The organism is Pollutimonas bauzanensis (assembly GCF_900129885.1).
In the GTDB taxonomy this organism is placed as follows: domain Bacteria; phylum Pseudomonadota; class Gammaproteobacteria; order Burkholderiales; family Burkholderiaceae_B; genus Pollutimonas; species Pollutimonas bauzanensis.
The window spans coordinates 1-230,686 of sequence record NZ_FQXE01000003.1 but is presented as its reverse complement, the minus strand read 5'-3'; the positions used below and the strand labels follow the sequence as shown (position 1 = coordinate 230,686).

General features: G+C 62.2%; 199 protein-coding genes and 4 pseudogenes (1 of these 203 cut by a window edge). 87 read left to right on the top strand and 116 right to left on the bottom strand.

Features of this window, described 5'->3' with window-relative positions; genetic code table 11:
* Window positions 1-137, bottom strand: partial view of a phosphoadenylyl-sulfate reductase gene (locus BUB23_RS06975; protein WP_143160906.1) — the 5' portion only. The gene continues 589 nt to the left of window position 1, outside the view; only the first 137 of its 726 coding nucleotides appear in the window; the start codon lies at window positions 135-137; the stop codon falls past the left edge of the window.
* A 273-nt stretch (window positions 138-410) separates the two neighbouring features.
* Between BUB23_RS06975 and BUB23_RS06970 the strand changes: the two genes are divergently transcribed.
* The gene (locus tag BUB23_RS06970; RefSeq protein WP_073102381.1) at window positions 411-1,700 is read left to right on the top strand and encodes a Glu/Leu/Phe/Val family dehydrogenase; all 1,290 of its coding nucleotides are present in this window, start codon (window positions 411-413) and stop codon (window positions 1,698-1,700) included.
* Here BUB23_RS06970 and treY read toward each other — a convergent pair.
* The 10 genes from treY to BUB23_RS06920 form a co-directional block, all read right to left on the bottom strand.
* On the bottom strand, window positions 1,697-4,372 hold the full coding sequence (gene treY, locus BUB23_RS06965) for a malto-oligosyltrehalose synthase (protein WP_073102380.1): 2,676 nt from the start codon (window positions 4,370-4,372) through the stop codon (window positions 1,697-1,699). The genes BUB23_RS06970 and treY overlap by 4 nt on opposite strands.
* Window positions 4,369-6,603: a 4-alpha-glucanotransferase gene (gene malQ, locus BUB23_RS06960; RefSeq protein WP_073102379.1), complete on the bottom strand. Its 2,235-nt coding sequence runs from the start codon at window positions 6,601-6,603 to the stop codon at window positions 4,369-4,371. Before malQ ends, treY begins: the two co-directional genes overlap by 4 nt.
* Entirely contained in the window at window positions 6,600-8,480 is a 1,881-nt protein-coding gene (gene treZ, locus BUB23_RS06955) for a malto-oligosyltrehalose trehalohydrolase (protein ID WP_073102378.1), read from the bottom strand. The genes malQ and treZ overlap by 4 nt, the downstream gene beginning before the upstream one ends.
* On the bottom strand, window positions 8,480-10,582 hold the full coding sequence (glgX, locus tag BUB23_RS06950; RefSeq protein ID WP_073102377.1) for a glycogen debranching protein GlgX: 2,103 nt from the start codon (window positions 10,580-10,582) through the stop codon (window positions 8,480-8,482). The genes treZ and glgX overlap by 1 nt, the downstream gene beginning before the upstream one ends.
* The gene (glgB, locus tag BUB23_RS06945) at window positions 10,579-12,603 is read right to left on the bottom strand and encodes a 1,4-alpha-glucan branching protein GlgB (RefSeq protein ID WP_084135848.1); all 2,025 of its coding nucleotides are present in this window, start codon (window positions 12,601-12,603) and stop codon (window positions 10,579-10,581) included. Before glgB ends, glgX begins: the two co-directional genes overlap by 4 nt.
* Window positions 12,522-15,950 carry a maltose alpha-D-glucosyltransferase gene (gene treS, locus BUB23_RS06940; protein ID WP_073102375.1) on the bottom strand — a complete coding sequence of 1,143 codons (3,429 nt, stop codon included), beginning with the start codon at window positions 15,948-15,950 and terminating at the stop codon, window positions 12,522-12,524. Before treS ends, glgB begins: the two co-directional genes overlap by 82 nt.
* Before the next feature lie 71 nt (window positions 15,951-16,021).
* Window positions 16,022-19,306 (bottom strand): alpha-1,4-glucan--maltose-1-phosphate maltosyltransferase, encoded by a 3,285-nt coding sequence (locus BUB23_RS06935; RefSeq protein WP_073102671.1) that lies wholly within the window; start codon window positions 19,304-19,306, stop codon window positions 16,022-16,024.
* 5 nt (window positions 19,307-19,311) lie between these two features.
* Window positions 19,312-20,964: a glycogen synthase GlgA gene (gene glgA / locus BUB23_RS06930; protein ID WP_084135846.1), complete on the bottom strand. Its 1,653-nt coding sequence runs from the start codon at window positions 20,962-20,964 to the stop codon at window positions 19,312-19,314.
* Between the two features lie 192 nt (window positions 20,965-21,156).
* Window positions 21,157-22,068, bottom strand: coding sequence for a glycosyltransferase family 2 protein (locus BUB23_RS06925; RefSeq protein WP_073102669.1), 912 nt, complete (start codon window positions 22,066-22,068; stop codon window positions 21,157-21,159).
* Between the two features lie 86 nt (window positions 22,069-22,154).
* Window positions 22,155-23,501: a sigma-54-dependent transcriptional regulator gene (locus tag BUB23_RS06920; protein ID WP_073102374.1), complete on the bottom strand. Its 1,347-nt coding sequence runs from the start codon at window positions 23,499-23,501 to the stop codon at window positions 22,155-22,157.
* Between the two features lie 219 nt (window positions 23,502-23,720).
* Between BUB23_RS06920 and BUB23_RS06915 the strand changes: the two genes are divergently transcribed.
* Complete coding sequence (locus BUB23_RS06915; RefSeq protein ID WP_073102373.1) at window positions 23,721-24,656, top strand: sigma-54 interaction domain-containing protein; 936 nt, start codon at window positions 23,721-23,723, stop codon at window positions 24,654-24,656.
* On the opposite strand, the gene BUB23_RS06910 is transcribed toward BUB23_RS06915, so the two are convergent.
* Genes BUB23_RS06910 through BUB23_RS06865 form a run of 10 tightly spaced genes read right to left on the bottom strand, consistent with a single transcriptional unit; the run spans window position 24,613 to window position 35,007 of the window.
* Window positions 24,613-25,638 (bottom strand): UDP-glucuronic acid decarboxylase family protein, encoded by a 1,026-nt coding sequence (locus tag BUB23_RS06910; protein WP_245801190.1) that lies wholly within the window; start codon window positions 25,636-25,638, stop codon window positions 24,613-24,615. The two genes, BUB23_RS06915 and BUB23_RS06910, sit on opposite strands and share 44 nt — an antisense overlap.
* Window positions 25,631-26,626, bottom strand: a complete 996-nt coding sequence (locus BUB23_RS06905; RefSeq protein WP_073102372.1) for a glycosyltransferase — start codon at window positions 26,624-26,626, stop codon at window positions 25,631-25,633. Before BUB23_RS06905 ends, BUB23_RS06910 begins: the two co-directional genes overlap by 8 nt.
* Window positions 26,623-27,690, bottom strand: coding sequence for a glycosyltransferase family 9 protein (locus BUB23_RS06900; protein ID WP_245801189.1), 1,068 nt, complete (start codon window positions 27,688-27,690; stop codon window positions 26,623-26,625). The genes BUB23_RS06905 and BUB23_RS06900 overlap by 4 nt, the downstream gene beginning before the upstream one ends.
* Entirely contained in the window at window positions 27,687-28,670 is a 984-nt protein-coding gene (locus tag BUB23_RS06895; RefSeq protein WP_073102371.1) for a glycosyltransferase family 2 protein, read from the bottom strand. Before BUB23_RS06895 ends, BUB23_RS06900 begins: the two co-directional genes overlap by 4 nt.
* Complete coding sequence (locus BUB23_RS06890; RefSeq protein WP_073102370.1) at window positions 28,667-30,406, bottom strand: carbamoyltransferase family protein; 1,740 nt, start codon at window positions 30,404-30,406, stop codon at window positions 28,667-28,669. The genes BUB23_RS06895 and BUB23_RS06890 overlap by 4 nt, the downstream gene beginning before the upstream one ends.
* Entirely contained in the window at window positions 30,394-31,530 is a 1,137-nt protein-coding gene (locus BUB23_RS06885; RefSeq protein WP_073102369.1) for a glycosyltransferase family 9 protein, read from the bottom strand. The genes BUB23_RS06890 and BUB23_RS06885 overlap by 13 nt, the downstream gene beginning before the upstream one ends.
* A complete protein-coding gene (locus BUB23_RS06880; protein WP_143160905.1) occupies window positions 31,517-32,134 on the bottom strand; it encodes a D-glycero-alpha-D-manno-heptose-1,7-bisphosphate 7-phosphatase in 618 nt (205 codons plus the stop codon). The genes BUB23_RS06885 and BUB23_RS06880 overlap by 14 nt, the downstream gene beginning before the upstream one ends.
* Window positions 32,131-32,871: an SDR family oxidoreductase gene (locus BUB23_RS06875; RefSeq protein ID WP_073102367.1), complete on the bottom strand. Its 741-nt coding sequence runs from the start codon at window positions 32,869-32,871 to the stop codon at window positions 32,131-32,133. The genes BUB23_RS06880 and BUB23_RS06875 overlap by 4 nt, the downstream gene beginning before the upstream one ends.
* A 44-nt stretch (window positions 32,872-32,915) precedes the next feature.
* A complete protein-coding gene (locus BUB23_RS06870; protein WP_073102366.1) occupies window positions 32,916-34,208 on the bottom strand; it encodes a glycosyltransferase in 1,293 nt (430 codons plus the stop codon).
* Between the two features lie 22 nt (window positions 34,209-34,230).
* Complete coding sequence (locus BUB23_RS06865) at window positions 34,231-35,007, bottom strand: BON domain-containing protein (RefSeq protein ID WP_073102365.1); 777 nt, start codon at window positions 35,005-35,007, stop codon at window positions 34,231-34,233.
* A gap of 401 nt (window positions 35,008-35,408) precedes the next feature.
* Between BUB23_RS06865 and BUB23_RS06860 the strand changes: the two genes are divergently transcribed.
* Entirely contained in the window at window positions 35,409-36,902 is a 1,494-nt protein-coding gene (locus BUB23_RS06860; RefSeq protein WP_483878473.1) for an RNA polymerase factor sigma-54, read from the top strand.
* A 418-nt stretch (window positions 36,903-37,320) separates the two neighbouring features.
* Window positions 37,321-38,316 (top strand): asparaginase, encoded by a 996-nt coding sequence (locus BUB23_RS06855; RefSeq protein ID WP_073102363.1) that lies wholly within the window; start codon window positions 37,321-37,323, stop codon window positions 38,314-38,316.
* Here BUB23_RS06855 and BUB23_RS06850 read toward each other — a convergent pair.
* Genes BUB23_RS06850 through BUB23_RS06840 form a run of 3 tightly spaced genes read right to left on the bottom strand, consistent with a single transcriptional unit; the run spans window position 38,313 to window position 41,585 of the window.
* Window positions 38,313-39,317, bottom strand: coding sequence for a pseudouridine synthase (locus BUB23_RS06850; protein WP_245801188.1), 1,005 nt, complete (start codon window positions 39,315-39,317; stop codon window positions 38,313-38,315). The two genes, BUB23_RS06855 and BUB23_RS06850, sit on opposite strands and share 4 nt — an antisense overlap.
* The gene (gene tdh / locus BUB23_RS06845; protein WP_073102362.1) at window positions 39,314-40,348 is read right to left on the bottom strand and encodes an L-threonine 3-dehydrogenase; all 1,035 of its coding nucleotides are present in this window, start codon (window positions 40,346-40,348) and stop codon (window positions 39,314-39,316) included. The genes BUB23_RS06850 and tdh overlap by 4 nt, the downstream gene beginning before the upstream one ends.
* Before the next feature lie 37 nt (window positions 40,349-40,385).
* Window positions 40,386-41,585: a glycine C-acetyltransferase gene (locus BUB23_RS06840; protein ID WP_073102361.1), complete on the bottom strand. Its 1,200-nt coding sequence runs from the start codon at window positions 41,583-41,585 to the stop codon at window positions 40,386-40,388.
* A gap of 224 nt (window positions 41,586-41,809) precedes the next feature.
* Between BUB23_RS06840 and BUB23_RS06835 the strand changes: the two genes are divergently transcribed.
* Window positions 41,810-44,299 (top strand): EAL domain-containing protein, encoded by a 2,490-nt coding sequence (locus BUB23_RS06835; protein ID WP_178372281.1) that lies wholly within the window; start codon window positions 41,810-41,812, stop codon window positions 44,297-44,299.
* Between the two features lies 1 nt (window position 44,300).
* Here the strand turns inward: BUB23_RS06835 and BUB23_RS06830 are convergent, their stop codons facing one another.
* The 3 genes from BUB23_RS06830 to BUB23_RS06820 all read right to left on the bottom strand — a co-directional run bounded on the left by BUB23_RS06830 (window position 44,301) and on the right by BUB23_RS06820 (window position 47,431).
* Entirely contained in the window at window positions 44,301-44,711 is a 411-nt protein-coding gene (locus tag BUB23_RS06830; protein WP_073102359.1) for a PaaI family thioesterase, read from the bottom strand.
* A gap of 118 nt (window positions 44,712-44,829) precedes the next feature.
* Window positions 44,830-45,609 (bottom strand): transporter substrate-binding domain-containing protein, encoded by a 780-nt coding sequence (locus tag BUB23_RS06825; RefSeq protein WP_073102358.1) that lies wholly within the window; start codon window positions 45,607-45,609, stop codon window positions 44,830-44,832.
* Between the two features lie 274 nt (window positions 45,610-45,883).
* On the bottom strand, window positions 45,884-47,431 hold the full coding sequence (locus BUB23_RS06820; RefSeq protein WP_245801187.1) for a DNA recombination protein RmuC: 1,548 nt from the start codon (window positions 47,429-47,431) through the stop codon (window positions 45,884-45,886).
* A 301-nt stretch (window positions 47,432-47,732) separates the two neighbouring features.
* On the opposite strand from BUB23_RS06820, the gene BUB23_RS06815 reads away from it, so the two are divergent.
* Both BUB23_RS06815 and BUB23_RS06810 read left to right on the top strand, forming a co-directional pair.
* A complete protein-coding gene (locus BUB23_RS06815) occupies window positions 47,733-48,713 on the top strand; it encodes a Bug family tripartite tricarboxylate transporter substrate binding protein (protein WP_073102357.1) in 981 nt (326 codons plus the stop codon).
* Window positions 48,714-48,903: 190 nt separating this feature from the next.
* Entirely contained in the window at window positions 48,904-49,758 is an 855-nt protein-coding gene (locus tag BUB23_RS06810; RefSeq protein WP_084135841.1) for an NAD(P)-dependent oxidoreductase, read from the top strand.
* 46 nt (window positions 49,759-49,804) lie between these two features.
* Here BUB23_RS06810 and BUB23_RS27675 read toward each other — a convergent pair whose 3' ends face one another.
* The 5 genes from BUB23_RS27675 to panB all read right to left on the bottom strand — a co-directional run bounded on the left by BUB23_RS27675 (window position 49,805) and on the right by panB (window position 54,328).
* Window positions 49,805-50,392 (bottom strand): peroxidase-related enzyme, encoded by a 588-nt coding sequence (locus BUB23_RS27675; RefSeq protein WP_073102355.1) that lies wholly within the window; start codon window positions 50,390-50,392, stop codon window positions 49,805-49,807.
* Window positions 50,389-50,913, bottom strand: a complete 525-nt coding sequence (locus tag BUB23_RS27670; protein WP_073102354.1) for a CMD domain protein — start codon at window positions 50,911-50,913, stop codon at window positions 50,389-50,391. The genes BUB23_RS27675 and BUB23_RS27670 overlap by 4 nt, the downstream gene beginning before the upstream one ends.
* A 40-nt stretch (window positions 50,914-50,953) precedes the next feature.
* Window positions 50,954-52,387, bottom strand: coding sequence for an NAD(P)-binding domain-containing protein (locus BUB23_RS06795; protein ID WP_084135892.1), 1,434 nt, complete (start codon window positions 52,385-52,387; stop codon window positions 50,954-50,956).
* A 9-nt stretch (window positions 52,388-52,396) separates the two neighbouring features.
* Complete coding sequence (locus tag BUB23_RS06790) at window positions 52,397-53,383, bottom strand: LysR family transcriptional regulator (protein ID WP_073102352.1); 987 nt, start codon at window positions 53,381-53,383, stop codon at window positions 52,397-52,399.
* A 114-nt stretch (window positions 53,384-53,497) separates the two neighbouring features.
* Window positions 53,498-54,328, bottom strand: a complete 831-nt coding sequence (gene panB, locus BUB23_RS06785; protein WP_073102351.1) for a 3-methyl-2-oxobutanoate hydroxymethyltransferase — start codon at window positions 54,326-54,328, stop codon at window positions 53,498-53,500.
* 262 nt (window positions 54,329-54,590) lie between these two features.
* On the opposite strand from panB, the gene BUB23_RS06780 reads away from it, so the two are divergent.
* Window positions 54,591-55,433: an aldo/keto reductase gene (locus BUB23_RS06780; RefSeq protein WP_073102350.1), complete on the top strand. Its 843-nt coding sequence runs from the start codon at window positions 54,591-54,593 to the stop codon at window positions 55,431-55,433.
* 12 nt (window positions 55,434-55,445) lie between these two features.
* Here the strand turns inward: BUB23_RS06780 and BUB23_RS06775 are convergent, their stop codons facing one another.
* Window positions 55,446-56,849 (bottom strand): MFS transporter, encoded by a 1,404-nt coding sequence (locus BUB23_RS06775; RefSeq protein ID WP_073102349.1) that lies wholly within the window; start codon window positions 56,847-56,849, stop codon window positions 55,446-55,448.
* 155 nt (window positions 56,850-57,004) lie between these two features.
* Entirely contained in the window at window positions 57,005-57,217 is a 213-nt protein-coding gene (locus BUB23_RS06770) for a SlyX family protein (protein ID WP_073102348.1), read from the bottom strand.
* A gap of 147 nt (window positions 57,218-57,364) precedes the next feature.
* Between BUB23_RS06770 and BUB23_RS06765 the strand changes: the two genes are divergently transcribed.
* Window positions 57,365-57,880, top strand: a complete 516-nt coding sequence (locus BUB23_RS06765; protein WP_073102347.1) for a DinB family protein — start codon at window positions 57,365-57,367, stop codon at window positions 57,878-57,880.
* A 99-nt stretch (window positions 57,881-57,979) separates the two neighbouring features.
* Here the strand turns inward: BUB23_RS06765 and acnA are convergent, their stop codons facing one another.
* On the bottom strand, window positions 57,980-60,799 hold the full coding sequence (acnA, locus tag BUB23_RS06760) for an aconitate hydratase (RefSeq protein ID WP_073102346.1): 2,820 nt from the start codon (window positions 60,797-60,799) through the stop codon (window positions 57,980-57,982).
* Window positions 60,800-61,044: 245 nt separating this feature from the next.
* Between acnA and BUB23_RS06755 the strand changes: the two genes are divergently transcribed.
* The 3 genes from BUB23_RS06755 to BUB23_RS06745 all read left to right on the top strand — a co-directional run bounded on the left by BUB23_RS06755 (window position 61,045) and on the right by BUB23_RS06745 (window position 62,715).
* Window positions 61,045-61,644 carry an FmdE family protein gene (locus BUB23_RS06755; protein ID WP_073102345.1) on the top strand — a complete coding sequence of 200 codons (600 nt, stop codon included), beginning with the start codon at window positions 61,045-61,047 and terminating at the stop codon, window positions 61,642-61,644.
* A gap of 142 nt (window positions 61,645-61,786) precedes the next feature.
* The gene (locus BUB23_RS06750) at window positions 61,787-62,377 is read left to right on the top strand and encodes a YceI family protein (RefSeq protein ID WP_073102344.1); all 591 of its coding nucleotides are present in this window, start codon (window positions 61,787-61,789) and stop codon (window positions 62,375-62,377) included.
* A gap of 110 nt (window positions 62,378-62,487) precedes the next feature.
* Window positions 62,488-62,715, top strand: coding sequence for a DUF2061 domain-containing protein (locus tag BUB23_RS06745; RefSeq protein ID WP_073102343.1), 228 nt, complete (start codon window positions 62,488-62,490; stop codon window positions 62,713-62,715).
* Here BUB23_RS06745 and BUB23_RS06740 read toward each other — a convergent pair.
* The 5 genes from BUB23_RS06740 to BUB23_RS06725 all read right to left on the bottom strand — a co-directional run bounded on the left by BUB23_RS06740 (window position 62,700) and on the right by BUB23_RS06725 (window position 69,455).
* The gene (locus BUB23_RS06740; RefSeq protein ID WP_073102342.1) at window positions 62,700-64,841 is read right to left on the bottom strand and encodes a TonB-dependent receptor family protein; all 2,142 of its coding nucleotides are present in this window, start codon (window positions 64,839-64,841) and stop codon (window positions 62,700-62,702) included. The genes BUB23_RS06745 and BUB23_RS06740 overlap by 16 nt on opposite strands.
* 5 nt (window positions 64,842-64,846) lie before the next feature.
* Window positions 64,847-67,060, bottom strand: coding sequence for a putative bifunctional diguanylate cyclase/phosphodiesterase (locus tag BUB23_RS06735; protein WP_084135839.1), 2,214 nt, complete (start codon window positions 67,058-67,060; stop codon window positions 64,847-64,849).
* Window positions 67,061-67,658: 598 nt separating this feature from the next.
* Entirely contained in the window at window positions 67,659-68,543 is an 885-nt protein-coding gene (locus BUB23_RS06730; RefSeq protein ID WP_073102341.1) for a hypothetical protein, read from the bottom strand.
* Window positions 68,544-68,683: 140 nt separating this feature from the next.
* On the bottom strand, window positions 68,684-68,812 hold the full coding sequence (locus BUB23_RS27560; protein WP_281255540.1) for a hypothetical protein: 129 nt from the start codon (window positions 68,810-68,812) through the stop codon (window positions 68,684-68,686).
* A gap of 79 nt (window positions 68,813-68,891) precedes the next feature.
* On the bottom strand, window positions 68,892-69,455 hold the full coding sequence (locus BUB23_RS06725) for a DUF4142 domain-containing protein (protein ID WP_073102340.1): 564 nt from the start codon (window positions 69,453-69,455) through the stop codon (window positions 68,892-68,894).
* A gap of 164 nt (window positions 69,456-69,619) precedes the next feature.
* On the opposite strand from BUB23_RS06725, the gene BUB23_RS06720 reads away from it, so the two are divergent.
* From BUB23_RS06720 to BUB23_RS06590, 27 genes are all read left to right on the top strand, one after another.
* Window positions 69,620-70,249, top strand: a complete 630-nt coding sequence (locus BUB23_RS06720) for a PepSY-associated TM helix domain-containing protein (RefSeq protein WP_073102339.1) — start codon at window positions 69,620-69,622, stop codon at window positions 70,247-70,249.
* Between the two features lie 15 nt (window positions 70,250-70,264).
* Window positions 70,265-70,780 carry a DUF2271 domain-containing protein gene (locus BUB23_RS06715; protein WP_218598910.1) on the top strand — a complete coding sequence of 172 codons (516 nt, stop codon included), beginning with the start codon at window positions 70,265-70,267 and terminating at the stop codon, window positions 70,778-70,780.
* Between the two features lie 8 nt (window positions 70,781-70,788).
* Window positions 70,789-71,589: a DUF4198 domain-containing protein gene (locus BUB23_RS06710; RefSeq protein ID WP_073102337.1), complete on the top strand. Its 801-nt coding sequence runs from the start codon at window positions 70,789-70,791 to the stop codon at window positions 71,587-71,589.
* 6 nt (window positions 71,590-71,595) lie between these two features.
* Complete coding sequence (locus BUB23_RS06705) at window positions 71,596-72,585, top strand: FAD:protein FMN transferase (protein ID WP_245801186.1); 990 nt, start codon at window positions 71,596-71,598, stop codon at window positions 72,583-72,585.
* Between the two features lie 35 nt (window positions 72,586-72,620).
* Entirely contained in the window at window positions 72,621-73,937 is a 1,317-nt protein-coding gene (locus BUB23_RS06700) for a sulfite reductase subunit alpha (RefSeq protein WP_073102336.1), read from the top strand.
* A gap of 130 nt (window positions 73,938-74,067) precedes the next feature.
* A complete protein-coding gene (locus BUB23_RS06695; protein WP_073102335.1) occupies window positions 74,068-74,736 on the top strand; it encodes a phosphoribosyltransferase in 669 nt (222 codons plus the stop codon).
* A gap of 265 nt (window positions 74,737-75,001) precedes the next feature.
* The gene (locus BUB23_RS06690; RefSeq protein ID WP_073102334.1) at window positions 75,002-75,211 is read left to right on the top strand and encodes a cold-shock protein; all 210 of its coding nucleotides are present in this window, start codon (window positions 75,002-75,004) and stop codon (window positions 75,209-75,211) included.
* Between the two features lie 229 nt (window positions 75,212-75,440).
* Window positions 75,441-75,653 carry an AbrB/MazE/SpoVT family DNA-binding domain-containing protein gene (locus BUB23_RS06685; RefSeq protein WP_073102333.1) on the top strand — a complete coding sequence of 71 codons (213 nt, stop codon included), beginning with the start codon at window positions 75,441-75,443 and terminating at the stop codon, window positions 75,651-75,653.
* Window positions 75,653-76,042 (top strand): type II toxin-antitoxin system VapC family toxin, encoded by a 390-nt coding sequence (locus BUB23_RS06680; RefSeq protein WP_073102332.1) that lies wholly within the window; start codon window positions 75,653-75,655, stop codon window positions 76,040-76,042. The genes BUB23_RS06685 and BUB23_RS06680 overlap by 1 nt, the downstream gene beginning before the upstream one ends.
* Window positions 76,043-76,126: 84 nt before the next feature.
* Window positions 76,127-77,170 carry a 23S rRNA (adenine(1618)-N(6))-methyltransferase RlmF gene (gene rlmF / locus BUB23_RS06675; RefSeq protein ID WP_073102331.1) on the top strand — a complete coding sequence of 348 codons (1,044 nt, stop codon included), beginning with the start codon at window positions 76,127-76,129 and terminating at the stop codon, window positions 77,168-77,170.
* A gap of 261 nt (window positions 77,171-77,431) precedes the next feature.
* On the top strand, window positions 77,432-77,845 hold the full coding sequence (gene panD / locus BUB23_RS06670) for an aspartate 1-decarboxylase (protein ID WP_073102663.1): 414 nt from the start codon (window positions 77,432-77,434) through the stop codon (window positions 77,843-77,845).
* 15 nt (window positions 77,846-77,860) lie between these two features.
* A complete protein-coding gene (locus BUB23_RS06665; RefSeq protein WP_073102330.1) occupies window positions 77,861-78,763 on the top strand; it encodes a LysR family transcriptional regulator in 903 nt (300 codons plus the stop codon).
* A gap of 96 nt (window positions 78,764-78,859) precedes the next feature.
* The gene (locus BUB23_RS06660) at window positions 78,860-79,669 is read left to right on the top strand and encodes a putative hydro-lyase (RefSeq protein ID WP_073102329.1); all 810 of its coding nucleotides are present in this window, start codon (window positions 78,860-78,862) and stop codon (window positions 79,667-79,669) included.
* Window positions 79,670-79,792: 123 nt separating this feature from the next.
* On the top strand, window positions 79,793-80,857 hold the full coding sequence (locus BUB23_RS06655) for a TRAP transporter substrate-binding protein (RefSeq protein ID WP_073102328.1): 1,065 nt from the start codon (window positions 79,793-79,795) through the stop codon (window positions 80,855-80,857).
* Window positions 80,858-80,917: 60 nt separating this feature from the next.
* Window positions 80,918-81,538: a TRAP transporter small permease subunit gene (locus BUB23_RS06650; protein WP_073102327.1), complete on the top strand. Its 621-nt coding sequence runs from the start codon at window positions 80,918-80,920 to the stop codon at window positions 81,536-81,538.
* On the top strand, window positions 81,535-82,818 hold the full coding sequence (locus BUB23_RS06645) for a TRAP transporter large permease (protein WP_073102326.1): 1,284 nt from the start codon (window positions 81,535-81,537) through the stop codon (window positions 82,816-82,818). The genes BUB23_RS06650 and BUB23_RS06645 overlap by 4 nt, the downstream gene beginning before the upstream one ends.
* 21 nt (window positions 82,819-82,839) lie before the next feature.
* Complete coding sequence (locus BUB23_RS06640) at window positions 82,840-83,523, top strand: DUF2848 domain-containing protein (RefSeq protein WP_073102325.1); 684 nt, start codon at window positions 82,840-82,842, stop codon at window positions 83,521-83,523.
* A 22-nt stretch (window positions 83,524-83,545) separates the two neighbouring features.
* Window positions 83,546-84,901, top strand: coding sequence for an amidase (locus tag BUB23_RS06635; protein ID WP_073102324.1), 1,356 nt, complete (start codon window positions 83,546-83,548; stop codon window positions 84,899-84,901).
* Between the two features lie 34 nt (window positions 84,902-84,935).
* Complete coding sequence (gene alkB / locus BUB23_RS06630) at window positions 84,936-85,583, top strand: DNA oxidative demethylase AlkB (RefSeq protein WP_073102323.1); 648 nt, start codon at window positions 84,936-84,938, stop codon at window positions 85,581-85,583.
* 134 nt (window positions 85,584-85,717) lie between these two features.
* Complete coding sequence (locus BUB23_RS06625) at window positions 85,718-86,533, top strand: MetQ/NlpA family ABC transporter substrate-binding protein (RefSeq protein ID WP_073102322.1); 816 nt, start codon at window positions 85,718-85,720, stop codon at window positions 86,531-86,533.
* Window positions 86,534-86,535: 2 nt separating this feature from the next.
* Window positions 86,536-87,630 (top strand): methionine ABC transporter ATP-binding protein, encoded by a 1,095-nt coding sequence (locus BUB23_RS06620; RefSeq protein WP_073102321.1) that lies wholly within the window; start codon window positions 86,536-86,538, stop codon window positions 87,628-87,630.
* Complete coding sequence (locus BUB23_RS06615) at window positions 87,608-88,264, top strand: methionine ABC transporter permease (protein ID WP_073102320.1); 657 nt, start codon at window positions 87,608-87,610, stop codon at window positions 88,262-88,264. The genes BUB23_RS06620 and BUB23_RS06615 overlap by 23 nt, the downstream gene beginning before the upstream one ends.
* Window positions 88,265-88,274: 10 nt before the next feature.
* Complete coding sequence (locus tag BUB23_RS06610) at window positions 88,275-89,468, top strand: trans-sulfuration enzyme family protein (protein WP_073102319.1); 1,194 nt, start codon at window positions 88,275-88,277, stop codon at window positions 89,466-89,468.
* An 18-nt stretch (window positions 89,469-89,486) separates the two neighbouring features.
* Window positions 89,487-90,665 (top strand): acyl-CoA dehydrogenase family protein, encoded by a 1,179-nt coding sequence (locus tag BUB23_RS06605; RefSeq protein WP_084135838.1) that lies wholly within the window; start codon window positions 89,487-89,489, stop codon window positions 90,663-90,665.
* A 267-nt stretch (window positions 90,666-90,932) separates the two neighbouring features.
* Complete coding sequence (locus BUB23_RS06600; protein ID WP_073102318.1) at window positions 90,933-91,943, top strand: ABC transporter substrate-binding protein; 1,011 nt, start codon at window positions 90,933-90,935, stop codon at window positions 91,941-91,943.
* 78 nt (window positions 91,944-92,021) lie between these two features.
* Window positions 92,022-92,813: an ABC transporter ATP-binding protein gene (locus BUB23_RS06595; protein WP_143160916.1), complete on the top strand. Its 792-nt coding sequence runs from the start codon at window positions 92,022-92,024 to the stop codon at window positions 92,811-92,813.
* A gap of 3 nt (window positions 92,814-92,816) precedes the next feature.
* The gene (locus tag BUB23_RS06590; protein WP_073102317.1) at window positions 92,817-93,692 is read left to right on the top strand and encodes an ABC transporter permease; all 876 of its coding nucleotides are present in this window, start codon (window positions 92,817-92,819) and stop codon (window positions 93,690-93,692) included.
* Between the two features lie 48 nt (window positions 93,693-93,740).
* Here BUB23_RS06590 and BUB23_RS06585 read toward each other — a convergent pair whose 3' ends face one another.
* The 11 genes from BUB23_RS06585 to BUB23_RS06535 all read right to left on the bottom strand — a co-directional run bounded on the left by BUB23_RS06585 (window position 93,741) and on the right by BUB23_RS06535 (window position 108,614).
* Entirely contained in the window at window positions 93,741-94,724 is a 984-nt protein-coding gene (locus BUB23_RS06585) for an ABC transporter ATP-binding protein (protein ID WP_073102316.1), read from the bottom strand.
* Window positions 94,721-95,749 carry an ABC transporter ATP-binding protein gene (locus tag BUB23_RS06580; RefSeq protein ID WP_073102315.1) on the bottom strand — a complete coding sequence of 343 codons (1,029 nt, stop codon included), beginning with the start codon at window positions 95,747-95,749 and terminating at the stop codon, window positions 94,721-94,723. The genes BUB23_RS06585 and BUB23_RS06580 overlap by 4 nt, the downstream gene beginning before the upstream one ends.
* Window positions 95,746-96,642: an ABC transporter permease gene (locus BUB23_RS06575; protein WP_073102314.1), complete on the bottom strand. Its 897-nt coding sequence runs from the start codon at window positions 96,640-96,642 to the stop codon at window positions 95,746-95,748. Before BUB23_RS06575 ends, BUB23_RS06580 begins: the two co-directional genes overlap by 4 nt.
* Entirely contained in the window at window positions 96,639-97,589 is a 951-nt protein-coding gene (locus BUB23_RS06570) for an ABC transporter permease (protein WP_073102313.1), read from the bottom strand. Before BUB23_RS06570 ends, BUB23_RS06575 begins: the two co-directional genes overlap by 4 nt.
* 74 nt (window positions 97,590-97,663) lie before the next feature.
* Window positions 97,664-99,241, bottom strand: a complete 1,578-nt coding sequence (locus BUB23_RS06565) for an ABC transporter substrate-binding protein (RefSeq protein WP_073102312.1) — start codon at window positions 99,239-99,241, stop codon at window positions 97,664-97,666.
* A 104-nt stretch (window positions 99,242-99,345) separates the two neighbouring features.
* Window positions 99,346-100,326: an ATP-grasp domain-containing protein gene (locus BUB23_RS06560; RefSeq protein ID WP_073102311.1), complete on the bottom strand. Its 981-nt coding sequence runs from the start codon at window positions 100,324-100,326 to the stop codon at window positions 99,346-99,348.
* A gap of 109 nt (window positions 100,327-100,435) precedes the next feature.
* Window positions 100,436-101,647 (bottom strand): M20 aminoacylase family protein, encoded by a 1,212-nt coding sequence (locus BUB23_RS06555; protein ID WP_073102310.1) that lies wholly within the window; start codon window positions 101,645-101,647, stop codon window positions 100,436-100,438.
* 59 nt (window positions 101,648-101,706) lie between these two features.
* Window positions 101,707-102,261, bottom strand: coding sequence for an acyloxyacyl hydrolase (locus BUB23_RS06550; RefSeq protein ID WP_073102309.1), 555 nt, complete (start codon window positions 102,259-102,261; stop codon window positions 101,707-101,709).
* Window positions 102,262-102,340: 79 nt separating this feature from the next.
* Window positions 102,341-103,459 (bottom strand): two-component system sensor histidine kinase NtrB, encoded by a 1,119-nt coding sequence (locus BUB23_RS06545; protein ID WP_073102308.1) that lies wholly within the window; start codon window positions 103,457-103,459, stop codon window positions 102,341-102,343.
* Window positions 103,456-107,604 carry a CheR family methyltransferase gene (locus BUB23_RS06540; protein ID WP_073102307.1) on the bottom strand — a complete coding sequence of 1,383 codons (4,149 nt, stop codon included), beginning with the start codon at window positions 107,602-107,604 and terminating at the stop codon, window positions 103,456-103,458. The genes BUB23_RS06545 and BUB23_RS06540 overlap by 4 nt, the downstream gene beginning before the upstream one ends.
* Window positions 107,605-107,618: 14 nt before the next feature.
* Window positions 107,619-108,614, bottom strand: coding sequence for an NADPH:quinone reductase (locus tag BUB23_RS06535; protein WP_073102306.1), 996 nt, complete (start codon window positions 108,612-108,614; stop codon window positions 107,619-107,621).
* Between the two features lie 370 nt (window positions 108,615-108,984).
* Here BUB23_RS06535 and BUB23_RS06530 point away from each other — a divergent pair, with 370 nt between their 5' ends.
* Together BUB23_RS06530 and ada are read left to right on the top strand one after the other, a co-directional pair.
* Complete coding sequence (locus BUB23_RS06530; RefSeq protein WP_073102660.1) at window positions 108,985-109,620, top strand: DNA-3-methyladenine glycosylase family protein; 636 nt, start codon at window positions 108,985-108,987, stop codon at window positions 109,618-109,620.
* A gap of 86 nt (window positions 109,621-109,706) precedes the next feature.
* On the top strand, window positions 109,707-110,789 hold the full coding sequence (ada, locus tag BUB23_RS06525; protein ID WP_073102659.1) for a bifunctional DNA-binding transcriptional regulator/O6-methylguanine-DNA methyltransferase Ada: 1,083 nt from the start codon (window positions 109,707-109,709) through the stop codon (window positions 110,787-110,789).
* A gap of 66 nt (window positions 110,790-110,855) precedes the next feature.
* Here the strand turns inward: ada and BUB23_RS06520 are convergent, their stop codons facing one another.
* Window positions 110,856-112,316: a sensor histidine kinase gene (locus tag BUB23_RS06520; protein ID WP_073102305.1), complete on the bottom strand. Its 1,461-nt coding sequence runs from the start codon at window positions 112,314-112,316 to the stop codon at window positions 110,856-110,858.
* Window positions 112,313-113,038: a response regulator transcription factor gene (locus BUB23_RS06515; RefSeq protein WP_143160903.1), complete on the bottom strand. Its 726-nt coding sequence runs from the start codon at window positions 113,036-113,038 to the stop codon at window positions 112,313-112,315. The genes BUB23_RS06520 and BUB23_RS06515 overlap by 4 nt, the downstream gene beginning before the upstream one ends.
* Window positions 113,039-113,186: 148 nt before the next feature.
* Between BUB23_RS06515 and msrB the strand changes: the two genes are divergently transcribed.
* From msrB to BUB23_RS06495, 4 genes are read left to right on the top strand one after another with little or no spacing between them, the layout of a single operon-like run.
* Window positions 113,187-113,693 carry a peptide-methionine (R)-S-oxide reductase MsrB gene (msrB, locus tag BUB23_RS06510; RefSeq protein ID WP_073102303.1) on the top strand — a complete coding sequence of 169 codons (507 nt, stop codon included), beginning with the start codon at window positions 113,187-113,189 and terminating at the stop codon, window positions 113,691-113,693.
* 60 nt (window positions 113,694-113,753) lie between these two features.
* Window positions 113,754-114,482 carry a peptide-methionine (S)-S-oxide reductase MsrA gene (gene msrA / locus BUB23_RS06505; protein WP_073102302.1) on the top strand — a complete coding sequence of 243 codons (729 nt, stop codon included), beginning with the start codon at window positions 113,754-113,756 and terminating at the stop codon, window positions 114,480-114,482.
* 42 nt (window positions 114,483-114,524) lie between these two features.
* Window positions 114,525-115,262, top strand: coding sequence for a DNA-3-methyladenine glycosylase family protein (locus BUB23_RS06500; RefSeq protein ID WP_245801185.1), 738 nt, complete (start codon window positions 114,525-114,527; stop codon window positions 115,260-115,262).
* Between the two features lie 39 nt (window positions 115,263-115,301).
* Window positions 115,302-116,132: an isocitrate lyase/PEP mutase family protein gene (locus BUB23_RS06495; RefSeq protein WP_073102301.1), complete on the top strand. Its 831-nt coding sequence runs from the start codon at window positions 115,302-115,304 to the stop codon at window positions 116,130-116,132.
* A gap of 13 nt (window positions 116,133-116,145) precedes the next feature.
* Here BUB23_RS06495 and BUB23_RS06490 read toward each other — a convergent pair.
* Window positions 116,146-116,625: pseudogene (locus BUB23_RS06490) on the bottom strand (methylated-DNA--[protein]-cysteine S-methyltransferase); the annotation flags it as partial.
* 204 nt (window positions 116,626-116,829) lie between these two features.
* On the opposite strand from BUB23_RS06490, the gene BUB23_RS06485 reads away from it, so the two are divergent.
* On the top strand, window positions 116,830-117,939 hold the full coding sequence (locus BUB23_RS06485; RefSeq protein ID WP_073102299.1) for a malate/lactate/ureidoglycolate dehydrogenase: 1,110 nt from the start codon (window positions 116,830-116,832) through the stop codon (window positions 117,937-117,939).
* Window positions 117,940-118,005: 66 nt separating this feature from the next.
* On the opposite strand, the gene BUB23_RS06480 is transcribed toward BUB23_RS06485, so the two are convergent.
* From BUB23_RS06480 to BUB23_RS06460, 5 genes are all read right to left on the bottom strand, one after another.
* On the bottom strand, window positions 118,006-119,253 hold the full coding sequence (locus BUB23_RS06480; RefSeq protein ID WP_245801204.1) for an MFS transporter: 1,248 nt from the start codon (window positions 119,251-119,253) through the stop codon (window positions 118,006-118,008).
* A 168-nt stretch (window positions 119,254-119,421) separates the two neighbouring features.
* Entirely contained in the window at window positions 119,422-120,429 is a 1,008-nt protein-coding gene (locus tag BUB23_RS06475) for a LacI family DNA-binding transcriptional regulator (RefSeq protein WP_073102297.1), read from the bottom strand.
* 2 nt (window positions 120,430-120,431) lie between these two features.
* Window positions 120,432-121,328, bottom strand: coding sequence for an L-threonate dehydrogenase (ltnD, locus tag BUB23_RS06470; RefSeq protein ID WP_073102296.1), 897 nt, complete (start codon window positions 121,326-121,328; stop codon window positions 120,432-120,434).
* An 86-nt stretch (window positions 121,329-121,414) separates the two neighbouring features.
* On the bottom strand, window positions 121,415-122,557 hold the full coding sequence (locus BUB23_RS06465; protein ID WP_073102295.1) for a mandelate racemase/muconate lactonizing enzyme family protein: 1,143 nt from the start codon (window positions 122,555-122,557) through the stop codon (window positions 121,415-121,417).
* An 11-nt stretch (window positions 122,558-122,568) separates the two neighbouring features.
* Entirely contained in the window at window positions 122,569-123,537 is a 969-nt protein-coding gene (locus tag BUB23_RS06460; protein WP_073102294.1) for a tripartite tricarboxylate transporter substrate binding protein, read from the bottom strand.
* Window positions 123,538-123,775: 238 nt separating this feature from the next.
* Between BUB23_RS06460 and BUB23_RS06455 the strand changes: the two genes are divergently transcribed.
* Entirely contained in the window at window positions 123,776-124,420 is a 645-nt protein-coding gene (locus BUB23_RS06455) for an HD domain-containing protein (protein ID WP_073102293.1), read from the top strand.
* 36 nt (window positions 124,421-124,456) lie between these two features.
* Here BUB23_RS06455 and BUB23_RS06450 read toward each other — a convergent pair whose 3' ends face one another.
* The 4 genes from BUB23_RS06450 to BUB23_RS06435 form a co-directional block, all read right to left on the bottom strand.
* On the bottom strand, window positions 124,457-124,801 hold the full coding sequence (locus tag BUB23_RS06450; RefSeq protein ID WP_084135836.1) for a putative quinol monooxygenase: 345 nt from the start codon (window positions 124,799-124,801) through the stop codon (window positions 124,457-124,459).
* Window positions 124,798-125,766 carry an NAD(P)-dependent oxidoreductase gene (locus BUB23_RS06445; protein WP_073102291.1) on the bottom strand — a complete coding sequence of 323 codons (969 nt, stop codon included), beginning with the start codon at window positions 125,764-125,766 and terminating at the stop codon, window positions 124,798-124,800. The genes BUB23_RS06450 and BUB23_RS06445 overlap by 4 nt, the downstream gene beginning before the upstream one ends.
* Entirely contained in the window at window positions 125,763-126,461 is a 699-nt protein-coding gene (locus BUB23_RS06440) for an RraA family protein (RefSeq protein ID WP_073102290.1), read from the bottom strand. The genes BUB23_RS06445 and BUB23_RS06440 overlap by 4 nt, the downstream gene beginning before the upstream one ends.
* Window positions 126,462-126,530: 69 nt before the next feature.
* Entirely contained in the window at window positions 126,531-127,511 is a 981-nt protein-coding gene (locus BUB23_RS06435) for a Bug family tripartite tricarboxylate transporter substrate binding protein (RefSeq protein WP_073102289.1), read from the bottom strand.
* 281 nt (window positions 127,512-127,792) lie between these two features.
* On the opposite strand from BUB23_RS06435, the gene BUB23_RS06430 reads away from it, so the two are divergent.
* On the top strand, window positions 127,793-128,542 hold the full coding sequence (locus tag BUB23_RS06430) for a GntR family transcriptional regulator (RefSeq protein WP_084135834.1): 750 nt from the start codon (window positions 127,793-127,795) through the stop codon (window positions 128,540-128,542).
* A gap of 11 nt (window positions 128,543-128,553) precedes the next feature.
* Here BUB23_RS06430 and BUB23_RS06425 read toward each other — a convergent pair whose 3' ends face one another.
* Genes BUB23_RS06425 through BUB23_RS06395 form a run of 7 tightly spaced genes read right to left on the bottom strand, consistent with a single transcriptional unit; the run spans window position 128,554 to window position 137,148 of the window.
* Window positions 128,554-129,564, bottom strand: a complete 1,011-nt coding sequence (locus BUB23_RS06425) for a Bug family tripartite tricarboxylate transporter substrate binding protein (protein WP_084135832.1) — start codon at window positions 129,562-129,564, stop codon at window positions 128,554-128,556.
* A 57-nt stretch (window positions 129,565-129,621) separates the two neighbouring features.
* Window positions 129,622-130,425: an N-acyl homoserine lactonase family protein gene (locus BUB23_RS06420; protein ID WP_073102288.1), complete on the bottom strand. Its 804-nt coding sequence runs from the start codon at window positions 130,423-130,425 to the stop codon at window positions 129,622-129,624.
* Entirely contained in the window at window positions 130,418-131,824 is a 1,407-nt protein-coding gene (locus BUB23_RS06415; RefSeq protein WP_073102287.1) for an MmgE/PrpD family protein, read from the bottom strand. Before BUB23_RS06415 ends, BUB23_RS06420 begins: the two co-directional genes overlap by 8 nt.
* 38 nt (window positions 131,825-131,862) lie before the next feature.
* Window positions 131,863-133,263 (bottom strand): MmgE/PrpD family protein, encoded by a 1,401-nt coding sequence (locus BUB23_RS06410; protein WP_073102286.1) that lies wholly within the window; start codon window positions 133,261-133,263, stop codon window positions 131,863-131,865.
* 20 nt (window positions 133,264-133,283) lie between these two features.
* Complete coding sequence (locus BUB23_RS06405) at window positions 133,284-134,252, bottom strand: Bug family tripartite tricarboxylate transporter substrate binding protein (protein ID WP_073102285.1); 969 nt, start codon at window positions 134,250-134,252, stop codon at window positions 133,284-133,286.
* 36 nt (window positions 134,253-134,288) lie between these two features.
* A complete protein-coding gene (locus BUB23_RS06400) occupies window positions 134,289-135,092 on the bottom strand; it encodes an N-acyl homoserine lactonase family protein (protein ID WP_073102284.1) in 804 nt (267 codons plus the stop codon).
* Between the two features lie 40 nt (window positions 135,093-135,132).
* Window positions 135,133-137,148 carry an oxidoreductase gene (locus BUB23_RS06395; protein WP_073102283.1) on the bottom strand — a complete coding sequence of 672 codons (2,016 nt, stop codon included), beginning with the start codon at window positions 137,146-137,148 and terminating at the stop codon, window positions 135,133-135,135.
* A 182-nt stretch (window positions 137,149-137,330) separates the two neighbouring features.
* Here BUB23_RS06395 and BUB23_RS06390 point away from each other — a divergent pair, with 182 nt between their 5' ends.
* Window positions 137,331-138,251, top strand: coding sequence for a LysR family transcriptional regulator (locus tag BUB23_RS06390; RefSeq protein WP_073102282.1), 921 nt, complete (start codon window positions 137,331-137,333; stop codon window positions 138,249-138,251).
* Between the two features lie 97 nt (window positions 138,252-138,348).
* On the opposite strand, the gene BUB23_RS27320 is transcribed toward BUB23_RS06390, so the two are convergent.
* The 6 genes from BUB23_RS27320 to BUB23_RS06360 all read right to left on the bottom strand — a co-directional run bounded on the left by BUB23_RS27320 (window position 138,349) and on the right by BUB23_RS06360 (window position 143,823).
* A complete protein-coding gene (locus tag BUB23_RS27320; protein WP_073102281.1) occupies window positions 138,349-138,591 on the bottom strand; it encodes a hypothetical protein in 243 nt (80 codons plus the stop codon).
* Window positions 138,592-138,606: 15 nt separating this feature from the next.
* Window positions 138,607-139,377 carry an SDR family NAD(P)-dependent oxidoreductase gene (locus BUB23_RS06380; RefSeq protein ID WP_073102280.1) on the bottom strand — a complete coding sequence of 257 codons (771 nt, stop codon included), beginning with the start codon at window positions 139,375-139,377 and terminating at the stop codon, window positions 138,607-138,609.
* Between the two features lie 15 nt (window positions 139,378-139,392).
* Window positions 139,393-140,316 carry an NAD(P)-dependent oxidoreductase gene (locus tag BUB23_RS06375; protein WP_073102279.1) on the bottom strand — a complete coding sequence of 308 codons (924 nt, stop codon included), beginning with the start codon at window positions 140,314-140,316 and terminating at the stop codon, window positions 139,393-139,395.
* Window positions 140,313-141,314, bottom strand: a complete 1,002-nt coding sequence (locus BUB23_RS06370; RefSeq protein WP_084135831.1) for an NAD-dependent epimerase/dehydratase family protein — start codon at window positions 141,312-141,314, stop codon at window positions 140,313-140,315. The genes BUB23_RS06375 and BUB23_RS06370 overlap by 4 nt, the downstream gene beginning before the upstream one ends.
* Before the next feature lie 74 nt (window positions 141,315-141,388).
* Complete coding sequence (locus BUB23_RS06365) at window positions 141,389-142,339, bottom strand: Bug family tripartite tricarboxylate transporter substrate binding protein (RefSeq protein WP_073102277.1); 951 nt, start codon at window positions 142,337-142,339, stop codon at window positions 141,389-141,391.
* Between the two features lie 41 nt (window positions 142,340-142,380).
* Window positions 142,381-143,823, bottom strand: coding sequence for an MmgE/PrpD family protein (locus BUB23_RS06360; RefSeq protein ID WP_073102276.1), 1,443 nt, complete (start codon window positions 143,821-143,823; stop codon window positions 142,381-142,383).
* Between the two features lie 257 nt (window positions 143,824-144,080).
* On the opposite strand from BUB23_RS06360, the gene BUB23_RS06355 reads away from it, so the two are divergent.
* The 3 genes from BUB23_RS06355 (at window position 144,081) to BUB23_RS06345 (ending at window position 147,251) form a co-directional block, all read left to right on the top strand.
* Window positions 144,081-145,049, top strand: coding sequence for a Bug family tripartite tricarboxylate transporter substrate binding protein (locus BUB23_RS06355; protein ID WP_245801184.1), 969 nt, complete (start codon window positions 144,081-144,083; stop codon window positions 145,047-145,049).
* 4 nt (window positions 145,050-145,053) lie between these two features.
* On the top strand, window positions 145,054-146,412 hold the full coding sequence (locus tag BUB23_RS06350) for an MmgE/PrpD family protein (RefSeq protein WP_073102274.1): 1,359 nt from the start codon (window positions 145,054-145,056) through the stop codon (window positions 146,410-146,412).
* A 146-nt stretch (window positions 146,413-146,558) separates the two neighbouring features.
* Window positions 146,559-147,251 carry an HAD family hydrolase gene (locus tag BUB23_RS06345; RefSeq protein ID WP_073102273.1) on the top strand — a complete coding sequence of 231 codons (693 nt, stop codon included), beginning with the start codon at window positions 146,559-146,561 and terminating at the stop codon, window positions 147,249-147,251.
* A gap of 36 nt (window positions 147,252-147,287) precedes the next feature.
* Here BUB23_RS06345 and BUB23_RS06340 read toward each other — a convergent pair whose 3' ends face one another.
* The 3 genes from BUB23_RS06340 to BUB23_RS06330 form a co-directional block, all read right to left on the bottom strand.
* Window positions 147,288-148,166, bottom strand: a complete 879-nt coding sequence (locus BUB23_RS06340; RefSeq protein WP_073102272.1) for an SDR family NAD(P)-dependent oxidoreductase — start codon at window positions 148,164-148,166, stop codon at window positions 147,288-147,290.
* A gap of 60 nt (window positions 148,167-148,226) precedes the next feature.
* The gene (locus BUB23_RS06335; RefSeq protein WP_073102271.1) at window positions 148,227-151,568 is read right to left on the bottom strand and encodes an acetate--CoA ligase family protein; all 3,342 of its coding nucleotides are present in this window, start codon (window positions 151,566-151,568) and stop codon (window positions 148,227-148,229) included.
* 132 nt (window positions 151,569-151,700) lie between these two features.
* Window positions 151,701-152,621, bottom strand: coding sequence for a LysR family transcriptional regulator (locus tag BUB23_RS06330; protein ID WP_073102655.1), 921 nt, complete (start codon window positions 152,619-152,621; stop codon window positions 151,701-151,703).
* Window positions 152,622-152,807: 186 nt separating this feature from the next.
* Here BUB23_RS06330 and BUB23_RS06325 point away from each other — a divergent pair, with 186 nt between their 5' ends.
* Complete coding sequence (locus tag BUB23_RS06325; protein ID WP_073102270.1) at window positions 152,808-153,791, top strand: Bug family tripartite tricarboxylate transporter substrate binding protein; 984 nt, start codon at window positions 152,808-152,810, stop codon at window positions 153,789-153,791.
* 16 nt (window positions 153,792-153,807) lie between these two features.
* Here the strand turns inward: BUB23_RS06325 and BUB23_RS06320 are convergent, their stop codons facing one another.
* Entirely contained in the window at window positions 153,808-154,836 is a 1,029-nt protein-coding gene (locus BUB23_RS06320) for an AraC family transcriptional regulator (RefSeq protein ID WP_073102269.1), read from the bottom strand.
* A gap of 156 nt (window positions 154,837-154,992) precedes the next feature.
* Here BUB23_RS06320 and fabG point away from each other — a divergent pair, with 156 nt between their 5' ends.
* A complete protein-coding gene (gene fabG / locus BUB23_RS06315) occupies window positions 154,993-155,733 on the top strand; it encodes a 3-oxoacyl-ACP reductase FabG (protein ID WP_073102268.1) in 741 nt (246 codons plus the stop codon).
* A 50-nt stretch (window positions 155,734-155,783) separates the two neighbouring features.
* Window positions 155,784-156,575 (top strand): SDR family oxidoreductase, encoded by a 792-nt coding sequence (locus BUB23_RS06310; protein WP_073102654.1) that lies wholly within the window; start codon window positions 155,784-155,786, stop codon window positions 156,573-156,575.
* A gap of 3 nt (window positions 156,576-156,578) precedes the next feature.
* Here the strand turns inward: BUB23_RS06310 and kce are convergent, their stop codons facing one another.
* From kce to BUB23_RS26425, 8 genes and pseudogenes are all read right to left on the bottom strand, one after another.
* Window positions 156,579-157,520 carry a 3,5-dioxohexanoate:acetyl-CoA acetone transferase gene (kce, locus tag BUB23_RS06305; protein WP_073102267.1) on the bottom strand — a complete coding sequence of 314 codons (942 nt, stop codon included), beginning with the start codon at window positions 157,518-157,520 and terminating at the stop codon, window positions 156,579-156,581.
* A 46-nt stretch (window positions 157,521-157,566) separates the two neighbouring features.
* A complete protein-coding gene (locus BUB23_RS06300) occupies window positions 157,567-158,286 on the bottom strand; it encodes an ABC transporter ATP-binding protein (protein ID WP_073102266.1) in 720 nt (239 codons plus the stop codon).
* On the bottom strand, window positions 158,283-159,038 hold the full coding sequence (locus BUB23_RS06295; protein ID WP_073102265.1) for an ABC transporter ATP-binding protein: 756 nt from the start codon (window positions 159,036-159,038) through the stop codon (window positions 158,283-158,285). The genes BUB23_RS06300 and BUB23_RS06295 overlap by 4 nt, the downstream gene beginning before the upstream one ends.
* A complete protein-coding gene (locus tag BUB23_RS06290) occupies window positions 159,035-160,318 on the bottom strand; it encodes a branched-chain amino acid ABC transporter permease (RefSeq protein ID WP_073102264.1) in 1,284 nt (427 codons plus the stop codon). Before BUB23_RS06290 ends, BUB23_RS06295 begins: the two co-directional genes overlap by 4 nt.
* A gap of 4 nt (window positions 160,319-160,322) precedes the next feature.
* Complete coding sequence (locus BUB23_RS06285) at window positions 160,323-161,264, bottom strand: branched-chain amino acid ABC transporter permease (RefSeq protein ID WP_073102263.1); 942 nt, start codon at window positions 161,262-161,264, stop codon at window positions 160,323-160,325.
* 22 nt (window positions 161,265-161,286) lie between these two features.
* The gene (locus tag BUB23_RS06280; RefSeq protein ID WP_073102262.1) at window positions 161,287-162,531 is read right to left on the bottom strand and encodes a branched-chain amino acid ABC transporter substrate-binding protein; all 1,245 of its coding nucleotides are present in this window, start codon (window positions 162,529-162,531) and stop codon (window positions 161,287-161,289) included.
* Window positions 162,532-162,817: 286 nt separating this feature from the next.
* Window positions 162,818-164,299 carry an aldehyde dehydrogenase gene (locus BUB23_RS06275; protein ID WP_073102261.1) on the bottom strand — a complete coding sequence of 494 codons (1,482 nt, stop codon included), beginning with the start codon at window positions 164,297-164,299 and terminating at the stop codon, window positions 162,818-162,820.
* Between the two features lie 106 nt (window positions 164,300-164,405).
* A pseudogene (locus BUB23_RS26425) lies at window positions 164,406-164,714 on the bottom strand (Bug family tripartite tricarboxylate transporter substrate binding protein); the annotation flags it as partial.
* Between the two features lie 68 nt (window positions 164,715-164,782).
* Here BUB23_RS26425 and BUB23_RS06265 point away from each other — a divergent pair.
* Entirely contained in the window at window positions 164,783-165,064 is a 282-nt protein-coding gene (locus BUB23_RS06265) for a peptidylprolyl isomerase (RefSeq protein WP_073102259.1), read from the top strand.
* Window positions 165,065-165,387: 323 nt separating this feature from the next.
* On the opposite strand, the gene BUB23_RS06260 is transcribed toward BUB23_RS06265, so the two are convergent.
* A complete protein-coding gene (locus BUB23_RS06260) occupies window positions 165,388-166,275 on the bottom strand; it encodes a LysR family transcriptional regulator (RefSeq protein ID WP_245801183.1) in 888 nt (295 codons plus the stop codon).
* 131 nt (window positions 166,276-166,406) lie between these two features.
* Here BUB23_RS06260 and BUB23_RS06255 point away from each other — a divergent pair, with 131 nt between their 5' ends.
* From BUB23_RS06255 to BUB23_RS06215, 9 genes are read left to right on the top strand one after another with little or no spacing between them, the layout of a single operon-like run.
* Window positions 166,407-167,381 carry a Bug family tripartite tricarboxylate transporter substrate binding protein gene (locus BUB23_RS06255; RefSeq protein WP_073102258.1) on the top strand — a complete coding sequence of 325 codons (975 nt, stop codon included), beginning with the start codon at window positions 166,407-166,409 and terminating at the stop codon, window positions 167,379-167,381.
* 14 nt (window positions 167,382-167,395) lie between these two features.
* Window positions 167,396-168,607, top strand: coding sequence for a CaiB/BaiF CoA transferase family protein (locus BUB23_RS06250; RefSeq protein ID WP_245801182.1), 1,212 nt, complete (start codon window positions 167,396-167,398; stop codon window positions 168,605-168,607).
* 2 nt (window positions 168,608-168,609) lie between these two features.
* Complete coding sequence (locus tag BUB23_RS06245; RefSeq protein WP_073102257.1) at window positions 168,610-169,368, top strand: enoyl-CoA hydratase/isomerase family protein; 759 nt, start codon at window positions 168,610-168,612, stop codon at window positions 169,366-169,368.
* Window positions 169,369-169,394: 26 nt separating this feature from the next.
* The gene (locus BUB23_RS06240) at window positions 169,395-170,195 is read left to right on the top strand and encodes a crotonase/enoyl-CoA hydratase family protein (protein ID WP_073102256.1); all 801 of its coding nucleotides are present in this window, start codon (window positions 169,395-169,397) and stop codon (window positions 170,193-170,195) included.
* Between the two features lie 39 nt (window positions 170,196-170,234).
* The gene (locus tag BUB23_RS06235) at window positions 170,235-171,209 is read left to right on the top strand and encodes a Bug family tripartite tricarboxylate transporter substrate binding protein (RefSeq protein ID WP_073102255.1); all 975 of its coding nucleotides are present in this window, start codon (window positions 170,235-170,237) and stop codon (window positions 171,207-171,209) included.
* Window positions 171,210-171,219: 10 nt separating this feature from the next.
* Window positions 171,220-173,301, top strand: coding sequence for a 3-hydroxyacyl-CoA dehydrogenase NAD-binding domain-containing protein (locus BUB23_RS06230; RefSeq protein WP_073102254.1), 2,082 nt, complete (start codon window positions 171,220-171,222; stop codon window positions 173,299-173,301).
* A complete protein-coding gene (locus tag BUB23_RS06225; RefSeq protein WP_073102253.1) occupies window positions 173,298-174,479 on the top strand; it encodes an acetyl-CoA C-acyltransferase in 1,182 nt (393 codons plus the stop codon). The genes BUB23_RS06230 and BUB23_RS06225 overlap by 4 nt, the downstream gene beginning before the upstream one ends.
* A 2-nt stretch (window positions 174,480-174,481) precedes the next feature.
* A complete protein-coding gene (locus tag BUB23_RS06220) occupies window positions 174,482-175,630 on the top strand; it encodes an iron-containing alcohol dehydrogenase (RefSeq protein ID WP_073102252.1) in 1,149 nt (382 codons plus the stop codon).
* Window positions 175,627-176,085 carry an acyl-CoA thioesterase gene (locus BUB23_RS06215; RefSeq protein ID WP_073102251.1) on the top strand — a complete coding sequence of 153 codons (459 nt, stop codon included), beginning with the start codon at window positions 175,627-175,629 and terminating at the stop codon, window positions 176,083-176,085. The genes BUB23_RS06220 and BUB23_RS06215 overlap by 4 nt, the downstream gene beginning before the upstream one ends.
* A 23-nt stretch (window positions 176,086-176,108) precedes the next feature.
* Here BUB23_RS06215 and BUB23_RS06210 read toward each other — a convergent pair whose 3' ends face one another.
* The 10 genes from BUB23_RS06210 to eno form a co-directional block, all read right to left on the bottom strand.
* Window positions 176,109-176,540 (bottom strand): acyl-CoA thioesterase, encoded by a 432-nt coding sequence (locus BUB23_RS06210; protein WP_073102250.1) that lies wholly within the window; start codon window positions 176,538-176,540, stop codon window positions 176,109-176,111.
* Between the two features lie 216 nt (window positions 176,541-176,756).
* The gene (locus tag BUB23_RS06205) at window positions 176,757-178,346 is read right to left on the bottom strand and encodes an acyl CoA:acetate/3-ketoacid CoA transferase (protein WP_073102249.1); all 1,590 of its coding nucleotides are present in this window, start codon (window positions 178,344-178,346) and stop codon (window positions 176,757-176,759) included.
* The gene (locus BUB23_RS06200) at window positions 178,343-179,086 is read right to left on the bottom strand and encodes an enoyl-CoA hydratase/isomerase family protein (protein WP_073102248.1); all 744 of its coding nucleotides are present in this window, start codon (window positions 179,084-179,086) and stop codon (window positions 178,343-178,345) included. The genes BUB23_RS06205 and BUB23_RS06200 overlap by 4 nt, the downstream gene beginning before the upstream one ends.
* Before the next feature lie 4 nt (window positions 179,087-179,090).
* Complete coding sequence (locus tag BUB23_RS06195; protein WP_073102247.1) at window positions 179,091-180,461, bottom strand: FAD-dependent oxidoreductase; 1,371 nt, start codon at window positions 180,459-180,461, stop codon at window positions 179,091-179,093.
* Between the two features lie 4 nt (window positions 180,462-180,465).
* Window positions 180,466-181,785, bottom strand: a complete 1,320-nt coding sequence (locus BUB23_RS06190; protein WP_073102246.1) for a TRAP transporter large permease — start codon at window positions 181,783-181,785, stop codon at window positions 180,466-180,468.
* A 38-nt stretch (window positions 181,786-181,823) separates the two neighbouring features.
* Window positions 181,824-182,309, bottom strand: a complete 486-nt coding sequence (locus BUB23_RS06185; RefSeq protein ID WP_073102245.1) for a TRAP transporter small permease subunit — start codon at window positions 182,307-182,309, stop codon at window positions 181,824-181,826.
* A 5-nt stretch (window positions 182,310-182,314) separates the two neighbouring features.
* Window positions 182,315-183,352 (bottom strand): TRAP transporter substrate-binding protein, encoded by a 1,038-nt coding sequence (locus BUB23_RS06180; protein WP_084135825.1) that lies wholly within the window; start codon window positions 183,350-183,352, stop codon window positions 182,315-182,317.
* A 131-nt stretch (window positions 183,353-183,483) separates the two neighbouring features.
* Window positions 183,484-184,518: a LacI family DNA-binding transcriptional regulator gene (locus tag BUB23_RS06175; protein ID WP_073102243.1), complete on the bottom strand. Its 1,035-nt coding sequence runs from the start codon at window positions 184,516-184,518 to the stop codon at window positions 183,484-183,486.
* Window positions 184,500-185,525, bottom strand: coding sequence for a phosphotransferase family protein (locus tag BUB23_RS06170; protein ID WP_073102242.1), 1,026 nt, complete (start codon window positions 185,523-185,525; stop codon window positions 184,500-184,502). The genes BUB23_RS06175 and BUB23_RS06170 overlap by 19 nt, the downstream gene beginning before the upstream one ends.
* Window positions 185,525-186,823 carry a phosphopyruvate hydratase gene (eno, locus tag BUB23_RS06165; RefSeq protein WP_073102241.1) on the bottom strand — a complete coding sequence of 433 codons (1,299 nt, stop codon included), beginning with the start codon at window positions 186,821-186,823 and terminating at the stop codon, window positions 185,525-185,527. The genes BUB23_RS06170 and eno overlap by 1 nt, the downstream gene beginning before the upstream one ends.
* A gap of 145 nt (window positions 186,824-186,968) precedes the next feature.
* Here eno and BUB23_RS06160 point away from each other — a divergent pair, with 145 nt between their 5' ends.
* Window positions 186,969-187,685, top strand: a complete 717-nt coding sequence (locus BUB23_RS06160) for an FCD domain-containing protein (RefSeq protein ID WP_084135823.1) — start codon at window positions 186,969-186,971, stop codon at window positions 187,683-187,685.
* A gap of 64 nt (window positions 187,686-187,749) precedes the next feature.
* Here the strand turns inward: BUB23_RS06160 and BUB23_RS06155 are convergent, their stop codons facing one another.
* Complete coding sequence (locus BUB23_RS06155; protein WP_073102239.1) at window positions 187,750-188,754, bottom strand: GlxA family transcriptional regulator; 1,005 nt, start codon at window positions 188,752-188,754, stop codon at window positions 187,750-187,752.
* A 123-nt stretch (window positions 188,755-188,877) separates the two neighbouring features.
* Here BUB23_RS06155 and BUB23_RS06150 point away from each other — a divergent pair, with 123 nt between their 5' ends.
* Window positions 188,878-189,540 carry a cysteine hydrolase family protein gene (locus BUB23_RS06150; RefSeq protein ID WP_073102238.1) on the top strand — a complete coding sequence of 221 codons (663 nt, stop codon included), beginning with the start codon at window positions 188,878-188,880 and terminating at the stop codon, window positions 189,538-189,540.
* A gap of 7 nt (window positions 189,541-189,547) precedes the next feature.
* Here BUB23_RS06150 and BUB23_RS06145 read toward each other — a convergent pair whose 3' ends face one another.
* The 4 genes from BUB23_RS06145 to BUB23_RS06130 are packed head-to-tail and all read right to left on the bottom strand — an operon-like array spanning window position 189,548 to window position 193,447.
* Entirely contained in the window at window positions 189,548-190,501 is a 954-nt protein-coding gene (locus BUB23_RS06145) for a Bug family tripartite tricarboxylate transporter substrate binding protein (RefSeq protein WP_178372278.1), read from the bottom strand.
* Window positions 190,502-190,559: 58 nt separating this feature from the next.
* Window positions 190,560-191,723 (bottom strand): CaiB/BaiF CoA transferase family protein, encoded by a 1,164-nt coding sequence (locus tag BUB23_RS06140; RefSeq protein WP_143160902.1) that lies wholly within the window; start codon window positions 191,721-191,723, stop codon window positions 190,560-190,562.
* Between the two features lie 54 nt (window positions 191,724-191,777).
* On the bottom strand, window positions 191,778-192,551 hold the full coding sequence (locus tag BUB23_RS06135) for an enoyl-CoA hydratase/isomerase family protein (protein WP_073102235.1): 774 nt from the start codon (window positions 192,549-192,551) through the stop codon (window positions 191,778-191,780).
* Window positions 192,548-193,447: an HpcH/HpaI aldolase/citrate lyase family protein gene (locus tag BUB23_RS06130; protein ID WP_073102234.1), complete on the bottom strand. Its 900-nt coding sequence runs from the start codon at window positions 193,445-193,447 to the stop codon at window positions 192,548-192,550. The genes BUB23_RS06135 and BUB23_RS06130 overlap by 4 nt, the downstream gene beginning before the upstream one ends.
* A 151-nt stretch (window positions 193,448-193,598) precedes the next feature.
* On the opposite strand from BUB23_RS06130, the gene BUB23_RS06125 reads away from it, so the two are divergent.
* Window positions 193,599-194,633, top strand: a complete 1,035-nt coding sequence (locus BUB23_RS06125; protein ID WP_073102233.1) for a LysR family transcriptional regulator — start codon at window positions 193,599-193,601, stop codon at window positions 194,631-194,633.
* Here BUB23_RS06125 and BUB23_RS06120 read toward each other — a convergent pair.
* The 7 genes from BUB23_RS06120 to BUB23_RS06090 all read right to left on the bottom strand — a co-directional run bounded on the left by BUB23_RS06120 (window position 194,625) and on the right by BUB23_RS06090 (window position 201,952).
* On the bottom strand, window positions 194,625-195,347 hold the full coding sequence (locus BUB23_RS06120; RefSeq protein WP_073102232.1) for a phosphatase PAP2 family protein: 723 nt from the start codon (window positions 195,345-195,347) through the stop codon (window positions 194,625-194,627). The genes BUB23_RS06125 and BUB23_RS06120 overlap by 9 nt on opposite strands.
* 82 nt (window positions 195,348-195,429) lie before the next feature.
* Window positions 195,430-196,815, bottom strand: a complete 1,386-nt coding sequence (locus BUB23_RS06115; RefSeq protein ID WP_073102231.1) for a sensor histidine kinase — start codon at window positions 196,813-196,815, stop codon at window positions 195,430-195,432.
* The gene (locus BUB23_RS06110) at window positions 196,812-197,507 is read right to left on the bottom strand and encodes a response regulator transcription factor (protein WP_073102651.1); all 696 of its coding nucleotides are present in this window, start codon (window positions 197,505-197,507) and stop codon (window positions 196,812-196,814) included. The genes BUB23_RS06115 and BUB23_RS06110 overlap by 4 nt, the downstream gene beginning before the upstream one ends.
* Window positions 197,508-197,652: 145 nt before the next feature.
* Window positions 197,653-199,248 (bottom strand): GMC family oxidoreductase, encoded by a 1,596-nt coding sequence (locus BUB23_RS06105; RefSeq protein WP_073102230.1) that lies wholly within the window; start codon window positions 199,246-199,248, stop codon window positions 197,653-197,655.
* 42 nt (window positions 199,249-199,290) lie between these two features.
* Window positions 199,291-200,091, bottom strand: a complete 801-nt coding sequence (locus tag BUB23_RS06100; RefSeq protein WP_073102229.1) for a shikimate dehydrogenase family protein — start codon at window positions 200,089-200,091, stop codon at window positions 199,291-199,293.
* A gap of 22 nt (window positions 200,092-200,113) precedes the next feature.
* On the bottom strand, window positions 200,114-201,091 hold the full coding sequence (locus BUB23_RS06095; RefSeq protein ID WP_073102228.1) for a transketolase family protein: 978 nt from the start codon (window positions 201,089-201,091) through the stop codon (window positions 200,114-200,116).
* A 3-nt stretch (window positions 201,092-201,094) separates the two neighbouring features.
* Window positions 201,095-201,952: a transketolase gene (locus tag BUB23_RS06090; RefSeq protein ID WP_073102227.1), complete on the bottom strand. Its 858-nt coding sequence runs from the start codon at window positions 201,950-201,952 to the stop codon at window positions 201,095-201,097.
* Between the two features lie 116 nt (window positions 201,953-202,068).
* Between BUB23_RS06090 and BUB23_RS06085 the strand changes: the two genes are divergently transcribed.
* The 9 genes from BUB23_RS06085 to BUB23_RS06045 all read left to right on the top strand — a co-directional run bounded on the left by BUB23_RS06085 (window position 202,069) and on the right by BUB23_RS06045 (window position 211,629).
* Window positions 202,069-202,770 (top strand): GntR family transcriptional regulator, encoded by a 702-nt coding sequence (locus tag BUB23_RS06085; RefSeq protein ID WP_073102226.1) that lies wholly within the window; start codon window positions 202,069-202,071, stop codon window positions 202,768-202,770.
* 9 nt (window positions 202,771-202,779) lie between these two features.
* Complete coding sequence (locus BUB23_RS06080; RefSeq protein WP_073102225.1) at window positions 202,780-203,850, top strand: glycerol dehydrogenase; 1,071 nt, start codon at window positions 202,780-202,782, stop codon at window positions 203,848-203,850.
* 245 nt (window positions 203,851-204,095) lie between these two features.
* Window positions 204,096-205,295: an ABC transporter substrate-binding protein gene (locus BUB23_RS06075; RefSeq protein ID WP_073102224.1), complete on the top strand. Its 1,200-nt coding sequence runs from the start codon at window positions 204,096-204,098 to the stop codon at window positions 205,293-205,295.
* A 73-nt stretch (window positions 205,296-205,368) separates the two neighbouring features.
* The gene (locus tag BUB23_RS06070; RefSeq protein WP_073102223.1) at window positions 205,369-206,235 is read left to right on the top strand and encodes a branched-chain amino acid ABC transporter permease; all 867 of its coding nucleotides are present in this window, start codon (window positions 205,369-205,371) and stop codon (window positions 206,233-206,235) included.
* A gap of 13 nt (window positions 206,236-206,248) precedes the next feature.
* Window positions 206,249-208,030, top strand: a complete 1,782-nt coding sequence (locus tag BUB23_RS06065) for a branched-chain amino acid ABC transporter ATP-binding protein/permease (protein WP_073102222.1) — start codon at window positions 206,249-206,251, stop codon at window positions 208,028-208,030.
* On the top strand, window positions 208,023-208,727 hold the full coding sequence (locus tag BUB23_RS06060; protein WP_073102221.1) for an ABC transporter ATP-binding protein: 705 nt from the start codon (window positions 208,023-208,025) through the stop codon (window positions 208,725-208,727). Before BUB23_RS06065 ends, BUB23_RS06060 begins: the two co-directional genes overlap by 8 nt.
* Window positions 208,728-208,747: 20 nt before the next feature.
* Window positions 208,748-209,746, top strand: a complete 999-nt coding sequence (locus BUB23_RS06055) for an NAD(P)H-quinone oxidoreductase (RefSeq protein WP_073102220.1) — start codon at window positions 208,748-208,750, stop codon at window positions 209,744-209,746.
* The gene (locus BUB23_RS06050; protein WP_073102219.1) at window positions 209,746-210,507 is read left to right on the top strand and encodes an SDR family oxidoreductase; all 762 of its coding nucleotides are present in this window, start codon (window positions 209,746-209,748) and stop codon (window positions 210,505-210,507) included. The genes BUB23_RS06055 and BUB23_RS06050 overlap by 1 nt, the downstream gene beginning before the upstream one ends.
* Window positions 210,508-210,813: 306 nt before the next feature.
* On the top strand, window positions 210,814-211,629 hold the full coding sequence (locus BUB23_RS06045; protein WP_218598900.1) for an ATP-binding cassette domain-containing protein: 816 nt from the start codon (window positions 210,814-210,816) through the stop codon (window positions 211,627-211,629).
* A gap of 25 nt (window positions 211,630-211,654) precedes the next feature.
* Here BUB23_RS06045 and fhuF read toward each other — a convergent pair whose 3' ends face one another.
* The 5 genes from fhuF to BUB23_RS06020 all read right to left on the bottom strand — a co-directional run bounded on the left by fhuF (window position 211,655) and on the right by BUB23_RS06020 (window position 219,409).
* Complete coding sequence (fhuF, locus tag BUB23_RS06040) at window positions 211,655-212,401, bottom strand: siderophore-iron reductase FhuF (protein ID WP_073102217.1); 747 nt, start codon at window positions 212,399-212,401, stop codon at window positions 211,655-211,657.
* Window positions 212,402-212,486: 85 nt separating this feature from the next.
* Window positions 212,487-213,425 carry an ABC transporter substrate-binding protein gene (locus BUB23_RS06035; RefSeq protein WP_218598897.1) on the bottom strand — a complete coding sequence of 313 codons (939 nt, stop codon included), beginning with the start codon at window positions 213,423-213,425 and terminating at the stop codon, window positions 212,487-212,489.
* Window positions 213,422-215,419, bottom strand: a complete 1,998-nt coding sequence (locus BUB23_RS06030) for an iron ABC transporter permease (RefSeq protein ID WP_073102216.1) — start codon at window positions 215,417-215,419, stop codon at window positions 213,422-213,424. Before BUB23_RS06030 ends, BUB23_RS06035 begins: the two co-directional genes overlap by 4 nt.
* Before the next feature lie 12 nt (window positions 215,420-215,431).
* On the bottom strand, window positions 215,432-217,111 hold the full coding sequence (locus BUB23_RS06025) for a multidrug ABC transporter permease/ATP-binding protein (RefSeq protein ID WP_073102215.1): 1,680 nt from the start codon (window positions 217,109-217,111) through the stop codon (window positions 215,432-215,434).
* A gap of 93 nt (window positions 217,112-217,204) precedes the next feature.
* Complete coding sequence (locus BUB23_RS06020) at window positions 217,205-219,409, bottom strand: TonB-dependent siderophore receptor (RefSeq protein ID WP_073102214.1); 2,205 nt, start codon at window positions 219,407-219,409, stop codon at window positions 217,205-217,207.
* 159 nt (window positions 219,410-219,568) lie between these two features.
* Here BUB23_RS06020 and BUB23_RS06015 point away from each other — a divergent pair, with 159 nt between their 5' ends.
* The 10 genes and pseudogenes from BUB23_RS06015 to BUB23_RS05980 all read left to right on the top strand — a co-directional run.
* On the top strand, window positions 219,569-220,567 hold the full coding sequence (locus BUB23_RS06015; RefSeq protein ID WP_073102649.1) for an AraC family transcriptional regulator: 999 nt from the start codon (window positions 219,569-219,571) through the stop codon (window positions 220,565-220,567).
* A gap of 111 nt (window positions 220,568-220,678) precedes the next feature.
* The gene (locus BUB23_RS27795) at window positions 220,679-221,485 is read left to right on the top strand and encodes a TnsA endonuclease N-terminal domain-containing protein (protein ID WP_073101673.1); all 807 of its coding nucleotides are present in this window, start codon (window positions 220,679-220,681) and stop codon (window positions 221,483-221,485) included.
* The gene (locus tag BUB23_RS06005; protein ID WP_178372258.1) at window positions 221,466-223,682 is read left to right on the top strand and encodes a DDE-type integrase/transposase/recombinase; all 2,217 of its coding nucleotides are present in this window, start codon (window positions 221,466-221,468) and stop codon (window positions 223,680-223,682) included. Before BUB23_RS27795 ends, BUB23_RS06005 begins: the two co-directional genes overlap by 20 nt.
* Window positions 223,679-225,106: an ATP-binding protein gene (locus tag BUB23_RS06000; protein WP_073101671.1), complete on the top strand. Its 1,428-nt coding sequence runs from the start codon at window positions 223,679-223,681 to the stop codon at window positions 225,104-225,106. The genes BUB23_RS06005 and BUB23_RS06000 overlap by 4 nt, the downstream gene beginning before the upstream one ends.
* Before the next feature lie 10 nt (window positions 225,107-225,116).
* Window positions 225,117-225,626: pseudogene (locus tag BUB23_RS27790) on the top strand (TniQ family protein); the annotation flags it as partial.
* A 138-nt stretch (window positions 225,627-225,764) separates the two neighbouring features.
* On the top strand, window positions 225,765-227,006 hold the full coding sequence (locus BUB23_RS05995; RefSeq protein WP_245801146.1) for a TnsD family Tn7-like transposition protein: 1,242 nt from the start codon (window positions 225,765-225,767) through the stop codon (window positions 227,004-227,006).
* Window positions 227,007-227,023: 17 nt separating this feature from the next.
* Window positions 227,024-227,521 (top strand): annotated as a pseudogene (locus BUB23_RS27785) (TniQ family protein); the annotation flags it as partial.
* A 144-nt stretch (window positions 227,522-227,665) separates the two neighbouring features.
* The gene (locus BUB23_RS27315; protein WP_245801145.1) at window positions 227,666-228,826 is read left to right on the top strand and encodes a hypothetical protein; all 1,161 of its coding nucleotides are present in this window, start codon (window positions 227,666-227,668) and stop codon (window positions 228,824-228,826) included.
* 146 nt (window positions 228,827-228,972) lie between these two features.
* Window positions 228,973-230,328 (top strand): hypothetical protein, encoded by a 1,356-nt coding sequence (locus BUB23_RS05985; protein WP_073101668.1) that lies wholly within the window; start codon window positions 228,973-228,975, stop codon window positions 230,326-230,328.
* A 73-nt stretch (window positions 230,329-230,401) separates the two neighbouring features.
* A partial coding sequence (locus tag BUB23_RS05980; protein ID WP_143160862.1) for a DNA adenine methylase occupies window positions 230,402-230,686 on the top strand: 285 nt, incomplete at its 3' end.

The following is a 230,686-nucleotide window of genomic DNA, read 5'->3' as shown; positions in this document are numbered from 1 at the left end:
AGCAGCATGTCTTCGGCGCCGAACGACGAGGCGAAGACGGCATCGGGATGCTGCGCGCCGATACGCGCCAGCGCTTGCCGCAGCGAGGCCCATAGCTGCTCGGTGGAGGAATCGAGGGAAGAAAGAATTGCGGTCACGAGGCGTTGGCGACAGAGGCTAAAGACGTAGTCTGACGGCGAAAGGGCGACGAGGGAACGAATAAATAGTAGAGTGTTTATGTTAATTAGCTATTTGCAAATCGTTCATGGCAAGGTAAAAGCGCACAGCGCATGCTCCATCGATACGTCCCCATTTAATTTTGTGGGATAACAATTGGGGACGTAGTAAGCTTGCCGCAGCAAAACATCCATCCCTGCCCGCGCCGCAGGCCCGCACATTGCTTCATTCAATTAACGCTTGAGGTCGTAATTATGTCCGAACACCCTACTCATCAACTCCCCTCGTACCTGAATTCGCATGAACTGGGACCGTGGGGCGTGTACCTGGAACAGGTCGAGCGCGTGACGCCCTACCTGGGCAAGCTGAGCAAATGGGTGGAAACCCTCAAGCGCCCGAAGCGGTCCCTGATCGTCGACGTGCCTATCGAGCTGGACAACGGCACTATCGCCCATTTCGAGGGCTACCGGGTGCAGCACAACACCACGCGCGGGCCGGGCAAGGGCGGCGTGCGCTTCCACCAGGACGTCACCCTGTCCGAAGTCATGGCGCTGGCCGCCTGGATGTCGGTCAAGACGGCCGCGGTCAACCTGCCCTTCGGCGGCGCCAAAGGCGGCATCAGAATCGATCCGCGCAACTACTCCAGGGGCGAACTGGAACGCATCACGCGCCGCTATACCAGCGAGATAGGGGTCATCATCGGGCCCAACAAAGACATTCCCGCGCCCGATGTCAACACCAACGCGCAAACCATGGCGTGGATGATGGACACCTATTCCATGAATGAAGGCGCCACCACCACCGGCGTGGTCACCGGCAAGCCGGTCTCGCTGGGCGGCAGCCTGGGCCGCGTCGAGGCCACCGGCCGGGGCGTATACGTGGTCGGCTGCGAGGCGGCCCGCGATAAAGGCATACCGATAGAAGGCGCCAGAGTGGTCATCCAGGGCTTCGGCAATGTGGGCGGCACGGCGGCGCGGCTGTTCTACGAAGCCGGCGCCAAAGTCATCGCCGTGCAGGACCACACCGGATGCGTGCACAATGCCAACGGCCTCGAAGTCCTGGCGCTGCTCAAGCATGTCGAAGAGCACGGCGGCGTGGCGGGCTGCCCTGACGCCGAAAGCCTCGGCGCCGCGGATTTCTGGGCGCTGGAAACCGAGCTGCTGATCCCGGCGGCCCTGGAAAGCCAGATCAATGAGGACAATGCCAACTCGGTGCGCGCCAGGATCGTCATCGAAGGCGCCAACGGGCCCACCACGCCCGAAGCGGACGATATCCTCACATCCAAGGGCACGCTCATCGTTCCCGACGTGCTGGCCAATGCCGGCGGGGTGACGGTCAGCTATTTCGAATGGGTGCAGGATTTCTCCAGCTTCTATTGGACCGAGCCCGAAATCAACCATCGCCTGGAAGCCATGATGCGCGCCGCCTACACATCGGTGGCGGCGGTGGCCGACAAACATCAGGTCACGCAGCGCACGGCGGCATTCATCACCGCGTGCACGCGCATACTCGAGTCGCGCGAAGTGCGCGGCCTCTACCCTTAATCCGCCAGCAGCAAGGCCAGCGGCAGGTCGGCGAACACGTCGGCCAGCCGCAAGACGCCGTCCGCTGCGCACTGGCGGCGGCTGCCTCCCAATACGTCGTACAGGCTCGCGCCGATATACCGGCGCGGCAGCACCACCCCCGTGTCGCCCCAGAATCCCGGATCTATCATGGGCAAGCCATTGCCATCGCCCACCGCTTTCGAACACAAGCGCGGCACCAGGACGAACACATGGCGGTCCTGCCAGGTGCGCAAGAATGCCAGGACATGGCCGCTATGCGCGCCCAGGACGGGCAGGCAGAAATAGTCCCCGAAAGCGAAGACATTCGGAAGATCGCGGCGCAGCGCCAGCGACCTGGCCAGCACCGCCTGCTTGAGGCGCCCGTCCTTCCAGCTGCCCACCAGGGCCGGCATGCCCGCCTGCGCATCCAGCGCATCCAGCGCGTCGAGCGCCGCCTGGCGCGTTGCGTAATCCACCGCGCGCCGATTGTCGGGATCGACCAGGCTGAAGTCCCAGAATTCGGTGCCCTGATACAGGTCCGGCACACCGGGGCTGCAGACCCGCAGCAGCGTCTGCGCCAGGCTGTTGACGGCGCCGGCCGGCGCTATCCCGCGCGCGAACTGCTCGATATCGCGCAGCAGGCCGTGGCCGCGTCCGCCCGGCATCAAGTCGTATACGAACTGCGCGCTGTCCTGCTCATATTCCAGATCCGGCTCGAACCAGCCGGAACTGATCTTGGCTTCGCGCAGCGCCTTCGTTTGCCACTGCACCACGCGTTCGGCATAGCGCTGCAAGCCCGCGCCGTCATCCACGGCCAGTTCGAGCGGCCACGCTCCCACCAGCGTCTGGAACAGCATATAGCGCTCGCCGGCCTGCGCGGCGCCGGCGGGCGGCGCGCCGCTGTCGGGCCACTGCAGCCAGCGCTGGCTGGCCTGCGCCCATGCCTGCGGCATTTCGCTCAGCACCGCCAGCCGCGCCCGCAGGTCTTCGCCGCGCTTGTGGTCATGGGTGGCGGTAGCCAGCAGGGAGCGGGGCGCGCAGGACGCGCGCCACAGATTGCGCTGGTGGAAGGCCTCGGACGAAATCGCCAGCACCGCCGGATCGGAGCCGACCTCGTTGCGTGAAAGCAGGCGTCCGTAGCGATAGAAAACCGTATCCTCCAGGGACTTGGCCGCCAGCGGCGGAGTCAGCTGCTGGAAGCGGCGTATCGCCTCGGCCTGCAAGCCAGGGACGACCGCGTCGCCGTCCTCCGCGGATGCCGCGGGGCCGCCGCCCAGCCAGAGATCCAGCAGGTCGAGCAGCGCCTGTTCGCGGCGGCTGTCGCGGCCCAGCCGACTGCGCACCTGGTCCATGACTTTGGCAAAACAGGCGGCGTCCACCTCATCGCGGCCGAACGGCTGCGCATAGCTCCGGTATACGGGAAACACGATCAGCAATTCGTCCAGCACCCGGGCGATCGCCTCCGGCGTCCAGTCGCGCGTATACGCGCTGGCCCTGGCCAGGCGCGACAAGGCGCGCAGCAAGCCTTTGCGCTCCGCGCCGAAATGGCGCCGCAGCATCAGGGCGCGGGCCTCATGCACCAGTTCCCGGACGGGGCGCGCATCCTGCGCCAGGGCCTCCCAATGGGCGCTCAGTGCAGCCTCCCCCGCCGGGTCGTGCAGCACCGCCGCCGCCTGGTCCATGAAATCGTAGCCGCTGGTGCCGTCTACTTCCCAGCGCTCGCCCAGCGTTTCGCCATTGGCCAGGATTTTCTCGACCACCAGCCAGGGCGCATCGCCGCTGAGCGCCCCCGGGCGCTGCGCAACGCGCTGCCTGAGTTCCCGGTACAACTGCCGGCAATAGGCGAGGGGCTCGGCCAGCCCATCCACATGATCGACGCGCAAGCCGTCCACCAGGCCTTCGGCGAACAGGCGCAGCGGCAGCTCATGCACCGCGTCGAATACCGCCTGCTGCTCTACCCTCACGCCGATCAGCTCGCTGACCTCGAAGAAGCGGCGCCAATTGATGGCGTCGGCGGCGCAGCGCCACCAGGCCAGGCGGTAGTGCTGGCGCTCCAGCAATTCATGCAGGCGCCGCCGCCCTTCGGACTGGCTGCTGTCGTACAGCGCCAGCACCTCGCGGGCCTCCCGGCCGTCCGCCGGCAGGGACCCCGGCGCCAAAGGATAGCGCGCGCCGCAGGCCTCGATCTGGAACGATCCGGCGGCATCGTCGAAGACCAGCTGGATGGCCCCGCCCGCCAAGGTCTGGCCATAGGGATCGGCCAGGAAGGGCGCCATCACCTTGCCCGCCAGGTCGGGGTCGGGCGGGCGCCAGTCGATATCCAGCCACGCCGCATAGGCGCTTGCCGCCCCATGCTGCAGCACATCCCACCACCAGGCGTTGCCGGCGTGGGTGGCCATATGATTGGGCACGATGTCCAGGACCAGCCCCATGCCGTGCGCCCGCAGGCGCTCGACCAGCGCCGTCAGGGCCGCCATTCCGCCGAGCTCCGGGCTCACCACGGAATGATCGATGACGTCGTAGCCATGCGTCGATCCCGGCCGGGCGCGCGAAATCGGCGAGGCGTAGAAATGGCTGACGCCCAGCCTGGCGTAGTACGGCACCTGCTCGCAGGCGTCCCGCAGGGTAAAGCCCGCGTGCAACTGCAGGCGGGCGGTCGCGCGCAGCATCATGCCCTTCTCCTGGCCTGCTTGATGGCGGCGATGCCGCGAACCACATCGGCGTCGGCGAAAATTTCGTCCACCGCCACAGGCAGGCGCTGGATCCAGTTGGGATGGGCCGGCTCGCCCTCGCCGCCGCTGCCGGGCAGATTGGGCTGTTCGGCAAGCCCGAGCAGGTCCTCCAGCGGGAAGACCGCCAGCGGGGACGGCGTCCTCGCCACGAAGGCCAGCACGGCGTCGCGCGGCGCGGCACAGGGCGGCTGCGCGCCCGGCCCGCCCGCGCAGCCCGCATCCAGCAATGCCCGCCACAGCGCGGTCTTGTCATGCTGCCGCGCATCGGCTTGCCGCGCGCGCTGCTCGCCGGGCCATTGCTCCAGCCGTCCGCGCCACTCCAGGTCGCGCCCCGCCCACCACCCGGTAATCGTGGGCAGGTCATGGGTGGTCGGCGTTGCCATGGCGTATGGCGACCAGCGCGATGGCGGCACGAAGGCCCCGGCCTCCACGGATTCAGCCTCCACGGATTCGGCCTCTTTCGGTTCCGGCTCGCGCGCGCGGCCGGATTCGCTGTCGGGTTCGCGTATGGTTTCAGGACTGCGTTCGAACCACAGCACACTGGTGCCCAATATGCCTTTGCGCCGCAGCGCCTCGTTGAAGCCGTCAGGCACCGTTCCCAGATTTTCCCCGACCACCACGGCCCTGTGGCGCCATGCTTCCAGGGCGAGCAGGCGCAGCATGTCATCCATGGGGTAGCGCAGGTAGACTCCATCGGCGGGACTGGCGGCTTGCGGAATCAGCCACATGCGCGCCAGGCCCAGGATATGATCGATACGCACGCCGCCCGCATGCGCCAGCGCCGCGCGCAAGGTTTCAATAAAAGCGGCATACGCGGTCTGGCGCAAGGCGCGCGGCGAAAATGCGGTAAGCCCCCAGCTTTGCCCGCGCGGCTGGAACAGGTCGGGCGGCGCGCCGACCGACACTCCCGCCAGCATCTCGCCCTGCTTGCTCCAGGCATGGCTGCCGCGCGGATCGGTGCCTATGGCCAGGTCGGCGATCAGCCCTATGGGCATGCCCGCGTCGCGCGCGTGCCGCTGCGCCAGCTGCATCCCGCTGTCGGCCAGCCATTGCAAAAAGACGTGAAAGCCGATTTCCGCCGCATGCGCCGCGGCGTAGGCCCCGACACTCGGGCCGCGCGGATCATGCAGTTCGGACGGCCAGTCCTGCCATCCGCTTGCCGGCCCCAAGGCCGCCAGGTGATGGGCGTGCAGGGCTTCATAGCAGGCATGGCTTTCCAGGGCCTCGCCGCCCCTCTGCCGGAACGCCGCGAATTTTTGCCTGAGGTCGGCTGGGCCGTGCTGGAGGAAATTGTCGAACAGCCGCCGCAGCAGCTTCAAGCGTCGCGGCAAAACATGGTGCCAGTCGACCCGCCCGGTATCCTGCGCCGCGGCGCAGGACCAGGCCGGGTCCATCTGGCCCACGGCCTGGCTCACCGCCTGCGCGCCCATGACGATGGACGGCTCGATATACGCCGCATTCAGGAACAGGCGGCTGGACGGCGCGTAAGGGCTGTAACGTTGCGGATCGGCGCTGAACATGGCATGCACGGGGCTGATCGCCAGCGCGCTGGCCCCGGATTGCCCGGCATGCCGGGCCAGGACCGCCAGGGCCGCAAAATCGCCGCCGCTCTCCCAGCCCGGCCAAACGGGCGCGGAAGAGCCCGTGCCGGCCGGCGCGCGGCGCAGGCTGTAGACCTGCGCGGCCACCCCCCAGGGGCGCACGGGACGGCGCCCGGTCAAGTCGCCCACGGAGGGGCAGCGCGCAGGCGCCACCGCGAGGGTGATCTGCAGCTCCCCTATGGCCAGGCTGTGGTATCCCGCCTGTCCGATGGCCGGAATGCTGACCCTGCCCGGCCCTGCGGGACTGGCCCTGCCTATATATTGTTTGCCGTCTTCCAGCGTCAAGGTATAAAGGGGCGAGCCCGCGTACCGGAAAGCCGGCGCCTCATTGACCGTGGCGATCAGCATGGCCCCCGCGCCGGCCTGCGCCTCGCTGCCAAGCTGGCCCATGCTTGCGGCAATCTGGCCCGGACTGGCGCAAGGCAGGCCCAGGGTGGCGAGCATGCTGCGCAATACCGGCTCTTTTACCTCGTGCCTCCGGCCGTACACATCCTGCCATAGCGGCGCCAGCCCCGCCGCCTCGGCCAGGCGCAGCAAGGCGGGATCGGCCTGGCCCGCGCCGCTGCTCACGCCTGTTCCTTTGTGTCCGCGGCGCCGGGCTGGCATGGCGCAAGCGTTGCGGACGCGCTGGCGGCAAGCACCCGGCCGGCGTCCAGGCCGCGGCCCGGGCGCGGCCTGCTCTCGAAGATAATGGCGGCCTGCATGGCCGAGGCGTCTTCAGGCAGTTCGACGTCCCGCGATGAAAAATTGCAGTAGAGGCTCAACAGGCGGCCATTGCCCAGGCGCCAGCGGGCCACCAGGCATAGCGGCGCCAGGATGCGCACCGAATCGCTGCGCGCTCCCTCCAGATGGGGGGCGATCAACTCGCGCCGCAGGGCCAGCAGGCGGCCGTAGAATTTGCGCCACAGCATGGCCCGCCGGTCTTGCGGGTCGCGGCGTATTTTGCAGCGCTCCCAGGTTCGCTCGTCATTCGGATCGGGAATGCGCTGCCGGGCCCGCGGGTCGGAAAATTCGCGAAAACCGGCGAACTCGCGGCGCCTGCCATCGCGCACGGCCTGCGCCAGCTGCGGGTCCGCGAAGCTGGTGAAATACTGAAAGGGCTCCCTGGCGCCATGCTCTTCGCCCATGAACAGCATGGGTATATGCGGCGCCAGCATCTGCACGGCGGCCGCGGCGCGCAGGGCGTCGGGGCGGCAAAGCGAAATCAGGCGCTCGCCCATGGCCCGATTGCCGGTTTGATCGTGATTCTGCAGGAAAAAGACAAAGGAGGAAGGCGCAAGGCCGGCGCTGGGCTCGCCGCGCGGCTGGCCATTGCGCCAGGGGCTGGGCTGGCCCTGGTAAACAAAGCCCTCGGCCAGGCAACGCGCCAGCTGGCCGGTGGGGTCGTCCCGATAAGCTATGTAATAGCCCTGGGTCTCGCCTGTCAGTATCCGGTGCAGCACATGATGAGCGTCGTCGTTCCATTGCGCATCGAAGCCCTGCGCCATCAGCCCGGCCAGGTTGTCGTCGTTTTCCAGCACCAGATGCACCTGCCTGCCGGGTTCCAGGCGCTGGCGTACAAAGCGCGCCATTTCGGGCAGCCAGTCCGGCCCTGAAATGGCGTGGACCGCATCCAGGCGCAGGCCGTCGAAACGATATTCGCGCAGCCAGTACAAGGCATTCTCGGCGAAAAAGGCCCGCACTTGCGGTTTCCTGAAATCGATCGCGGGCCCCCACGGGGTGCTGATATCGTCGCGGAAGAAATCGGGCGCGTAGGACGACAGATAATTCCCGTCGGGCCCGAAATGGTTATAGACCACATCCAGGAATACCATCATGCCCATGCCGTGGGCGGCGTCCACCAAGGCCCTGAGTTCATCCGGAGAGCCATAGGCGCAGTCCGGGGCGTAAGGCAGAACGCCATCGTAGCCCCAGTTGCGCGGCCCGGGAAAATCGGCGACGGGCATCAGTTCGATGGCCGTAATGCCGAGCGCGGCCAGGTCCGCCAGCATCGCCTGCACCCCGCGGAAGCCGCCGGCCAGGCCCGCATGCACTTCGTAGAGCACCGCATCGGTCCAGGGGCGGCCGCGCCAGTCCTCATTGAGCCAGCCATAGGCCTGCGTGTCGACCACTATGCTGGCGTCGTGGACATCGCCATCCTGCAGGCGCGAGGCCGGGTCGGGAACCGAAAGCCCGGGCCCGACCCGGTAGCGGTAGCGCGATCCCGGCGCGCAGGGCCGGCGCAGTTCGTGGAAGCCGTCGCCGACCGCCGCCATGGCCAGAGGCGGCCCGCCTTCCAGTTCCAGATGCACCTGCGCCGCCGCGGGCGCCCACAGGCGGAAATTGACCGAGCCATCGCCGCAGGGCGTGGCCCCGAACGTATAGCCCGGCCCGTCCTGCCGCGCAATGCCGGCGCCAGCGCCCGCAAGACTGCTCTGGTGGTTCTGCACCTCGCCTCCCTTTTCCATCACGCCGCCACGCTGCCCATCAGCAAGACCACGCCGTGAGCCGACACTTTTACGCTTGTATCCCGCAAGGGACTGGACACGACATGCAGGTCGGCCGAATCCAGCACTCTTGTCCACGGGCATGGCGACTCGGGTATCTGGAAGTGGACATCGTCCGGGCCGCCGTTGACCAGCAGGCAGGAAAGCTCGGTCGCGCCGTCCGGCAGGCGGCAGGCGCGCCTGAAGCCCAGGACCCGCCCTTCGGCAAAGTCCCAGGCCTGCTCGCTCATGAGCGCGCCATCCATGTCGTACCACGCCACCCGCGTGACTTGCGGCAATACCTGGTAATTGCCGTCCTCGAAGCGCGGCATGCGCAAGGAGGGATGCGCGCGCCGCAGCCGCGCCAGGCGCCCCACGAAGGCCGTGAGGTCGCGCCCCGCATGGCTGCCGGCCTGGGCCCAGTCCAGCCATGAGACATCATTGTCCTGGCAATAGGCATTATTGTTGCCCTGCTGGCTATTGCCGAATTCATCGCCCGCCAGCAGCATGGGCGTGCCGTCCGAAAGGAACACAGTGGCCAGCATGGAGCGCAGGACGCGTTCCCGCAATGCAATCACGGCGCGGTCGGTGGCCGGCCCTTCCACGCCCCAGTTGTTGCTGAAGTTCTCGCTGTGCCCGTCGGCATTGTCGTCGCCATTGGCTTCATTGTGCTTGTCGTTGTAGCTGACGACATCCTGCGCGGTGAAGCCATCGTGCGAAGCCAGGAAATTGACGGATGCCCACGGCCGCCGATGGCGCCTGTCGAAGATGGCGGGCGATCCCATCAGCCAGCCGGCCAGGTCGCCGCGCAAACCGGCCTCCCCGGCCCAGAAGCGCCGGATTCCGTCGCGGAATTTGTCGTTCCATTCGCCGAAGCTGGGCGGGTGGTTGCCCAGCTGATAGCCGTCGGGGCCGGTATCCCAGGGTTCCGAAATCAGCTTCAGGCGCGACAGCACCGGGTCCTGCAGGATCGCGTCGAAGAATCCCGAGCCTGGGTCGAAGCCCGTGCCCTCGCGGCCCAGCGTCACGCCCAGGTCGAAGCGGAAACCATCGATATGGTAGCTCTCGGCCCAATAGCGCAAGGAATCCATCACCATCTGCAATACGCGCGGGTGGGAAAGGTTGACTGTGTTCCCGCAGCCCGTGTCGTTGATGTAATAGCGTTCGTCGCCGGGAATCAGGCGATAGTAGCTGGCGTTGTCCAGCCCGCGCCACGACAGCGTGGGGCCCAGTTCATTGCCTTCGCCGGTGTGGTTGTAGACCACGTCCAGTATCACTTCTATGCCGGCGGCGTGCAGGCGCCGGATGGCCATGCGCAAATCGTCGGTCTTGCCGTTTGCCAGGTAGGAAGGTTCGGGCGCGAAGAACGCCAGCGTGTTGTAGCCCCAGTAATTGCGCAGGCCGCGCTCCACCAGGAAATGGTCCTGCAAAAAGGCATGCACCGGCAGCAGCTCTATGGCGGTGACGCCCAATTTATGCAAATGGTCGATGAAGCGCGGGCTGCCGAGCGCCTCGCTGGTGCCGCGCACCTCCGTGCGCAAGTCTTCCCTTTTCATGGAGACGCCGCGCAGGTGCGCCTCGTAGATCATGGTTTCGGCCCAGGGCGTGCAGGGCCGCTCTTTTGAGCCCCATTGGAAGCCGTCGCCGGTCACGATGCACTTGGACACCAGCGCGGCCGAATCGCGGCGGTCCAGGCTCAGATCGGCCTTGGGATGCTGCACGCGATAGCCAAACAAGGCATCCGACCAGCGCACCGGGCCGAACAATTTGCGGGCGTAGGGGTCTATGAGCAGCTTTTGCGGGTTGAAGCGGTGGCCGTTCCTGGGATCATAGGGTCCATAGGCGCGGTAGCCGTACAGCAGCCCGGGCCCGACATTGGGCAGGTAGCCATGCCAGACTTCGTCGGTGCATTCGGGCAAGGCGAAGCGCTTCAGTTCCCGGCGCCCGCCCTGGTCGAAAATACATAGCTCGATCTTGCTGGCATTGGCCGAGAACACCGCGAAGTTGACGCCCAGGCCGTCACTATGGGCCCCCAGCGGGTAAGGCAAACCGGCGTCCAGCCGGTCGGGCAGCGATAGACTCATGATGGATATCCTTCGGGAGCAAGTATCAGGGTAGACAATGGCGGCAGCATCAGCCTGAGCGATTGCTCCTGGCCGTGGGCGGCCTGGGCGGTGGTGGCCGCGCCTCCGCCATTGCCCATATTGGCGCCGCCATAGACCTGCGCATCGGTATTGAGCAGCTCCACCCAGCGGCCCGCGACGGGCACGCCTATGCGGTAATCGGCGCGCGGCACCGGCGTCATATTGCTGACCACCAGCGCGCACTGGCCGCCATGCCGGCGCAGGAAGGCGAATACGCTATTGTTCTGGTCGTCGCCTATGACCCACGAGAATCCTTGCGGATCGGCATCGCTGCCATGCAAGGCCGGCGTGGCCCGGTACACCGCATTCAGGTCGCGCAGCAGCTTTTGCACGCCGGCGTGGCGCGTGTCGCCCAGCGCCGGCCAGTCCAGCTGGGCATCGTGGTTCCATTCGCGCTCCTGCGCCAGTTCGCCGCCCATGAAAAGCAGCTTCTTGCCCGGATGCCCCCACATGAATCCGTAGTAGGCGCGCAGGTTCGCAAAGCGCTGCCAGCTATCGCCAGGCATCTTGCCCAGCAGGGAGTGCTTGCCGTGCACCACCTCGTCGTGCGAAAGAGGCAGGATGAAGCGTTCCGAGTAGGCGTACACCATGCCGAAGGTCATATCGTGATGATGGAAACGCCGATGCACCGGCTCGTACTCCATGTAGTGCAGCGTGTCGTGCATCCAGCCCATGTTCCATTTGTACTGGAAGCCCAGCCCGCCGGTCGCCTGCGGCGCGGTGACGCCGGGCCAGGCCGTGGATTCCTCGGCGATCATGATAGCCCCCGGACTATGCTGCGGCACCACTGAATTCAGCTGCTGCAGGAAATCGACCGCTTCCAGGTTCTCGCGGCCGCCGTGGCGATTGGGCGTCCATTGCCCCGCCTCGCGGCTGTAGTCCAGATACAGCATGGAAGCCACGGCGTCGACGCGCAAGCCGTCCACATGGTAGCGCTCGACCCACTCCAGCGCGCTGCACAGCAGGAAATTCCTTACCTCGTTGCGCCCCATGTTGTAGATCAGCGTATTCCAGTCCGGATGCAGGCCCTGCCTGGGATCGGCATGCTCGTAGAGCGATGTGCCGTCGAAATTCGCCAGCCCGTGCAGGTCCGAAGGAAAATGGGCGGGCACCCAATCCAGGATCAGGGCCAGGCCGGCCCGGTGGCACTCATCGACAAATTTCGCGAATTCGGCGGGAGACCCGTAACGGGCCGAAGGCGCGAACATGCCCAGCGGCTGATATCCCCATGAGCCGCCAAACGGATGCTCGGTAATGGGCAGCAGTTCCAGGTGGGTGAAACCCATGGCGACAACGTATTCAATCAGGCGCCGGCCGGCCGCGGCCCAGGTGCTGCCTTCGCCTTCGCTCTGGCCGGACATCCAGGACCCGAAGTGCGCCTCGTAGATGGAAATAGGCGCATCCGGCTGCTGGCGGCTGCCGCGCGTCGCCATCCACTCCGCGTCGGTCCATTCGAACCCGGCCGGTTCCGCCACGACCGACGCGGTGGCCGGCGGCATCTCGGTCTGCCGGGCCAGCGGGTCGGCCTTCAAGGGCAGCAGGCTGCCGTCGCGCGCGATCAGTTCGAATTTGTAGCGGGCCCCCGGCGCGACGCCCGGTATGAACAGCTCCCATACGCCGCATTCCCGCCTCAGGCGCATGGGGTCGCGCCGCCCATCCCATGAATTGAAGTCGCCCACTACCGCGACGCGGCGCGCATTGGGCGCCCAGACCGCGAAACGCGCGCCCGGCACGCCATCGACGGTCATCACATGCGCGCCCAGGCAATCGGCCAGGCGCCAATGCCGCCCCTCGGCGATCAAATGCAGGTCCAGTTCGCCCAGCAAGAGGCCGGATGCGGCCGCCTCGCCGGCCCGCGGATCGACGCCAGCTTTCTCAGTCATGTGGCACTCCCATCGTCGGCTGCGGCGAGCAGGCGCCGGGCGACACGAAGCAGGCCCGCCAGCGGAATGGGCAGCCATTCCGGACGATGCGCCGCTTCGTAGCAGATTTCATAGGCGGCTTTCTCGAACAAGGCCAGGTCGAGCAATTGATGCTGCCTTGCCTCGGCGCCGGCGGGCTCGGCCGCGGCCGCCGCCTCCTGACCGGCATCATCGGCCGCGGCCCTTGCGGCCTCGTCCAGAGCCGCGCGGTAGGCTTCCAGGAAGGCCGCGGTGGCCGTCACGCAAAATTGTTCCAGCAGCGCCTGCCTGTGCTGCTGCAAAGTGGCGGCGGCAGGTATGGCCAGCGCCTCGGGGTCCGCGGCGTCTTCGGGGGCTGGCGCGTCCGGGCGCGCCGGCGCGTCCGAGACCGTATGCTCGGCTGCCCGGAAAGCCGCCGTCGCATAGTCGAAAGAGCGCACCAAGCCGGCCACGTCGCGCCAGGGACTGGTCTTGGCGCGGCGCTCGTTCAGGGAACGCACCGGCTCGCCTTCGAAGTCGATCAGATACACATCACTCTGCGCGATGAGCACCTGGCCCAGGTGAAAATCGCCATGTATGCGGGTGCGCAAGGTCTTGACCGACAGCTGGGCGCGCCGGTCTATTTCAGCCAGCAAGGCATCGCGGCTGGCCTGCAGCTCTTCGAGATTGGCCCCGGCCTGCTCCGGCAGGGCGGCCTTGGCCGCCACGCTGGCTTTCAGGGCCTTGTCGAACATATTGCGCACATCCTTGGCCCATGCTTTGGCGTCGGCCGCGCCGGCGACTTCGGGCGCGAAGGCCGGATCGTCGCTGGGCCGCGCCAATACGCCGTGCAGCTGGGCCAGGCGGCGGCCTATGGCGGCGGCGACGGTGGCATAGCCGCGCAGTTCCTCCTCGTAATCGGCCTGGCTCTCGCCGGTCAGCGCGGCGTTTTCGAGCGTGCGCTTCAAATAGTCCTGCGTCCAGGCCCAGGCGTCGCCCTGGTTGGCGACGCGCGCATGCAGCAGGGCCAGGGTATGAGGCGTGCCGTCGGCATCCACGCGGACCAGCTCGCCCAATAGCGCGGCGGAATTGGCGTAGCCCGCCAGCGTAAGGTAGCGCGTCATTTCTGCTTCGGGATGCACGCCCGGCACCACATGCCGAACCAGTTTCAGGATGGCTTGTTCGCCCAGCGTCAGGGAACTGTTGGATTGCTCGCCATGAAACCACTCTATGCCCATGTCGGCGGGCCAGTCGATGTCCTTGAGGCCGGGCTCGCCCTGGAAATGCAGCATGAAGCGTCCCTTGGACGTTTCAAAGGGAATCTCGCGGTGGCCCTGCATGTTTTCCAGCAGCGCCAGCGCGAATCCCGCCACGGAAAAAGCATCGGTCACCAGGCCCAGCTCCGAGCCGCGGCGCACCCGCGCCAGCGCGTACTGCTGCGGCATGGTCGCGACAGGCTCGGTCCACAGCAAGGCCAGGGGCAGGAAATAATCGGCGGGCCCGGAGGCCAGCTCCACTTCGAATTCCGCCAGGAACAAGTCGGTCTGGCCCGGCAGCGGCAGGATATAGGCGATGCCGGTCGACTTGATGCGCTGGTCGCTGGCAAACCAGCGCTGCCTGGCGAGATACAGCGGCAGGACCTCATTGCACAGCACGCGGCGGGAACCTTCCATCAATTGATATCCGGCGCGCCGGCGCACCACCAGCGTGGCATATTCGGGCATTTGCTCGGGCATCGAGACATGCCAGGCCGGCGGCGCGGCGCTGGCGCTCAGCTCGAACCAGTAAAAGCCATAAGGAGGCAGCGTCAACAGATAAGGCAGCTCGCCTATGGTCGGAAATGGCGTGCCGCCGAGCAATTCGATAGGCACCCGCCCGGCCATGAAGGACAGGTCCAGTTCCACCGGCTGCGAAGCGTTGGACAGGTTGGCCACGCACAGCAGCACCACGCCCTCGTATTCGCGCAGGTAGGCCAGTATCTTGCGATTGCCAGGAAAGAGGAAGCGCAGGCTGCCGCGGCCGAAGGCGTGGGTTTGCTGGCGCTTGGCCAGCATGCGCCGGGTCCAGTTCAACAGGGAATGCGGGTCGCGCTGCTGCGCCTCGACATTGACCGCCTCGTAGCCGTACAGCGGCCCCATCAGCACAGGCAGCGTCAGGCGTTCCGGATCGGCGCGCGAAAAACCGCCATTGCGGTCGGGCGTCCACTGCATGGGGGTGCGCACCCCGTCGCGATCGCCCAGATGAATATTGTCGCCCATGCCCAGCTCATCGCCGTAATACAGCACGGGCGTGCCCGGCATAGACAGCAGCAGGCTGTTCATCAATTCGATGCGGCGCCGGTCCCGCTCCAGCAAAGGCGCGAGGCGCCGCCGTATGCCCAGGTTGATGCGGGCCAGGCGGTCGGCGGCATAGACTTCCCACAGGTAATCGCGCTCGCTGCTGGTCACCATTTCCAGCGTCAGCTCGTCGTGGTTGCGCAGGAAAATGGCCCATTGGCAGTTTTCCGGGATCTCCGGCGTCTGCTGCATGATGTCGGTGATGGGAAAGCGGTCGGCCCGCGCAATGGCCATATACATCCGCGGCATCAGCGGAAAATGGAAGGACATGTGGCATTCGTCGCCTTTTCCGAAATATTCCTGGGCGTCCTCGGGCCATTGATTGGCCTCGGCGAGCAGCAGGCGGTCCGGATAGTCGCTATCCATGACGGCGCGTATCTGGCGCAATACGGCATGGGTTTCCGGAAGGTTCTCGTTGTTGGTTCCTTCCCTTTCCACCAGGTAGGGCACGGCGTCCAGGCGCAGGCCGTCCACCCCCATGTCCAGCCAGAAGCGCATCACATTGATGACCTCCTTGAGCACCCGCGGGTTGTCGTAGTTCAGGTCGGGCTGGTGCGAGTAGAAGCGATGCCAGAAATAGGCCCCGGCCAGCGGGTCCCAGGTCCAGTTGGATTTTTCGGTATCGCAAAAGATGATGCGCGTGCCGGCATAGGCCTGGTCGTTGTCGGACCAGACATAGAAATCGCGGGCCGCCGAGCCGGGCCTGGCGCGGCGCGCCCGCTGGAACCAAGCATGCTGGTCCGAGGTATGGTTGACCACCAGTTCGGTGATGACGCGCAGACCGCGCGCATGCGCCGCCCGGATGAATTTCCTGACGTCGGCCAGCGTCCCGTAGTCGTCGTGGACGCCGCGGTATTCGGCGATATCGTAGCCGTCGTCCAGGCGCGGGGATGGGTAGAAAGGCAAGAGCCAAACCGTGTTGACGCCAAGCTCGGCAATGTAGTCCAGCTTGGAAATCAGGCCTGGAAAATCGCCCTTGCCATCATCGTTCGCATCAAAAAAAGACTTCACATGCAATTGATAGATGACCGCGTCTTTGTACCAGAGCGGTTCGTTTTGCTGCGCAGTCCGTGTTTTTCTTGGTTGGCCCATAAATTTCTCTTTCTGATCTGTCCATCGAATGCCTTCAGGCGCCAAAAAAAGCCCCCACGCTGCGCCTTTGGTCAAGCATGGCGGACCAGGCGCCACAATAGGAAAGGGCGTTCCTGCGTCAGTTCGACACGGTGATATTTCCCCTGCAGGTTGAAATGGCTGTCATCGAAAAGGTCCTGGATGGGCACGCTTGCCTGGTCGGGCAGGTCCCATTGCCACAGGGGCAGCTCCAGCGTGCCCGCCTGCCGGCCATGCGGATCCAGGCTTATGGCCACCAGCACCACGTTGTCGCGCTCGGGCGTCGTCTTGGAAAAGAACAGTATCTGGTCGTTGTCCACCCCATGGAAACGTATGCCCAGGTGCGATTGCAGCGCCGGGTTCATGCGCCGGATCTGGTTCAGGCGCCTTATCTCGGCCACGATATTGCCGGGACGGTCCCAGTCCCAGGAGCGGATCTCGTATTTCTCGGAATCCTGATATTCCTCTTTGCCTGGAATGGCCCTGGCCTCGCAGAGCTCGAAGCCGTTGTACATGCCCCATAAGCCGGAAGTCGTGGCGGCCAGCGCGGCGCGGATCAGGAAACCGGGCCGCCCGGAGCTTTGCAGGAAATATGGGTTGATGTCGGGCGTATTGACGAAAAAATGCGGGCGGAAAAAGTCCGCCACCGGCGCCGTATTCAGCTCCGTCAGGTAATCGATGAGTTCCTGCTTGCCATGGCGCCAGGTAAAGTAGGTGTACGACTGGGAAAAACCGACTTTGGCCAGGCGGTACATCATCTTGGGCCGGGTAAAGGCTTCCGACAGGAACAGGGTGTGCGGGTGCATGCCCTGCACCTCGGCGATCAGCCACTGCCAGAACGGCAAGGGTTTGGTGTGCGGATTGTCCACACGGAAGGTCTGCACGCCCTGGTCCACCCAGAACAACACCACGTCGCGCAAGGCCCGCCACAGCGCCGCCTGCTGCGGAGCGCTGGCCAGGGGGCTGTAGAAATCCGGGTTCACGATATCTTCGTAGCGCTTGGGCGGGTTTTCGGCATAGCGCAAAGAACCGTCCGCGCGCCAGTCGAACCACTCGGGGCGTTCGGCCAGCCAGGGGTGGTCCGGCGAGCATTGAATCGCGAAATCCAGCGCGATTTCCATATCATGCTCGCGGGCGGCGCGCATCAATTCGCGGAAATCGTCCAGGGACCCCAGTTCCGGGTGCACGGCGTCGTGGCCCCCTTGCGCGGAGCCGATCGCATAAGGGCTGCCGGGGTCGTCCGGCCCGGCTTGAAGGGCATTGTTCCTGCCTTTGCGATTGCGCAGGCCTATGGGGTGGATGGGCGGAAAATACAGGACATCGAAGCCCATGTCCCGTATGGCCGGCAGCCGTTCAATCACGTCCAGGAAAGTCCCATGCGCTCCGGGCATGGGACTTTGCGAACGGGGAAATAGCTCGTACCAGCTGGCAAAGCGCGCCTCGCGCCGCTCGACGACCAGCGGGTAGACGGCGTCGCTGGTGGCCTCGAAGGGATGGCTGTCGGCGGCCTGCATGGCCTGCGCCAGGGCGTCCGACAGCAAGGCCTCGACTTGCGCCGGTTCGCTGCGCGGCAGCGCCGCGCTGGCGGCCGGCTCGCCGCCGGGCGGCGCCGGGGAGCGGCCGCGCCGCGGCCGGGGCCGCGATGCCGGGCTCTGCGGCCTGCCTATGGCATCCAGCGCCGAAACCAGCGCATTCGCCGTGAAAGGCATGTCGTCCCGCGCCCGCTCCAGCGCCGCGCTGACCAAAAGGCGCCCCTCTTCCACTTCCAGCGACACATCCAGGCCAGCCGCGACTTTTTTCCGCAACTGCTCGCGGTACGAGCGCCAGACATCCAGCCAGGCCTGCACGCCATAGCTATGGCGGCCCATGCGGTCCGGCGAAAATTGCGCCTGCCAGCGGTCGTTTCCCAGATGCCGCATGGGCACCGCGCGCCATTTCGCCTCGTCGACGGCGCGCCACAGCAGGTTTGCCGCCACATGGTCATGGCCGTCCATCAGCACGTCGGCCTGGACTACGATGGCGTCGCCCAGCGCGCGCTTTATCGGAAAACGGCCGTGATCCACCGATGGCGTGATGTTTTCTATCGCAATGCGCGGCGCCCGCAAGGCAGCGGTGATGGTCTTGCGCTGATCGCCCGCGGAATTGGCCGCCCCTTTCACCGTGGCCGCCGGCACGGCGGGCACCAGGCTGCAGTCGGCTGGCGGCAGGACGCCGGGCAGCGCCGCTCCGGCCGCATCGCTTACCGTATAGCTGTGGGGCAGGCGCGAGCGCAGGGCCTGCCAGTCCACGGTGGCGGCTGCGCCGCTGTCCGGGTTGACAAGAAAAAGCCTGGGCGCGGAGCCGCCCCGGAAAAGCGCCGTGACATCGGCCAGCGGGCCCGACAGCAATTGCAGCCTCTGCGCGCGGCCCTGTCTCTGGGCTATCCAGCGATTGGTTTCCGCCACGGCCTGCTCGCCCACAATGTCTTCGAAACCCATGGGCATCAGCAGGCCATCGCCCACGAAAGCCGCCGTCCACAGCTTGCGCCTGGCCTGCTCGCGATCCTGCTCCTGCCATGCGGCGCGCTGCGCCAGGCCGGCGCCCGGATCCTCGAGCGGCGCGATCAGCGGCGCCAGCCGCCGCAGGCGGTTATGTTCCTCGACCAGCCAGGCCGACCGGTAATCCCACCAGGGCAGGGACAGGAAGGCGGCCTCGAAGCCCGCGGCCTCCAGGGGGCCCGCCTGTTCCGGAGTCAGGCCCGGCGTCCAGGCCATGAAGCAGCATTCCGGCTGCTGCGCATGAACCAGGGCCACCAGGGCTTTCCAGTTGTCCGGCGGCAAGCCGGCGGGAGCAAGGCAGCGAAAGCCCGCAACGCCGGCATTGGACCACTGCCGCAGCCGCTCGCCCCACCACTCCAGCAGGCCGGCATCGGCCTGGCCGTCGCGCAAGCGGGCGCGCAGCAAGCCGGTCTGCAAGTCGCGGCGCGGGTCGAGCACAGGGCCGCCCGCCTCTTCGTACCAATCCTTGTTGGCCGTGGCCAAAGCGCCGGCCGAGACGACCCTGTCGAGCACCAGGTCCATCATGAAAAACAGTTTGTGGCGCTTGCATATCGCCGCCGCGGCCGCCAAGACCGCGCTCATCGAGTCCGCGCCGAACCATGCGGCCGCGGGCCGATCGGGGTCGTCCGGCGCGCCGGCGCTCTCCGCCGCGCCGGACGACCACAAGGGCGGGACCAGGATGCTTTGGAAGCCCAGCGCGGCGGCGCGCTCGCACAGGCCCTCCCACCATTCCTGCGCGCCCGCCCCGCCGGCGGCGCCCGGCTGCGGCGGCTGCGGATACGCATAGTAAATGCGGGACATGGTATTCACGCGGCGGTAGCGCGGCGCGGCGCCACGGGATCCAGGGCCACGCCTTCACGCAGGCGCTGCAGCTTGCCCGCGCCGCCGGCAGCCAGGCCGGACCGCGCCGCCGCCAAAGCGGGATTCGCGCGCGGCATCTGGCCGATACGCACCGGGGCCAGACTGCGGCGCCGTTCGGGGATCCGATCGAGCGCGATATTCGGGCACAATGCCTGATAGGCGCTCAGATATGCCGGCGCGGCTTTGGCCCAGCTGAAGTCCGACCTCATGCCATTGACCTGCATCGCATGCCAGATCTCGGGATGGGCGCGCAAGCCCATGGCCCGGTCCAGCGCGAGGGCCATATCCCGGGGCTGCTCGCCTTCGAACAGAATGCCGGTGGCCGCCTGCATCGCGCCTATCGGCCGGTCGAGCCCGGGATCGATGATGGTGTCGGCCATGCCGCCCACTTTGGATGCGACGGGAATAGTGCCGTAGCGCATCGAATACAGCGGCGTCAGGCCAAAGGGCTCGAACCGGCTGCCGTGCAAAAGAATATCGGCGCCGGCATGCAGCAAATGGGCCTGCCCTTCGTCGAAACCGATGTGCACCCCGCAACGGCCGGGATAGCGCTGTGCCACGTCGCGCAGGGCCGCCTCCAGGCCATGGTCTCCCTGGCCGATTATGCAGGCCTGAAGGCCGGAATGCGCATCCAGCGCGGCTGGAATCGCCACGGCGGCCAGGTCGGCCATTTTTTGCGTCGTAAGCCGGCTGCCCATCGCCATCAATGTGGCATGGGGGTCCTCCTGCAAGCCAAAAGCCCGCTGCAGTTCACCTTTGCACAAGGCCTTGTTGCCAAGGTGCTCGGCAGTGAAACCGCGCCCGCGCAAATACGCGTCGGCTTGAGGATTCCACAGCGTGGTATCTATGCCGTTCGGTATGGATATCAAGTCGCCGCCGCGCGCGGCAAGCACTCCTTCCAGCCCGCAGCCGAATTTGGGCGTGAGTATCTCGCGCGCATAATTGTGGCTGACGACGGTAATCAGGTCGGCGTAGCGGATGCCCGCCTTCAGGAAATTGAGCTGCCCCCAGAACTCCAGCCCTTCGCCCGTGCAATAGCGCGGGGCTATGCCCAGCGCATCGGCCAGGCCCATGGGAAAGACACCCTGGAAGGCGATATTGTGCAAGGTGAGCACCGACTTGACGTCCTTGATCTGCATCTGGTGCATCAGCAAAGGCGTCAATGCGGCGTGCCAGTCGTGGGCATGCACGATGTGCGGGCGCGGCTGTCCTTCGATGCCTTGCGCGATGCGCGCCGCCGCGTGGGCCAGGGCGGCAAAGCGTATCCCGTTGTCCGGATATTCCGCCCCGTCGGGCGCCACATAATAGCCTTCCCGGTCATACAAGGCATCGTTCTTCAATAGCAGTGCCTGCACGCCCAGTTCAGGGCAGTAGGCCCCCAGCAGGACGGCATCCCCGCCAGGCAGGCCGGACAAGGCCGCCACTTCCGTTACATGGCTGACGTGGGCCATCGCCGACGGATAAGCGGGCAGCAGCAAGGTGACCTGCGCTCCGCTTTCGTTGACGGACAAGGCAAGCCCGCTGACCGCATCGCCCAGTCCGCCCGTTTTCGCAAGAGGGAAAGCTTCAGAAGTAACTGCTAGGATTCGTAGCGCCACAGTGATCTCCAATAGTCGGCCCGCAGGGCCCTTATGTTGCACCGGGGGTAGGACGTTTCTGCAGCAGCGGTAAAAAATACCCAAAAACGTAAAACCTGGTAAAGCCTCGGCATAGTCGCCCCGGACACGATTGCTCGTATCGTGGATCAAGCAAACCCCGTGCCTATCTTGCCAATGCAGCGCCTTTTATTTTCACGCCGCGTGGCGGTCCGGGCCTGGCGGCGCGGGGCTGACCGCCGCCAGGTCGAGCATGGCGCGCATGCTTTCGACCGCCGGCGAGATGACCCTGCGATACCGCAAGGCGCGCGGCAGACCCAATATCATTTGCAACATCGTCGGCCACGCAATGCCCCGCGCCCGCGCCGCGCGCCACTGCACGCTGGTTTCATGCCAGGCGGCGCGCAAGGGCCGGCGCATCCATGCCACCCAGATGGCGTTGCGTATCAGCAGGCGCTCGCGCAGCCGCGAATCCCGCAACACGGAAGGGAAATGACGGGTTATCACATCATTCGCATAGACGATGCGCCAGCCTTTTTCGACCAGATCCAGCGCCATGAGCGCTTCTTCTCCGCCTATGAAAAACGGCGGCCAGTAGCCTCCCACTTCGTAGAATGCGCGGGTGCGCATGACGCAGGCGCCCGCCATGAAGCCCAATAGCTGGGGACCGGGCAGATGCTCGCGCGCCAAGGGGCTGCGCGCCATCGACAGGCATGCGGGGTCGGGCCGGCGCATGGCGCCGACCTGGACGCAGGCGCTCACGACCGCGACGGTCGGCGTGTCGTCCAACAGGTCCACCGCGCGCTCCAGCGCGCCGGGCTCCCATTGGGTATCGTCGTCGCAAAAAGCCACATAAGGAGTGCGCGCGTAGGCGACCCCGATATTGCGCGCCGCCGCCCCCAGATTGCGCTTGGCGCGGATCAGCATCACGAAGGGAAAACGCGACGCTATCGCGGCCGCGCTGCCGTCGCTCGAGCCGTTGTCCACCACCACGACAGGCCATCGCCCGGGCAGGCGAACGAGATACTCCAGCGTGCTCAGCACCTGCACACGCCTGTTATGTGTAAGCACGACGATGGTCGCGCGCCCTGCCGCTGTAGTTTCCATTTCGTCCGTAGCCCCGGTTGACACGGTTACATCCAGCATATGGCGTGCCAGCTCGGGCGCCGGCCGCGCGGGGCGCGGGCGTGCTTCTACCGGAAAGACGAGGACTCGTCGACTTCGCCCGCGGCGCCGTACTCTTCGAGCCGGTTGTACAGCGTCTTGAGGCTGATGCCGAGCATTTCGGCGGCGGCCTTCTTGACCCCGCCGCACTGCTTGAGGGTGGCCAGGATCAGTTGCTTATTGGCGTCGGCCAGCGGCACGCCTACGGGCACCAGTATTTCGGAGCCCCAGCCGGCGGAATGCGATTCGAGTTCGAAAGAATTGAAATCACCCTTGATGACGGTGTCGGCCAGGATATAGCTGCGGTATACGTAGTTGCGCAGTTCGCGGATATTGCCCGGCCAGGCGTATTCGCTCATGGCCTTGAGCGCCTCCGGCGCGAAGGTTTTTTGCGTGTGCGCCTCCTCGTTGAGCTTCTGCAGGAAATAATCGGCCAGCAGGAGAATATCGTCCTCGCGGTCGCGCAGGGGCGGCAGTTCCAGGGGGAACACGCTCAAGCGGTGGTATAAATCCTCGCGCAGCGTTCCGTTGGCGACCGCTTGCTCGGGGTTACGATTCGTTGCCGCAATGACCCGCACATCCGCGGCGATTTCCTCATGGGTGCCCACCCGCATGAAACGGCCGGTTTCCAGGACGCGCAGCAGGCGGACCTGCAGCTCCATCGACATCTCGGTGATTTCATCCAGGAACAGGGTGCCGCCGCTGGCGCGCTCGAAGTAGCCTTTGTGCTGGCGGTCGGCGCCGGTAAAGCTGCCCTTTTCGTGGCCGAACAGTTCGCTTTCAATGAGATTGGGCGAAATGGCGCCGCAATTGACCGGCATGAAAGGCTTTTCGTGGCGCGGGCTGGCCAGATGTATGGCTTCGGCCGCAAGTTCCTTGCCGGTGCCGCTTTCGCCGACCAGCAATACCGTGGCCTGGGTGGGCGCCACTTTTTCTATGTGCGCGCACAGCAATTGCATGGCCCGCGAGTGGCCTATCATCTTGGCAAAGCAATCGCTGGCCCCGGGCAAGGGGTGCTTCTGCAGCAGGGACTTCAATTCGCTCAGAACGCCGCGCAAACGCCGCAGGCTGACCGGCTTGAGCAGATAATCGACCGCCCCGCAGCGCAAAGCCTGGATGGCGCTGTCCACGCTGGAGTAGCCGGTAATGAAAACCACCTGGGTGCCGGTCAAGCCCAGGTCCGTCCAGAACTCCATGCCGTCGCCGTCGGGCAGTTGCATGTCAAGCAGGATGACATCCGGCTTTTGCCTTTCAATCTGGATGCGCGCCTGGCGTATATCGCCGGCCTGCGCTACGGTATAACCCTCTTCGCCGGCAATTTCTGCAATCAGGTCTCGGATGGCCGTGTCGTCATCGGTGATCAGGAGATGCGGCATAGTAGCTTCTTAAGTTAAATTTACTGGGGCGCTCGCATTCGCATGTACCGAATCAGGCACTGCAAGTACGAACCCGCGTCTTGGAATGGGTGCCTTTTTTATGGATTTTATTGAAAACATCGTACGCGGTTTCGGTGAAACGAAGCGTAAATTTGCATCTCAGTTGTAACAGTATGAGAATAATTCCCGATCGGGAATTTTTACGATTAGACTTTTTACATGATTCCATCGTCCAAAATCCTGGGTCGATCGCCCGCCGCGTTTGAGCTCGCCAGGTCTATTGTGAAGGCGGCGCCCACTGAGGCGAGCGTCCTGATTGTAGGGGAAAGCGGTACAGGCAAGGAAATCGTGGCGCGAGCCGTCCACGCCCGCAGTTCGCGGCGCGATGCTCCTTTTGTAGCCATCAATTGCGGCGCCATCACGCCTTCTCTGGCCGAGAGTGAATTGTTCGGACACGAAAAGGGCAGCTTTACCGGCGCCTCGGCGACCACCATGGGCTGCTTCGAACGCGCCCACCCCGGCACCCTGTTCCTGGATGAAATCACCGAAATGCCGCTGAGCATGCAGGTGCAACTGCTGCGTGTGCTTGAATCGGGACAGTATCACCGGGTGGGCGGCTCCGAGCAGTTGAGCGTGAACCTGCGCATCATCGCCGCCACCAACCGCGATCCCAAGGAATCGGTCCTGGCGGGAAATTTCCGCTCCGACCTGTTATACCGCCTGGCCGTCTTCCCCATACGGGTGCCGCCCTTGCGCGAACGCAAATCCGATATCGCCTACTTGTCGCAGCGTTTCCTCAACGAACTGAACGAACAGGAAAAAACCAAGAAGGTATTTTCAGCCAAGACGCTCGAAAAGCTCGAGGACTACAACTGGCCCGGCAATATACGGGAACTGAAGAACAGCATCACGCGCGCCTATATCCTTGCCGAAGATGTCATCGAGGTGGCGCCCATGAACTCGGTATTCCGCGCCCCCGCTCCCATGGTCAAGCATGGCTACCTGAAAATCCCGATAGGCACCTCGCTCACCTGTGCGCAACGGGCCATCATCATGGCCACGCTCGAGCACTATTCGGGCGACAAGCGCCGCACCGCGCTGGCCTTGGGCATCAGTCCGAAAACACTTTACAACCGCCTGGAAAGCTTTCGATGATTTTCGGGCTTGCCGGCGCGGCCGCGACGGTCTGCGCGAAATAGGCGATGGTTTTCTGCAAGCCGGCGTCCAGCCCGACCCGCGGCCACCAGTCCAGATGGCGGCGCGCGAGCAATATGTCGGGGCAGCGCTGGATCGGGTCGTCGGACGGCAGCGGCCGGAATTCGACTGGCACGTCGGCCCCCACCAATCGCCGTATCCGGCGCGCAATATCGAGCACCGTGCTTTCATGGGGGCAGCCCAGGTTCACCGGGCCGCGAAACGACTCGTCGCTTTCCATCATGCGCGTCAGCCCGTCTATCATGTCGTCCACATAGCACAGCGAGCGCGTCTGGCTGCCATCCCCATAGACCGTCAGGCTGCGGCCGCTCAGCGCCTGGACGATGAAATTCGACACCACCCTGCCGTCGCTCTGCGACATGAGCGGCCCATAAGTATTGAAGATGCGCGCAATCTTGACCCGCACATGCTTGCGCCTGCCATAGTCGGAGAACAGCGTTTCGGCGCAGCGCTTGCCCTCGTCGTAGCATGAGCGCAGGCCCAGGATGTTGACATTGCCGCGGTAGGCCTCGGGCTGCGGATGCACGTGCGGGTCGCCATAGACCTCGCTGGTGGAAGCCTGCAATATGCGGGCGCCGGCTGCGCGGGCGACCTCCAGCAGATTGAAGGCGCCTTCGACGCAAGTCCGCAGCGTATGGACCGGGTCGGCCTGGTAATGCTGAGGCGATGCCGGGCAGGCCAGGTTGTAGATGCGCGTCGGGCGGATATCCAGGCGTATGGGATTGATGACGTCATGGCGCAAGACCGAAAAGTCCGGGTGGTCCAGCAGGGGCGCGATATTCCGCCGCTTTCCCGTCAGGAAACTGTCCAGGCAGATCACCTGGTGCCCCTCATCCAGCAGCCGGCGGCAAAGATGCGAGCCGAGAAAGCCCGCGCCGCCCGCAACCAGCACGCGCTCGGGAGCCATTTGCGTATCATTCATGAGGTACTCCGGTCAATAAAGAAAATATCTCCATCCAGTCGCGCACATAGCGGTCTATACCGAAACGGTTCAAAGCGGTGCGCCGCGCCGCCTCGCCCCATTGCCGGGCCAGTTCGGGATCATGCAGCAATTGCCGCATGCGATCCAGCACGCGGTCCCGGCGCGTGTCGACATAACCATTGACATCATTGCTTACCACATTGCTCAGTTCGGTCGTCGCCAGACCCACTACCGGTATTCCAGCCATCATCGCCTCGACCAGGGACAGGCCCAGGCTGGCATAGCGGATGGGCGAGAAAAAGAATCGATAGCGCGCCATGAAGGCCGGAACCTCCATGTTCGGAACCTCGCCCAGGCCGCCCATGGCTTCAGACTGCATGCCTATCAAGTCCAGCGCGACCTGCGCGCGGGCCCATTCGTAGACATCCGCGCCGACCCGGCGGCCGCGCCGCTGCAGATGGTTGATGACCGTAATGCCGCGCGCCAGTTCGCCGGTATAAACGACGCCGGGCATGGGCGCGACGCCGTGCTCGACCACCCGCGTGCGGGTGTCGCCGGAGTCCCACATCAAGGCGTTATAGGCGGTGACGTGCACCAGCAGGCCTTTTTCATGGCGGAAGAAATGCGCCGTATTGGTAGGATGCGGTTCGGGCGGGTTGTGTTCGATATAGGCGCAGGGCAAGGCGCGCTGGGCGGGCGACAGCAAATCGAACTGGTCCCGCTCGAAGGCGCCGCGCGACTGGTACAGCACGCAGTCCAGTTGTTCGTGGCGCAATTGCCCGGCCGGCACTTCGCGCACATTGCCGCCCCAGGGTATCTTGAAGCCCAGCGGACTGTAACCGGGGCGCGCGTCGCTCATTACCGGAATGATGAAATCATGGGGCACCCGCGTCAAGGAATACAGGTAGTTGCCATGGACATGCCAGGTCAGTATGCGCAAGCGCCGGGCCGGCCGCGGCGCGCTGCCGGGCGATGAAGCTGGGTTCAAGGCATTGCTCCTGTGGGAAGTTGCAGTTGCACCTGCGCCAAGACCTCCGCGACCCCGACGCCCCGCGCGCAAGGATGCCCTATCGGGCATTCCTCGTAAGAACAGGGCCGGCACGGCATCGGCGCATAAAGCACGCGATGCCTGGCGGTGTCCAAAGGGGCCCAGCGCGATACATCGCTACCCGAGGCGATCACCACGCTGGGCAGCATGACGGCGGCGGCGAGATGGGAAATGCCGGTGTCGTTGCATACCAGCAAGCGGGCGCGCCGCAGCAGGCTGACCAGCGCGCCCAAAGAAGTCCTTCCGCACAGATTGACGACCGGCAGTTGCACCTGCCTGACCAGGCTCGCGGCCAGCTCGGCTTCGGCGCTGCTGCCCGTGACGGCGATCTGCCAGCCGCGCGCCGCAAGATAAAGCGCCACGCGCGCAAACCGGTCCAGGGGCCAGCGGCGCGACGCCAGCCGCGCTCCGGGATGGATGAAAATCGTCCGGCCCAGGTCTATGCCGGTCTCGGCCGCCACCCTGTCGGCCTCGTCGTCGTCGCCGGCGCTCAAAGGAAATTCTAGGGCCGCATCCCGCGCGGGCAAACCCAGATAGGACAGCAAAGCCAGGTACCTGCGCACTTCCGGCAAGTGATCCGGCCAGGCCATCAGCCGCCCCGCTTCCTGCTGCCGCGTTTCGGGCACAAAACCGGCCCAGCGCCGCGCGCCCATGGCTTGCACCAGGGCGTTGGACCGCGCGCCGCTGCCATGCATCTGCAGTATCAGGTCAAAATGGCGCGCCCTGAGCCCGCGGTAGAAATCCGGCAATTCCGCCGCGCGCGGGGCCTGCTCCGGGAACGCCGGATCGCCGGGAAACAGCACCAGCTCGTCCACATAGGCCTTGAATCGCGCCACCACCGGCACCGCGCTTTCCAGCCCGATCAGGGTGATGCGGGCATCCGGCAGGGCCTGGCGCAGGGCCCGGAAAGCCGGCATGGAACACAGCAGGTCGCCCAGGTTCAGCGCGCGGAATATCGCCACCCGGCGCGGCGCGGGCCGCCAGATCTGCGCCGTTCCCATCATGGCAGTCCCCCGCCGAATCGCGCCGCCCCCACCGCCCGCCAAAACACGGAAAGCGGCGGAATCAGCACCGATGTGAGCAGCAGCTCCGCGACATTGCGCAAAGTAAAGGCGCTGAGGCGAAGACGGCGCAGGAAGAAAAACAGGCTAAGCAGGCCCCAAAGCAGCAAGGCGGCCATGGCGAGCCGTTGCCAGCCGCCCAGAAGCGCGGCGAGCGCCAGCAGCAGGGCGGCGCACACCGACAGATAAAACCACGGCGGCCCGCTGCGTATGCGCTGCCGATAAAGCCGCGGGAATTTCCGGTAGAGCAGCACGTCGAACATCACTTTCTTCTGCATGCCGATGCCGGCCGCGAAACGGGCCGCGCGCAAGGGATGCACCACGGTGGCGGCCGGCGCCGGCGCAACGCGGCAGCCGCGCTCGATCAGCGCGAAATGCAGATCGGAATCTTCGCGCCAGGCCAATGTGTAGCGTTCGTCGAAGCCGCCCACCGCCTCGAGGATGTCGCGCCGGACAAAGCAGTTCGCCGTGGCGAATTCCGCCTGCTCGAGCCGCGCCGCATCGCGATCCAGATCGCTGGGCCGCGGCGGCAAAGGCATGACTATCGTTCCCACGGCGGCCTCGGCGCCCGAAGCCATGGCCTCCAGCCCCTCCTGCAGCCAGCCCGGCTCGGGCAGCGTATCGTCGTCGGTAAAGGCAATGACGGGCGCGCCGGCGGCGCGCCAGCCCACATTGCGCGCGCCGGCCGGGCCCTGCGTACGGCTCACCGGCAGATAGCGGATGGCCGGGCGTCCGCCCGCCCGCGCGCTCATGGCTTGCGCCACCGCCCTGGCTTGCGGGCTGGGCCCGTCGTCGCACACCAGTATCTCCCAATCGTCCGGGGCGAGCGTCTGCCGCAACAAGGCCGCCAGGCAGCGCTCGAGCAAGTCCGGCCGCTCGTAGGTCGGCACCACCACCGATATCAAGGGCGCGCGGGCATTCATCTGGGCTTCTCCACGAGAAAGCTGCCTATCACCAGCGCATCCAGCGGCGAGGTCCAGAAGCACTCCAGGGCATCGCGCGGCGAGCAGACCACCGGTTCGCCGCGCGTATTGAAAGAGGTATTGACCAGCACCGGGACCCCCGTCCTTTCTTCGAACGCGCGCAGCAGGTCATACAGCAAGCCATGCTGGCTGCTGCGCACCGTCTGCACCCGCGCCGTGCCGTCGATATGGCAGACGGCGGGGATGAGGGCCGCCTTGTCCGGCAGCACATCATAGACAAACAGCATGAAGGGCGCGTCTATGGCGGCTTTCCTGCCCGAATCGAACCATTCATGGGCCTGTTCCTCGATGACCAGCGGGGCCACCGGCCGGAAGTCCTCGCGGTCCTTGAGTTCGTTGAGGCGGGCCTGCATCCTGGCGTCGCGCGGCGAGGCCAGGATGGAACGGGCGCCCAGCGCGCGCGGGCCGAACTCCATGCGCCCCTGGAACCAGCCGAGTATCTTTTCCTGGGCCAGCAAGTCGGCGGCGGCCTCCGCCACGTTCTTGAGCCGGCGATACGCCACATGCGAACGCTGCAGGAAGGCCTCTATCTCGCGGTCGTGGTAGCCGGGCCCCAGGAAGGCATGTTCCATCGCCCAGTTGCGGCCGCCCTTTTCGCGCTTGTTGAAGTCCAGCCACAGCGCCGCCCCCAGGGCGGTCCCGGCGTCGCCGGCGGCCGGCTGCACCCAGACGTTCTGAAACGGCCCGTCGTTGGCCAGGCGCGCATTCATCACGCAATTGAGCGCCACTCCCCCGGCCATGCAAAGATTGGGGGAATGCGTGCCGCGATGCAGCCATTGCGCCATTTCCAATACAGTTTCTTCCAGTACCTGCTGCAAGGACCGGGCAATATCCATATGCCGCTCCTCGAACTCCTGGCCCCTGCCGCGCGCCGGGCCGAACCGCTCCTCCAGGCGTGACGGATGCAAGGCATAGCCGCCGGCGCCATCGCTGCTCAGGATTTCGCGGAATTCTTTCAGATAGGCGGGCTTGCCATATGACGCGAGGGCCATCACCTTGTACTCGTCGGAGGAATGGAGAAAGCCCAGATACCGCGTCACGTCTTCGTACAGCAGGCCCAATGAATGCGGCAAATCGATCTGCCTGATGCGCTTGTACTTGCCGCCGGCGTAGTGGCCATAACTGGTCGAGGCGCGCTCGCCGCGCCCGTCCATGGTCAGCACGGCGGTCTCGTCGTAAGGGCTGGCCAGAAAAGCGCTGGCCTCGTGCGCCAGGTGATGCTCGGTGAATTGCCAGCGCTGCATGATGCGCTCGAGCCCGGCGCCCGAAAAGCGGCTCTGCAAATGATGGGGAGCGCCGTCGGCGAGCTGGCGCGGCGCATTGACGATATACGACAGAAACAGCGGGTCCCACGGCGAGCCGCCGTCCTTGGCCGCGCCCGCCGCGGACGGCTCCAGCGGCAGCGCAATGCTTGAGCCGGCCTCCATGCCGGCCTGCAACAGCTGCGGCGCAAACGAATAGGCGATATGGTCCACGTCGCGCAAATGGATGCCGGCCTCGCCCAGGCAATAATCAATGGCGTTATAGGGCAGTTGCCAGGTCGAAAACGGCACGGGCCGCTTGCCGTGCTTGACGCGCGTGAACCGCTCTTCCTCCGCCGCCGCCACCACCTTGCCGTCGCATATAAGCGCCGCCGCGCAATCATGAAAAGCGGCATTGATTCCTAGAGTATGCATATTCCTTCCCCTTTCTTGACGCCGCGGCTCGCGCCCGGCGCCTGGATCGCGCCATGTCCCGCCTCCAGCAGCTCACAGGCCGCCTGCGCCACGGCCTGCGGCGCAATGCCATTGAGGCAGGCATTGTGGCCATGGGGGCAGACGCTGCGATAACAGTATTTGCATGGCACATCGCAAGACAACAGCCGGTGCTCCACCTGCCAGGGCGTATGCTGAGGATTGGTCAGCGCATACAAGTCCACCACCGGTGTCTGCACGGCGGCGGCGATGTGTACCGGCCCCGTGTTGTTCGAAATCAGCACGGCGGCATCCTCGATCAGGCAGCCCAGCTCGCCGAGTTCGAGGCGGCCCGCCAGGTTGACCAGCCCGCTTGCCCCGCATCCGCCGATGATTTGATCGACCAGCTTGCGCTCGCTTGCGCTGCCGGTAAGCAGGATGCGCCGCCCGCCGGCATCCAGCAAGGAAAGCACCTGCGCAAATCCGGCCGCCCCGTAACGGCGCGATTCGGCGCTGGCGCCGCAATGCACCACAATCCAGCCGCCGGCCTCGGATATACCGTGGGCGCGCAATGTGGCCTGCAGGGTTCGCCGATCGGCGTCCAGCGTCGCGAACGACAAGCGGGTATCGCTGCAGCGGGCGCCTATCTCGGCCACCAGATCCAGTTGGCGCTGCACCTCATGGCGTATGCCCGAGCCGGGTTCGGTATCGCGCACCCAGTGGCTCAACAAGCGGTAGGGATTTTCCCGGGAATGGGCCAGGATCAGGGGAATGCCCGCCAGATGGCACATCAGCGCGGCCGGCAGGGCGCTCTGGCTGTATACGGTAAAGATCACGGCCGCGTCGAAGCTGCCGCGCCGCAGCGCGTCGATCGCGGCGCAATCCTGCCGGCAGCCGCTGGAGCCGTTCTTGACCCACGCCGCGTCGTACACGATGGTGTCGTCCACATCCGGCAGATAGGCGGCCAGGCGGGCGCCGGACTGCGACGCCATCAGGCTGATATGCCGGCCGCTGCGCGCGTTTTTCAAGGCGCGCATGGCTGGCGTGCTCATCAGCACGTCGCCCATATTATCCAGGCGCACGCATAGTATGCGTCGCGCAGCCGACCAATCGCTATGGATATTCATGCTGTCTCCCTTTTGCCGCCTCGGCTGTAGCGGATACTCGCCGGACGGCCAGCCAGCGGGCCACCCAGCGGCCGGCATCGCCCAGATTGCGTTCGATCCGGTCGGGTACGCGCCACTCATTGATGCGCCATTCGGTCTCGTTGCCGTTGTCTATCAACAAGGTGTTGCAGCCGGCCCTCCGGCCCGCCTCGACGTCGTCCAGAATGTCGCCGATGAACCAGGAAGCGCCCAGGTCTATTGCGTGTTCCTGGGCGGCGCGGCGCAATAGCCCCGGCGCCGGCTTGCGGCAAGCGCATTCGCGCGCATACGCCGGGACCGTGCCCTGCGGATGGTGGGGGCAGTAGTAAAAACCGCGGAGCGCCGCCCCGGCCAGCAGGAACATGCGCTCCATTTGCCTGACCATTGGCGCCATGTCATGCGCCGTAAACTTGCCCAGTGCGATTCCGGCCTGGTTGCTGATGACGATCAAGGGCAAGCCCGACCTGCCCAGGCAGGCCAGCCCCGCCAGCGCCCCCGGCGCGAAATGCATCCGGCCCGGGTCCACGTTATAGGGAACATCCGCCAGCAGGGTGCCATCCTTGTCCAGGAAAATCGCGGCTGTCATGGCCACGAGGTCTCTTTCATGGGCAGCACCATGACCTCGGGAATCACGGTTTCAGGAGGCTGCGTCAGGACGAATTTCACCGCGCGCGCGACATTCAGCGGGTCTTGCAGCAAATCCTGGTCTATATCGGGGAAGCGATCGAGCAGGAAGGGCGTGCGCATGCCGCCCGCGATAATGGCCGACACCTTGACGCCCATCGAGCGCAGCTCGGCGTGCAAAGCGTGCGTCAGGCCCATCAGCCCCCACTTGCTGGCGTGGTAGACGCTGGCGTTGGGCCACGCGCGCCGGGCGGCGGTCGACGCGATGTTGACGATGTGCCCGCCCGGCGCAAGATGGTCCAGCCCATGCTTGGCCAGCAGGAACGGGCCCGTCAGGTTGGTGCGTATCACGCGGTCCCAGTCCGAGCTGGCGAGCTCGCGTATGCTTAGCGTGACGTCTATCCCGGCATTGTTGATGATGGCGTCGAGCCGCCCGAGCAAGGTGACCGCGCCGTCGAGCACGCGGCGCACCTGCTCTTCGTCGCCGACGTCCAGCTGAAAGGCGCAGGCCCTGCCGGACGCGGCATTGATGCGCTCGGCGACCGCCTTGGCCGACGACTCGTCCACATCCGTGGCAACGATATGCGCCCCTTCGCCCGCCAGCGTTTCGCAGATCGCGGCGCCCAGCCCGCGGCCTGCCCCCGTCACCAAAACCACCCGGCCTGCAACCGTCTGGAAATCATAGGCATCCATTGTCATTCCTTTTTATTGAATCCAGCCGCGCCCGTCCGGGCGCGCAGCGCTCACGCCATGAGGCGGGCCTCGGCGTCGGCATCCCAGCCAGGCGCCGATACCGGCGCGGCATTGCCTTGGCGCAATCCGTCGAATACGCGGGCGAGTTCGGCCGCGACCCGTTCCCAGGTGAACAATCGGTCGGCGCGGCGCGCGCCCGCCAGCCCCATGTTTGCCGACAGTCTCTGATCGCGGGCCAGGCGCGCCAGCCGCGCCGCCAGCGCGTCCGGATCCTTGGGCGGGACGAGGAAGCCGGTTTCGCCATCGACCACGGTATAGCGGATGCCGCCCGTATCCGAGCCGACCACCGGCCGTCCACAGGCCATCGCCTCCACGGGCGTGATGCCGAACGGCTCGTACCATGGCGTCGTCACGAATACATCGCTGGCGCAGTAGTAGCGCCGCAACTGGCCGCGGCCGCGGCGCCCGGTGAATTCCACGAAATCCAGCACGCCTTCCTGCCGGGCGACCGCCTTCAGCCGGGCAAGCTCGGGTGTGGCGGCGTCCAGCGGCTGGGCGGTGTTTCCCCCCACGACGCAGAGGCGGGCATCGACGCCGTATTTCTTGCGCAAGCGCGCCATGCCCCGGATCACGTTATCGACCCCCTTGCGCGGAACCATGCGCCCGAGTTGCAGAATATAGAAGGCATCCTTGTCCCAGCCGAGAGAAGCGCGCGCCGGGCTGCGTTCCATCGGCCACATTTCCTGCGGGTCGAAGCCGCAAGGAACCATGCGGATGCGTCGCGGGTCGGCGCCGTACAGGTCTATCAGGTCGCGCCTGTCCTGCGGGCACTCGGCGATAATGCAATCGGCTTCCTGGACGATTTCGTCTTCGATGTCGAAGCGGCAATCGGGAAATCGGTCCGCCTCGGCCTGATGCAGGCGGCGCACACGGCCCAAGGCATGGAAGGTCACGGCCAGGGGAATGCCGAATCGCCTGGCGACAGGCAGCGCGGCCATGGCCGACATGAAGAAGTTGGCATGCACGAGCTCATAAGACTCGCTGTGTGTTCCAAAGTAGCGCTGCATGAAAGCGCCGAATTCGCCCATGTAAGGCAATAAATCTTCTTTAGGCAGATAGCGCGCCGGCCCGGCGGGCACGTGCACGATGCGCACCCCCTCGCCCCAGTCCATTTCCAGGGGCAGATGGGGGCTGTCGAGCCTTGTGAAGACGTCCACTTTATCGCCCTGCGCGGCCAATTGGCGCGCCACCTGGGCCACATAGACGTTCTGTCCTCCGCTGTCGACGCTACCCGCCAGGGCGATCGGCGACGCATGTTCACTGACAATGGCAACTCTTCGCATGATGCTCTCCATTCTTGTTATGTCAAAGCGCCATGGCGCCCGCGTCCGGGTCGCCCCGTTGCACAGTGATGCGGTTATCAACGTCCTTGACGCCTATGCAATCGTCGGCGTAGTCCTCGATGGCGTGCTTGACGCGGCGATCCTTCACCGTGCCCTCGAGCGTCACCTTGCCTTCCGCGACGCTCACCGATACATCGGACACATCCAGGCCGCTATGGCTCAACTGCTCGCAGATGTCCTCGCGCACCCGTTCGTCCGAACGCGTATAACCCTTGGGTTGTATGCGCCTCGGCCCGTATGCGCCTTGCTGGCGCTGAAAGCGCGGATCCTCGTTCGAAAAGCCGCCATAACTGCTTTGGCCGGGATCGGCGCTGCGGCTGCGCAATACTTCGCCGCGGCCCGTGGCCCGCGCCCCCGGGTAGGCGCGTCCGCTATGGCCTTCGTCGCGGATGCGCTCGTCGCCGCGGCCGTAGTCGTCGCTGCGGTCATAGTCGCCGGAAAAGCCCTGGCGCGGGCCCTGGCTGTATTCGTGCCCGCGGCCATACTCGCCGGCGCGGCCGAATTGATTACCCCGCCCATACGAGCGCCGATCGAAGTCGACACGCTCGCCGCCCGTTCCACCGGCATCGCGCGGACCGCCCGTTGCGCCCTGTCCGGCGGTGCCGCGGCCTTGCCAATGGCGCGGCTGGTTGCCGCGGCCGCCCGGCGGATTACGCTGGTCCTGGAACGAGTCGTCGAAGTCCCGGTCGGGCTCGTAATTTGCGGGAGATCCATGGCGTCGCCGATCATCATTCTTCATTTCAGCCTCCTTAAAGCAAGAAATTTCCTGATGCCGCCTGGCGCTTTTACACAAGCGGCCGAGGCATCGAGAACAGCAAACGGTATGCCGCCGCCCTTTTCATGGCCGGGATGTCGCCCGATTTGCCCCGGATTGCTCTCGATTCGGCCCCCGCACGCGCCTAGGGCACTTCTTACCTGCGTCGGTAATTTATGACGGGCATCCCGCGCCATGCGCCCCCGGCTGGAAGCGCCGGCAGCCCTGCGCAGCCGGCTTTTTCACAGGCTGGACAAGCGCTTCGAAGGGCCGGAAACGATCAGATACGTCTGACGGTTTTTGTTTACGTGGCCTGGCACAGACTTTGCGTGTTTATCCAACGTGCTTCTGTAAGCCTCGCAAATAAACCAGTTGGGAGATAAGAATTGACTCAAATTACCTATGAGATGCAGGCGCGCCAGCAAACCAGCCTGACACCCCGCCTGCAGCAATCCGTCAAGCTATTGCAGATGTCTACACTGGACTTCAGCCGCGAAGTGGCTCAAGCCATCGCCACCAATCCTTTTCTGGAAGAACCCGACGAGCAGGCGCCATCCGAAGACGCGGCGGCCGTCCACGATACCGATGGCGACATGCTGGCCATGCCTGCCGGCGGGGATGGGCCGGAAAGCTATGCTGATGCCGGCGAGCCTGCGGAGCACGCGGCGCCGGAACCCGAATACATCGCCGCCAGCCAGGCCGATGCGCCCGCCTATTCAGGCGACTACCCCACCCAGCGCAACGCCGACCAGCCCGACAGCGACGTCGGCCAGTGGGCGCGCAGCACCGGCAATCTGCAGCAGGCCTTGCGGGCCGATCTTTGCAGCTATCAATTGAGCGAAAGAGAGCGCTATCTGACCGAGTACATTATTGAAGCGCTGGACGACGACGGCTATTTGCGGGTTCCGTTTGCCGAGCTGGCCAATGTAAAGGAATTCTCGCCGCCCGTCGGCGATGACGAGTGGGAAATCGCGCTGCGGCTGGTGCAGCAATTGAGCACTCCGGGCCTGGCGGCGCGCAACCTGACGGAGTGCCTGACGCTGCAACTGGCGGCCTTGCCGGACGATACGCCGGGCAGGGCGATGGCCACGCGCATTATTGGCGAGGCGCTAGAGCGGCTGGGGCGCTGCGACTATGCGGGGCTGGCGAAGGCGATGGGCTGCCCGGAGGAGGAGATCCAGGAAGCCTGCCTGCTGATACGTACGCTTGCGCCGCGGCCCGGCGGGCGGTACACCTCGGTGGACCCGTCGTGCTATGTGATACCGGACGCGTTTGTGCGCAAGATTGGGCGGCTTTGGGTGGCGACGACCAATGAAGAGGCTACGCCGCAGGCGCGCTTGAACAGCACTTATGCGCAGCTGTTTCGCCAGAGCCGCTATGGTGAGCGCTCGCTGATGGCGCAGGCTTTGCAAGAGGCGCGCTGGCTGATGCGCAGCCTGGAGCAGCGCAAGAGCACGATACAGCGGGTGGCGCAGGCGATTGTGGCGCGCCAGCAGACTTTCTTCGATTATGGCGAGATTGCGCTGCGGCCCATGATGTTGAGCGAAATCGCGGATGAGCTGGGCATGCACGAGTCGACGATTTCCCGGGCGACGAGCAACAAGTATCTGGCGTCGCCGCGCGGGATATATGAGTTCAAATCGTTTTTCTCGCGCGAGCTGGCAACCCAGTCGGGAGGCACTTGCTCGGCGGTAGCGGTGCGGGCGCTGATCCAGGAGATGATAGACGGCGAGAATCCCAAGGAGCCCTTGTCGGACGTGGTGCTGGCGCGCAAGCTCGCGCGGGAAGGCGTGGTGGTGGCGCGGCGCACGGTGTCCAAGTACCGGTCCCAGATCAAGTGCCCCCCCGCGGAGCTGCGGCGCCGGCCGGCGTATCCGTAGACTGACAGGGCCCGTCCAATAAACGCAATCGCCAGGCCTGATACCAGCGCCCGTCCAATCAAGCAATTGTCCAGGCGCCGCGGGCGGGTGTGGGTTGGGCGAAAGTTTGAGCAAGCCGCGCAGGCGGCCTGTTTCCGGGAGGCAAGCCCGCGCTTGTTTGAGCGAGTGCTTACGGGCAGCCGGGGGCTGCCCGTTCCGCGAGTTCGCGGGCGCCCGGAAACAGGTTGACTGCGCGGGCAGTCACGGGCGAAGCCCGGGACCGCAGCGATATTGAGCCCAACCCACACCCGCCCGCGGCGACGGGTTAAGAACAACGCAAACCACAGCGATCCGAGCATTGCCTTCAGATGCACCGTGCGTGATAATCAAGCCCGCCTCTACCCGCCGGCCGCGCCTATCTCTGGAACCTTGAACAACAATGCACAACCCGGACCTGCCCAATATCGTCCTGCTCGGAACCGGCGGCACCATCGCCGCCACGGCGGACAGCGCCACCATACTTGCCGACTACTCCGTCACCCAGGGCGTGGACTCCCTCCTGACCGCGGTGCCTGAAATCGCCAGCCTGGCCAATATCCGCTGCCGGCAGGTCTTCAACGTCGAAAGCCACGCCATTACCAACAGCATGCTGCTCAAACTCGCTGCCCGCGTCAATAAAGAACTGGCCGACTCCGCCGTCGACGGCGTGGTCGTCACCCACGGAACCGATACCCTCGAAGAAACCGCTTATTTTCTCAACCTTACCGTAAAAAGTTCCAAGCCCGTGGTCATCGTCGGGGCCATGCGGCCGGGCTCCGCCTTGAGCGCCGACGGGCCGCTGAATTTATACAATGCCGTGTTGCTCGCCGGCAGGCCGCAAGCGGCCGGCCATGGGGTATTGGTCATGTTGAATGACAAAGTGGGCGCGGCGCGCTTCATCAGCAAAGCCAGCACAAGCCAGGTCGATGCGTTCCGGTCTTACGACCAGGGCCATATCGGCCAGGTCCATAACGGCCGGGTCCATATTTTCCAGACCCCCGCGCCCCTGCATACCACCGGCACCGACTTCAACGTGGCGGGCGTCAAATCGCTGCCCTGGGTCGATATCATCTACGACCACCAGAACGCCGGCGCGCATCTGTATGAAGCATCCATCCATGCCGGCGCGCGGGGCATCGTGATCGCCGCCACCGGCAACGGCAGCCTGTCTCCGCAAGTGCGCAAAGGCATAAAGATGGCGGCCCGCGGCAAAGTGCTATGCGTACGGTCCAGCCGGGTGGGCTCGGGCGTGGTTTCGTCCAGCGCCAGCGATAGCAAACTGGGGCTTATTTCCAGCAACTCCCTGAACCCGCAGAAAGCGCGGATATTGCTGATGCTGGCCCTGGGCAACACCAGCGACCGGGAAAAAATCCAGTCGTACTTCGATCGCTGCTAAACAGCGCCGCCGGCGCAAAGACGGCGCCGGCTTTCGAAGCGCCGCGGCCGGCCGCTGTAAGGGTCGGTGAATTCGATTGCGCGGGCGAGCAGTTGCAAAGGCCTGCTGAAGTCGTCGGAGCCGGCGTAGGGCTGGAGCTCGGGATAGAAGCTATCGTTGCGGATGGGCAGCCCCAAGGCGCTCATGTGGACGCGCAACTGGTGCTTGCGGCCCGTATGCGGGCGCAAGCGATAGCGCCCGAGGCCGCCCTCGGGCGCCGCGTCGCAGGCCTGCTTCGCATCGCCGCAAGCATCGTCCCGCGGCCCGGGCGCCGCCGCGGCAATTACCTCAATCAATTCGATGAACGTTTCGCTATTCGCTACGCCCGGCGTCTCCTGCATGGTGAAGTGGCCCGCCCTGGCCTGCATGCGGCTGCGATACACCAGGGGCAGGCCGAGATCGGCGCGCAAGGGCGCTATGGCCTCGTATTCTTTCCTCACGGCGCGGCTCTGGAACAGGGTCTGATAGGCGCCGCGGCTTTCAGGGTCGGCGCAAAAAAGCAGAACCCCTGCCGTATCCCTGTCCAGCCTGTGTATCGGGCTCAGCAATGGCAGGTCCAGCGCCGCGCGCAAGCGCGTCAACGCCGTTTCCCGCAGATAGCGGCCGCCGGGGATGCTGGCCAGGAAATGCGGTTTATCGACCACCACCAGGCGATCATCGCGGAACAGCACCGGCAAGTCGAACGGCACGGGCGCTTCGGCGGGCACTTCGCGGTAATACCAGAGCCAGCGCAAGGGCTGGTACGGGCTGTCCAGCGTTTGCGGCAGGCCGGCGTCATCGACGATATCGCCACGCGCCAACCGGGCCCGCAAGATGTCGGGCGGAACATGCTCGAAGCGCTCGAGCAGGAAATCGAGCAGCCGGACCCAGGGCCCCGGCGGCAAATGCACGCGGCTGGGCGCGACACCGTTGCGCAGCGGCAAAGGGGCAGGGCCAGCCGATGCGCTGCGGCGTTTATTCAAGCCTGGGCCGTCCAGTCCAGGATCACCTTGCCGCTCCGGCCCGACAGCATGGCATCGAATCCGGCGCGGTAATCGTCGACCGGGTAGCGATGCGTGATGATAGGGCCGAGGTCCAGGCCGCTTTGCAGCATGGCCACCATCTTGTACCAGGTCTCGAACATTTCGCGGCCGTATATGCCCTTGATTTCCAGGCCTTTGAAAATGACCTGGTTCCAGTCTATGCCGAAGCCCGCCGGAAGAAGGCCCAGCATGGCGATCTTGCCGCCATGGTTCATCTGCTCGAGCATGGACGTGAAGGCGCTGGGCACGCCCGACATTTCCAGCCCCACGTCGAAACCTTCGGCCATGGCCAGCTCTTTCATGACGTCGGGCAGCGCTTCGCGCGCCACATTCACTGTGCGGGTCGCGCCCATTTCCTTGGCCAGGGCCAGGCGATAATCGTTCACGTCGGTAATCACGACATTGCGGGCGCCTACGTGCCGGGCGATCGCCGCCGCCATGGCGCCTATCGGTCCGGCGCCGGTGATCAGCACATCTTCGCCGACCAGGTCGAAGGCCAGCGCGGTATGGGTGGCATTGCCGAAGGGGTCGAAGATGGCGGCCAGTTCGTCGGACACATCATCGGGAATCTTGAAGGCGTTGAACGCCGGGATCGCCAGGTAATCGGCGAACGCCCCCGGCCGGTTCACGCCGACGCCGGAGGTATTGCGGCAAAGATGGCGCCGGCCCGCGCGGCAATTGCGGCAGAAGCCGCAGGTGATGTGGCCCTCGCCGGACACCCGGTCGCCTATTTTGAAGCCGCTGACTTCCTGCCCGATCTCGACGATCTCTCCCATGTACTCATGGCCGACATGCATAGGCACGGGTATCGTCCTGCTGGCCCAATCGTCCCACTTCCAGATATGTATGTCCGTGCCGCAGATGGCGGTTTTCTTTATCCTTATCAGCACATCATTGTGGCCGACCGTGGGCCGCGGGACATCGGCGAGCGTCAAGCCGGCAGCCGGTTCAAGTTTTGCGAGGGCCCGCATGTTGTGCTCCAGAAAGGCTTGAGATTCGGTCGGAAAACTATGCGATGACGCCCAGGCGGCGGCCGACCTTGGCGAAGGCGTCGACCGCCTTCGCGATGTGCTCGGGCGTATGAGAGGCGCTCATTTGGCTGCGGATGCGCGCCCGGCCTTTGGCCACGACAGGGTAAGAAAAACCGATGACGTACACGCCTTCGCGCAACAGCTCGTCGGCCATGCGTCCCGCCAATTGCGCGTCGCCCAGCATGACGGGAATGATCGGATGTTCACCGGGCACCAGATCGAAACCCAGTTCCGCCATGGCTAGCCGGAACTGCCGGCCGTTGGCGTGCACGCGCTGGCGCAATGCCTCCCCCTCGCCGCTTTGCAGCAAGTCCAGCACGCGCAGCGACGCCGCGACTATCGCCGGCGCCAGCGTATTGGAAAACAAATAGGGGCGCGAACGCTGCCGCAGCAGCTCGACTATGGATTCGTGCGCCGCCACATACCCGCCCGAAGCGCCGCCCAAGGCCTTGCCCAGCGTACCGGTGACGATATCGACCCGCCCTTCAACCCCGCAGTATTCCGGGGTGCCGCGGCCATGGGCGCCAATAAAGCCCACGGCATGCGAGTCGTCCACCATCACCATGGCATTGAATTCATCGGCCAGGCCGCATATCGATTGCAGGTCGGCAATAATGCCGTCCATGGAAAACACGCCGTCAGTGGCGATCAGCTTGTAGCGCGCGCCGGCCGCGTCGGCCGCCTGCAATTGCGCCCGCAGGTCGGCCATGTCGTTGTTGTGATAGCGATAGCGCCTGGCCCGGCACAGCCGCACGCCGTCTATGATGCTGGCGTGGTTCAGGGCATCGCTGATGATGGCGTCGTTTTCGTCCAGCAGCACTTCGAACAGGCCGCCGTTGGCGTCGAAGCAGCTGGAATACAGGATGGCATCGCCCATCCCCAGGAATTTGGCCAGCGACTGTTCCAGCTGCTTGTGGCCGATTTGCGTGCCGCAGATGAAACGCACGGAAGCCAGGCCGAAGCCGGCTTCGTCCAACCCCTGCTTGGCCGCCGCGATCAAGCGCTGGTCATTGGCCAGGCCCAGATAGTTATTGGCGCAGAAATTCAGTACGCGGGATCCATCGGCCAGTTCCACCTGGGCCGACTGCTGCCCGGCCATGACGCGCTCGGCTTTGTAGAAGCCGTCGGCGCGCAATTGCTGGACCTGCCGCTGCACATGATCAAGGAAACTTTGCATAAAAGCCCGGGTAGCCAATGGAGGTAGGACATGGTTGCCAATATACCCCAAATGAAATCCCTAACTTGACGCGAGGGCCGGCCGAATCTACGATGCAACAATTGTTAACAAATCTATGTGAAGCCAAGCACTACCAAACGAGCATACCTATGCGGCACAGCAAGCGGCGGGCATTTATTCGATGGGCGGTCTTACTGCTCGGCGCATGTCTAAGTGCATCGGCTTTGGCGCAAGAACGGGTTGTTCGGGTGGGCGTATACGACAATGCCCCGAAAATACTCCTGGGCAAGGGCGGCCAGCCCGGCGGCATCCTGGGCGAATTGCTTGGCGCCATCGCCCAGGAAGAAGGCTGGACCCTGAAAACCGTGGCCTGCGTCTGGCAGGATTGCCTCGATGCGCTGCAGAGCGCGAATATAGACCTGCTGCCGGACGTGGCGTTCTCCGAATCGCGCGAGCACCTCTATGATTTCCACCAGACACCCGCGCTGCACAGCTGGTCGCAGGTCTATGAGCGCCGCGGCGGATCCATCAAGTCGATGCAGGATCTCGCCGGCAAGCGCATCGCCGCCCTGGCCGGATCGGCGCAGCATGACTACCTCGCCATGCTGACGGCCGATTTCGGCGTCCATCCCGCGCTGCTCGCCGCGGATACGCTGGAAGAGGGCTTCGATATGGCCGCCAACGGCGTGGCCGACGCGGCGATTGCCAACTATTTCTTTGGCGAATGGCATGCGGCCAAGTACGGGCTGATCGCCGCGCCCGTCATGTTCCAGCCCACCCGGCTGTTCTATGCGGCCAGCAAAGGCCGCAATGGCGATCTGCTGATGGCCATAGACCAGCGCCTGGAACAGTGGCAGAAAACGCCGGGCTCGCCCTATTACCGCGTCCTCCAGCGCTGGGGCGCGTCCCAGTCCCCCGCCATGGCGCCGCCGCCGTTCTGGTGGGCGCTGGCCGCGCTCGCCTGCCTGCTGATGCTGGCGATGGGCATAGCCGTCCTGCTCAAGGCCCAGGTTGCGCGCCAGACGCGCCATCTGCAGGCGAGCGAGGCCAAGCTCAACACCATACTCGACAGCGTCGACGCCCTTATCTACATCAAGGACTGCAATCTGCGCTATCTGTATGGCAATCGCAGGGTGTGCGAACTTTTCGGCAAATCGCCGGGCGAACTGATAGGCTGCACGGACGACGACTTCTTCGACAAGGGCACGCGCGCCCGAGTGCGCAAGGATGACCTGCGCGTCATAGAAAACGGCGAAAGAGTTGTATGCGAAGAACACAACATCACGGTCAACGGCAAGACCACCGACACCATCCTGTCCATCAAGATTCCTCTTCGAAACCCGCAGGGCAAGGTGGAGGCCTTGTGCGGCATTTCCACCGACATCACCGAACACCGGGCCGCCCAGCAGACGGCCCACCGGCTGGCCTTTTACGATCCGCTGACGGAGCTGCCCAACCGGCGGCTGCTTCTGGAGCGCATCAACCACGTCCTCGACAGCGCGGACCACGCGTCCAATCTCGGCGCCCTGCTGTTCATAGACCTGGATCACTTCAAGCGGATCAACGATGCGCGCGGCCACGATGTCGGCGACGCCGTGCTGTGCAGCGTCGCGCAGCGCCTGCAGGACATCACCCACAGCGAGGACACGGTGGCCCGCATAGGCGGGGATGAGTTCGTCATTCTGCTTGACGACGTCGGCCGGACCGAAGAAGAAGGCGCCCGCCAGGCCATGCTGACCGCCGAGAAAGTGCGCGCCGCCCTCGAGCAGCCCATAGTCATCAAGCGGCAGGATTACCTGGCCGGCGGCAGCATAGGGGTGACCCTGCTGACCCCGGGCAGCAAGTCGACGGCCGACGTGTTGCGCGAAGCCGATACGGCCATGTACCGCTCCAAGGAATCGGGCCGCAACCGCGTGGCCTTTTATGAAGCCAGCATGCACACCGAAGTCGACGACAGGCTGGCGCTGGAACACGATTTGACCCAGGCTATCGGCACGCCGCAGCTGGAGATGCAGATACAAGCGCAGTGGAACAGCGCCAGGCGGGTGGTGGGCGCCGAATTGCTGATCCGCTGGAACCATCCCGAACGCGGCGCCATTTCCCCGGAGGCCTTCATTCCGATAGCCGAAGAAACCGGCGTCATCCTGCGCCTGGGCGACTGGGCGCTGCAGCAAGCCTGCAAAGTGCTGGCACAGCTGAAACTGGCGGGGCAGCCCTACCCCCTGTCCATCAATGTCAGCCCGCGCCAGTTCAGGCAGGCCGATTTCGTCAAGCGGGTGCGGGAAATCCTCCAGGAGTCGGGCGCCCCGGCCGGGCAGCTGATTTTCGAAGTGACCGAAGGCGTCCTGATCGACGACCTGCAAGGCTCCATCAACCGGATGACGGAACTCAGCACACTGGGCGTGCGGTTCTCGATCGATGATTTCGGGACCGGCTATTGCAGCCTTGCCTACCTGAAACGCCTGCCCTTGTATGAACTGAAGATAGACGAATGCTTCATACGCGACACGCCTGGAAGCACCGACGACGTGGCCATCGTCAAGCTCATCCTGGCCATGGCCAGGCAATTGAACTTGAAAGTCGTGGCCGAAGGGGTGGAAACCCAGGAGCAGGCCGACTTCCTGATAGAAAACGGCTGCGATGCCATACAGGGCTACTTGTTCGCCCGCCCCATGACGGTCGCGGAATGGCTGGGCCGGGCAGCGGCCGCCTAGCCTATGAAGAGCGCAGGTACTTGAAAGTGCCCACCGCCGTCGCCAACAGTTCGGCGTCATCCAGCCACACCTCGGCCCGCGAAAAGTACACGCTGCGGCCCCTGCGCACCATATAGCCCTTGGCCACCAGGGCGGCGCCATCGCCGCTGCTGATGAAGTTGCTGGTCAGCGACAGCGTCAGGCTGCGCAGGGCCGGCTCGCCGGGGGCCGCATACAGCCCGCAATAACCACAGACCGAATCCAGCAGCGTGCAGATCACCCCGCCATGAATGCGGCCCGTGCGATTTCCCAGTTCCGGCGAAATATCCAGCCGCATCTCGGCATAGCCCGGCGACCAGTCCGTCAAGACGACGCCCAGCTGCTCGAGAAAAGGGTTGTCAATGGGAATCGATAGGGTGCTGGCGTCGGTCATGGGAAAAAGTGGTTGAAAGGCCAAAGACTAAAGCATAAACGACTTTGGCCTTGGCCGGTTTTACCTGTCCCAAGGCCCGGCTTGCGCCGGGCCGCCGGCAGCATGATTACCGCAATGCTTACTGCGGCACCCACTTTTCGGCCAGCCTGGCGTATTCGCCGCTGGCTTTGCTCAGGTGCAGCCACTGGTCCACAAACAGCTTGAACCGCATGTCGCCGTCGGGCACCAGATAGCCCATCTCGGCATACTGCAGAGGCTTGTCGGGGTTGACGGCGCACAGCCGAGGATCGCGCTTGCTCTGGACCTTGGCTTCCGCGGCTTCCGTCACGAACACATCGGCGCGGCCTTCGGCGACTTCATTGAAGATACCGATATTGTTGTCGTGCACGGCAAGCTTGGCCTGGTTCAGATGCGTTTTCGCGAAAGTCTCGTTGCTGCCGCCCGGGTTGTGGATCACGCGCACTTCCGGCTTATTGATGTCGGCGATGGTCTGGAACTTCTTCACGTTGCTGCACAAGGTAATGGGCGTCTTGCCATTGACCATGTATGGCTCGCTGAAGAAGGCCTTTTTTTGCCGCTCCAGCGACACGGAAATACCGCCGGCGCCGATATCGCACTTGCCCGAGGTAAAGTCGGCCATGAGATTGGACCAGCTGGTCTTGACGAATTCGACCTTGGCGCCCAGCGACTTGGCCAGGGAGCCCATCAGGTCCACATCCAGGCCCTCGAAACTGCCGTCCGGGTTATGGAAGCTGAAAGGCCGGTAATCGCCCGGCGTGCAGACGCGCAAAGTCTTGCCCGCCATCACGGTGTCCAGCGCGCTTTGGGCAGCCCCGGGGGTTTGGGCGCCGGCCAGGGCCGGCAGGCACAACAACGCTGAAGCGAGAAGGTGTTTCATTGGTTTGCTTTCAAGTAAGAGTTCGACAAAGTGCCTGTTCACCGGATTGTGCGCAGGCCGGGCCGGCTTGGCAATCCATGTTTCCACCTAGGGTCAGGCTGCGGCGGCTCTTTGCCGTCCGGCTTCGGAAACGTCTGGAATCGCTTGCCCGACTTGACCAAGCGCGGTCCCGCAGCGCCAGCGGACAAGTTCATCGATCGCCAAAATCGACAGATCATGGTGCATGGCGAAGCAATCAATATCCGCGGCGCTCCAGCACACCGCCCGGCGCGGCTCAATCCAGTTGGCCGGATCCTGTGCCGGGCTCTGCCCTTGCCCCCTCCGCTTCCGGATCCGTCCCGACGATCAATTCCAGCCTCTCGCTTTCGAAATCGGCGTGCAGGGGTTCCAGCGCGGGCATGGTCTTGTTCGCCTTGGATGAAAGCTCGTTGAAGCGGGAGGCCTTGCCGTACAGCCCCTGCTGCCCCGCGACGGCCTTGACGGTTTCGTTGTACTGCCTGCTGACGGTGTCCAGGTTGGCGCCGAGCTTCTTGAGGCGTTCGGCCACGACCACGACCTGGTTATAGATTTCGCCGGCGCGGGCGCTCAATTCGTGCGCTTGCTGGTTGCTGCGGGCGACCATCCACAGATTGGCCACGGTCTTGAGTATGGGCATCAGCGTGGTGTGCGAGACCATGATCACGTTGCGCTGGTAGCCGTAGTCGAACAGGTCCTTGTTGTGTTTCATCGCCTCGATGTAGGCTGGCTCTATCGGCATGAACATCAGCACAAAGCTGGGGCTGCGCATGCCGACCAGGTTGCTGTAGTCCTTCTTGCTCAGGTCATCGATGTGATTGCGCACGGCCCGGACGTGGGCGTCCAGGGCCGCATGCATCTCGGCTTCGCTTGCCGCGGCGATGGCGCGGTCGTAATCGACCAGCGATACCTTGCTGTCTATCACCATGTGCTTGAGGTCGGGCAGCTTGATGACGAAATCGGGGTGGCGATTGTTGCCCTGCTCGTCCTTGAAGCGCGCCTGCGATTCGTAGTGGTCCCCCGCGGCCAGCCCGGCCAGCTGCAGGGTGCGCTCCAGCTGTACCTCGCCCCAGTTGCCGGTGGTTTTCTTGTCGCCTTTCAGGGCGGTGGCCAGGGTATTGGCTTCGGCGCTCATTTTCAGGCCCACCTCCAGCATGCGCTTGATTTCCGAGCCCAGCGATACATTGCCGCGCAGGGTTTCGTCATGCACCTGGTTGACGCGCTTCTGGAAGCCGTCTATCTGTTCACGGAAAGGCTTGAGCAGGGCGTCCAGGGAGCTCTGGCTGTTTTGCGCAAAGGTTCTGCCCTTTTCCTCCAGTATCTGGTTGGCCAGGTTCTGGAATTCGGCCTTGAGCTGGACTTTGGATTCCTCGAACGAGGCCTTCATTTCCTGGAAGCCGGCGATTTTCTCGCCATATATGGCTTGCAGCTCGGTCAGCTCATTATCCAGCTGCGCCGCGCGCAGGCCCAGCCGCTGGGCATCGGCATCCTTGATGGCGAGTTCCGCCTTGGCCTCGTCCAGGCGTTCGCGCAGGCTCTGCGCGGTCGACTCGCTGCGGGCCAGCTGGCGGTCGATATGGCCTTTTTCAGCGCCCACGATGCTGAGCTGGTTTTTGGCCTGTTCCAGCTGCGCCCGCAAATCGGCGAGCTGCTCGCCCCGCTGCCTGGCAAGATTCTGGACCGAGGCCAGCTCCTCGCGCACTATGCTCAAGCCGCGCCGCGACAATATAAAGGCAATAGCCGCCCCCAGCAGGGCTCCGACTATGGCGAGCAAAGCGCCCGTCATTTCGGGGGTAATGTCATTCACGATCTCATCCTTTTAATAATCTGGCGCCTTCTGCCGCGAACCGCGGGGCCGCCGGCAACTTCCACCGGCGCAGGCAGCGACAAGGATAGCAGTCCGCGGATGGAAAGCGGGCCTTGGCGCCGCCCATTCGGCCCACATCGCCGGAAGGCATATACAAATTTCCTATACATATGGACCGCTGGATTTATATAGCCGGCGAGCATGATAAATTAACAACTACTACATTAAAGTAATCTGAATTGCTTTAAGATTTATCAAAATCCGACAAGCAGGCACAAGCAACTCTTTGGACTGAAGCATCATGCGTAAACTTCTTACAGGATTGGCCGGCGCAGTTGCGTTGGTTGCTTCTTTCACGGCTCCCGCAGCCGAATCCTGGCCGCCCGCCAACAAGGCGATACAAGTCATCGTTCCGGGCCCGGGCGGCGGCGGCACGGGCGATACCATCGCGCGCCTGATCGCGGAACAGCTCAGCCAGAAACTGAAGGGCAATTTCATTGTGGAAAATCACGCCGGCGCCAATGGCAACATCGGCGCCGGCATTGCGGCGGAAGCGCCCAATGACGGCTCCAAATTGTTGTTCTCATGGGCGGGAACGCTGGCGGTAAGTCCCAGCCTGTACAAGAAGCTGCCGTTCGACCCGCAAAAAAGCTTCGATGCGATCGGGCTGATTGCCGAGGTGCCCAATATCCTGGTCGTGAACAACGACTTGCCTGTCCATAATATGGCGGAGTTCACCGACTACGTCAAAAAGCACCCCGGCGTGGTCAATTTCGGCTCCACCGGCAACGGCAGTTCCATGCACCTTGCGGGCGAGCTCTATATGGGCGAAACCTCCACGAACATGGTGCATGTGCCTTATAGCGCCCCCAGCCAGGCCACCACGAACCTGATTTCGGGTGAAATCCAGTCCATGTTCCAGTTGATCCCGGGTATTGTGGGGCAGGTCAAGGCCGACAAGGTCAGGGCTCTGGGCGTGATGGCCCGCGAACGGTCGAGCGCCCTGCCCGATGTGCCGACCATGGCCGAACAAGGTTATCCGCAATTGTTGTCGTCGACCTGGTTTGCGCTTCTGGCGCCCAAGGGCACGCCTGCCGATGTCATCGAGCGCGGCAACAAGGCGCTCAACGACATCCTGCAAGATCCCGAAGTCAAGCAGAAACTGGCGGGCATGGGCGCGAGCACCCTGGGCGGCACGCCGCAGGATCTGGACGACCTGCTGGCGTCCGAACTGAAGAAATGGAACAAGGTTGTCACCGACGCCAATATCCAGGTGCAGTAAAGAATCCGGCGACCTACAATAGCCTCACCACGGGCCAAAGCGCAAGCCTCGTCGTTTACGGCGAGGTCAAGCGAGGCAGTTTCATCTGGAGCCGAAGGCTGCCCCGAATCGTGGCGCGGAAGCTCCGGCTCTTGGGCCGGAGTTCTGCACAATAAAAATAACCCGACAGCATACTTTCTAGAGAGCTGCCATGACTGAGACTATTGGATGGGTAGGGCTGGGAAAAATGGGGCTGCCCATGGCCCAGCGCCTTTTGCAGGCCGGCTATCCGCTGCATGTCTGGGCGCGCAATCCCGAACAGACACTCACCCTGCGCAAGCAGGGAGCCAGGGTAGCCACCGACCTGCTGGAGCTGGCGCAGCGCTGCCAGACCGTATGCACCATTCTGGGCGACACGCGCGATGTGGAAAGCGTCTACGAGAAGCTGCTGCCAGGCATGCAGCCCGACAGCATTTTTATCGATATGACCACCGCCGCGCCGCGAATGGCCGCGGCCCTTGTGAAACTGACGGCCACGCGCGGCGCGCAGTTTCTTGACGCGCCGGTGACCGGAGGCGTCGCGGGGGCCGCCAACGGCACGCTGACCCACTTTGTCGGCGGCGATGCGGCTGTTCTGCAACGCAGCGCCGCCCTGCTGGCCCAACTGGGCCAGCGCGCCGTCCATTGCGGCGCGGCGGGCTCGGGCTACCGCATGAAACTGGTCAACCAGACGATGATTGCAGGCGTATTCCTGGGCCTGGCGGAAGGCCTTGCGCTGGCGCGTTCCAGCCATTTCGACATCAGGCTGTTGAATACCGCCTTGAGCAAGGGCACCGCCTCGGGGATGCTGTTTGATTCTTATGCGCAGCGCATGATGCACGGCAGCGGCGACGTCACGTTTACCTTGGGCTTGCTGCGCAAGGACTTGCGCCTGGCCCAGGCCGAGGCCGAATTCCAGCAGCACCCATCGCCGTTCCTGAAGTTCGCGGTCCAGTACCTGAACACGGCATGCGAGCGTTTCGGCGCGCATGCCGGGGTTCAGATGCTAAGCCAGCTGGAGCAGTAGCGGCGCGGGGCCGCGCCGGCGGCCGCAATGGCGGCCGGCCGGCTTCCTATGCCGCGGAAAATACCGGCTCGCCCAGGTTCAGCATCAGGCGATTGGCCCAGGCAAAAATCGACGCGGCATGCAGCAAGTCAAGTATTTCGGCGTCATTCATGCCGACGTTTTTCAATGCCTGGATGTCGCCCGGCCCGATGCGGTCCGGCGCTTCGGTCAGGCGGATTGAAAATTGCGCAATGGCTTGCTCGCGCTCGGTGGCGCCCGCCGTGCGCGGGTCGTCGAATACCTGCGCCACGGTGGCGTTCTGCTTGGCCAGCTGCTCATAGCGCTGCGCATGCACCGATGCGCAATACACGCAGCCATTGATGCGCGAAACCGTCAGCGCGCCGAGTTCGCGATCGGCGCGAGCCAATCCGCCCGGCGCGTACATGATGGCGTTATAGGCTTCGGAGCGCTGCTTGAGTATGGCCGGCTGATGCGCCAGCAGCAGGTAGTAATCGGATTCCTTGGCCTTGGGATGGCTCAGTTCCAGCACGGCTATCTGCTCCGGCGTTGCCGTGCCGGCATCGACCACGTCCAGCCATGCCTTCCAGTCCAGCGTTTCATTCGTGAAACCGTGGCTTTTGATGACGGCGCTCATGGCTGCGACTCCAGTGCTTTCATGGCTTGCAGGCCGGCCGCAAGGCGGATCTGATACGACAGGAAGGCGATCAATTGCGCCAGCGCGACGATGTCCGGCGTGGACACGCCCGCGGCCTGCAAGGCATGGACGGCGGCCTGGTCGCCTTCCACCGGTTTCTCGATCAGCTTGCGCGTAAACGCCAGCAGCGCCTTCAGGCGGGCCGACGGCATCCGTTCAGGCTGATTTCGTTCCACGCAGCCCACCAGCCCGGCATCGGCATTGTTTTGCGCCAGGGCATCGCGGTAGTGCCTGGCGAGTCCCGGCGCCTGGGAAAGCACGCAAGCGTAATACGCCACCAGCAGCCGTTCCTCGATGGCCGGCTGGCCCGCGGCCGCATCGAAAAAAAGCTCGTAGCTGCGCTGCGTGGCCTTCGCCACTTTTTCCCGCCCATGGCGGGTGGCGTACAAGGCCGTGCCGGGCGTCAGGCCAACCACGCTATCAATCAGATCGGCACCGGGCGGGGCATTCACGCTGTCCATAACATTCCCTCATGCTGCAAAAATAAAAAGCGGTCGCGGCCTACCCGGCGGGCGTCCATTCATCGCCGAACACTTCGGGCTCGTCGAAGGCCAGCAGCTCGGCATAATGTTCGCGGATGTTCTCGCCATACAGCAGGCTGGCTATGCCTCTGGACAGGCGCGCGGCGCCGTCGCTGATGGCCGGAATATCGCCGGACACCGTGCCGTGGCTGAGCGTCGCAGGATAGCAAAAACAATGCACGCGCGACAGGCCGGGCAGCGCGCCGGGTATTTTTTCTTGGAACTCGAAGCTGGGGCCCAGGTCGGGCGAGCCCCGCAATTCGGGGTCGTCCCCGCCTTCCGCCGGCCGATAGCGGTCGCCCCAGACGCGCAGCCGCGGCGCAATCGTGGCGTATTCCGGACGGCTATGGCTGTCGATCGCGAAGCCGGTGGCCAGGACCAGGAAATCCAGCTGGAAGATGCCATGGGGGGTCTCGACCCGCAATTGCCGGCCCTCTTCCTGCACCCGAAGGACCGGCGCGCCCAGGTGGAAACGGGCGTTGGCGTGCTGCGACACCCGCAGCAGGCTGGCGCGCGGCGGAGGCACCTGCTGCATATTGATGTAATGGCGTATGCGCCACTTCCATTCATCGGGCAGGTCGACATAGCCCTGGACAAAGCCCGGATTGCCGGCCCCCTTGCCTTTGTTGACGCGGGGAATATCCCCGCGGCGTATCAGCAGGTCGACGCTGGCCGCGCCGTTTTCCAGAGCGGTGCCGGCGCTGTCCATGGCCGAGGCGCCGGCGCCGACCACGCCGACCCGCAAGCCGCGCAGCGTGGAATAGTCCATGGCGTCGGATGAGTGCGCCCAGCGCTCGCGCGGGATGCCCTGGATGAAGCCGGGCACGCTGGCGCCGCCCAGGCCGGCCCGGCCGGTGGCCAGGACCACCCGGCGCGCGTACACCGGGAGCGCGCCAGAGGAAGCCTGCATTTTCAGCTCCACGTGATCGGGATGGGGAATGATGTCTTTGACGCAATGTTCGTTGCGGACATCGATTTTCAGGACGGCGCGGTACCAACGCAGGTACTCCATCCATTGCAGGCGCGGAATCTTGTCCAGTTCATTCCAGGCCGTCATGCCGAACTGCGCTTCGAACCAGGCGCGGAATGTCAGCGCCGGGAAGCCCAGCGCCGGCCCGGTGAGCTGCTTGGGCGAGCGCAGGGTGTCCATGCGCGCCGTGGTGGCCCACGGCCCCTCGAACCCTTCGGCGGCGCGGTCGTAGATACGCGCGCGCACGCCCAGGTTGGCCAGCGCGGCGGCGGCGGCCAGGCCCGCCATGCCGCCGCCGATAATGGCGACATCCAGCAATTCCTCGCCATTGACAGTGCCCGGCGGCACCCACCTCCGGGCGGGCAGGTCCAGCCAGGCAAGATCCTGGGCCAGGCGTTGCTCCAATGCGGCCAGGCCCGATGGGCTCGAAGGCGATGTGCTCATCATCGAGGCCTAGACCGCCTGGCCGTCCGCCGGCGCCGCGGGCTCGGAGGGATCATGGAAAGTGGGCAGGCCGCTGGGGTCGCCGCGCACAAAGCGCGGAATGCGCTCGACAGCGTAGTCCCACATCGCCTGGACGAAGCGCTGGCCTTCGCCGGACAGCGTGCGGTCGCGGTGCGTCAGCACCCCCATCATATAGGGCACGTGGATATCGATAGGCTTGAATACCACATTGTCCGGCGCGACAGTGGCGATCGTGAAAGGGTCTGCGAGCGCCACCCCGACTCCGGCCCGCACCAGCATCAGGGCGTTCACATATGACGTAGTTTCTATGTGGCGGCGCGGCTTGTCGGCCGGGGAGTCCTGCAGCAGCGCCGTCGACAGGCGATGCCGCAGGCCCGACCGGTTCGACATGGTGATTACCGTGGCGTCGCCGAGATCGGACAGCCGCACGACATCGCGGCTCGCCAGCGGATGGCCCACAGGCAGCGCCATCATGCAAGGCGCCTGCCCCGACCAGTGCAATTGGCAGCGGCCCAGGTCCATGGGCAGGCTGGTGATGCCGATATCGGCCTGCCCATCCGCCACCGCCTGCACCACGTCCGAAGGCAGCATGGTGTCGATATTCATCTTGTCTTCGAAGACGGGCGCGGTCCGCTCCAGCCTGCCCACCACCGCGGGCACCAGGGTCGCGCCCAGCGAGAAAGTCGCGGCGACCCGGAGAGGACGAGGCTGGCCGCGGGCGATCTCGCGGGTACGGGTATCCAGTTGCTGGAGCCCGGCCAGCACATTGTGCACTTCTTCGTAGAATTGCCGGCCCTGGTCGGTGAGCGTCACCTGCGGGCGGGTGCGCGTGAACAAGGTAAAGCCCAGCTCGTGTTCCAGATCCTGGATCTGGCGGCTCACCACGGGCTGCGATCGGTCGAGCAGCCGCGCCGCGGCCGTTACGCTGCCGGCGGAAAACACAGCGGCAAATGCCTCGAGTTGGCGGATTTCCATGATAGGCGCGCTATGCCTGTAAAAAAGTTATGGGAACAATACACTGTATGCGCATTATACATTTAGCAATGGCAATTATGCTTTGGCCGCATAATAACCATGCCAATAAAGTGGTTATTCCGCGGGCTTTTTTACTCCGAAGCAGTTTTCCAGGCCCGGGAAGACGCCCTGACGGACATCGCTGGCGTATTGCTCGACGGCGGAACGTATCACGGCGCCTACATCGGAATACTGCCTGGCGAACTTGGGAATGCGCGGGCCGCTCAAGCCCAGGATATCCTCGGTGACGAGTATCTGGCCGTCGCATGCCGGCGATGCGCCGATTCCTATGGTGGGAATGGCCAGCCTTTCCGTAATGCGCCGCCCCAGGGCTTCGGCCACCCCTTCCAGCACCACGCCGAAAGCGCCAGCCTGTTCATGCGCCACGGCGTCCAGCAATATGCGTTCGGCGGATTCGTCGGTCATGCCCTGGGCCTTGAAGCCCCCCATGGTGTTTACGTATTGGGGCATGAGGCCCACATGGGCCAATACGGGAATGCCGCGCTCGACCAGGAAACGAGTCGTATCGGCCAGCGCCGCGCCGCCTTCCATCTTGACGCCGTCCGCGCCGCTGGCGGCCAGCATTTTCGCCGCGTTGGCAAACGCCTGCTGCGGCGATTGCTGATAGCTGCCGAAAGGCATGTCGACGATCACACAGGCATGGCTGGTGGATCGCACCACGGCGCCGGCATGAGCGGCCAATTGGTCGACGGTGATCGACAGCGTATTGGGCAGGGCGTAGCCGACCATGGCCGTCGAATCGCCTATCAGTATCATGTCCAGGGCGTCGTCCAGCAAGCGCGCGAATGGCGCGATGTAGGCGGTAAGCGCCGCTATCTTCTGCTGGCCCTTGTAGGCCATCAGCTGGGGCACGCTGATACGCTTGGCCTGGCTATGCACACTCATCTTTGTCTCCTGAAATACCAAAACATCAAACGGGAAGAAACCAAATGAAGCTTTCCCGCAACTCAACAACCGTATAATCAGCCAGATTAAGCAAAAGAACAAATCGCTGTCCTCGGTCAATTACAAAACCACCAGCCCGGGCTACTTTCGTACTATGCCACCCAGCGTCATCCCGGGCGGCGGGACCATCCCATGGGAAAAATAGCGGCGCTGCACGCTGATCAGGCAACGCCCGCCTTTACTTGCATTATGGAGAGTAAACATGCCTACCACTCAGAACACCGTATCGTTCCACGACGGCCGCAGCGCCCCCCAGCTGGGCATGGGCGTATGGCAGGTCGAGAACGATATTGCCTCCTCCGTCGTGAAAACGGCGATCGACATTGGCTACCGGTCCATCGACACGGCAGCCATCTATGGCAATGAAACGGGGGTCGGCCGCGGCATTGCCGAGTCTGGCGTGAAGCGCGAGGAACTGTTCATTGCCACCAAGCTCTGGAATGATCGCCATGGCCACGACAGCACCAAGGCGGCCTTTGCCGAGAGCCTGGAAAAGCTGGGCCTGAATTACGTGGACTTGTACCTGATCCATTGGCCGGTGCCCAAGGTCGATCTGTTTGTCCAGGCATGGGAGAGCATGATCCAGCTGCGCGACGAAGGGAGCGCCAAGTCCATAGGCGTGTGCAACTTCAATATCAATCACCTGCAAAAGCTGCTGGATGAAACCGGCGTGCTGCCGGTGGTCAACCAGATCGAGCTGCACCCGCGCTTTCAACAGGCCGAACTGCGCGAATTCCATGCCGAGCACGACATCATTACCGAAGCCTGGAGCCCCCTGGGCCGGGGCCGCCTGTGGGACGAACCGTCCTTGAACGCCATTGCCCGCAAGCATCAGCGCTCGGTGGCGCAGGTGATCATCCGCTGGCATACGCAACTGGGCAATATGGTGATCCCCAAATCGGTCACTCCCAGCCGGCTGAAGGAAAATTTCCATGTTTTCGATTTCACGCTCGAGGCGCAAGACATGGCGGACATCGCCGCGCTGGACACGCCCGACGGGCGCGACGGCCCGGACCCGGAACTGTTCCGCCTGCCCGCGGCGTAAGCAGCCGCCCTCCTAGGCGCTGGGCGCCCGGCGCGCGCCGCCGCTAAGGAAGACCGCCAGGCCGGGCGCGCAGGCGAAAACGATGAACAAGGCGAGCGCCGCCTGGCGCGCGCCCTGGATGCCGCCGGGTTGTATGAAGCCCGCGGCATTGGCCACCATGCCGGCCAGGCTCGCGCCCATGGCCATGGCATACAACTGCAATGTGGTGATGGCCGCCGAGGCGATATTTTCCTGTCCCGCGGGGGCGGCCTTGAACACGCGCGTAAGCAGGTTGGGCCAGCATAAACCCACGCCCAGGCCTACGCACAGCAATGGCAGTATCAGCCAATTGGAATCGGCGCCGCCCTGGCCCAGCGGCATCATCGCGCCCAGCGTCAGCAGCGATGCCGCCGACACCATAGGCCCGGCCTGGATAAGCCGGTTGGAGGTGGCGGGCGAGCGGCTCGAACTGATAAAGGAACCGAAGGTCCAGCCGGCCGACATCAGCGCAGTCCAGTAGCCGGCGATCAGCGGCGTCTTGCCATGGATCAGCTGCAGGAAATAGGGTATGTAGATCTCGGTGGTGACGCCTATGCTGAGCAGGCAGATGCAAGCGTACAGGCTGCCGAGCGCCGTATGCGCGGAATATGAGCCGGTGGGGAACAGTCTGGTCCGGGCGCGGCTGTCGGCCCTGGCGACCATGATGGTCATCAGGACGCCGCCGGCGATGCCGGCGAAATTCCATGCCCAGAGCGGCGACAGGCTGGCGACGGACACCACCAGCACCGACAAGACCAGGACTGAAATCCTGCCCAATGGCGCCTTGACCCGGGAATTGCCGGCCGGCGCTTTCCGCGCCACCTGGGTGTAGACCAGCCATCCCAGGCAGGCGGCAATCGGCAGCACGACCCAGAACGCCAGGCGCCAATGGCCGGCCTGCGCAAAAATTCCGCCTATCGCCGGCCCCGCCAGCGTGGCGACGCCCCACATGCTCGATACCAGCACCATGGCCCGCGGCCACAAGCGCTCTTCAAACACCAGGCGCACCGAGGAATAGCTCAGGCCCAGCAGCAGGCCGCCTCCCAGGCCTTGGGCGCTGCGCCCAAGCAGCATCCAGGGCATGGACGGGGCCAGCGCGCAAGCCGCGGTGCCCAGCGCGAAAATTAAAATGGCCAACAGAAAGGCATGCCGCGGCCCGAAAGCGTCCATGGCCTTGGGGGACAAGGCCGATCCCAGGATCGACGCCGCCACGAACAAGGTGGTATTCCACGCGTAGTACTCCAGCCCGCCGATATCCTTTACAACGGATGGCAGTATCGTCGTGACAATGTAGACATTGACCGCGTGCAAGGCCACGCCGCCCGCCAGCGCCAGCGACCGCAGACCGTTACGGCCCCATAAAAGCTCAGACCAGGATCCTGCCTGTTTTGTATGCATAAAGCGAAGCGACTCTCGAAATGCCCGGCCTCTACTCAGGCATGTTCCGCAACGAAATGGCGAGGCCGGACCGCAGTCCACACCGGACATATGGCTGTGGGCCACTAGTGTAAGCGACTCGATCCGCCGCAGCGCGGCGGCGCGGCCGCAATGCGTCAGTAGTGCGGCGGTTTTTCCTGGGTATAGGAGTCGGCGCCGCCATCGTCGCTGCCGGTATCCCCCAGCTTTTTCACCAGGGCGGTGCAAAGCGCCCGCAGCTCGTCGATCTGCTTTTGCTGCTGGTAGACCAGGTGGCTGAGCTGCTGGGTCAGGTCGTCCTGGCTGGTGACCTTGATTTCGATCTCTATGAGGCGTTCTTCAATGTTCACGTGGCCCTCTACTGCTTGGAAACGGGCATTTTAGCCGGCGGCGCGGGGTATTGCCGCTTTCCCGGGCGGGCGGCAACCGCGGCATCGGCCTTGTCGTTTAAGATGGTCCGGGCGGCAGCCAGACAGGGCGCCGCCCGGAGGGTCAACATGAAGAATGACACGGCAATTGTGGCGCAATTGCATATGCTGGCGGCGTATCACGGCTGGGCCAATGGCTTGCTCGCCGAACACGTGGCGGCCGTCGCGGATGAGCACTACTTCGCGCCGGCGGGGCTTTATTTCGGGTCGATCCACGGCACGCTCAATCATTTGTTATTGGCCGACAGGTCCTGGCATGGCAGGTTTGCGGGGACGCCGGAGGCCTTTGCGAGCCTGGCGCAGGAGGTGCAGGCGGATCGACATGCGCTGCTGAAGGAACTGGCGGGCAGGCACGAGCTATGGCACAGGCTGATCGATGAGGCGCGGGACGATGTGATGGCTGGCAGCCTGCGGTACATGACGACGGCCGGCGAACGGGCGGCGACGCCATGGATAGGCACGCTTACTCATGTGTTCAATCATGCCACTCATCATCGGGGCCAGATCAGCGCAGCGCTGACCCGCCACGGTTATCCATGCCCGGAGCTGGACCTGATTTATTTTCTGCGCAGCGGGGAGAAGTAGCGGGAAAGCGGGGTTCGGCTTAAAGCCGTGGTTCGGCTCAAAGTCGACGTAGGTCGATGCCGGATCAGTACGGGCGCCATGCATGATCCGGCATAGTCTTCAGCCCTTGCCCAGCAAACTGCGCAATACATATTGCATGATGCCGCCATGGCGATAATAGGACGCCTCGCTGGGCGTATCGATGCGCAGCAGGGCGTCGAACTCGACGCCGCCCGCCCTGACCTTCACCGTCGCCGGTGTGCGGCCTTCATTCAGCGCCGTGACGCCCAGGATATCGTAGGCCTCTTCACCCGTCAGGCCCAGCGTTTGGGCGTTCTGGCCTTCGGGATACTGCAAGGGCAGGACGCCCATGCCCAGCAAATTGCTGCGGTGGATACGCTCGTAGGATTCCGCAATCACAGCGCGCACTCCCAGCAATACCGTCCCTTTGGCGGCCCAGTCGCGCGACGAGCCCGAACCGTATTCCTTGCCGGCGAGGATCACCAGCGGCGTGCCGGCGGCCTGGTAGCTGCGCGATGCTTCGAAAATAGTGACGACGGGAGCGCCCGCCTGGGTGAAATCGCGCGTATAACCTCCCTCGGTGCCCTGGGCCAGCTGGTTGCGCAGCCTGACATTGGCGAACGTGCCGCGGATCATGACCTCATGGTTGCCGCGGCGCGAACCGTAGGAATTGAAGTCCGCCGGCGCCACGCCATGCTCGGCCAGGTAGGCGGCGGCCGGCGAATTCCTGGCGATGGAGCCCGCCGGGCTGATGTGGTCGGTGGTGACCGAATCGCCCAGCATGGCCAATACGCGCGCCCCGGCGATGTCGGCGACGGGAGCCGGCTCGCGCGGCATATCGAGAAAATACGGGGGCTTGCGCACATAGGTCGAGGCCGGGTCCCACTCGAAGACATCGCCCTGAGGCGTGGGCAATTGCTGCCAGCGCTGGTCGCCGGCGAACACATCCGCGTAGCCGCTTTTGTACATGTCCGAGACGATAGACGCGTCGACCACCGCCGCCACCTCGGCGGCGCTGGGCCAGATATCCTTCAGGTAGACATCCTGGCCGTCCTTGCCGGCGCCCAGGGGGTCGTTGAAAAGATCGATATCCATGGTGCCCGCCAGCGCATAGGCCACGACCAGCGGCGGCGACATCAGGTAATTCATTTTGACTTCGGCGTGGATGCGGCCCTCGAAGTTCCGGTTGCCTGAAAGCACGGACGCCACCGACAGATCGTGCGCGGCCACCGCCTTGCTGACTTCGGGAATCAGGGGGCCGGAATTGCCGATACAGGTGGTACAGCCATAACCCACCAGGTTGAAGCCCAGCGCTTCAAGATAAGGCGTTAGCCCGGCGCGGTCATAGTAGTCGGTGACCACGCGGGACCCCGGCGCCAGGCTGGTCTTGACCCATGGCTTGCGGCTCAGCCCCTTGTCGACGGCATTCTTGGCCAGCAGGGCGGCCGCCATCATGACGGTGGGATTGGACGTATTGGTGCACGAGGTAATCGCCGCGATGACCACCGAGCCGTGGTCGATCTGGCCCTGCGCGCCGTCGCTGAAAGCCACGGCTACCGGCTCGCGGCGCCGCTGGCCGCTGGCCGGGGCCTCCGCGACATGGTCGGTGGGCTGCGCGGAACGGCGCTCGGAGTCGCTATAGGCGGGAGGATCGGATGCCGGAAACGACTCGGCCACGGCCTTGTCGTAGCCATGGGGCGTTTGCCTGGGTTCATCCACGTAGGCCGCCAGCGCCCCGCGGAAGGCCAGCTTGGCTTCCGACAGGGAAATCCGGTCCTGCGGCCGCTTGGGCCCCGCGATGGAAGGCACCACCGTGGCGAGATCCAGTTCCAGCCGCTCGGAGTAGCGCAGTTCCATCTGCGGATCGTGCCAGAGCCCTTGTTCTTTGGCATAGGCCTCGACCAGCGCGACCTGCTCCGGCGAGCGCCCGGTCAGCTCCATATAGCGCAGCGTTACGTCGTCTATCGGGAAAATGGCGATGGTCGAGCCGTATTCCGGGCTCATATTGCCTATCGTGGCGCGGTTGGCCAGGGGCACGGCGGCGACGCCCGGGCCGTAGAATTCGACGAACTTGCCTACGACCCGGTGCTGGCGCAGGCGCTCGGTAATGGTCAGTACCAGGTCGGTGGCCGTGGAACCCTCGGGCAGGGAGCCGGTCAGCTTGAACCCGACGACCCGGGGAATCAGCATGGAAATGGGCTGGCCCAGCATGGCGGCCTCCGCCTCGATGCCGCCCACGCCCCAGGCGACCACCCCCAGCCCGTTGACCATGGGGGTATGGGAATCGGTTCCCACGCAGGTATCCGGGTAGGCGGCGGTAAGGCCCTCATCGTCCTGCGTGAAGACGACGCGCGAAAGATGTTCCAGGTTGACCTGGTGGACGATCCCGGTGCCCGGCGGCACAACCTTGAAATCGTCGAAGGCGCTCTGCCCCCAGCGCAGGAACTGGTAGCGTTCGAGATTGCGTTCGTATTCGATGTCGACATTGCGCTCGAAGGCCTGGGCGGAACCGAAGACATCCACGATCACCGAGTGATCGATGACGAGCTCGACCGGCGCCAGGGGATTGATGCGGCTCGCGTCGCCGCCCAGCGCGTGCATCGCTTCGCGCATCGCGGCAAGGTCGACCACGGCGGGCACGCCGGTGAAATCCTGCAGGACGACGCGCGCCGGCGTGAAGGCGATTTCCCGGCTGGGCTCGGCATTGGCGTCCCAGGCCGCAAGCGCGCGGATATCGTCGGCCGTGATATCGGCCCCGTTCTCGGTGCGCAACAGGTTTTCCAGCAGGATCTTGAGGCTGTACGGCAGGCTGGCCACATCCAGGCCGGCGGCGGCGACGGCGTCGAGCCGGAAGATTTCGTAGGGTTTGCCGTTCACGTCCAACACTCCCCGGGATCCGAAACTATTCACACTGGCCATGGCGCAATCTCCTGTCTGTAAAGCTCTACCCGACGCGGGCTGATTCAGCGTCCACCATATCATGACGGGCGCCATACACCAACAATACACCCGCCTGGCCGGCATACCGGGGCCGCCCGCGCCCATCCGGCCATTGCCCACACTGCGCATCGGGACTATCGCCCCCGCGCGGCGCTGCGGAGCTATAGTCGCACTAAGACCGCAGCGACACGCTGACTTACGCTTCCCACGACCCGGAGTTCCCCATGAGCCATCCTTCCTTTTTCGATACCGCCGCCAGAATCACGATGTACGACCCCCTCGCAGAACTGCTGGGCGCGGCCGATAAAGGGCTCATCGAATATTCATACACCGAGGTCGTGAAACTGGCCGGCCATTCATGCCCGACGGTGGCGGGCGCTTATCTGATGACTCTCAGGGCCCTGAAGCATCTGTATGGCGATGGCATCGCGCAGCGCGGCGATATCAAGGTCGAATTCCGCGACGACCAGCTGGATGGCGTCACGGGCGTCATCGCCAACGTGGTCGGGCTGATCACGGGGGCCACGGTCGACAATGGCTTCAAGGGGCTGGCCGGCAAGTACGACAGGCGCAATTTGATGTCGTTCAATGCGCCTATCGAGGGCGAAATCCGCTACCAGCGCCTGGATACCGGCGCCCAGGCCACCGTCAGCTTCAATGCCAGCGTCGTGCCGGGCTCGCCCGGCCTGATGCCGGCGCTGCACCGGGTCCTTGCCGGGGCCGCCACCGAAGAAGAGCGCGGCGGCTTTGCCCGGGACTGGCAGGAACGCGTCGGCAGCATCCTCGAGAACGCCGACCATCCGGAACTGGTGACCTGCGCCTAGGATGAACCGCTGTCCCCTCCCGGTCCCGAAATTGATTGCGCTTGCCCGAACGCAAAAGCGCGCGGAAAAGCCTGCGCTAGAATTGGGTCTGCACGCCAGAAGCCCGATTTCCAGCTGAAAATTTCTTGACGAGGGATCCCGAATGGACAAGTTCCGCAACAGGGCCGCCACCGCAGCCGCCGCAGCCATTTCCATCCTGGGCGCAAGCATCGCCCAGGCCGAACCGGTGCGCTATGAAGTCGAACCGCACCATACCTTTGTGAACTTTGAAGTCAAGCACTTCAATACGTCCACCGTGCGCGCGCGCTTCGATACGGTGGCGGGCTACGTCGTGCTCGACCGCAAGTCGGGCACCGGCCAGGCCGACATCAGCATAGACGCCGGCTCCATCAGTTCCGGCATACCAGACTTCGACAAGCACCTGAAAAGCGCCGACTTCCTGAACGTGGCGCAGTGGCCCAAGGCCAGATTCGTCGGCCGGGAATTCCGCTACGATGGCGACAAGCTCAAGTCCATGGCCGGCGACCTGAGCCTGCTGGGCAAGACCGCTCCCGTGACGCTGACGGCCAGCAATTTCAATTGCTATGACAGTCCGGTGCTGAAGGCGCATGTCTGCGGAGGCGATTTCGAAACCACCATCCAGCGCAGCCTGTGGGGAATGAACTGGGGCATAGACATCGGCGTGCCCGATGCCGTGCGCCTGCTGGTCCAGATCGAAGCCATACAGAAATAGCCGCCGCGCGCAGCATAGCCCCAGCCTATCGGCTTGATACACACAATTATCTTTTTCTTTCAAATGATAGTCATTATCATTGAGGCTGAACTGATCGTGTGGAGAAAGTCATGCTGTTACTCGCCCAAAAAACCAGCCAGGTCATGTTGCACATGTCGGTCGCCTTCGGCGTCACCTATGCGTGCACGGGCTCCCTGGCCACGGGCGGCCTGGCGGCGATACTGGAGCCCATCTGCAATGTGGTGCTATTGCCTCTGCACGACCGCCTGTGGGACAGAGCCGGCGCCCGGCGGGCAAGCCGCCCCGCGCCGCAGCAGCCGGCTCACCAGTTGGCTTGAATCCCGGCGAATACCGCAAGGTTCTGGCCGGGATAGAATACCGCCGCATCGCCCCGCCCCCCGGCATCGACCATATAGTCGGTCGTGGCGGCGTAATGCTTGCCGGCCAGGTTGCGGGCATCCAGGAAAACACGATAACGCTCTCCCGGCGCCCGGTAGCCCATGATGAAGTTGACGATGCCATAGCCCGGCGCCATCAGGGTATCGGCCTGGTCCACGTCCCAGCCGGAAGCCAATTCGAAACCGGGGCCGGCATAAAAACCGGAAGGATGGCGGTAGACCAGGTCGATCCGCGCCGCGTGCGGCGGAATGCCGGGCAGGGCATTGCCACCGTACAGGGCGTCGCCGGCCAGGCGGAAGCGGCTCCAGGTATAGGCCAGGTTCCAGTCCAGGCTGCCCGGCAGGAAAGCCAGCGGCAACATGCCGCGCAGCCCCAGTTCAATGCCCGTATGCCGGCTGGCATCGGCGTTGTAGGCCAGCGGCGGCAGGCCCGGGTTTCCCGGCACCGGCGCCTGGAGCAGCTCGTTCCTGACCCGGCTGTGATAGACAGCCGCATCCCAACCCAGTGCCGCGGCGCCGCCGCGCGTGCCGAGCTCGAGCGTCGTCGCCCGCTGCGCCCGCAGATTGCCGGCCTGGGTATGGAATGCCAGGCTATTGGGCGGTTCGAAGCTGCGGCTGAGGTTGGCGAACACCTGCGCTTGGGGAGCGACATCCCACAGCGCTCCCAGCTTGGGGCTGAAGCCGAAATAGCTGGCCGACGCGCCTCCATCGGCAAAAAAAGCCGAAAGCAAAGGCAGGACCGTGTTATCCGTGAGCCGCCTGGCCCAGGTCGCCTGAGCTCCCGCGACCAAGGCGACGGCGGGCGAGAGGTTGTAGCTGTTCTCGGCAAAAAGCTCGAGCGCCGAGCGTCTCGACGCTATGGCCGCCAGTTGCGCCCCGGGCGCGGGCAGGAAGGGGGACGCCGGCCGGTAGTCCGGCCAATAGGCCTGATTATCGCTGGAACCGCGGCTGTAGTTGGCGCCCCAGACAAAACGATTGCGATGGCCGCCCGGCTCGCGATTGACCTCGTGGCGCAGAGCCGCGCCGTAATCGGTTGCATCGTAGCGGGCGCGGATATCGGCGCCCGGGGAATCGAATTTCGTGCCCGTATGGAAAACGCCCAGCGACAATTGGTCGGCCGCGCCGATTTGCCAGTCGTGCCGGTACGCGGCGTGCCAGCGCGGCGTGGTCCTGATCCGCGTGCCGGCCTGCAGCGCGCCCTCATTGGCCGCTGAAGGATCGTCCTGCATCTGCTCCAGGGTCAGGGCGCCCGGCATCCGCACCCGGTAATGTTCGCTGGTGATGTGCAGGCGGCCTTGCGAGCGGGGGCTGAATTTGTAGCCGATATTGCCATAAAAGCGCGACACGCTCTGTTCCGAATTTTGCCTGAACCCGTCGGAGTGAAAGCTGCTGATGGATGCAAAAGCGTCCAGATCGTCGCTGAACTCTTGCCCGGCGCGCAACTGCCCTTTCAGGTAGCCATGCGAGCCGCCCTCCATGCGCCATTCGGCGCCGGGATGGCTATGGCCGGTGGGCGAAACCAGGTTGATGGCTCCGCCCAGCGTGGCCGCGCCGTACTCCAGCGAATTGGCGCCCCGATACACCTCTATGCGCTCGGCGCCGAAAGGATCGGCATAAATGGTATCGCCCAGGTCGTCCGAGCGGCCCAGCGGCAGGCCGTCGCGCAGCAGGCGTATGCCGCGCAAGCCGCTGGACGCCGAAATGCCCGAGCCGCGCATGGAAACCTTGGCGCTTTCCTGCCCTGATGGATTCTGCACATAAACGCCGGCCGTGCGCGACAGCGCATCGCGCAGCCCCATCACCGCGCCTTCGCGGTAGCGCTGCGCGGAGATGACGGCGACGTTGCCCGGTATGGCGCGCAGCGCCTTGCGGCTGTCGTCATCGAGATCCGGCCCCGCGGCTTTACCCTTTACCCGGACGGGGGCCAGCACCGGCGCGTCATCACCCGGATCCGCACAGGCCGGCGGCGCCGTCAGGCACCAGGCAAGCGCGATGGCGCAAGGCAAGGCCTGGAACAGGGGCTGCGCGCCCGCAGCGGATCTGACCGGCGGCGCTGGCTTCGGCATGGGCGCTAAGCCCCGGGCGCCGCGCCACCTGCTGCCGCATCCATGTTGCGCGCCACAGGGTCGGCGCGCAACATATCCGCCAGCTCGTCGGGCAGCACGGGGCGGCTGAAGTAATAGCCTTGCATTTCGTCGCAGCCATTGGCTTGCAGGAACAAGGCCTGCTCCAGCGTTTCCACGCCCTCGGCGACCACGGCCAGGTCCAGGCCATGGGCAAGGGCGATGATGGCGCGGGTGATCGCCGCATCGTTGGTGTCGTGGGTCACATCGCTGACAAAAGAACGGTCGATTTTCAGCACATCGATGGGAAAGCGTTTCAGGCAGCTCAGCGACGAATATCCGGTGCCGAAATCGTCGACCGACAGCACCACACCCAGGCGCTTCAACGATTGAAGCGCGGTGATGGCCGCTTCCGTATCCTGCATCACCGTGCTTTCGGTGATTTCCAGCTCCAGGCAGGACGGCACCAGGCCGGTATCGCGCAGCACTTGCCCCACTTGCTCGGCCAGCCTGGGCTGCTGGAACTGCCGCGCCGACAAATTGACCGATACGCACAGCAGCGGCAGGCTCAGCTCCTGCCATTTGCGCGCTTGCGCGCAGGCCTGCTCCAGGACCCACATGCCAATGGCGTCGATACAGCCGTTTTCTTCCGCAATGGGAATGAAACTGGCCGGCGGCACTTGGCCCAGCACCGGGTGGTTCCACCGCACCAAGGCCTCCACGCCCGCCACGGCGCCGGTGCTGAAATTCACTTTGGGCTGATAGTGGATCATGAGCTCGCCATTGTCGAGCGCATGGTGCAAAGAACTTTCCATCATCAGTTGTTCGCGCAGGCCGCGTTCCATATCCGAGGTATGGAAGCGGTAGGTATTGCGCGCGTCCTTCTTGACACTGCTCATGGCCATATGCGCCTTGTGCAGCAGGCCGTTCTCGGTGGTTTCGTCGTCGGGGAACAAGGTTATGCCAACACTGGCGCTCAAGAATATTTCATGCCCCTGGATATGGAAGGGCTCGCGCATGCGGCGCAACAGGTTTTCCGCCAGCAGCGCCGCCTGGTGGCCGTCGGTGATGTTCTCCTGCAGGATGATGAATTCGTCGCCGGCCTGGCGGGCCAGCGTGTTGTCGCTGGTCAGGGCCGGCGCCAGCCGCCCGGCGCAGGCCCGTATGATTTCGTCGCCCACGCCATGGCCGAATGTCGCATTGACCTTCTTGAAGAAATCCACATCCAGGAAGAAAACGGCCAGCATGGTGTTGCGCAAGCGTGCGTGGACAATCGCCTGGCGCAATTTCTGGGCGATCAGGGCGCGGTTCGGCAAACCGGTCAAGGTATCGTGCGTAAGCTGCCTGAGGCGCGACTGCTCCGAGCGGCGCAATTGCTGATAGGGTTCCCGCAGCGCGTCCAGGAAAATGGCCCAGTACAGATAGCCGCCGGCGATGACCTTGTAGAAATGGCCCAGCATGCCAGGCAGTTCACCCGGCTGCGCATGCCAAGTAAAGCATACTTCGCTCATGGCCATGATCGCGGCGGCCACCGCCAGATAGCCGGCATTGCGGTCGCGCCGGCGCCATGCGCGCCACAGGAACAGCAAGGCGGCGGCGGTATACAGCGCAAACAGCGCATATTCCACACGGACCTTCAGGAGAGTGACCCCCTGGCCCTGCACAAAGGTGGCGGGCAGGGCATCGAACCGGTACAACACCACCCAGGCGGCCAGCGCGACGCTTGCCATGGAAACGGCCAGGGCGATGCAGCGAATGCGCCGGCCCGCGTATAAGCTCCACGGCAGCAAGGCAACGACCAGCAGCGCGGCGGCCGTGACGATGCGCGACGCCAGCGCGAATGCAATCGCCTTGGGCACCGAGCCTGGCGTGACGAAGTCCGGCATACCCTCCAGCGACAACAGGTGGCACAGGTCAAGCAGCGCTACCGCAAGAAAAGCCGCCGACAGGATGATCACGTTGCACGGGATCTTGTCACTGATATTGTGCCAGCCCAGCGCGAAGATCATGGACGCGATGACGATGGAGAATATCTCCATGGCGATGTGCAGCGGCAGGTAAACCGTTCCCAGATCCGGCATGCGTTGCGGCTCGGCCAGCGCCAGCCACAAGACCGGGCCGCCCAGCGCCGCAATCGCCAGGGCGATGCGCCAGAAGTGGGCGGCCGCGCCTTGATGGCGGTCCGGCAGGTCATCATCGCCCGCGAGCAATGGGTCAGTCATGATGGAAACACATCCGGGCCGCCCACAACGTGTACGCCGAAATGGGCGAAACGCGGAAGTCGGGTTCGCTTGGACTCATGGAAAACGGAGTGTTGAATGACAATTAAAGAGAGTTATCTCAGGAACTATGCAAAAGTAACATTAAGTAGTCGTCATATGTACGGTCTCCCGGCTTTTTTTTGCCGCCGGGCCGTCCCAACGCAAAAGCCGCCCCCTTGGTGGATGAGCCCGGACACAGAACAGTCCCCTGCGGACTGTTCTGTGCCTGGCGAATCCGAGCGGCATGCAGGCCGCGAGGTGGATGAGCCCGGACACGGAACAGTCCCCTGCGGACTGTTCTGTGCCTGGCGAATCCGAGCGGCATGCAGGCCGCGAGGTGGATGAGCCCGGACACAGAACAGTCCCCTGCGGACTGTTCTGTGCCTGGCGAATCCGAGCGGCATGCAGGCCGCGAGGTGGATAAGCCCGGACACAGAACAGTCCCCTGCGGACTGTTCCGTGCCTGGCGAATCCGAGCGGCATGCAGGCCGGCTGCGACATCGTCGCCGAAGGCTCGATCAAGGCGTGCGCAGGGCGGCGCGGCGCCATGCATCAGGCGTCAGGCCGGGCATAGCGGCGATTCCGAGCCGCACCAGAACCCGCTGACCAGCTGATCCGGCCTCGTCCGGGCGACCACCCGGGCGGCCACGGCCCACGCATCCAGCCTTACGCGCAATCCAGCATACACGCCATGCCCGGCGCCGGGTTCGATCTTGCCCGCCGCAGCCAGGCCTTCGCCCGCCTTGATCGAGCCTTCGGCGACGATGTCGCAGCCGGCCAGCATGCCCCAGCCGGTCTCTATATGATTGCCCGCGACGATGGACTCGCCCGCCTGGATGCCGCATTCCACCACGATATCGTGTTGCGCCTTCACTTGGCCGCCGGCCTTGATGCCCTGATCGCACTTGATCGAGCCGCCGGCCGACAGGCTTTGCCCGATGCGGATGTTGCCCGACACGGAGATCCCCTGTCCGGCGGCCGCATCCCATTTGGCGTGCAGCCTGCCGCCGCACTCCAGCCTGGATTCCGCCTGTATGCCCCAGCCGGCGATGATGTCGCCTTCGGCGCGGATATGCCCGCCGCTGATGATGCTGCCCTCGGCCTGGATATTCTCGCCGGCCACGATATCGGTGCCGGCCTTGATGCCGCCGCCGCTCTGTATGCAGCGGCCGGCTCGCACCACGGTATCGGCGTGGATGCCCAGGCGCACGACCAGTGTGCCCGCGAAGACGATGGCGTTCACATCGACCGAATCGAGCGTCAGCACCTCGTCGGTGGGACCGAACTGGTCAAGCAGCCAGCAGGCGTCATCGATGCGATTGTCGGCGACGAGCGCGTCCAGTACTTCCTGGTAGTCCCCCTGGCCGTTCTGGTCGCGAAGGAACCAGCGATAGCCCGAGGTGCATGGATTCTTGGCCTTGACGAATTTCTTGGTAAGTTGCATAGCGCTTGATGTTGGCCGCCCCGCCGCGGGGCAGCTTGAATTACGTGTGGAAACGCCCGATGCGAAGCCGGACGCGCTTGGAGGGACGGAAAGCGGCGGAAAAAAAACCGCATTCCGCGCTCGGACATGCCTGCGCGGTCTTAGCCGGGCTTGGCGCGCGCGTATGCCGAGCGCACGGCCACTTCCTGGGAACCCAGGAAAGTGATCCTTAGCGCGCGGGAGCATGCCGACCGAAAGGCGTGTTCGGCCGGCAGCGATAGTTTCACCATGTAATTCAATCTTGATTGCCGCGCGAGGCGCGGCGCGTCTTGCAAGGCAGGTATTATAGGACGGCCGCGCCGTTTGCGCTCATTTCTCCACTTTCTGCTGCAAAGCCCGGGCCATTTCGAGGTGATGCTCCAGGGCGGGGGCGTTCTTGGCGGCGAAAGCCTTGATGTCCGGGTCCTCGGCCTTGCCGGCCGTTTCCTGGAACAGCTTTACAGCGTCTTCGTGGGCCGAGACGCCGATCTGGCTGGCATACATCTTGTCGAAGTGCGTGCCGCTCAGGACGCCCAGGGTCTTGATCTTGGCCGTCTGCACGATGGATGGCCCGGTGGGCGGGGTGTAGCCTTTCCTGGCGGCCAGGGCATCCAGTTCCGCCCCCACCTCGGTGTGATCCTTGATCATCTGGGCGGCGAAGGCCTTGACATCGGGATTCGCCGATTTGGTCTCGGCAAGCTTGCTGCCCTCTATTTCGGCATGGCCGGCCTGCGCGGCATTTTCAAGAAAGTCCTTGTCGCCGCCCGCCAGCTTCTGGGTGGCGGCCCCCTGCATGGGGGTGGGCGCGGGAGCCGACGCCTGCGCCATGGCGCCTGCGCACAGGGTCAGCGAGCCGGCGGCGAGGACGGCGGAAGTCAGGATACGCAAAGTCATGGAAGTCTCCGTAAGTGAACGCGCCATGGCGCGAGACCGTCCCTGCGGCAACTGGCGTGCCCGCCGGCATCGAGCCGCCTTTTTAATACAGATGATAATCATTCCCATTATTTAATGTAGAATTCACGGCTGGTCTCTCTTATCCTGTTACTTGGTCCGCGGACATGTCTTCAATCCCGTCTTCCCGCCGCCGCTCGTATTGGCTCAAAACCCTGCATCAATGGCACTGGATGAGCGCGGCGCTGAGCCTGACCGGCCTGATCCTGTTCGCGGCGACCGGGCTCACGCTGAACAATGCGGCATGGATAGAAGCCAGCCCGAAGACGCTTTCCAGGACACTGGCCTTGCCGGAAGAGCTTGCCGCCACATTGGCGCCGGACGCCTCCGCGCAGAAAAAGCGGCCCTTGCCCGGACCTGTGCGGGCTTGGCTGGACCAGCAACTGGGCATCCATATCGGCGATCGCAGCGCCGAATTCTCGCCGAACGAAATCTATCTTTCGCTGCCAGAACCGGGGGCAGACGCCTGGCTTTCAATAGACGTCGCCAGCGGCGCCGTCGAATACGAATACAGCAGCCGCGGCTGGGTCGCTTACTTCAACGACTTGCACAAGGGGCGCCATGCGGGCGCCATATGGAGCTGGTTCATCGATGTCTTCGCCGTCGCCTGTCTGGTTTTTGCGTTCACCGGCCTGTTCCTGGTAAAGCTGCATGCCGCCAACCGCCCCGCCACGTGGCCGCTGCTCAGCCTTGGCCTCGTCCTTCCCATCGTCCTCATGCTCTTATTCATCCACTAGACCATTATGAAATATCTGCTCAAACCCGCCGTCGCCCTGGTGCTGGCAAGCCTGCTGGGCAGCCGCGCCTCGGCGGCCGACATGACCATCAAGGTCGACATTCCGCGGCTGGATACGGCTGAATACCACCGCCCTTACGTCGCCATCTGGCTGGAAGATGCCGGCAAGAAGGATATCCGCGATATCGCCGTCTGGTACGAACACGAAAAGCCCCAGGAAGAAGGCAAGAAATGGCTGAAAGACCTGCGCCAATGGTGGCGCCTGAGCGGCCGCAACCAGGAAAAGCCCGCTGACGGGGTCAGCGGCGCCACCCGCGCCGTAGGCGTGCAGACTGTCAACCTGTCGGGCCAAAGCCCGGCGCTGTCCGGCCTGGAGCCAGGCGATTATCAAGTCGTGGTCGAAGCGGCCCGCGAAAAAGGCGGACGCGAATTGCTGCGGCTGCCGCTGGCCTGGCCGCCGGCCCAGAGCCTAACCATCAACGCCCAGGGCCAGCAGGAACTGGGTCCCGTCTCTCTGACTCTCACTCCCTGAAATCAACCATGAAAAGACTCGCTCCCTCTCTATTGGCATTGGCCCTGCTGGTCCCCGGCCTGGCCCACTCACACGATACGTGGATACTGCCTTCGGCTACCGTGCTCTCGGGCGAAGAAGGCTGGATCACCGTCGATGCCGCCGTCGGCAACGATAAATTCTTCTTCAATCACCATCCGCTGTCGCTCAAAGGGCTGGAAATCACCAGCCCCAGCGGCAAAGAAGTGGCGGGCGAGAATCCCTTCACCGGCAAGCTGCGCAGCGGCTTCGATGTGCACCTGACCGAAACGGGCACCTACCGCATCGCGCTGGTCATGAACGGCGTTTCCGCCCGCTGGAAGGAAGACGGCAAGATGAAGCGCTGGTTCGGTTCCGCCGGTGACTATGCCAAGCATGTTCCCGCCACGGCAGACGCGCTGGAAGTGCAGCAGCGGGCAAACCGCATCGAAACTTTTGTCACCCAAGGCAAGCCCAGCCCGATTGCCGCGGTAAAAGAAGGCATCAGCCTGACCGCGGCGTCCCATCCGAATGACCTCTTTGCCGGCGAGAAGGCCAAATTCGTCGTCACCATCGACGGCCAGCCCGCCAAACAGGCCGAAGTGGAGATCGTGCTGGAAGGCAACCGCTACCGCGATGCGCTCGATGGCATATCGCTCAAAACCAATGACGCCGGCGAATTCGAAGTCACTTGGCCGCAAGCGGGCCGCTACTGGGTGCATACCGAAAGCAGCGACCAGAAAACCACCGTGCCCCAGGCCAAAGGCCGCGTCCTGTCCTATGCGGCGACGCTGGAAGTCCTGCCCCAGTAATGACGCGTGACTGACAGGCCAGCGCCCCCGCCCGTGGCGTCCCAGGAAAATACCGCGGCGCCGCCTTGCCATGAGCTGCGCGGGCGCAGCATGGGCACCACCTGGACCGTCAAGATCGCCGCGCCGGTCGGCGCGGCGCGTGCGGATGCGCTCGATGCGGCGATACAGCAGGCGCTCGAACGGATTACCCGGCAAATGAGCACCTGGGAAGCGGACAGCGTCATTACGGTCCTGAGCCAGTCCGAGCCTGGCTGGTATCAAGTGCCCGAAGAACTGTTCCATGTCCTGGGCCACGCTCTCGATGTGGCCAGGCAAACCGGCGGCGCTTATGATCCCACCGTAGGCGGACTGGTGGATTTATGGGGCTTCGGGCCGCGGGGCGCCATCGCCGTCCCTCCCGCCGACAGCGCGATCGCAGCGGCGCTGGCGCAAGCCGGCTGGCACCGGACCGCGCTCAACGCCGAACATCGCGGTGTGTGGCAGCCCGGCCGGCTGCAATTCGACCTGTCGTCCATCGCCAAAGGCTATGGCGCGGACCAGATCGCCGCGGTGCTGGACCAGCATGCCATCGAACACTACCTGGTCGAACTGGGCGGCGAACTGAAAGCCCGGGGCCTGAATCCGCGGCAATCCCGCTGGGCGCTGGGCATCGACATTCCGGGCGACCCGGCAACTTTTCCCATTTCGCTCAGCGATTGCGCCATCGCCACGTCGGGCGATTACCGCCGCCATTTCGAGCATGGGGGGCGCCGCTACGGCCATACCCTGGACCCGCGCACAGGCCGTCCGCTATTGCATAGCCTGGCATCGGTAAGCGTGCTGCATCACGATTGCATGCTGGCCGACGCTCTGGCCACCGCCCTGCTGTGCCTGGGCCCCGGACAAGGCCCGGCTTATGCGCGCGCGAATGGCATCGCGGCCCTTTTCATGCACAGGCACCCCCACGATATCGCTATCGAATCGACGGCGGAATTCCGGGCGCTGGCTCGATGCTGATGCGGCAGTAAACCACTCATGATTATTCAGCGCCAATGACTATCCAGCTTGCCGCGGCAATAACGCTACTGTGCGCCTGGCTGGCGCTGGTCTGGCGCACGCTGCGCAAGGTACGCGCCGCGCGCGCGCGCGGCGCCGGCGACAAGACCGATATTGCGGTGATCTACGCCAGCCAGACCGGCACCGCCAAAGACATGGCGCAGCGCAGCGCCGAGGCCCTGGGCCCGCGGCGCGCCACGCTGCTGGCGATGGATCGGATCGGCCCCGGTCAATTGCTCGATTACAAGGCGGCCCTGTTCATCGTCAGCACTTATGGCGAGGGCGATCCGCCAGACATGGCGCAAGCCTTCCACGCCGGGACGCTCGACGCCGCAAGCGCCGCGCGCCTGGAGTCGCTGGACGTGGCCTTGCTGGCCCTGGGCGACAGCAGCTATCGCCATTACTGCGGCTTTGGCCGGTCGCTCGGGCAATGGCTCGAGCGGCAAGGCGCCAATTTCCTGTTTGCCCCGGTCCTGGTCGACCGGGGCGCGCCCGAAGCGCTGCTGGCCTGGCAGCGCCATATGGACAAGCATTTCCAGGCGCGCGTCGATACCGCGGAGCACTATGCCGACTGGCGCCTGCTGCGGCGGCGCCATATGAACCCGGGAAGCGCGGGGGGAGCCTGCCATGAACTGGCGCTCGAGCCCGCCGGGCCGGGGCCGGCCAGCTGGAGCGCGGGCGACATCGCCGAAGTCCGGATTCCCGGCGATGGCAGGCGCAGGGAATATTCGATTGCCTCCACCCCCGGCGAAGGCGCGCTGCATCTGCTTGTGCGGCAGCACACCGATGCCGGCGGCAGGCCCGGAGCCGGCAGCCACTGGCTGACCCGGGAACTCCGGACGGGCGGGACATTGCGGCTGCGCATACGCGAGAACGCCCTTTTCCATGTTCCGGCCCAGCCGTGCCCCGCCATCTTCATCGGCAACGGCACGGGTATCGCCGGCTTGCGCAGCCTGCTGCAGGCCCGCATGGAGCAAGGACACTACGAGAACTGGCTGGTCTTCGGCGAACGGCAGCAAGCCCACGATTTCCACTATGGCGACCTATTGCGCGACTGGCATGCGCGGCGCAGGATCCAAAGGCTGGACCTGGCCTTCTCGCGCGATCAGGCGCAGAAGCACTATGTGCACCACCTGCTGCGCAATGCCGCCGCAGAACTGCGCGCCTGGATCGCGCGCGGCGCCATCGTCTATGTGTGCGGCAGCAAGGACACCATGGCCCGCGACGTGGACCATGCCATCCGCGACATCCTCGGCGCCGAGGGCTATGCCGCCCTGCTCGAACGCGGTGGCTATAAGCGCGACGTATACTGAGACGGGTACTGATTAAGTAAGCAAGCGTTAAGCCGCATGCCGGGCCGGAAACCGCCTGTTTCCATAAGATGGCCGGCCGGCGGCCTGGCGTTGCTAGAATCTGACCAAGCGCCCGCAAAGCGAGGTTTCCATGTCCGCCCTGTTCAAAGACCGAAAAGATGCTGGCCGCCGCCTGGGCGCCCTGCTTGCCAAGCGCTATGGCGGACGGCAGGACGTGCTGGTCCTGGGCCTGCCGCGCGGCGGCGTGCCCGTCGCCTACGAGGTGGCGCGCGCCCTTGGCGCCGCGCTGGACGTACTTATCGTGCGCAAGCTGGGCCTGCCGCAGCATAAAGAATACGCTATGGGCGCCATCGCCAGCGGCGGCGTCACGGTGCTGGACCAGGACATCGTGCGCGGCATGGGAGTCAGCCAGGAGGCCCTCGATGCGGTGGTGGCGGCGGAACAGGCCGAACTGCTGCGGCGCGAAGCCGCCTACCGCGGCGACGCCCCCGCCAGCCCGCTTGGCGGCCGCACCGTCATCCTGGTCGACGATGGGCTGGCCACCGGCAGCACCATGCGCGCCGCCATTGCGGCGGCCAGGCATGGCGAGCCCCTTTGCATCGTCGTGGCGGCGCCGGTCGGCGCGCCCGAGACCTGCGAGGCCATCCGGCCGCAGGTCGATGACCTCGTCTGCCTGGCGCAACCCGAGCTATTCCGGGCGGTCGGCTTGTGGTACCAGGATTTTCCGCAAACCAGCGACCGCGAAGTACAGGAATTGCTGGCGAAGAGGCGGCCTGATTCCCTAGGGAAATTGGCCTAGGAAGCCGGATCTTCCCAGGGGCCGCCTGGGCAAACCAGGCCATTTGGACCAGATGGTGTTGTAAAGGCTACGATTCCGTAACGAAAAGTAGCTATTCCGTCTGGACTTTATGCTCTGATAGGATTACATTCCTGCTTAGGTTTTCAAGTTCGTTGAAGTTAGCACAAACCAGTACCAGAAAAAACTGTACTTTTTTGCTCAAATCTCCACGCCTTGACAGTCTTTTGCAGAGCATGTCGCTCGTCTTTTTAGGGATCGCAAAGAAATGGCAACAGAAACTGGTATTGTTAAATGGTTCAACAACGAAAAGGGCTTCGGTTTTATTACTCCTGAAGCCGGTGGCAAAGATTTGTTTGCACACCACACCGACATCGTCGGCACAGGTTACAAGTCGCTCGAAGAAAACCAACGTGTTTCTTACGAAGCAGCTGAAGGCCAAAAAGGCCCACAAGCCAAGAACATCCAAGTTATCTAAGCATAACTGGTTGTTGGAAAGCCCGCTTTCGAGCGGGCTTTTTTTTGTCTCGGGCCGTCCAGGCGGCAAGCCGAAAGCCGCCATCCGTTCTGGACGCGGAGCACACCGTAGCGCAAGGCGCCCGCGGGTCAAGGAATACGCGCGAAACTCATGGCGGGCGCCTGGCTGGCTTCTCAGCGGGGAATGGTGTATTCTTACCAAATATCGATCGATATATCAAGGGTAAGATATGACCGCCACCGCCACGCTGTCCAGCAAGTTCCAGATATCCCTTCCCAAGGCCGTCCGCGAAGAGCAGCACTGGGAGGCCGGGCAGGAATTCGTGTTCATCCCCAAGGGCAAAGGCGTGCTGTTGATGCCGGTGCCCGAGTTGGACCAGCTGGCCGGCATAGCCAAGGGCGCGCGCAAGGATGGCTACCGCGACCGCAGGGATCGCTACTGATGACCGCGCCGCTATGCGTGGTCGATACCTCGGCCTGGATCGAGTGGCTTATCGGCAGCGCGCTCGGCAAGAAGCTGGGCAAGCGGTTCCCGGACAAGCCCAAATGTATCGTGCCAACCATCGTGCAACTCGAGCTGTCGAAGTGGCTGGTGCGCGAAGTCGGCGAAGAAGAGGCCGACCAGGCGCTCGCGTACACGCAGAAGTGTGTCGTCGCGCCCCTCGATGCTGCCATCGCGCTGCTCGCGGCCGACCTGCACCGCGAACACAAGCTGGCTACCGCCGATGCCATCGTCTACGCGACGGCGCGGCGCCTGGGCGCAGAGCTGCTGACCTGCGATGCGCACTTCGACGGGCTGCCGGATGTGGCGCTGTTTGCCAAGGCCGCTTGAACTTGCGAAGGAATGGCCTGCGCGCGTTCCTCTACTACCATTATGTGAATAACACCGGCCTGATCCCATGGTTCCATTGCCCAGATGACTCGCTCCCCCCGGCGCCCTCCCGCCACTGACAAGCCGCCGGCGGCCCGCCGCCCTGCCGCCCTTGCGCCGTCCGCGCCAGCGGGCAGCGAACCCGCGCCCGGCGCAAGCGCCGCCTTGCTGCATCCGCGCAATCGCCACCAGGGCCGCTATGACTTCGCGCTGCTGACCCGGGACAGCCCGGCGCTGGCCGCTTTTGTGGTTTCCAACCCCTATGGCGAGCCCAGCATAGACTTCGCCAGGCCGGCTGCGGTCAGGGCGCTGAACCGCGCCTTGCTGAAAACCTTCTATGGCATCGAGCACTGGGACATTCCCGAGGGCTATTTGTGCCCGCCTATTCCCGGCCGCGTGGATTACCTGCACTATCTGGCCGATTTGCTGGCGCAAAGCAACGGCGGCGCCATCCCGCGGGGGCCGGCGGTGCGCGTGCTGGATATCGGCGTGGGCGCCAATGCGATCTATCCCCTGCTCGGCCATGCCGAATACGGCTGGCGCTTCCTGGGCTCGGATACCGACGGCGCCGCCCTGTCCTGCGCTCAGGCCAACATTCAATCCAACGGCGGCCTGGACCAGGCGATTGAACTGCGCCGGCAAAAATCGCCCGACCGCATTTTCCAAGGCCTGCTCGCCGCGGGCGAGCGTTTCGACCTGAGCCTGTGCAATCCGCCCTTCCATGCGTCCGCGCACGAGGCGCAGAGCGCCTCGCAGCGCAAATGGCGCGGCTTGGGAAAAGCCCAGCCCAGGCACAAGGCGCCGCTATTGAATTTTGGCGGCCAGGGCGCCGAACTATGGTGCGAAGGCGGCGAAGCCTTTTTCCTGCGGCGCATGGTGGAAGAAAGCGTCACTGTGCAGGACCAGGTTTTCTGGTTCAGCTCCCTGGTTTCCAAAGAGTCCAGCCTGCCCGAGGTATTCCGCAGCTTGAGAAAAGCCCGCGCTCTCGATGTGCGCACGGTGGAAATGGCCCAGGGCCAGAAGAAAAGCCGCTTTGTCGCCTGGACCTTCCTGGACGCGGCGGCGCAGCGGGCCTGGCGCGGGCGCTAGCCGGTGGCCTGCCCGTCCTGACGTGCCCGCGGGCTCACCTTCGGCGCCGCATTGGTCTTGCCTCGCTTGACCTCGCCCTGAAGGGCGAGGCTTGCGCTTGGGTTCGTGGTCAATTAGCCGCGCTTTCCCGGCGCGCGCCACGCTGCGGGCCCGGGAACAGGCCCTCGCGCCGCAAGGCCATGGGTGGCATAAAGCATAAAAAAAACTACAATGGCTGGCCATTTCCCAAAATGGCTGGCCATCTTTCAAAAGAGAATGAACGTGAGAAAAGTTGTACGCGGCAAATTGCACGGCATACGCGTCACCGGCGCCGATCTGGACTACCATGGTTCCATCACCCTGGACCCCGACCATTGCGAAGCGGCCGGCATCCTGCCCATGGAATTCGTGGACATCTGGAACAAGAACTCGGGCGCCCGCATCAGCACCTACGTCATCTACGGCGAGCGCGGATCCCGCTGCTGCATTTTGAACGGAGCCGCGGCCCGCACCTGCCAGCGCGGCGACGAAGTCATCATCTGCAATTCGGTTTACGTCACTGAAAAAGAAATCGAAGAAATCAAGCCGTCCATCCTGACCTTCAACGCCGACAACTCGATCAACGAGCGCCTGGCTTACAGCGTTTCGCGCGATGAGCAAGACCGCCTGACGTTCGAAATACTGAAATTCGACTAAGCGCGCGGCCCGGCCATGGTGGATTTCAAACAGATAGCCGCGTTCGTCTGGGTCGCCGAACTGGGCAGTTTCCGGGCCGCCGCTGAAAAGCTCAACACCACCCAGCCGGCGATTTCCCAGCGCATAGCGGCCATGGAAGCGACCATGACCGTGCGCCTGTTCGAGCGCGGGGCCCGTGGCATAAAGCTGACCGAAAAAGGCCAGGAACTGCTGTCGCATGCGCAGCGCATGCTTGCCCTGCGCAATGAGATGCTGCGCGTGGCGAAAGCCCAGAATGCCGTGCGCGGCACGCTGCGCCTGGGCTCTTGCGAAACATTGGTGCAGACCTGGCTGCACCACCTCATCGATGAGCTGCACCAGAAGTACCCGGCGCTGGTGGTCGAGATCCATGTCGACACCACCCACGTATTAAGGGCGCAGCTGGCCTCCCACCAGATCGACCTGGCCTTGCTGGTCGGCTCGTCGCAAGAACCGAAAGAAAACTGCCTGCACTTGTGCGACTATGACCTGGCCTGGGTGGCCAGCCCCGGCCTCAAGCTGCATGGCAGGCGCGTGACCGTCGCCGAGCTGGGCAAATACCCGGTCATCACCTACCCTTCGGTCAGCCTGCCCTATCATGCGGTAAAGACCTTGCTGACGGAATCCGGCGTCAAGGCGCCGCGCATATACGGCAGCGCGTCATTGAGCACCATAGTCCAGATGACGCGCCGCGGCATAGGCCCCAGCGTCATCGCGCCCATTGTCATCGCCGAGGAAATCGCCGAAGGCAAGCTGTGCATCCTCGACGTGGACAAGGTGCCCGCGGCGCTCGGCTTTTACGCCTGCTGGATAGACACGCCGGACAGCCACACCGTGCGCACCGTCGCTCGCCTGGCGCAGCGCACCGCAAGAAACACCAGCCCCGGCGAGCAGACATAAGAAAAATTTATCGCCCCGCATGCGAACTTTCTATTGGACACGGCGACCAAGATAGGATGCAATCCGAAGCTGGATAACCGTTCTGGTGAGGCTTCAATGAATGATTCCAGGGACGCGCATCAGGCCCTCGCGGCGCAAGCTGCCCGCTGCCGGGCCATGATCCGCCGGAGCGAACACACGGGGCCCACCGCCGGGCTGGCGCCCGGCTGTGTGCAAGCCAATCTGATGATCCTGCCGCAGTCGCTCGCCGCCGACTTCCTGCTGTTCTGCCAGCGCAATCCCAAACCTTGTCCGCTGCTGGCCGTCGCGCCGGCGGGACAGTACACCGTTCCCGCGCTGGGCGAGGACATCGACATCCGCCGCGACGTGCCCAAGTACCGTGTCTGGCGCGACGGCGAACTGGTATCCGAACCGGCGGACCTGATGGACGTCTGGCGGGACGATCTGGTGTCCTTTCTTATCGGCTGCTCGTTCTCGTTCGAAGAAGCGCTGCTGGCCGATGGCATCGATGTGCGCCACATCAGCCAGGGCAGCAACGTTCCCATGTACCGTACCAATATCCCGACCCAGGGCACGCCGCGGCTCAATGGCCCGCTGGTGGTCTCGATGCGCCCCATGACCGCCGCCGACGCCATTCGCGCCGTCCAGATCACCTCGCGCTTTCCTTCGGTGCATGGCGCGCCGGTGCACCTGGGCGACCCCGCCCTGATCGGCATCCGCGACATCGACCGGCCCGATTACGGCGACCCCGTCGCCATCCATGACGGCGAATTGCCGGTTTTCTGGGCTTGCGGCGTCACGCCGCAAGCCATCATCCATACCGTCAAACCCGAATTCAGCATTACGCACGCTCCGGGCCACATGCTGATCACTGATGTCAGCAACTCCCGCCTGGCCTCTTTCTAGCTTCTTGACCAAGGCCCGGCTCGATGCCGGGTTCGTTGTACACAGTGCCGTTTTCCTTCCTGCCGCGCTTGCCGGCGGGCGGAACCCGGTCCTTACTATTTGGATGACTCTCAGGAGATTCTCATGAAGCGCATACTACTTTCGACACTGGCTGCCGGCACTTTGCTGTTGGGCGCCGGCGCCACCGCCCAGGAAAAGGCCGATGACCTGCCAAAAACCCAGTTGCAGGTGGTGGGCGGCCTAAGCAACCTGACGGCATACCAGAACTTCGAACAACCCTTCTGGACCAAGACCATACCCGAGCTTTCCGGCGGCCAGGTCACGGCGACCATCAAGGGATTCAACGAAATGGGCCTGAAAGGCCCTGAAATACTGCGCCTGATCGGCCAGGGCGTGATACCCATCGGCACCGCCACCCTCGCCTATTTCGCCAGCGACAACCCCATCAACGAAGCCATAGACCTGGCCGGCCTCGCGCCCGATGTCAAGACGGCCCGGGAAATCACCGACGCCTTCGCGCCCGTTTACCAGAAGTTCTATGCCAAGAACAATATCAAGGTGCTGGGCTTTTCGACCTATCCCGCGCAAGTGCTGTTTTGCAATGCCAGCATCACCGGCCTGGCGGACATCAAGGGCAAGAAAGTGCGCACCAGCAGCCGCACCACGGCCGAGTTCGTGCAGGCCCTGGGCGGCACCAGCGTGACGATCGCGTTCGGCGAAGTGGTGCCGGCGCTGCAGAACGGCGTGGTGGACTGCGCCATCACGGGGTCCATGTCGGGCTATTCGGCCAAATGGTATGAAGTCAGCACGCATTTGTACGTCCTGCCCATCAACTGGAACCAGCAGATTCACGCCGCCAATCTGGACTACTGGAACAAGCTCGATCCCAAGGTCCAGGAATTCCTGCAGAAGAACATCAGCGTCATGACCGACAGGATCTGGGATGCCGCCGCCAAGGAAACCCAGGAAGGCTACGACTGCAACACCGGCGCCGCCGCCTGCACGCAGCCGGTCAAAGGCAAGATGAAGCTGGTGGAGCCCACCGCGGAGGACCGCGAACTGCTCAAGAAGATCACCGCGCAAACCGTAGTGCCCAAATGGGCGGCCCGCTGCTCCGCCGAATGCGTCAAGGACTTCAACGAGACCATAGGCAAGAAGCTTGGCGTCACCGCCGCCAAGCAATCATAGTGTTTCGTGGCTGCCGCCCGCTCCGGGCGACAGCCATCGGCTCTTTACCCGGTGACCACCATGACCACAACAGAACGCTATCTCGTGCTTAACCGCCTGCTCAATGCAGCAACTTCCCTGTCGCGCCTGGCCATCTGGATCGCCGGAGGCCTGACGCTGGTCAGCGCGCTTTACATTACCGCCGACGTCATAACGCGCAAATTCTTCAGTTTCGCCCTGGGCGGCTCCGATGAGCTTTCCGGCTATGCCTTCGCAATCAGTATTTCCTGGGCGCTGGCGTTTGCCACGCTGCAGCGCGCCAACATACGCATCGACGCCCTGTACCAGCTCCTGCCGCCGCGCGTGTGCGCATTGCTGGACTGGATAGCCCTGGTGGGCCTGGCGGTATTCATCGTCTACCTGACCCGCTATGCAGCCGATGTCGCCACCCTTTCCTGGGACCGCGACGCCACAGCCAATACGGTGATGGCGACGCCTCTGTGGATTCCGCAGTTCCTGTGGGTGGCCGGCCTGGTCTGGCTATGCGTGGTTCTGGCGCTGATGCTCATACGCTCTTCCATCGCCCTGGTCACGGGCGACATTCAAACCGTGAGAGCCATTTGCGGAATACGCAGCACACGGGAAGAAGCCGAAGAAGAGGCCGAGGCCGGTGAACGCATGGTCCGTGGAGAAGCGCAATGATTACCACATCCCTGACTCTGCTGCTGGTCCTCATCGGCATCAGCATCCCCGTTGGCGCGGCCCTGGGCGTTCTCGGGCTGATCCTGGACCCCTTGTACTCCATGCTGCCGCTTACGCGCGCCCTGGGCGAGGTGTCCTGGAGCACCAGCAATGAATTCCTGCTGGTGGCCATCCCCCTGTTCGTCATGCTGGGTGAGATCCTGCTGCGATCCGGCCTGGCGGAAAGAATGTATCACTCGATGAGCTTGTGGCTGTCATGGCTGCCGGGCGGCCTGATGCATGCCAACATAGGCGCCAGCGCCCTGTTCGCCGCCACATCGGGCTCCAGCGTGGCCACCGCCGCCACGGTGGGCACGGTCGCCATTCCCCAGATCCAGAAAAAGGGCTATAACGAATCCCTGTTCCTGGGCAGCCTCGCCGCCGGCGGGACGCTGGGCATCCTGATACCGCCCTCCATCAATCTGATCATCTACGGCGTGCTGACCAACACGTCCGTGCCCCGCCTGTACCTGGCCGGCATTATCCCGGGCCTGGCCATGGCGGCGCTGTTCATGCTTGCCATCGGCCTGGCCTGCGTCGTCAAACCCAAATGGGGCGGCCAGAAAATATCGGCCACCTGGGCGGAGCGCCTTGCCAGCCTGATACACCTGATCCCCCCTTTGGGGATATTCGTGCTGGTGGTCGGATCCATCTATGCCGGCCTGGCCACGCCGACCGAGGCCGCCGCGCTGGGCGTCGTCGGCGCGCTGATCCTGGCGGCCTGCATGCGCAGGCTCACGCTGGCGATGATGCGCGATGTGCTGGAAGGCACCATGAAATCCACCGCCATGATCATGCTTATCGTCGTCGGCGCGGCCTTCCTGAACTTCATCATGGCGGCAACCGGCCTGACCAATGCGCTGACCAGCACCATTACCGGCCTGAATGTTTCCCCCACCACGATGCTGCTGATCCTGGTGGTCTTCTACCTGGTGCTGGGCTGCTTCATGGAAACCCTGTCGATGATGATCACCACCATCCCCATCATCGCTCCCATCATGATAGCCATGGGCTTTGATCCGGTATGGCTGGGCATAGTCATCATCATCCTGGTCGAAGTCGCGCTGATCACTCCGCCCGTCGGCCTGAACCTGTTCGTGGTTCAAAGCCTGCGCAAGAGCGGCAGCATGAACGACATCATGCTGGGCAGCCTGCCCTTTGTAATCATGCTGCTCGCGATGGTGGCCATACTGGCCTGGATTCCCGACCTGGCGCTGTGGCTGCCGCGGGTATTCAGCTAGCCATTTTTTTGCAGGACTCTCATGAAACTTTCTTTCAAGCTCGCGCACGCCGACCGGACGGAAACCGCCGACGTCGACATCACCACCTGCATCGTGGCCGGCTGGGCCGGCCGCGACCTGGATGCCATCGAACACCACATCCAGGAACTGGCCGAGCTGGGCGTGCCCCGTCCCAGCGCCGTGCCCTTGTACTATCGGATCGCCTCCAACCAGCTTACGCAAGACGCGCAGGTCGAGGTCGTCGGCGACGGGTCATCGGGAGAAGCCGAAGTATTCATCTTCTCGCGCCAGGGCGAGACCCTGGTAAGCCTGGCTTCCGACCACACCGACCGCAAGCTGGAAGCCCACAGCGTCGCGCTTTCGAAGCAGTTGTGCGTCAAGCCGGTGGCGCGCGAGGCCTGGGCCTACGGCGAGGTGGCGGACTATTGGGACGAGCTGGTGCTGCGCTCATGGATAGAAGAAGACGGCAAGACCGTGCTGTACCAGGAAGGCGAACTGGCCTTGCTGCGCCCCCCACTGGAACTCGTGCAAGGGCATTTCGGGCGGGAAGCCATCCCCGAGCACTGCGGCATGACCTGCGGCACCGTGGCGGCCATCGGCGGCATCCGCAGCGCGCCATCGTTTACCATGGAGCTCTTCGACCCCCGCCGCAAGCGCAGCATCAAGCACGGCTATACCTTGAAAATCCTGCCTGAAATCGCCTGACGGCTCCATCACAAAGAAACCTATGCCCGCCACCATTACCGAATTGCAAAAAGCCCTGCAGCGTGGGGAAACAAGCTCGCTGGAATTGACCGAGGCCGCGCTCGCGCGCATTGCTTCGCCGCGGGGCGAAGGCTCCCGCGCCTACACCAGGACCTATCCGGAACGGGCGCTGGCCGCCGCGCAGGCATCGGACATCCTGCGCGCGAGCGGGCTCGCCCGTTCGCCCATCGACGGCCTGCCCATTTCCGTCAAGGATTTGTTCGACATCCGCGGCGAAGCCACGCTGGCCGGTTCCGTCGTGCTCAACGACGCGCCCCCCGCCGAAGACAATGCGCTGATCGTCCAGCGCCTGATCGACGCCGGGGCCGTCATCGTCGGCAAGACCAATATGACTGAATTCGCCTTCTCCGGCCTGGGGCTGAACCCCCACTACGGCACGCCCAGCAGTCCCTGGGATCGCGCCACCGGCCGCATCCCGGGCGGGTCCTCGTCCGGCGCGGGGGTATCGGTCGCCGACGGCATGGCGGTGGCCGCCATCGGCACGGATACGGGCGGCTCGGTGCGCATCCCGGCGGCTTTCTGCGGACTGGCCGGCTTCAAGCCCACCGCCCGCCGCGTGCCGATGGACGGAACGCTGCCCCTGGCGTTCAGCCTGGATTCCGTCGGGCCCCTGGCCGCCACGGTGAACTGCTGCGCCATTCTGGACTCCATACTGTCCGGCCAGGTCCATGCCGCTCCGGTCGCGCCCAGGCTCGCGCAACTGCGCCTGGCCGTGCCGTCGTCCCTCGTTCTGGACGGCGCCGACGACCATGTGCGCGGCGTATTCGAGAACACTTTGCGGGCCATACGCGAGCATGGCGCGCAGGTCGACCTCATCGACCTGCCCGAATTCCAGCAACTGGCCCATATCAACCGCCTGGGCGGCTTCGTGTGCGCCGAGGCCTGGGCATGGCATCAAACCCTGCTTGGCGAACGCGCCGGCCAGTACGACCGCCGCGTCGCCTCGCGCATGATGCGCGGCAAGGACATGTCGGCCGCCGACTATATCGAACTGCTGCAGCTGCGCCCGAAGTGGATAGCGTCAGTGCGGGACCGCCTGCGCCACTACGACGCCTTGCTGATGCCGACCGTTCCCATCGTGGCGCCGGCCATCGTGGACCTGCTGGCATCCGACGACGCCTACTTCGCCGCCAACGGGCTCATTCTGCGCAACCCCACGCTGATCAATTTCCTCGACGGCTGCGCCCTGTCCATCCCCTGCCACCCGGCCGGCGCGGCGCCGGTCGGCCTGATGATAGCGGGTCCGGCCATGCATGACCGGCGCATCCTGGATGTCGGCGCCGCCCTGGAAGGCGTCATGCCGCAGCAACGGGCGTAAGGCGTTTTCGCCGAATTTCACCGCGAGGCCTTCGATGCTGCCTGAGCTATTCGAATCCACGCTCGCCGGCACGCGCGACAGCCTGGGCGAACAGGCCTGTGTGCTGCGGGGCTACGCCCTGCCTTATCTCGCGCAACTGCTGCCCGCGCTGGACGCCATCCAGGAAGCGGCGCCATTTCGCAACATGACGACCCCGGGCGGATACGTCATGTCGGTGGCCTTGACCAATTGCGGCGCGCTGGGATGGACCACGGACCGGCACGGCTACCGGTACACCGGGCGGGATCCGCAGTCCGGGCGCCCCTGGCCGGCGATGCCCGAAGTTTTGTCGCGGCTGGCGTCCGAGGCCGCGGCGGAGGCGGGCTTCAGCCGCTTCGAGCCGGACGCCTGCCTGATCAACCGCTACCTTCCCGGCTCGCGCCTGTCGCTGCACCAGGACAAAAACGAAAAAGATGCCGCCGCCCCCATAGTCTCGGTGTCGCTGGGCATTCCGGCCGTGTTTCTTTTCGGCGGCCATGAGCGCGCCGACAGGCCCAGGCGCGTGCCGCTCTTCCATGGCGACGTGGCCGTGTGGGGCGGCGTCGACCGCATGCGCTACCACGGCATCATGCCGCTGAAAGAAGAGCGGCATCCGGTATTGGGCGCGCAGCGCATCAATATCACCTTGCGCAAGGCCGGCTGATCCGGCCCTATGAGCGCGCTATAACCAAATAGCCCGGCGCGTAATAACCATCCAACTATCATTTCGTAGCCACCGCGCCGCGCCATCCCTAGAATCGCTGGTCTGCATCCACTCATACAAAGAGGCGATTTCCCATGACCACGCATTTCTCTCAACGCATTTTGGGCGCCGTCCTGGCGGCCTGCGCGCTGCTGCACGCCCCCGCCTTTTCCGCGGACCAGCAGCCTCTGAAAGTGGGGGTCCGCGGCGGCGTGGATGAACAGATCTGGGAGGTCGTCGCGCAAGTCGCCAGGAAAAACGGCCTGGCCGTCGAGCCCATAGTCATCACCGGCACGGCCAGCCCCAATGAAGCCTTGAACAACGGCGATCTGCAGGCGAATTCCTTCCAGCACATTCCGTTTCTGCGCGATCAGGTGAAGCAGCGCGGCTACAAGATCGTGGCGGCGGCCAACACGCTGATCTCGCCGATCGCGTTCTACTCCACGAAGTACAAATCGCTCAAGGACTTGCCCGACGGCGCCAAAGTAGGCATTCCCAATGACCCCAGCAACCAGACGCGGGCGCTGGTGGTGTTGCGCGACCATGGGCTGATCACGCTGCGCGACGGTTTCGATCCTTTCACCGGGACGGCCGCGCTGGCCGACGTGACATCCAATCCCAGGAAGCTGGAGTTCGTGGAAAGCACCTCGGTCGTGCTGGCGCGCTCGCTGCAGGATGTGGACATCGCGGCGATCGTGAACAGCTTCGCCTATCAGGTCGGGCTGATAGCCACGCGCGACGGCATAGCGGTCGAGAAAAAGGAAAACAATCCCTACGTGAACATCATCGCGGTGCGCGAACAGGACAAGGATGCGCCATGGGTGCAGCCCCTGGTGCAGGCCTACCACTCCGAAGAAGTGCGCCAGTTCATCCTGAAAAAATTCGAGGGCTCGGTGATCCCGGTTTTCTGAGCATGATTCCCTACGAACTTCCCTTTGCCGAAAATGCCGCGGCGGCGGCGCCGGCGCATATCGTCTTCGAAGGGCTGCGCAAGCAATATCCCGGCCTGCAAGGGCCGGTCACGGCATTGCACGATGTGTCGTTCAGCGTAGCGCGCGGCGCGATCTTCGGCATTATCGGGCGCAGCGGCGCGGGCAAGTCGACGCTGCTGCGATCGATCAATATGCTGGAGCGGCCCAGCGCCGGCCGCGTCAGCGTCGACGGCGTGGAAGTCGGCGCGCTCGACGAGGACGGCCTGGTGAGCCTGCGCCGGGGCATAGGGATGATTTTCCAGCATTTCAATCTGCTGTCGGCCAAGACGGTGGCCGACAACGTCGGCCTGCCGCTGCGGGTGGCGGGGGTGAAGCCGGCGGCGATACGCAGCCGGGTCGCCGCATTGCTGGACCTTGTCGGGCTGAGCGACAAAGCCGGCGAATATCCCGCCCGCTTGTCGGGCGGCCAGAAGCAAAGGGTGGGAATAGCCCGCGCGCTGGTGCATGAGCCGAAAATCCTGCTGTGCGACGAAGCCACATCGGCCCTGGACCCGGAAACCACGCAATCCATCCTGGACCTGCTGCGCGACATCAATGGCAAGCTGGGCCTGACAGTGGTGCTGATCACGCACGATATGGCCGTGATACGCGAGATCTGCGATCAGGTGCTGGTCCTGGACCGCGGCCACATGGTCGAACAGGGCGAAGTCTGGCAAGTATTCGGCAATCCCCAGGCCGAAGCCACCAAGGCGCTGCTGCGGCCGCTGCAGCATGGCACGCCGGCCGACCTCGCCGCCCTCCTGGTGCCCGACCTGCAGGGCCGCGAGGGGCATGCCGTGCTGAGCCTGCGGTTTTCCGGCCGGGCGCGCCCCGCTGGCGTATCGCTGGCGGCGCTGGCCGTGCTGGGTCCGGGCGCAACACTGCTGCATGGGGGGCTGGACCGCATCCGCGGCCACGCCCAAGGCAGCCTGCTGGTGTCGGTGCCGGCCGGCGTACTGCAGGAAGAGGCCGCGCGCGCCGCGCTGGTGGCCGACCACATCAAGGTGCTAGGCTATGTCCCTGCCGTTGCTCGATAAATATATACAGGCTTTCCTGCAGACCCTGCTGATGGTCGGCATATCGGCGGCAATCGCCATCGCAAGCGGGCTGGCGCTGGCCATCGTCCTGACGGTGACGGCGCCCGGCAGCCTCTACCCCAGGCCGCGCCTGAACAAAGCCCTGTCCATCGCGACCAACACCTTCCGGGCCATTCCCTTCATCATCCTGCTGGTGGCCATGCTGCCCATGACGCGCTTCATCGTGGGCACGACCCTGGGCACATGGGCGGCCATCGTGCCCCTGTCGGCGAACCTGATTCCCTTCTTCGCGCGCATTGCGCAGGTCAGCCTGAACGACGTGGACCACGGCCTGATAGAGGCCGCCAGGGCAATGGGCTGCCGCAGGTGGCACATCGTCCGGCATGTGCTTTTGCCCGAGGCCCTGCCCGGGATCATCGGCGGCATGACGGTCAGCGTGATCGCCATGATCAATGCGTCCGCGATGGCGGGCGCGGTCGGCGCCGGAGGGCTGGGAGACCTGGCCATCCGCTATGGATATGAGCGCTATGAAACGCGGGTAATGTTCGAAGTCATTGTGATCCTGATCGCTCTGGTGTCGATAGTGCAGTTCACAGGGGAATGGCTGGCGCGCCGTTCCGACCATAAACGTTGAATGAGTCCCTATGTCCGATTTGAAATCACAAGGCTTCGCCACCCGGGCGATACACCTGGGCTACGATCCGCTGCAAGAACAGGGCGCGCTCTCGCCGCCCTTGTACCTGACATCCACCTACACCCAGGAAAGCTTCGAGGCGTTTGAAGAAATCCGCAGCGGCGAGCGCCAGGGCTATGTCTATGGCCGCACGCGCAACCCCACTCAGGCGCTGCTGGAAGAGCGCCTGGCATCGCTGGAAGGCGGCCAGGCCGCGGTGGCCACGGCCTCCGGCATGGCCGCGATTTCAGCCACGCTGTTCACCATTCTGCAAAGCGGCGACGAAATCGTGGTGGACCAGATCGTGTACGGCACCGCCTTCATCCTGTTCACGCAAGGGCTGGCCCGCTTCGGCGTGCGCGCCGTGTTCGCGAACTTCACCCGCTCCGAAACCGTGGCGGCGGCCATCGGCCCGGATACGCGCGCGCTGTATTTCGAAACCCCGGCCAACCCCAATCTGCGGCTGGTGGACATCGCGGCCATCTCGGCGCTGGCGCGCGGGCGCGGCCTGCTGACTATCGTGGACAATACCTTCGCCACCCCGGTGCTGCAGCGGCCGCTGCAGCAAGGCGCGGACATCGTGCTGCACTCGGCCACCAAATACCTGGGCGGCCACGGCGATTTGCTGGCTGGCGCGGTGGTGGGCGGCAAGGCGCAGATAGAAGCCATCCGCCAGCAAGGCTTGCGCTACTACACCGGCGCGACCCTGTCGCCGTTCACAGCCTTCCTGGTGTTGCGCGGCCTCAAGACGCTGGAGCTGCGCGTAGCCAGGCATAGCGAATCGGCGCTGGCGGTGGCAAGGCTGCTGCGCCGGCATCCGGCGGTCGCCGATGTTTTCTATCCCGGGCTGCCGGAAACCGCGGGATATGAAATCGCCGAACGCCAGATGTCGGCGGGCGGCGGCCTCGTGGCCTTCGAGCTCCATGGCGGCCTGGCCGCGGGCAGGCGCCTGCTCAATGCGCTCAAGCTGGCGCGCATCGCCGTCAGCCTGGGCGACCCGGAAACCCTGATCCAGCACCCGGCGTCCATGACCCATGCCGGGTATACCGAGCAGGACCGCCAGAAATACGGCCTATCGGAAGGGCTGCTGCGCCTCTCGGTGGGGCTGGAGTCGCTGGAAGATATCCTGGACGACTTGCGGACGGGGCTGGACCTGTCCATATAAGAAGAACGAAGCAGAGCAATGGATTTTCAACTGAGCACGGAACAGCAAGCCTTCGCGGACCTGGCCGACCGCCTTGGAAGGGAAGTATTCGCCCCCCTCGCGGCCCGCTGGGATCGCGACCACGAGTATCCCTACGGCAACGTGGAGCTGCTGCGCCAGAACGGCTTGCTGGGCATGACGATTCCCAAGCGCTTCGGCGGCCTCGGACGTCCCCTCATCGATGTGGTGCTGGTCATCGAGCAGGTCGCCAAATATTGCGGCGTTACCGCCCGCATCGTGGTGGAAGCCAATATGGGCGCTTTAGGATGCATCATGGCCTACGGTACGGAAAAGCAGCAGCGTGTGACGGCTCGCCGTATCCTCGAGGACGGGGACAAGCCGGCCATCGGCATGACGGAGCCCAATGCGGGTACGGACCTCACCGCGCTGAGCACGACAGCGCGGGAGAAGGACGGCCACTACCAGATCAACGGCACCAAGCACTGGATCACCGGCGGCGGCATTTCCCATACCAATTTCATCTTTGCCCGCATCCTGGATAAAGCGGGCCGTGATCAGGGCATAGGCGGCATTCTGGTTGACAAGGGAACACCCGGGTTTCGCTTCGGCCGTGTGGAAGACGCCATGGGGCTGCGGGGAATCCCGGAAACCGAACTGATCTTCGAGGACTGCCGGGTTCCCCTGGAAAACCTGGTCCTGGCCGACCCCGGAAACCGCTTCAAGAAGTTGATGAATGGTTATAACGCCCAGCGCATTGGCGCTTCCAGCGTAGCCTTGGGCATCGCCCAGGGAGCCCACGACCTGGCCGTGGATTACATGGGGCGGCGCACTTCGGCGGGCCGGAAGCTGGCGGAATACCAAGGCCTGCGCTGGCTCATGGCCAAGGGCGAGAGCAATCTCCACGCTGCGCGGCTGTTGATACATCGGGCCGCCTGCAACGCCCGGCATTTGCCCAATAACGTCATGCTGCCGGATATGAAAGAGGCTTCCATCGCCAAGATATTCACCGCGCATCACGCCTTTGACGTGGTTAGCGATTCCCTGCAGATGTTCGGCGCCGCCGGCTATTCCCGGGACCTGCCTCTGGAGCGCATGCTGCGCGATGTCCGCATGTTCCAGATCGGCGGGGGAACATCCCAGGCCCAGTCGAACATGATTGCCCGCAGCCTTTTCCCGGCGGCTCCGCCCAACAATTGATGGTCTGCATTCGGGCCGGCCATATGCCAGCTTATATTTTTTTCCGCTGAATCCGAAAATTATCGTCGCGAATATGCGGGCAATCCTTATACGGAAATCGCCGTTTTCAAATAGGAATAAGTTCGTTCGGATTCATTAATACTCTCTATAGAATAAAAAATCACCGGGATTGATTGTTTCGAAATAAGCAGGCGGCCGGCCCGCTCATATGGCCGGAATCAATCAACGATCCATAAATCAATTTTCGTTCAGAAAGATATTCAAATCATGAAAAAACACATCCGCAAGGCCGGCGCATTAATCATTGTCCTGAGCTTGTCCGCCGCCAGTTTTGCCGCCCGCGCCGAAGGGAAAATCCGCCTCGCCCAGCAATTCGGCATCGCCTATCTGATCCTGGACGTAATACGGGATCAACAATTGATTGAAAAATACGGCAAGCAGTCGGGGCTGGATATCGAAGTCGAATGGGCCCAGATTTCCGGCGCCACGGCCATGAACGAGGCTTTGCTATCCAACAATCTGGACGTGGTTTCGGCAGGCGTGCCGCCAGCGCTGGTGCTGTGGGACCGGACCAAAGGCAAACAGAACGTCAAGGCAGTCGCCGCCCTGGGCTCTTTGCCCAACTATCTGATCACCAATAACCCGGCCATCAAGACCCTGAAGGATTTCACCGACAAGGACCGCATCGCGGTTCCCGCCGCAGGCGTGGGCTTCCAGTCGCGCACCTTGCAGATTGAAACCGCCCGGCTCTATGGCAAGGAAAACTTCAATCGCTACGACAAGATTTCTGTCAGTATTCCGCATCCCGATGCCACCGCCGCGCTGATTTCAGGCGGCCTGGATATCAACTCGCACTTCTCCAGCGCCCCCTTCTACTATCGGGCCCTGGAAGGCAACAAGAATGTGCACAAGGTGCTGAGTTCCTATGACATTCTAGGCGGCCCGGCCACCTTCAATGTGCTGTACAGCACACAGAAATTCCACGACGAAAACCCCAATACCTATAAAGCGCTTTATGCCGCGGTGGAAGATGCCGCCCAATGGATACACAATAACAAGGCCCAGGCCGCCGAAACATTCATACGCCAGCAACAATCCAAGCTTTCGCCCGAATTCGTGCGCAAAATCATCGACGACCCGGAAAACGACTTCACCATCGTGCCCCAGCGGACCTTTGTCTACGCCACTGAGCTTTACGACCTCGGCGTCCTGAAAAACAAGGCCGCATCCTGGAAGGATTATTTCTTCGAGGAAGCTCATGGCTTGCCGGGGGACTGAAACGTGGGAACCCGCCTTGCCATTTCCCCTCAGCCCATCGCATTGTCAGATTGGCAGGCTGAATCCCGCCGCCAAGCTCTGGAGGATGCCGCGGCCGAGGGGGCGGCGGCAAATCCCTTGCTCGCCATTCGTGGCGTCAGCCTCGAATACCGCAGCCCCGAGCGGGTGGTGCGCGCCACGCACAGGATAGACATCGACGTTCACCAGGGGGATCGCTTCGTCCTCCTGGGTCCTTCCGGTTGCGGCAAATCCACTCTGATAAAATCTGTGGCTGGTTTCATCCAGCCGACCGAGGGCAGCATCACGCTGGATGGGGTAAAGGTACAGGGCCCGGGCCCGGACCGCATCGTGGTCTTCCAGGAATTCGATCAGCTGCTGCCCTGGAAAACTGTCCGGCAAAACGTCGCCTTCCCTCTCCTGGCTTCCCGAACCCTGGGACGCAAGGAGGCCGAAGAAAGAGCCCGTTATTACCTGGACAAGGTAGGCCTGTCTCCCTTTGCCGACGTCCATCCGCATCAACTTTCCGGAGGCATGAAGCAGCGCGTCGCCATCGCCCGCGCGCTGGCCATGCAGCCCCGCATCCTGTTGATGGACGAACCGTTCGCCGCCCTGGACGCCCTGACCCGGCGCAAGATGCAGGAAGAACTGCTGGTTCTCTGGGAGGACGTGGGTTTTACCCTCTTGTTCGTTACCCATTCCATCGAGGAGGCCTTGGTGGTCGGCAGCCGGATCGCCCTTCTCTCTCCGCACCCGGGCCGCGTGCGGGCCGAAATCAACAGCCATGCCTGGGACATCGACAGCCTGGGCGGGGTGTCCTTCCAGGCCGCGGCGCAACGCATCCATCATCTGCTGTTCGATCAGGCGCATTGAGGCATGAGCATAAACTCTTACAACCCTCCCATCAGGCCCGAGTATGAACGGACCCTCCCCCGCTTCGACGTAGTGCCCATAGAGCGCAAGCCGCCCTGGGCGCAGCGGCTCTGGCAGCATGGGTGGCTGCGCAAAAGCCTGATCCTGGTGGTCCTGGCCATTCTATGGGAGGGCATAGCCAGCTGGCAGGACAACACCCTGCTGCTGCCTACTTTCACAGCCACCGCGCACGCCTTGTTCAAGGGCCTGTCCAGTGGCGAGCTCATCGAGAAGGCCGGAATTTCCCTGTCGGTGCTGATACAGGGCTACCTCGGGGGGATACTCTGCGCTTTCCTGCTGACGACCGCGGCGGTATCGACCCAATTGGGGCGGGACCTGCTATCCACCCTGACCGCCATGTTCAATCCCTTGCCGGCGATCGCGCTGCTGCCTCTGGCCCTGCTATGGTTCGGCCTGGGTCGAGGAAGCCTGGTCTTCGTCCTGGTGCATTCGGTCCTCTGGCCTTTAGCCCTGAACACTTATGCTGGCTTCCAGGGAGTGCCTGAAACCTTGCGCATGGCGGGCCGCAATTACGGGCTCAGAGGCTTGCGCTATGTGCTGCAAATCCTCATCCCGGCGGCCTTGCCTTCCATCTTGTCCGGCCTCAAGATCGGCTGGGCTTTTGCGTGGCGCACCCTGATTGCCGCTGAACTGGTCTTCGGCGCGTCCTCGGGCCGGGGCGGCCTGGGCTGGTACATCTTCCAGAACCGCAACGAACTCTATACCGACAATGTCTTTGCCGGCCTGGCCCTGGTGATCATCATCGGTCTGCTGGTGGAGAACGTGATATTCCATGCCTTCGAGCGCGTCACAGTGCGGCGCTGGGGCGTCCAGCGTTGAATCCGCGGGAAGCTGAGGGGACCCCGCCGCGCCCCGAAGCGGCGCGCCTCAATCGAACAGATGGCAAGCCACGCGCTGCGTCGGGCTCAATTGACGGACTGGCGGCGCCTCCCGGGCGCAGCGCGGCATGGCATGCGGGCAGCGCGTGCGGAACACACAGCCCGACGGCGGGTTCATGGGCGACGGTATGTCGCCGGCGAGTATCGGGCGCGGGGTCTTCAGGCGCGGATGCGCCGGCGGGATGGAAGCCAGCAGCGACTGCGTATAGGGATGGCGCGGTTCGCTGAACAAGGTGTCGGTATCGGCCTCCTCCACGATATGGCCCAGGTACATCACCCCGATGCGATCGGCCACGTGCCGCACGACGCCCAGGTCATGCGCGATGAACAGGTAGGCCAGGCCGTGTTCGCTCTGCAAATCCATCAACAGATTCAGGATCTGCGATTGGATCGATACGTCCAGGGCGGAGACCGGCTCGTCGCAGATGATCAGCCGCGGCTGCAGCGCAAGAGCCTTGGCGATGCCGATGCGCTGGCGCTGGCCGCCGGAAAACTCGTGGGGAAAGCGCGACAGGTGCTCGCGGCTCAGGCCCACGCGCTCCAGCAGTTCGGCCACCCGCTTGCGGCGTTGCGCGGCATCGCCTACCTTGTGAATGATCAACGGTTCTTCCACGCTATAGGCAATGCGCCGCTTCGGGTCCAGCGACGACAAGGGGTCCTGGAAGACCATCTGCGCATCGCGGCGCCATTCGCGCAACTGGCCTCCCGACAGCTTGAAAATATCGCGCCCGTCGAACATTGCCGCGCCCGCCGTCGGCTCGGTCAAGCGCAGCAAGGCGCGGCCGGTGGTGCTTTTGCCGCAGCCGGATTCGCCCACCAGGGCGTAGGTTTCGCCTTGGCGGATATGGAAGTTCAGGCCGTCCACCGCTTTTACCGTGGCGTGGCCGAACAAGCCGGCCTTGACGCGAAAGTGCTTGGCCAGGCCGCTGACCTGCAGCAGCGGCGCGGCGGCGGAATCGTGATCCTGCATCATAGGCTTGCCCGCCCGGCCGCGCGGGCCGCGATTTTTTCATAATGCCAGCAGCGCACATAGTGCCCGCCCACCGGCGGGCCGCCCTCGGGGGCCGCCACCTTGCGCAGTTGGGGCGCCTGGCGGCACTGGTCGTCGGCATAGGCGCAGCGCGGCGCGAACCGGCAGCCCGCGGGTATGCGCTCGAGCGCCGGAACATTGCCGGGGATTTCGTGCAGGCGCGTACGCCGCGGCCGGTCCAGGCTGGGCGCGGAAGCCATCAGGCCCTGCGTGTAAGGGTGGGCGGGCCTATCGAACAGGGTCTCGACATCGGCCTGCTCGATGATCTGGCCCAGATACATCACCACGACCCTATGGCACATCTGCGCCACCACCGACAAATCGTGGGTAATCAGCACTATGCCCATGGAATAGCTGTCGCGCAGGGATTCCAGCAACTCCAGGATTTGCGCCTGTATCGTCACATCCAGCGCCGTGGTGGGCTCGTCGGCGATCAGCAGCCGCGGCTGGCAGGCCAGGGCCATGGCTATCATGACGCGCTGGCGCATGCCGCCGGAGAGTTCATGAGGATAGGCGTCCATCCTGCGCAGCGGGTCGGGAATGCCGGTCTGCTCCAGCAGCCCTATTGCGCGCTGGCGGGCCTGGCGCTTGTCCAGCTGCAAATGGGTATGCATGGGCTCCATTAACTGGTCGCCGATGCGGAATACGGGGTTCAAGGCCGACAAAGGGTCCTGGAACACCATGCCCAGCTGATTGCCGCGTACCCTGGCCATTTCCGTTGGCGACAGCGGCAGCAGATCGCGGCCTTGGAACAGCACCTGGCCATCGCTGCGGCTGGTGGACGGGTCCAGCAAACGCATGATGGATTCGGCGGTGACGCTTTTGCCGCAGCCGGACTCGCCCACCAGGCCCAATACTTCATTGGCCCGGACCTGGAAAGAAACGCCGTCCACCGCCCTGACCGTGCCGTTCTCGGTGGCGAACGTGGTCGCGAGTTCGCGCACGTCCAGCAGAGTATCGCCGCTCATGCCCCGGCCTCGCTGTCCGCCGCGGCGCCGCGCCGCAACAGGCGCCGCGAGCGACCCGGTATGGTCTTGATATGCGGGTCCAGGAAGTCGCGCAGCCCATCGCCAAGAATATTCAAAGCCAGTATCATCAGTATCACCGTCACGCCGGGAAACACCGTCATCCACCATGCCTTGAAGATGACATTCTTGCCGTCCAGCAGCAGATTGCCCAGGCTGGGCGTGGGCGCCGGTATGCCCGCTCCCAGAAAGCTCAGGGCCGCCTCGGTAAGAATCGACACCGCAAAAATAAAGGTGGTCTGCACGATCAAGGGAGACGTCACGTTGGGCAGCATATGCAGCCAGATGATGCGCGCCGCGCCGGCGCCTTGCGCGCGCAGGCCCTCGATATAGGTTTTCTCTTTCACCACCAGGGCCGCGGCGCGCGCAATGCGCGCCACCGACGGGATATAAACCAGCGACAGGGCCGCAATGACATTGCCGGTGGCCGGCCCCAGCGCCGCCACGATGGCGATGGCCAGCAGCAGGGAAGGAAAGGCGTACAGGCCATCGCAAACGCGCATGGCGATGTGGTCGACCACCTTGTAATAGGCGCTGGTCAGGCCCACTACCACGCCTATCGCCCCCGAACAGAACGCCACGGCGGCGCCCACCGACAGCGAAATGCGTATGCCGTACATCACCCGCGCGAACACATCGCGCCCGAATCCGTCGGTGCCGAACCAGTGCTCGGCGCTGGGCGGCTTCAGGCGAACGATGGGATCGAGATCGTAGGGATCGTAGGCGGCCACCCAGGGCGCCAGCGCCGACATCAGCGCCAGCGCCAGCAGCACGACCGCCCCCGTCACCAGCATGCGGTTGTGCAAGGCGCGGCGCAGCAATAAGGTATTGATCATGAGCGCCCCAGTTTGACTCGCGGGTCGACCAGGCCGTAAAGCATATCGATGAAAAGGTTGAGCAGCACGTAGGTCACGGTAATCAGCAAAATGGCGCCCTGGATCACGGGAAAATCGCGCCGGGCAATGGAGTTCACAATAAGCTGGCCGACGCCGGGTATGTTGAATACGGTCTCGACCACCGCGGCCCCGGTGATCAGCGCGCCGAAGGTCTCGCCGAACACCGTCAGGATGGGAATCAGCGCATTGCGCAAGGCGTGCCTGTAGATCACCAGGCGCTCGGCCAGCCCCTTGGCGCGGGCCGTTTTGATATAGCTGTCGTTCAGTATGTCGAGCATGGCCGAGCGCGTCATGCGCGCCAGCAAGGCGGCCTGTATGGCGCCCAGCGCCACCGCGGGCAGGACCAGATAACGCAGGTGGGTCCACAGCCCTTCGCTCAAGGGGCGGTAACCCGCGACGGGCAGCCAGCGCAGCCATACCGAGAACGTCAGGATCAGGAACAGACCCAGCAGGAAGCTGGGCACGGAAATGCCCAGCATGGAAAAGCCCATTACCGATTGGTCCACCAGGCTGCCGCGCCGGCGCGCCGCCACGATGCCCAGCCAGACCCCGGGCACCGCCGCCAGCAACTGCGCAAAAACGGCCAGGGAGACCGTGGGCCCCAGATGGTCCAGGAATACATTCAGGACATCGTCGCGCATGAAAATGGATACGCCCAGGTTGCCGCGCGCGACATTGGCGAACCAGGTGAAAAACTGCTCCGCCAGCGGCTTGTCCAGCCCCAGTTGCGCAATCAGCGCGAGCCGCTGCTGCGGGGTCGCCTCGTCGCCCAGGATGACGGTGGCCGGATCGCCCGGGGTCAGGTGCACGATAAGAAACACCACCACCGCCACTACGCCCAGCACCGGAATCAGCGCCAGCAGCCGGTGCAAAAGATAACGCGCCATTCACAACCTTGAAATGAAAATGCGCATCCTGTCGCAGGATGCGCGGCGCCGCATGCGGCCAGAGCCGCCGGCTGCTATTTTTTGGCCAAATAGACATTCCACAGGACCGGACCGATCAGGTCGTCCAGGCCCCGGACATTGTCGCGCACGGCATATAGCTGCTGGATATTGCCGACCTTGACGACCGGCAGGTATTCCCATACCTCTTTCTCGAGCCGCTCGATCAAGGGGCGGGCGGCGGCCAGCGACGGCGCAGCGGTGATTTCCGCCAGGCTGCGGTCGATTTCCGGGCTGTTGCTCAAGCCGGCATACTTGGCCGACGAGGCCAGGTAGGGGTTCTGGTTTATGGTGGGACGCACCGCGAATGTCATGGCGAAGACGTCGAAATTCTTGGGGTCGCGGCGGCGTTCCTGCAGGGTGGCCCAGTCGTAGACATCGAGACGCGACTTCACGCCTATGGATTTCAGCGTCTGTTGCGCCACCACGGCGAAACTGAAATGCTCGGGGTAATCGCGGGTCGTCAGAATGACGACTTCCTCGCCCTTGTAGCCCGATTCCTTGACCAGCTTGCGCGCCGCGTCCAGGTCGTGCCTGTTGTAGTAAGGCTTGCCCGCCGTGGTATGCCATTGCGCTTGCGTAGGCAGGGACAGCGACGGGTCCAGCTCGAAGAAGCGCGGATCGCTATAGGTGGCCACCAAGGCCGCGTTGTAGTCCAGCGCCTCATTGAAGGCCTGGCGCAGCTTCAGATCGGCGAAGGGGCCCTGCGCCTTGTTGAACACATAGGTAATGGTGCCGCCGGATGCGAAATAGTTGCTTACGCCGTCGGTGGCATCGATTTGCGCGGCGTTGTCCAGGGGCAGGCCCAGCGCCAGGTCGTATTCGCCGGTGATGATGCCCGCCAGGCGCGTCGATTCATCAGTGACATAGCGGAAATAAATATTGTCCAGCCAGGCGTGCTTGGCGCCTGCCAGCCCGCTGGAGGGCTCCGTGCGCGAGACATAGCCGTCGTAACGGGTCAGCAACACGTATTGGTCGGGGCGCCACTCCTTGAGCTTGTAGGGGCCGGTGCCGATGTACTCGGCAATGCCCTTGCCGCCCGCCGCATCGATCACGCTTTTAGGCATGATGCCGGGGAAAGGCGCCGTGTCGGCCAGGATATTGGGCCCCAGCAGCGATGGCTTTTCCAGCGTCATCCGGACTGTGGCGTCGTCCACTTTGGCGAACCTGGCGCCTTGCAGATTGGCCTTGCCCTGGGTGGATGTCTTCAGCCATTTGTCCATCGACGCCACCACGTCGTCCGCGGTCAGCGGCTGGCCGTTGTGGAAGCTGATTCCTTTGCGCAGGACAAAGGTGTAGGCCAAGCCGTCGTCGCTGATCCTGAACGATTCAGCCAATTCGGGAACCACCTGGTACTTGTCGTCCAGGGTCAGCAATTGCTCGAATATATTCCGGGCCACGTCGCGCGTGGCCTGGTTGGTGGTCAGGTGCGGGTCCAGCGTCGCCGGATTGGCGGGATAGGCGATATTCAGGGTGCCGCCGCGCTCGGGCTGCGCCGCGGCCTGTGCGGCCGCCAGCGCGCCGGCGGGCACAGCCGCGCCCAGGGACAAGGAAAATGCGATGCGCAACGCGGCACGCCATAAATTGTATTTCATGAGTTTCACCAGACAACAAACAAGCGCGAGGCAGGCCCGGAAAAGAACCCGCTACTCACAGAAGAACGGCCAACGCAGCGAGCGATGGAATCGACAGGAATTTTTCAGGCGGCCGCCGCCACGGACTGGGCCGCGGCTTGCGCGGCGCGCTGCTCGCCCAGCTCGCGGCCCAGATACCGGGCGATGGCCTGCATGCCATACAGCCCCGCCGCGGCTTCGGCGTCGCTGTTGTAGTTGGTATTGGTATTGACATCGTAGGTGTAGAGTTCGCCGTTTTCATCGGCAATGAATTCTATTCCCGCAATACCTATGCCATTGTCGGCGATGAAGCGCTGGTAGCGTTCGATGATGGGATGGTCGAAGTCCTGGACGATCTCGAAACGCGGCGCCGCCGCGGCCGGGGCCGTTGCGCCGACCGGACAGAACGCATCGCCGACCTGGCAGGCATCGGCAGGGCAGAGTTCGAAGCCCAGCGAGGTGTCCACCCGCACGGCATACAGGAATTTCCCGCCCACGAATTCGACCCGGGTAATGTAGGGTTCGGGCGCGCGGATGTATTCCTGGATCAGCGTGATGCCATCGATCGAAGGCTCGAAGGCATCGCCATTGACATAGCCTTCCAGCGCCTCGAGGCTGTGGAACAGCTGCACGCCCAGGCCTTTGCCGGCGCGGTTGTGCTTGGTGATGAAGGACCCCGGCATCTTGCCGGCGGCCTTGACGATGTGCTGCCTGCCGACGGCGGCGATGGTGCGCGGCGTGCGTATGCCATAGTCGGCCAGCGCGGCGTACTGCGCGACTTTGCTGACTTCCAGCTGCAGGGCCCGGCCATTGTTGACGACGCGGCGGCCATGCGATTGCAGCCATGCCAGCACGGCGCCCGTGTATTCGGGGGCATAGCGATGATCGCGCGTATGCGACGAAGCGCTCATCCGGTTGTAGAACACCCCTTGCGGAGGCGCCACGGACAGGTCCAGCGTGCCCTCGTCCAGGAACCATTCTTCGTAGGGCAGGCCCTGCTGCGAAAATGCGGCTCTCAAGGGTTCGACCCAGGCGGAATTTTCATGGATCACGTAGATTTTGGACATAAGGACCTTCGGTTACCGGTATTTCAAAGGAAACAGCCCGGGTCGTGCCGGGCTGCCTACTAGGATAACCAAAGGAAATTCAAATCAGAACGACTGAATAATTATGTTTCTATGACTTATCGGTATAAGGGCGGGCCAGCCAGCCTTGCGCCAGGTTCACCCAGTAACTGGCCCCCAGAGGGATCAGTTCATCATTGAAGTCGTAGCTGGCATTGTGGAGCATGCATGGGCCCATGCCATGGCCCGGCGTGCGATGGTCGCCATGGCCATTGCCTATCCAGATATAGCAGCCTGGCCGCTCCTTGAGCATCAGGGCGAAATCTTCGCCGCCCATCGATGGCTGCACCGCGGCGTCGACGTTTTCGGCGCCGACCAGGTCTTTGAGCACCTGCACGCTGAAAGCGGTTTCGTCCGGATGATTGAAGGTGGGCGGATATTTGCGGTCGAATGCGAGTTCGGCCTGGCAGTCGAAGCCGGCGCTGACCTTTTGCGCCATTTCGCCTATGCGCTTTTCAATGAGATCCAGCGTGTCGCCGCTGAAGGTGCGCACGGTGCCCCGCAGTTCGGCCGTGTCCGGAATGACATTGTCGGCGGACCCGGCATGGATTTGCGTGATGCTGAGCACGGCCGGATCATAAGGATTGCGGTTGCGCGTAATGATGGTCTGCAGCGCCTGGGCCAGGTGGGTCGCGGCCATGATGGGGTCGCAGCTCAAGTGCGGCATGGCCGCATGCGCGCCTTTGCCGGTGATCGTGAGCTTGAAGTAATTGCTCGATGCCATGATGGGACCCACGCAGACGCCGAACTTGCCGGCATCCATGCCAGGCCAGTTATGCATGCCGAACACGGCCTCCATGGGAAAGCGGACGAACAAGCCGTCGTCTATCATTTTCTTGGCGCCGATATGGCCTTCTTCGGCCGGCTGGAATATGACATAGACGGTGCCGTCGAAGCCGCGATGCCGCGCCAGGTATTTTGCCGCGGCAAGCAGCATGGCGGTGTGGCCGTCGTGGCCGCAGGCATGCATCTTCCCGGGATGCCGGCTGGCATGCTGGAAGGTGTTGAGCTCTTGCATGGGCAAGGCGTCCATGTCGGCGCGCAGCCCTATGGCCCGCTGGCTGGCGGCCTTGCCATGGATGACGCCCACCACGCCGGTTATGCCCAGGCCGCGGTGCACCTCTATGCCCCACGACTCCAGCCGCTGGGCCACCAGGCCGGAAGTGCGGTTCTCCTGGTAGGCCAGTTCGGGGTGTGCGTGTATGTCGCGTCGGATGGCGCTGATTTCGTCTTGCCATCCAAGGATAGGTTCAACTAGTTTCATAGTGGCATGATCCTGTTACGGCCGCCCGCGGCGCCATCAACGGCTGGCCCCGGGAGCGATCAGTACTGGTAGGTGTAAGTCAGTTGCAGGACGTTCAGGCCCGGATTGGGACGCTTGATGCTGGCATTCGAAAAGTGCGAATAGCGCAGGCCCAGGCGGCTGGAGTCAGACAGGTAGGCCCCGACGCCGATGTGGTCGCCAAACTGGAAGGCGGTGCTGATGTCCTTGTTGGCGAAACGGGTGCGGGTGAATGCCGTGGGTCCGACGCCCGCCTCGACATAATAGCGGTCGTTGATGCTCCAGCGCAGAAAGGGTATGGCGCTGAACTGCCATGCGTTGGATGGCGAGCGCGAACCTTCGGCCTTCCAGTACGCGACGCCCAGTTCTCCGACCACATCCAGGCGCCCGTCGTGGCCCGTGAATTGGTAGTGCCACAGCGAAGGCGATTCCCAGGCGAGCTCGAGCCGCTCGTAGTGCTCGCCCACGCCGGCGCGCACGCTGATGCCGCCGTCATAAGGCCCTGCGGCCAGCGCCGTGGACGCCATGAAAGGCGCCACGGCGCTGGCGATGAGAACCGGCGCAGTCCTGGACAATAAGCGCGAAAAGCTATTCATTCAATACTCCTGAGCACATGGCTGATTGATTTTTTTAGCGCCGGAAGAAAAGCCCGGCGCATCCAACGAATTGAAAACATTATATGCTCGCGACCCGCGGCAAACAGATGGCGACCGTTGTGCCGCTGTCCGGCTCGCTTTCCACCGTTACGAACCCGCCGGATTGGCTGGCCAGCGCATAGACTTGGCTCAGGCCGCAGCCCGCGCCTTTTTTATTCATTTTGGTTGTGAAAAACGGCTCGAAAACCCGTCCGAGGAGGTCCGGCGCAATGCCGGCGCCGGTGTCCGCGACGGCTATCGCCACATAGTCTCCGGGCCCCGCCCCGGCCGCCGCGGCGGCCTCTTCATCCAGCGTGCGAACGCCGGTCGAGAGCGTCAGGCTGCCGCCCCGCGGCATGGCCTCGCGCGCATTGTCCACGAGATTGAGAACCGCGGTCGTCAACAGCCGCGGATCGGCGCTGCAAAGCAGCGCCTGCGGCGCCACAGCCAGCTTGATGGACACGGCCTCCCCCGCCGCCCGGCCGAGAAGATCCCTGGAAGAGCTTATCAGCTCGTTGATGCATACCTCTTCGAGGTGCAGATCCTGGGGCCGCGCAAAAGCCATGAGGCTGTGGGTCAAGGTGGTGCCGCGCTCCACGCCGTGATTCAGCGCCGCAAGCAGGCGATCGGTCTTTTCACTGGCGGCGATGCGTTCGCTCAGCATTTCGAGGTTGCCGCCTATGACCATCAAAAGGTTGTTGAGGCCATGCGCCACTTCCCTGGCCAGTTGCCCGGCCGCTTCCATTTGCTGCGATTGGCGCAGCTTCCCGGCGGATAAATGGCCGCTGGTCACGTCGCTGACGACCCCGGCGATGCCCGCGGCCTCGCCATCGCGGCTGTAAGCGCGCCCTTTCAGGTGCACCCATCGGATCGCGCCATCGCTGGCGCGCCGTATGCGCTTCTCGAATTCGATCGATTCCCGGCGCGGGGCCTGGGCGAATGCCTCGATGACGGCCTCGCGGTCCTCGGCAAGGAATGCGGCGAACGCCTCTTGCAGCCGCCATCCGGACGGCGGCTTCGCATCGCCGAAGATCTCGTCGTAGCCGGCGGAGCGCCGCAGCAGGCCGCTTGCCAGGTCGAGGTCCCAGCAAGCGACCCCCGCGGCCCGCAGGGCATGCCGGACGGTGTCGTCGGCCTGGTGCCGGGCATTCGTCTTCATGGGCGCGACACGCCACGCCTGCTCGCGGCGATGGCGCGCAGCTTGGCGAGCAATTCGTCCATCGGAACCGGCTTGCACAGCTGGTCCGTGAAGCCCACGGCGCGCGCCTTGTCGCTATAGCCGTAGCCGGTAAGCGCTATGGCCGGCACGCCGGCGTTGCGCGAGCTTTTGCGCAAGGCGGCCAGCAAGGTATAGCCGTCCATATTGGGCATGCCGAGGTCCGAGACCAGGACATCGAAATCATCGCGGCCCAGGTGGCCGAGCGCGATCGCGCCGTCGCTGGCCGTCGTCACGATGGCTCCTTTCATTTCGCACAACGCGCTCAGCACGTCGAGCACGTCTTCGGAGTCGTCGACCAGGAGGATGCGCACGCCTTCCAGCTGTCCCTCCTCGACCTCCATGGGCCCTTCCAGCGGCGCGACAGCCCCGGTGACCAAAGGCAGCCAGAGGCTGAACGTCGAGCCCAGGCCCTCGCCCGGCGAACTTACGGCAACGCGGCCGCCATGCGCCTGGGCCAGTTGCGCGACCAGCGCCAGGCCTATGCCCAGACCGGTCCGGTTCCGTTCGTTGTGTTGGCGGTCCACCTGGCCGAACATGTCGAAGACCTTGTCCAGCGATTCGGCGGCGATGCCTATGCCGGTATCCCGCACATCGAGCCGCGCCTGGTCATTCTCGCGCACCAGCGTGACGGTGACTGCGCCCCCGGGCGGCGTGAACTTGATGGCATTGTTCAACAGGTTCCATATTATCTGTTCGATGCGCGTGACGTCGCCGTACAAGACCAGCGCGTCCTGGTCACTATGTTCCAGGCCCTGGGCCCGCAGGGCGATCTGGCCCGCCCGCGCCTGCGGGCCCACCGCCTCGACAATGGCGGCCGCGACCTCATGGAGCTTCAGCGGCGCCCGGTTCAGCCTGAGCTTGCCCGTTCTTACGCGCGAGAGGTCCAGCAGATCCGCGATGATCTGCGCCTGGCTGCGCACCGAGCGCCGGATCGCCTGAACGGCCTTGGCCGCGCGCGGCGATGCGGCCACCCCGGGCATGCGGGCAAGCAGGTCGGCGTTCAGCTGTATGAGGTTCAAGGGATGCCGCAGTTCGTGCGACATGATCGCGTTGAATTCGTCCTTCAGCACGTTGGACGCCTGGGTGCGCTGCAGATGCGATTGCTGCTCGTCCTCTTGCATGCGCTTGTCCGTCAGGTCGCGCGCGATCTTGGCGTAGCCAAGGAGGTCCCCGTCGACCATGGGATGAACCACGCCGCTGCAAAAGAAACGCGACCCGTCTTTGCGCACGTGCCAGCGGTCATCGTCCGCATGGCCCTCTTCGAGGGCCTTTCTGAGTTCCTGGGCGGGAACGCCGGCGGCGCGGTCCTCCGGCGTAAAGATGATATCGGCCAGTTGCCCCTCCACCTGCGAGGCCTCGTAGCCGAACATGAATTCCGCCGCGCGGTTCCAGCCGGTTATCCGCCCGGATTTGTCCATCGTGATGATGGCGAAATCAGTGGTGCTCTCCGCGACCAGCCGCAAGCGCTCCAGCCCTTCGCGCAGACGCTCTTCCGCCAGGCGCCGGCCGGTGATGTCCACGAAGTTCAGGACCGCGCCGTCTATGCGGTCCTCGGCGCTGCGGTAGGGCAGTATTCTCGCCAGGTAACAGCGGTTATCAGTGCTGCGCACCTCGCGCTCGACAAGCCGCAGGGACTCGAACGCTTCGGCGGTGTCGGCCATCATGCCGGCATACTCCAGCCTGTGGGTGATGTCCATGAGCGAACGGCCGTTATCCGCCGCGATCAGGTTGAACAGCGTGGCCGCCTTGGGCGTATACCATTTGACCCGCATGCAGCGGTCGACGAAGATGGTCGCGATATCGCTGGACGAAATGAGATTCTGCAGGTCGTCGTTTATCTTGACGGTCTCGTCCACTTTCGTCTTCAGTTCGCAATTCACGGTGATGAGCTCTTCATTCATCGACTGCAGCTCTTCCTTGCTGGTTTCAAGCTCCTCCGTGGCCGAGCGCAGCTCTTCGTTGATGGCCTGCAGCTCTTCATTGGACGCCTTCAATTCTTCCGTCGACGTATCGGAATGCTCTATCGTCTGCTGCAATTGGTCCGTGAGCGACTGGACTTCGTTTTCCAGGGTCTCCAGCGTCCTGTCCTGCGATTCGTCGAGCGGCCCGCTCTCGACCGATACCACCGGCCGCTCGGCCTCTTCGAAGATCAGCAGCACCAGCTTCTTGTCCCATTCCTGGTCCTTGAACGGCCGCGCGGCTATTCTTACATGAGCCTCGCGGCCCTCATGCCGAAGCGGCGCCAAGCGGCTGTCTATGGCGCCATCGGTCTTGATGGCCTGCAGCACCGCAGCGCGAAGCTCCACGCGCAAGGACGGATGCACCAGCGCCAGCAGGTTGTGGGAAGGCTCGCCGCCGACATGGCGCAAGTAGCGTCCGGCGCCATGGGACATGTGCAGGATCCGGAACGCCTGATCGATAAGGATGGTGGGCGGCCCATGCTGCTCGAGCGCTCGCTGATGGGCGCCGGAATATGAAAGGCGCTTGTCGCGTGGGCGTTCGACCTGGATAGGCGGGCGCACGGCCGACGCGATGGGCCCTTCTTTGGAAAACGCCGATGGGCGCATCGTGCCCGCCACCGTCGAGGCGCGGAAGATGCGGTTTTTCTTGTCTATCGCCGTGAACAGCTCGTCGGCGGCGTCCGCGGTTTCGGAGGTTCCCAGGAACAGATAGCCGCCCGGGCGCAAAGCCGCATGGAAAATCTTCAAGGCCTCGCGCTGCGCGCGGCGGTCCAGATAGATCAGGAGATTGCGGCAGGAAATCAAGTGCAGGCGCGAAAACGGCGGGTCGCGCAGGACATTATGCTGGGCGAAGAGGACGGTATCGCGGATTTTCTTGGCGATGGCGTAGCGCGCGCCCTCTTTGCTGAAGAACTGGCGCAGATACATCGGCGGGACGTCGGTGACGATGGATTCCGGGTATAGCGCCCGCCGCGCAATGGCGATCGCGCGCTCATCGACATCCGTGGCAAACACCTGGATATTCGGCGTCGTGTCCTGCACCGCGGCCTCGGCGGAAAGCACGATCGCAAGCGAGTAGGCTTCTTCGCCTGTGGAGCAGGCCGGCGCCCATACCCGTATGCCATCCTGCTCGCCGTCCCGGGCTTGCTCGATGATGTGCGGAATGACTTCGCGCTCCAAGGTCTCGAATGCTTCCCGGTCGCGGAAAAAATTGGTGACGCCGATGAGCATGTCGCCCAGCAGCGCTCCGGTTTCTTCATGGTGCTGTTCGAGATACGCCAGATACTGCGGCATGTCGCTTGCGCCGGTGACCTGCATGCGGCGCTCGATGCGCCTGAGCACCGTCGGGCGCTTATAGTGCTTGAAATCGTGGCCGGTGCGACAAGACAGCAGCCTGAGCGCCCCGACCAGGGCCGCTTCGGCCGCCTGGGCCCTGTCAGGGACGGAGCGCGAATGAGGCGCGCCATCGGCGTCATCGGAGCAGGGCAGCTCGATCCGCCGCGCATTGCCCCAAAGTTCCAGCAGCTTTTGCGGCATGTCCGCCGCCGGCAGGATGATGTCGACGACATTGCGTTCGATTGCGCTGCCCGGCATGCCATCGAATTCGGCGTCCTCGGGAAGCTGCGCCAGGGTCAGGCCACCCTGTTCCTTGATGCGGGCCATGCCGGCCGAACCGTCAGTGCCGCTGCCGGACAACACAATGGCGAAAGCGCGGGCCTTGTGGGCATCAGCCAGGGTCCGGAAGAACAGATCGATCGCAACCTGGCGCTCGCGCGGCCGCTGCGCCGCGCTTACCTGCAAATGGCCATCCCTCATTTCCAGGTTCATGGCCGGCGAGATCACATATACATGGTCCTTCTGGATCGCAACCTTGGCCTCCACCTGCAGGACAGGCATGCGCGTGACGCGCTGAATGATCTGGTCGACGTTGCTTTCGTGCTCGGGCGACAGATGCAGTATCACTACGAAGGCCATGCCGAAGTCGCGCGGCATATGCTCGAAAAACTGCAAAAGGGCCTCGATTCCTCCCGCCGAGGCTCCCAACCCTACGACGGGAAAAGTCAGCTCATTGGAAATGAGCTGCTCCGTGTCGGCAGGCGCGGCTTCCTTTTCTGGATGTTTCATGCCCGGCCTTGCCTTCAGTCGACGGCAAGCATGACCTTGCCTATGGCCGAGCCTGACTCGAGCATTTCATGGGCCTGGACGATCTGGTCCAGCCTGTAGCGCATGGCAATGTTGTGCTTGAGCGTGCCGGCCAGCAAGGCCTGGGTCACGGCGGCTATGGCCTGGTCATGGGCCTTGCGGCTCATGGCGTACACCAGCACACAGCGCAGCGTGGCATTGAGCCCCACCAGCGGCCAGAACGGCAGGGCCGGCACCGGCACCTGGTCGGAGGCATACGAGGCGATGACGCCATTGGGTTTCAGCACCTTCAGGCTGGTTTCCAGGTTGGCGCCAAAGGCCACGTCGACGATGCGGTCCACAGCGCGGCCGTCCGGAACGCCGGTAATTTCGGCGATGCGGGCCACGATATCGTCATCGAGGCGATAAAGGATATGATCGGCGCCGGCCTGCCGCGCGACATCGGCCTGTTCCCGGGTGCGCACGGTGGTGATGACCGTGGCCCCCGCCAGCCTGGCGAACTGAATGGCATAAAAACTCACGGCGCCCGAGCCGCCCGTAACCAGCACGACCTGCCCGGCCACCGGGCCATCGGCCATCACGCTGTAATGGGCGGTCAATGCCGGCACGCCCAGGCAGGCGCCTTCTTCGTAGGAAACCGCGTCGGGCAGGCTGACCGCGTTGATGGAGGGCACCGCCGTATATTCGGCCGCGCAGCCGAAAGGGCGGCCCAGTTGCGCCTCGTATACCCAGACCCGCTCGCCCACGCGGCCCGCATCCACGCCGGGCCCGACGGCCTCGATGATGCCGGCCCCGTCTTGATGGGGCACCACCCGCGGAAACGGATTGCTGCGCGTTCCGCCGCCCTGGCGCGACTTGGTATCGGACGGATTGACGCCAGTGGCATGGACGCGCACCAGCACCTCGCCGGCCCGGGCCTCGGGCTTGGGCAGATCGCCGATTTCCAGGACCTCGCGCGCGGGCCCGCGCCTGTCATACCAGGCTGCTTTCATCAGATCTCCTGTGCGCCGGCATCGCCGGCCGGCAAAGTCTCGACAGGCCCTAGAGTAATGCCCAGGCCGCCGCCAGCGCAAGCGCAGCGCCAACGAGCCGCCCGGACACCTCGCGCCCACCCCGGTTTGGCGATAAGCCAGGCATCCATAGCCAGCCGGGCATACGCGAATTCGACAGCAAGAGACGGAGTGCCGCGCGGCCAGGATCCGCGTAGACTGTCTTGCATCCGAACGGATTTCGATGGAGGCCTGAGCTACCATGCATGGCACTAGCGCCGGCAAGCCCGCTGACAGCGGGACGCCGCATTTTGACGAGCCGGGCCGCGCGACTAGCGGGGAAATCGGCCGGCGCGCGGCCGAAGGAATTGCAATGATACGCGCGGACCTCTCCGAGGCCGCCTACCGCCGCGCCGAAGGCTACCTGGCCGGCCTCGATGCGGACTGGGCCAGGCATATCGCCGCCATCGGGCCATGCCGGCTCGCCGCCAAGCCGGCGCGCGAACCCTACGAGGCGCTGCTGCGGGCGGTGGCCTACCAGCAGTTGCATGCCAGGGCCGGCGACGCCATTGTTGGACGCCTGCTGGCTTTGTATGCCGACGCGAGCTTCCCGTCGCCGCGGCAGATACTGGACACCGACCCTGAATTGCAGCGCCAATGCGGGTTTTCGGCGGCCAAGCTGGCCACGATACGCGGTATTGCGCAGGCGGCGCTGGAAGGCGTGGTGCCCGCGCGCGCGCAGGCCATGGCGATGGCCGACGAAGCGCTCATCGAGCGCCTCGTGCCGCTGCGCGGCGTGGGCCGCTGGACAGTCGAAATGCTCCTGATCTATACCCTGGAGCGCTCCGACATCCTGCCCGCCGACGACTGGGGCGTGCGCGAAGGCTATCGGCGCCTGAAGGGCCTGCAGGCCGCGCCGGCCCGCAGGAAAATGGCTGAAATCGGCCAGGCATGGAGCCCGTACCGGACCATTGCCGCCTGGTACTTGTGGCGCGTCCCCGCGACCTGATCCTCGAATTTGACCGCAAGGGCCGGAGTGTTCTTCAATGGGAAACCGCCTACATTGCCTCATTGGATGAAAAAACGGACAAGGCCATGAAACATCAATCCCGCGCCGCCCCGGCCGCAGCCGGCGCAACGCAACGCGATCCCCGCTGGGCGGCCGTCCTGGCGCGCGATCCGGCGGCCGACGGGAACTTCGTCTACGCCGTGAAGACTACCGGCGTCTATTGCCGGCCCAGCAGCCCCTCGCGGCTGCCGAAGGCCGAGAATGTGGAATTCTTCGACAGCCCCGCGGCCGCCGAGGCGGCCGGCTACCGGCCCAGCCGGCGGGCGGCGGCGGACCGCAGCCTGGTGGCCGCCCGGCATAACGCCCTGATTGCCCAAGCCTGCCGGTATATCGAAACCGCCGAGGCTCCGCCCATGCTCGATGAACTGGCCGAGCGCGCGCAGATGAGCAGTTACCATTTTCACCGCGTATTCAAGTCCATCACAGGCTTGACGCCAAAGGCCTATGCGGCCGCGCATCGCGCGCGCAAGATGCGCAGCGGGCTGGGCGGCAAGGAATCCATCACGGACGCCATCTATGATGCCGGCTTCAATTCGAACAGCCGCTTCTATGAAGGGGCGAACCAGAGGCTGGGCATGCGTCCGAAAGACTACCGGGCCGGCGGCGCCAATACGGATATCCGTTTCGCGGTGGGCGAATGCTCGCTGGGCTCCATCCTGGTTGCCCAGAGCGAACGCGGCGTTTGCGCCATTCTGATGGGCGAAGATCCCGACAGGCTGCTGCGCGACCTCCAGGATCAATTCCCCAATGCCAATCTTGTCGGAGCGGACGCCGGTTTTGAAGAAGTGGTCGCCAAGGTGGTGGGCCTGGTCGAAGCGCCGGCCCTGGGCTTGAATTTGCCGCTGGACGTGCGGGGCACCGCCTTCCAGGAACGAGTCTGGCAGGCGCTGCGCGAAATCCCGGTCGGCGCCACCGCTTCCTATGCCGAGATCGCGCAGCGCATAGGCATGCCCAAAGCCGTGCGGGCGGTCGCCCAGGCTTGCGGCGCCAATCACCTGGCCGTCGCCATCCCCTGCCACCGCGTGGTGCGCAGCGACGGCAATATTTCCGGCTATCGCTGGGGGGTGGAACGCAAGAGCAAGCTCCTGGATAGGGAAACATCGCGATGACGCCGCGAAACACGGGGCGGCCGGGCCGGCGCCATGCGCTGGATATGTGGTGTCACGCCTGAAGCATCAGGCGATCGCCAGGGCGAACCGGAACACCGCCCCCGGTTCGCCGTCGGCCATCCTGATTTCGCTGCCATGCAATTGCAGCATGCGCTGCACGATGATCAGGCCCAGCCCGCCGCTTTCGTGGGCGGTGCGCAGCGGCGCCGGCGACCGGGCAAACAGACCCGCGCGCAGCGACGCGGGAATGCCGGTGCCGGTATCGCTGACTTCGACCTGCACGGCTCCCGGCGCCGCCAGCAGGCGCACGGTGATTTGCGTGCCCGGCGGGTTGTGGCGTATGGCATTGTCCAGCAGATTGGTCAATACGCGCTCTATCATGCCCAGGTCGGCGCGCACCGCCGGGACAGCCTGCGGGATCTCGACCGCCAGCCGCTGGCGGCGCGCCTCGGCCGCCAGCTCGAACTTCTGCAGCACGTCCTGCACCAGGTCGGGCAGAGCGAATGCTTCGAGCTCGGGCTGCACCAGGCCTGATTCCAGGCGCGCCAGCTCGAAAAGCTCCTGCGCCAGGCGGCCCACTTTGCTGCTTTGGCCCAGCGCAATATCCAGGTAGCGGCGGCGGTCCGCCGGGCTGAGGCTTTCATCCTTGACGCGCAAAGTCTCCAGGTAGCCGTGCAGGGACGTCAAGGGCGTGCGCAAGTCGTGGGAAATGTTCGCAACCAGGTCGCGGCGCTGCTGATCCTGCCGCGTCAGTTCGCGCCACTGCTCGGCAATGCGCTGCCCCATCTGCGCAAAGGCAACGCGCAGGACGGTGATTTCATCGCCGCGGGCATCCCGCGCCGTATCAGCCATCAGCGACGCCGCCAGTTCGCCGTCGCCGTCGAAATTCCGCACCGTCTGCGTGAGCGCGCGCAAGGGGCGCGTGATCAGCCGGAACGCGATCAAGCCCATGGCCAGGCACAGCAAGGCTGCGATGCCCATGGTCAACAAGGCCACGCGCAGGGCCGAGTTGGCGGACAGATCCGCGACCAGCGCGTCGTGGGCTTCACCCTGCAGGACCACATACACGTAGCCCGCGTCTTTGCCGTCGACCCGCAGCGCCGCGGCGCTGAAAACCTTGCGCACCGCGGCATTGCGCGGATCGTCGCCCAGCACCGGCAAAGGCGCGCCGGACAAATAGCGGCGCACCGGCGCCAGGTCCACGCGGTCGCGTTTCACGTGGCCTTCGGGCGCGGCATTGCCGACGATGCGGCCATCGTTGGACAGCAGATACAGCTCGACCGACGGGTTCACCGCCATCAGCTTGTCGAAGAGCGCGCGCACCGCGCCAGGCCGCCAGCCGCTTACATCCATGAGCTCGGCCGTGCCGGCGATATGCTCGGCCAGGCCGCTGGACAGGCGCTGCACGATTTCTTGCTCGTGGCGAGTGCTGGCATTGACCTGCAGCCACACTGACACGCCGCTGCAGGCCAGCAGCAGGACCGCGAACACCGCGGATAAACGCTGTGTAAGCGTCAGGTGCCTCACGCCGGGTTCTCCGCGCCGGACTCGCCGGCGAACTTATAGCCGCGCCCCCATACCGTGAGTATGCGGCGGGGCTCGGCCGGGTCCTCCTCGATCTTGTTGCGCAAGCGGTTGATATGCGTGTTCACGGTGTGCTCGTAGCCATCGTGCTGGTAGCCCCAGACCTCATTGAGCAAGCCCAGCCGCGAGAAGACCTGATCGGGATTGCGCACAAAGAAATACAGCAGGTCGAATTCCCGCGGCGTCAAGTCCAGCATCCTGCCATCGAGGGTGGCCGCGCGGGCCAGCGGGTCGATGGATATCCCGTGGCGCACCAGCAAGCCCGCGTCCATGCGCGCATTACGGGCCAAGGCGTCAGCGCGCCGCAGCAAGGCCCTGACGCGGGCGACCAGTTCCAGCATGGAAAAGGGCTTGGCCAGGTAATCGTCGGCGCCGAGCTCCAGGCCCAGGATGCGGTGCACCTCGCTGGAGCGCGCACTGGTGATGATGATGGGCGTATAGCGCGCCATTGCCCGCGCCCGTTTGCAGATTTCCAGGCCATCCACGCCGGGCAGCATCAAGTCCAGCACCAGCGCGTCCCAATTGCCCGCGTCGAGCATGCGCATGCCGGCCGTGCCATCGGCCGCATGCTCCACGACATAGCCCTCGTCGCACAGGTGCATGCGCAACAGCTCGGCGATGTGGGCGTCGTCCTCGACGATCAGGACGCGTTTGGCTGGCTGCACGGATGAACTCCCCAATGGATGCATGGAGCTATTATCGTTCATTGCGAAGACTGCATTTATCACATTTATTTTAAGTTTGCGTGAGGACTTCGACATTGCGCATGGGGAACAATAGGCGCCAATGAACTGGATCGCCCGGGAGCACACCATGAGATACACACGCAGGCTATTTCTGAGCGCTGGCGGCGCCCTGGCGGCTGGGCTGCTGGGCGGCTTGGCCGCCAGGCACGGCGGGGCCAGCGCCCAGGCGGCGCAGGCCGTCTTTCCCGTCAGCCACACAGACGCGGAATGGCGCCAGTTGCTGTCCCCCGCGCAATACCAGGTGCTGCGTCGGGAAGGAACGGAACGCCCCTATTCCAGCCCGCTCAACGACGAGCACCGCAAGGGCGTGTTCGCCTGCGCGGGCTGCGGGCAACAACTGTATTCATCGGATACCAAGTTCGAGAGCGGCACCGGCTGGCCCAGCTTCTATCAGCCGCTGGAACATGCCGTCGGCGAAACGCGCGACAGCAGCCTGGGCATGCTGCGCACGGCCGTGCATTGCAGCCGCTGCGGCGGGCACCTGGGCCATGTCTTCGACGATGGCCCCAAGCCGACCGGACTGCGCTATTGTATGAATGGCGTCGCCATGGTTTTCCACCCGGCCGCGGCGTGACGGCGCCCGGCGGGCCGCCTTGCCGGGCACGCCCATAACTCGACCACCAGGAGCCGCATCATGACCAGGCATACCTGCACCAACCCAAGCCGCGCGGCGGCCACGCGCCTTGGCGCCGCCGCCCTGCTCGCCATCGCGGCGCTGGCCTGCGGCATCGGCCGGACTCATGCGGCCGAACGGGCATTTGTCATAGCGCCGCCGGCCATGGACGAGCCGGCATCGCCATCCCATAAAGAAAAAACCGCGGTGTTTGCCGGCGGCTGCTTCTGGGGCGTCCAGGCCGTATTCCAGCATGTGAAAGGCGTCAATCAGGCCTTGTCGGGCTATGCCGGCGGCAAGGCGGACAGCGCGCATTACGACGACGTCAGCACGGGCCGCAGCGGCCATGCCGAATCGGTGCAGGTCACCTACGACCCCGCGCAGATCAGCTACGGCCAGTTGCTGCAAATCTTTTTTTCGGTTGCGCATGACCCCACGCAACTCAACCGGCAAGGCCCCGACACCGGCACCCAGTACCGCTCCACGATCTTTGCCGCCAATAGCCAGCAACACGAAATCGCGCAAGCCTATATCCAGCAGCTGGACAAGTCGGGCGTATACCCCAGGCCGCTGGCCACCACGATCGAAGACCACAAGGACTTCTACCCGGCCGAAACCTATCACCAGGATTATCTGGCGCACAACAAGCACAGCATGTATATCATCATCAACGATCTACCCAAGGTCGCCAACCTGGCCAAGGTGTTCAGCGACCGCTATCGGGACGCGCCGGTGCTGGTGAACAGGTAGGCGGCAGACAGCATACGCGGGCGGGCGCGCCTGTTTTTTTCCATGGACCAGCCGGAACACAAGGAGCAAAGGCATGACTGCCTCCACCACATACGCAATCCCCGCCGGCGCCACGCGACCACGGCCGCCATGCCCTTGAAAGACCGCCTGTCCTGCGCGGAAGTCCTGGCGCGGCACCTGCAGTCCTTGCTGCGCCTCGATCCCCGCCTGTCGGAAGTCCATGCCATCGCCGGGCCTTTTGCGCCACGCATCCGCGAACCGGGCTTTGCCGGGCTTGCCCGCATCGTTTGCGGCCAGCAAGTGTCGGTGGCAAGCGCCAATGCCATCTGGAACCGCCTGGAAGCGCAATTGGGCGCCGTCACGCCAGAGCGGTTCCTGGACCTGGATGAAGAAGGATCGCGCAGCGTCGGCCTTTCGCGCAGCAAGTACCGCAGCCTGACTGATCTGGCCGAAGTGGTGGCCGCGGGCGGCCTGGATTTTGCCGCCGTCGCAGAGCTTCCCGCCGAGGCGGCGATCGCCGAGCTCACAAGACATAAGGGCATAGGGCCGTGGACGGCGGAAATTTACCTTATGTTCTGCGCGGGCCATCCCGATATCTTCCCCGCCGGGGACCTGGCCTTGCAGAAGGCCGTGGGCGACGCATTCGGCATGGAGCCCCATCCCGACCGGCGCGCGCTCATGGCGCTCGCCGCCAGGTGGGCGCCATATCGCGCCACCGCCGCCCTCCTGTTCTGGCGATTCTATGCCGCGAGGCGCAAGCGCGAAGGCCTGGCGCTGTGATGGCCGGCCATCTTCTTTCCATGTAAAAACGAGGCTCCAATGACCCGCACTGTCGCCGAAAAACGCGCCCTTTTCCGCGCACTTCACGAACAAGGCTGCTTCGTGCTGCCCAACCCCTGGGACGCGGGCAGCGCCCGCTACCTGCAGGGCCTGGGCTTCAAGGCCCTGGCCACGACAAGCTCCGGCCTCGCCTGGTCGCTCGGCCATGCCGATGGCGCCCTCCCAAGAGACGTGATCCTCGCCCATTTGCGGGAAATGGTTGCGGCGGCGGACCTGCCCGTGAACGCCGATTTCGAAAGCGGCTTCGCGCCCGACGCGCAAGGCGTTGCGGAAAGCGTGCGGCTGGCTGTCGAGACCGGCGTGGCGGGCCTGTCCATCGAGGATTCGACTGGCCTTGCGGCAAACCCGCTTTATGAGATCGACGTCGCAGTGGCCAGGCTGCGCGCCGCGCGCGCCGCCATCGACAAGGCGGGGGGCGACACCCTTCTGGTCGGACGCGCGGAGAATTTCTTCGTGGGGCGGCCGGACCTCGAAGATACCATCGCCAGGCTCAAGGCCTATGCCCAGGCCGGCGCCGATTGCCTGTACGCGCCGGGCATCCGCACGCGCGGACAGATCGCGGCCGTGGTCGCCGCTGTTGCGCCCAAGCCGGTCAATCTGCTCGTCGGGGCGGCCAGCGAACTCACCCTGCAGGATATCGCCGACCTCGGCGTCAGACGCGTCAGCGTCGGCGGCGCGCTGGCGCGATCGGCCTGGGGCGGATTCATGCGCGCCGCCCGTTCCATCGCCGAGCAGGGCCGTTTCGACGGGTTTGCCGGCGCAGCGGCGGGCGACGAGCTCAATGCCTTCTTCCGCATGCCCGGGGAGTAGCGGCTCATGGGCGGCGGCCGCCTTCCAATGCGAGCAGCAGCTTTTTGACGCTTAGCCCGCCGGCGAACCCGGTGAGGTCCCCGGAGGTGCCTATCACGCGATGGCAGGGAGCGATAATCGAGATCGGATTCCTCCCATTTGCCGCGCCAACCGCCCGCTGCGCCTTTGCGCTGCCTATCTGCGCCGCAATGTCACTGTAACTACGGGTTTCCCCATAGGGAATGGTCAACAGCGCCTGCCAGACCTTTCTTTGAAATTCGGTTCCGGCAAAGCCCAGATCGAGCTCGAAATGCGCTCTTTTTCCCGCGAAATATTCATTCAGCTGCCTCTCGGTCTCGATCAGAACCGGATGGTTCCGCTCCTCGCGCATAGTGCCCAGCCGCACCCGGTCCGGCCTATCGTTTTCCCACAAAATTGCGGCCAGCTTGGACCCGTTCGCGACGAGCTTCAATTTGCCGGCGGGCGTATCCACCATCTTGTATGCGTAGGACATTTTCGACTCCTTGCGATTCCTTGAGTTCGGCTTGTATCGAGTATGGCGCCAGTGTAGAAGGCGGCCCCCGCCTTGGAACTCCGTTCCTTGCGCTTGAATCCGGCCCTGGCTCGCCGCCTTGGCCGGCAAGCCCAGGGCCGGATTCTGCTGGATTTATGACAAAATGGGGGATCCAGGAAATTACCGTAAATTTCAAGAAGCCACATGACCATTCAAGAAAATAACATTCCTCAACGACAATCGGGCGATCTTCTCGTCAACGCCGAGGCGCTGCGCGATTTCGTACGCCGCTTGTGGACGGCGGCTGGCAGCAGCGCGACCGAAGCCGGCCTGGTGGCCGACCATCTTGTGATGGCCAATCTTACCGGCCATGACTCCCACGGCGTGGGCATGATCCCGCGCTACGTCCGCTCGCTGCACGATGGCGTGCTGAAACTGAACCAGCATGCCGTGGTCGTGCGCGACGCCGGCGCCGTCCTGACGATAGATGGCGCCTGCGGCCTGGGGCAGGTGGTGGCGTACGAGGCCATCGATCACGGCATAGAGCGCGCAAAAAAGATAGGCATTTGCGCCGTGGGCCTGCGCAACGCGCATCATATCGGCCGCATAGGCCACTGGGCCGAGCAATGCGCAAGGCAAGGATTGGTTTCCTTCCACTTCGTGAACGTCGCCGGCAGCGCTCATGTCGCGCCGTGGGGCGGCAGCGACGGGCGTTTCGGCACCAATCCATTCTGCGCCGCTTTCCCACGCCAAGGCAAAGAGCCGCTGGTGCTCGATTTCGCCACCAGCGGTATCGCCCAGGGAAAGGCTCGCGTCGCTTACAACAAAGGCAGCCATGTGCCGGCGGGCTGCCTCATCGACCATCAAGGCGAGCCCACGACCGACCCCAGGGTGATGTTCGAAGAACCCCACGGCGCATTGCGCACCTTCGGACAGCACAAGGGCCACGGGCTGGCCATGATGTGCGAACTATTCTCCGGGGCGCTCACGGGGGGATACACGACCCACGCCGAAACCAGGATAACAAACAACGGGGTCATCAACTGCATGCTGTCGGTCATCATCGATCCGAAGGCATTCGACGCCGAGGATACCGAGGCCGAGGCCGAAGCTTTCATCGCATGGGTCAAGGCCTCGCCCAAATCGGCCGGCTGCGATGAAATCTACGCCCCGGGCGAACCGGAACGCCTGCGGCATGCCCAGCGGCGCCACAGCGGCATACCCATCGATACCGCCACCTGGGATGAAATCGAACGCGCCGCCACGGCGCTGGGCATGCCGGCGACGGAAATCGCCTCCGCCCTGGCGGCCTGATTCGACGGCGGCAGGCTTGATGCGGCGGGCTTGCGGCGGCCTGCCCCCTGCGCGGCCGGCCAGCGCTCAGTTATAAGCGGCCAAAGGCGGCGCCGTCAAAGTGAATTCCCTGGACGGCAGGAAGAGCACGATCACGGCCGCGGCCAACAAAAGGACGCCCGCGCTGCCAAAGGCCAGCCAGTGGGTGCCAAAGGTTTCGTAGCCCCAGCCGCCGAGCCAGGAACTGGCCATTGCGCCGACTTGATGGCCCAGGTAGGCACAGCCGTACAGCACGCCTACCAGCCGCACGCCATAGATATCGGCCAGGATGGCCGACGACATGGCGATGCTGCCGGCCCATACAATGCCGCCTATGGCGGCCGTGACATAGAGCTCCCAATGGGCGCCGGCCACCAGCAAGGCAAAGAAGCCGAGACCGCGGACGAAATAGATGGCGGCAAGGAGCTTCTTGCGCGGCAGGCTGTCCGAGATGCGGCCCAGCGCCAGGGTGCTGAAAATGGCCACCAGGCCGATGAGCCCTACGCCCAGCGAGCTGGTCGTGGCGTCGAAGCCGTGGTCCATCAGCATCGGGACACCGTGCGTGCCCAGCAGATTCATGCTGAATCCGCAAGCGAACAAGCCGAGCGTGATCTTCCAGAACGGCGCGGTGCGCAGCGCGTCGCGCAGCTTGAGGCTTTCCGGCCGGGAACCCATGCCTGCCGGCTGGGCGGCGACCTGTTCGGCGGTCTGGTCGGCATGCGGGGGCGCATCGTCGCGGATCACGAATAGCGCCATGGGAACGGTGAACACGGTATAGACCGCCGCGAACCCCAGAATGGTCGCCTGCCAGCCGGCGGCCTGGATCGCGCTGGTCAGCAGCGGCGTCATGATGGCTATCCCCGCCATCGAGCCGGTCGACAGAAAGAACAGGGCCATCCCCCGGCGGCGGATGAACCACCTGGCCAGCACCGGGGTAAGCGTGATCGGGCTGGCCAGGGCCAGGCCCAGCGACAGCAATATGCCAAAGGCGAGCAGGAAACTGACGGGATCGCGGGCATTGACCGTCCAGATCGACGCCGCCACGACAACGGCGTTGCCCAGCAACAGCACCGGGCGCGTGCCATGCCTGCCCACCAGATACCCCGCCAATGGCATGCCCAGGCCATAGCACAGCATGCCTATGGCGATAATGCCGGAGAGCAGGCTGCGGCTGAACCCCAGATCCTGGACCATGGGCAGGAAGAAAGGCCCGATGCCCATGCGCATGCCAACGGTCAGCAAGGTCAGCACAGTCGCCGCCGCGACGATATTCCACCCAAAATACCAACTGCCCATACGGTTTACAGCCACTGTTGTCTCCATGTTTCTTTTTTCCCCGCGCCAGCTGTCATTCCGGCGCCGTCGGGCCCATCGCCATGGGCGCGCCGCGGTTTCCCGCGAGGCGCGCGCCATATGGCAACTATACCTGACTGGCAATGCTGGAAAGGTCCAATGGGGCCGGCCTTATTGGCCGCTGCTGTTCCTGAACACGATTTCGTTCGGCAGGAGTATGTTCCGCGCGGGAATCGAATTCGACTCCAGGCGTTCGCACAAGCGGCCTACGGCGGCATCCACCATGGCCTCGATAGGCACGCGGACCGTCGTCAGGCCTATGCTGCGCCAGGCGCACATTGGAATGTCGTCGTAGCCAACCACCCATAGGTCACCGGGGATCGCGGCGTCGAGCGCCCGCGCGCCGTCCAGCGCGCCAATGGCGATGATATCGTTGACGCAGAAGATGCTATCCGGATTGTTGCGCTCCAGGAGGGTTTGCGCCGCCTCGAAGCCGGTCTGGTACGAGAAGTGCGCAACGCGCACGATTGCATCCTCGTCCATCCTGATGCCCCGCCTCAGCAATTCAGCCGTGTAGCCCGCCTCCCGATCGCGGATCGGACTCGGGCACGGCTGGCTCGCCGTGGTGATCAATCCCACGCGGCGCCGGCTGTGCTCATCGAAATAGCGCGCCACCAGCGCCCCGCCGGCGACATTGTCGCTGGATATCTGGTCGAACAGATCGGAGACCACGGTGCGATTCACGAGTATCAGGGGCTTGCGTTCCGCGATGCGCATGAGAAAAGGCAGCGCCGAATCCATGGCGGTGGCGACAATGACACCGTCCACGGGCGTCTCGGACAGGGCATGCATCGTCTCTTCGTCGAAATTCTCGGCTTCCCACACCGATGCGTACAGTCCTTTCCTGCGCAGCGCGCTGGACAGCAGTTGCAGCATGACGGGATATAGGGGATTGAGGGCCAGATTGGCGACGACCAGCGCTACCGTGTTTGTCCGGCGGGTACGCATCGACCGGGCCGCCGGACTCGGAAGATAGCCCAGCCTGGCTATGACGTCCAGCACCTCCTGCCGGGTTTTGGGAAGCACCAGGTCCGAGCCCTGCAGCACCCGCGACACCGTCGTTTGAGACACACCGGCCAGCTTGGCGATATCGCGGCTGGTCAAGGCCCTTTTAGACATGCTCAAGAATTGCTCTCCGGCAGATCTATGCCGGGGAAGATCTTGATGACCGCGCTGTCATCCTGCGCGCCATAACCCGACGTGGAAGCCTGCATGAACATCTGATGGGCCGTGGCCGATAGCGGCAGCGGAAACTTGCTGGCGCGGGCGAGATCCAGGACGAGGCCCAAATCCTTGACAAATATATCCACGGCGGATAATGGCGTATAGTCGGCCGCCAGCACATGGGCCATGCGGTTCTCGAACATCCAGCTATTGCCGGCGCTGTGCGTGATGACTTCGTACAGCGCCGCTGGGTCGACGCCTTCGCGCAGTCCCAGCGCCATCGCCTCGGCCGCCGCGGCGATATGCACCCCGGCAAGCAATTGGTTGATGACCTTGACCTTGCTGCCGGCGCCCGCGGAATCGCCCAGCTTGTACACCTTGGCCGCCATGGCGTGCAGGATTATTTCGCATCGCTCGTATGCCTCGGGCCGCGCCGAGGTCATCATGGTCATCTCACCGCTGGCCGCCCTGGCGGCTCCGCCGGAAATGGGCGCGTCCACGTACAGCAGGCCCTTTTCGAGCAGGCGCGCTTCCATCGCGGCGGACCAGTGGGGGTCCACAGTGGAGCACATCACGAATACGCTGCCCGGCTTCATCGCCGCGGCGCAGCCATCGCGCCCAAAAAGAACCGCTTCGGTCTGCGCTGCATTGACCACCACCGAGACGATCACCTCGCAATGGGCGGCCAGCGCGGCGGGCGTATCGTGCGCCTGGCCGCCATCCCTGGCAAACGCAGCGGCCGCGTCGGCGCGCACATCGGATACATGCACGCTGTAGCCTGCGCGCCGCAGCGATCCGGCCATGCCGCCGCCCATGGCACCCAATCCAATTACCCCGACGGAGTGCTTGTCCATTTCCTTGCTCCCTTTTTATTGACTTGTGGATGCCGCGCTGGGCGGGGCCGGCGGACTATCCGCGCCGCGGCCCCTGTCCTTGCATATTATACGTAGCAGGGGCCGTCCATCAGGGGGTGGGCCTTGAGGAACGCTACATCGATGGCCAGCCCCGTGCTTATGTCGTCATAGGCATGCACGAAGCCGCCGCTATCCAGTTCGTAGGGCGCGCGTCCGCCCAGCGCATCGCGAAACGGGTTGAGCGCGGTTACGTCGGCCTCGAAATAGCCCGGATTCTCGATGGCGCACATGTAGTGGATGGTCGCCGCCATGTTGGGCGCCGTCGTCGAGGTGTGCGGGTTGACCGACAGCTTTTGCGCACTCGCCATTGCCGCTATGCGCAGCCCTTCCGTAATTCCGCCCGTCTTCGACATGTCGGGCTGCAGGTAGCGGACATTGCCGTCCTCGATCAGCGTATTGAAATCGAAACGGGTGAAATGGTTTTCGCCGGCGGCGAAAGGCACCTTGCCCAACGCCGCGCCTTGCGCATACGAGCGCCGGTCGTGGGGCGGGAACGGCTCTTCGAGCCATCCCGCCTGCATTTCCTCGAACGCGGGCATAACCTTGCGGACGTCTTCCACCGTGTAGCCTGTGTTGGCGTCCAGCAGAATGTCGATGTCGGGACCGACGGCCAGGCGCACGGCGCGCACCCGCATGATGTCGCGATCCGGCCTGTCCCCCATCCGCAGCTTCATCGCTCGATAACCCTGCGCCACCAGCGCTTGCGCCTCTTCGGCCAGGAGTTCAGGCGCTTGCCAGCCCAGGGAAATGCCGCCCGCGTAGGCCTTGATCGGCTTGCTGGCGCCGCCCAGCAGGCGGTAAAGAGGCCATTGAACGGCTTGCGCCCGGATATCCCACAAGGCGCAATCCAGGCCGCTTAGCGCCATCGAGGCCGCCGCTCCGACCCCGTGGCTGGCCAATTGCTTCTTGTACACATGCTCCCACACGCCGACCACGTCCAGCGCGTCCCTGCCCAGCACCAGGTCGCGCAAGGTAGTGTCGACGACGCGGCTTACCGCTCCGGGGCAGCGGCCGTGATGGGCCTCGCCCCATCCGACCAGCCCTTCGTCCGTTTCGACACGCACGAGCACGGCATCGCGCTTGACGGTCCGGCCTATGCTCAAGGTGACCGAGTGTTCGGCGGGAACGGGAAAGGAAATGGGATAGGACTGGATATCTGCGATTTTCATTGAAGTAGGCCTCATTTTGCTTTGAAGATTTTTGTGCTTATCGTATTGAACGATGTCTGCATGCCGTCGATTTTCCGGCCCAGCGCGGCGCCGGTGACATCCTCGACGAAGAAACCGTTCTGTTCCGCGAATGCCTTGTAGCGGTCGCTTTGAATCGCCTTGCGGAACACCGCAATGAGCTTTTCCTTGATGGGCTCCGGCAGGCCGGGGGGCGCAACGACATAAGTCATCTGGACCACCGGGCCGTAAGGAAAGACGTCATAGCCTTTTTCCTTGAACGTGGGAACATCGGGAAAGAAAGACAGGCGTTGGTCGGAGAACACCCCGATCGGCGTGACCAGCCCTGCTTCGATCTGGCCGCGGCTTTCCGATGGCTTGAGGGCTCCGGCATCGATCTGCTTGCCCGCCAGATCCACGATGACCCGGCTGCCGCCGGTATAAGGGACATGGATGAAATCGACGCCGGCCGCCTTGCTTGTCATCGCGGCGAAGATATGGCCAATATTGTTGCTGCCAGGCGTGCCTATGGACACCTTGCCGGGGTTCGCCTTCATGCGTTCGAGAAAGCTTTCCAGGGTTGGAGTATTGCCGTCCTTGGGAACCAGCAGCATGATGGGGTCGATAGACGCCGTTGCGATGGTCGTGAATTGGTCCGTGCGCAGATCCGTCAGGCCCTGCGCCGCCAGCGACAAGGTGGAAGTCGTGCCCATGCCGATGACGTAGCCGTCCGGCGCGGCCTTCGCCACCCTGGCCAGGCCTATGGTTCCTGTGCCGCCGGCGATGTTCTCCACAATCAGCTTGACGCCGTCCTCGGCGATCAGGCCCTGCAGCGCGCGCGCCGCTATGTCAGTGGAGCCTCCTGGGGCCCAAGGCACGATGAACCGTATTTCCCGATCCGGGTATTCGGCTCGCGCCGCTCCCGCATGGCCGGCAAGGGCGGCCAGGGACATTGCTAAAAGAACCTTGTGTAGTTTTGTCATTGCTTGTCTCCGGATAGTTGTTTTCAAGGTGCCATGCGTATTCCAGGGCGCCGCGCCATCCCGGCGCCAGTCGATGAATACGTATTCATATCAGGTTAAAAAAAACATCGGGTTGGATGCAATACCTGCTTCCAACGCAAATGGTTTCGTATTCATCATATAGGCATGGATGCGAAAAGTAAACTTCTGCGGCCCGGTCCCGGGCGATAATCACTTCTGCCTTTAACGGATTGCATCCATGATGACAGCTGCCTTCGCGCCATTCCAAGATCTGGCCCAAACCCTGCTGGCTGATTCCTACTATGCCAACGGCGACGGCTCCCATGACATTTCCCACTTGCAGCGTGTCTGGAAGAACGCGGCGGCCATACATGCCGAGGAAGGCGGAGACGCCGAAGTGCTGTTCGCGGCGACGATACTGCACGACTGCGTGCCGATAGAGAAAAATTCTCCGCTGCGTCCGCATGCGTCCCGGCTCTCGGCCGAAAAGGCGGCTGAAGTCCTGGCATCGCTGGAATGGCCGGCGGCGAAAATCCAGGCCGTGGCGCATGCGGTCGAGGCTCATAGTTTTTCAGCCGGCCTGGCGCCCACCACACTGGAGGCAAAAACGCTGCAGGACGCCGATCGGCTCGATGCAATCGGCATGGTGGGCGTCGCGCGCTGCTTTTATGTCGCCGGCCGCATGGGCACTGCCCTTTACGACCCCACCGATCCGCAGGCATCGTCACGGCCGCTCGATGACACGCGATATGCGCTCGACCACTTCCGCAGCAAGCTTCTGCGGCTGGCGACGGGCTTCCAGACGGCGGCGGGAGCCCGTCTGGCCAGGCTGCGGCACGACAGGCTGCAGCGATTCCTCGATGAGTTCACAGACGAAATTTAATCGGCCGGGGCGTCCTGGCCGGCGATGCGCCAGGGTTCAATGCGCCGGGCTGCCGCCTGGTTCGAGCCGCGCCAGTTTCCTGATCGACTTGCCGCGGACCATGTTTTTCACCAAATCATCGAAGGCCTTGAAATGCGGCATGGACAAATGCGCGTCGAAGGCCTCCTCGCTTTCATATACTTCATAAAGAACGACCGTGTTTTCCTGGGCGAGGTCGGCGCATACATCAAACTGGTGGCAGCCCGGCTCCAGCTTCAATGAAGTCCGGGCGTTTTCCCGCAGCAACAACAAGAATTTCCCGAAGTCGGCGGAATGGATTTCGAAAGTGACGATGACGATGTACATACTGGGCGGCAGGGCGGTCGATGGTCGGACGGTCATAGCGTTATTTCGTTGCGCAGCGGCAAGCCCTGGTAGAACCGTTGGACGTTGGCGAACAGCGCCCGCATCTTGGCCGCAAGCGCGTCGCGCGTACCCGCGGCAATATGGGGCGTCAGTATGACGTTCGGCAGCCCGGCGAGCGGGCTCGAGACCGGCAGCGGCTCTTGTTCGAATACATCGAGCCCCGCCGCCGCAAGATGCCGGCTCGCCAGCGCCGCCGCCAAGGCGTCATTGTCGACCAGAGGCCCGCGCGCCGTATTGATCAGGATGGCGCCCTTTTTCATCTTGGCCAGGCTTGCGGCATTGACTATATGCCTGCTCTGGGGCGTGAGGGGAAGATGCAGGGTGACAACATCGGCCACTTCCAGCAAGCCCTCGAGGGTGTCCGTTCGCCGCACGCCCAGCGCCAGTTCCTGGCCGGAATCGAGCCCGGCGTATTGGTCATAATAAACGCCCGTTGTCCCGAACGGCTGCAGCCTTGCCGCGACGGCCTGGGCAATGCGGCCCATGCCTACATAGCCTATGGTCATGCCCGAAACTTCGCGCGATACCGGCCTGAGCGCATTGATATGGAAGCGCCCCTGCCGCAGCTCGGAATCGGCGAAGGCCAGCTGTTTGCAGGCCGCGAGTATCAGCAATACAGTGTGCTCGGCCACACCTGTCGTGGTGCCCTCCGGGGTCAAGGCAAGCGCGATCTTGCGCGCGCGCAGCGCCGCGACATCCACGGTGTCGTGATACCCCACGCCTTGGTGGTGAACCAGCCTGAGCCTGGGGGCGGCATGGATGACTTCGCCAGACAAGGGATAGGCCGCGCAAATGGCGACTTCGCATTCCCGCGCCAGACGCACTCTTTCGGCATCGGAGTCCTCGCTCAATGCAAGCAGCCTGAAGCCGTCAGGCATGGCGCCGCGGATGATATCGTAGACCTGCTCCGTGGCAAAACTGTTATAGAAGACAGGAATCATGGCGTTTCCGCGTCGATGTAGCGCACGCCTTTGGCGACGAGCGCTTGCGGCAGCCAGGATGGCGTTTTATCGCCTCTTTTGACGCCCGCCTCCATCATGGATTCCTTGGCCTTGACCTCCTCGAGTTCACGGATGACCTGATCGATATTGGCATAGGGAACGACCACGACGCCGTCTTCGTCGCCCAGGACGATATCGCCCGAAGCGACATGGACGCCGCCCAGCGTAATGGCCGTGCCGATTTCGCCGGGGCCGTCCTTGTATGGAGAATTGGGCGACAGGCCGCGGGCGAAAACCGGGATGCCCGCTGCGTTGATGCCCCGGATGTCGCGCACCATGCCGTCGGTGACGCAGGCAACCACGCCATTGTTCTTTGCCATCGCCACGTAAACGTCGCCGACCACGGATGCTTCTTCATATTCGTCAACGGCGATAAGCACGACGTCGCCAGGCCGGCATGCGTCGAGCGCCGCCCAGCAAGCCAGGTTGTCGCGGGCGCGGCTTTGCACGGTAAGGGCGACCCCGCAAAAACGAATTGCCGTTGAAAGCGGCCTGATGCGATGGCTGAGCGCGCCACGCCGGCCCTGAGCGTCGACGATGAAGCCAGTCTGGAGCCCATTGAACGCGGCCAGCTGTTCTGCTGTAGGCCGGCGGAAATTCTTTCGAATGACAAGAGCCGGGGGCGTCGATGCCATGGATTTTCTCCTGATTTGCGGGTTACAAAGGTATAGAGTGGCTACAGAACTGCAAGGGCGCCATCGGCTTCAGTCGGTCTTGATGCCGGCGGCCTTTATGACGCGCCCCCATTTTTCAATCTCTTTCTGGATGTAAACGGCTAGCTGCCCAGGGGTGCTGCCTATGGTGGTCAACCCCTGGACGCTGAGCTTTTCCTTGACGTCGGCATTGGCGAGCGCCTTCACCATTTCGGTGTTCAAGCGGGAGACGATCTCCGCAGGGGTGCCGGCGGGGGCGAGAAAAGCGAACCAGGTGCTGACTTCGAACTCCGGCAGGCCGGCTTCGGCGACCGTTGGCAGCTCCGGCATCAGGGCCGAGCGGCGGGCGCTGGATATGGCAAGCGCGCGCAGCTTGTCGGCCTTGATGTGGGGCATCGCCGTGTTGATGTTGTCGAACATCACGTTGACCTGCCCGCTCACCAGGTCCATCATGCCCGGCGCGCTTCCTTTGTAGGGCACATGCAGCCAGTCCACATGCGCAAGCGATTTGAAAAGCTCGGCGGCAAGATGCTGCGACGTGCCGTTGCCGCCCGAAGCATAGCTGATCGATGAACCCGCCTCCGACTTGGAGTACTTGATCAGCTCTTCCACATTCTTGACAGGCACCGTGGAATTGGCCACCAATACCAGCGGTACGTCGGCCGCAAGCGTGATGGGCGCAAAACTCGTCAGCGGGTCGTAGGGAAGCTTGGAAAAGATATTGGGATTGACCGCCAGCGTGCTGATCGTGCCAAACAGCAAGGTATAGCCATCGGGCTGCGACCTGGCGACGGCCTCGGTGCCGATAATGCCCGATCCGCCGGGGCGGTTTTCGACCACCACGGATTGCCCCATGCTTTCGGTCATTTTCTGCGCCACGACCCGCGCCAGGATGTCCGATGCGCCACCCGGCGAAAAGGGAACCACCATCTTGATCGGCCGCGAAGGATAAGCCTGCGCATTGACGGCCTGCGGCAGCATCAATGCCAGCGCGGTCACGGCAAGCGCACTTCTGAATAGGCCAGAAAACATAGGTATATCTCCTCAATTGACCCGCCATTGACTGGCGGGAACGGCGATTGTTCTGGTTGATTAGTCTTTCTTTTTTTCATGAATCGACAAGCCGTTGACAGCAGTCTAGAGACCTCTCCGAATATTGTCAACAATCCAATTGACAATATTATTGGGAATTTGTCATATCATTACGTCTTGCCGGGGCCGCGGATGCCGCCAGTCCTATGCCGGCGCCGCCTATCGTAGAATGCGGAAACGCAATCGCTCTTGCCGCCTTCCATCGTTAATCAGAATCGCCCATGAACTTGCCAGCAACAGACATCTCGCTCACCCGGGGGCACGACACGGTGCCGGACGAGGTGCGGCACGTTGTCAGCGCATTGGAAATTGAGATCGTGCTCGGGCAATTATTGCCGCGCGAGCGTCTGGTCGAGGAAGAACTGGCTGCGCGTTTCGATGCCAAGCGCCATGTCATTCGGCAGGCGCTCATCGAACTGGAGCGCATCGGGATGATAGACCGCAAGCGCAATCGCGGCGCGGCGGTACGTGATTTCCGGCCCGACGATGTCAATGATTTGTACTCGGTGCGGGAAGTCCTTGAAACATCGGCTGTCGCCAGAATACCCATGCCGCTGGATCAACAGCGGCTGGACGAGCTGATCGACCTGCAGCGCCAGCATGACGCGGCCATCAGCCAGGGAGATCCGATCGGCATATTCCATGCCAACAACGCGTTCCACCGCCGGCTGTTCGCGCTGTGCGACAACGAATATCTCGCGGCAGTGATTGAAGATTTCGCGCAAAAGGCGCATGTCATACGATCCTATTCGGTCCTGAAGCCCGAATATGCGCTGAAGGCGCGCGAAGAGCATTGGTCGATGATAGACGCGCTCAAGTCCGGCGACCGGAAGCGGCTGGCAGCCCTGTGCGGCCAGCATCTGAATATATCGAGAGCGCCGTATATCGATGCCTGGCGAGCCCGTTTCCCGAAGGACGCAAGTCAAAAAAGGGCAGTCCCGGCGCCGCGCGCGCATCGCGGCGCGCAATGATCAAACAGCCTTCAATTGGTCTGGACGTTCGCGGCCTTGGCGACTTTACCCCAGCGCGCTGTCTCGCTTTTCATGAATTCCGCGGACACCGCCGGCGAAGCCTGGGTAAAAGGCTCAATGCCCAGCTTGGCCAGTTGTTCGACCACCCCGGGATCGTTCGCAGCCTTTACCAATGCCGCATACAGCGTATCGACGATGTTGTCGGGCGTTTTTGCGGGGGCCATCACCGCAAACCAATTGAACGCCAGTACTTTGGGAAGGCCGGCCTCCACCGAAGTGGGCACATCCGGCAACACTGAAGAGCGTTTATCGTGGGTGACCGCGATGGGACGCAGCTTCCCCGCCGCAACCTGCGCGTAAAGCGCCGGCACATCGACAATGATGCCATCGACATGGCCGCCAACGGCGTCTGCGGTCGCGGGGGACGCGCCCTTGTATGGCACATGGACAATCCGGCCTCCCGATTCGAGCTTCAGCAGTTCGATCGCAAGATGAGGCAGGCCGCCCGCGCCGGCCGAGGCCAAGGTGATATCTCTGGACTTGGACAGCTTGACCAGCTCGGCAAGCGTTTGGGCGGGCACAGACGGATTCAGCGCAATCAGTTCAGGCGTCTGCGCCACCGTGGTGATTGCGCGCAGGTCGGTCAAGGGATCATAAGGGAGCTTTTTGTAAGTGTGGGGGCTGATTGCCAACGGGCTGGCGCTGCCCAATGTAATGGTATAGCCATCGGGCTTGGCGCGAACCGTGTATTCGGTGCCGATTGTCGCGTTGGCGCCGGCCTTGTTCTCGACGATGACCGGCACGCCCAAAGCCTGCGAGAACTTGGGCGCGATAAGGCGGGCGACAATGTCGTTCGAGCCTCCTGGAGGAAATCCGACGACTAGCGTCACCGGTTGAGAAGGGTACTTCGGCTGCGCCACGCTGGTTGCGGCCAGCAGGGCGAGGCCGGCGGCAAGCCCTAGCTTTCTGAACGCCCCGGGCAGACAGGCGTACCGGCTGATGGAAATTTTGCTGCGCTGCATTGTTGTCTCCTTGAATATATTGGATGAATCCGATTTTTCTTTGACAAGGGGTGGAGCTCATGTCACGGGCGGCTTATGCAGGCTGACCGCTATGCCCTCCAGGTCATCGGAAACCGGCGGGTACCGTTCCATTACCATAGGGTCGTGGCCCGGCACGATATGAGCGGGGGAGTCCGCAAGCCTATGCAGGCGCCGGTATCCTTCGAGCGCATCGCCCAAGTGGAACATCAGGGGAAAACACCGCCCGCGCTCGAAGTGTTCGTAATAATGGCTGGCGTCCGATGCCAGCACAACCCAGCCACGCGCCGTATGCACCCGCAAGACCTGCAGGCCCGCCGTGTGCCCGCCGATATGATGAACGCTGATGCCGGGCGCGATCTCCGCATCCCCGCGGTGGAATGCCACCCTGTCCTGGTAGACCAGGCGCACCATCCCGGTTACGTGGTCCGGCTCGTACGCCCTGCTGAAGGCTTCGGAGCGCATATAGCGGCCCGTTGCGAACTCCATTTCCTCATCCTGCAAATGAAACGTCGCGTTCTCATATTCATGAAATGTGCCGACGTGATCATTGTGCAGGTGGGTAATCACGATGTCCCGGACGGATACGGACGCCACTCCCATCAGGGACAGCGCCTCGGCCGGAGAGCGCAGCAGGGTTCTGCCCCGCTTGTCGGCCATGTCCTGGTCAAAGCCGACATCGACCAGCACGACGCGATCTTCATTGCGGATGAGCCAGATGTAGTAATCCATAGGCATGGGCGCGTCGTGCGGATCGCCCCCGATGAAATGATTTGGGCGGCGGCCATCACGGGTCGCATACTTGAGCGCGGTAACCTCATAGTGAGGCGGACGTTCATGCATCAATTTTCTCGCCTCCCCTTGCCGCACCGGCGCCTTGTCCGCGCTGAAGCAGCGACATGAGTTCCCGCACGTTTCCGCAGTGTTCGATGGTCGCGACCCTGTCGGCAATGGCCGCCGCCCGTTCAACACCCAGAACGGGAATGACGAGGCTGTCGAATTTGGCGCGCAGCTCTTCGTCCGTCATGGGGTTCTGTATGGATCCCTTGGGGTAATCGATTTGCGCCGAATATTCGGCGCCGCCGCGCATCTTGACGGTCATCAGGCACGAGACACCGCGCGGCAGCGATTCATCAACGGAGAAGCTGACCAGGCTGGCCAGTTTTTTGAGCAGCGGCTCCTTGAGCCGCGCGTTGTTGTACTGGGCGAACAGCGCCTGCCCGTCGGCCAGGGCCACGGCCACCGAATATGGCAGGCTGACCTGCGCTTCATGGTAGGTCGCCGGGTCCGCATTCTGATGATAATGCGCCCAGTCGGGATGCCTGGCCATGCCGATGTGCTCGATCTGGTCGAGATCGGGGCTGTGCTTGCCACGGATTTCCAGCGCGCAATCGATGGCGTTGTGTATCGGACGGGCGCAGGAATATGGCTTGAACTCGATGTCCAGCCGATAGGGCTGGGCCAGATCCCGCGTCAGCTGCTCGGGAAAGCTTTGGTCGGTAAAGGCCGCCAGGAATCCGCGCTCGCCTTCGAAGATCGTGGCCGCGCCGGTAAAGCCAAGTTGCGCAATGCTTGCCGCGGTAACGCCATTGCGGGAGGCGGGGCCGGGATTGAAGCGCTTTTGCATGGATGGCCCATACATTTCCATGAGGCCGCAGGATTGGGCCCCGGCGAGTCCCAACGCCGATACGATTTGCTCTGCGGAGAGGCCAAGCATCTTCGCCGCGGCAATCGTCGCGCCGAACGTGCCGCAGGTGGGCGTGGTGTGGTAGCCGCGATCCCGCAAGGACGGGTTGGCGGCCTTGCTGAGCCGCTCCATCATCTCGCAGCCCGCCGCCAGCGATACCAGCAGTTCTTTGCCGCTGGCCGACTTTTGCTCTGCCGTACTCAGGGCGGCGGAATAGACGGGGGGGCTGAAATGAAACAGCGCAAGCACGTCGATATCATCGAGCTCGACGCTGTGCGAGGAAATGGCGTTCGCGAATGCGGCCAGCATGGCAGGCACGCGTTCCGTTCCTCCAATCAGCGTTGACTCCGCCCGACCCCCGGTGCTCGCTGCGAACATCCCGGCCACCTTGCCGGATTCCGTCTGGCTGCCCGAGACAGCGACCCCCAGGTAATCGAGCAAAAGGCGCTTAATGGCCGTTCGGGAAGCGTCGCTCAGCGTATCGTAGGCCAAGGCCTTGAAATGATCAGCCAGTTTTTCGGCGATAGTTTGGGAATTCTGCGACGTGTTGTTCATCAAGATCTCTCGAAACAGTGGTGGTTGAATGAAGGTTGTCAGGCACGGGGGGCGGAAAGCAGGTCCAGAAGCGGCTGGATGTCATCGAGCCGGTCCAGCCGGCTGGAGAGCTCGATCGTCTTTTCGATATCGCCCTTGGAAAGGCAGGAATGCACCACATTGCGGAACTTGTACTCGACATCCGAGGGATCCAGCGGATTCTCCGGGCTCCCGCGCCGGTGCAGAATCTCCTGAGCAAGCATGCGTCCATCGCGGGTGGTCACGGCGACACGGGCGGCATGGCGAAAGGCTGGGCCCATGCTGTCGATTTGGGGATCCGCATAGGCGTTGACACGTGAAATAAAGTCGAATATTTTTGGGTCGTTCAGACGCTCCTGCCTGTACTGGTCCACAAAAGCCACACCGTCATGGGCCATCACCGCCAGGCCGTAGTACAGGTTCATCTGCGCCGCCGTTACGCCCTGAGCCTTGTAGTCCCAGGCGCAATGGACATGCGTCATGTGGCTGACGCCCACGTCCAATTTCGCGATATCGTCCGGCTTGAGCCGGTTGTCCTTCATGATCCGGGCCAGGGCGTCCAGCGCCGCGTGGATGCTGGTCACGCTGGCATGCGGCTTGTAGCCTATCGTTGCCGTTTCCCAGGTTGCGCCCAGCCCATCGGTCAGCCTTTGCGCGTTGGGCTTATCCGAATATGAGCTCAGGTAGCCACCATAAGGAGCTTCGAGCACGTCGGTAATGCCGGTGAATTCCTTTGCGGCGAGCAAGGCGGAGTAGATGCCGCTCTGCGCGGCGCGGCCCGAATGAAAGCGCTTGACCATGGCGCCCTCTTGCGCCGCCATGAGGCCGCCCGCCTGAGACCCCGCGATACCCAGCGCATGCTGCATCTTCTGCGCATCGAGGCCGAGCATCCGTCCGGCGGCCGCCGCGGCGACGAATACGCCTGAAGCGCCTTGAGGGTGAAACCCCCGGAAGAACAGGCTCATCGTTGCGGCATTGCCGACTCGGGTACCCACCTCGTACCCGGCCACCAGCGCGGTGATGATGTCCCGCCCTCGACGCGTTCCGGCCTGTTCGGCCAACGCGACGGCGACCGGCAGCGCGATCGAGCCGGGATGAACGATGGACTCCTTGTGGATATCATCCAGCTCGAAGGCGTGGCCCGCGGTGGCGTTCACCAGCGCGGCGCCTGCGGCAGAGGTCCTCTTTCCGGTCCCGAAAATCGACGCTACTGGCCGGCAGCCCTCTTCTTCGACCATGGCCTGCACTTTCTGCGTCCATGGCAAAGTCGCGCCGAACAGGCAGCATCCGATACTGTCCAATACACTGGTCTTGATGCGCTGTACGACTTCCTCCGGTATTTGCTCGAACTCCAGGTTCGCCGCAAAGGCCGCGAGATCCCGCGTGGCGTCCTTGAGCAGAGGGGCTTTCGAATTGCTCATGTGCTGCACTCCATTGTTGATTAATCCAGTTTCGTGCCAGAGGCCTCGATGGCCTTGGCCCAGCTTTCGCTTTGCTGCTTCAGGAATTCCGCCGTTTCTTGCGGGTCGGCGTTGATGACGTCCACGCCCCGGGCTTCCAGGCTTTTCTTCAGATCCTCTGAGCCGACCACCTGGCTGAAGGCTTCATACAGCGCATTGACAATGGGCTCCGGCAGATTCTTTGGTCCCAGCAGCATGTACCAAGTGGTCACCGAGTACCCGTCGACACCGGCTTGCGCAATCGTTGGCACATCGGGGGCGATCGCCGAACGCCGCGAGCCTGTCTGACCCAAGGCAAGCAGCTTCTTGTCGTTGACATAAGGCATGCTTTCGGCGATGGGGAGCACGGTCATGTCCACCCTGTCTCCAATCAAGTCGGTCATGGCGGCGCCGCCGCCGCGATAGGGAACGTGCAAATATTGCATGCCGCTCATGCTGCGCAAGACCTCGGCGGCCAGGTGCGACGAGCTGCCGCTGCCCGAACTGGCGAAGCGTATGGCTTCGGGGTCCTTCCGGCTTTCTTTGATCAGCCCGGCCAGCGTTTTTATGCCCAGCGAGGGGCGAACCATGAGCATGAGCGGCGCCTCGCCCACCAGCGTAATAGGGGTGAAGTCGCTTTGTGTGAAGCTGACTTTGCGATAAAGGCTAGGGTTGATCGCAACGCCGGGCGTACTGAACAGCAGCGTATAACCATCGGGCGCCGCGTTCGCGGCGCCGTCAAAAGCGATGTTGCCACCCGCGCCGCTGCGGTTCTCCACAACGAATTCGAACTTGGATGTTTTGGCGACCGCGCCTGTCACCATGCGGGCGACAATGTCGGCGCTGCCGCCCGCCGGAAAGCCGACCAGCACACGTACCGGTTTGTCAGGGTACTGGCTTGCCATGGCGGGCGGCACGATCAGCGGCAGCAAGAACAATGAGGCAATCCAAAAACTGCGGGCATGACGCATGACGGTCTCCTGAATTATGTATTGGAATGACGCTGCTTACTCTTTCGGATCCACATCGAGCCGCGCCACGATTCCATCCAGCTGCGCGCAGGCCGCCGGATAACGCCGCATGACGAGCGGATCGTGCCCGGGGATAATGTGCCGGGGCGACTGCGCCAATGCGCGCAGCTTGCGGTACCCATCAATGGCCTCGCCGACGTTGAACATCGTGGTGAAAGCCCGTTCCTTCTCGAAATGCTCATAGAAATGGCTGCAATCCGAAGCGAGGACTACCCAGCCGCGCCTGGTCCGCACGCGAACGCATTGCAAGCCATGCGTGTGGCCGCCGATTCTGTGGATGCTGACGCCCGGAGCGAGCTGCGCGTCCCCCCGGTGGAAAACGACGCGATCTTTGAACACCAGGCGCACCATCCCGACGACATCATCGATCTCATAGCCATGGTTGAATTGCCGGTGGCGCATATACCTGCCGGTGGCGTATGCCATTTCATCATCCTGCAGGTGGAACTGGGCGGCGCCGAAGTCGTGAAAAGTGCCGACGTGGTCGTAATGCATGTGGGTGATGATCACGTCCTTTACGTCAGGCGCATGCACATCCAGCAGGGCCAGGCCTTCCGCTGGCGTACGCAGCAACTGCCGTCCGCGCTTTTCCGCCACCTCGGCGCCGAAGCCGGTATCCACGACGAAAGTCCTATCCGCATTCCGGATAAGCCATACGAAATAGTCCATCGGCATCGGCGCGTCGTGCGCATCGCCACCGATGAAATGATTGCTGCGATAGCCCTCGCGGCTTGCATACCGGATTGCGTAAACCTCGTACTCGGGGAGCGTTGCGTCCATCTCTGTTCCATCCCTATGGGAATATTTATCGAGAAAATTGCTATGCCGCTGTCTGCATGGCGCTCCGCCCGGACACCTTGCGCGCCGCGTAGGCGTCCAGGCTCAGTGCCGTCATGGAGGCGTCGCGCAGGGCGCTCAGGAAGTCGCCCGGCATGTTGCAGTCCCCAATCCGCGCGTAGGGAATATTTGTCGACTGCACCATCTGCAAGGCCTCCAGGTTCGGACGCGGGCCGGTGGCAAAGATCAGCATCCGGCCTATGGCCAGGCGCGACGGACCCTGTCCTTCCTGCTCTATATCGAGCTGGGCGCCGTGGATACCTTTGATTTTGCAATTCGTCAGTATCCGGACGCCGTGGGCAATGAGCCGCTCGATAAGCTCAAAGCGGTTGTTTCTGGCCATGCCCAGCGCAATTTCCGGACGCAGCTCGACAAGATTGATGGACGCGCCTTTCAGGCGCAGGGCATCGGCCACTTCCGCACCCACCATGCCTCCGCCGATAATCGTGGCGCTGATGCCTGCCGGGATGTCCTCGAGCGATGCCAGCGCTTCCCAGGCATGGGTCACACGGATAGCGGGCGATAAACGACTGATGTCCATGGGAACCGGCCCGGGCCTTGCGCCTGTGGCAAGCAAAATGAAATCCGGCGCGAAGGCTTCGATGGAATCCCGCGCGGCTTCCGTTTCAAGGCGTACGGGGACGGCCTCGCGGCTTGCCGATAGCCAGCGGTATGTCCAGGCGGGAAAAACCTCTTTCTTGTCTGGCGCCGCGATGGCCAGGTGGACCTGCCCGCCAGGGCTTGCGGCCTTGTCCCATACTTCGACCACATGGCCCCTGCCCGCCAGGACGCGGGCCGCTTCCATGCCGGCGATTCCCGCGCCAAGAACCAGAACCCGCTTGCCCGTCGCGGACGTTTGCCGGAAAAGCTGAGGCTCGGCGTGTTCCAGAGACTCGAATTCGGTGCCGATCAAGGGGTTGGTGACACAGGCAACATCTTTTTCCAATGTGAGCCGCTCGAAACAGACGTTGCAGGCTATGCATTGGCGTATGGGGGCCTGGATTTTGCCGAATGCCTTCAGGCACCAATGAGGATCCGCGTATAGCGCGCGGCCCAGGGAAACGAAGTCCGCGCTGCCCGTCGAGAGCATGTGCTCCGCGTCGGCGGGCTCGACCAGGCGGCCGGCGGCAAGCACAGGAATGCCGACGGCCTGCTTGATCGGCCGGGCGAAGTCCGCCAGATAGGCGCGCGGAAAGGATGGCGGCTGAATGCAATGCTTGGAGAGCTGCGGACTTTCATTGCTGCCGCCCGACAAGTCGAGCGCGTGAACGCCTGCCTGCTCCAGGGCCAGCGCCAGCTGGATGATTTCCGACTCCGAATACCCGCCCTGGGCAAATTCGCTGACGCTCAGGCGTACGATGAGATGCAGGTCTGGCAGGGCATCGCGCATGCGGTCTATGGTTTCGAGCAGAAACCGCATGCGGTTTTCTATCGAGCCGCCGTACTCGTCTGTGCGGTGGTTCACCCGCGGACTGAAAAACTGCTGGAACAGGTAGCCATTGGCGGCGTGGATTTCCACGCCGTCATAGCCCGCTACCCATAGTCTGCGCGCAGCGTCAACGAACAGCGCCTGGATATCCTTGATTTCACGCGGCTCGAGCGCGCGGACTTGATCGCCCGTATTCGGGTTCACCCACGGGGAAGGGCCTACCGGCTCCATATTCAGCACCGAGCGCCGCAGCAAGGCGCCACGGTGGTTCAACTGGCCGAATACCTTGCAGTCATGTGCCTTGATGGCCTCGACCAGACTTGCAAGACCGGGGATGTAACGATCGTGATAACAGCACAAAGAATTGTGATGCGGTCTTGCATGCTCTGTCACGACCATGGCTTCGGTCATGATCATCGCCACACCGCCGCGGGCCCGCTCAGCGTAGTACTGCTTGTCGCGCTCGGTAGACAGGCCATCCGTAGTGCTGTAATTGGTGCCCATGGGCGCCATGACGACTCTGTTCTTCAGGCGCAGGGCGCCGAGGCGGCCCGGTTGTTCCAGAAGCATGGTTTGTCTCTCTTCAAAATGCGTACGGCTGCGGCCAGCCAAGCGCTTTTCTTTTCAGCGCGTTTCTCTTTTCAGCGGGCTGTTTGCAGTCTAATATCGGCACCTGAAGCGATCAATTAGTTGAAATTCAGAATACTAATGAACAAAAATCACTAATTAGAAAATCCGGAGACCGCCGCAATATGGAAAACCTGAACTCACTTCGCGTATTTGTATGCGTTGCGGAAGCGCGCAGCTTCACTGAAGCAGCGAAAAGGCTGGGCCTGACAGGCTCGGCCATCAGCAAGGCAGTAACCCGCCTCGAAAAAGAACTGGGTGTGCGCCTCTTGCAGCGGACCACCCGCTCTGTCGGCCTGACCGATGATGGCAAGAGTTTCTTCGAGCACTGCCAGCAGATTCTGATGGACGTCGAACATGCCGAGAACATGCTCAGCAAGTCCACCTCGACCGCCTACGGACGCTTGCGCCTGCATATGCCGGTAGGCTTCGGCCGGCGCGTGATCATGCCCGCTCTTCCGGTACTGCTGGATCGGCATCCCAACCTGATTCTCAACGTGGAGCTCAGCGACCGGAATGTGGATATGGCCTATGAAGGCATAGACGCCGCCGTGTATATCGGCGAACCGGCGGACGCCCGCCTTATCGCCCGCAAGCTTTGCAATCTGCGCTTTGTCACATGCGCCTCGCCGGAATATCTGGCCCGCAATGGCGAGCCCGGCACGCCCGACGACCTGGATCACCACCACTGCCTGGCATATGTGCTGCTGCATTCGGGCCGGTACCGCGAATGGCAGTTCCAGAAAGACGGCAAGGTATTCAGCAAAACGGTATCCGGGCGCTTGAATGTGAACAACGCGGAGACGCTGCTCGAAGCCGCCATGGCGGGGCTGGGTATTGCAATGATCAGCAATTTCATCGCGGCCGATGCCATCCGCTCTGGCAAGCTGCGTCGGATCCTAACGGATTACACCCCCATAGGGCCCCAGGTGTCCGTCATCTATCTGCCCAACCGCAACCTTTCTCCGAAGGTCCGGGCTTTTGTCGATTTTCTGCAGGGCCTGCTGCCGTCCAATCCGGACTGGGACAAGATCACCCTGCCGTAAGGACCATGGGCTGATCCGTGCCCATTGCTTCTCTCCTGGGCGGCACCCTCGCCATTTTCAATACGATCGATTTTCTATATTCCCAGATACGCCTTTTTCACAAAGGGATCTTCCAGGAGCGCGCCCGCGGCCCGGCCACGTTGACGATTTCTTCTGTAGCGGGCCCTCCGCTTCTTATGAACAGGCCCTTGAAGCCCATTTCGCGAGCCTGTTTGGCCATCAACCTCGCGATCAACGGCACCATGTCGACACGATCGCGCTCGAAAAACTCACTGGCGGCCAGCGGGATGCCGCCCGCGTCATTTACATCCTGCGCGGCCAGCTCCGCGGCGTAGGGCATGGCCCGGGAGAGTTCTCAGGTCCTTGGTTGAAAGGCAGCCGATGTGCCACCATCCACAGGCAAAATCGCCCCGTTCACATAACGGGCATCTGAACTCAAGAGAAAGCGGATCACCGACGTGATGTCGGCCGGCTGTGCCACCCGGCCTATCGGCGACATGCCCGAGACCTTGTATCCATTGTGGGCGGCATCCGCGGCAAGCTTTTGCGTCATGGGCGTATCGACCGTGGACGGCGCCACGGCATTGACCAGGATGCCCTGCCCGGCAAGCTCGACGGCCATGACTCGAACCAGTTGAGTCAGCGCTGCTTTCGATGCCGCATAGGCGCCCCCGCCCACTTTAGGGCGTAACGCGGCAATGGACGCCACGAAAACCATATGTGCCGGCTCGCCGCCCGGCGCAGCCCGCTTCAACAGCGGAAACGCCTCCCTCGCCGCCAGCCACGCGCCTTTGGTGTTGATCTCGAACAGCGCATCAAAGTTTTCCTCGGTCATCTCGAGCAAGGGGCCCGTGCGGAAAATGCCGGCCGAACAAATGAGCGCGTCGAGACTGGACGTCATCCTGCCGATTTGGGCAAAGGCATGGGCCATGGCGGCACTGTCGGACACGTCGCATTGCAAAGGAAAGAATTTTCCACTTGTGCTCTCTTGATATCGGTCGAGCTCAATCAACCCTTCTTCCGAGCGGTCCAGGCCATAGACCTTCCAGCCCTGCTCGAGCAGTGCGCGGCAGCAATCGGCGCCTATGCCCGAAGCCGCGCCCGTAACGGCTGCATGTTTGATCATTGCTCCTCCTGGAAATTAGCGGCCGCAGGTCGATTCACTTGCAGCCGCCGCCATTTTGTCCGGCTTGTCCGCCCAACGACGATACATGGCGAGCAGCGCCACGGCGTCCTGCCCCTGGAACCCCTCGCCCATTGCCCGCCTGAAGAGTTCATGCACAACGGCCGCGGCGGGCACCTGGGCTCCATGGCTGGCCGCCATCGAGAGCCCCAGCGCGAGATCCTTCTCCGCCAATTCCAGCTTGAAGCGTGGCGCAAAGTCGCCACGCAAAGCAAATGGAAATCGCTTCGTGAATGTTTTGGAAGTGCCGCCGCACTCCGCCAATACCGAAAACAGGCAGCCTGGCTCTACACCCGCGGTCATGCCCAGCGAGAAAGCCTCGCAGGCTATCAGCAGATTCCCCATGGCCATCATGTTGTTTATGATCTTTACCACCTTGGCGGTTCCTATGCCGCCAGTGTGATGCAGCGCGCCGCCGAGACAGCCCAGGACAGGCTGGGCGCGCTCGATCACATCGGCCGCCCCGCCCGCCATGACAACCAGCGTCCCACTGCGGGCTTCGACGGGCCCGCCGCTGACGGGGCAATCCAGCATATCAATATTCCGGGGCAGCGCCGCCCGCGCCGCCTGCCTGATCGTTTCAGGTTCAATCGTACTGAGGTCGATGCATATCGAATCCGGATCCGCCAGAGCGATGAGGCCGTCGGGACTCAGCCAGACGCTGCGAACGGCCGCCGAGTCTGGCAGACTGGTCAATATGAAATCCCGCTTTGACAGCGCGTCGGAGAGCGACGCAGCCACCGGAATATCGTCCAATGCGACCCTCGCCCGCACGCAGGCATCTACGTCCCATCCCAGCACGTCCAGACCGCATTCACGCAAGCGCAAGGCCATTGCCGAGCCCATTTTCCCCAGGCCGACAACGGCGACCGCGGGCTTCATTGAATCTTCTCCGCGCGCATGTCGCGCCGTTCGCACCACCGGACCAACCGGGAGAGCCCCTCTTCGAGCGAGACCTGCGGCTCCCAGCCCAAGGTACGGCGTATCTTTTCCCGGCTGAAGGCCAATTGGGTGCCGGTCGAAGCACGCACAAGACCGTCGAACTTCCGGTATTCGGGCTCGAGACTGGAGCCCATGGCTTTCAACAAGGCTCCCACCACCTCGTTCAGCGTAGAGGCCCTTCCCGTGGCAACGTTCAGGCTCGCTCCCGTCGCATCGCTCGCCATTGCCATCACATTTGCGCGGGCGACATCGGAAACATGAATATAGTCGTGCACTTCGTTGCCATCGTCCGGGATCACCGGCCGCTCGCCACGCCTGATGCGATCGTAGTTCTCCATGATGTAGAGAGCGTTCACGCCCCGGTAATGCTGGCGCTCTCCATATACCGTGGCATATCTCAGCGATAAAGATGAAATTCCGTGCTTCTGGTCATAGAGCCGGCACAGATGCTCGCCAATGAGCTTGGAGGCCGAATACAGCGCCGCGGCGGGTTGAAAGGCGGCCAGGTTGGCGGCTGTCGTTTCATCCATGACGCCCGGAACCGGCTCGCCATACACCGCGGTCGAGGAAGAGAAGATTATTCGCTTGACGCCGCGATAGCGGCAAACCTCCAGCACATTGTTCTGCCCCTGCACATTCACGGCAAGGCCCAAACCGGGGTTTTGCGCCAAGGGCAGCGTCAAAAACGCAGCCACGGAAAAGAGGCCATCGACCCCGTCCGCCGCATCGTAGAGTTCATGGAGCCTGAGGATGTCCCCCCGCACCAGACTGATACGAGGGTCGTCCACCAGGCTCGCCGCGGCTTCGGGCGAACTGAGAGAGTAGTTGTCGAATAGAACTATCTCTCTCGCTCCCTGGGCCAACAGAAGTTCAGCGATATGCGAGCCGATAAGACTCACGCCTCCCGTAATCAGAAACTTGCTGCCCTCTATTTTCATAGTTGCGACCTCGCGGTTACAGGTGATTGATTCGTCCTATCCTTGATGCAGCGACCTTGATGAAGCGATGCCGGCTATTGCGGAGGAATTCCCGCCTGCCTGATCCAGTCGCCCCACTTCGAAATTTCCTGCCCGAGGAACACCCCGAACTGTCGAGGATCCGAATACTTTGCCTCCAGGCCCAGCCCATGGAATTTTTCTCCAAGGGCCGGGCTTTGCAGGGCCTTTTCCAAAGCCTGGGAAATGCGCGCGGTAATCGCATCCGGCATGCCGGCGGGGCCCGCCAATGCGAACCAGACCGACAGTTCGTAACCTGGCGCCCCCGACTCGTTGATACTTTGGATATCCGGCGCCACAGAGAAACGCTCTTTCGTCGTTACCCCCAGCGCCTTCAACTTGCCCGCCTTGATTTGCGGGAGCGCGAGCGAGAGATCCACAAACATGAAATCGACTTCGCCAGACATGACATCCGTCAATGCCTGAGGGGAGCCGCGGTAGGGCACCGCCACCGCCTTTATATCCCCCATGCTTACGAGCTTGGCCGCCGCGACCTGCGCGCTGCCCGAGCCATACGCATAGGTGAGCTTTCCGGGATTCTTCCGGCCCAATGCATACAACTCCCCGGCGGAATTGGGCGCAAAGCGCGGGCCGGCGACCAGCACGATCGGAGAATCGGCGATCATCCCGATAGGTGTCAGATCCTTTATGGGGTCATAAGGCAGCTTCTTGAATAAGGTGACGTTGCTTGCGCCTGTCGTCACACCGAGGATTACCAGCGTATAGCCGTCAGGCGCGGCGCTCGTCGCGGCATTGACGCCGATGATTCCCTGAGCGCCGGGCTTATTGTCGATCACGATGGGCTGGCCCAAGTCCTTGGACATCCCGTCGGCAAGAATGCGAGCCACTGTATCGGTCCCGCTGCCCGCCGGAAATGGCGCAATGAGCTTGATCGCCCGATCAGGATAGGATTGAGCCGCGGCCGGCAGCGTTAACGCGCAGAACAGCGCAATGATGAATGCCCGCATTGCATGTCTCCTCTTTGATTTTCATTCAATCTTTTTTTCTGCTACGACAGCGTGTCCGCGACTTCCTCTGCATGCACCGAGACTCGCGCTAGCCGGGTGTTGATTTCCTTGGCCGAACCGCCCGAAAACAGGCTCCCGGCGAGCTCGAGAATTTCCGTGGCGGACTCGATTCCCGCCCCCGCGGCCGCAAGCGACATATATTTCCGCTTGATGTCTTCGACGGACATGGGGTTCTCCGGCATTCCTTTTGAATAATCCACGCGACGGGTAAAGATCTTGCCCGAGCGCACCGCAATGCTTACCCTTCCTCCATATATCTCCGGATACCGGCGATCGAGCTCGGGATCCACTTCTATTTCTATTCTTTGCGCAAGCTCAAATACTCGCGGTTCGCTGATCCGGCTCAACGAAAACTGCTCCAGATAGGCCTGCTTGTCCAGAATGGCTACGGCGATGTTGTATCTCAGGCTCATCTGCGCATTCAGGACGGAGTCCGCGCGATAATCAAAGCCGGTCTGCGTCTGAACCACAGAGGGCACGCCGGCGGTCACGCTCACGATGTCGTTCAGATCAATGGCGTTTTCGATTGCCAGCTCTATTGCCGCATCGACACATGCGTGATTGCTTCCACAACAGGCATAGGGCTTGAAGCAGGTTTCCTCTGTATGCCAGCGCGAACCCAGCCTTTCAGTTATCTGTTCGGGCCGCGGGGAATCAGACATGGCGAACAGGAACCCGCCATCCTCGGCCTCGAGTATGTAGCGAGGGCCCTGGAAACCCCTCTGCGCCAGGAGCGCGGCCGTGATTCCCGCCTGCGCGGCGCGCCCCGGGTGCAGGCGTTTACTCATCCCGCCATCGGCGGTGAAGGCCCACAAGCCGGCGGATTGGGTGCCCGCCAGGCCCAGGGCGCTCGCAGTCGTCGGGCCATCGAGGCCCAGCAGCACACTGGCCGTGGCTGCCGCCGCAAATGTGCCTGTGGTGCCTGTGAGGTGCCAGCCCCGCATCCTGGCCCTGCTGGGGTTTGCCGCCTGGCTCACGCGGTTCATCGTTTCATAGCCCGCGGCCATCGCCGCGATGACTCTCCCGGCGTCGGCATTTTCACGTTCGGCGAGCGCCAGGGCCACCGGCACCACGATGGCTCCAGGATGAATTTTTGCGCGGCTATGATCGTCGAAATCGAAACTGTGGACAGCCGTGGCGGCCAGCAATACGGCGTTGCCGGCGCTCACCTGTTTGCCGCGGCCCCATAGTCCAGCCTCCGGGACGCCGCCTTGCTCGCTCACGAAATCGCCCAGGATGCGGCCCCACGGAGTGGTCAGGCCATACAGCCCGCAGCCCAGCGCATCGATCAGCGCCATGTGAAGCGTATTTCGGGTGGCGGCAGGTATTGCCTCCGGCTTGATCCCGGCGATAAAATCGGCAAGTTGGCCGGTTATGCCCCTGTGCTTCCTTGCCTGCCTCTTCCAGGCGTCCAAGTCATCCATCTCACCTCATCCTGGTATTTTGTCGGTCCAACCAGAATAATTATGCGCAAGGATTCAATCAATCCTTTCGGGTTCATAATTCTAATGAATGCAATTCATTAAACCTGCGCATAGCGCTGTACGGCGCCGCCATGAAATCAACCTCCGCGAATTTAGTGATTCATTTTCAGCATTCTTGTGAATCCATTCTGATAGATCGCGTTGATGAATCGAAATAGACTCAATAGCCCTACTGGAAATGAATTTGGTGGATGTCTATGAAAAGAATTGCGATGGCCGCATGCCTCGTCTTAGGGCTTGCCGCCGGCATGCCCTCGAGCGCGGAGGACTTTCCGAACAGGCCGATAAGATTGATCGTTCCATTTCCGCCCGGAGGAGGCACCGATATTCTTGCCCGCCCCCTGGCCCAGGAGCTTTCAAAAAGGCTGGGCCAGCCGGTAGTTGTGGAAAACAAAGCGGGCGCCGGAGGAAGCATAGGCACCGAAGCGGCGGCAAGGGCAGCGCCCGACGGCTACACCCTTGTACTGGGGACTGTCGGGACACATGCGATCAATCAGAGCCTGTACAGCAAATTGTCTTACGATGCCGTACGCGACTTCGACGCGATAACGCTGGTTGCAAACACGCCTAATATCCTGGTGGTGCATCCCAAGGTCTCTTCGAGATCTGTGCAAGAGCTGGTGGCGATCGCGAAAGCCCGTCCGGGCGATCTGAACTATGCATCCCCCGGAAATGGCACTCCGCCGCATCTCGCAGCCGAAATGTTCAAAAAGATGGCCGGCATATCCATTACGCACATTCCCTACAAAGGGACAGGCCCGGCCCTTACTGATTTATTGGCAGGAACCGTGCAAATGATGATCGCGAACGCGCCAGCCGTGCTTCCCTACGTCGGGTCAGGAAAACTCATAGCCCTGGCCTCTACCAGTGAAACCAGGCCCGCAATCCTGCCCGATCTCCCGACATTGAATGAAAGCGGGCTTGCCGGTTATGAAGCCGATACCTGGTATGGCCTGTTCACCGCCAAGGGCACGCCCAAAGACATCATCGATAAACTCAATACCGATATTGTCGCCGTGCTGAAATCCGACAGGATCCGGGATTTTTTCGCTAAACAGGGCGCGGAAGTCATTGCCAACAGCCCGGAAGACGCTGCAAAGAAGGTGCGCTCCGATGTGCAGAAATGGCATGCCATGATCCAAGACTTGAACATAAGGCTGGATTGATGGCATGAGCGCCCATTCCCGCAGCTTGTCCGACCACCTGGGACGCTTTGTCGCTGAAACGGCCTTCGAAGGGCTGCCCCCGCCGGTGGTGGAGAAGGTCAAGCTTCGCATCCTTGATCTGCTCGCCGCCTCCTGCTCGGGGGTCCGGGCGAACAACCATATTCCCCTGCTGAGGCTGCTGCCCGGCGATGGAGATCTCGTGATCTGGGGCACGAACGAGCGCCGCTCTTTACGGGACGCCACGCTCATCAATAGCGCTGTGGCGCATTCCACTTACGTTGAAGACGGGTCCCGGTACACAGGAGGGCATCCATCTTCAGCCCTGATTCCCGCCGCCTTGAACGTCGCCATATCCCGGCGCGCCGACGGCAGGGCATTGATTGCGGCAATAGCGGCTGGATACGAAGTCTTTCTGCGCCTGGGCCGCGCGATTTATCCATCGACGGTAGTGCGTGGATTCCAGAGCACCGCGATTCTGGCGGCCCCCGCCAGCGCGGCCGCTGCCAGCTCGCTATTGCAGCTGTCGGAAACCGGGGCCGCTCACGCTATTTCGATTGCCTGCAGCCAGGGCGCCGGCTTGAAAGAAGCGCTGAAAAGCGCCAACAGCCAGCCTTTGCAGGTGGGCCGCAGCAGTGAAGGCGGATTGCTCGCCGCAATGTATGCGGCACAAGGAGCGCAAGGCTCCCCAAGAGCCCTGGAGAACGGTTTTCTCAAGGCTTACGCTGAAAACGCGGACCATGGCGCCATCGCGCCAGGCCTGGGCAGCCGATGGAGCATAGACGAGACTTATATAAAGCAATATGGCGGGTGCCGCGGAAACCATGCCGCCGTCGATGCCGTGGCGGAAATATTGAGCCGGCATGCCATAGATTATCCCGCAATCGAACATATCGACATACGCGTCGATACCGTTACATTGGCGGCGGCAATCGAGCCGCCACTGAATGCGGAGCAAGCCCAATTCTCTATCGCCTTTTCCGTCGCAGTCAAGATTATAAAAGGCGATGTTCTTCCCAATCGCTTCAGCAGTGCAGCCTTGGCGGATCCGTCCATCAAGGCGCTGATGCGCCGCATCCGCGTGGCCGCCGATCCAGCCTTGGATGCGGACTATCCACGCCACCGGCCGGCAATAGCGACCCTCTTTTTGAAAGACGGCCGCAGAATCACGCACAGGCTGGACATTGCAAAAGGCGAGCCCGAGAGCCCCTTGACACCCGACGAGATCGCGCGGAAGTTCGAAATATTGGCGGCGCCCATATTCGGCGCATCAGCTTCGTCAATCTCCGAATTCGTGCTGTCACTTGAATCGGCCAAGTCCATGGAACCGTTGAACCGCCTACTGGCGGGAACAAATGTCGTTTGACGCGGATCCAGGCAAGCGTTGCAATCCGATCGATCGTCTCCCGCCGCGCAACCGGTCCTGAAAAGTCACAATATCCGGTATCCGCCACAAAATCATTCAAGCGCGATGTATCCTTGTCGGCGCCGAGATTTTTTTGAGATATTGATATGACAGATTTTCCCTTTGATGCCGTTCTCTTCGATTGCGATGGCGTGCTGGTCGATTCCGAGCCCATCACCAATCGCGTGCTGGCCCGGATGCTGGGCGAGCTAGGCTGGCCTGTCACCGCTGAGGAGTGCATGCGGATTTTCACCGGCAAAGCCGTCAGGGACGAAATTGCTTTGATTGAGACGCGCACCGGGGCGCGTGTCGGCGAGGACTGGATGAAGCGGTTCCGCCAGCGCCGCAACGAAGCGCTGGACCGCGAACTGGTCGAGATCGCCGGCGCATCCGGGGCAGTGCGCGCCCTGCACGACGTGCTGGACGGGCGCGTCGCCGTCGCCTCCGGCGCGGATAAACGGAAAGTCGAACTGCAGTTGGCCAAGGTGGGCCTGACCGATTGCTTCGCCGGCCGGATCTTCAGCGGACAGGACCTGCCCCACAGCAAGCCATTTCCCGACGTGTACCTGGCGGCCGCGCTGGCGCTGGGCGTGGCGCCATCCCGCTGCGCCGTCGTGGAAGACACCATCACCGGCGCAACCGCCGGCGTAGCGGCCGGCGCGACCGTATTCGGTTACAGCCCCAGCGATACCGGCCACAGCAGCGCGGATGCGCTACGCGCCGTAGGCGTGGCGCACATCTTCACCAACATGGCCGACCTGCCCAAGCTGCTGGCGGAATGGCGTTCAACAGTCGCCTGACTGCGGTCATGCCAGCTAGCCCAGCGTGGCTGGCATTCAGCGCGGCCGGGCCAAAGCCTTCGCCAGCTCATGTTCCGGCTGCTCCCACCCTGAAGCCGGAATGACCTGATCGGCCTGCGCCTGGACCTGGGCCATCCGCTTGCACAGCGCCTCCGCGGGATCGTCGGAGTCGCCGACATGGATCCCGCGCGTCATCGTGATGTGGGCGCATTCAAAGCTTCCGCCGCCGGCCAGAAGTATCATGCGCGTGGGCGCGTCTTCGCCGACCAGCGCGATCAAGCCTGGACTGACTCGCTCGGGGGTCAGGACCGCCGCCGCTGCTTGCGGCAGCAAGCCTTCGGTCATCGCGGTCATGGCGCTCGGCGCCAGGCAATTCACATGGATGTTGTGCCTGGCGCCTTCCAGCGACAGGGTCTGCATCAGCCCGACCAATGCCATCTTCGCGGCGCCGTAGTTCGACTGCCCGAAGTTGCCATACAAGCCCGATGATGAGGTCGTCATCACGATGCGTCCATAGTTTTGCGATTGCATCCGGGTCCAGGCCGCCTTGGTGGCGTTCACGGATCCCATGACATGCACGTCCAGCACCAGGCGGAACTCGTCCAGCGGCATTTTGGCGAACGTCCGGTCGCGCAGGATGCCCGCGTTGTTCACCAGAATGTCGATGCGCCCGAATTTCGAAATGGCCTGGGCGGCCATGGCCTCCATCTCGTCATACCGCGTCACGTCGCCGGCATAGGCAATGGCTTCGCCGCCCGCCTCGCATATCTCGTCGGCCACGGCCTGCGCCGAGCCGCTCAAGTCATTGACCACCACCCGCGCGCCGTGGCGCGCGAGCTCCAATGCGTGGGTGCGTCCGAGCCCGCCGCCGGCGCCGGTCACGATGGCCACCCTGTCCTTCAATCGCTTTGGCATAATTTCCTTTCCGCTTCCCGGGGTTGACGACTGGCAGCTTTCATCGCGCGCTCCTGCGGCTCAGCCCACCCGCCGCAGCGGGGGATAGTTGAAAGTGCCTTCGAGGTGCGCGCGTTGAGGCTGGTAAAGCCGCAAGGTCAGGTAGAAGCCTTCTCCATCCGGCGCGGGAAGCCAGTTCTTCCCTGGCCCGGGATCCTCGGCCTGGATCGAGATGCTGAGGCCGCCATCCGCGTCCTGCTGCAAACCGCGGGTCCTGTCGCCGATGGAGTGCCGGCCTATGGGGTTGGCCACGAGCAGGCAGTCGCTGCGGCGGTAAAGGGTGATAGACCAGAACGCCCCCACTTGCGGCCCGGCGCCCGGCGCAAAGCGCAGGATGTAGCGCCGGGCGCCGGTGAGCGCTTCGCCGCCGGCGTCCACCTCGGCCATGATGTACATCGCCTCGTCGATGCCGAGCGTGCCGATCCAGTTGCGCGCCACGCGCGCCCGCGTCAGGATATCGCTGCCGAAACTGGTGCGCACCGTGACGGCGGTCGTCCAGCCGCCGCCCAGATCCGAAGGGTGCGCGAGCTCCCGCAGTTCCGTGTAGACATCGGCCAAGGCTTTTTGGAGCTCTTCCACCGCGGGAGGCCATTCCGGCAGCGGCAGGGACGGCGGATTGCGGGCCAGCATCGATTCCAGCACGCGCAGGTATTCACGGCCGTCCGGCACGCCGGCGCCGCGGTCGTCGAGCAAAGTATCGACGCGCGACAGCGCCGGCGCGCCATCCGGCCGGCGGATGGCGTAGCGGTCCTGCAGCGCATGGACTTGTGCGAGGTCCGCCGGGTTTGCGTCCACCAGGATGCGGCCGATGACCCACACGTCGTCGCTCGGAGCGCTTATGCGGTGCATGCCGGCCGGCACGTCGCCCGTCCAGCCGGGCCCATGGACAAACAGGCGTTGCGCGTCGCCTCCGGTGGTGCGCCGCCCGGCATAGGCCCATGGATTCGTCCATGCATCGAGGAAGCCGAGCACCCAGTACCTCCGGCCCATCTCCGGCACATCGATGACCAGCGGACCGGCCGAGAGGTCCAGCCAGGCGTTCGTGAATAGCGTGTCATTGTTCGGCGTGACGACTTCCTTGTCGTCCGGGCTGCGCAATCGCCGCGTGTGCGTGAACTGGTTCACCCAGCGCATCCTCGATGCGGGACTGTCGCCGGCAAAGCCTAGCATGGGGTGTTTGCGCGCGGTGTTCGCGGCGCGCATGCGCGCCATCTCGAAAAGCGGCAGCGTGGCGATCACCGCCTGGCGGACGGATGGCGGCGCGGAGGGCGCGGCGCTGGTCAGCAGAACCGCATCCAGCGCAAGCGCGCCCTGGCCCTCGGGCAGCACGACAAAGGGGTTCAGCTCCACCGAGTCCAGCGTGCCGCCTGCCGAGAGCGCGAAGCGCGAGATCCGCACGATGGCCTCGGCCAAAGCCTCCACATCCGCTGGCGGCGCTCCGCGAAAGCCGCGAAGCAGCGGGGCCGTCTTCAGCTCCCCTATCATCTCGCGCGCCTGCTGGTGGTCCACCGGCGCGAGGCGGAAGGTCACGTCGCCGAGCAGCTCGACATTCACGCCGCCCGAGCCGAACATCACGACTGGGCCCAGCGCCGGGTCCCGGCGCACGCCGAGAATGCACTCTACGCCGCCGCGCACCATGGGCGCGACCAGCACGCCGTCCACCTGCGCGGCGGGCGCCGCAGCGCCCACCGCGGCCATGATGCGGTCGTGGGCGGCGCCGGCCTCGTCCGCATCGCGAATGTTCAGGACAACGCCGCCCATATCGCTCTTGTGCGTGATATCGGCCGAGAGCACCTTCATCGCCACAGGAAAGCCGAGCGCGCGCGCATGGGCGATCGCGTCGGCCCGCGACTGCGCCTGGCGAGTCGGCACGACGGGTATTCCGGAGTCCCGCAACAATTCCATCGCCTCGGCCTCGTTGTACGGACCGGGCCGCAGGGCAATGGCCGACGGGACCGGGCTTGGCGCCGGCGCCGGCCGCTGAAGCTGCGCGTGGAAGAAGCCCATGGCGGCCAGGACGCGGATGGCCCGGGCCGGATCGGGAAAGCACAAACATCCCAAGGCCTCGAGCGCCCGCTGCTGGGCGGCGTCGGCCAGCGTGCTGAACATCACCAGGCGGCCCGGGAAATCGCGCCGCAAGTCCCGCGCCAGCTTTTGCTGAACGTCCCGCATGGCGGGCGTGCCGCCGAAGGCCGCAAGAAAGATGAGCAGGCTGCCATGGCCGGCTTCGCCCAGCATCACACGGGCAGCCGCTTCAAGCAGGCCGGGCTCGGCCGTCACCTGGCCGGTTATGTCGACAGGGTTGCTGGTGGCGGCGAATGGCACGCGGGCCCGGATGAGGTCTTGCGCGGCGGGCGGCAACTCGGCGACATCGAGGCCGGCCTCGGTCGCATCGTCGGCCATCATGACGCCGACGCCGCCGGAGACGGTCAGCAGCCCGACCCGCGTATTGGCCGGCAGGCCGGAAACAGCCAGGCAATGGGCGATATCGAAAAACTCCTCGATAGTGCGCGCCCGCCATGCTCCATGCTGGCGAAAGAGCGCCTCGTAAGCCGCGTCGTCGCCCGCCAGTGCCGCGGTATGCGAGGCGGCCGTCATGGCGCCGAGCGCGGTCCGGCCCACCTTCACGACCACCACGGGTTTGCCCGCGGCGCGGGCCAGATCCAGCGCCTGCCTGAGTTTCCCGCCGTCCCGGCATCCCTCCAGGTAAGCCATGATGACCTGCGTCGCCGGATCGCGCGCCATCCAGGCGATGCAATCGGCCACCCCGATGTCCGACTCGTTGCCGGTAGTCACCCACATCGAGAGACCTACATCGCGCTGGCGCGCCATGGCGTATGCATAGGCGCCAAACGCGCCGCTCTGGCTGACAATGCCGACCTTGCCGGACTTCGCCAGGCCGGTCGATACCACGGGAGAGAATGTCGCATATACCGACAGGGCGACGTTCATGAAACCCAGGCAGTTGGGCCCCAGCACCCGGATGCCGGCTGCGCGCGCCTTGTCCGCGAACTTGCGCTGCGCCTTCTCGCCCTCCCGCCCCATTTCGGCGAATCCGGCGGAGAACATGACGATGTTCTTCACCCCCGCCTCGATCGCATCGTCGAGCGCCGCCTCCGCGCTGGAGGCGGGGATGGCGAAGATCGCCAGGTCTATCGGCCGGCATACTGCCCGCAGTGAAGCAAAGGCGGGGCGGCCCTCGATCTCTTCGGCCCGGGAGTTGATCGGATATATTTCGCCGGCGTAGCCCTGTTCAACGAGATACCGCACGGGCACGGCGCCGATCTTGCTGGGAATGGACGAAGCGCCGACGACGGCGATGGAACGAGGCGACAGAAAGGAGTCGAGGTCTGGCAAGGTCATGGGCTGCTTGGCTAGGGTTCGGGATGCCTAAGATACCCGGCCGCCTTTTATCAGGCAAGACGAGATTTCCGATGTTTTTATAAGCTCATCTTATTTATCACCGATACCCCTTCGCGGCTGCATGCTGTCCGGCTAGCCGGATCTGAGCGGGCGGCCGCCATCCCAGCTTGTCGCGGCTTCGAGTGTGAAGTCGAGGAAACTCTCCACCGCGGGAGAAAGGGATGATCGGCTCCGGGCGAAGATTGCAATGCGCCAAGTGACCGTCGGCTGGCGCAACGGCCGGAAGGCAAGGCCAAAGCCCTCCACGAGCGATCGCGCCATCGAGGGGCAGATCACGCAGCCCTGCCTGACCCGCAGCAAGGAAAGGGCCGTGTTGACGCGGTGCACCGGCACTATCTCCTTGGGGTGGTGCCGATGCGGCACATTGCTCAGGACATTGAGCGCGAGGTTGGGCATGTAGTTGATCAGCGGCCGCTCGCGCAAATCCTTCCAGCTCACCGATGCGCCGGCCGCGAGCGGATCGTCCGGGCGCAGCGCGATCCAGAGAGGATCGACCCGTATCATGTGGACCTCCACCGCATCATCCGCCAGCACGCCCGCGGGGCCGAAGCCAATGTCCGCGCTGCCGCTGTGCAGACCCGCGAGCACCTGCTCGATCGGCACATCCTCGAACCGGATATCGACGCCCGGATGGCGCTTTTCGTAATCGGCGATCAGCTCGGGCAGCAGTGTGCAGGACAGTGTTTCGGGCGCGGCCACGCGCACCAGCCCGCGGCGCAGCTCCTTGAGGTTGGTCACGCTTTCCAGCGCTTCGTCGAGGCTGGCGAGCACGCGGCGCACCATGGGCTCGAATGCGGCGCCGACCACGGAGGCGCTCACGCTGCGCGTGTTGCGGTCCAGCAGGCGCACGCCCAGCCGGCTTTCCAATTCCTTGACCAGGCCGCTAAGCGCCGCCTGCGACAGATGCATGGTGTCGGCTGCTTCCGAAAAGCTTCCGCGCTCGAGCACGGCCACGAACGCGCGCAATTGCCTCAGCGTTACCTCGAGTGCCATGGAGTGTCCTTTGCATGTCTGCCATTGAAAATCCATTTATAACCTAAGCCTCTAAGTTATCAAGAAATTCAAGCTTGTCCGAACAGGGTGCCCAATCTATTATCGCATCTCGAAGTGTGCCTCGGCTCTTCCAGCCTGGATGCCGTGCGGACTTTTCATTCTTATTCGAACGATCAGGAGATATCCATGAAAATGAAGCGACGGACATTGCTGGGCGCGGCCGCTGCGAGCCTCTGCGCCGGCGCCGTGCCACGCGCTTTTGCGCAGGACGACTGGCCCTCGCGCCCCGTGAAAATCGTTTCTCCGTACGGAGCGGGAGGGCCCAACGACATCTCGGCGCGGCTGATCGGGGAATATCTGGCGCACCGGCTGGGACAGGCGTTCATTGTCGAGAACAAGACCGGCGCAGGCACGCGCCTGGGCAACAGCGTCGTGGCGCACGCCCCCGGTGACGGCTACACCCTGCTGTACGCCGCGGCGCCTTATTCAACGCTGGAAGCGCTGTACGGCAAGCTCAACTATGACGCCAGGAAAGACCTTAGACCCGTGGCCATGGCGGCCACTGTTCCGCTTTTCCTCGTCGTCAATGCGCAAGCGCCGTTCAAGACGGCGCAGGAACTGATCGCCTACGGCAAGTCGCAGGCCAATGGCCTGACCTTTGGCTCTCCCGGCTATGGCTCGCTGCCCCACCTGGCGGCGGAACTGCTGTACCGGGACGCGGGTGTGAAAGGCCTGACGGTACAGTATCGCGGCGACGTCGCCGCGTATACCGACCTTCTGGCCGGCGGCCGCCTCGATGCCACGCTCACGGCCATCACGGCGGCGCTTCCGCATATTCAGAGCGGCAAGCTCCGGGTGCTGGGCGTCGCATCGAGCTCCCGCAGCGAGATCTACCCGCAGGCCCCCACATTGCGCGAGCAAGGCCTTCCCAATGTGGTCGCATCCGGCTGGTATGGATTCATGGCGCCGGCCGCCGTGTCCGACGCCATCGTCGGCCGCCTGGACTCGGAGATCAACCGCGCGCTGAAGGATCCGGAGCTGAGGCAGAAGCTGCTGGCGCAAGGAATGGAACCCATTCCCGGCAGCGCCGCCGAATTCGGCAAGTTCATCTCCGCCGAAATGGACAAATGGAGCGAGGTGATTCGAAAGGCCGGCATCAAGGGCGAGTGATACGCCGGGCCGCAACTCATGGAGCGCGGTATTCGCTGGTGGTTTTCCCCGTCCACCTTTTGAAGGCGCGCCGGAAATTGGTTGGCTCGGAAAAGCCCAAGAGCAGAGCGATGTCGTCGGTATTCATTTTTGTCGTTCTGAGGTATTCAATGGCGAGCGAGCTGCGCACATCATCAAGGATGTCCGCAAAGGAGCCGTTTTCCGCCTGCAGGCGGCGCCTGAGATTGCGGGGCGTCATTCCGAGCTGCTCGGCAATGAGCTGCATGCTCGGAAATTCGCCAGGCCTTCTCAGCAGGCGCTGATATACCTCTCCTGAAATGCCCGAGGACGCCTTCGCTTGCCCGATGAGCCGCTCGCATGTCTGCTGCAGGACCGCCGCCGTGAGCCGGTGGGCCAGGTGAGGCTTTTGATCGAGGATGGCCCCGTCATAGTGCAACTCGCACTGCTCATGATCGAAGATGCAAGGGCAGCCCAGATACTTGGAGTAGAGCTGCGCATGCGCAGGCGCAGAATAGGAGAAGCATGCCTTGATGGGAGGACAAGACCTGCCGAAAACGTCCTGGAGGTGGGTCACATGCTGGATGAACTGTTGTTCGATCAAAAAACGCCTGATCTCCCTCGACTCGTTGAACAGAAGCGCATCGGGAAAAGTCCATACCGCCTTCCCGTCATGCTCCGACCATTCGATGGTCAAAGTCGGGGTAGCCAGTGCATGGTATTTCACGCCCAGCCGGAAGTAGTCCCGCATTGAAAGGCAGGACATCAACGCATAGCCGTACATGCCATATGCCGACAGGTGCAGCCGGGCGCCGGTCTCAAAAGGAGTCGCGGGGCTGGCGCGCAGGGCTATTGCATTGCTGCAGACCGCAACGTATTGCCCGACCGAAGTAAGCGCCGTGGCGTCATAGATGCGGTCCTCGTCGACACCGCTGCCCTTCAGGCTTTGCGAGGGGGCGATCCCCTGTTCGCACAAAACCTCGACCAGCGCGGCAATTTTGTATGGGGCATAAATGCGTTCGTTGAATAGTGGTGCCCTGTTTCGCATGTCAGTCCTGAAATCGCCGCTAAAGATACTCTCATGTCCGATAATGATCTTATCACCAATTTGAAACTTCGTTAAGCTCACGCTTTAGCAAGCGGCGTCATTGCGCGCGGCATCTGGCGGACCCATTAATCGTTGCCATTTGAAAGTGATAGTCCTATGAAACTGAAAGGAAAAGTCGCCATTGTTACCGGCGCAGGCCAAGGCATCGGCGCAGCGACGGCGCTGAAGTTTGCCAAGGAGGGGGCCGCAGTGGTGGTATGCGATCGTCATGAAGATACGGTGAGCCGGACGGTGGCTGCATGCGAGCATGCCGGCGCCCGCGCTATTGGATTTTCACTGGACGTCATAGACCGGCCTGCCGTGGATCTCATGATCGAAGAAACATTGAATCGCTTTGGTCAGATAGACATCCTGGTGAACAATGCCGGCATTACGCGCGACGCGCGCCTGGAAACGATGAGCGCCGAGCAATTCGACTCGGTAATCGACGTGAATCTCAAGGGCGTCTTCAACGTCGCGCAAGCGGTCGTGAGTACAATGATCACCCAGCGCAGCGGAGTGATCCTGAATACAAGCTCTGTGGTCGGCGTCTACGGAAACTACGGGCAGACGAACTACGCCGCGGCCAAATTCGGCGTTGTAGGGTTTACGAAGACCTGGTGCCGCGAGCTCGGCCCGAAGGGCATCCGGGTCAACGCCGTCGCCCCGGGCTTTATCGAAACGGCGATGCTCTCCAGCGTGCCCGACGCCGTACTGACGAAGATGTGCGAGCAGGTGCCATCGAGAAGGCTGGGCAGGCCCGAGGAAATCGCCAATATCTACGCCTTTCTTGCCAGCGATGAGGCCAGCTATATCAATGGCGCGGTGATCGAGGCCAGCGGCGGCTTGACGCTTTAGCATCCGACCAACCCGCTGCGACCCAGCGCCCTTTTTGAGCAGAGATGAAGATGAGCATTGCCGATCGATTGAAAGTCCCGGCTGGACTGAAAGTTTTGATAACCGGGGGCGCGGCGGGAATAGGCGGCATGATAGCCGACGGTTTTCATGCCGCGGGCGCCCATGTCTATATTTGCGATATCGATGCGGCCGCCGTCGACGCGATGAAGCGGAAATATCCCGGCATGCAAGGCGCCGCCGTGGATGTCGGCATCCAGGAAGACGTGGATCGCATCATGGACGAGGCTGTCACGGTTCTGGAGGGCCTGGACGTCCTGGTCAATAACGCGGGCATTGCAGGACCTACGGGCAACGTCGAAAGCCTCGATGCAGCCGCCTGGGAACAGACCATTGCCACAAACCTCAACAGTCAATTCTATTTCCTGCGCAAAGCAGTCCCCTATTTGAAGGCATCCGACCGTAATCCCAATATCGTCAGCGTGTCGTCCGTGGCCGGGCGCCTGGGATACCCTTTCCGCACGCCCTATGCCGCGACCAAATGGGCGATAGTCGGCCTCATGAAGTCCCTGGCCAGCGAGCTGGGGCCCGATAATGTGCGGGTGAACGCGATTCTGCCCGGTGTGGTGGCCGGCGATCGCATGAGCCGCGTGATATCCGAGAGGGCCAAGGTGCTCGGCATCAGCGATGAGGCCATGCGCCAGCAGTACCTGGACAAGATATCACTGCGCCGGATGGTGACACTGGAAGACGTGGCCGCGATGGCATTGTTCCTGTCCACGCCCGCGGCGATGAACATCACAGGGCAGGCCATCAGCGTCGATGGCAACGTCGAGTACCTTTGACACTTAAAAGCCTACGGCATCGCCGCCCTTCAATCCCAGCATCGCCCGGGCCTCGTCCGGTGTCGCTATTTCCAGGGAAAGCTCTTCCAATATCCGCCGGATCTTCAGGACCTGGTCGGCGCTGGACGCGGCGAGCTCGCCTTTGGCAAGGAACAGGCTGTCCTCCAGCCCCACGCGGATGTTCCCGCCCATCAGCGCCGACATGGTCGAAAGCGGTATCTGGTGCCGGCCGGCTCCCAGGACTGAAAAGCGATAGTTTTCCCTGCCGAACAAGCGATCGGCGGTGCTGCGCATGTGTATCAGGTTTTCGGGATCCGGCCCCATGCCCCCCAATACCCCGAATACGCACTGGATGAACAAGGGCGCCTTGATCAAGCCTTCGTTCACGAAGTGGGCGAGGTTATACAGGTGGCCCAGGTCATAGCATTCAAACTCGAAGCGGGTTCCGTGCCTGTCGCCCAATACGTGGAGGATATGTTTGATGTCCTTGAAAGAATTGCGGAAGATCATATCTTCCATGCCCTCGATATACGGTTTTTCCCACTCATGCTTCCAGTGCTCGATCTTGCGCGCCGCCGGATGGATGGAAAAGTTCATCGACCCCATGTTCAGGGAGCACATCTCCGGCCCGGCGATAAGCGGATAGGCAAGGCGTTCTTCCAGGCTCATCCGGGTGCTGCCGCCCGTAGTGATATTGATCACCGCATTCGTGGAAGCCTTGATCCGCGGGACGAATTGCTCGAAGACCCTCGGATCCGGCGTGGGCCGGCCGTCGGCGGCGTCCCTGGCATGCAAGTGGAGTATGGCTGCGCCGGCCTTGCTCGCGGCGATCGCGTCGGCTGCGATCTGTTCCGGCGTGAGCGGAAGGTAGGGCGACATGGACGGGGTATGCACACCGCCCGTCACTGCGCAGGTAATGATGACTTTATCTTTCGTTTGACTCATTTCAGTTTACTCTTGGCGTCCGTATAGGGATAAATAGGGCGCGGGCTTACACCGCAAGCCAGTCCGCAAGAAGCTGGTCATTGTCCGCCACGTCCCGCGGCGTCCCCTCGTACACGATGCGGCCCTGCCCCATGACGAGTACGCGCGTCGAGACCTTCAATGCAATGGCAAGTTTTTGCTCGACCAGAATCACGGACACGCCTTTTTGATGTATGTCCCGGATACAGTCCGCGACCGCGGCCACGATCTTCGGGGCCAGGCCTTCAGTCGGCTCGTCGATCAACATGATTTTGGGGTTGCCCAACAGCGATCTGCAGATTGTGAGCATTTGCTGTTCGCCGCCAGAGAGGCTACCGGCCAGCGTGTTGCGCCTTTCCTTCAGCCTTGGGAAGTAAGCGAACATCTGATCGAAGGTCCAGGCATAGGATTGCCCGGTGCCGGGCTGCTCGCCCATTCTCAGGTTTTCATCGACGGTCAGATTGGCGAAGACATCGCGCTCCTCCGGGACATAGGCGATTCCGGCCCTGCTGATTTCATATGGCCGCGAACCGGCGACGGATTTTCCTTGCAGTTCGACGGCGCCGGACGAAGGCGGCAGCAGTCCCATGATCGCCTTGAGCGTCGTGGACCGGCCCGAGCCATTGCGTCCGATCAGGGCGACCACCTCCTTGGCCCGCAGGTCCAACGACACCCCGCGCAGAACGTGGCTTTTTCCATAATGCGCGTGCAGTTCCCGGACGCGCAATAAAGGCTCATCGGGCTTCATACCGACACCTCCTCGCCAAGATAGGCCTCTTTCACATCCGCATTGAGCCGAATTTCATCGGGCGTTCCGGTGGCGATCACCTCGCCATAGACCAGCACGCTGATCCTGTCGCCAAGGGAAAAGACCACTTCCATATCGTGCTCGACGATCAGAAGGGCCCTGCCCGCGGTGACTTCCTTGATCAGCGCGCTCGTGTAGCCGGTCTCTTCTTTTGACATGCCCGCCATGGGCTCGTCCAGCAAAATGACCTTAGGGTCCGACGCCAGCGTCATGGCGATCTCGAGAGAGCGTTGTTCCGAGTAGGACATCTCTCCGGCTATCGTGGAGGCGCGGGGACATAGCCGCACGAGCTCCAGCAACTGCTCGCTTTGCTGCCTAACCTTCTTGTTGGCATTGACGAACCGCCAAAAGCAATACTGCAGGCCGTGCGCCCGCATGACGGCCATTCTTATGTTTTCGTACACGGTAAGCCGCGGGAAAATATTGGTGATCTGGAAAGACCTGGCCAGCCCCAGGCGATTGATGGATTGCGGGCTTTTCCCCGTGATGGGCTGCCCATCCAACGATATCTCGCCGGAATTCGCGCTCAGATTGCCCGAAATCAAATGAAAAAGCGTCGATTTTCCCGCCCCGTTGGGGCCTATTATCGCGTGGCGCTCATCGGATAAAACCGACAGGCTGACGCCGCGGATAATCTCGGTGGCGCCAAAGGACTTGCGCAGATCGCGTAGCGTCAAAACCGGATGCGTCATACGGATTCCTGCTCCGGGGTGGGTTCGATGGCGCCGCCGTCCGCGCCTGGACTGGCTTGCGCCAGGCCGCCTATGCTGGCATTCGCGAATTTCCAGCATGCGATTCCCAGCAGCGCCAGGGCGATAGGCACCGCCCAAGTGACTATGCCCGAGGGCGGCCAATTCCATCCAAAGAGCGTTATTGCCGGTAGACCGCTGGCGCCGGCCGCTTTGGCGATAGCCATATAGTCCTGCGCGAAAATCCGCCGTATCAATTCCGTCAGGAAGATACAAGCCGCGGCGAAGCTGGAGAAGGCAGTCAAATATAGAAAGGCGGCGGGCGCGACCGCCCTGATTCCATAGCGCTTCGCAAAACGGGCCGCCAGCGCGCCCAGCCCGCTCAAGCCCGCGGGCATGAACATCATGACCAGGACAAAAAGCAGGCCCTGGTACAGCATCCAGGATTGCGTCATGTCCGAAACCGCATAGCCAAAAAACGTCATCAGCGCGGCGCCCAGGGCCGGCCCCAGGAACACGTTGATTCCCCCGATATACGTATTGAGGACGACCGCCGCCGACAGCGAGGGATCGAAGATCACGTAGTTCGCGGCTTCGTTGCTGATGACTTGCAGGCCGCCCGCAACGCCCGAGAACATGCCCGAAATGGCGAAGATCAGCACGTTGATGCGATGAACGTCATAGCCGAGAAAGTTCAGCCGGTGGCTGTTCTCGCGCACGCCAAGCGCAAGGCGCCCGAGCGGGGTAAACGTCAATAAATACAGCAGCATCAAGGACAGCGCAACCCATATGAGCGTCAGATAGTAGACCTCGTTCGTTGTCCCGAATGTGAAGCCCCAGGCCGGCATGCGCATTGCGGACAAGCCCGCCTCGCCGCCGAAGACGTCTTTCAGATGCGGCGCCATGGCGTGAAGGAGTTCGGCAATGGCCAGGGTGATCATGGCGAAGTAGGCCCCTGTGCGCTGCGTGGCGAACCAGCCCGCTATCGCGCCGAAAACCAGGCCGCCCGCGGCCCCGGCAAGCGGCATCAATGGCGTAGGCAATAAACCCGCGCCGCCGAGCGCGTTCATCGCATGGATGGTCGCAAACGCCCCTACGCCAAAATAGGCCGCATGTCCAAACGACAGCATGCCCGCCTGCCCGCACAGCAAATTGTAGGCACATGCAAACAGCGCGGCGATCAACATGGGAATCGCCGCATTCACCAGCCCCTGCGATAGCGCGAAGGGAACCAGCGCCAGCAAGCCCAGGCCCGCGCCGGCAATTAGAATCCTAGTCTTCATGGCTTTACCCTTTGCCGCCCATCAGTCCGTTCGGACGCACGAGCAGTACAAGAAGCATCAGTGCAAACGGTATGGTCGCAGCCAGACTGGACACTTTCAGCGCGAAAATTCCTCCCATCTGTTCCGCCCATGCGCGCGCGCCAAATAGCGCGAACAGGTCTGTCAGCGTCGCGTCGATCCCGACGGCGATGGCGGTCACCACTCCTATCAATAGCGATGCCGCCATTGCGCCGCCCAGCGACCCCAAGCCGCCGACGACCACCACGACGAAGACCAGCACGCCCAGCTCGAGCGCCATGTTCGGATTAGTCGTATAGAACGCGCCGGCCACGGCGCCAGCCAGACCTGCCAGCGCGGCGCCTACGCCAAAAACACCCATGAAGACCAATGGAACGTTGTGCCCCAGCGCCTCTGCCATCTTTGGGCGATAGAGGGCCGACCTGACCACTATTCCCACACGCGTGCGCGTCAGCAGCTGGTAGATGGCAATGAACATCAATATTGCAACCACGCCCATGAAGACGCGATAGGCGGGATAATTCAAGCTGCCCAGCGTGAAAGCCGAAAAATCCAGATCGCCCGGGATCCGGTAATTGACCGGATAATTGCCGAAAAACAGTTTTATCAGTTCGGCAATAATGAAAGACAGGCCGAACGTGATCAGCAGCTCATGCGCATGTCCGTAATGATGGACCCGGCGCAGAATATAGCGCTCGACCACGATGCCTATCAGCCCTACGAGCAAGGGCGAGACGACGAGCGCTCCCCAGAACCCCAGGGCGTCCTGCAAAGCATAGGCGAAATAGGCCCCCAGCATGTAGAAGGAGGCGTGGGCGAAATTGAGTATGCCCATCATTCCGAATATCAGGGTCAGGCCCGCCGACACCATGAACAGCAGCAGGCCATAGATGACGCCATTCAAGAGCGAAATATAAAGATGTTCCATAGGAATCCCACCCGCCCTTCGCTCAGCCGGGTCGTTGCATTTTGCATGTCGACTGCGCTGGCGTGGCAGCTTCATCGGCGCTGAACGTCTTGACGGGCTTGAAGCCGAGGTCCGTGCCGTCCACTTTGTAGCTAGCGTCTTTCGAGGCCATGGAGACCACCATGGGCATTAAAGCCTGATGGTCCTCGGGACGCATGCTGACTTTTCCCATCGGGGTTTCGATCGATGTCTTTTCTAGCTCGCGGGCAAGCGCCTGTACATTGAGCTTGCCGTCCTGGGGCTTGACCCGGCCCATTGCCTCGGCGACCATCATCAGGCCGAATACCGTTTGAGGCTCGATGAAAGACGGGGCATGGCCCGCCTTGGCTTTATAGTCGTCGACAAAGGCTGCGCCCGCGGCGCCGGCCGCTTCAGCGTTGAAGGCCTGCACGACAAAATGGCCAAGGGCCAGGTCGCCGGCGTTGGCAATATTGCCCGGCTGGTCCAGGTATACCGTGCCGAACCGCGCCTTCAGGCCCGCGGCCTTGGTCGCCTTCATCAACAGCAGCAGGTCATTGGACCAGTTCCCCGTCATGACCGTATCGGCATTGGTCGCGGCAATCTTGTTGACGTATGGCGCGAAGTCCTGCACCTTGTTGACGTCATGGAGCGTCTTTTCCACGACCTGGTAGCCGCCCGCCGCCGCATTGTCGACGATCGCCTGCTCCATGTCCTGCCCCCATGAGTAATTCTGGTTGATGGAGTAAACGCGCGCGCCCAATGCATCCGCCTGTTTCATGCCGGCAATCAGCGCCTTGACGCGCACCTGCGCATTGCCGGCAACGCGAAAGTGATAGAACTGGCACTTCTGCCCGGTCAGCTCCAATGCCTCGGCGCCGACATTCAGGTAGATAAGCTCTTTTCCGGGGTTGCGCAGATTGTGCTTGCGTATGTCCTCCGTGATCTGCCCGCCGATCGCCGAGGACGCGCCCTGCACGATGATCTGCACGCCATCGGCAATCGCAGCCCTCAATTTGTCGGCCGCTCCCGCTGGACCGCCCTGGTTGTCATATTCGACGAGTTGGACCTTTTCGCCGTTCCATCCCCCGTCCGCGTTCATCTTGTCCACCGCGTAGCGCGCGGCGGTGCGATATGTCAAGCCGGTGGAGGCCTGGGGGCCCGACAGCGTCTCCAGGACGGCGATCTTGACCGGCGCGGCCACAGCCAGCGTGGATGCCAGCAATAGGCTCGAGGACAGAGTGCAAGTAAGGGTGTGATGCAATTTCATCGCGTGTCTCCTGGTGTGCTTGTGATTGCCGCATACCCTTTCCCGCTGCGCGCCAGCAGAGCCGCAACGGGCTTCGCGGCAGGCGCTGGAGGATACGAGTATTGAATCGGCTAGTCAGCCAGATGTTAAAGACACCGGTGTCTTTGCAATAGATCAAAAGAGGACGGCTCGGTGTCTATTGAGGACATCGAGAATCAGTAGTTACCCTGATGGGTCCGCAGGGTTTTGCGGCGCACCGCAGCACAGCCAAGGCCTGGCGGCCTTCTGTCCGCCTGGGCCCCTGCCTCTATCTCATGATGAATGGGTTGGCCGGCGCGCCCTGCCCATAGGAAATCCAGGTGCTCTTCGTTTCAAGAAACTCGCGGATCGCATCGATGCCGCTTTCCCTTCCAATTCCCGACTGCTTCATGCCGCCAAATGGCATCATGTAACTGATCGCCCGATACGTATTCACCCAGACGGTTCCTGCTTTGAGCGCTTTCGACATCCGGATCGCCCGACCGATATTTTCAGTCCACACGCCAGCCGCAAGACCGTATATGGTGTCATTTGCGAACTCGATGGCTTGAGCCTCGTCTTCAAATCCTATGATCGAGAGGACGGGGCCAAAGACTTCTTCCCGGGCAATACGCATTTGAGGCGTGACATCTGAAAAAATCGTCGGCTCGACAAACTGACCGCCAGTCAATTCCGGCGAGGTAGCCGGCCCGCCGCCCAGGATACAACGCGCGCCTTCTCCTTTGGCGATCTCGATATAGCTGAGTATCTTCTGGTACTGTGCCGGGGTGGTGACCGGGCCAATATTCGTCTCCGCCAGCATCGGATTCCCTTTACGAGCCGATGCCCCGAGCGCCGCGACCCGCTTGGTGAATTCTTCCTTGATTGAATTTTGGACAAGAAGCCGTGAACCCGCGATACATGTCTGCCCCGTTGCCGCGAAAATTCCCGAAACAACGCCAGCGGCCGCCTTATCCAGGTCGCAGTCTTCAAATACGATGTTGGGCGACTTGCCGCCCAGCTCCAATGACACCCGTTTCATTGTCTTGGCGGCCTGCGCATAAATACGCGCACCCGTGGCGTCCGATCCGGTGAAGGTGATTTTGGCGATATCAGGATGATCAACCAAAGCAGAGCCCGCTTCCTGCCCATAGCCGGTGACAACGTTGAATACACCATCGGGAAAGCCAGCCTCGCGAGTCAGCGCCGCATATTCCAACGTGGAAACCGAGGCAAACTCCGAGGGCTTCAATACGACGGCACATCCGGCAGCGATGGCCGGAGCGCACTTCCAGGCGACAAACAGCAATGGGGAGTTCCAGGCGGTCAGGGCGCCCACGACACCTACAGGCTCGTGCCCCGTGAATGCCATCATGTCAGGTTTGTCGATCGGCATGACGGCGCCTTCGATTTTATCGGCCAGCCCGCCGTAATATCGCCACCATTCGGAATGGTAATTCAGTTGGCCGCGCATTTCAGCCATCAACTTGCCATTGTCGCGAACCTCGATCTCGGCCAGCCGTTCGGCGTTGTCAGTCACGAGTTCGGCCAAGCGCAGCATGAGTTTGCCCCGATCCGTCGCCGTCATCGCGGCCCAGGGACCCTCGCGCATGGCTTTTGAAGCCGCCGCGACAGCCGCATCCACGTCTTGCGCGCATCCCTGCGGGATCCGGGCCCAGGGCTTTCCTGTATATGGATCAACACTGTCTATCCACTTCTTCCCGATAGGCTCGACATACTGGCCATTGATAAAGTGATTGTAGGTCTTCATATCCGTCTTCCTTGTCGTCAAGTTCCATTTATTTGAAACGTGTGATCAGTGTCAATTTATACCTAATTCTCGGACAAGAGGCCGCCGCGCCACCGGGACAAACAGGTCAATCGACACGGGCACCGGATTTCTCAACGGCTACGGCCCACTTCTTGATATCGTCGCGCAGCATCTCCCCCAACTGCTCGGGAGTTCTCTTCAGTGGCTCGGCGGCTTGCCGGGAAAGGCTGTCCTTGACCGCTGCGCTATCCAGCAAGACGATAACATCATGGTTGATCTTATCGACAATCTGCTTTGGCACCCCGGCAGGTCCAAATATTCCGAACCAGGGCGCTACGTTGAAACCCGGATATCCCGACTCTGCAATGGTAGGAAGATCGGGAAACCTCGAGGACCTGGTCGCGCTGGTGATTGCAACAGCCCTTTGATGGGATCTCCTTTTTTAAGTTACTCTGTCAGATCCGTTTTCTAGGAGTATTACTCATGGCACAAGCCGCAGCCCGTCATATCCTCGTATCCACTGAAGAAAAGTGCAACGAGCTCAAAGCCGCTATTGAAGGCGGCGCAGATTTCGCGCAAGTCGCCAAGGAAAATTCAAGCTGCCCCTCCAGCCGTGAAGGCGGCGAGCTGGGCACCTTCGGCCCAGGCCAAATGGTCAAGGAATTCGATGAAGTGGTGTTCAGCGCACCCGTCAACGTGGTGCAGGGACCGGTGAAAACCCAGTTCGGGTATCACCTCGTTGAAGTGACCAGCCGCCAGGACTGATTCCTGCCAGACCGGTCCGCGGTTCATCCGCGGCCCGCGCGGCACCCTGGGCGCGAGCGCTCGAAGAGAACTCGCGCATAGAAGCCGATGACCGCCACAGGCAGCAACAGGCAAAGCCACGCAGCCACGCAGCCACACGCCAGGCGGCGCCGCCGCACCGCCTCTTTGCCGCGATGGAGGCCGCCCGCAGCGCCTGCAGATGCGCCCGCATGGCGCCGCGCCGCGCGCCAACGACAAGCAGCCAGCAGGTAATGGCGATGCCCAGGAGATTGTGCAGATCCAGCCATTTGACCCGCCGGGCCCGGGTTTGCGCAGACGAGCGATCAGGCCGGCCGAAACCGCGACTGCACGCTTGCAACCACGCTCTGGGTCAGGACGGAGGGTTCGCCAGCTCGCCACACCACGCACATTTCGACGTATTCGGGCGCCCCGGATAGCCGGCAGAACGTGGCATCGCCGCGGTAGATCTGCTGCAATGAGCCCGGAACGACAGTCACCCCCAGCCCCATGGTGACCATCCTGAGTATGGTGGCCTGATGGCGCGCCGTATGGTGAATTTGCGGGCTGAATCCAGCCTTCATGCACAGGGACACCATTTTGTCGAACAGCCCCGAAGCAAGCGTCCGCGGGAAAAATACGAACTCATCGTTCGCCAGACTTTCCAGAGGAATCGTATCGTGGGAGGCAAGACGGTGCCCTGGCGGAAGAACGGCGCAGAACTCCTCGCGAAATACTTGATGAGTCAGCAGCCCTGTAGTGTCGATTGGCGTGTGGACCAATCCGATATCCAGGTCATCACGCAGCACAGCCTGTGTTTGCTCACGCGAGCTCATCTCTACAAACTCGATCTTGATGTCGGGCATGTTGTCCGAAAGATGGCGCAATATTTGCGGCAATATATAAATTAGGGCGGAGCTCACCGTACCCATCCGTATTGTGCCCTTCATCCCGGCGGCAGCTTGCGAGGTTTCCTGGGCCGCCATACGTACCTGCGCCAGAATTGTCCGGCATGACTTGAGCAGCACCTCCCCCGCGGCGGTTAGCGTGACGCCACGCGGCAAGCGGCGAAAAAGCTGGACATTCAACTCATCTTCCAGACTCTTGATCTGCTGTGACAGCGGCGGCTGAGAAATATGCAGTCGCTCTGCGGCGCGGCTGAAGCTCTGCTCCTCCGCCACCGCAACAAAGTATCGAATCTGTCGCAACTCCATACCCTCTCCCATTTTTTTTTCATATAGACCGAATTCGTTTTTAGTATTAGACGCTATATCAAGCGCCTACGTACACTTCGCTTAATCAAAGCATTGCCGCGGATTTCCGGAGGCAAGAATAGGGAGACACCATGAACCGAAGAGAAGCACTCCAGTCCCTGGGACTGCTGGCGACGATAGCCTTGCCTACCATTTCTGGCGCGCAGACCACTTATCCAACACGCCCCGTCACTCTGATTGTTCCTTACTCCCCCGGCGGGGCGACCGACAATGTTGCGCGAGTGATCGCACAGCATTTGCAGAGCGCCCTCGGGCAGCCGGTGATCATCGATAACCGGGCTGGAGCCAACGGCCGCATTGGGACAAATGCCGTGGCGCAGGCCAAGCCTAACGGGTACGTCTTGCTGTTGGGCGGTATCGGACCCATCACGATCGCGCCCCATTTGGAGTCGGTGCCATATGACCCATTCAACGATTTCCAGCCCATTAGCCTTCTGGTCAAGAACGACGTCGTGCTGCTGGTCAACCCGTCTGTACCAGCGGATGACGTGGCGGCATTGATCAAGTACCTGAAAGCGAATCCTGGCAAGTTGAATTATGCGTCCTCTGGCACGGGCGGCCCATTCCACCTTTCGGGAGAATTATTCAAAAGCATGGCCGAGGTCGACCTGATCCATGTCCCATACAAGGGCGACGCCCCCGCGTTGGCCGACTTGATCGCGGGGAATACTCAAGTCATGTTCACGACGATCTCCGCCTGCAGGCAGTATATCGAATCCAAAAGAGTGAAGGCCATCGCCAGCGCCGGCACCGAGCGGTCGAGCCGCCTGCCCGATTTGCCGACCATAAGCGAATCGGGGCTGCCAGGCTTCTCCTCCGAGACATGGCAGGCCCTGTTCGCACCGGCCGGAACCCCGCCCGATATCATCAATGCGCTGGAAGCAAGCCTGATTAAAACGATGAAGGTTCCCGCGCTGCGCACGGCCTTGCAAGACCAGGGCAATAGCGTCGTAGGCGGCGGCCAGGCCGAGTGCCGGCAGTTCATCAAGGCGGAGTATGACAAGTGGGGCGATGTGGTCGCCAAGGCCAGAATTTCCGCCAGTTGAACAAAGGAAGCCCCGTGACAGTTGAAAACCATACGCTGCCGCTCGCCGGCATCAAGATCCTGGACATGTCTCGCGTCCTGGCCGGCCCCTGGTGCGCGCAAATGCTGGCCGACTTCGGCGCCGAGGTCATCAAGATCGAACGTCCAGGCAGCGGAGACGACAGCCGCGCCTGGGGTCCGCCATTCTATGTATCGCCCGACGGCAAGCAACGCGTTTCCGCTTATTACTGTTGTGCGAACCGGGGCAAAAAATCGGTCTGCCTGGACCTGGACAACCCGGAGGACTTGAACGCCATCCGCGCTCTGATACTGGAAAGCGATGTCCTTATCGAGAATTTCAAAGTGGGCGCCTTGCGGCGGTTCGGACTTGACTACGCCAGCCTCTCGGCTATCCATCCAGCGCTGATCTACTGCTCCATCACCGGTTTCGGCCAAACGGGACCCTATGCGTCGCGTCCCGGCTATGACTCGATCGTCCAGGGAATGGGCGGGATGATGAGCGTGACGGGCGAGCCCGACGGCAAACCCGGCGGCGGTCCTCAAAAGACCGGCATTCCCATCATCGATTTGATGACGGGCGTATACGCATGCAACGGAATCCTGATGGCCTTGCGGGAACGCGACCGCAGTTCCCAAGGGCAGCATCTGGACATATCCCTGCTGGATGTCCAGGTATCGACGCTCTCGACTCTTGCGGCGAATTACCTCGAGTCTGGCGAGCTGCCGGGGCGCCACGGCAACGAGCATCCCACGGTGGTGCCCGGCGACGCGGTCCAATGCGCGGACGGCCCGCTGATGTTGATGGTAGGAAATGATAGGCAGTTCATCCGCCTTTGCAAGCACCTCGGCCTGCCGGAGATCGCGACAGACCCGCGCTTTGGCACCAATGAGCACCGTGTTCGATACAAGGACGACCTGATGCCGCTCATTCGCCGGGGATTCGAAACCGCCTCGCGCCAGCATTGGCTTGATCTCCTGCTGCCTGAAGGCATTCCCTGCGGCCCCATCAACACGATCGCAGAGGTGTTCGCGGATGAGCAGGTGCAAGCCAGGAAATGCGTTGTCTCCACGCAGCACGATATTTTTGGGAATATTCGCAGCGTTGGCACGCCGATCCATATGTCCCGCACTCCCGCCCGCGCCACTGCTCCGCCGGCGGTGCTGGGTGAACATACCGATGCAGTGCTGGCATCCCTTGATTCCGCCCATAACCAGATACCGGATTAGTCATGTTTGAATCAACCGCAGTGAAATTCGATATCGACGGCCAGATCGCCGTCATTACGATGAATCGTCCCGAGAAACGCAATGCCATCAATCTGGCCATGCGCGAAGGCTTGTTGGCCGCTTGGTCCCGCTTTGAAACGGACCCGGCATTGCGCGTCGCGATACTGACCGGGGCCGGGGACCGCAGCTTTAGCGCGGGACGCGACCTTTCTGAGGACACTGAAATCAGCCAGAAAACGTTTCTGCCAATATTGGGCGATAACGTGACTGTCGCCAAGCCGGTCATCGCAGCTGTAAACGGATCCGCACTCGGCGGCGGGTGGTTTTTTGCGCAGATGTGCGATCTGGTCGTCGCCGCCGACCACGCCGTTTTCGGAATGCCTGAGTCGAAAGTCGGACGCGGACCGGCCTGGGCAGCCTGGCTGGCCGGCGTCATCCCACAAAAGATGACGCTCGAGCTTTTGCTTACGGGCGACCCCATCGCGGCCCATCGCGCCGCCGAGATCGGATTCGTCAATCATGTGGTCCCGACCGCGCAACTCATGGCAAAGGCGATGGAGCTCGCGCGAGCGATCGTCGCGACAGCGCCTCTTAGCGCCGCCGCCTGCAAAGAAATGGTCTATGCGTCCGCAGAAATGGGACGCGCGGCCGCGCTAAGGACCGCATTCCATATCATGGAACCAGTCTACCAATCGGAAGACGCGGACGAAGGCGTATTGGCCTTCCGCGAAAAGCGCGCGCCTCGTTGGACCGGGCGCTAATCACCAATGTTTTGAGAGAGTATTAAATGACAAAATTTCTGGACACCGAGCGCATCGCTAATGTTTGCATCATCCGGATGAACCGGCCGGAAGAGCGCAACGCACTGACGGATGCGGACCAATTCCAGGAGTTCGAAGACCTGGTCAATGACCTGAATGCCGACCTGTCCGTTCGCGCGGCCATCCTCACCGGCAATGGGCCTTCGTTTTGCGCTGGTGGAAATATCAAGAAGATGCTGGCCGATTACGGTCCCGGCAGCGGCGCCGCGGCTGGAATCCCCGGCAAGTATGTGACCGGAATACAGCGCATTCCGCTCGCCTTGGCGCGCCTCGATGTGCCCTTGATCGCGGCGGTCAATGGCGCGGCAATTGGCGCCGGCTGCGATTTGGCGTGCATGTGCGATATCCGCATTGCGGCGGATAACGCGCGCTTCGCGGAAAGCTTCGTCAAGCTGGGCATCATTCCTGGCGACGGCGGTTCATGGTTTCTGCCGAGGATAGTGGGCCTTGCGCGCACCTATGAGATGGCATTTACCGGTGAGCCTTTGGACGCGCAAACCGCGCTGCAATGGAACTTGGTATCTCGCGTCGTGCCGGCGGATACGCTGCTCGAGGCCGCCCTCGAAATGGCCAATCGGATCGCAGTGAACCCGCCGTATCAATTGCGGTTCACCAAGCGGCTTATTCGCGAGGGCTTGCACCAGCGCCTGGAAGGCCTGCTTGAGCTCTCACGTCTATACCAGACGCTATCGCACCATACCGAGGACCACGCGGAAGGAATTGCCGCGCTATTAGAGAAGCGTCCGGCCAACTTTGCCGGCCGTTAACGCCAATATACCGATCAGATATAAAAAAGGAGAGAAGACATGAATGTATTGCGTCGATTTTTTATTGCCTCTGTGGGCGCCATTGTACTGGCGGGTCCGGCCCTCAGCCTCGCGGCGGATGATTTCCCGAACAAGCCTATCCGCCTGATCGTTCCATTCTCTCCCGGTAGCGGCACCGACAACACGGCGCGCTACCTCGCCCGTGAAATGGAAGCCGCGCTGAAGTCGCCGGTCATCGTCGAGAATCGACCCGGAGGCAACAGCTTTATCGCGGCGAACATGGTTGCCGCGTCAGCGCCCGATGGCTACACCTTATTGATTTCAGGGTCGTCGGCAATGACCGTCAACGCCGCAGTATTCAAAAAACTGCCATACGACCCGCTGAACGACTTCGCGCCGGTGGCCCGTTTAGCCCGCGGCGCCATGGGCCTCGCCGTCCCGGCAAGCGCGCCATATCGGTCGGTCGGCGATCTTGTCGAAGCGTTGAAGCAAAAGCCGGGCACCTTGAATTACGCTTCCGGAAGCGCCGCGTATCAGATCACCACGGAGCTATTTCTATCCATGGCCGGAGCCAAGGCTATTCATATTCCCTACAAAGGGGCCGCCCAAGCCTTGACGGACCTGGCGGGCAATCAAGTCAATTTCGCTTTCGGCGACTACGCCGCGCTGGTTCCATTCATACAGTCCGGAAAATTGCGTCTGCTTGCCGTGACAAGCGCCGATCGCCTGGTGAGTGCGCCCGACACGCCGACGCTGGGCGAAAGCGGGTTCACCGGTTTCGACATGATCAATTGGACTTCCGCATTCGCGCCTAAAGGTACGCCCGCATCAGTGATCAAGAGGCTCAGCGACACAATGGTGTCCATCTACGAAAACGCCAGGACTCGGGAATTCCTTGCGTCGACCAACTGGGAGTCTTTCCCTACGGGGCCGGAAGCGCTGCACAAATACCAGATCGCGGAAATCGCCAAATGGTCGGAAGCCGCCGAGGTGGCCGGCATCGAAAAACCATAACGGAAATATAATGAGCATACGACTCGCGCTGCGCGAAAGCATTGGCATCCTGAGCGCGGACAGCCCCCCGGTCAATGCATTGAGCCGCGCACTACGGCAACAGCTGTCACAAGCGCTGGGACAGGTAATGGCGGCGCCCGGCTTGCGCGCGGTCCTGCTGACGAGTGCGCTGCCCAAGGTGTTTTCGGCGGGAGCCGATATCAAGGAATTTTCCGAGACCGGCCCCGCCGCATCCCCGTCCTTGCTTGATCTCGTCGCGCAAATCGAAGCCTCGCCGATACCTTTCGTAGCGGTCCTGCAAGGGGCGGCGCTCGGCGGCGGCCTTGAATTGGCGTTGGCTTGCCATTTCCGTCTCGCCACAGCGGACGCCTCGCTGGGATTGCCGGAAATCACATTAGGCCTGATCCCCGGCGCAGGCGGCACACAGCGCCTCCCCCGCCTGGTGGGAAGCGCGCATGCGCAGCATATGATTCTTTCCGGGGCTCCGGTGAAGGCCCGGCAAGCGCATTCCTGGGGCCTGGTCGATACGGTGCTCGGTGAGAATGCCATGGACGACGCGCTCGCCTGGACGCAGCGCATGCTCGATTCAGGTGTTCAACCGCGACGCGTGTCCGCCCTGGCGCCTGCCGCAAGCGGCGAAGCCAATGACCCCCCTCTGTCGCGCCCCCCGGGCAGCCCTCTTGCCCGGCAAGCCGCTGCGGAGTGCGTTGGCGCAGCCGGGCTGCCTTTCCAGCAAGGCTTGGCAATAGAGCAGCAATGGTTCAAGCGCCTACTGAATGACCCGGCATCGCAAGCGCTGCGATATGCCTTTTTCGCTGAACGCCCGCCCCTTTCGCACCCGGCCAGCGCCGCCCGCCCCGTCCTGCACGCGGCCGTCGTGGGCGCGGGGACCATGGGGCGCGGCATTATGCTGTGCCTGATTGAGTCTGGCGTGCCGGCGCTCTGGTACGACGCCCATCCCAATGCGCTATGCGCCGGCATCGATGCAATCAACAGTCATTACAAGACGCTGATTGCCAAGGGTCGCATAGCCGATGATGCCGCTCAAGCCCGTATCGCCTTGATCCGGCCTGTTGCCGAGATTTCAGATCTGCGTGAAACCGACATAGTGATCGAGGCTGTGTTCGAGGACATGCCCATCAAGCAATCGATATTTCAAGCCCTGGATGCGTGCATGCATCCCGGCGCCGTGCTTGCCACCAACACATCCACGCTGGACGTCGACCAGATCGCCTCAGCGACAGGCCGCCCCGAGTCGGTCGTGGGACTCCATTTTTTCAGCCCGGCAAACGTGATGCGGCTCCTGGAAGTCGTACGCGGCTCAAGGACATCGCCGGACGTCATGGCCACCGCCCTTTCCCTGGCGCGACGCTTGCGGAAGACGGCGATCATCTCGGGCGTATGTGATGGCTTTATCGGCAACCGGATGTGGCATCAGTATCTGCGGCAGGCCGCCCTGATGGTAGAGCGCGGCGCCTTGCCCTATCAGGTGGACGAAGCCATGCGGAACTGGGGGTTTGCCATGGGACCCTTTCAGGTTGCCGACTTGGCGGGCCTGGACGTGGGTTATAGCATCCGGCAGCGCCAATATATTGATGCTCCGCAACGGCCCTGGCCCGCCTGGCTCGATCGCGTAAGCGAAGCCGGCCGACTCGGCCTGAAAGCGGCGGCGGGGATTTACTCTTACCACGAAGGAAGCCGGGAACCGCAGCGCGATGCGAGTATTGAAGCCCTGATAGCCGCCACGTCCGTCGATTCCGGCGTCGTCCGGCAGCATGTCGGCGCCGACGAAATTGCCACCCGCTGCGTCCACGCATTGATTGTCGAGGCGGCCCGCATCCTGGAAGAAAAGATAGCGCTGCGCGCATCCGATATCGATGCGGTTTTCCTGTCGGGCTATGGCTTTCCCCGACTTCGCGGCGGCCCTTGCTATGCGGCGGATGCCTTAGGACTCAGCAACGTCGTCGCGACCCTGCAGCGCTATGCGGCGGAAGCCGAACCGGATTTCTGGCGCCCTCCGGCGCTGTTGGAACAACTCGCATTGCGCGGCGAGCCGCTGCATCGCTACAGCAAGCAACAGGAGCCGCTATGAAGGACGTGGCCATTGTCTCGACCGCTCGCACGCCCATAGGCAAGGCCTACCGCGGCGCGCTGAATCAGACTTACGGTGCAACGCTGGGTGCGCACGCGGTCGAGCATGCGGTGTCCCGAGCGGGCCTCGACATGAACTCAATTGATGACGTGGTCATGGGCTGCGGGCGGCCGGAAGGCACCGCCGGAGAGAACATCGCTCGCCAGATCGCCCTGCGGGCGGGCTTGGCCATTGACACGCCCGGCTTCACTGTCAACCGGCTCTGCGCATCTGGAATGCAAGCCATCGCAATTGGCGCAAGCGCCATCCAGACTGGGGTAGCGGACATTCTGGTTGCGGGCGGCCTGGACAGCATCTCCTGCGTGCAAAACGAATATATGAACGGCCACATGACGCGGGATCCGTGGCTGGAGGCAAACAGACCTGGAATTTTTCTCTCGATGATAGACACTGCCGAGATAGTGGCGCGACGTTATGGCATTTCCCGGCAGGCCCAGGATGAATATGGAGCGCGCAGCCAGCAGCGCGCCGCAGAGGCTCAACAAGCGGGACGCACCGCATACGAAATCGCGCCAATTCGTGTACGGCAGCGTCTGATCGACAAGGCTTCAGGGGAATACTCGGAGCAGGAAGTCCTGCTTGCGGAAGATGAAGGAATACGGCCCGGCACGACGGTAGACGCGCTATCGCATCTAAAGGCCATAGTCGAAGGGGGATGCACTACCGCCGGCAATGCAAGCCAGCTCTCTGATGGCGCCAGCGCCTGCGTGCTCATGGATGCGAAGAGCGCGGAACGGCGCAATATAGAGCCATTGGGCCTGTTCCGCGGGTTTGCAGTTGCAGGCTGCGAGCCGGATGAAATGGGTATTGGCCCGGTTTTTGCCGTCCCGCGCCTGCTCAAGCGCGCCGGCCTGCGCAAGAGTGATATCGGCCTATGGGAGTTGAACGAGGCCTTTGCCGTCCAAGTCCTGTACTGCCGCGATCAGCTTGGCATCCCGGACGAATTGCTGAATGTGAACGGCGGGGCTATCGCGCTGGGCCATCCATATGGCATGTCAGGCGCCCGTTTGGTGGGCCACGCCCTGCTGGAGGGGAAACGGCGAGGCATACGCTACGTCGTCGTCACCATGTGTGTGGGCGGTGGAATGGGCGCCGCCGGACTATTCGAGGTGCTTTGATAATGTTCGAGTTTCGTACTCATGCGAGGACGATCGCCGGGGCTGGTTCCTCCGATCGCCTCGCCGCTGTGATTACCACCCAGTGGGGAGCATCCCGCATCCTGGTGCTCACGGACCGGCCGCTCCGCGCGCTCGGGCTCCCCGGGAAGTTCGCCACCACACTGCGCGAAGGCGGACATGATGTGGAGATCTTTTCTGATGTCATCGCCGACCCGCCCGAGGCGACTATCGACCTGGCTTTGCAAGCCGCGCGTAGCCATTGCGCCCAGCTGATCGTGGGTTTCGGTGGAGGTTCGTCGATGGACGTTGCGAAGCTGGTGGCCGCGCTCGCTGAAGGGTCGACGGATATTCGCGATGTATACGGAATGGACAAGATAAGCTGGCCCCGTCTGCCTCTTATCCAGGTTCCGACCACTGCGGGAACCGGCTCCGAAGCCACACCGATCGCAATCGTCACTCGATCCGCAACGGTCAAGGCCGGTATTGTGTCCCCAGCCCTATATGCTGACATCGCGGTGCTGGACCCTCTCTTGACCCTTGGCCTTCCATCCAAAGTCACCGCCGCGACTGGGGTGGACGCCATGGTGCACGCGATTGAAGCGTACACCAGCCGTATTCACAAGAATCCCGTCTCAGACAGCTTGGCGCGTGAGGCATTGCGTCTGCTCTATCATTCGCTGGAGCGCGTATGCCGTGAAGGTCAGGATATCAGTGCCCGCCAGAACATGCTGATCGGCGCCATGATGGCGGGCCAAGCCTTCGCCAACGCGCCAGTCGGAGGCATACACGCATTGGCTTATCCATTGGGTGGCATTTTCCACGTGCCCCATGGACTGTCCAACGCTCTGATGCTGAAACCGGTATTGCGGTTCAACCTAAGCCATGCGGCGACGCAGTATGCCGAGCTGGCGGAAGTTATCTTGCCCAGCATTTCAGACTCACCGCTCGAGCGCGCACATGCCTTCGTTGATACTATCAGCAGGCTCGCAGAAGCCGTCGGGCTTGAAACCCGTTTAGCCCAAGTTGGCGTTACGACTGATGACTTGGCCACGCTGGCGGAGCAGGCCATGCTGCAGCAACGCCTGCTGGTAAACAATCCGCGCGGCATCTCTTACAAAGATGCTTATAGCCTGTATGAAGAAGCGTTGTGACCGGATCGAGCCCGCCAAATACGCAACGCCCTTCGCTGCCGTTGCGCTCCGACTTCCGCCATTTCGAGGCTCTGGCCACCCGTTGGATGGATTGCGACAGGTATGGCCATGTAAATAACGTTGTCTACTATTCGTACTTCGACACCGCGGTCAATCGCTGCCTTATTCATGCCGGAGCGCTGGATCCCGACAAAGGTACGGTGATAGGGCTGGTCGTCGAAACCGGCTGCAGCTATTTCTCGTCTATTCTGTTTCCGCAAGATATTGAAGTGGGTATCCGGGTAGCCTGCATCGGCAGCAGCAGCGTGCGCTACGAATTAGGCATCTTTGCCGCTGGCGCGGCGACCTGCTGCGCCAGCGGCCATTTTGTGCACGTCTACGTCGATCATGAGACCCGGCGACCCGCCGAGCTACCGAAAATATTACGGCAATTTCTGGAACAACTGCGGGATTGACCAGCCCAAATCATCACATGCAATCAAACCAGAGCTTCGAGCGCGTTTCTCAGCTCGGCGGGCAAAGGCACCGAGCGGCGGTTCTGCTTGTCGACGTAGACATGCACAAAATGGCCATGCGCGGCGCTCAGCGATTCGCCTCTCTTGAAGATTCCTATTTCATAGCGCACGCTGCTGTTGCCCAGCTTGGCGACTTTGAAACCGGCCTCAATGGCATCGGGAAAAGCGATCGACGAAAAAAACTGGCAGCCGGTTTCGACGACCAGGCCGATGATGCCTCCGCCATGTATATCGAGCATCCCCTGCTCCAACAGGTAGCCGTTGACGGCGGTGTCGAAGTACGAGTAATACGTGACATTGTTCACGTGTCCGTATACGTCGTTATCCATCCACCTTGTGGTGATCGGTGAAAAAACCTTGAATTCAGCGCGTTGGCGGGCTTGTGGTCTGCTCATTTTATTCATCGACTAGCGGTTGATAGAGGCTGCGTCAGTTGGCGCGGCATACCATTGTAGCGATTGACTCCGAGCCACGAACGGCTCGGTCGAAGCCAACGGCCCTCCCCGGCCTGGACATGCTCCACTGCAACGCGGGCTTATGAATGGCGTCGGGGCAAAAGGCTCCGGCGCCCGTCAATCTGATAATTGGGGCGCCGGAGCAGTTTGCCGAATCTAGACGGCAGCAAGTGCTGGATGCTCATCCTTGAAGATCCATGCGTCCATGGTCTTCAGCCTGGCGCTGATCTTGGGTTGAAACGCCATTTGATCCAGCACATCCTTTTGCAGATCGATGCCTGGCGCGATCTCGATCAGCTCGAGGCCGTCGCCATGAATCTGGAATACCGCTCTTTCCGTGATCAGCAGGGCCTCCTGGCCTCTTTCTGCGACGCCTGCGCTGACCGCATAGGTAATGTGCTGTGCTTTGGGCACCAGCTTCTTGTTCTTGCCCTCCTGATCGATGCGCAGCACTCCGTCAACCGCCGAAACCTTTAGTCCGCCAGCGGTGAATGTGCCGGTGAAGATAAGCTTTTTGGCATTATGGGCAATATCGGTAAAGCCGCCCGCCCCCGGATTGGCGGCGCCGAATTTACTGACGTTGACGCTCCCTTGGGCATCGAACTCCGCGAAAGACAGCGCCGTGCATTCACACAGTCCACCATCGATGGCGTCGAACTGAGTCACGCCATCGACCAGGGCTTCCGGCCACATATTCGTGGAAAACTGCCAGCCTGTCATCACGACGCCGCCATAGGAGCCGTGCTCGGTCGTGAAGCGGTAGTCATCGATATTTCCAGCATTCAAGGCGCCATCTTCTGCCATCACCAACGGCATATCGGACGATGCGCCAAATCCCAGGATCGTAAGCGTGCGCTTGGGCACCTCCAGGTAAGCGCGGCGACCAATGATTTTGTCCGGGCCGAAGGGTATTTTGGGCAGCGTCTCCAGCTGCATATTCTTGGGCGAGAGATAACGAGTGTCGAAGGGTGTGTCGGTAACCATCATCTGGTCCGGAACGATGACGACGTTGTCGACAAAGTCGCCGGGAATACGAACAGTGCCGGCATCCCGGGTAAATCGCTCGACCTGCCGGGTGACCTGCGCGGTTACCGTTCCACCGCAGGCTTTCGTGGCCAGCGCCAGCGCCAGCGCGGCCGAGAGCAGTCCCTCATTCTCGAACGAGAGGTTGCCGAACTCGTCTGCCGAGGTGGCACGGATAAAGCAGTGGTGTAGTGGCCAGGTAGGGTAGAAGAGATAGTCTTCGCCCTTGAAAGAGACTTTTTCCACCAGATCGTCGGTCGCCAGCGCGGTGAATTTTCCACCATCCTGGTCGGGATCAATATATGCGCCCAGGCCTATTTTGGTCAGATAGCCGGGACTTTTGCGCGCGACTTCACGCAGCCAGTGCATGGATGCGCCAATAGGCCAGCTATAGGCTTCGATGGCATTTTCCCGGATCAGCTGCATCAGCTTCGGGCGTTCGCCCGTTTGCGGGTGTACGGGGTTGATATAAGAACCCGCCACGATCCGCTTCATCAGTCCTTTCCTGGCAACGCGGTCCATGCCGCCGATGTCCATCGCGTCACCCGTACCGCAAGGAAAATAGAAGGTCAGGTCGCGCGGATGCTGTTCCTTTTCATAGCGGTCGCCCAGGCCTTTAAGCAGCGCATCGGGCGTGATCCAGCCTATGACGCCGACGCTTGCCACGGTCTGTCCGCTTTGAATGCCAGATACCGCCTCTTCCAAAGAGCAGAACTTGCTCATGTGCGTACTCCGAATTTCTGCAGTGTTGCAATAGCGGCGGGATGCTTGCAGTTCTCTTCGAACATCCGGTTGGCAATCACGTCGCCGGTTTCGCCATTGGCGCCAACGTGAGGCGCGAAATATTTTTTGACGGCCGTTACGGCGACATCGGGCAGTGCGACCAGCCGCTGCGCAAGCTCCAGCGCCGTCTTCAGCGCGGCGCCGTCGTCGCTCAGGAAATCGGCCAGGCCGATCCGATGCGCTTCGACGCCGTCCAGCGGCTCGCTGCCCCAGGTCAGTCGTCTGGCCGCTACGGGGCCGAGACGCGCCACCAGCGTCTCGAGGCCCCAGGGGGGTATCCAGCCAATCTGGACTTCCGGCAGATGCCAGCGGCAGCTTCGGCTGCTTATGACAATATCGCAGGAAGCGGCAAAGACAAAGCCTCCGCCTAAGGCAAACCCTTCTACCGCGGCAATCACGGGCTTGCTCAGTTGGCTGATCGACCGGCAAAAATGCGCGGTGTCGGCCTCGTGCCGGCACATGCCGCGCAGGTCCATCGTGGCCAGCTCTTTAAGGTCGCTGCCGGCGCAAAATCCCGGCGCGCTGCCAGTGATGATCGTGACCCGGATGCCTGGATCGGACTCGATCTCGTCCAGATGCCTCTTAATCTCCAGGACGGTCTCTTCGCTCAGGGCATTGCGCCGGTTCGGACGATTGACGGTCAGTACGGCGACCGCCCCTTGTAAACTTCGGTCTATCATCGCTTTATGCTCCTAGTTGTGCACCGTCGCGATTCAGCAAGAGGCGTATATCCTCACCCTTGATATCGCGCACGGCTATGGATTCGTTAATCGCCAATGCAGCGGCATATCCGATGGCGTGCCCATAGCTGAAGCATTGGGCTGTGACCCTGGCGGACGCCATGGCTTCGTGTTCCGCAGAAAGACAGCGGCCCGCAAACAACAGCGATTCGCCCTGCCGAGGCACAAAGCACTCATAGGGAATCTCGTAATAGTCTTCGAACAGCCACGAAAGGCGCGGCTTCTGGCCACTGTGCAGCTCGATGGGCCAGGGAGAACGCGCAATGCCGTCGCGGCGTTTGTTGCCCTGGACAACGTCATCGTTCGTTAGCGTCTGTACGCCCACTATCTGGCGCGTCTGGCGCGTCCCTACCTGGACGCCGGTGTCGTTCAGGTAGGCGGCTTCGCATCCCACCAGATAGTCTTTGAAAAATCGTTCATACTCGCGCACTTGCTTGCGGCCTTCGTACTCGGCTTCGCTGAGGTCGCGGGCGATCAATGGGTTCAGTTCGCGGCCATCGGCCCCGACCACGCGGGTGCAATTGCAGATCAATTCATTGGGCCGCGGCGTGGGAAACAGGAAAACCTTGGCGCGCGGCAGTTTGTAGACGCCATCGGCGTTCAGGCCTGTTATCAGCTTGGTAATACGGTCGGGCAGGATGGAGTCCTCGCCGTACTCCTGCAGAAAGCGCTCCACGTCGACGCCCGCGAGGCGAAAGATCATGGTGGGGTTCTGCACCCTGCCCTCGATACCGACCGTGGTGGCCATCCCCGCCATGGCGGCCAGATCGGCATCCCCGCTTGCGTCGATCGTGATCTTTGCGCGGACCTCCAGCTTGCCCTGCTTGGTGTAAGCCACGACGCCCGCGACGCGCTCGTTGCCGTCCAGCAGCACGTCCGTGACGATGGCGTGATACAGCACCGCGACATTCTGTTCGGCCAGGAGGCCTTCCGCGCTTTCGCGCCAGGCCTGCGGTTCATGAACCCGGGTAAACGTTTGGCCATAGCGTACCGGTGGCGTCAGGCCATTGCGCTTATCCATCGCATCGATGAACTGATCGACGAAGCCGTGCACCAGACGTTCGGGCGCATGTGTTTTGTCTTCGTGCGCCAGGTACAGGCCGCAGATGGTGCCGGACATGCCGGCGACGGCGCCACCTCCGCAGAAGCCATAGCGTTCCAGGATGAGAACCTTCAGGCCCTGGCGCGCCGCGGTATGGGCCGCCGCGACGCCTGCGGCGCCGCCGCCGACGACCAGCACGTCGGTTTCCAGGACGGAGCGCGGGCGGTCATCGCGGACAGCAGCCTCCGCCGAGATGCTGTGAGAGTAAGACATATCATTACCTCGCTAACATGGTTTGTGGCAGCCACAAGGCGATGGCGGGGAAGGCCATCACCAGCCCAAGCGCTACAAGCTGCAGGCCCAGGAACGGCCAGACGGATTTGAAGATATCGCCTATCGAAATGTTGTCGGGCGCCGCGCCCTTGAGGTAGAACGCCGCGGGGCCGAAGGGTGGGGATATATAGCTGATTTGCATGTTCATGCAGAACAGCACGCCAAGCCAGATGGGATCGAAGCCCAATGCAATCGCTACGGGTACGAACACCGGAGCGGTCAGAAGCAGGATGCCGATCCAGTCGATGACGCAGCCGAGCACGATCCAGATGAGATTCATGGTGATCAGCACGCCCCACCGTCCACCAGGCAGATCCAGCAGCAGTTCCTTCAGGTATGCCGTCCCGCCGGCCATGGTGTAGACGCCCACCAGCACCGATGCCCCGAAGAACAGCCAATACAGCATGCACGTGACCTTGGTGGTGTCGATCACCGCCAGATACAGGCCGCGCCAGGTGAATCGCCGGTTTATGATGGCTGCGATCAGCGCGCCCACGACGCCTATGCCGGCCGCTTCGGTAGGTGTTGCCCACCCCAGGTAGAGCGAACCCAGCACGGAGAACGCGACGAGGCCGGGAAGAACCAGGTTCTTCAGGTAAGCCAGTTTCTCGACGAAAGATATATTCAATTCTTCGGGCGGTGCGCTGGGCGCGATCTCTGGCTTCAGGTAGCTGATCAGGATGATGTAGCCAATATACAGGCTGGCCAGCAACAGTCCGGGGAAGACACCGGCCATGTACAACTGGCCGATCGATGTACCGGCCGTCAAGGCATACATAATGAACACGACGCTGGGCGGGATCAAGGTCGAGAGTCCACCGCCTGCGCATATGGAGCCGAGCGTCAGCGATTTGCCGTATCCGCGTTTAAGCATGGCGGGCAAGGCAACGACGCCCATCGTGACGATTTCCGCGCCAATGACACCGACCATCGTCGCCATGAGCGCGCAGGAGATGACGACCGCAACGGCCAGGCCGCCGCGGATTTTTCCCGACCAGATATAAGCCGCCTTGAAAATATCTTCGGCAATCCCGGCTTTCTCCAGGATGCTGGCCATAAGGATGAAGAGAGGGACCGCCAACAGGATGTTGTTGCCCATCAGGGTAAAAACGCGGCTGACAATAATGTTGAGCGTGTTGAGGTCGAAGAGCCATACCGCCATGACGACGGCAATGGCGCCGGTCGAGAAGGCAATCGGCAGGCCGACGATCAGGGCGCTGATCAGCGCTCCGAATACGAGAAGCGTGAGGTAACCTAAGGACATGAGGAGCCTTGCTTGTTATGTAGGGTAGATAGCGGCGATTACGGCCTGGACGAGAAATCCTGGACAAGATTCGCTATGCCTTGCAGAAGCAGCAGGAGGCCGCCCAGAGGTATCGCGAATTTGACCGGCCAAATAAGGGGATTCCACAGCGTGCCCGATGTTTCGCCTTGCCCCAGCGAGGTCATCGCCATGTCCCACCCGAACCAGATCAGCGTCAGGCAATAAGCCGTGAACAGAACGAAGGCGAGCACGTCGCAAACACGGCGGCCACGCCATCCTAGAAGTCCATAGACGATGTCGACGGTGACATGGCGCCGGTGCAGCAGGGCGTATCCGCCACCCAGTACATAAACGAATCCCGCGATATAGGTCATGGATTCATCGGCCCATAGGGAAGGCGAGTGGAACACGCTGCGTGCGATGACTTCGCGCGCAATGATGAAGACCACGAGCAGGATGAGCAGGCCGGCCGCCCGCCCTACCCACTCGTTCACACGACCAATGATGTGTACGAATGAATGCATGATGATCAGGCCAGTAGTTTCAGTTCACGCAGATAAGCCTGCTGCGACTCGACCGCTTGCTTGGCAAGAGGGCTCTTCTTTGCCCAGTCGCTCCATACCTCATGAGCCATCCCGCGGGCCCGGCCGCGGTCTTCGTCGCTCCACGCGATAAGTTCCACGCCTTTCTTCTGGACTTCCTCTGCGACGACCACGTCGTTTTCCGCAATGGTCTTGACCTGATATTGTGAAAAATCGGCCCACGTTTTCTCGACGATGGCCTTGACGTCGTCCGGCAGCGCATTCCAGGCCGTTTTATTGACGGTGAAGTCCTGGATGGGCATGGAGTGGAAGCCGGGATAGGTGGCGAACTTGGCAATTTCGAAGAAGCCGATCTTGTTGTTGACCGACAAGGTCGACCAGTCGACGGTGTCGACAACACCCTTTTCGAGCGCGGAATAGGCCTCTCCGCCAGGAATCACGACAATTGACGCGCCCATTCTTGCGATCGTTTCGGCAGCCAGTCCCTGGGCTCCGCGATGCTTCAGCCCCTTGAAATCTTCAGGCCGGCGGACCGGTACTTTGCATACCAGCGATTCCACGCCCCACCATGTGCAGCCTACGGTATACGCATTGAACTTGTCGTAGGCCGTACGCATCATTTCCATGCCGCCTTTCTCGTTCAACCAGGCATTCTGCTGCATGGGTTCCTGGTAGCCGAAGGCAAAATCACCGATCACCGCCAGCGCGGGTTCTTTGCCGGCGAAATAGCCGGGATAGGTCGAGTGCCCTTGCAGCACATTTTGCCCAACGGCATCCAGCGTTTCAAACGTGCCTACGATGGCGCCCGCCGAGAACGGGGTAATTTCAAGGCGGCCGCCAGTGTTCTTCTTGATGTTGTCGCAGAAAGTCTGGAACATTTTGTAGGTGTCTTCGCCGGCTCCCCACAAGACCTGGACTTTCCATTTGTGGTTTTTCTCGGCCAAGGCCAGCGCGGGTACACCGATGACGGATGTGGCAGCGACTGCGGACGCAGCCTTTAAGAGTGCGCGACGGGTAATAGTCATGTTTGTCTCCAGAGTTATGGAATGCGCTCTTCAGGCGCATCTTGTCTTTGATACGTCTAAATTATATCTGTGATATATCTAAAGTCAAGAGTTGAGCCCCCTAAAAAATCGAAGTGAAGGGGAAGCGAGCGTCAGGTGGTGCCGCGCACTACCAGTTGCGATGCAAAAGGAGTATCTGCATCCAACGTTTCAGAGCCGGCGCACATGGGGCTCTTGGCGTCTGCCAGGATCTGGTTCAACAGGCGCATCGCTGCGGCCGCCGCCATTTGCTCGATGGGAAGCCGCAGGCATGTGATCCCGGCGCCCCACAGCTTGAACCAGGCCGGGTCATGGTAGGCAATCAAGGCCAGGTCGGCGGGTACGCTGATCTTGCGTTCCTGGATGGCCTCGATGCCGCCCAAAGTGAGTTCCGAGCTTGCCATGACCACAGCCGAGGGGGGCGCCTTCATCGACAGCATGTCGGACATGGCCTGGTAGCCGAAATGCGGGCGTGGCGGTCCTTGGCGCAACAAAGCGCGCATGAGGGGGATGCCGTGGCCTTGCAGGGCATCGATATAACCGGCCGCGCGATCGACGCCAGTGCTGAGAGTGCCCGAGCCTCCGATAAATCCGATCCGGGAATGGCCTTTCTCAATAAGATGCTCCATCGCCGTGGCGATGCCGCTACGCTCGTCCAGTTTGATAATGGAGCACTCCAATAGGGGATGACTCCGCAATAGCTGCACGGTGGGGATGGACCGCAGGAGTTCGACCGACTCGTTCTTGAGATTCGCCGTGGGAGCGATGATCACTCCTGCGACACGAGCCTCGCGCAGACTCTGTATATGCTTGAATTCGGTTTCGGCGCTGTCTTCCGATGTCGCCAATACCAACTTGAATCCGCGCTCCAGAAACATTGAAGCCAGCGTCGACATGGTGCGGCTATAGAAATCGTTTTGCACGTCGGGAAAAATCACACCGATCAGTTCACTGCGTGTCCGGCTCAGCGTCCGGGCACCGGAATTGGCGATATAGCCTAGCTGCCTGGCGGCTTCTTTGACCGCCAGCCTGGTCTCGGCTCGTATGGACGGATGATCGCGCAAAGCACGCGACACGGTCGGATGCGAAATGCCGAGATGCTGGGCAATGTCCTTTATCGTGACGTCTTTTACGTGCTCATTGCGCATGCCAGTGCCTCGCGCCAAGCAGCCGCGACCTGTGCCAGCCTGGTCGGCGCTGACTTTATCAAAGGCCTTGCGGCCTGGCGAACCCGCTGCCTGTCTGCTTCGTCGCTTACATACTCCACGGGCGACTTGCCGTCGATACGCGCAAGAAACAAGGCGGGCAACAGCCTGGCGGCACGCGCTTCAAGCTCCGCAGGCGCTTCCCAGTCAACCTGGGCCAGATAGGCCTCGGTAAAGATGCTGAAGCACTCGAGCAGACGATGCGTGTGCGCGCGTTGCGGTATGCACTTGAGCAGGAAGTGGTTCAGGCAAAATGCCAGATCGAAAGCAGGGTCCCCGAACCAGGCGCACTCGGCATCCAGAAAGACGGGCGCCCGCGGCCCGATGAGGATATTCTTGGGGCTGACGTCGCCGTGGACGAGCGCAATATGGGTCGCGAGTGTTTCGTCGGCGATCTGGTTGAGCCTGGATTTCAGGTCGGAATGCAGTTCGCCCGTTGCGACCAGGTAGGGCTCCAGCCGTATTGGATAAAAAATGTCATCAGAGTCGAACCGGGACGGCAGCTCGGCGAGCCGTGTGGAGGCGCTGTGCAAATGGCCCAGAATCCTTGCGACACGGCGAGCGCTATCAATATGGACCTGTCCGGCCAGGAGCTGGTCCTTCCACACCGGGTGGGTGTCGGGTGGAATGAATTCCATCGCGAACGCGCCCAACTCGCGGTCGTGGGCCAGGGGTTGCGGGGTACAGCCCGGAGCGTGGGCCGATGCAAACTGGATCCAGGCCCATTCGTAAGTGTTGCGAGCCGTGGGCGCATGCCAGTCGCGCGCCACTTTCAACTTGGGCAGTGCGCACTTGACACAAAGCCTGCGGTCGGGAAGATCGACGCGCCATATGTCGGACGACACGCCGCCGGTCAGAGGCGTCCATGTGGCGTCACTGCCGGCCGGACACAGGCCACTGGCGCGAAGAAAATCCACCAGCCGCGGATCGGGTGCGTAGGGCGTAGCCATCAGGCGCCTTTCCCGTTGAGTGCGCCGATGCCGCTATAAGGAAAGCCGGTGGCCGCTTCGATGCGCAACAGCTGGTTGTACTTGCAGACCGTGCTTGACGTGCGCAGCGATCCGATTTTGATTTGCCCTGCCGATGTGCCAACCGCCAGATCGGCGATGAACGGATCTTCGGTTTCGCCCGAACGCGCCGAAATGATGGCGGTGTAGCCCTTGGATCTGGCATGGGCAAGGGTGTCCAGCGTGCCCGTCAGCGTGCCGTTTTGGTTGACCTTGACCAGAATGCCGTTGCCCGCGTGGCGGTCTATCCCCTTGCGCAAGCGTTGCATATTGGTGGTGAACAGATCGTCGCCCACCAGTTGCACACGCTGCCCAAGCCGCGTGGTCAACGCTGCCCAGCCATCCCAATCCTCTTCGCCCAGGCCGTCTTCGATCGAGACGACCGGGTAATCATGCACCCATCTTTCCATCATCGCGATCATGTCATCGGCATCCAGCGTCTTGCCTTCGCGCGCGAGGCGATACGTGCTGTCTGCTTGTTGCAGGGAAGCCGCGGCGACATCAATGGCGATCACTACATCGAGGCCCGGCCTCAGGCCCGCCGCCTCTATGGCTCGGATCATGAGGCGCAAGGCGTGATCGCCATCCTGGCAGCCGGGGCTGAGGCCACCCTCGTCGGCCAGCAGTGTTGGAATACCTTCCTGCGCGCACACCTGTGCCGCAGCATTGCGAACCTTCGATGCGATGTGTATGGCGTCTTCGACCGACGACGCCGATGCCGGAATCGCCAGAAAGTCCTGTACATCCATGCCGCGGCCCGCGTGCAGGCCTCCGCTAAGGATGTTGACCATGGGCAGCGGCATCTGTGGCGCGGGATTGCCGGCCAGTTCGGCGATGCGCGCATATAACGGTTGCTTCAGGGATGTTGCAGCAGCCCGGCAGGCAGCGATGGATACGCCCAGAATGCCGTTCGCGCCCAGGCGCTTCAGCTGCGGCGTGCCGTCGACTTCCCGCAGGGTGTCATCGAGCCGCCGTTGATCAAGCGTATCCATCCCCTTGAGGGCGTGAAATATCTCGGTATTGACGTTCGCCGCGGCCTTCAGCACGCCAAGGCCTGCGTATCGCGCAGGATCGCCATCGCGTAGTTCATGCGCCTCCGCCGTCCCGGTCGACGCGCCAGAGGGCACGGCCGCGCGCCCATGGCTGCCGTCGGCCAATACAACGTCGACTTCTATCGTAGGGCGTCCGCGAGAGTCCAGGATTTGACGGGCTTCGAGGCTTGCGAGAGCTGTTGGATTCATAGTTTCCTTCAGTGCCGGGGCCTAGCGAAGAGAAGGCGCCGAGGTATATTGACCCGAGTAGGTGGCCGGATCGTAGCACGCAATGCACACGTGTGCAATATGCTGCGGCTCCAGATGCGGCACATCTGCATGCTAATATCCGCAGATGTCCGGAACTATACAAATGCCCATAACAAGTGACCGCACATTCCTTCAGTCCGCCAAAGCAAGAGAGATAAAAAAAGAGTCTTTAGTCGAGATTGCGCATCGCGAACTCGAGAAGCGCTTTGTAACTTTGGAGCTGGCCCCAGGCTCCATCTGGAAGGAAAGTGACCTGGCGGATCTGGTAGGAATAGGCCGCACTCCGGTGCGCGAAGCCTTGCAACGCATGGCGTCCGACCAATTGATCACAGTGTTGCAGCGCGCCGGCATCATGATCTCCACCACATCCATCCAGGACCAGTTGCTGGTGCTTGAAACGCGTCGCGCACTGGAGGCCCTGGTATCGATGCGGGCCGCGAGGTCGGCACTTGAAGACGAGCGCCGCTACCTTATAGAAGTAGCCGATTCCATCGAAGCCGCAGGCCACAGGGGCGATGTGTTCGCGTATTTGCAATTCCATTTCGAAACCAAGCGCTATGTCGCGCAGTTTGCGCGCAACCCATACGCAGCGCGGTCCCTGGCGCCTCTGCATACTTTTTCCCAGCGCTTTTATTTCATGCATTACCGCCGCTTCAATAATCTGGAAGAGGTTGGAAGTTCGCATGCCGATCTGTCGCGAGCCATCGCTTCGGGCGACGTGAAACTGACGGAAGAATGCAGTCATCGAGTCAGCGACGTTGCCGAGGCATTTACGCGCGATCTATTGCTGAAGGGCCAGTGAAACTTGCGGCTGCCATCGATCGGCGGTTCAGCGCCCGGGCTTTCCGGAACATCATGGCGCCGTTTCAGGCGGTCGAATGGGCTGCCTCGGCCTGCGCATTCGAACGGAACGATTTCCGGTACGCCATGGGCGACGTTTGAAAAGCCGTCCGAAAATGCTGCCTGAGCGAGAGCGCCGACCCGAAGCCCGCCTTTTGCGCCACGACCTCGACAGACGCATCACTGGTTTCCAGCATGCGTTGTGCGTGTGACAGCCGCTCGTTCAGAAGCCACTGCTTGAAAGACGTCCCTGTCGCCTGACGAAAATGGCGCGTAAAGTTGCGCCGGCTCATCGCGGCGCGCTGGGCGAGCGAATCGATGCTGTGCGCCTGCTCCAGGCGATGCGCCACCCACCGGAGCGCCTCGGAAAACCGATGGTCGCTGCCGGATACTGGCAACGGCCGCTCGATGAACTGCGCCTGCCCGCCCTGGCGCTGCGGCGCGATCACCAGCCGGCGGGCAATTTGATTGGCAATTTCGGCGCCGCACAACTGCCGCAACAGATGCAGGCAGCAGTCCAGGCCCGCCGCAACACCGGCGGATGTGAGCACATCCCCCTCATCAACATAAAGCGCATCACGATCGACCCGCACCTTGGGGTACCGCTCTGACAAGGTTGCGGCATAGGCCCAGTGGGTCGATGCGGACTTGCCATCCAGCAAGCCGGCTTGCGCCAAAGGAAATGCGCCAAGACATAAGCCCATTATCCGGGCGCCGCGCGCGTGGGCGCCGCGCAGCGCCTCAAGAAGGGCATGCGGCGCCTCGCGGCAATCGTCGTGCCAGGTGGGCATGATCACAATATCGGCCGCATCCACCGCGGAAAGATCATGCTTGACGACTATGTCGAAACCCGCCGACGTGCTTAATGGCACGTCGGCGCCAGCGCAGACACGTACGTCGAAAACCGGCGCCCCGGGACCTGTGCATAGTGATCCGAAGACCAGGCATGGCACCGACAGGTGAAACGGCGTGATGCCGTCAAAGGCGATGACAGCGACTTTATACCGGTCTTGGCGGGCGAATGTTCTCATGGCCCGATTTTATCGAATATATGCCTTCAGGCCAATGTCTGGCAATCCATAACGAATGGACAATTTCGACTACCGGGCAATAAGTCCGGTTCCCGAATCATCCACCTATGTCAGGAGAACAAAATGTCTGTTTCCCCCCGCCGCGCCCTGGTCGTCATCGACGTGCAAAACGAATATGTCACCGGCAAGCTGCTCATTGAGCATCCACCCGTGCAGACCTCCCTGTTCAATATCGGGCTCGCAATGGATGCGGCCCGCGCAGCAAGTATTCCCGTTATCGTCGTTCAGCACGATGCGCCCAAGGATGCACCCTTGTTCGCCAAGGGATCCGCCGGCTGGGAACTCCACCCTCTCGTCGCGGAACGCCGCGCGGACCACCGGGTGAACAAAAGCATGGCAAGCGCCTTCACCGGAACTGGCCTGGCTCAATGGCTTGCGGAAAAGGCCATCGACACCCTCGCGGTTGTCGGATACATGACGCACAATTGCTGCGCAGCCACGATCTATCATGCTTCGCATGACGGGTTGAATGTCGAGTTCCTGGCCGATGCGGCCGGCGCGCCATCCTACGAGAATGCCGCGGGCAGCGCCAGCGCCGAGGAAATACATCGAGTATTCAGCACGGTATTTCACTCGAGTTTTGCCGCTGTCACCACCACGGAAAACTGGATCGCGGCAGTGAACGGCGGCCGCGCAATTGAGCGCGACAATATCTACCTGTCGAACCAGCGAACGAAAAGGGCGACGCCGGGTGGCCTATCGGCGCGCCATGCCGTCCATATCTAAGCAATGGTTATTGATCCGTCGAGATTTTTGCGTCCCTGATCAACTGCCCAAAGCGCTTGTAGTCCTTTTCGATCCGGCGCGCCATGTCCGAGGCTGTACCCATGACCGGCACATACCCCATGGCGGTCAGCTTGTTATTGATCTGCGGAGACTCGAGAATCTGGTTGATCTCCCCGTTGATACGCTCTATCGCTTTTTCCGGCGTCCCCGCGGGCGCGGAAAAACCCACCCAGACGGCAATGTCAAAACCTGGAACTCCCGATTCGTCAACGGTAGGCACGTCCGGCAGGCCGATAAAACGTTTTGAAGTGGAGACCGCCAGCATCTTGAGATTTCCGGCCTCGACGTGTTGCCGAACGGGGCCAAGCGAGCTGAATGTTGCATCGACCCTGCCTGCAAGCACATCCGACACGGCCGCAACTTGACCTTTGTATGGAACATGCAGCATGTTCACATGAGCCTTCATCTTGAACAACTCGGCGGCCAAATGTCCCGAAGATCCGTTGCCGGAAGAGCCTATCGTCAATACACCTGGCTTCTTGTCGGCCAGAGCCATGAGTTCCCGCACGTCATTGACAGCCAAGTCTTTCCTTACGACCAGGAATAAAGGTACGTCGGCGACCAGCGCCACATGGCTAAAGGCCTTCAATGGATCGTAAGGCACTTCCTGAAGATGCGGAATAATCGTGAACGGGGGATCCGAGCCGCCTATCAGCGTATAGCCATCGGGCGGCGACGCCGCGCCGGCCCGCGTTCCTATTACCCCCGCCGCCCCGCCGCGGTTCTCCACGACGACCGCCTGGTTCAATGCTGCAGCGAGTTGCTCGCTAACGATGCGAATGGTCGTATCGGCGGCCGCGCCGGGCGAAAATGGCACGATGACGTGCAACTGGCGTGAAGGTTTCCAGGAAGGTTCCCCGATGGCCTGAGTCGCGCCGAACAATAGCAGGGCGTGCAGCAATCCAATCATGAATTTCATAGCTTGTCTCCGTTCTTTCTAGTTGTGATAATGCTTAAAGTCAGATGGCCAAGAGGCCATTGTCCCGGCCGAGCGACGGCGCTTCTTCGAGGCTGCCCGGCCGGTGGCCGTCAATTGTGAATGGCAGGCAAACCGTTGCGCGATGGGTCTTGCAAGAGTGCTTTATGATGCCTTGCTGTTGCACCTGGGGCGAAGCGATCGCCTCCGGAATAGAGTTGTAACTCGAGCAAGGCACACCAGCCTGTTGAAGCAACTGCACCCAATGCTCGCGCGTCCCGGTTTTCAAGATGAGGGATATTTCTGCGATCAGCGTCTCCTTGTTTGTCAAGCGGGCGGCATTAGTGGAGTATTGAGGCATCGCCGCCCATTCGGAGCGGCCCAATATATTGGCCAGGCGAGCAAATTGCGCATCGTTTCCGGCTGCAATCACAAGCGGGCCATCCTGGGTCTCGAAGGCATCGTAGGGGACCAGCAGAGGGTGCCCATTTGCCCGGCGCTGCGGCGTACGCCCCTCGTTCAGATAGCCACTGATGTCCATAGAGATCCATGCCAGAGCTGTGTCGAGCAAAGACAGATTTATTATGGCGCCCTTGCCGCTGCGCGCGCGTTGCTGCAGCGCAGCCATCGCGGAAATGGCGATCCACATCCCCGAGCCCATGTCCACTATGGACGTGCCGGTCCTCAATGGGGGGCCCTCCGGCGTTCCATTGATGCTGGCCAGTCCACTGTATGCCTGGGCCAGAGGTTCGAAACCCGGCAATGGGGAAAGCGGGCCAGAATGCCCAAATGCGGACAGATCACAATAAATCAGGCCCGCGTTCAACGCCGTTAATGTGGGTCCATCGATTTTGTATTGCGCGACAATGCCTGGCCTGAGATTGCTGATGACAATATCGGCGGTCGCGACCAGCTCAAGCAGCGCCGCGCGTCCCGACTCGGACTTGAAGTCCAGCGTCACCGAGCACTTCCCCCGGTTCAGATCGCGAAACAGCAAGGCATCCCCTCCGCCATAAGGCATGCCCATGCGGCGCGCTCCATCGCCGCTGCCTGGCTCTTCGATCTTGATTACCTGCGCCCCCAAGTCCGCGAGTATCATGCCTCCGTAAGGCGCTGAAAGGAATTGCCCCAGCTCGATGACCCGGATGCCTTTCAACCATTCAGCGGTCTGAACCTGCTCATTCATACAATGTCCACCGTCGCTCACAATTTTTTCTCAATGAATATGAAGGGCCATCACAGTCCGGCAGCGGCATATGGCTCATACGCCCTTGAAGACCGGATTACGCTTCTCGGCAAAAGCGCGCCGCCCTTCTTTGACGTCCTCGGTTGTAAGCAAGTGGCGTATCATGGCCTGCTCCATCCTGAGGCCGGTGGCCATATCCACATCGAGGCTTCTTATTGCAAGCTCTTTTGTGGCTTGCACCGCCAGAGGACCGTTGCGGATAATCCGGTATGCATAGTCGCGCGCCTTTTGCATCAACTGCTCCCTCGGCACCACGGCATTTACCAGGCCCCACCGATAAGCCTCCGCGGCCGATATAGCGTCGCCGGTCAATAGCATTTCCATGGCGATGGCATATGGCAATTGGCGTAGCGGCCGCTGCGTGCCGCCGTTAGCAGCCAGCAAGCCCCGTTTGACCTCGGTAATGGCGAACGTTGCCGTATCCACCGATACGCGGATATCGGTTGCAAACATGAGTGTTATGCCCCCGGCAAAGCAGTTGCCGTTGACCGCAGCGATGACCGGTTTCCAGACTTCCAGGCCCCGATTCAGAAGCTGATCCTTTTGAGTGAGAAACATATCCGAAGTGCCACTGAACACAGACTCGAGGTTCTTTAAATCGGCACCGGCAGAAAAGGTCTTTTCGCCCGCGCCCGTGATAATGGCGGCGAGTATCTCAGGATCATCCCGGACACGCATCCAGGCCTGTGACAACAGAGAGTAGTGTTCTCCGTCCATCGCGTTATGCTTTTCTGGACGATTGATCGTGATGGTGCAGATCCCGTCTTCAACTTCCACATCCACAGTCATGTTCTTCCTCGCTGCGCATAATCATTGGAACGCATGAGTATCGTCTGCGCCTGGCGCAAATGAGGCATGTCAAGCATTTGCCCGTCCAATCCGACGACGCCCACTCCCCCCTCTTCGAAGCTTTTTACGACGCGTCGCGCGTGCTCGATTTCTTCGGCGGAGGGGCTAAACAACTCGTTGATGAGGTCCACTTGATCCGGGTGTATGGCCAGCTTGCCGGTGAATCCCGCCTGGCGGGCAAAGACACATTCCTCGCGCAATATGCCGAGATTGCGAAAGTCGGCGCAGATGGTGTCGATGGGACTCACCTCGGCTGCGCTCGAAGTCAGAAGGCAGACGCCGCGCGCATAAGCATACAAGCTCTCAAAAGAGCCATCGGCGCAGCGATTGGTGCTTGCCCCCAGCGCAGCCATCAGGTCGATCGGCCCCCAGGAAAAGCCCGCCAGCCTTGAAGTGACTCCTATGAACGTATGGGCCTCCAGGATCGAGCGCGCGGTCTCGGTCAGCGTGGGAAGAACGCGGATAGTCCCGCAGGCGATACCCGCCTGTGCCTCTAAAGCCGATAGATAGTGGTCGAGCGCCAGCAGATCACTACCTGAACGGACTTTCGGCACCAGGATGCCGTCGGGATTGCCGGCGACAATCGCAGCGAGGTCGGCAAGCGCGCCAGCATCATGGACAGGATTGCAACGCACCCATACTTGCTTGGTCCGGGCCCCAGGCTGACGGGAGTCCAGATACTCTCTGACCATGCGGCGCGCAAGCGGTGCATTGGACGCCGAAACAGAATCTTCCAGATCAAGAATCAGTGCGTCCGCCGAGGTGTCGTCCGCCTTGGCAAGCTTGCGCTGGCTATCGCCAGGAACGAACAAGAATGAACGAATGGGAATTGTCATATTGGAGGCTCGCATGCGCCGTGTTAGCAATACAATTGGTTGATAGCTGAAACCATCCAGGCCTGTTTTTCGCCTTGCGTACAGATGGCCAAGGACTTCATGCTAAGCAAGTATCTAAAAGTTTTTCTTATACATGCGATAGGCGGGGGTTATGGCTTTTACACTCGTTCAGCTCCAACACTTCAGCGCAGTGGCACGTTACGGATCCTTTTCAGCAGCGGCCAGGGCGCTGGGCGTGGCTCAACCGGCGATCAGCCAGTCAGTCGCCGCCTTGGAAGAAGATCTGGGCTTGCGGCTGTTTGACCGCAATTCCCGCAAGTGCACCCCGACCGCCGCCGGCTTGGTCTTTTCCGCGGAAGCGGCTCAGATTGCCGCGACCATTGCGGAAAGCCGAGAAAAGATACGGCGGTTCCAGACCAACAAGCCTGGGCGTATCGTCTTGGGGCTCACGCCGGGGATAAGCAACCTGATCGGTGAACATTTGCTGCGCCATATGCGCCAAACCGCCCCGAATCTGGACGTCATCATTATCGAAGCCTTCATGAGCCGTCTGCGCGGCCTATTGCTCGAAGAGCGCATAGACTGTGCCGTCACCTACGGCATCGATGACGATGACCGAGCGATGCGCACTTGGCTGCTAGGACATGAACCGTTTTGCCTGGTTGGCCTGCCCGGATTGTTTGGGCGCCTCCGGCATGCCGAACCTGTGAGCATCCTGGAAGTCGCAAAATTCCCCCTGTTCTTGAGCACGCTTTCCGACGAAGAAGGCGTCGGCCGTCTGCTTACCGAAACGGCCAAACGGCATGGGGTGGCATTGGATGTACGGCACCAAGTCCAATCCCTCTCCCTGATCAGGCGCCTTTTGCTTCGAAAGTCCCTGGCGACCGTAGTGCCCATAGGGGCGATCATCGACGAAGTGTGCGACGGACAACTACATGTCCGGCATCTGGTCGACACGTCTTTCGTATACAGGGTCCAGTTCGCCCTCGCCATTCATCGCAACCTGGGAGCAATGGAGAAGAGCGTCATGGACGGGATTGTCGCAGTCACCCGAAGCCTGCTGTTTGACTCGGGTATTTGGCGAGATCGTAAGGACGCGGATGTCCATCTCAATGTCGAACGATACTTGGAGAGCGCCATGCGTGATGCGCGAATGGGCAGCCGCGTTTGTGGTGGCTTACCGTAGGCCCAATGCGGCGTCGAGCGAACCGGGCAAAGGCTGCCTTCGGCTGCAGATAAGCGGCAGGAAGATAAGGCTGGCGAGCGCCCACATCACGGCCGCCGAAGCCAGCGTCTGGCTGAGGAAATGCATGCCTTGCAGCATGCGCACGGCGGAAAACAGCCCGCCGGCCAGCAGCCCCACGGCCAGGCCGCTCCAGCGCAATGCGGGAATGCCGCGCGCCCAGCCCGCGAAATAAAGCACCAACAGCGAATAGCCGGCGCCGGCATGGCCGCTGGGCATGGCGCCCCCCGCGAGCGCGAGCGATGAGGCCCAGAACCCCTCCGGCAAGAGGCGTTCCCCGCCATAGCGCAGCAATTCGTGGGGACGGGGAAGAGCGGTAAGCTCCTGCATTTGCGCGATGGTGACCTGGCCCACAAGGCAAGTCAGCAGCATCGCGCACAGAGCGCCGCGCCAGGGCCTGAGCCGGTCCACGCGATAGCTCGCCAGGACGGCCGCCAGCGCCGCCACGGCCATGCCGATGGGCAAGGCCAGCACCGCCTTGTGCCCCAGCACCTCCAGCCAATAGTGGCCGCGCCACGGAAAATGGCGAGTGGCCGGATCATATACCGCCGCGGCGATCTGGAAATCGAGGGCCGACCGGTGCGCCAGCCAGGCCAACAAGGCGAAGACAGCGACCGGCGCGATGACGTGCAGCAGCAAGTAGCGATTGCGATTCATCTTGCGGTTTTCATGGCGGAGGAAGGGGACGACTATGGTCAGGCATCGTCCGCAGGATAACCAGGCGCCCGTGAAATCCGCGTTAAATTTCCCGTCCTGGTGTCGGCTTAGCTTCGATCGAACCCAAGGAGAGGATGAACTCCGCGCCCCGATCCGGCCCCCGCCGGTCCGATTCCACGGCCAGCCCCCAGCCATGGTGATCGCAGATCTGTTTGGCGATGGCCAGGCCCAGGCCGCGCCGGCGATCCTCCTGGCGGGCGTCGGGCGCGTCGCTTCCCGTGTCCCGCCGGCCTGCGCTGTAGTAGCGCTGAAAAATCAGCGGCAATACCTCCGCTGGAATGCCCGGGCCGTTGTCCCGGAACGAGATGGCGTTTGCGCCGCGCAGCGCGACGGTCAAGGTGGCCGGCGCGGCATGTTCGATTGCATTGCGAATCAAGTTTCGCGCCACCATCAGCAAAGCGTAGGGGTCCAATACGGCGACCACTTCGCCGGGAACGTTATTGACCAAAGACAAGCCGCGGCGTTGCGCCTCCATTTCGACGCCCATCCAGGCCTCGTCCAGGCACTGGCGCAGCCCGACCTCCTTTACGCTCATCTCCGAACGATGGGCCAGGTTTTCCGCGGCGGCAATGCTGGTCTGGATGGCATCGACGTGGAGCTGCATGCGATCCACCCGCCTTTTTGCACCGTCCGGCAACTGCGCCTGAAGCGATAGCATCTCGGCATCGGTGCGCAAGGCGGCAAGCGCCGTCCGGATTTCGTGCGACAGGTTAGAGGCGAACTCCCTTTCGAAGGCCATGGATTCCTCGACCTTCGCCTGTACGCGATTGAAGGCCTCGATGAGGCGGCCGGCCTCATCGTCGCGCCGGACCTGGAGGTCGGGCGCGCCGGGCGCCCAACTGGACAGGCGATCGGCTAGGTCCACCATGGGGCCCACCGCAAGTTTCGCCAGCCACCGGGCGAGAGCATACGCAGCGGCCACGCTCAGCATTCCCAGCGCCAGGACGATCAAGCCAAACGCCACCACGCGCCGTTCGTTTCCCGTCGCGTCATACAGGATATAAAGAGGGCCGCGGACGGATTCCGCCACCAGGACATGCCATGTCATCCCGTCCGGCTCCAGCAAATGCATGCCCCGCGGCAGTGTCTGCAGCGCGGCCGGCAGACTGCGGCGTTCCTGGTCGTTCGTTATGAGCCAGGATTGCATCAGAGGGCCTAAATCAGTCTCATGGTTGGTCCCGACAAAGTCCCGTCCCTCTTCGATGCCGGCCAGCAAGTCCGTCGCCTCGGTGGCGAGTATCGAATTGACCAATTCGTCTTCCATATGATCGAAGGTCAGGTAGGCCACCGTGCAAAGCAATATGGCGAAAACGGCGACCAATCCGGTCAGCGCCCAGGTGACGCGCTCCGTCAGCGATCGCCTGCCGCGCACGGAAGGTCCCGGTGGAATATGGCCGGACTGGTTCATGGCTGCCGCGCGGAAGCGACCAGTTTCCAGCCCAGGCCGGGCACAGTCTGGATGCCATCGAAGTTTCTTTGCAGCAGCGCTTTTCTGAGCAAATGGATCTGGCTGCGCAAGGCCTCGGGAGAAGGAGAGCCATCCGCCCACAGGGCCAGCTCCAGCGTGCGCCGGGATACCAGCTCCGCCGGATGCCGCATGAACACCTCCAGAATGGCGCGCGATTTGTGCGTCAAATGCAGCGGCTGTCCGTACAGCGTGACGCTTGCCGAGCCGATGTCGTACTCGATTCCCGCGAATTCCAAGGTCTCATCCTTCGACGCGCCGCGCGCGCGGCCCAGCAGCACGCGCAGACGCGCCTCGAGTTCCTCCAGCGCAAAAGGCTTGACCAGATAATCCTGCGCGCCCAGGGAAAACGCGGCGAGTTTATCCTCCAATTGGCTGCGGGCAGTGAGCATGAGTACGGGTATCGTCTGCTTGCGGCGCTGCAGCGCCTGCAGGACGGCGTAGCCGTCCATGCCGGGAAGCCCGATGTCGAGAACCATGGCATCGAAGTGCTGATCGCCGAGCAAGGCTACGGCGGCATGGCCGCCGTATGCCGCGTCGGGCAGAAAGCCCTTCAGCTCCAAAAAGGCGTACAGATTCTCGGCGATCGTAAGGTCATTTTCGACAATCAGAATTCTGGCTGGCGCGGCGGCCATGCAGGACGGCTCCTTCATATTCGTAAGGCGGCATAGCGCCAGGCCATCATACGACAAGCGCCGGTCGGCGGCCTGTTTGAATATCATTGCATGGAATGCCAATCTCATCAAAAGCATAACCCAGATTGCGGGGGCGACATAGCTCTCAAGCCGCCGCATCCTCCAGTATCATGTCCGCCCCCTTTTCCGCCACCATCATCACCGCCCCCTGGGTATTGCCGGAAACCATCCTGGGCATTACCGAGGCGTCCACGATGCGCAGCCCGTCGATGCCCTGGACCCGCAGGCGCAGGTCCGTCACCGCGTCCTCATCGGCGCCCATGCGGCAGGTGCCTATGGGGTGATAAATGGTCTGGCCGTTCCTGCGGGCGAAGTCCAGCCATTCATCAAAAGAGCCGGTATCCTCGCCGGGGCTCATCTCGTAGTCCACGTAGCGCTGCATGCTGGGCTGGCCGACAATGCGGCGGGCGATCTGCATGCCCCTGACCAGACACTCCTGGTCGACCCGCGCCCGCAGAAAGTGGGGGCATATGGCCGGCCCCGCATAGGGGTCGCCGGATTTGATATGTATGGTTCCGGTCGATTCCGGGCGCAGCTGCGCCACGCCTATCGTCATGCCGGGCTGCTTGTCCAGGATGCGCTCGGCGGCATTCGCATAGCTGGCATGGACGAAGAAATACTGCACGTCCGGGGCCGGCAGGCTGGGCGAAGTCTTGACAAAGCCATGCACCAGGCCCGTGCCCAGGGTCAGAATGCCTTTGTGCGCCGCATAGTAGCTGGCCACCTGCCTGGCCAGGCGCCAGCCGCGCGACATCTCGTTGAGCGTGACGGCATTCTTGACCCGCCAGTTCATGCGCGTGGCGAAATGATCGATATAGTTTTCCCCGACATTGGCGCGAGCGTGCAGGACTGGAATGCCTAGCGGCCGCAGAACCTCCGGCCTGCCGACGCCGGACAGCTCCAGGACTTGCGGCGACTGGATGGCGCCCATGCACAGAATGGTTTCCCTGCCCGCCCTGACGGTGAACTCCCGGCCGTTCTTGCGATAAACCAGCCCGGCGCAGCGCTTGCCTTCGAAAAGCAGTCTTGTAATATGGGCGCGCGTTTCGACCGTCAAGTTGGAGCGGCGCCGCGCCGGCGCAAGGTAGCCGTCCACGACGCTCCAGCGCCTGCCGCCTTTCTGCAGGACCTGGTAGTAGCCGAAGCCTTCCTGCTCTTTGCCGTTGTAGTCCGGGTTCAAGGGCTGGCCGTCCTCGGCCGCCGCGGCCATGAATGCGTCGGACACCGGAAAACGCTCGCCCACCTGCTCCAGGTACATGGGGCCGTTTTTTCCGCGGCTGGCATCGCCCAGGGCGTAGTTCTCTATTTTGCGGAAGTATTTCTCGATATCCCTGAACCCCCAGCCTTGCGCGCCGCCGGCTTCCCAAGCGTCGTAATCCTGCGGCTGGCCGCGCACATAAATCATGCCATTGATCAAGGACGAGCCGCCCACGCCCTTGCCGCGCGGCACGGATATGGTGCGCCCATAAAGGTTGTCATCCGCTTCGGTCTGGAAGCGCCAGTTGAACCGGGGATTGGTCAGCAGCTTGCTGAAGCCGGCGGGAATCGAAATCCACATGTTCTGGCGCTCGTCGCCCGCCTCTATCATCAGGACCCGGTATTTGCCATTTTCGGTCAACCTGTTGGCCAGTATGCAACCGGCCGTGCCGCCGCCGGCGATAATGAAGTCATAGTTTGTCATCGCACCATCCGGAATCTCTGTGTGCCTTGCCGCCGGCGGCGGCTATTTCGCGCCAACGCCCAGGAATTCGGCCATCAATTCAATCTGGCAGGCCAGCATGGGCGCGCCATACTGCACCTTGCAGCCGCGCTGCCGTGCCGCCTGCAGCAATGCCGTATTCTCGGGCTGCATGATCACTTCGCACACCAGTTGCGTCGCCTCCAGCCTGGATACATCCATGGGCAAAGGGTCCCCTTCTTTCATGCCCAGCGAAGTGGCATTGACGACCACCTCGTGCCCGGAAGGGTCCGGCGTGCCGATATGAATCCGCGCCTGCGGGAACAAGTCGAGTATCCGCGCCTTGAGGTCTTCGGCCTTGGCCGCCGTCCGGTTGGCGATCGTCAGGCTGGCCACGCCGGCCTGCACCAGCGCAAAGCCGATCGCGTTGGCCGCCCCGCCAGCGCCCGCCAGATACGCCGTCTTGCCCGCCAGTTCATTGCCGGTGGAGCGCAGCCCGCGCACGAAGCCCTCGCCATCGAGCATGTGCGCCGTCAGCCTGCCGTCGGGCTCGCGGCGCAGCACGTTGGCCGCGCCTATCTTGCGCGCCACATCGGACGCCTCGTCGCACAGGTCCATGACCGCCGTCTTGTGCGGCACCGTAACGATCAGCCCGCCCAGGTTCCGCAGATTGCGCAGGCCCGCCAGCGTCGAGGCAAGTTCATCGGCGCGCACATGCAGGGGCACCAATACGCCGTCGTAGCCTATCCTGGCGAAATGCTCGTTCATCCGCTGCGGGGTCTTCACATGATGGATGGGGTCGGCCAGTATCCCGAACAGCTTTGTGGCACCCGTGATTTCTTTCATTTCCTACGCTTCCCTTTATGATTTATCGCTTCATCTGTTCCAGCGCCACCTGCCTGATGCCGGCCGCGTCCAGGCGGTAATGCGCATACAGCGCGGTCGGCGGAGCGATCAGGCTGTATTCATCGTAGATGCCGTGGCGGTACAAGCGGGTTGCGGCGCCCGCGTCGGCCAGCACTTCCGCCACCGCCGAACCCAGGCCGCCCATGACATTATGTTCTTCGGCCGTCATGACGAGCGTCGACCTGGCGGCCTCCAGCACCGCGGCGCGATCCAGGGGCTTGATGGTGGGCATGTCGATGACGCCGACGGAATACCCTTCTTCGAGCAGTTGCCGCGCCGCGTTCAGCGCCGGCTCGACCGTCATGCCGCAGCAGATGATCGTCAGGTCGCTGCCTTTGGAATGCACGATGGCTTTGCCGAACTCGAAGCGATGGCCTTTTTCGTAGACATCCGGATCGCGCCCGCGGCCAATGCGGAAATAAATCGGCTCCGGCCAGTCCACCGAAGCCTTGATGGCGCTGGCCAGCTGGTGGCCGTCGGCCGGCGAGACGACGGTCAGGCCGGCAATCGCACGCGTGGTCGAGATGTCCTCCGTCGCATGATGCGATGTGCCGTAAAAGCCCAGGCTGATGCCCGTATGATGGCCTATCAGCCGCACCGGCAGCCTGGTATAGGCGATATCCATGCGGATCTGCTCGCAGCACAGCAGGCCCAGGAAAGAAGCGAAGGTCGCCACGAAAGGCATGCAGCCGGTGGTGGCCAGGCCGGCCGCCGCCGATACCATGTTCTGCTCGGAAATGCCGAACTGGATATAGCGGTCGGGATAGGCCGCCGCGTAGCGGTTCAGCCCGTTGGAGTATTGCAAATCCGCCGAACCGGCAACCACGGGGTGCCCCGCCTGCGTCAGCTCTATCAGCGCGTCCGACAGGAAATCCAGACCCGGGTTGACGCTGTTCAAAGCGCGATACTGCCAGGAATCAGGGGAAAAGGCTTGTGTCATTGTTCAGATCTCCCGCGACATGATTTCTTCGATGGCGACCCTGGCGTCGCTGGGCGCCAGGTAGCCCAGATGCCAGCCCGGCTCGGTTTCCATGAAAGACACGCCCTTGCCCTTGACCGTCTTGGCAATGACGCAGGCCGGCTTGCTTCGGGCCGCGTCAGCCTTGAGGCGGCGCAGCAGCCAGGTCAAGTCATGCAGATTGTGGCCGTCGACCTCATGGACCTCCCAGCCGAAGGCGGCCCATTTATCCCGCAGGGACTCGACCCCCATCACATCATCGACCTTGCCATCCAATTGGTAGCCGTTGCGGTCTATGATCGCCACCACCCTGGATAATTTATTGTGGGCGGCAAACAGCGCCGCTTCCCATACCTGGCCTTCCTGCATCTCGCCGTCGCCCAGCATGACGAACACGTTGAACGCCAGCTTTTGCATCCTGCCGCCCAGGGCCATGCCGATGCCGTTGGACAAGGCATGGCCTATCGATCCGGAACTGAAGTCGACGCCGGGCACTTTGGTCATATCGGGATGGTCGCCCAGCGGACTGCCCAGGCGGGTATAGCCGTCCAGCAGTTCCCTGGGGATGAAGCCGCGATCCGCCAGGATGGGAAACAGGCCCACCGCCGCATGGCCCTTGCCCATCAGAAACCGGTCGCGGCCGGCCCAGGAAGCTTGGCCCTGGCGCAGGTTCATGACGTCGTAGTACAGGGAGGCGAAGATTTCGGCGCAGGAAAACACCGAGCTGTAGTGGCCGACTTTGGCGATCTCTATCAGGCGTATGGTTTCCAAACGTATGAAACGCGCTTTTTCCCGCAACATCTGGATTTGCCCCGCGGTGGGGGCGGATGGCTCATGCAGCATGGTTTTCTTCCTTATCTGGCCATTATATATGATATATAATAGCGCATAATCTCTGGCAAATTACCTGACTCAAGCTAGAATCTGGTCACTTTCACTTCCTGCGCCGCGGCTCCAACATGTCCAGCCTGAAACCGATAAAAAAAGAAAATCTGTCCATCAGGGTTTATCACGAGATCCGCGATGCGCTGATCAATGGCCAATACGAACCCGGCGAGCGTCTGATCATCGGCGAGCTGGCCAGGGAAATGGGGGTTTCCATCACGCCGGTGCGCGAGGCCATTTTCCGCCTGGTCAGCGAGCAAGGGCTGGAAATCCAGGCGGCCACGGCCGTCTATGTGCCTTACGTCAATTCGGAAAAATACTGGGAAATCCAGCAGATCCGCTTCCATCTCGAAGGCATGGGCGCCGCCGAGGCCGCCAAGAAGATCACCAAAAAAGAACTCGAAAGCCTGACGGAACTGCAAAAGGAATTCGTGGCCCACACGGCCACCGATCCCAAGCGCGCCAGCTACCTGAACCGGAAATTCCATTTCGCCATTCTTGAAGCCAGCCGCATGCCCGTGCTGATCAACACCGTGCAGGCGCTTTGGATCATCACGGGCCCCATTCTGAAGACCTTCCACGTCAAGACCGCCGGCCTGGACTACTCGGACGGCCAGCACCGGCACGAAGCCGTACTGGCCGCCCTGCGCCAGCATGACTCCGAAGCCGCCACCCGGGCGATCCAGGACGACCTGCAATGGGGCGGGAAAATCATGTTCGACTGGCTGGTCGAACGCGAGCAAGAGCAGGCAGCGCCTGCGGCGCATTATCAATAAGGAAACGCCATGCTGAAGATTTTCGGCGCCCCCAACCGCTATATCCAGGGCCCAGGCGCGATCGACACCCTGGGCGCGTCGGCCGCCCTGTTCGGCAGCCATGCCGTACTGGTCGTGGACGGCTATGTCCATCAAATGCTGGGAAAAAGGCTGGCCGCCATTTGCGCGGCGCAGCAAGTGCGGCTGCATAGCCTGATACTGGAGGGCGACCTGACGCCGGCGGCCATTGCGCGCTTGCGCGCGCAAGCCGGCAAGCTTGCGCCGCCGCTGGTCATCGCCGTGGGCGGCGGCAAGGCGATCGATGCGGGCAAAGCCGTATCCAAAGCCTCGCACTGCCACTTGATCACCGTCCCCACCGTGGCCTCGAACGACGCGCCCACCAGCAAAAACTATGTGCTTTACGATGAAAACCACAATCTGCTGGCCGTCGAGCACATGCTGTTCAACCCGACGATGGTGATCGTCGATACCGCCTTGATCGCCACGGCGCCGGCCCATTTCTTCCGGGCCGGGCTGGGCGATGCGATTTCAAAAAAATTCGAAGCCGAACAATGTTTCCGCAATCAGGGCAGGAATATGTTCGACGCCTCGTCGACCCTGACCGCGCAACTGATTGCCGACGGTTGCTTCCAGACCCTACTGCGCGAAGGCGAAGAGGCGCTGGCGGCCGCCGGCAGCGGGGCGCCCACGCCGGCCTTCGAACGCGTCGTCGAAGCCATGATCCTGATGAGCGGCCTGGGCTTCGAAAGCGGCGGCCTGTCCATCGCCCACGCCTTGACGCGCGGCCTGCCCTGCATTGCCGGCGCGGGGCCTTCCTTGCATGGCCTGCAGGTGGCCTTGGGCCTGCTCGTTCAACTGGACCTGGAAAACCGCCAGGACGACATGCATGCCAGGCTCAAGCTATGGTACAAAAAAATCGGCTTGCCCGCCAGCCTGCGCGAGCTGGGCGCCAGCGCCATCAACGAAGAAGAAATCCAGCGCGCGGCAACGCTCACCTTGAACGCGCGCCATGCCGGCAATTTCGATTACACGCTGACCGTGGACGCATTGAGCGCGGCACTGCTGCGGCACGCGCAATAAAGCCGCTGGCGCCGCCCCGCCATTCCCTTCATCCGCGGCATCGCCTTGGATTCGGGCGGCCCGGCGCCGGAAAGCAGCTTCTTTTCGTCCTCTAGGGAAAACCCCTGATTCACAATCGAACCCGGGCAATTAGAATAAAAAGCAGGTCAACTTGGTTTTTTTTAAAATATATCATATATGACTCACCGCTCATAAGGCGGCATTCCGCCTTTATCAGCACACACTAAAACAACAGGAGCGCATACATGTTCAAACTCAGGAAAGTAGTTTTGGCCGTCGCGGCTTGCGGCGTACTGGCGACCGGCGCCGCCTCTGCCGCAGTAAAGGTCGGGGCGCTATTTCCATTCAGCGGCGCCCTGGCGCTGCTGGGCCAGGAAAGCTATCGCGGGATGGAAGTCGCCATCAACGAAATCAATGCCGCGGGCGGCCTCAATGGCGAGCAGATCCAGATCCTCAAAGCCGACGCCGTCGATCCGGCCCAGGCCGTATCCGAAACAAAACGCCTGCTCTCCGATGGCGTGATCGGCGTATTCGGCAGCTATGCCTCGGGCATATCCTATGCGGCCTCGCCTGTCGCGGAGCTGGCCGGCGTGCCCTATTTCGAGATGGGCGCAACCGCGCACAAAATAACGACCCGGGGCTATAAATACCTGTTCCGCAGCAATCCCAATACCGCCCTCTACGGCGTCGCGGTGGTCAACGCGCTGCACGATACCGTCGCCCCCGGCATGGGGCTGGATCCGAAAAACATCAAGATCGGCATCATCCACGAAGACGGGCCTTACGGCACCGATGTGGCGGCCACAGAGAAAAAGCGCGCCCAGGAGCTGGGCTACACGGTCGCCGAGGTTCTGCCCTATTCCGCAAAAGCGGTCGATCTGTCGTCCCTGATACTGCGGCTCAAGGGGGCCGGCGTCAACGTCGTGCTGCAGACCGCCTATCAGAACGACGCCATCCTGTTCTTCAGGCAAGCCAAATCCGCGGGCTTCAAACCTGAAGTCATCATCGGCGCGGGCGGCGGCTATTCCCTGGCCGATACCGCCAAGGCGGTCGGCGCGGACATGAATGGCGTGTTCGACCTGGACTTCCCGCAAGCCTCCATCAACCCCGCCGGAGCGCCTGGCCTGGACAAATTCCTGCAGGATTACAAGGCCGCCTATAAAAGCGACCCGCAATCCGGGCACAGCCTGACCAACTATGTCGGCACCAAGGCCTTCTTCGAAATCCTGGCCAACGCCAAATCCACCGACAAGGACAAAATCCGCGAGGCGGTGCTGGCCTATAAAAAGCCCGCCGGCCAGACGGCCAATGGCTGGGGCTTCCAGTTCGGCGAAGACGGCCAGAACGACGCCGCGACGTTCTACGTCATGCAATGGCAGGACGGCAAGCTGGTCACGATCGGCCCCAAAGACCTGGCGCTGGGCCAGCCCATCTTCAAGAAATAAACACAAGGCCGGGCAGAAAGTCCGGGCATCCCCGCCGATGCCCGGACTTTCTTTATATTAAAAGGGTTGTTAAATGGAAATTTTCATTCAGTTGCTCATTAACGGCCTATTGCTGGGCGGAGCCTACACAATCATCAGTCTTGGACTGACCCTGATTTTCGGGGTGGTGCGGGTGGTGAATTTCGCCCACGGCGAATTCCTGATGATAGCCATGTACCTGATTTACCTGATCGCAGACCGTTTCGGCATACACCCTTATCTTGGCCTCATTCCGATCACGATCATCCTGTTCGCGCTAGGCGCCCTGACACAGAAAATCATCATCCAGCCCTTGTTGAAAGCGGAAGAGCATATCCAGATTTTCGCGACTGTCGGCATTTCCATCATCCTGATGAATCTGGCGCTGGTCGTTTTCGGCGCCAACGTCTTGCGCGCGCCCGTCGAGCTGGGCACCAACGCGGTGAACATCGGCTCCTATTCGATAGTCACCGGGCAGCTATACACTTTTCTGATCGCGATCGCCCTGGCCATCCTGCTGCACCTGTTCATGCACCGCAGCTACCTGGGCCGCGCCCTGCGCGCCGTCGCCCAGCACCGCTACGCGGCCATGCTGATGGGCGTGAACGTCAACGCAGTCTATGTCATTGCTTTCGGCCTGGGCACGGCCTTCGTCGGCATCGCCGCCGGCCTGCTTGCGCCCCAGTATCCTGTTTTCCCGACGGTGGGAACCTATTTCGTGCTGACCGCCTTCGTCATCGTGGTGCTGGGCGGCATGGGCAGCCTGTATGGCGCCGTCGCCGGCTCCATGATCATCGGCGTCGTCGATACCCTGGCTGGCTACTACATTGCTCCGGATTTGAAGGAAGTCGTCTACTTCGGCATTTTCCTGCTGATTCTGGTACTGCGCCCAACGGGCTTGTTTGGCATTGGCACAGAATAACAAGGAGTAATACGTGTTTCCTGATTTCCGTAGCCCCAAGGCATACGTCAGCCTGATTCTGCTGGCCGTCGTGTTCATCATCCCCTTGTACTTGCACAGCGCTTTCTGGACCAACCTGTTCGTGCTGCTGTTTGTATTCTCCGCGCTGTCCGTCGCCTGGAACATCGTAGGCGGCTATGCCGGCCAGCTTTCGCTGGGCCATGCCGTGTTCTATGGCATCGGCGGCTATACCGCCACGCTGCTGACGCAGAGTTTCGGCATCACGCCATGGATAGGCATGATAGCCGGCGCGCTGATTTCCGGCGCTGTCGCGATTGTCATCAGCTACCCGACGCTGAGGCTCAAGGGCCCCTTCTTCGCGCTGGCGACGATCGCCATCCTGGAGGTCGTGCGCCTGCTGGTGATCCATGAAGAAAGCTGGACCGGCGGCTCCAGCGGCATCAGCCTGCCGCTGAACATCGGCTGGACCTGGATCGTCTTCCGCGAAAAGGTCAACTATGTGATCATCGCGTTCTGCCTGTTCCTGCTGGTGCTGTGGGTGTCCTGGTATATCCGCAAATCCCGCATGGGCTATTACCTGATCGCCATCCGCGAACGCGAGGATGCCGCCCGCGCGGTGGGCATACATACCGTCAACATGAAAATCCGCGCCGCCGTGATTTCCGCCATGCTGACCAGCGTCATCGGCACTTTCCACATCACCTACCTGACCTTCGTCGACCCGGCCTCGGCGTTTTCACTGGACTTGTCCATCCAGATCGCCATGTTTGCGCTGATCGGCGGGCTGGGCACCGTCGCCGGCCCCATCGCCGGCACCTTCCTGGTCCTGCCCATCGCGGAACTGGCGCGCGGCTGGCTCAGCGGCGTCGGCAACGGCATGCATGGCCTGATCTACGGCCTGATCCTCGTCATTGTGGTCCTGACCATTCCACGCGGCCTGGCGGGAGCGTTTGGCCCGATGGTGGAAAGGCTCATGGCCAGGCTGCCCTATCTGGGCAAGCCGCGGGCCAAGCGCGAATTCAAGCAGCGGCGGTCATCAGGCCATGGCCTGACGGCCAACCAGCCCGTGCTCAAGGCGGAAAACCTGTTCAAGAATTTCGGCGGCCTGCGCGCCACCGACAACGTCTCCCTGACGCTGAACGAACATGAGATCCTGGGCATGATAGGGCCCAACGGCGCCGGCAAGACCACGGTCTTCAACCAGCTGTCGGGTTTCCTCGCGCCCGACAAGGGCAATATCACCATGCTCGATAAAAAGGGCCACTGGATCACTTGCAACACACCCGACAAATTCGCGCACAGCGGCCTGGGCCGCACATTCCAGACCGCCCAGCCGTTCACCGGCCTGACGGTGCTGGAAAACATCATGCTGGGCGCGTTCATTGGCACTTCCGATCGCGACGAAGCCGAGCAGATCGCGCTGGACGTGGCCGAACAGACCGACCTGCTGCGCTACCTGAATACCGAGGCGCGCAATCTGACGGTGGGCGGCATGAAGCGCCTGGAGGTGGCCCGCGCGCTGGCGACCCGGCCGAAGATACTGCTGCTCGACGAAGTCATGGCCGGCCTGAACCCGACCGACATCGAAAAAGCCGTCCAGATGATACGCCGCATCCGCGCTTCGGGAGTATCGATCCTGCTGATCGAACACATGATGCAGGCCACCATGGCGCTGTCGGACCGCATCATCGTCATCAACGAAGGCAAAGTCCTGACCAGCGGCGCGCCCCGGGACGTGGTCGAAAACCCAGCGGTCATCGAAGCATACCTGGGCAAGGAGTACAGCGATGCTTAAAGTGTCAAATCTATGTTCCGGATACGGAAAGACCCAGATCCTCAACGGCCTGGACTTTGAAGTCAAGCAAGGCGAAATCGTCACCCTGATCGGCGCCAACGGCGCCGGCAAGACCACGACGCTCAAGACGCTGTGCGGCGTGATCCCGACCATGGCGGGCCATGTCAGCTTCGATGGCGAGGACCTGACCAACAAGACTCCGTTCGCCATCGTGGACGCCGGCATCACCATGGTTCCGGAAGGACGGCAGCTGTTCCCGAACTTCACGGTGAAAGACAACCTGATCATGGGCTCCTACAAGCGGGCCGCGCGGCCTATCGTCCAGCGCAAAATGGAAGAAGTGCTGGAGATCTTCCCGCGCGTCAAAGAGCGCCTGAACCAGCTGGCCGGCTCGCTGTCCGGGGGCGAGCAGCAGATGGTCGCCATCGCGCGCGGCATGATGTCGGACCCCAGGCTGCTGATCTTCGACGAGCCTTCGCTGGGCCTGTCGCCCATCCTGGTGCAGCAAATGTTTGGCGTCATCCGCAACGTCATCGAGCACGGCGTCACGGTCCTGCTGGTGGAACAGAACGTTTTCCAAACCTTGCGCCTGGCCGACCGCGGCTATGTCCTGGAAAACGGCGCCATCATCCTGAGCGGAACCGGCCAGGAGCTGCTGAGCGATCCGCACATCAGAAAGGCCTATCTCGGGCACTGATTTCTTATAGGTACTGCACTATGTCCCCAAGCTTCAGATTCATCGACCACGGCCAGGGCGGTTCGCCCGGCTGCATGAAGATCGCCCTACGCGGGCAAACCCCGCCGACAGGCAGGCAAGTCCTCATCGAGGTGGAATACGCCGGCGTCAATCGCCCGGATGTCCTGCAACGGTCCGGGTCCTACCCGCCGCCGCCAGGCGCGTCGCCCTATCTGGGGCTGGAGGTCTCGGGCAGGATAGTCGCGCTCGGGCCCGACGCCAAGGAGCGGCAGGTCGGCGAGCTGGTATGCGCCCTGACCCCGGGAGGCGGCTACGCCGAATACTGCCTGGCCGATGAACGCCACTGCCTGCCCGTGCCCGCAGGCATGGACCTGCGCGCCGCCGCCTGCATACCGGAAAACTATTTCACCGTCTGGACCAATCTCTTCGAACGCGCCAAGCTGCAAGCCGGCGAGAAGTTCCTGGTCCACGGCGGATCCAGCGGCATCGGCCTGACCGCCATCCAGCTGGCCCATGCGTTCGGCGCCGAGGTCTGGACCACCGTCGGCAGCCAGGAAAAGGCCGACGCCTGCATCAAGGCCGGCGCCGCGCATGCCATCTTGTACAAAGAACAGGATTTCCAGTCCGTCGCCATGCGGACTACCGGCAATTACGGCATGGACGTCATCCTCGATATGGTCGGCGGCAAATATATCAACAAGAACATCCATACCCTGGCGCTAAACGGGCGCCTGGTGCAGATCGCTTTCCTGGAAGGCAGCAAGGACAGCATCGATGCCATGCCCATCATGATCAAGCGCCTGGTGTTCACGGGCTCCACCCTGCGCCCGCGCTCGGACGAAGACAAAGGCCAGATCGCCCTGTCGCTGGTCGAACACGTATTTCCGCTGATGGCGCAAGGCAAGTGCCTGCCCATCATCCATTCCACCTTTGCGCTGGCCGAGGCCGGCAAGGCCCACGAGCTGATGGAAAGCAGCAGGCACATCGGCAAGATAGTCCTGAAAGTCAAGGAGCGATAATGAGATTCGCCAATCAGGTGGCCATCGTCACCGGGGCCCTGGGCGGCATCGGCTCGGCGATCGTGCAGGCGCTGGCGGCCGAAGGCGCCAGCGTCGGTCTGATAGACCTGGATGCCAGGTCGGGCGCCGAGCGCGAGGCTGCGCTCCAGGCGGCGGGCCATCGGGCCAAGTACGCCAACGCCAACGTATCCAGCTTCGATGAATGCAAAGCCGCCTACGACACCATCTCGGCGGCGCTGGGCGGGGCCGACATCCTGGTCAATAACGTCGGCATTTCGCCCAAGACCCAGGGCAAGGCCCTGAGGGTCTGGGAGATGCCGCCCAAGGAATGGGAAACCGTGGTATCGGTCAATCTGAACAGCGTGTTCTACATGACCCACCTGGCGGCGCCTCACATGATGGACAAAAGGCAGGGCCGGGTCATCAATATGTCCTCCGTCGCCGGCAAGGCCTATTGCGACATCGTCGCGGCGCATTACGCCGCGACCAAGGCCGGGCTGATCGGCCTGACGCGCCACTGGGCGGCGGAATTGGGCGAATACGACATCACGGTCAACGCCCTGGCGCCCGGGCGCATCAGCACCCCTTTGCTGAAGACCGTCCCCCAGGAAATCAATGATGCCGTGACGCGGGTCACGGCGCTGGGCCGGCTGGGCACCCCGCAAGAGGTCGCCGACGCCTGCCTGTTTCTGGCATCCGCGCAGGCGGCCTTTGTCACCGGCCAGGTTCTGGATGTGGCCGGCGGCTGGCTGATGACCTAGGAGGCTGTCGGCGGACTTGGCGATCGCCTGCCAGGAAAGGACGACGACCTTGCGCAACCTGCCGTGCCAGTCAAGATTGCGCAGGGCGGTTTCACTGTGTTCGCCGCCTATGGAATCCAGGACCACGTTGGCTCCCCTGTTTCCCGTCAATACCCGACTCCCGGCACAGCGCGGTCTTTTCGTTGGTAGAGGCGCCGCGCTCTCCCGTGCCCTTGAGCTGCGCGGCGCAAGCTGAAAGCGGCGGCACCGCCAGGAGCTCGATCGCAACGTCGGCCGCAAGGGTAAAGCCGTGCAAAGATAGGTAGAATGACGGTCTTGCCTGGTCTCAGGCTCACCGCGCTTCAGCCCTGTCCCATGTTCGAACTCGACGCCCTCAGCTTCACCGTTTCCGGACGCCCGCTGTTGAAACCGCTTTCATTGGATATCCCTGCCGGCAAGGTGGTCGGATTGATCGGCCACAACGGTTCCGGCAAGTCCACGCTGATCAAGATCCTGGCACGCCAGCAAGCCGCCACCGGCGGCCAGGCGAGCCTGGACGGCAAAGCCCTGGCGTCCTGGAGCGATCGCGACTTTGCCAGGCGGGTGGCCTACCTGCCGCAACAACTCCCCCCTGTGGAAGGGCTGACGGTCCGTGAGCTCGTCGGCTATGGGCGCTACCCTTGGCATGGCGCCTTGGGCAGATTCGGCGACGAGGATCATGCCGCAATCGCTCGGGCCATGAAACGGGCCGATGTCGACCAATACGCGGACCGCTGGGTAGACAGTCTTTCGGGCGGCGAACGCCAACGAGTCTGGCTGGCCATGCTGCTCGCCCAGGACAGCCGCTATCTGCTGCTCGATGAGCCCACTTCCGCCCTCGATATCGCCCATCAGGTGGACGTGCTCGCCCTGGTCCGGACACTGAGCCGCGACCTGGGCCTGGGTGTGCTGGTCGTACTGCACGACATCAATATGGCGGCGCGCTACTGCGACCATCTGGTGGCCCTGCACAGCGGCGAGCTACTGGCCCAGGGCAGCCCTGCGGAGCTGCTGCGCAGCGACACGCTCGAATCGATTTATGGCATTCCTATGGGTGTGATCGCGCATCCGCAAGACGGCTCGGCGCTCTCCTACGTCAGGTGAGCGCAAGTCCTGCCTGCGCAATTTGCTACGCCCGCGGCACGATTCCGGGCGCGGGCGCGTGTTTGCATAAAGGACAATTCGCACAGAGCGCCATCCCGGGCAACAGGTAACGCACACAGCACACCCGCCGCTGACGCCATGGCGTGTTCACGTCCTGATCGATATAACGCAACGGCCGGAACAGGCGATTGGGCCGACCGTCGGGACGATGCGGCGAAGCCAGAATGGCACGTGCGGGGGCGACCTGATCCGCGCTCGCCCGGGCCGTCAACGCATTGACCAGCCATTCGAAATAATTGCCTGCATTGCTCCAGAACACCCGGGGCGACAACTTCGAGTGCCGGGCCCATGCGTTGATCATGGGTTCCAGGTGATGATCGAGCAGCGGCACGAATGCGGCGAACGGATCGCCGAGGGTTGGCACACAAACGTCTCCCGCATCCGGCAGTTTGAATGCGAGCGGCTCCGCACGCGCTCCCAGCACGATCTCGATCCTGTCGACGTCCAGCGAAAGCCGGCGATCCAGCATGATGGCCGCTGCCAGCACCGGCGGCAGCAGACGAATAAAGTACAGCTTGGACCACTCGGAAGCCAGCGCACGGCGGTCGCCATCGGGATAGTCGACGCCGTATTCGCGCAGCACGCGCTCGAACCCTTCATGCTTCTGCAGATCGCGTAGCGGTATCGAAGGGCGTGCGTCGTCGCGCAATACAAGCGCATCGCGATAATGTGTGAAGTCGCCGACGAACAAGGGGGCCAGCGCGGCGATCATGGCCGGCCACCTGGCCGCTGCTCTCGCTTGACCTCGCCGCTTGCGCCTAGGCTCATGGCCGAAAGCCCTGAACGGTTGCGCCATTTCATCGCGGCACGCCAGGCATGGACAATACCGCGTCGGCAATCTGGTCGGCCAGGTGCACCACGGACAAGGGGCCGCCGAAAGTCCAATATGGCGTCGGCAGAAAAGCCACGCGACCGCTGCGGGCAACAGGCAAGGCCTTCCATATCGGCGTGGCGAACATCGGCGTGCCCTCCTGACCACCGATGAACAGCACCGTCAGGTCGGCCTGGGCCGCGAGATCGCGCAAACCGATGCGCCGGTGCAGGCTGTAGGCGGAGTCCAGGCGCCAGGGCTCCATGATTCCCAGCCGGTTGAGCACGCTGACGATCAGGGCCTGCCGGTTCGACACAATGAACGACCCCTCGCGCGACAGCGGGTACAACGCCGCCATCGGCCGGCCCGCCAGGCCTCGGTCGCGTATCGCCGAGCGTGCACGCGCCATCGCCGCGCGCGACTTCTCAATGGCCTGCATGGCCTGCGCCCGACGTCCGGTCAGTTCGCCCAGGCGCGTCAGCATGGATTCTCCCAATGCCACGCCACCCCAAGACGCCGGGGCGAGCGATACATTGAAAATCAATGTGGGCGCCAACGCGTCGAGACGTTTGAACAACTGCAGATGCAAGTAGGACACGCCGACAACAAGATCGGGCTTGAGCCGCGCAATCGCCTCGAGGTTGGGCTGCTGCGGACTCCCGAGCGACACGCTGTCCGCGAGACGCTCACTGCCGATCCGGACATAACGGCGATAACCGTCGAGATTGGCCACCGCGACTGGCGCGATACCGAGAGACAACAACAACTCCGAGCTGAGATCGTCCAGGCTGATCACACGCAGCACCTGCTGCGGAATCTGCGCGGACTGGCGCGCGACCAGCGTTTCGGCCCATGCCGTCGCCGGTTCCAGAACCAGGCACAGCATCGCGATGACCCGCAGCCAGAATCGTGGATGGCAGATCATATCGCCGCTCCCCGCCCGCGATGGACGTAGGTCCGCGCGAGCAGCAACAGAAAACACGGTGCGCCGATGGCTGCCGTCGCAATGCCCAGCGGAATGTCGAGCGGCGCCAACAGCCATTGTCCCAACAGGTCCGCCAAGACCAGCAACGCGGCCCCTAGCCACGGCGCCGCCCAGAGGCGCTCCCTCATGCGGTAATAACCGAGTAGACGCACCCCATGGGGCACCAGCAATCCGACAAAGGCTACCGGGCCGACCACCGCGACTGGCGCAGCGACCAGCAGGCTGGCCACCGCCACCAACATCGCCCGGCGCTGCGCGACCGCTAGCCCCAGGCTCGCAGCGATGCCATCGCCCAATTGCAGCAAATCCATCCAGCGTGCCGCCGCCGCGCACAGGCCTATACCCAGCACCATCCACGGCAGCATGCCAAGGACATCGGCCCAGGTCCGTCCATAGCTGCTGCCCACCATCCAGATCAGCGCCTGCGCAATGTTCGTGCTGAACTGCGCGATCAAGAGACCGATCAGCGCCAGCGCGGCGCCGCCGAGTGCGAAGCCAGTCAGGGTCAAGCGCAACGGTTCCAGTCCATGACGAAGATTCAGTCCAACAACCAGCAAGAGTGCGGCGATCGCCCCCGCCCAGGCAATCAGGAAGCGCCAGGCGCCGACCAACTCCGGCATGAGAACCAACGCCAGCAGCACAGCCAACGCGGAGGTCTGGCTCACCCCAAGAATCTCGGGACCCGCCAGTGGATTGCGAGTGACCGTCTGCAGCACGACGCCACTCAGTGCAAAACACGCTCCAGCCATCATGTCCACCAGCAAACGCGGCAGGCGCAGGTCCAGCAAAACACGGGCCAGCGCCTCTCCGGCCCACCATGCCTGGACGAATTCGATCGCGCTCGCGCCACCGCCATGGACGACGCCCGCCATGCCCAACACCGCGCACAGCAGCACCATCAGACCCACGAACATCGGCAGCGGCAGACGGCGCGCAACAGTGTGGCCCTCGACCCGCGCGATCGCCGCCGAGGGTGCGCGCGGAGTGATCCGCAGCAACACCAGGATCGCGACCGACCCGAGCAGCGCCGACAACACGCCGAACGGCACCGTGACCCAGCGGCCGATTGCGGTGCCCAGGTTGTCCGCGAACAGGGTCAGCGCCGCCCCCCATAACGCGCACAGCGGCACCAATGAGGAAGGCCGAGCCACGCCGAATGCGAGACGCAACAGATTGGGTGTGACGAGGCCTATGAATCCGAGCGGACCGGCCAGCTGGAAAGCCAAGGCAGTCAGCAGACTGCTGAGGATGATGGTGACGGCTTTGAATCGCGCAGGCGTCAAGCCCAGCGAGCGCATCTGCGCATCGCCGAGCATCGCCAGGTTCAAGGGCCGGGCCAGCACGGCAAGCAATGCGGCAGCCAGCGGCGCCAGCCACATTGCCGGCGTCAGCGCGGACCAGCCGAACTGTTGCAAGGTGCCGGTATTCCACAGCGACACCACCATCGCCGCGTGATCGTTGAGACTGAGAAACAAGGCAATGAACGCGCTCAAACATTGCGCGATGCCAACACCGGCCAGCGTCAAACGCAGCGGCGAGGTGCTCCAGCCGCCAGCCGCCAGGAAGGTCAGAAGCGCCGCGCCCGCTCCTCCCACGAAAATCAGTGGAAGGCCGAGGGCGGTCGGCAGCATCAGACCGAGGATCACGCCCAGTTGCGCACCCGCGGTGATGCCCAGGAGATCCGGCGATACCAACGGGTTGCGGGTGATGATTTGCATCAAGGCGCCCGCCGCGCCCAGGCAGGCGCCGACCATCATGCCCGCGGCAAGACGGGGCCAGAAGACCCAGGCTTGCAGCAGTGCCTCGACGGACGCATCGACCACAAGGCTGTCCGGCCCGCCCGGGCCAAGGCGGACGAATGCTTGCCAGGCCACCATTGCCATCAGCAGCGACGACCCCGCATACCAAGCGCGCGACTTCCTGGACAAGCTCAAAACTGGATGCTCCTAGGTTGGGTGCTGCGTACCATCGATTTCGCCCAGCGCATCGCGGCCTGCCCGGGCGCGTTGGCTGTCGACGAGATCGGTCAACTGCCCGCCCTCCATCTTCAACAGCCTGTCGGCCATATCGAAATAGCGGTCATCGTGGCTGATGACAACGACCGTGATGCCCGATTCTTTCAGCGCGGGCAGCAATTCGCGATAGAACACGCGGCGATACAGCGGATCCTGATCGGCCGCCCATTCGTCGAGCAAGAGGATATCGCGCTCTTCGAGCAGGCTCAGCAACAGTGCAAGGCGTTTTCGCTGGCCTTGCGACACTTTGGTGTTCAGCAAACGACCATCGGCAATACGCGCTTTCTCCCGCATCTGCAGCGCATCCAGCCAGCGGTGTAGCGGCGCTGCGGCAGCCTCGCGGCCATCCGGCCCGATCAGTTGCGAGAACAGATGGAAGTCGGTGAACACCGCGGAGAACAGCCGGCGATACCCGGGGCGATCCGCTGCAGTCAGGCCTCGCCCATCCAGGAAGATGCCACCCGACTGCGACGTATAGATTCCCGACAGCAAACGCGCCAGGCTGGATTTGCCGCTGCCATTTCCGCCGATGACGAATACGGTTTCGCCACGCCGAAGCGTGACATTGAGCGGCCCCACGTCGAACCCGGGATCGTCGTCCTCCGCGGGATACCGGTAGCTGACGTCACGCAGTTCCAGCGTTCGCCAAGAGGCCACGCCTGATCGGCCCGGCATGTCGAAACCCGGCCGCGCTTGGGCCAGCCCCAAGGACTCCACCTTGCTCAATGCGACGTTGCCCGCCAACTGCGCCGGAACCGCCGCCACGGCCGAGACCAGCGGCGTACGCATGAACAGAATGGTCATTGCATAAGTCGCAGCCACGGCCGGGTCCGCCCATCCCAGCCCTTTGGCAAGATAGAACGCGAGGCCGATCGTGCCGAGGACCATGATGTTGGCCCAGTTGCTCGCCAGGCCGTGATACCGATCGGCCAAGGTGATGTGATCGCGATACGACCGGGCGCTCGCATCGAAATCGCCGTCGTAAATGTGCCTGGCGCGATCCCGGTTGAGCGCCAGTTCCTTGGTGCCGTCGAGGATTTCCTGGTATTGCCGATAGAGGCCGTCTTCGGCCTCGCGCAGCAGCGCCAGATGCCGGCGCAAGCGCAGCAGCAACCGCCACCCTAGCGCCAGCGTAAAGACCATCCATACCGCCGTCGCCACGAACATGGCGGACGACAGCCACGCCAGGTAAGCAAACGAGGCCAGCGTCAGCACACCGCCGTAAATCAGCTCGGGCAAGTGCACGAATGCGAGGGTGACATTGCGAATGTCGCTCGACAGACTCGCGAACAGCCTGCCATGCCCAAGGCGCTCCACCGTCTGAACATCGGTGTCCAGCAGACGCTTCACCATTTCCCGCCGCAACCCATAGACGAAACGATGCCCGAGGGTAGTGAGACAGATTTGCGCGCCAGATGCGAATGCCAGCATCAGCGCCAGCAGCACACAGAACTGCCAGATCGCGCCGCCCGCCATGTCCGCGCTGTTGATCATGCGCTCGTTCACAAAAGCGATGACACCCACGCTCAGCAAGCCGCTGGAGATGCTGAGCAACACCACCAGCGCGAGCGGCCAGCGGTAAAGGCGGAAGACACGTTGAATCAATAACATGCAAAGGTCCGATCGCTCGGATCAGCGAAAAGAAAAATGAAAAAACCACCGCAGGCTTACGCCTGCGATAGCGCAGTGGACGATGTTCAGCGCTTACCAGCGGTAACGCAGGTTGGCGTAGGCCGCGCGCTCGGTGCCCCAGTAGCAGGCGTTGACGCTCAGGCAACTGGCGACATACTTCTTGTCGAAAAGGTTGTCGATGTTCAGGCTCACGTCCGCTCCCTTCATGCCAATACGGCCGAGGTCGTAGCGGAGCGACGCATCGACCACGGTAAATCCGCTAGTCCGGGTATCCGGACTGTTGCTGAGAGCCCCGTAGACATCGCCGCTATGACGAATGCCGGCGCCGATGCCCAGACCGCCCAGCGGACCGCCTTGCACCGTGTAATCCGCCCAGGCCGAAGCCTGGTGGCGCGGCACGAAGTTCAGGCGATTGCCGACCGCGCCCGATGACGCGGCTGCATTTGCCTTGGTGATTTCCGTGTCCATGTAGGCATAGGAAACCGTCAGGTTCAGCGCCCTGCTCACGCTCGCCTTGCCTTCGAGTTCCAGGCCCTGAGACTTCACCTGCCCCGCCTGCTCCGTATAACGCGGGTCTGCAGTGGCAGCCGTCACGTTGTCCTGCTTGATCTGGAACAGCGATGCAGTCAGCAAGGCATTGCGATTGGCGGGCTGGTATTTGACGCCGACTTCGATCTGCTTGCCGGTCGTCGGCTTCAGATTCGCGCCGCTGGCCGTCTGGCCCGCCACCGGCTGGAACGAGGTGGAGTAGCTGAAATAAGGGGCGACGCCATTGTCGAAGATGTAGCTCACCGCGGCTCGTCCGGTAAAGCGATGATGATCGACGTCGCTATTCACGGAAGTGTTGGCCGCAACGTTAGTGGTGCTGCGGTCGAGATTCGCCCAGTCCTGGCGGCCCGCCAGGGTGAGGCGCCACTTGTCCAGACTGATCTGGTCCTGCAGATAGAGGCCTAGCTGCTCGCGCGTCTGATGGATGTTCGTTCCCGCCGGAGGAACGGCAATGTTATTGTTGCCGTAGACCGGATTGTAGAGATCGAACAGGTCGAACGAGCTAGTGCCCGGTACGTACAGAATGCCCAGTTGGCTCTCAGTGTAATCGGCCCGATCACGCAGGTAGTCTACGCCTGCCGTGATGCGGTGCTTAGTCACGCCCCAATCGACATCGGCATTGAGCTGGTTGTCGATCTGCATCGTAGTGGCTTTCTCGGGAAAAGCCCACGCATAGCGAACCGCCTTGGTATCGCCAACGACGGCGCCAACCTGCGTACGGCGGGAATTGGTGTCCACCTGCGAAATACGCGCCGTCTGCTTGAACCCGGTACGATCGTTGAACTGATGTTCCAGCGTATAGCCCAGCAACTTCTGCTCGTTGGTGAATCGATCGTAGTCTGGATCGCCCACGTAGCGGTCGCGCGAAATATAGCCCTTGGCACTCGGAGTCACCGTACCCACCCGCGGCAGGACCGGAGCGCCTCCACCGCCATCGGAATCGATCTTCTGATATTGGCCCGACACGGTCAGCCGAGTCGCATCCGAGATATTGAAGGTCAGCCCGCCTTGCAGGAATCGCTTGTTATCTTTGATGTAGTCGAATTGGGTGCCGCTGTCCTTGACCAGGCCCGTCAACCGATACAGCACAGTATTGTTTTCGTCCACAGGACCGCCCAGATCGAACGAGGCCTCCTTGCGATCGAAGCTGCCGAACTGCACGCCCACTTCTCGCAAGCGGTCTTCGGTCGGCTTCTTGGTGACCATATTCAGCAGCCCGCCTGGCGCTGTCTGACCGAACAAGCCTGACGACGGGCCCTTCAGAACTTCAATGCGCTCCAGGCCATAGGGCTCGATGCGAGGCTGCGCGTAGCCCAGGGCGCCAAATGGCAGGACCAGGCCGTCCAGATATCGCGCCGGCGTAAAACCCCGCAGCGTCAACCAGTCGTAACGCGCGTCGTTATCACCGTAATGGGCGACAATGCCCGGCGTGTAGCGCACGGCCTTCGCCACCGACGTCGCGCCCTGCTGCTCCATCTCGGTACGGGTGATCACGTTCACGGCCTGCGAGGTTTCCAGCAACGACGTATTGGACTTCATTGCCGAACGCGCACGAGTGGCGACATAACCCTTGTCGACGGGATCCGCCAAAGACTGGCTGGCGCCCTTGACCAGAACAGCCGGCAGGCTGACCGGAGGTGGATCGCCGGCGGCTTGCTGAGCGTGGCCGATCAGTGGAAAGGCGAGCGCCAGTGCGACGGCGATGACGGTGAAACTGTGGTGATTCATGCGTACCCTCTAAGGACCAATACGTGTAAACTATAACGAGAATGATTATCACTTGTAATGCAGAGCGAGTATCGCGGCATTTTATTTTCCGGGCTGACGAATTTCCGGCCATCATTGACGAATTCGCGGCTACGCAACACTCTCGTTCAAGAAAACGCCATGTCCGACCTTGCACGCCGTGCCTACATGTACGACACGCCCCGCCAACCGCACGAGTGGTGGCGCAGCACCCTGCCGACCGTGCCGGCCACGCCCGACTGGGAAAAAACCATCTCGATATTGGAACGCGTCGACGAAGGCGTCAGCCTGGTCGTGTTGCGCGGCCGCCCCGAGGCCGAGCTGACCCTGCCCTCACCGGGCACGAGGGTCTTCGGCATCCAAGTGTTGCTGGCGGGTAGCACGCAGATCGCCCTCGACAGCGGCCCGGTGTGCCAGCCGCGCGCGGGCGCCCTGGTGCTATCCCAGTACTCGGATCAATTGGGTAGCGAGGTCCGGTTGCCCGCCAGGAGCGACATGCATGTCGTCGACCTGCGCCTGTCGGCCGAGGCCCTGCTCCGCGCGACCTCTTTCCCGATCGCGGAGCGCCTGCGGCGCCGCTTTGCGGGCGGTTACGGATCGCCCGGCCATGAGGGTCTGGTCGTGTCATGCAGCGCCAGCCACGAAATGCTGAAGCTCGCCCAGTCGCTGTCCTCGACACCGCTTACCGACCCCGCCGCGCTGCGGCTATGGCGGCGGGCGCGAACCCAGGAACTGCTGGCCCACGTGATCGAACTCCTGGCGGCGCCCGCATTGAATTCGCCGCTGACATCCACCGAACACGAACAAGTGCTGCGCGCGCGCAGGCTGCTCGGGAGCCGCTATGCCGAAGACTGGCCGGCGGCGCGCCTTGCGCAGGCAGTCGGCCTATCGGAAAAAAAACTGCGCGCGGGCTTATGGGCCGCATGCGGCAAGTCGGTCCACGCGCACCTGCGCGAGATCCGCCTAGAACACGCTGCCGATAGCTTGGCGGGCGGCATGAGCGTCACGCAAGTGGCCCTTGCCGTCGGCTACGAAAACCTCAGCCATTTCGGCAAGGCCTTCCGCGCCCAATTCGGCGTACTGCCCAGCGAGTGGAAATCGACGATGACCGCGCGGGCTGCGGCGCTGGAGTCAGCGTGATCGAATAGGGTGCCCGCTCGCGGATGGCTTCACCGTCCCTTGCGGATCCTTTAACTCCCTAATATTGCGGATATTTATTGCAATTAATATGGAGTTTTGCCATTATGTGCCATGGAATGGGATACAGACGTCTCTCTTTACATGCCGCACTTTCGGAATAGGCTCCGCCGTGGTCAAGGGCTGGGAGTACATGCCGCGTACAAGCCATGGCTTAGAGTCCGGGATGTCCCCTCTCGTGGGACCTCCAGCATAGTTAGAGGAATTCGAACGTCCCGATCTGTCCATTTACTTTCAAAGATCGAAACCACCTACTTCTTTCTGCTAGAACGTAGACGCACTACCCAGGACTGTCGCGAGCAATTCCCAATCCTCGAGATAACGCGCACGCTCGAGTTATGTGAAGAATTAGGTGTCCGCCATCCTCATAAGGGCTTTTATCCCGAGCCGTTCACCATCGATTTCATGGTTACCGAACTTATAGACGGAAAACCTTATTTTCGTGCCGCAAGCATCAAAACCCCAAATGATGCAACCAATCCTTCTGTACTGAACCGCTTGGCCGTCGAGCATCGTTGGTGTGCCGAACACAATATTCCTTGGACGCTCGTAGACACATCCGCATTCGACGATACATTGCTTAAAAACCTCAGGTTCATGCGGGCCTGGTTTCTACATCGACATATACCCGACTATCCTCAAGCGATACGGTTTGCGGCATGCTTCCTCGATATCTACCGACGGAACACCCTACTAGATGAAATCGTCCACGATGTATGCCAACGATTACACCTACCAATTAATTCGGGACACGACACTTTCCGTTTCTGTGCATGGAGCGGACTCATACCCATTTCCTTAAGCCATGGGTTGGCTCTTAATTTGCCATTGGTGCTTCGCAATGTCCAAAATACCCATTGAGTTCGAAAAGGTAGGAAACATAACGCCCACAGAAGGCCTGGTACTGCGCGTGGGGAATCAGCAACCCAAATATTTAAGAGTCACGCATGTGTTTACCAGCTGCATATATGGAATATGGGTGACTACACCCCAACAAGCGCGGAGCGCTCGTCGGCCAAAACGAATCTCTTCAAACGAAGTTACCCATCTTATTGAAAATAACGGTGGCCAATGGGGGAAACTACGCCTGCCGTACCAATTCATAGGAATTGGCAAATTTCGTAAAAATGACCACACCGAAGCGATCGAAGCGGCCTGGAATCTCATCGAACCGTTGGTCTATGCGTTTAAAAATGAAGAAAATCTTTCGTCGGCTCATTTCACTTCGCTTATACGCAATCGCTCCGAAACGTTGGGAGTCAATTTCTTAACCCTTTATCGACTTGTGCTGCGCTATTACTATTTCGGCGGAACAAGACTTGCCTTAATTTCATTGCCGCCTGGGGCTAAGCCTGCAGCACGCGCCTACTCACTAGGCGAGAAAAACGAATCCCCGTCAACTCAGCCAAGTATGCGTCGAGGGCGGCAACCGGCACTGGCATCAGAACTCGGACGCAACAATTTCATTATTGATGACGACGATATATCTGACATGCTCGCCTGCCTTAAAGGAAGCCTACGGAAGGGGCCGGCGTTTTTCACGGAGGTTCATCAAGAATATCTTTCTACTTATTTTCGACGTAGGCATCCGGACACTTTCAGTCAGTATATTGATAACAGATACCCGGAACCCATAACGCTGCGTCAGTTTCGATACTACGTAAATGAAAATCTGCAGCTCACTGACGATCTGGCACGAAACCTTCGAAAGTATGAACGTAATCCCGGACGAACGGGTTCTGTTAGGGCTGCCGGCCCAGGTGAGGTTTATGAAATCGATGCAACGGGCGGGCGGATATTCTTAGTAACCGATGAAGAAAATCCCGTCACTGTCGGTAAGCCAATTATTTACCTGATCATTGATCGCTGGAGCCGTTTCGTTGTGTCCGTGTATTTGTCCCTGCGTCCACCATCATGGAGTGAAGTTCAGTACGCCTTACTTATCGCGTTTACATCACGCACAAAGCGCTTTGCCTCAATGGGAGTGGATATCGACGACGAGCGCTGGCCTATCGGGAGATTCCCTTCCACACTTTGCCCTGATCGTGGATCGGACTTCATGAGTCGATCCATGGAAAAAGTTGTCACCGACGATTTACGGATTGAGCTTACGCCACTGCCTCCGCTATGCCCAGATGGGAAAGCGATTGTCGAACGCACGATTCGGGAAATAAAGCGCCGTATGTTTATGTCGAAGCTAAAAGGCACATACGCCGATAGGCCGCTCGACCCACCTACCAAAAGAGAAGCCAAAAAAGCACAAGCTACCGCTGTCAATTCCCTTGCCGATGCATATAGAGCTGTTATCGAAATTATTGACGACCACAATAACCGTCCACATTCGGCGCTACGCAGAAGGCGCACTCTAGCTCGGGCAGGCGTGCCACCAACCCCAAAAGAAGCGTACCTATGGGGACTCAAAAATATTACGGGATTACGCACTCCGCCTTTAGCAGACGGTGACTATCGGCGATTACTGCTCGGAATAGATGATGCGAGCATCGCTAAAGGCGTTATTCGCTATTGTAGTCGGCTCTATTATCCTGTTAATGAGCCTGCCCAAGAGCTGGCGTTTAGATCAGCCGCTCGTCCAAAGCGTGTAGAAGTGCGAATCGACCGGACAGACCCCTCTGAACTGTTCATCGAAACCTCGGCGCCAGAATGGGCTCATTTCTCGCTAGGCGTTGGCGGGGCAGGAGAATTGATGTCGCTCACTCTAGATGAAGAAGCTGCCTTAGCCGACCAAACAGCGCTTGCCTTTGCAAGAGCTGACCACGAAAGCAAAATACAGCGTATTCGGAAAAAGGTCGCCGACGTGGCAAAGACTCCCAAAAAGAACCTCAACGCAATGCCCACGGTAAATCGCGATAAGCTCAGCCAAATTGATCTTTCCCTGGCGAGACAACACGAAACAACCAAAATGAAAGAGGCTCTGTCCGGTAAATCAGCGGCAAGAGATCATGTACCAGCAACATCTGAACCAACGTGGGAAGCGCTTGAAGAACAGGAGCGACTGCAAAACTTGGAAATTATCCGCAAAAACAGGGGTAGAGAGTGACCGATATCATGGCGGCACATTATCAAGAGACAGGCGTTCGTTCTTTTAAAGGCAATCCCTTCATCGAAGCACTGCCTGTGCTCGAAGAACGAAAAGAACAATTCTTAACAGAGCTAAGTCATTATCCTCCCAGGCCGACCGCTAAAGACAGGCAAGCCGGTGACGTGAGCCGCATCATGGAACTATCCATTTTGAACGACATCGTCCATCCCTTCCCTGAGTTCCAAAAGGCCGGGTTAGCGTTGGCGACTATTATTCGCCAGAGCTATATTGGCCGTAACCCGCTTACTGTTATCGATCGACAACGACGCCATGCCATGGCATCCCATCAAGGCGGTACGGGCAGTGGCGTGCCATTCCCTAGAGACTGGAATTCATCCGCAAGGGGCCATCTCATCATGGGCATTAGCGGCATGGGAAAAACGACCTTTGCAACGACTTTTCTAATGCGCTATCCGCAGGTCATTGCACATACCTGCTATCAAGGCACAAGCCTTGTATGCCACCAAGTCGTCTTCGTTGTTCTTCGCGTTCCTCACGATGCCACTCTGCGAAGCTTATGTGTGCAGTTTTTCGAAGAAATCGATAAGGCCCTCGGCACGAACTACGTTAGGCAAGCCAGATCTGTGCATCAAATAGCCCCCATGGTGGCGCTGATGAATCACGTAGCGACAGCTGTCTCGCTAGGATTTCTCGTGATCGATGAGGTACAGAATCTGCGCTATGCCCGAGGGAGCAATGCAGAATTTATGCTGAATCTATTCAGTGAAGTCATTGAGCGATTAGGAATCAGCCTACTTTTGCTAGCCACGCCAGCAGTACAACCGGTTCTTGAGGGTAGCGTGCGCAATTTACGTAAACTGTCGTCTAGTGGAGAAACGATCTTCAAACCCATGTCGCAAAATGATCCTCAATGGGACGAGTTTTGCGAAGTCTACTGGGACTACAGCTTAACAAGAAACAAATGCAGGCTATCAGACAGCATCAAGAAAGCCTGGCATACATCTTCGGCCGGCAACACCGCGTTTGCATCACTGGCGTTTATGCTCGCGCAAAGAAATGAGATCGGAGGACGCGAGATTATTGACGAACAATCTTTTGAACGAGTATCAGCGACTGATATGGCATTTCTGCAACCGGCCATCCGAGCGCTAGCCAGTCGCGACCCTAAAAGATTACGCGTTTTTGATGATCTGCTTTTTAGTGCCAAGTATCGTGATCTAAGAAAACAACTTGGTGCGAACGAACATACAGCCAACAATCCAGTTAATCGAATCGACGAATTTGAAGATTGCCATGCCGAAACCATCCGTCCCGAACGAAAAAGCACGTCAAGTAAAGCCAGGACACCAAAAAATAAGATTCATTCAAAACATGCCCCGGATATCAAATTGCCCATGGAAGATCCACTGGCATTAGACTAAGGCGCTCTCCATGCGAACGGCCCATGTCTTGACAACGAGATCGGACGCCCCGCTGTGCTTCATCCCTGAATTGCTTCCAGATGAATGCCTGTATTCTTTCTTACAGCGTATTTGGTCATTAAACGCGTTTACGTTACCCCGCCAATTTATGCTTCTCCTATTTGGGTGCGACAGCCACATACCTGTGCTTGATTTACCAACAGGACTGGATGCATTACAACGCACTCTGGGAGAGCGATCCCCATTTAAATCAGCCGACGATCTCATTGATCGTGCAACGTTATATCCCTATCACAGGCCATTTCTTTCGGTTTCCCGAGACACGCGACTAGTTCATCTATTTCGTGGCACAGGTGGACAGGGAGTAAAGACACTGCTGGGGCGCGTAGCCAATGGCTTCGGTGCGCAAGTCATAGCCCGCTACTGCGTGCTTTGCAACACGAGCACGGCCAAACAGTATGGATGCACGTATTGGCAACGAAGTCATCAACTCCCTGGCGTTGTGTACTGTACGGTACATGGCATTCAACTCGAAGTGTTCTCTGGGCTTAGCTGTTTGTCACATCGCCAGCAACTGCAACAGTCCCCATGGTCCTCCACTTTTGAACCGACCTACATAGCCCGCGAATCACACAACTACCAACTAGCCTTAATGTCAGTGGCATTGCTTAAAGCAAACCTCTATATCAGCGACGTAAGCGCCCTCAACCTCGTCTACATTTCTAAAATTCTAAGTCTAGGCTTTAAGAAGGCTCACGGAAAAATTGATTTTCCTGCACTGACTGACGCACTCCGAGAATATTACAACCAGTTTCAAGGGTTCGAGCATCGCGAAAGACTGCTTTCCAGCTCGAACCACCCCCTGTTTTGGCTCTATTCAACGTTAAGACGGCCCGAGCGATCATCCCATCCCATCTGCCATCTCCTTCTGATTCGGTTTTTGTTCGGTTCTATTGAAAAATTCCTTGGTACCTTCAATCCGTCGAAGAACAACATGGCCGACAGGTGGCGAACCCAAGAAAACGATACCTTGCCGCGGCGAACTATCGTTGTCCCGCGCCATCCTCGTCGCGATACCACATTCTCGAATCAAACGGAATTTGGCCAAGCCACATCCGAACGATTGGAGTCCACTAGCTCAGCGGTGGCGGCAAGCCGACAAACCATCGAAATGACCAACCCGGGCCACTGCCATAGGGTTCCCGAAGTGATCCGCTTGGCCATCGTTACAGACTTGTGCGCCGGATTAGCAATAGCGGAAATCTCGAAAAAGCACAGTGTATCTATAAGCGTAGCCTATCGTATTCGCGCTCACACGCCAGGCCTCAAGCAGCTACACGCGGACCACAAAATCGAATCAGAAAGGATAACGCATCGACAGCACTGGTTAGCCTTGTGCAAAAAACTTCCCGCAAAAGGAGTAACTATGATTCGCGCCACAGCGCCAGGCGCATATGCATGGCTTCGGCGCAATGACCAGCAATGGCTTAAAGATGTTTGCTCTACATTACCCCGTGCCCTCACTAGTCCCAGAAACAGCAAAGTGGATTGGGCTAAACGTGATCAAAGCCTTGCCGAACAGGCTCAACAATTTGTGAGGAACGAAAGAACTCGAATCAATCGCTCTCGGATCAGTGCAACGCTCATTCTGCGGCATCTGAACCGTGAAGCAATGGTAAGAGCAAACCGTGAACGACTTCCCACACTTAACAATACTCTTATCGAATTGTCGGAATCAATTGAACAGTTTCAAAAGTTTCGCATTGATCTCGCGATTGATAAGTTGAGGCGCCTTGGTCTCCTGCGATCACGTTGGCGGATCCAACGACTGGCTGGACTAAAGAATTGGACGCCTAGTCTTAGCGCTTACGCAATATCGCGCGGAATAGATATGTCATAACCCTAATCACTTTTGCCATGCCACTACTTCCCTTTCGCCTGCAACCTTATCCCGATGAGCTTCTGTGTTCGTGGCTTGCCCGACTTGCCCACCATAATGGTAGTGGAGCATGGCGTCCTTTCTTAGAAGCAACTATCCACAATCGCCGCATGCAACATCCCATGCTAGGCATGGTCAGCTATAGCGATGAACTCGAAAACCTGCTGAACGCACTTGGTACGAATTACTTTACGGCCATGATGGAGTTGACAACGCTTCCATACTGGCTTGCGTTCGACTCACCTGAAAATCTGGACAATAAGTCCATGGCTAGCAATCCTACACGCCAGATAAGAATCCAACGGAAGAAACCTACAACACACGGCATCCATCAAACTGGATCCAAACATACGGCAGGCCTTGCAGATACGGCGCGTCTATGCCCTGCATGTTTGGACGATGACTGCCGCCGGTATGGTGAACCCTACTGGCACAGGATCCACCAACTTCCCAATGTATTCGTTTGCGCCTCTCATGGATGCATTCTGCTAAGTGCATGTCCCGAATGTAATCAGACAATCGTGCCTTTATCCTCCCGATTGCTAGACCTTCCTAAACTGCAGTGTTCTTGCGGCTACTCTTTAGGCCGATCACAGATCCAACCGCCGACCATACCCGCTATGTATAAGCAGCTCGTAGACGTTAGCGTCGCTGCTTTAAACAATGAATGTCGGAAATGGTCGTATGCCGATATTCGTCATTATTTCGAACTGAAAATGAACGAGAGAAATGGGCTCAACAGCTACAAAAAGATTCTCTGCAGTGCCTTTGAATTAGAGCAACCTCCACTGGGCCAACCGTTACGATTATATATAAATGACCGCTCGGTCGTTACTTTTCGACCTTATTTTTCCGTAGCACGGTCCTCTGATTTTTGCGCCCTCATGGTTGCGCTTAATCTGGACTTCAAGCAAATATCAAGGGAATTAGCCGATCGGACCTTCCCCGGTCCGGAGCACAGCACACCACGCCCCAAGATGGTAAGGCAGACGTTAACCCGCGAGGTCGCCAGACAAAGAATGCGCCAATTCATGAGTGAACACCGAGGCTGTTCACCGTCTAACAGCAAAGTGCTTTATTGGTTCCTAAAACTATTCGATGAACAGTGGCTAAGTAAAAACTTTGTAGTGACTACAACCATCAATCCTACCGTCGGCCAAGACAGAAAAAACTTGATAGAAGTATTCATGCAACAGCAGTTTTCTCGAGATAAAATCAGAGAAAGACTAATGAATTCGCCGGCGGGCGTGCGAGCTTCATTGCGTGATGAGGTGTGGCTAAAAAATAAGCTGCACGAGCTGGATGTGCGGAAGAAAGAACATAGAACCGCACGACGCATTCAAAACGTCGCCTCACGTGTCATAGTGCTTCATGCGGTGCTGCAGCAAATTCTTGCTGCGCAAGACTGGCCCGTGCGAATCAATGGTGCAGTTTTGGGCCAGAAGGCCGGGCTAAGCAGTAGCCAAGCACAGGGTGCCATTAGACGTGACCCTGGGCTTCGGCGTGCAGTTGAAGCGGCTAACGAAAGCAAAACTGAACGCCAAATAATTTGGGCGGCACGGCAGTTTCAAGGCGAAGGGCACTCGATAAGCCTCAAGCAAATTCTTCGCCGAGCTCGACTGCCTACTCTGCTCCAAAATTTTGATATGGCACGAAAGGCTAGGGATGGCCTGTCAATGACACAGCATCGGGATCTGGCTCCGCCGCGCCCAGAATACTGCTCTCTGACCGGGAATACCGATGCGGCGAAGTGCGCCATGCATCCAATCGAACTTCGCTAGCTACCTTTTCCCTTTCGCTATGATGCAGGAATAATTGCCATAGAGGTTGGCGTGCAAATGGACATTAATTGCCAAATTTTACAATTCATCGCTAAACGTATACATTGGTCCCGGTTCAATATCGTAATTACCCGGGAGGATGAATAATGGCAAGCGTTACCGTGCTCGTAAGCAAGCTCGATTTTGACTTGGAAAATCCTCGGTATATTGCGCAAAAAAGTCAGCGGGAAGCGTTTGAGCGGATATTGCTTGATAATCCGACAAAAACCATAGCATTAGCCGAACATATAGTAAATAACGGCCAAAATCCTATAGATCTTATTGCCGTCATCGCAACCGAAAATAACCGGTACATCGTTCTCGAGGGAAATCGTCGAGCGGCGGTATTGAAAGCGTTAAACAAACCTGTATTGCTCGACGCAATACCTCTGGGTACAGGGGTCCCTGCCTTCTGCAAGAAGATGAAGCTATTAGCGAAACGCGCAGATAAATCGACGATCAATAAAGTGGGGGCTGTCCAGTTTGATTCGCGCGAAGATGCAGACATTTGGATACCACTAAAGCATACTGGCGAGAACGAAGGCGCCGGCACGGTACCGTGGGACGGTACGCAACGGGCGAGGTTCCGTAAGGGTGACGCAGGCCTGAACTTGCTCGACTTCGGAAAAGCCAACGACTGGTTTACAGAAGAGGATTTGACCGACCGTGCGGCATTTCCTATCTCCACGCTTAATCGTCTTCTTGGCGATCCTGCAATCAGGAAGGCGCTCGGCCTAGAACTTTCAGCGGGCAAGCTACAGTCTACAGTGGCGATTAGCGACTTGGAAAAGGGGATCAAACAAGTAGTCTCTGACCTTGCCACAGGAACATGGAATGTTTCTATGCTTAAGTCGAAACAGGACAGAAAAAAATACCTTGATCAGTTCCCTGCCGCCTCACTTCCGAGTTTGCCTGACGAGGAGACCCTTTGGCCCCTAGACCCCGATCTGGCGCCCGCGCCAGAATCCAAACCGGCTGCGACAGAACCCAAAGTGCGATCCAGGAACGACAAGCGATCCACACTCATTCCTAAGAGCTTCGTAGTTACTACGAGCTCGGAAAGTCCGCGGTTGAACAAAATCTATCGTGAGCTAAAGCGACTTTCCGTCGAGGACTATGAAAACGCAGTTGCAGTGCTCCTGCGCACTTTCATCGAACTTAGCCTAGATGATTTCATCGCACGTGACAACGTCACCATTGTCAAGGCAAGGCACCAAGCGACGCTCGCAGAAAAGGTACGAAGTACCGCCAAACACCTTAAAGATCAGGGAAAATTCGATAAAAATCAAGAGGGCATCGTTAACAAGTTAGCGAGCACGGAGCCCGACGACCAGGCACAGCCGACGAGCATTACTACTTTGCATTCGTTCGTTCACAGTCGGTACGCCTCTCCCCTTGGCTCTGAACTGAAGACAATCTGGGACAACATTTCACCATTTATGTTGCACATTGCCCACGTCTAAATTAGATGGCCCAACCAGCTGGCCAAACTCGTTCGAAATTGCTAAAGTGGGTCGAACTTAATGCGGAGGCCCGTTGTCTAGCTATCACTCACCCTTGCGCTATCCCGGGGGGAAAACCAAACTCACCGAGTATGTAAAGGCATTATTTCGCCATAATGACCTTATGGACGGACATTACGTTGAACCGTATGCTGGCGGTGCATCGATTGCCTTGGAACTGGTCATTCAAGAGTTTGCTTCCCATGTTCATATTAACGATATAGATCCCTCAGTGTGGGCGTTTTGGCACTCAGTCCTGAATGACTCTGAGAATCTGTGCAGGCTCATCTCCAAAGTAACTGTTGATATGCAGACATGG

Coding starts and splice junctions, on each gene's coding strand:
- BUB23_RS06465 (WP_073102295.1), bottom strand. CDS start 122,557: ATGAAAATCGCAGATATCCAGTCCTATCCCATTTCCTTTCCCGTTCCC.
- BUB23_RS06415 (WP_073102287.1), bottom strand. CDS start 131,824: ATGAACAACACGTCGCAGAATTCCCAAACTATCGCCGAAAAACTGGCT.
- BUB23_RS06740 (WP_073102342.1), bottom strand. CDS start 64,841: ATGCCGAAGCCAGCGCCGCCGGTCAGATCCGCTGCGGGCGCGCAGCCC.
- BUB23_RS06615 (WP_073102320.1), top strand. CDS start 87,608: ATGTCCCTGCCGTTGCTCGATAAATATATACAGGCTTTCCTGCAGACC.
- eno (WP_073102241.1), bottom strand. CDS start 186,823: ATGAATCCAACAGCTCTCGCAAGCCTCGAAGCCCGTCAAATCCTGGAC.
- BUB23_RS06345 (WP_073102273.1), top strand. CDS start 146,559: ATGACAGATTTTCCCTTTGATGCCGTTCTCTTCGATTGCGATGGCGTG.
- BUB23_RS06420 (WP_073102288.1), bottom strand. CDS start 130,425: ATGCATGAACGTCCGCCTCACTATGAGGTTACCGCGCTCAAGTATGCG.
- BUB23_RS06295 (WP_073102265.1), bottom strand. CDS start 159,038: ATGACGCATCCGGTTTTGACGCTACGCGATCTGCGCAAGTCCTTTGGC.
- BUB23_RS06555 (WP_073102310.1), bottom strand. CDS start 101,647: ATGAAACTAGTTGAACCTATCCTTGGATGGCAAGACGAAATCAGCGCC.
- BUB23_RS06290 (WP_073102264.1), bottom strand. CDS start 160,318: ATGAAGACTAGGATTCTAATTGCCGGCGCGGGCCTGGGCTTGCTGGCG.
- BUB23_RS06575 (WP_073102314.1), bottom strand. CDS start 96,642: ATGATCAATACCTTATTGCTGCGCCGCGCCTTGCACAACCGCATGCTG.
- BUB23_RS06150 (WP_073102238.1), top strand. CDS start 188,878: ATGTCTGTTTCCCCCCGCCGCGCCCTGGTCGTCATCGACGTGCAAAAC.
- BUB23_RS06815 (WP_073102357.1), top strand. CDS start 47,733: ATGCGTAAACTTCTTACAGGATTGGCCGGCGCAGTTGCGTTGGTTGCT.
- BUB23_RS06220 (WP_073102252.1), top strand. CDS start 174,482: ATGTTCGAGTTTCGTACTCATGCGAGGACGATCGCCGGGGCTGGTTCC.
- BUB23_RS06660 (WP_073102329.1), top strand. CDS start 78,860: ATGAATGATTCCAGGGACGCGCATCAGGCCCTCGCGGCGCAAGCTGCC.
- BUB23_RS06330 (WP_073102655.1), bottom strand. CDS start 152,621: ATGGCACTCGAGGTAACGCTGAGGCAATTGCGCGCGTTCGTGGCCGTG.
- BUB23_RS06135 (WP_073102235.1), bottom strand. CDS start 192,551: ATGACTGTGGATGTGGAAGTTGAAGACGGGATCTGCACCATCACGATC.
- fhuF (WP_073102217.1), bottom strand. CDS start 212,401: ATGATCGCCGCGCTGGCCCCCTTGTTCGTCGGCGACTTCACACATTAT.
- BUB23_RS06455 (WP_073102293.1), top strand. CDS start 123,776: ATGATGACAGCTGCCTTCGCGCCATTCCAAGATCTGGCCCAAACCCTG.
- BUB23_RS06725 (WP_073102340.1), bottom strand. CDS start 69,455: ATGACTTTGCGTATCCTGACTTCCGCCGTCCTCGCCGCCGGCTCGCTG.
- BUB23_RS06190 (WP_073102246.1), bottom strand. CDS start 181,785: ATGTCCTTAGGTTACCTCACGCTTCTCGTATTCGGAGCGCTGATCAGC.
- BUB23_RS06005 (WP_178372258.1), top strand. CDS start 221,466: ATGTCCAAAATACCCATTGAGTTCGAAAAGGTAGGAAACATAACGCCC.
- BUB23_RS06200 (WP_073102248.1), bottom strand. CDS start 179,086: ATGATAGACCGAAGTTTACAAGGGGCGGTCGCCGTACTGACCGTCAAT.
- BUB23_RS06855 (WP_073102363.1), top strand. CDS start 37,321: ATGCACAACCCGGACCTGCCCAATATCGTCCTGCTCGGAACCGGCGGC.
- ltnD (WP_073102296.1), bottom strand. CDS start 121,328: ATGGACAAGCACTCCGTCGGGGTAATTGGATTGGGTGCCATGGGCGGC.
- BUB23_RS06485 (WP_073102299.1), top strand. CDS start 116,830: ATGACCATTCAAGAAAATAACATTCCTCAACGACAATCGGGCGATCTT.
- BUB23_RS06780 (WP_073102350.1), top strand. CDS start 54,591: ATGCCTACCACTCAGAACACCGTATCGTTCCACGACGGCCGCAGCGCC.
- BUB23_RS06570 (WP_073102313.1), bottom strand. CDS start 97,589: ATGGCGCGTTATCTTTTGCACCGGCTGCTGGCGCTGATTCCGGTGCTG.
- BUB23_RS06240 (WP_073102256.1), top strand. CDS start 169,395: ATGACAAAATTTCTGGACACCGAGCGCATCGCTAATGTTTGCATCATC.
- BUB23_RS06390 (WP_073102282.1), top strand. CDS start 137,331: ATGGAAAACCTGAACTCACTTCGCGTATTTGTATGCGTTGCGGAAGCG.
- BUB23_RS27560 (WP_281255540.1), bottom strand. CDS start 68,812: ATGGTGAAACTATCGCTGCCGGCCGAACACGCCTTTCGGTCGGCATGC.
- BUB23_RS06055 (WP_073102220.1), top strand. CDS start 208,748: ATGTCCCCAAGCTTCAGATTCATCGACCACGGCCAGGGCGGTTCGCCC.
- BUB23_RS06395 (WP_073102283.1), bottom strand. CDS start 137,148: ATGCTTCTGGAACAACCGGGCCGCCTCGGCGCCCTGCGCCTGAAGAAC.
- BUB23_RS06445 (WP_073102291.1), bottom strand. CDS start 125,766: ATGATTCCTGTCTTCTATAACAGTTTTGCCACGGAGCAGGTCTACGAT.
- BUB23_RS27670 (WP_073102354.1), bottom strand. CDS start 50,913: ATGGACAGCGTGAATGCCCCGCCCGGTGCCGATCTGATTGATAGCGTG.
- BUB23_RS06915 (WP_073102373.1), top strand. CDS start 23,721: ATGATTCCATCGTCCAAAATCCTGGGTCGATCGCCCGCCGCGTTTGAG.
- treS (WP_073102375.1), bottom strand. CDS start 15,950: ATGGGCCAACCAAGAAAAACACGGACTGCGCAGCAAAACGAACCGCTC.
- BUB23_RS06600 (WP_073102318.1), top strand. CDS start 90,933: ATGAAAAAACACATCCGCAAGGCCGGCGCATTAATCATTGTCCTGAGC.
- BUB23_RS06880 (WP_143160905.1), bottom strand. CDS start 32,134: ATGACAGCCGCGATTTTCCTGGACAAGGATGGCACCCTGCTGGCGGAT.
- BUB23_RS06920 (WP_073102374.1), bottom strand. CDS start 23,501: ATGCCGCATCTCCTGATCACCGATGACGACACGGCCATCCGAGACCTG.
- fabG (WP_073102268.1), top strand. CDS start 154,993: ATGAAACTGAAAGGAAAAGTCGCCATTGTTACCGGCGCAGGCCAAGGC.
- BUB23_RS06765 (WP_073102347.1), top strand. CDS start 57,365: ATGAAGAATGACACGGCAATTGTGGCGCAATTGCATATGCTGGCGGCG.
- ada (WP_073102659.1), top strand. CDS start 109,707: ATGAAACATCAATCCCGCGCCGCCCCGGCCGCAGCCGGCGCAACGCAA.
- BUB23_RS06695 (WP_073102335.1), top strand. CDS start 74,068: ATGTCCGCCCTGTTCAAAGACCGAAAAGATGCTGGCCGCCGCCTGGGC.
- BUB23_RS06875 (WP_073102367.1), bottom strand. CDS start 32,871: ATGACAATGGATGCCTATGATTTCCAGACGGTTGCAGGCCGGGTGGTT.
- BUB23_RS06620 (WP_073102321.1), top strand. CDS start 86,536: ATGATTCCCTACGAACTTCCCTTTGCCGAAAATGCCGCGGCGGCGGCG.
- BUB23_RS06440 (WP_073102290.1), bottom strand. CDS start 126,461: ATGGCATCGACGCCCCCGGCTCTTGTCATTCGAAAGAATTTCCGCCGG.
- BUB23_RS06115 (WP_073102231.1), bottom strand. CDS start 196,815: ATGAACCAGTCCGGCCATATTCCACCGGGACCTTCCGTGCGCGGCAGG.
- BUB23_RS06535 (WP_073102306.1), bottom strand. CDS start 108,614: ATGAAAGCAGCCTGGTATGACAGGCGCGGGCCCGCGCGCGAGGTCCTG.
- BUB23_RS06370 (WP_084135831.1), bottom strand. CDS start 141,314: ATGAAAATAGAGGGCAGCAAGTTTCTGATTACGGGAGGCGTGAGTCTT.
- BUB23_RS27795 (WP_073101673.1), top strand. CDS start 220,679: ATGGAATGGGATACAGACGTCTCTCTTTACATGCCGCACTTTCGGAAT.
- BUB23_RS06265 (WP_073102259.1), top strand. CDS start 164,783: ATGGCACAAGCCGCAGCCCGTCATATCCTCGTATCCACTGAAGAAAAG.
- BUB23_RS06365 (WP_073102277.1), bottom strand. CDS start 142,339: ATGCGGGCATTCATCATTGCGCTGTTCTGCGCGTTAACGCTGCCGGCC.
- BUB23_RS06720 (WP_073102339.1), top strand. CDS start 69,620: ATGTCTTCAATCCCGTCTTCCCGCCGCCGCTCGTATTGGCTCAAAACC.
- BUB23_RS06910 (WP_245801190.1), bottom strand. CDS start 25,638: ATGAATGATACGCAAATGGCTCCCGAGCGCGTGCTGGTTGCGGGCGGC.
- BUB23_RS06180 (WP_084135825.1), bottom strand. CDS start 183,352: ATGACTATTACCCGTCGCGCACTCTTAAAGGCTGCGTCCGCAGTCGCT.
- msrA (WP_073102302.1), top strand. CDS start 113,754: ATGACCAGGCATACCTGCACCAACCCAAGCCGCGCGGCGGCCACGCGC.
- BUB23_RS06825 (WP_073102358.1), bottom strand. CDS start 45,609: ATGAAACACCTTCTCGCTTCAGCGTTGTTGTGCCTGCCGGCCCTGGCC.
- BUB23_RS06790 (WP_073102352.1), bottom strand. CDS start 53,383: ATGGAAATCCGCCAACTCGAGGCATTTGCCGCTGTGTTTTCCGCCGGC.
- BUB23_RS06110 (WP_073102651.1), bottom strand. CDS start 197,507: ATGGCCGCCGCGCCAGCCAGAATTCTGATTGTCGAAAATGACCTTACG.
- BUB23_RS06080 (WP_073102225.1), top strand. CDS start 202,780: ATGCTGAAGATTTTCGGCGCCCCCAACCGCTATATCCAGGGCCCAGGC.
- BUB23_RS06640 (WP_073102325.1), top strand. CDS start 82,840: ATGAAACTTTCTTTCAAGCTCGCGCACGCCGACCGGACGGAAACCGCC.
- BUB23_RS06775 (WP_073102349.1), bottom strand. CDS start 56,849: ATGCATACAAAACAGGCAGGATCCTGGTCTGAGCTTTTATGGGGCCGT.
- BUB23_RS06685 (WP_073102333.1), top strand. CDS start 75,441: ATGACCGCCACCGCCACGCTGTCCAGCAAGTTCCAGATATCCCTTCCC.
- BUB23_RS06050 (WP_073102219.1), top strand. CDS start 209,746: ATGAGATTCGCCAATCAGGTGGCCATCGTCACCGGGGCCCTGGGCGGC.
- BUB23_RS06105 (WP_073102230.1), bottom strand. CDS start 199,248: ATGACAAACTATGACTTCATTATCGCCGGCGGCGGCACGGCCGGTTGC.
- BUB23_RS06155 (WP_073102239.1), bottom strand. CDS start 188,754: ATGAGAACATTCGCCCGCCAAGACCGGTATAAAGTCGCTGTCATCGCC.
- BUB23_RS06070 (WP_073102223.1), top strand. CDS start 205,369: ATGGAAATTTTCATTCAGTTGCTCATTAACGGCCTATTGCTGGGCGGA.
- BUB23_RS06430 (WP_084135834.1), top strand. CDS start 127,793: ATGAACTTGCCAGCAACAGACATCTCGCTCACCCGGGGGCACGACACG.
- BUB23_RS06320 (WP_073102269.1), bottom strand. CDS start 154,836: ATGCGAAACAGGGCACCACTATTCAACGAACGCATTTATGCCCCATAC.
- BUB23_RS27675 (WP_073102355.1), bottom strand. CDS start 50,392: ATGAGCGCCGTCATCAAAAGCCACGGTTTCACGAATGAAACGCTGGAC.
- acnA (WP_073102346.1), bottom strand. CDS start 60,799: ATGGCCAGTGTGAATAGTTTCGGATCCCGGGGAGTGTTGGACGTGAAC.
- BUB23_RS06865 (WP_073102365.1), bottom strand. CDS start 35,007: ATGAAGAATGATGATCGGCGACGCCATGGATCTCCCGCAAATTACGAG.
- BUB23_RS06480 (WP_245801204.1), bottom strand. CDS start 119,253: ATGGGCAGTTGGTATTTTGGGTGGAATATCGTCGCGGCGGCGACTGTG.
- BUB23_RS06310 (WP_073102654.1), top strand. CDS start 155,784: ATGAGCATTGCCGATCGATTGAAAGTCCCGGCTGGACTGAAAGTTTTG.
- BUB23_RS06925 (WP_073102669.1), bottom strand. CDS start 22,068: ATGGAAACTACAGCGGCAGGGCGCGCGACCATCGTCGTGCTTACACAT.
- BUB23_RS06495 (WP_073102301.1), top strand. CDS start 115,302: ATGACCCGCACTGTCGCCGAAAAACGCGCCCTTTTCCGCGCACTTCAC.
- BUB23_RS06635 (WP_073102324.1), top strand. CDS start 83,546: ATGCCCGCCACCATTACCGAATTGCAAAAAGCCCTGCAGCGTGGGGAA.
- BUB23_RS06755 (WP_073102345.1), top strand. CDS start 61,045: ATGAGCCATCCTTCCTTTTTCGATACCGCCGCCAGAATCACGATGTAC.
- BUB23_RS06665 (WP_073102330.1), top strand. CDS start 77,861: ATGGTGGATTTCAAACAGATAGCCGCGTTCGTCTGGGTCGCCGAACTG.
- BUB23_RS06970 (WP_073102381.1), top strand. CDS start 411: ATGTCCGAACACCCTACTCATCAACTCCCCTCGTACCTGAATTCGCAT.
- BUB23_RS06605 (WP_084135838.1), top strand. CDS start 89,487: ATGGATTTTCAACTGAGCACGGAACAGCAAGCCTTCGCGGACCTGGCC.
- BUB23_RS06735 (WP_084135839.1), bottom strand. CDS start 67,060: ATGACTGACCCATTGCTCGCGGGCGATGATGACCTGCCGGACCGCCAT.
- BUB23_RS06085 (WP_073102226.1), top strand. CDS start 202,069: ATGTCCAGCCTGAAACCGATAAAAAAAGAAAATCTGTCCATCAGGGTT.
- BUB23_RS06380 (WP_073102280.1), bottom strand. CDS start 139,377: ATGATCAAACATGCAGCCGTTACGGGCGCGGCTTCGGGCATAGGCGCC.
- BUB23_RS06100 (WP_073102229.1), bottom strand. CDS start 200,091: ATGAAAGAAATCACGGGTGCCACAAAGCTGTTCGGGATACTGGCCGAC.
- BUB23_RS06590 (WP_073102317.1), top strand. CDS start 92,817: ATGAGCATAAACTCTTACAACCCTCCCATCAGGCCCGAGTATGAACGG.
- BUB23_RS06235 (WP_073102255.1), top strand. CDS start 170,235: ATGAATGTATTGCGTCGATTTTTTATTGCCTCTGTGGGCGCCATTGTA.
- BUB23_RS06500 (WP_245801185.1), top strand. CDS start 114,525: ATGGACCAGCCGGAACACAAGGAGCAAAGGCATGACTGCCTCCACCAC.
- BUB23_RS06225 (WP_073102253.1), top strand. CDS start 173,298: ATGAAGGACGTGGCCATTGTCTCGACCGCTCGCACGCCCATAGGCAAG.
- BUB23_RS06650 (WP_073102327.1), top strand. CDS start 80,918: ATGACCACAACAGAACGCTATCTCGTGCTTAACCGCCTGCTCAATGCA.
- BUB23_RS06375 (WP_073102279.1), bottom strand. CDS start 140,316: ATGAAGCCCGCGGTCGCCGTTGTCGGCCTGGGGAAAATGGGCTCGGCA.
- BUB23_RS06870 (WP_073102366.1), bottom strand. CDS start 34,208: ATGCGAAGAGTTGCCATTGTCAGTGAACATGCGTCGCCGATCGCCCTG.
- glgB (WP_084135848.1), bottom strand. CDS start 12,603: ATGGCTGCCCATTCCGCTGGCGGGCCTGCTTCGTGTCGCCCGGCGCCT.
- BUB23_RS06275 (WP_073102261.1), bottom strand. CDS start 164,299: ATGAAGACCTACAATCACTTTATCAATGGCCAGTATGTCGAGCCTATC.
- BUB23_RS06475 (WP_073102297.1), bottom strand. CDS start 120,429: ATGTCTAAAAGGGCCTTGACCAGCCGCGATATCGCCAAGCTGGCCGGT.
- BUB23_RS06745 (WP_073102343.1), top strand. CDS start 62,488: ATGCTGTTACTCGCCCAAAAAACCAGCCAGGTCATGTTGCACATGTCG.
- panB (WP_073102351.1), bottom strand. CDS start 54,328: ATGAGTGTGCATAGCCAGGCCAAGCGTATCAGCGTGCCCCAGCTGATG.
- BUB23_RS05985 (WP_073101668.1), top strand. CDS start 228,973: ATGGCAAGCGTTACCGTGCTCGTAAGCAAGCTCGATTTTGACTTGGAA.
- BUB23_RS06185 (WP_073102245.1), bottom strand. CDS start 182,309: ATGCATTCATTCGTACACATCATTGGTCGTGTGAACGAGTGGGTAGGG.
- BUB23_RS06580 (WP_073102315.1), bottom strand. CDS start 95,749: ATGAGCGGCGATACTCTGCTGGACGTGCGCGAACTCGCGACCACGTTC.
- BUB23_RS06400 (WP_073102284.1), bottom strand. CDS start 135,092: ATGGACGCAACGCTCCCCGAGTACGAGGTTTACGCAATCCGGTATGCA.
- BUB23_RS06890 (WP_073102370.1), bottom strand. CDS start 30,406: ATGCATACTCTAGGAATCAATGCCGCTTTTCATGATTGCGCGGCGGCG.
- BUB23_RS06405 (WP_073102285.1), bottom strand. CDS start 134,252: ATGCGTCATGCCCGCAGTTTTTGGATTGCCTCATTGTTCTTGCTGCCG.
- BUB23_RS06120 (WP_073102232.1), bottom strand. CDS start 195,347: ATGAATCGCAATCGCTACTTGCTGCTGCACGTCATCGCGCCGGTCGCT.
- BUB23_RS06280 (WP_073102262.1), bottom strand. CDS start 162,531: ATGAAATTGCATCACACCCTTACTTGCACTCTGTCCTCGAGCCTATTG.
- BUB23_RS06450 (WP_084135836.1), bottom strand. CDS start 124,801: ATGACCGTCCGACCATCGACCGCCCTGCCGCCCAGTATGTACATCGTC.
- rlmF (WP_073102331.1), top strand. CDS start 76,127: ATGACTCGCTCCCCCCGGCGCCCTCCCGCCACTGACAAGCCGCCGGCG.
- BUB23_RS06895 (WP_073102371.1), bottom strand. CDS start 28,670: ATGAATGCCCGCGCGCCCTTGATATCGGTGGTGGTGCCGACCTACGAG.
- BUB23_RS06795 (WP_084135892.1), bottom strand. CDS start 52,387: ATGAGCACATCGCCTTCGAGCCCATCGGGCCTGGCCGCATTGGAGCAA.
- BUB23_RS06550 (WP_073102309.1), bottom strand. CDS start 102,261: ATGAATAGCTTTTCGCGCTTATTGTCCAGGACTGCGCCGGTTCTCATC.
- BUB23_RS06610 (WP_073102319.1), top strand. CDS start 88,275: ATGTCCGATTTGAAATCACAAGGCTTCGCCACCCGGGCGATACACCTG.
- kce (WP_073102267.1), bottom strand. CDS start 157,520: ATGAGTCAAACGAAAGATAAAGTCATCATTACCTGCGCAGTGACGGGC.
- BUB23_RS06335 (WP_073102271.1), bottom strand. CDS start 151,568: ATGACCTTGCCAGACCTCGACTCCTTTCTGTCGCCTCGTTCCATCGCC.
- BUB23_RS06255 (WP_073102258.1), top strand. CDS start 166,407: ATGAACCGAAGAGAAGCACTCCAGTCCCTGGGACTGCTGGCGACGATA.
- BUB23_RS06060 (WP_073102221.1), top strand. CDS start 208,023: ATGCTTAAAGTGTCAAATCTATGTTCCGGATACGGAAAGACCCAGATC.
- BUB23_RS06170 (WP_073102242.1), bottom strand. CDS start 185,525: ATGGCTACGCCCTACGCACCCGATCCGCGGCTGGTGGATTTTCTTCGC.
- BUB23_RS06655 (WP_073102328.1), top strand. CDS start 79,793: ATGAAGCGCATACTACTTTCGACACTGGCTGCCGGCACTTTGCTGTTG.
- BUB23_RS06175 (WP_073102243.1), bottom strand. CDS start 184,518: ATGCGCAATGAGCACGTAAAAGACGTCACGATAAAGGACATTGCCCAG.
- BUB23_RS06260 (WP_245801183.1), bottom strand. CDS start 166,275: ATGGAGTTGCGACAGATTCGATACTTTGTTGCGGTGGCGGAGGAGCAG.
- BUB23_RS06560 (WP_073102311.1), bottom strand. CDS start 100,326: ATGTCCAAAATCTACGTGATCCATGAAAATTCCGCCTGGGTCGAACCC.
- BUB23_RS06125 (WP_073102233.1), top strand. CDS start 193,599: ATGGCTTTTACACTCGTTCAGCTCCAACACTTCAGCGCAGTGGCACGT.
- BUB23_RS06355 (WP_245801184.1), top strand. CDS start 144,081: ATGAAAAGAATTGCGATGGCCGCATGCCTCGTCTTAGGGCTTGCCGCC.
- BUB23_RS06730 (WP_073102341.1), bottom strand. CDS start 68,543: ATGCAACTTACCAAGAAATTCGTCAAGGCCAAGAATCCATGCACCTCG.
- BUB23_RS27315 (WP_245801145.1), top strand. CDS start 227,666: ATGTATAAGCAGCTCGTAGACGTTAGCGTCGCTGCTTTAAACAATGAA.
- BUB23_RS06885 (WP_073102369.1), bottom strand. CDS start 31,530: ATGAATATCCATAGCGATTGGTCGGCTGCGCGACGCATACTATGCGTG.
- BUB23_RS06750 (WP_073102344.1), top strand. CDS start 61,787: ATGGACAAGTTCCGCAACAGGGCCGCCACCGCAGCCGCCGCAGCCATT.
- BUB23_RS06245 (WP_073102257.1), top strand. CDS start 168,610: ATGTTTGAATCAACCGCAGTGAAATTCGATATCGACGGCCAGATCGCC.
- msrB (WP_073102303.1), top strand. CDS start 113,187: ATGAGATACACACGCAGGCTATTTCTGAGCGCTGGCGGCGCCCTGGCG.
- BUB23_RS06340 (WP_073102272.1), bottom strand. CDS start 148,166: ATGCCAAAGCGATTGAAGGACAGGGTGGCCATCGTGACCGGCGCCGGC.
- BUB23_RS06900 (WP_245801189.1), bottom strand. CDS start 27,690: ATGATGGGAACGGCGCAGATCTGGCGGCCCGCGCCGCGCCGGGTGGCG.
- BUB23_RS06075 (WP_073102224.1), top strand. CDS start 204,096: ATGTTCAAACTCAGGAAAGTAGTTTTGGCCGTCGCGGCTTGCGGCGTA.
- BUB23_RS06325 (WP_073102270.1), top strand. CDS start 152,808: ATGAAAATGAAGCGACGGACATTGCTGGGCGCGGCCGCTGCGAGCCTC.
- BUB23_RS06645 (WP_073102326.1), top strand. CDS start 81,535: ATGATTACCACATCCCTGACTCTGCTGCTGGTCCTCATCGGCATCAGC.
- BUB23_RS27320 (WP_073102281.1), bottom strand. CDS start 138,591: ATGCCCTACGCCGCGGAGCTGGCCGCGCAGGATGTAAATGACGCGGGC.
- BUB23_RS06210 (WP_073102250.1), bottom strand. CDS start 176,540: ATGAGCAGACCACAAGCCCGCCAACGCGCTGAATTCAAGGTTTTTTCA.
- BUB23_RS06460 (WP_073102294.1), bottom strand. CDS start 123,537: ATGACAAAACTACACAAGGTTCTTTTAGCAATGTCCCTGGCCGCCCTT.
- BUB23_RS06350 (WP_073102274.1), top strand. CDS start 145,054: ATGAGCGCCCATTCCCGCAGCTTGTCCGACCACCTGGGACGCTTTGTC.
- BUB23_RS06285 (WP_073102263.1), bottom strand. CDS start 161,264: ATGGAACATCTTTATATTTCGCTCTTGAATGGCGTCATCTATGGCCTG.
- BUB23_RS06095 (WP_073102228.1), bottom strand. CDS start 201,091: ATGACACAAGCCTTTTCCCCTGATTCCTGGCAGTATCGCGCTTTGAAC.
- BUB23_RS06130 (WP_073102234.1), bottom strand. CDS start 193,447: ATGACAATTCCCATTCGTTCATTCTTGTTCGTTCCTGGCGATAGCCAG.
- BUB23_RS06360 (WP_073102276.1), bottom strand. CDS start 143,823: ATGGATGACTTGGACGCCTGGAAGAGGCAGGCAAGGAAGCACAGGGGC.
- BUB23_RS06435 (WP_073102289.1), bottom strand. CDS start 127,511: ATGTTTTCTGGCCTATTCAGAAGTGCGCTTGCCGTGACCGCGCTGGCA.
- glgX (WP_073102377.1), bottom strand. CDS start 10,582: ATGAGTCTATCGCTGCCCGACCGGCTGGACGCCGGTTTGCCTTACCCG.
- BUB23_RS06205 (WP_073102249.1), bottom strand. CDS start 178,346: ATGAGCAAGTTCTGCTCTTTGGAAGAGGCGGTATCTGGCATTCAAAGC.
- BUB23_RS06020 (WP_073102214.1), bottom strand. CDS start 219,409: ATGAATCACCACAGTTTCACCGTCATCGCCGTCGCACTGGCGCTCGCC.
- BUB23_RS06035 (WP_218598897.1), bottom strand. CDS start 213,425: ATGATCTGCCATCCACGATTCTGGCTGCGGGTCATCGCGATGCTGTGC.
- BUB23_RS06935 (WP_073102671.1), bottom strand. CDS start 19,306: ATGTCCCGCATTTACTATGCGTATCCGCAGCCGCCGCAGCCGGGCGCC.
- BUB23_RS06585 (WP_073102316.1), bottom strand. CDS start 94,724: ATGATGCAGGATCACGATTCCGCCGCCGCGCCGCTGCTGCAGGTCAGC.
- tdh (WP_073102362.1), bottom strand. CDS start 40,348: ATGCGGGCCCTCGCAAAACTTGAACCGGCTGCCGGCTTGACGCTCGCC.
- BUB23_RS06160 (WP_084135823.1), top strand. CDS start 186,969: ATGTCCGGAACTATACAAATGCCCATAACAAGTGACCGCACATTCCTT.
- BUB23_RS06045 (WP_218598900.1), top strand. CDS start 210,814: ATGACGGTCTTGCCTGGTCTCAGGCTCACCGCGCTTCAGCCCTGTCCC.
- treY (WP_073102380.1), bottom strand. CDS start 4,372: ATGATGCTGCGCGCGACCGCCCGCCTGCAGTTGCACGCGGGCTTTACC.
- BUB23_RS06410 (WP_073102286.1), bottom strand. CDS start 133,263: ATGAGCAATTCGAAAGCCCCTCTGCTCAAGGACGCCACGCGGGATCTC.
- BUB23_RS06565 (WP_073102312.1), bottom strand. CDS start 99,241: ATGAAATACAATTTATGGCGTGCCGCGTTGCGCATCGCATTTTCCTTG.
- BUB23_RS06540 (WP_073102307.1), bottom strand. CDS start 107,604: ATGAAACATCCAGAAAAGGAAGCCGCGCCTGCCGACACGGAGCAGCTC.
- BUB23_RS06700 (WP_073102336.1), top strand. CDS start 72,621: ATGACTATCCAGCTTGCCGCGGCAATAACGCTACTGTGCGCCTGGCTG.
- treZ (WP_073102378.1), bottom strand. CDS start 8,480: ATGGAAAAGGGAGGCGAGGTGCAGAACCACCAGAGCAGTCTTGCGGGC.
- BUB23_RS06840 (WP_073102361.1), bottom strand. CDS start 41,585: ATGCAAAGTTTCCTTGATCATGTGCAGCGGCAGGTCCAGCAATTGCGC.
- BUB23_RS06710 (WP_073102337.1), top strand. CDS start 70,789: ATGAAAAGACTCGCTCCCTCTCTATTGGCATTGGCCCTGCTGGTCCCC.
- BUB23_RS06300 (WP_073102266.1), bottom strand. CDS start 158,286: ATGAAGCCCGATGAGCCTTTATTGCGCGTCCGGGAACTGCACGCGCAT.
- BUB23_RS06545 (WP_073102308.1), bottom strand. CDS start 103,459: ATGAAGACGAATGCCCGGCACCAGGCCGACGACACCGTCCGGCATGCC.
- BUB23_RS06015 (WP_073102649.1), top strand. CDS start 219,569: ATGTCCGACCTTGCACGCCGTGCCTACATGTACGACACGCCCCGCCAA.
- BUB23_RS06690 (WP_073102334.1), top strand. CDS start 75,002: ATGGCAACAGAAACTGGTATTGTTAAATGGTTCAACAACGAAAAGGGC.
- BUB23_RS06425 (WP_084135832.1), bottom strand. CDS start 129,564: ATGCAGCGCAGCAAAATTTCCATCAGCCGGTACGCCTGTCTGCCCGGG.
- BUB23_RS06625 (WP_073102322.1), top strand. CDS start 85,718: ATGACCACGCATTTCTCTCAACGCATTTTGGGCGCCGTCCTGGCGGCC.
- BUB23_RS06230 (WP_073102254.1), top strand. CDS start 171,220: ATGAGCATACGACTCGCGCTGCGCGAAAGCATTGGCATCCTGAGCGCG.
- BUB23_RS06810 (WP_084135841.1), top strand. CDS start 48,904: ATGACTGAGACTATTGGATGGGTAGGGCTGGGAAAAATGGGGCTGCCC.
- BUB23_RS06830 (WP_073102359.1), bottom strand. CDS start 44,711: ATGACCGACGCCAGCACCCTATCGATTCCCATTGACAACCCTTTTCTC.
- BUB23_RS06680 (WP_073102332.1), top strand. CDS start 75,653: ATGACCGCGCCGCTATGCGTGGTCGATACCTCGGCCTGGATCGAGTGG.
- BUB23_RS06195 (WP_073102247.1), bottom strand. CDS start 180,461: ATGTCTTACTCTCACAGCATCTCGGCGGAGGCTGCTGTCCGCGATGAC.
- alkB (WP_073102323.1), top strand. CDS start 84,936: ATGCTGCCTGAGCTATTCGAATCCACGCTCGCCGGCACGCGCGACAGC.
- BUB23_RS06025 (WP_073102215.1), bottom strand. CDS start 217,111: ATGTTATTGATTCAACGTGTCTTCCGCCTTTACCGCTGGCCGCTCGCG.
- BUB23_RS06090 (WP_073102227.1), bottom strand. CDS start 201,952: ATGCTGCATGAGCCATCCGCCCCCACCGCGGGGCAAATCCAGATGTTG.
- BUB23_RS06530 (WP_073102660.1), top strand. CDS start 108,985: ATGATACGCGCGGACCTCTCCGAGGCCGCCTACCGCCGCGCCGAAGGC.